This is a genomic window from Streptomyces sp. NPDC052773, assembly GCF_044547145.1.
In the GTDB taxonomy this organism is placed as follows: domain Bacteria; phylum Actinomycetota; class Actinomycetes; order Streptomycetales; family Streptomycetaceae; genus Streptomyces.
Genome location: NZ_JBITZX010000006.1, coordinates 56402 through 280341, shown reverse-complemented (window position 1 = coordinate 280341; position 223940 = coordinate 56402). Strand labels below are relative to the sequence as shown.

At 71.2% G+C, this 223940-nt stretch carries 222 protein-coding genes, 4 tRNA genes, 3 pseudogenes and 1 riboswitch (1 of these 230 cut by a window edge); of the genes and pseudogenes, 68 read left to right on the top strand and 161 right to left on the bottom strand.

The window, feature by feature from the left end; translation table 11 throughout:
* Both ACIG0D_RS16425 and ACIG0D_RS16420 read right to left on the bottom strand, forming a co-directional pair.
* Positions 1 to 1265, bottom strand: partial view of a protein kinase gene (locus ACIG0D_RS16425; RefSeq protein WP_399800840.1) — the 5' portion only. The gene continues 739 nt to the left of window position 1, outside the view; the window shows 1265 of its 2004 coding nt (coding positions 1–1265); it begins with the start codon at positions 1263 to 1265; the stop codon falls past the left edge of the window.
* Positions 1266 to 1552: 287 nt separating this feature from the next.
* A complete protein-coding gene (locus ACIG0D_RS16420; RefSeq protein ID WP_399800837.1) occupies positions 1553 to 3259 on the bottom strand; it encodes a glycerol-3-phosphate dehydrogenase/oxidase in 1707 nt (568 codons plus the stop codon).
* A gap of 313 nt (positions 3260 to 3572) precedes the next feature.
* Here ACIG0D_RS16420 and ACIG0D_RS16415 point away from each other — a divergent pair, with 313 nt between their 5' ends.
* Positions 3573 to 4781 carry a nucleotide sugar dehydrogenase gene (locus ACIG0D_RS16415; RefSeq protein ID WP_399800834.1) on the top strand — a complete coding sequence of 403 codons (1209 nt, stop codon included), beginning with the start codon at positions 3573 to 3575 and terminating at the stop codon, positions 4779 to 4781.
* Between the two features lie 146 nt (positions 4782 to 4927).
* Positions 4928 to 5446: a hypothetical protein gene (locus ACIG0D_RS16410; RefSeq protein ID WP_399800832.1), complete on the top strand. Its 519-nt coding sequence runs from the start codon at positions 4928 to 4930 to the stop codon at positions 5444 to 5446.
* 93 nt (positions 5447 to 5539) lie between these two features.
* Here the strand turns inward: ACIG0D_RS16410 and ACIG0D_RS16405 are convergent, their stop codons facing one another.
* From ACIG0D_RS16405 to ACIG0D_RS16390, 4 genes are all read right to left on the bottom strand, one after another.
* Positions 5540 to 6664: a GuaB3 family IMP dehydrogenase-related protein gene (locus ACIG0D_RS16405; protein ID WP_365766138.1), complete on the bottom strand. Its 1125-nt coding sequence runs from the start codon at positions 6662 to 6664 to the stop codon at positions 5540 to 5542.
* A gap of 105 nt (positions 6665 to 6769) precedes the next feature.
* Positions 6770 to 8275: an IMP dehydrogenase gene (gene guaB / locus ACIG0D_RS16400; protein WP_399800829.1), complete on the bottom strand. Its 1506-nt coding sequence runs from the start codon at positions 8273 to 8275 to the stop codon at positions 6770 to 6772.
* Positions 8276 to 8420: 145 nt separating this feature from the next.
* Positions 8421 to 9008, bottom strand: coding sequence for a sigma-70 family RNA polymerase sigma factor (locus ACIG0D_RS16395; protein WP_351837524.1), 588 nt, complete (start codon positions 9006 to 9008; stop codon positions 8421 to 8423).
* Positions 9009 to 10249: 1241 nt separating this feature from the next.
* Positions 10250 to 10861 carry a response regulator transcription factor gene (locus ACIG0D_RS16390; RefSeq protein ID WP_003948568.1) on the bottom strand — a complete coding sequence of 204 codons (612 nt, stop codon included), beginning with the start codon at positions 10859 to 10861 and terminating at the stop codon, positions 10250 to 10252.
* A 381-nt stretch (positions 10862 to 11242) separates the two neighbouring features.
* Here ACIG0D_RS16390 and ACIG0D_RS16385 point away from each other — a divergent pair, with 381 nt between their 5' ends.
* On the top strand, positions 11243 to 11572 hold the full coding sequence (locus ACIG0D_RS16385; RefSeq protein WP_365766140.1) for a WhiB family transcriptional regulator: 330 nt from the start codon (positions 11243 to 11245) through the stop codon (positions 11570 to 11572).
* Between the two features lie 127 nt (positions 11573 to 11699).
* Here the strand turns inward: ACIG0D_RS16385 and ACIG0D_RS16380 are convergent, their stop codons facing one another.
* Positions 11700 to 12596, bottom strand: a complete 897-nt coding sequence (locus ACIG0D_RS16380; protein ID WP_399800825.1) for a LysR family transcriptional regulator — start codon at positions 12594 to 12596, stop codon at positions 11700 to 11702.
* A 79-nt stretch (positions 12597 to 12675) separates the two neighbouring features.
* Between ACIG0D_RS16380 and ACIG0D_RS16375 the strand changes: the two genes are divergently transcribed.
* The 3 genes from ACIG0D_RS16375 to ACIG0D_RS16365 are packed head-to-tail and all read left to right on the top strand — an operon-like array spanning position 12676 to position 14963.
* Positions 12676 to 13356, top strand: coding sequence for an MOSC domain-containing protein (locus ACIG0D_RS16375; RefSeq protein ID WP_399800823.1), 681 nt, complete (start codon positions 12676 to 12678; stop codon positions 13354 to 13356).
* A 51-nt stretch (positions 13357 to 13407) separates the two neighbouring features.
* Complete coding sequence (locus tag ACIG0D_RS16370; RefSeq protein ID WP_399800821.1) at positions 13408 to 14196, top strand: SDR family NAD(P)-dependent oxidoreductase; 789 nt, start codon at positions 13408 to 13410, stop codon at positions 14194 to 14196.
* Positions 14197 to 14252: 56 nt separating this feature from the next.
* Positions 14253 to 14963 (top strand): ester cyclase, encoded by a 711-nt coding sequence (locus ACIG0D_RS16365; protein WP_399801240.1) that lies wholly within the window; start codon positions 14253 to 14255, stop codon positions 14961 to 14963.
* A gap of 75 nt (positions 14964 to 15038) precedes the next feature.
* Here the strand turns inward: ACIG0D_RS16365 and groL are convergent, their stop codons facing one another.
* The 4 genes from groL to ACIG0D_RS16345 all read right to left on the bottom strand — a co-directional run bounded on the left by groL (position 15039) and on the right by ACIG0D_RS16345 (position 19133).
* On the bottom strand, positions 15039 to 16667 hold the full coding sequence (gene groL / locus ACIG0D_RS16360) for a chaperonin GroEL (RefSeq protein WP_399800818.1): 1629 nt from the start codon (positions 16665 to 16667) through the stop codon (positions 15039 to 15041).
* Between the two features lie 116 nt (positions 16668 to 16783).
* The gene (groES, locus tag ACIG0D_RS16355) at positions 16784 to 17092 is read right to left on the bottom strand and encodes a co-chaperone GroES (protein WP_071364926.1); all 309 of its coding nucleotides are present in this window, start codon (positions 17090 to 17092) and stop codon (positions 16784 to 16786) included.
* A 320-nt stretch (positions 17093 to 17412) separates the two neighbouring features.
* The gene (locus tag ACIG0D_RS16350) at positions 17413 to 18141 is read right to left on the bottom strand and encodes a polysaccharide deacetylase family protein (protein ID WP_399801237.1); all 729 of its coding nucleotides are present in this window, start codon (positions 18139 to 18141) and stop codon (positions 17413 to 17415) included.
* Between the two features lie 116 nt (positions 18142 to 18257).
* A complete protein-coding gene (locus ACIG0D_RS16345) occupies positions 18258 to 19133 on the bottom strand; it encodes a polysaccharide deacetylase family protein (RefSeq protein ID WP_399800814.1) in 876 nt (291 codons plus the stop codon).
* A gap of 144 nt (positions 19134 to 19277) precedes the next feature.
* On the opposite strand from ACIG0D_RS16345, the gene ACIG0D_RS16340 reads away from it, so the two are divergent.
* A complete protein-coding gene (locus tag ACIG0D_RS16340) occupies positions 19278 to 20459 on the top strand; it encodes a methyltransferase domain-containing protein (RefSeq protein ID WP_399801235.1) in 1182 nt (393 codons plus the stop codon).
* A 51-nt stretch (positions 20460 to 20510) separates the two neighbouring features.
* Here ACIG0D_RS16340 and ACIG0D_RS16335 read toward each other — a convergent pair whose 3' ends face one another.
* The 3 genes from ACIG0D_RS16335 to ACIG0D_RS16325 form a co-directional block, all read right to left on the bottom strand.
* On the bottom strand, positions 20511 to 21566 hold the full coding sequence (locus ACIG0D_RS16335; RefSeq protein ID WP_399800812.1) for an LCP family protein: 1056 nt from the start codon (positions 21564 to 21566) through the stop codon (positions 20511 to 20513).
* Between the two features lie 85 nt (positions 21567 to 21651).
* Positions 21652 to 23016: an endo-1,4-beta-xylanase gene (locus ACIG0D_RS16330; RefSeq protein ID WP_399800810.1), complete on the bottom strand. Its 1365-nt coding sequence runs from the start codon at positions 23014 to 23016 to the stop codon at positions 21652 to 21654.
* A gap of 248 nt (positions 23017 to 23264) precedes the next feature.
* Positions 23265 to 24314, bottom strand: a complete 1050-nt coding sequence (locus ACIG0D_RS16325; protein ID WP_399800807.1) for a LacI family DNA-binding transcriptional regulator — start codon at positions 24312 to 24314, stop codon at positions 23265 to 23267.
* Positions 24315 to 24519: 205 nt separating this feature from the next.
* On the opposite strand from ACIG0D_RS16325, the gene ACIG0D_RS16320 reads away from it, so the two are divergent.
* The 4 genes from ACIG0D_RS16320 to ACIG0D_RS16305 all read left to right on the top strand — a co-directional run bounded on the left by ACIG0D_RS16320 (position 24520) and on the right by ACIG0D_RS16305 (position 30012).
* Complete coding sequence (locus tag ACIG0D_RS16320; protein ID WP_399800805.1) at positions 24520 to 25848, top strand: ABC transporter substrate-binding protein; 1329 nt, start codon at positions 24520 to 24522, stop codon at positions 25846 to 25848.
* 83 nt (positions 25849 to 25931) lie between these two features.
* Positions 25932 to 26747, top strand: a complete 816-nt coding sequence (locus ACIG0D_RS16315; protein ID WP_399801232.1) for a carbohydrate ABC transporter permease — start codon at positions 25932 to 25934, stop codon at positions 26745 to 26747.
* A gap of 4 nt (positions 26748 to 26751) precedes the next feature.
* Positions 26752 to 27660 (top strand): carbohydrate ABC transporter permease, encoded by a 909-nt coding sequence (locus tag ACIG0D_RS16310; RefSeq protein WP_399800802.1) that lies wholly within the window; start codon positions 26752 to 26754, stop codon positions 27658 to 27660.
* Between the two features lie 39 nt (positions 27661 to 27699).
* Complete coding sequence (locus tag ACIG0D_RS16305) at positions 27700 to 30012, top strand: glycoside hydrolase family 3 N-terminal domain-containing protein (protein ID WP_399800800.1); 2313 nt, start codon at positions 27700 to 27702, stop codon at positions 30010 to 30012.
* Positions 30013 to 30017: 5 nt separating this feature from the next.
* Here the strand turns inward: ACIG0D_RS16305 and ACIG0D_RS16300 are convergent, their stop codons facing one another.
* From ACIG0D_RS16300 to tsaB, 4 genes are read right to left on the bottom strand one after another with little or no spacing between them, the layout of a single operon-like run.
* The gene (locus ACIG0D_RS16300) at positions 30018 to 30287 is read right to left on the bottom strand and encodes a hypothetical protein (protein WP_399800798.1); all 270 of its coding nucleotides are present in this window, start codon (positions 30285 to 30287) and stop codon (positions 30018 to 30020) included.
* The gene (tsaD, locus tag ACIG0D_RS16295; RefSeq protein ID WP_399800796.1) at positions 30284 to 31375 is read right to left on the bottom strand and encodes a tRNA (adenosine(37)-N6)-threonylcarbamoyltransferase complex transferase subunit TsaD; all 1092 of its coding nucleotides are present in this window, start codon (positions 31373 to 31375) and stop codon (positions 30284 to 30286) included. Before tsaD ends, ACIG0D_RS16300 begins: the two co-directional genes overlap by 4 nt.
* Complete coding sequence (rimI, locus tag ACIG0D_RS16290; protein WP_399801230.1) at positions 31368 to 31904, bottom strand: ribosomal protein S18-alanine N-acetyltransferase; 537 nt, start codon at positions 31902 to 31904, stop codon at positions 31368 to 31370. Before rimI ends, tsaD begins: the two co-directional genes overlap by 8 nt.
* Before the next feature lie 29 nt (positions 31905 to 31933).
* Positions 31934 to 32587 carry a tRNA (adenosine(37)-N6)-threonylcarbamoyltransferase complex dimerization subunit type 1 TsaB gene (gene tsaB / locus ACIG0D_RS16285; RefSeq protein WP_399800793.1) on the bottom strand — a complete coding sequence of 218 codons (654 nt, stop codon included), beginning with the start codon at positions 32585 to 32587 and terminating at the stop codon, positions 31934 to 31936.
* 131 nt (positions 32588 to 32718) lie between these two features.
* On the opposite strand from tsaB, the gene ACIG0D_RS16280 reads away from it, so the two are divergent.
* A complete protein-coding gene (locus ACIG0D_RS16280) occupies positions 32719 to 33273 on the top strand; it encodes a hypothetical protein (protein WP_399800790.1) in 555 nt (184 codons plus the stop codon).
* Positions 33274 to 33286: 13 nt separating this feature from the next.
* On the opposite strand, the gene ACIG0D_RS16275 is transcribed toward ACIG0D_RS16280, so the two are convergent.
* From ACIG0D_RS16275 to ACIG0D_RS16250, 6 genes are all read right to left on the bottom strand, one after another.
* Positions 33287 to 33466, bottom strand: a complete 180-nt coding sequence (locus ACIG0D_RS16275; RefSeq protein WP_399800788.1) for a hypothetical protein — start codon at positions 33464 to 33466, stop codon at positions 33287 to 33289.
* A gap of 232 nt (positions 33467 to 33698) precedes the next feature.
* The gene (tsaE, locus tag ACIG0D_RS16270) at positions 33699 to 34223 is read right to left on the bottom strand and encodes a tRNA (adenosine(37)-N6)-threonylcarbamoyltransferase complex ATPase subunit type 1 TsaE (RefSeq protein ID WP_399800786.1); all 525 of its coding nucleotides are present in this window, start codon (positions 34221 to 34223) and stop codon (positions 33699 to 33701) included.
* Entirely contained in the window at positions 34189 to 35436 is a 1248-nt protein-coding gene (locus ACIG0D_RS16265; protein ID WP_399800783.1) for an alpha/beta fold hydrolase, read from the bottom strand. Before ACIG0D_RS16265 ends, tsaE begins: the two co-directional genes overlap by 35 nt.
* Positions 35437 to 35521: 85 nt before the next feature.
* Complete coding sequence (gene alr / locus ACIG0D_RS16260) at positions 35522 to 36730, bottom strand: alanine racemase (protein WP_399800781.1); 1209 nt, start codon at positions 36728 to 36730, stop codon at positions 35522 to 35524.
* Positions 36731 to 36801: 71 nt separating this feature from the next.
* Complete coding sequence (locus tag ACIG0D_RS16255; protein ID WP_399800778.1) at positions 36802 to 37674, bottom strand: L,D-transpeptidase family protein; 873 nt, start codon at positions 37672 to 37674, stop codon at positions 36802 to 36804.
* Positions 37675 to 37864: 190 nt separating this feature from the next.
* Positions 37865 to 39325: an NAD(P)H-hydrate dehydratase gene (locus ACIG0D_RS16250; RefSeq protein WP_399800775.1), complete on the bottom strand. Its 1461-nt coding sequence runs from the start codon at positions 39323 to 39325 to the stop codon at positions 37865 to 37867.
* 162 nt (positions 39326 to 39487) lie between these two features.
* On the opposite strand from ACIG0D_RS16250, the gene ACIG0D_RS16245 reads away from it, so the two are divergent.
* Positions 39488 to 40666 (top strand): hypothetical protein, encoded by a 1179-nt coding sequence (locus ACIG0D_RS16245; RefSeq protein WP_399800773.1) that lies wholly within the window; start codon positions 39488 to 39490, stop codon positions 40664 to 40666.
* A gap of 36 nt (positions 40667 to 40702) precedes the next feature.
* Here ACIG0D_RS16245 and ACIG0D_RS16240 read toward each other — a convergent pair whose 3' ends face one another.
* Positions 40703 to 41074: a holo-ACP synthase gene (locus tag ACIG0D_RS16240; RefSeq protein WP_365918198.1), complete on the bottom strand. Its 372-nt coding sequence runs from the start codon at positions 41072 to 41074 to the stop codon at positions 40703 to 40705.
* Between the two features lie 134 nt (positions 41075 to 41208).
* Here ACIG0D_RS16240 and ACIG0D_RS16235 point away from each other — a divergent pair, with 134 nt between their 5' ends.
* Together ACIG0D_RS16235 and ACIG0D_RS16230 are read left to right on the top strand one after the other, a co-directional pair.
* Positions 41209 to 42177 carry a hypothetical protein gene (locus ACIG0D_RS16235; protein WP_399800770.1) on the top strand — a complete coding sequence of 323 codons (969 nt, stop codon included), beginning with the start codon at positions 41209 to 41211 and terminating at the stop codon, positions 42175 to 42177.
* A gap of 13 nt (positions 42178 to 42190) precedes the next feature.
* Complete coding sequence (locus tag ACIG0D_RS16230; RefSeq protein WP_399800767.1) at positions 42191 to 43999, top strand: M16 family metallopeptidase; 1809 nt, start codon at positions 42191 to 42193, stop codon at positions 43997 to 43999.
* 7 nt (positions 44000 to 44006) lie between these two features.
* Here ACIG0D_RS16230 and glmS read toward each other — a convergent pair whose 3' ends face one another.
* The gene (gene glmS, locus ACIG0D_RS16225; protein ID WP_399800764.1) at positions 44007 to 45854 is read right to left on the bottom strand and encodes a glutamine--fructose-6-phosphate transaminase (isomerizing); all 1848 of its coding nucleotides are present in this window, start codon (positions 45852 to 45854) and stop codon (positions 44007 to 44009) included.
* A gap of 360 nt (positions 45855 to 46214) precedes the next feature.
* Here glmS and ACIG0D_RS16220 point away from each other — a divergent pair, with 360 nt between their 5' ends.
* Positions 46215 to 46616, top strand: a complete 402-nt coding sequence (locus ACIG0D_RS16220) for a hypothetical protein (protein WP_399800761.1) — start codon at positions 46215 to 46217, stop codon at positions 46614 to 46616.
* 36 nt (positions 46617 to 46652) lie between these two features.
* Here ACIG0D_RS16220 and ACIG0D_RS16215 read toward each other — a convergent pair whose 3' ends face one another.
* Complete coding sequence (locus ACIG0D_RS16215) at positions 46653 to 47468, bottom strand: ABC transporter permease (RefSeq protein WP_399800759.1); 816 nt, start codon at positions 47466 to 47468, stop codon at positions 46653 to 46655.
* Complete coding sequence (locus ACIG0D_RS16210) at positions 47465 to 48565, bottom strand: ATP-binding cassette domain-containing protein (protein ID WP_399800757.1); 1101 nt, start codon at positions 48563 to 48565, stop codon at positions 47465 to 47467. The genes ACIG0D_RS16215 and ACIG0D_RS16210 overlap by 4 nt, the downstream gene beginning before the upstream one ends.
* A 201-nt stretch (positions 48566 to 48766) precedes the next feature.
* Here ACIG0D_RS16210 and coaA point away from each other — a divergent pair, with 201 nt between their 5' ends.
* Positions 48767 to 49735, top strand: coding sequence for a type I pantothenate kinase (gene coaA, locus ACIG0D_RS16205; protein ID WP_399800754.1), 969 nt, complete (start codon positions 48767 to 48769; stop codon positions 49733 to 49735).
* Between the two features lie 53 nt (positions 49736 to 49788).
* On the top strand, positions 49789 to 50727 hold the full coding sequence (locus ACIG0D_RS16200) for a DUF389 domain-containing protein (RefSeq protein ID WP_399800752.1): 939 nt from the start codon (positions 49789 to 49791) through the stop codon (positions 50725 to 50727).
* A gap of 124 nt (positions 50728 to 50851) precedes the next feature.
* Here the strand turns inward: ACIG0D_RS16200 and glmM are convergent, their stop codons facing one another.
* The 4 genes from glmM to ACIG0D_RS16180 all read right to left on the bottom strand — a co-directional run bounded on the left by glmM (position 50852) and on the right by ACIG0D_RS16180 (position 54885).
* Positions 50852 to 52210, bottom strand: coding sequence for a phosphoglucosamine mutase (gene glmM / locus ACIG0D_RS16195; RefSeq protein ID WP_399800749.1), 1359 nt, complete (start codon positions 52208 to 52210; stop codon positions 50852 to 50854).
* A gap of 212 nt (positions 52211 to 52422) precedes the next feature.
* On the bottom strand, positions 52423 to 52935 hold the full coding sequence (gene rpsI / locus ACIG0D_RS16190) for a 30S ribosomal protein S9 (RefSeq protein ID WP_166001551.1): 513 nt from the start codon (positions 52933 to 52935) through the stop codon (positions 52423 to 52425).
* 42 nt (positions 52936 to 52977) lie between these two features.
* Complete coding sequence (rplM, locus tag ACIG0D_RS16185) at positions 52978 to 53421, bottom strand: 50S ribosomal protein L13 (protein ID WP_399800746.1); 444 nt, start codon at positions 53419 to 53421, stop codon at positions 52978 to 52980.
* Positions 53422 to 53670: 249 nt separating this feature from the next.
* Positions 53671 to 54885 (bottom strand): glycosyltransferase family 87 protein, encoded by a 1215-nt coding sequence (locus tag ACIG0D_RS16180; protein WP_399800744.1) that lies wholly within the window; start codon positions 54883 to 54885, stop codon positions 53671 to 53673.
* Positions 54886 to 54971: 86 nt separating this feature from the next.
* Between ACIG0D_RS16180 and ACIG0D_RS16175 the strand changes: the two genes are divergently transcribed.
* Positions 54972 to 55859, top strand: a complete 888-nt coding sequence (locus ACIG0D_RS16175; protein WP_399800742.1) for a hypothetical protein — start codon at positions 54972 to 54974, stop codon at positions 55857 to 55859.
* A 31-nt stretch (positions 55860 to 55890) separates the two neighbouring features.
* Here the strand turns inward: ACIG0D_RS16175 and truA are convergent, their stop codons facing one another.
* From truA to ACIG0D_RS16010, 33 genes are all read right to left on the bottom strand, one after another.
* A complete protein-coding gene (gene truA / locus ACIG0D_RS16170) occupies positions 55891 to 56754 on the bottom strand; it encodes a tRNA pseudouridine(38-40) synthase TruA (protein ID WP_399800739.1) in 864 nt (287 codons plus the stop codon).
* An 85-nt stretch (positions 56755 to 56839) separates the two neighbouring features.
* Positions 56840 to 57355, bottom strand: a complete 516-nt coding sequence (gene rplQ, locus ACIG0D_RS16165; protein ID WP_399800736.1) for a 50S ribosomal protein L17 — start codon at positions 57353 to 57355, stop codon at positions 56840 to 56842.
* 185 nt (positions 57356 to 57540) lie between these two features.
* On the bottom strand, positions 57541 to 58563 hold the full coding sequence (locus tag ACIG0D_RS16160; protein ID WP_003966937.1) for a DNA-directed RNA polymerase subunit alpha: 1023 nt from the start codon (positions 58561 to 58563) through the stop codon (positions 57541 to 57543).
* Between the two features lie 151 nt (positions 58564 to 58714).
* Positions 58715 to 59119 carry a 30S ribosomal protein S11 gene (gene rpsK / locus ACIG0D_RS16155; protein ID WP_003956432.1) on the bottom strand — a complete coding sequence of 135 codons (405 nt, stop codon included), beginning with the start codon at positions 59117 to 59119 and terminating at the stop codon, positions 58715 to 58717.
* Between the two features lie 65 nt (positions 59120 to 59184).
* Positions 59185 to 59565, bottom strand: a complete 381-nt coding sequence (gene rpsM / locus ACIG0D_RS16150; RefSeq protein ID WP_010036675.1) for a 30S ribosomal protein S13 — start codon at positions 59563 to 59565, stop codon at positions 59185 to 59187.
* Between the two features lie 197 nt (positions 59566 to 59762).
* Positions 59763 to 59876, bottom strand: a complete 114-nt coding sequence (gene rpmJ / locus ACIG0D_RS16145) for a 50S ribosomal protein L36 (protein WP_003998809.1) — start codon at positions 59874 to 59876, stop codon at positions 59763 to 59765.
* A gap of 72 nt (positions 59877 to 59948) precedes the next feature.
* Positions 59949 to 60170 carry a translation initiation factor IF-1 gene (gene infA / locus ACIG0D_RS16140; RefSeq protein WP_003948620.1) on the bottom strand — a complete coding sequence of 74 codons (222 nt, stop codon included), beginning with the start codon at positions 60168 to 60170 and terminating at the stop codon, positions 59949 to 59951.
* 141 nt (positions 60171 to 60311) lie between these two features.
* Positions 60312 to 61148, bottom strand: coding sequence for a type I methionyl aminopeptidase (map, locus tag ACIG0D_RS16135; RefSeq protein ID WP_365759446.1), 837 nt, complete (start codon positions 61146 to 61148; stop codon positions 60312 to 60314).
* Between the two features lie 101 nt (positions 61149 to 61249).
* Positions 61250 to 61912, bottom strand: coding sequence for an adenylate kinase (locus ACIG0D_RS16130; protein WP_399800733.1), 663 nt, complete (start codon positions 61910 to 61912; stop codon positions 61250 to 61252).
* The gene (secY, locus tag ACIG0D_RS16125; protein ID WP_399800730.1) at positions 61912 to 63225 is read right to left on the bottom strand and encodes a preprotein translocase subunit SecY; all 1314 of its coding nucleotides are present in this window, start codon (positions 63223 to 63225) and stop codon (positions 61912 to 61914) included. Before secY ends, ACIG0D_RS16130 begins: the two co-directional genes overlap by 1 nt.
* A 235-nt stretch (positions 63226 to 63460) precedes the next feature.
* Positions 63461 to 63916 (bottom strand): 50S ribosomal protein L15, encoded by a 456-nt coding sequence (gene rplO / locus ACIG0D_RS16120; RefSeq protein ID WP_399800728.1) that lies wholly within the window; start codon positions 63914 to 63916, stop codon positions 63461 to 63463.
* A gap of 2 nt (positions 63917 to 63918) precedes the next feature.
* A complete protein-coding gene (rpmD, locus tag ACIG0D_RS16115) occupies positions 63919 to 64101 on the bottom strand; it encodes a 50S ribosomal protein L30 (RefSeq protein ID WP_003998814.1) in 183 nt (60 codons plus the stop codon).
* A gap of 2 nt (positions 64102 to 64103) precedes the next feature.
* Positions 64104 to 64709, bottom strand: a complete 606-nt coding sequence (gene rpsE, locus ACIG0D_RS16110; protein WP_014674381.1) for a 30S ribosomal protein S5 — start codon at positions 64707 to 64709, stop codon at positions 64104 to 64106.
* Between the two features lie 43 nt (positions 64710 to 64752).
* Positions 64753 to 65136 (bottom strand): 50S ribosomal protein L18, encoded by a 384-nt coding sequence (gene rplR, locus ACIG0D_RS16105; RefSeq protein ID WP_365759371.1) that lies wholly within the window; start codon positions 65134 to 65136, stop codon positions 64753 to 64755.
* 3 nt (positions 65137 to 65139) lie between these two features.
* Complete coding sequence (gene rplF / locus ACIG0D_RS16100; RefSeq protein ID WP_399800724.1) at positions 65140 to 65679, bottom strand: 50S ribosomal protein L6; 540 nt, start codon at positions 65677 to 65679, stop codon at positions 65140 to 65142.
* A 24-nt stretch (positions 65680 to 65703) separates the two neighbouring features.
* Positions 65704 to 66102: a 30S ribosomal protein S8 gene (rpsH, locus tag ACIG0D_RS16095; protein WP_043503329.1), complete on the bottom strand. Its 399-nt coding sequence runs from the start codon at positions 66100 to 66102 to the stop codon at positions 65704 to 65706.
* A gap of 237 nt (positions 66103 to 66339) precedes the next feature.
* Entirely contained in the window at positions 66340 to 66525 is a 186-nt protein-coding gene (locus ACIG0D_RS16090) for a type Z 30S ribosomal protein S14 (RefSeq protein WP_003956452.1), read from the bottom strand.
* 5 nt (positions 66526 to 66530) lie between these two features.
* Complete coding sequence (gene rplE, locus ACIG0D_RS16085) at positions 66531 to 67088, bottom strand: 50S ribosomal protein L5 (protein WP_014674377.1); 558 nt, start codon at positions 67086 to 67088, stop codon at positions 66531 to 66533.
* Positions 67088 to 67411, bottom strand: a complete 324-nt coding sequence (gene rplX / locus ACIG0D_RS16080; protein ID WP_086167805.1) for a 50S ribosomal protein L24 — start codon at positions 67409 to 67411, stop codon at positions 67088 to 67090. Before rplX ends, rplE begins: the two co-directional genes overlap by 1 nt.
* Before the next feature lie 2 nt (positions 67412 to 67413).
* A complete protein-coding gene (gene rplN, locus ACIG0D_RS16075; RefSeq protein ID WP_003998823.1) occupies positions 67414 to 67782 on the bottom strand; it encodes a 50S ribosomal protein L14 in 369 nt (122 codons plus the stop codon).
* Between the two features lie 98 nt (positions 67783 to 67880).
* Complete coding sequence (rpsQ, locus tag ACIG0D_RS16070) at positions 67881 to 68168, bottom strand: 30S ribosomal protein S17 (RefSeq protein ID WP_028420769.1); 288 nt, start codon at positions 68166 to 68168, stop codon at positions 67881 to 67883.
* Entirely contained in the window at positions 68165 to 68389 is a 225-nt protein-coding gene (gene rpmC / locus ACIG0D_RS16065) for a 50S ribosomal protein L29 (protein ID WP_007494763.1), read from the bottom strand. Before rpmC ends, rpsQ begins: the two co-directional genes overlap by 4 nt.
* The gene (gene rplP, locus ACIG0D_RS16060; RefSeq protein ID WP_029380975.1) at positions 68389 to 68808 is read right to left on the bottom strand and encodes a 50S ribosomal protein L16; all 420 of its coding nucleotides are present in this window, start codon (positions 68806 to 68808) and stop codon (positions 68389 to 68391) included. Before rplP ends, rpmC begins: the two co-directional genes overlap by 1 nt.
* A gap of 5 nt (positions 68809 to 68813) precedes the next feature.
* On the bottom strand, positions 68814 to 69644 hold the full coding sequence (rpsC, locus tag ACIG0D_RS16055; protein WP_399800720.1) for a 30S ribosomal protein S3: 831 nt from the start codon (positions 69642 to 69644) through the stop codon (positions 68814 to 68816).
* A complete protein-coding gene (rplV, locus tag ACIG0D_RS16050; protein ID WP_043503326.1) occupies positions 69644 to 69991 on the bottom strand; it encodes a 50S ribosomal protein L22 in 348 nt (115 codons plus the stop codon). The genes rpsC and rplV overlap by 1 nt, the downstream gene beginning before the upstream one ends.
* A 43-nt stretch (positions 69992 to 70034) precedes the next feature.
* Positions 70035 to 70316, bottom strand: a complete 282-nt coding sequence (rpsS, locus tag ACIG0D_RS16045) for a 30S ribosomal protein S19 (RefSeq protein WP_030233885.1) — start codon at positions 70314 to 70316, stop codon at positions 70035 to 70037.
* Between the two features lie 12 nt (positions 70317 to 70328).
* Complete coding sequence (rplB, locus tag ACIG0D_RS16040) at positions 70329 to 71165, bottom strand: 50S ribosomal protein L2 (RefSeq protein WP_073940533.1); 837 nt, start codon at positions 71163 to 71165, stop codon at positions 70329 to 70331.
* Positions 71166 to 71205: 40 nt separating this feature from the next.
* Positions 71206 to 71625: a 50S ribosomal protein L23 gene (gene rplW / locus ACIG0D_RS16035; RefSeq protein WP_399800716.1), complete on the bottom strand. Its 420-nt coding sequence runs from the start codon at positions 71623 to 71625 to the stop codon at positions 71206 to 71208.
* Positions 71625 to 72281 (bottom strand): 50S ribosomal protein L4, encoded by a 657-nt coding sequence (gene rplD, locus ACIG0D_RS16030; protein WP_399800714.1) that lies wholly within the window; start codon positions 72279 to 72281, stop codon positions 71625 to 71627. Before rplD ends, rplW begins: the two co-directional genes overlap by 1 nt.
* Before the next feature lie 8 nt (positions 72282 to 72289).
* A complete protein-coding gene (gene rplC, locus ACIG0D_RS16025; protein ID WP_014674369.1) occupies positions 72290 to 72934 on the bottom strand; it encodes a 50S ribosomal protein L3 in 645 nt (214 codons plus the stop codon).
* Between the two features lie 17 nt (positions 72935 to 72951).
* Positions 72952 to 73260, bottom strand: a complete 309-nt coding sequence (gene rpsJ, locus ACIG0D_RS16020; RefSeq protein ID WP_003948644.1) for a 30S ribosomal protein S10 — start codon at positions 73258 to 73260, stop codon at positions 72952 to 72954.
* A gap of 627 nt (positions 73261 to 73887) precedes the next feature.
* Positions 73888 to 74145 (bottom strand): hypothetical protein, encoded by a 258-nt coding sequence (locus ACIG0D_RS16015; protein WP_399800711.1) that lies wholly within the window; start codon positions 74143 to 74145, stop codon positions 73888 to 73890.
* A gap of 81 nt (positions 74146 to 74226) precedes the next feature.
* On the bottom strand, positions 74227 to 75336 hold the full coding sequence (locus ACIG0D_RS16010) for a hypothetical protein (RefSeq protein WP_399800709.1): 1110 nt from the start codon (positions 75334 to 75336) through the stop codon (positions 74227 to 74229).
* Positions 75337 to 75522: 186 nt separating this feature from the next.
* Between ACIG0D_RS16010 and ACIG0D_RS16005 the strand changes: the two genes are divergently transcribed.
* On the top strand, positions 75523 to 75648 hold the full coding sequence (locus ACIG0D_RS16005) for a hypothetical protein (protein ID WP_399800706.1): 126 nt from the start codon (positions 75523 to 75525) through the stop codon (positions 75646 to 75648).
* 9 nt (positions 75649 to 75657) lie between these two features.
* Entirely contained in the window at positions 75658 to 75894 is a 237-nt protein-coding gene (locus ACIG0D_RS16000) for a hypothetical protein (RefSeq protein ID WP_399800704.1), read from the top strand.
* A 39-nt stretch (positions 75895 to 75933) separates the two neighbouring features.
* Here the strand turns inward: ACIG0D_RS16000 and ACIG0D_RS15995 are convergent, their stop codons facing one another.
* Positions 75934 to 77112 carry an acyltransferase family protein gene (locus ACIG0D_RS15995; protein WP_399800702.1) on the bottom strand — a complete coding sequence of 393 codons (1179 nt, stop codon included), beginning with the start codon at positions 77110 to 77112 and terminating at the stop codon, positions 75934 to 75936.
* A 214-nt stretch (positions 77113 to 77326) separates the two neighbouring features.
* On the opposite strand from ACIG0D_RS15995, the gene ACIG0D_RS15990 reads away from it, so the two are divergent.
* The gene (locus tag ACIG0D_RS15990) at positions 77327 to 77716 is read left to right on the top strand and encodes a phage holin family protein (RefSeq protein WP_399800700.1); all 390 of its coding nucleotides are present in this window, start codon (positions 77327 to 77329) and stop codon (positions 77714 to 77716) included.
* Positions 77717 to 77814: 98 nt separating this feature from the next.
* Here the strand turns inward: ACIG0D_RS15990 and tuf are convergent, their stop codons facing one another.
* From tuf to ACIG0D_RS15965, 5 genes are all read right to left on the bottom strand, one after another.
* Entirely contained in the window at positions 77815 to 79008 is a 1194-nt protein-coding gene (gene tuf / locus ACIG0D_RS15985) for an elongation factor Tu (protein ID WP_166001513.1), read from the bottom strand.
* A 155-nt stretch (positions 79009 to 79163) separates the two neighbouring features.
* Positions 79164 to 81290, bottom strand: a complete 2127-nt coding sequence (gene fusA / locus ACIG0D_RS15980) for an elongation factor G (protein ID WP_399800697.1) — start codon at positions 81288 to 81290, stop codon at positions 79164 to 79166.
* Between the two features lie 39 nt (positions 81291 to 81329).
* Positions 81330 to 81800, bottom strand: coding sequence for a 30S ribosomal protein S7 (rpsG, locus tag ACIG0D_RS15975; RefSeq protein ID WP_003998848.1), 471 nt, complete (start codon positions 81798 to 81800; stop codon positions 81330 to 81332).
* Positions 81801 to 81802: 2 nt separating this feature from the next.
* Entirely contained in the window at positions 81803 to 82174 is a 372-nt protein-coding gene (rpsL, locus tag ACIG0D_RS15970) for a 30S ribosomal protein S12 (protein WP_003948652.1), read from the bottom strand.
* Between the two features lie 344 nt (positions 82175 to 82518).
* Positions 82519 to 83076, bottom strand: a complete 558-nt coding sequence (locus ACIG0D_RS15965; protein ID WP_399800695.1) for a DUF1707 and DUF4190 domain-containing protein — start codon at positions 83074 to 83076, stop codon at positions 82519 to 82521.
* A 335-nt stretch (positions 83077 to 83411) separates the two neighbouring features.
* Between ACIG0D_RS15965 and ACIG0D_RS15960 the strand changes: the two genes are divergently transcribed.
* The 6 genes from ACIG0D_RS15960 (at position 83412) to ACIG0D_RS15935 (ending at position 90800) form a co-directional block, all read left to right on the top strand.
* On the top strand, positions 83412 to 84152 hold the full coding sequence (locus ACIG0D_RS15960) for a Crp/Fnr family transcriptional regulator (protein WP_399800693.1): 741 nt from the start codon (positions 83412 to 83414) through the stop codon (positions 84150 to 84152).
* Between the two features lie 169 nt (positions 84153 to 84321).
* Positions 84322 to 85221 (top strand): hypothetical protein, encoded by a 900-nt coding sequence (locus ACIG0D_RS15955; RefSeq protein WP_399800690.1) that lies wholly within the window; start codon positions 84322 to 84324, stop codon positions 85219 to 85221.
* On the top strand, positions 85218 to 87380 hold the full coding sequence (locus ACIG0D_RS15950; protein WP_399800687.1) for a hypothetical protein: 2163 nt from the start codon (positions 85218 to 85220) through the stop codon (positions 87378 to 87380). Before ACIG0D_RS15955 ends, ACIG0D_RS15950 begins: the two co-directional genes overlap by 4 nt.
* A gap of 3 nt (positions 87381 to 87383) precedes the next feature.
* Positions 87384 to 88838 carry a PE-PGRS family protein gene (locus ACIG0D_RS15945; RefSeq protein ID WP_399800685.1) on the top strand — a complete coding sequence of 485 codons (1455 nt, stop codon included), beginning with the start codon at positions 87384 to 87386 and terminating at the stop codon, positions 88836 to 88838.
* Entirely contained in the window at positions 88835 to 89350 is a 516-nt protein-coding gene (locus ACIG0D_RS15940) for a Pycsar system effector family protein (protein WP_399800682.1), read from the top strand. The genes ACIG0D_RS15945 and ACIG0D_RS15940 overlap by 4 nt, the downstream gene beginning before the upstream one ends.
* A gap of 55 nt (positions 89351 to 89405) precedes the next feature.
* Entirely contained in the window at positions 89406 to 90800 is a 1395-nt protein-coding gene (locus tag ACIG0D_RS15935; protein WP_399800679.1) for a M48 family metalloprotease, read from the top strand.
* 64 nt (positions 90801 to 90864) lie between these two features.
* On the opposite strand, the gene ACIG0D_RS15930 is transcribed toward ACIG0D_RS15935, so the two are convergent.
* The 11 genes from ACIG0D_RS15930 to ACIG0D_RS15880 form a co-directional block, all read right to left on the bottom strand.
* Positions 90865 to 94764 carry a DNA-directed RNA polymerase subunit beta' gene (locus ACIG0D_RS15930; RefSeq protein ID WP_399800676.1) on the bottom strand — a complete coding sequence of 1300 codons (3900 nt, stop codon included), beginning with the start codon at positions 94762 to 94764 and terminating at the stop codon, positions 90865 to 90867.
* A gap of 94 nt (positions 94765 to 94858) precedes the next feature.
* Positions 94859 to 98344: a DNA-directed RNA polymerase subunit beta gene (gene rpoB / locus ACIG0D_RS15925; protein WP_399800673.1), complete on the bottom strand. Its 3486-nt coding sequence runs from the start codon at positions 98342 to 98344 to the stop codon at positions 94859 to 94861.
* 557 nt (positions 98345 to 98901) lie between these two features.
* Positions 98902 to 99291, bottom strand: coding sequence for a 50S ribosomal protein L7/L12 (gene rplL, locus ACIG0D_RS15920; RefSeq protein WP_086734027.1), 390 nt, complete (start codon positions 99289 to 99291; stop codon positions 98902 to 98904).
* 119 nt (positions 99292 to 99410) lie between these two features.
* Positions 99411 to 99941, bottom strand: a complete 531-nt coding sequence (rplJ, locus tag ACIG0D_RS15915; protein WP_145829782.1) for a 50S ribosomal protein L10 — start codon at positions 99939 to 99941, stop codon at positions 99411 to 99413.
* A gap of 363 nt (positions 99942 to 100304) precedes the next feature.
* A complete protein-coding gene (locus ACIG0D_RS15910) occupies positions 100305 to 101132 on the bottom strand; it encodes an LppX_LprAFG lipoprotein (RefSeq protein WP_399800668.1) in 828 nt (275 codons plus the stop codon).
* Positions 101133 to 101444: 312 nt separating this feature from the next.
* Positions 101445 to 102170, bottom strand: coding sequence for a 50S ribosomal protein L1 (gene rplA, locus ACIG0D_RS15905; RefSeq protein ID WP_166001492.1), 726 nt, complete (start codon positions 102168 to 102170; stop codon positions 101445 to 101447).
* A gap of 84 nt (positions 102171 to 102254) precedes the next feature.
* Positions 102255 to 102689: a 50S ribosomal protein L11 gene (gene rplK, locus ACIG0D_RS15900; protein WP_003992325.1), complete on the bottom strand. Its 435-nt coding sequence runs from the start codon at positions 102687 to 102689 to the stop codon at positions 102255 to 102257.
* Between the two features lie 132 nt (positions 102690 to 102821).
* Positions 102822 to 103274 (bottom strand): hypothetical protein, encoded by a 453-nt coding sequence (locus tag ACIG0D_RS15895; protein WP_399800664.1) that lies wholly within the window; start codon positions 103272 to 103274, stop codon positions 102822 to 102824.
* Between the two features lie 44 nt (positions 103275 to 103318).
* Positions 103319 to 104167, bottom strand: a complete 849-nt coding sequence (gene nusG / locus ACIG0D_RS15890; RefSeq protein ID WP_399800662.1) for a transcription termination/antitermination protein NusG — start codon at positions 104165 to 104167, stop codon at positions 103319 to 103321.
* A gap of 77 nt (positions 104168 to 104244) precedes the next feature.
* Positions 104245 to 104532, bottom strand: coding sequence for a preprotein translocase subunit SecE (gene secE / locus ACIG0D_RS15885; RefSeq protein WP_399800659.1), 288 nt, complete (start codon positions 104530 to 104532; stop codon positions 104245 to 104247).
* Positions 104533 to 104636: 104 nt separating this feature from the next.
* Positions 104637 to 104709: transfer RNA gene (locus ACIG0D_RS15880), tRNA-Trp, on the bottom strand.
* Positions 104710 to 105014: 305 nt separating this feature from the next.
* Between ACIG0D_RS15880 and ACIG0D_RS15875 the strand changes: the two genes are divergently transcribed.
* Positions 105015 to 106241 carry a pyridoxal phosphate-dependent aminotransferase gene (locus ACIG0D_RS15875; RefSeq protein ID WP_399800657.1) on the top strand — a complete coding sequence of 409 codons (1227 nt, stop codon included), beginning with the start codon at positions 105015 to 105017 and terminating at the stop codon, positions 106239 to 106241.
* Positions 106242 to 106368: 127 nt separating this feature from the next.
* On the top strand, positions 106369 to 107406 hold the full coding sequence (locus ACIG0D_RS15870) for an adenosine deaminase (protein ID WP_399800654.1): 1038 nt from the start codon (positions 106369 to 106371) through the stop codon (positions 107404 to 107406).
* A gap of 51 nt (positions 107407 to 107457) precedes the next feature.
* On the opposite strand, the gene ACIG0D_RS15865 is transcribed toward ACIG0D_RS15870, so the two are convergent.
* The 9 genes from ACIG0D_RS15865 to ACIG0D_RS15825 all read right to left on the bottom strand — a co-directional run bounded on the left by ACIG0D_RS15865 (position 107458) and on the right by ACIG0D_RS15825 (position 112623).
* Complete coding sequence (locus ACIG0D_RS15865; protein WP_399800652.1) at positions 107458 to 108513, bottom strand: UDP-N-acetylmuramate dehydrogenase; 1056 nt, start codon at positions 108511 to 108513, stop codon at positions 107458 to 107460.
* A 58-nt stretch (positions 108514 to 108571) separates the two neighbouring features.
* Complete coding sequence (locus tag ACIG0D_RS15860; RefSeq protein WP_399800649.1) at positions 108572 to 108952, bottom strand: DUF3291 domain-containing protein; 381 nt, start codon at positions 108950 to 108952, stop codon at positions 108572 to 108574.
* 21 nt (positions 108953 to 108973) lie between these two features.
* Positions 108974 to 110416: a DHA2 family efflux MFS transporter permease subunit gene (locus tag ACIG0D_RS15855; protein ID WP_399800646.1), complete on the bottom strand. Its 1443-nt coding sequence runs from the start codon at positions 110414 to 110416 to the stop codon at positions 108974 to 108976.
* Between the two features lie 99 nt (positions 110417 to 110515).
* The gene (locus ACIG0D_RS15850) at positions 110516 to 111079 is read right to left on the bottom strand and encodes a TetR/AcrR family transcriptional regulator (RefSeq protein ID WP_399800643.1); all 564 of its coding nucleotides are present in this window, start codon (positions 111077 to 111079) and stop codon (positions 110516 to 110518) included.
* A 94-nt stretch (positions 111080 to 111173) separates the two neighbouring features.
* Positions 111174 to 111602, bottom strand: coding sequence for a MaoC family dehydratase (locus tag ACIG0D_RS15845; protein WP_365760161.1), 429 nt, complete (start codon positions 111600 to 111602; stop codon positions 111174 to 111176).
* A 5-nt stretch (positions 111603 to 111607) separates the two neighbouring features.
* On the bottom strand, positions 111608 to 112060 hold the full coding sequence (locus tag ACIG0D_RS15840; protein ID WP_399800640.1) for a MaoC family dehydratase N-terminal domain-containing protein: 453 nt from the start codon (positions 112058 to 112060) through the stop codon (positions 111608 to 111610).
* 115 nt (positions 112061 to 112175) lie between these two features.
* On the bottom strand, positions 112176 to 112340 hold the full coding sequence (gene rpmG, locus ACIG0D_RS15835; RefSeq protein ID WP_003948671.1) for a 50S ribosomal protein L33: 165 nt from the start codon (positions 112338 to 112340) through the stop codon (positions 112176 to 112178).
* Between the two features lie 91 nt (positions 112341 to 112431).
* A tRNA-Met gene (locus ACIG0D_RS15830) sits at positions 112432 to 112504 on the bottom strand.
* A gap of 46 nt (positions 112505 to 112550) precedes the next feature.
* Positions 112551 to 112623 (bottom strand) — tRNA-Thr (locus tag ACIG0D_RS15825).
* Positions 112624 to 112888: 265 nt separating this feature from the next.
* Here ACIG0D_RS15825 and ACIG0D_RS15820 point away from each other — a divergent pair.
* A complete protein-coding gene (locus ACIG0D_RS15820) occupies positions 112889 to 114151 on the top strand; it encodes an amidohydrolase family protein (RefSeq protein ID WP_399800638.1) in 1263 nt (420 codons plus the stop codon).
* A gap of 276 nt (positions 114152 to 114427) precedes the next feature.
* The gene (locus ACIG0D_RS15815; RefSeq protein ID WP_399800635.1) at positions 114428 to 115084 is read left to right on the top strand and encodes an NAD(P)H-binding protein; all 657 of its coding nucleotides are present in this window, start codon (positions 114428 to 114430) and stop codon (positions 115082 to 115084) included.
* A 57-nt stretch (positions 115085 to 115141) separates the two neighbouring features.
* On the opposite strand, the gene ACIG0D_RS15810 is transcribed toward ACIG0D_RS15815, so the two are convergent.
* Positions 115142 to 115354 (bottom strand): hypothetical protein, encoded by a 213-nt coding sequence (locus tag ACIG0D_RS15810; protein WP_166001464.1) that lies wholly within the window; start codon positions 115352 to 115354, stop codon positions 115142 to 115144.
* Positions 115355 to 115489: 135 nt separating this feature from the next.
* Positions 115490 to 115571: transfer RNA gene (locus ACIG0D_RS15805), tRNA-Tyr, on the bottom strand.
* 223 nt (positions 115572 to 115794) lie between these two features.
* Between ACIG0D_RS15805 and ACIG0D_RS15800 the strand changes: the two genes are divergently transcribed.
* On the top strand, positions 115795 to 116283 hold the full coding sequence (locus ACIG0D_RS15800) for a YajQ family cyclic di-GMP-binding protein (RefSeq protein WP_166001462.1): 489 nt from the start codon (positions 115795 to 115797) through the stop codon (positions 116281 to 116283).
* A gap of 95 nt (positions 116284 to 116378) precedes the next feature.
* Complete coding sequence (locus tag ACIG0D_RS15795; RefSeq protein WP_399800633.1) at positions 116379 to 117626, top strand: APC family permease; 1248 nt, start codon at positions 116379 to 116381, stop codon at positions 117624 to 117626.
* Between the two features lie 192 nt (positions 117627 to 117818).
* Here the strand turns inward: ACIG0D_RS15795 and ACIG0D_RS15790 are convergent, their stop codons facing one another.
* The 12 genes from ACIG0D_RS15790 to ACIG0D_RS15735 all read right to left on the bottom strand — a co-directional run bounded on the left by ACIG0D_RS15790 (position 117819) and on the right by ACIG0D_RS15735 (position 129234).
* Positions 117819 to 118217, bottom strand: a complete 399-nt coding sequence (locus ACIG0D_RS15790) for a YccF domain-containing protein (protein WP_399800631.1) — start codon at positions 118215 to 118217, stop codon at positions 117819 to 117821.
* Positions 118214 to 119077 carry a zinc metalloprotease HtpX gene (gene htpX, locus ACIG0D_RS15785; protein ID WP_399800629.1) on the bottom strand — a complete coding sequence of 288 codons (864 nt, stop codon included), beginning with the start codon at positions 119075 to 119077 and terminating at the stop codon, positions 118214 to 118216. Before htpX ends, ACIG0D_RS15790 begins: the two co-directional genes overlap by 4 nt.
* A gap of 199 nt (positions 119078 to 119276) precedes the next feature.
* On the bottom strand, positions 119277 to 120800 hold the full coding sequence (locus ACIG0D_RS15780; protein WP_399800626.1) for an NADH-quinone oxidoreductase subunit N: 1524 nt from the start codon (positions 120798 to 120800) through the stop codon (positions 119277 to 119279).
* Entirely contained in the window at positions 120797 to 122371 is a 1575-nt protein-coding gene (locus ACIG0D_RS15775) for a NuoM family protein (protein ID WP_399800624.1), read from the bottom strand. The genes ACIG0D_RS15780 and ACIG0D_RS15775 overlap by 4 nt, the downstream gene beginning before the upstream one ends.
* A 6-nt stretch (positions 122372 to 122377) precedes the next feature.
* A complete protein-coding gene (locus ACIG0D_RS15770; RefSeq protein WP_399800621.1) occupies positions 122378 to 124372 on the bottom strand; it encodes an NADH-quinone oxidoreductase subunit L in 1995 nt (664 codons plus the stop codon).
* Positions 124369 to 124761 (bottom strand): NADH-quinone oxidoreductase subunit NuoK, encoded by a 393-nt coding sequence (gene nuoK / locus ACIG0D_RS15765; protein WP_365760105.1) that lies wholly within the window; start codon positions 124759 to 124761, stop codon positions 124369 to 124371. The genes ACIG0D_RS15770 and nuoK (ACIG0D_RS15765) overlap by 4 nt, the downstream gene beginning before the upstream one ends.
* On the bottom strand, positions 124761 to 125336 hold the full coding sequence (locus tag ACIG0D_RS15760) for an NADH-quinone oxidoreductase subunit J (protein WP_399800618.1): 576 nt from the start codon (positions 125334 to 125336) through the stop codon (positions 124761 to 124763). The genes nuoK (ACIG0D_RS15765) and ACIG0D_RS15760 overlap by 1 nt, the downstream gene beginning before the upstream one ends.
* Positions 125333 to 125983, bottom strand: coding sequence for a NuoI/complex I 23 kDa subunit family protein (locus ACIG0D_RS15755; protein WP_399800615.1), 651 nt, complete (start codon positions 125981 to 125983; stop codon positions 125333 to 125335). Before ACIG0D_RS15755 ends, ACIG0D_RS15760 begins: the two co-directional genes overlap by 4 nt.
* Before the next feature lie 2 nt (positions 125984 to 125985).
* On the bottom strand, positions 125986 to 126954 hold the full coding sequence (locus ACIG0D_RS15750) for an NADH-quinone oxidoreductase subunit H (protein WP_399800613.1): 969 nt from the start codon (positions 126952 to 126954) through the stop codon (positions 125986 to 125988).
* Positions 126951 to 128189 carry an NADH-quinone oxidoreductase subunit C gene (locus tag ACIG0D_RS15745; protein WP_399800611.1) on the bottom strand — a complete coding sequence of 413 codons (1239 nt, stop codon included), beginning with the start codon at positions 128187 to 128189 and terminating at the stop codon, positions 126951 to 126953. The genes ACIG0D_RS15750 and ACIG0D_RS15745 overlap by 4 nt, the downstream gene beginning before the upstream one ends.
* Positions 128186 to 128836 (bottom strand): NADH-quinone oxidoreductase subunit B family protein, encoded by a 651-nt coding sequence (locus tag ACIG0D_RS15740; protein WP_365760095.1) that lies wholly within the window; start codon positions 128834 to 128836, stop codon positions 128186 to 128188. The genes ACIG0D_RS15745 and ACIG0D_RS15740 overlap by 4 nt, the downstream gene beginning before the upstream one ends.
* Positions 128827 to 129234 carry an NADH-quinone oxidoreductase subunit A gene (locus tag ACIG0D_RS15735; RefSeq protein WP_365760093.1) on the bottom strand — a complete coding sequence of 136 codons (408 nt, stop codon included), beginning with the start codon at positions 129232 to 129234 and terminating at the stop codon, positions 128827 to 128829. Before ACIG0D_RS15735 ends, ACIG0D_RS15740 begins: the two co-directional genes overlap by 10 nt.
* A gap of 233 nt (positions 129235 to 129467) precedes the next feature.
* On the opposite strand from ACIG0D_RS15735, the gene ACIG0D_RS15730 reads away from it, so the two are divergent.
* From ACIG0D_RS15730 to ACIG0D_RS15710, 5 genes are all read left to right on the top strand, one after another.
* Positions 129468 to 130703, top strand: a complete 1236-nt coding sequence (locus tag ACIG0D_RS15730; protein ID WP_399800607.1) for a sensor histidine kinase — start codon at positions 129468 to 129470, stop codon at positions 130701 to 130703.
* 198 nt (positions 130704 to 130901) lie between these two features.
* Positions 130902 to 132266 (top strand): sensor histidine kinase, encoded by a 1365-nt coding sequence (locus tag ACIG0D_RS15725; protein WP_399800604.1) that lies wholly within the window; start codon positions 130902 to 130904, stop codon positions 132264 to 132266.
* A 156-nt stretch (positions 132267 to 132422) separates the two neighbouring features.
* Positions 132423 to 133082, top strand: coding sequence for a response regulator transcription factor (locus ACIG0D_RS15720; RefSeq protein WP_365760193.1), 660 nt, complete (start codon positions 132423 to 132425; stop codon positions 133080 to 133082).
* A gap of 300 nt (positions 133083 to 133382) precedes the next feature.
* Complete coding sequence (locus ACIG0D_RS15715; protein ID WP_399800601.1) at positions 133383 to 135311, top strand: 2-oxoacid:acceptor oxidoreductase subunit alpha; 1929 nt, start codon at positions 133383 to 133385, stop codon at positions 135309 to 135311.
* A complete protein-coding gene (locus ACIG0D_RS15710) occupies positions 135304 to 136353 on the top strand; it encodes a 2-oxoacid:ferredoxin oxidoreductase subunit beta (RefSeq protein ID WP_399800598.1) in 1050 nt (349 codons plus the stop codon). Before ACIG0D_RS15715 ends, ACIG0D_RS15710 begins: the two co-directional genes overlap by 8 nt.
* A 124-nt stretch (positions 136354 to 136477) precedes the next feature.
* Here ACIG0D_RS15710 and ACIG0D_RS15705 read toward each other — a convergent pair whose 3' ends face one another.
* Positions 136478 to 136849 carry a winged helix-turn-helix transcriptional regulator gene (locus ACIG0D_RS15705; RefSeq protein ID WP_399800596.1) on the bottom strand — a complete coding sequence of 124 codons (372 nt, stop codon included), beginning with the start codon at positions 136847 to 136849 and terminating at the stop codon, positions 136478 to 136480.
* Positions 136850 to 136948: 99 nt separating this feature from the next.
* Between ACIG0D_RS15705 and ACIG0D_RS15700 the strand changes: the two genes are divergently transcribed.
* The 3 genes from ACIG0D_RS15700 (at position 136949) to ACIG0D_RS15690 (ending at position 139674) form a co-directional block, all read left to right on the top strand.
* Positions 136949 to 137803: an SDR family oxidoreductase gene (locus ACIG0D_RS15700; protein WP_399800593.1), complete on the top strand. Its 855-nt coding sequence runs from the start codon at positions 136949 to 136951 to the stop codon at positions 137801 to 137803.
* A gap of 132 nt (positions 137804 to 137935) precedes the next feature.
* A complete protein-coding gene (gene rarD / locus ACIG0D_RS15695; protein WP_399800590.1) occupies positions 137936 to 138985 on the top strand; it encodes an EamA family transporter RarD in 1050 nt (349 codons plus the stop codon).
* 209 nt (positions 138986 to 139194) lie between these two features.
* Positions 139195 to 139674 (top strand): VOC family protein, encoded by a 480-nt coding sequence (locus ACIG0D_RS15690; protein WP_399800588.1) that lies wholly within the window; start codon positions 139195 to 139197, stop codon positions 139672 to 139674.
* Between the two features lie 28 nt (positions 139675 to 139702).
* Here the strand turns inward: ACIG0D_RS15690 and ACIG0D_RS15685 are convergent, their stop codons facing one another.
* Positions 139703 to 140848 carry a tetratricopeptide repeat protein gene (locus tag ACIG0D_RS15685; RefSeq protein ID WP_399800585.1) on the bottom strand — a complete coding sequence of 382 codons (1146 nt, stop codon included), beginning with the start codon at positions 140846 to 140848 and terminating at the stop codon, positions 139703 to 139705.
* 205 nt (positions 140849 to 141053) lie between these two features.
* Here ACIG0D_RS15685 and ACIG0D_RS15680 point away from each other — a divergent pair, with 205 nt between their 5' ends.
* A complete protein-coding gene (locus tag ACIG0D_RS15680; RefSeq protein WP_399800582.1) occupies positions 141054 to 141632 on the top strand; it encodes a flavodoxin family protein in 579 nt (192 codons plus the stop codon).
* A gap of 84 nt (positions 141633 to 141716) precedes the next feature.
* Here the strand turns inward: ACIG0D_RS15680 and ACIG0D_RS15675 are convergent, their stop codons facing one another.
* From ACIG0D_RS15675 to ACIG0D_RS15660, 4 genes are all read right to left on the bottom strand, one after another.
* On the bottom strand, positions 141717 to 142628 hold the full coding sequence (locus ACIG0D_RS15675) for an ABC transporter permease (RefSeq protein ID WP_399800579.1): 912 nt from the start codon (positions 142626 to 142628) through the stop codon (positions 141717 to 141719).
* On the bottom strand, positions 142615 to 143706 hold the full coding sequence (locus ACIG0D_RS15670; protein ID WP_399800577.1) for an ABC transporter ATP-binding protein: 1092 nt from the start codon (positions 143704 to 143706) through the stop codon (positions 142615 to 142617). The genes ACIG0D_RS15675 and ACIG0D_RS15670 overlap by 14 nt, the downstream gene beginning before the upstream one ends.
* Positions 143707 to 143746: 40 nt before the next feature.
* Positions 143747 to 144958, bottom strand: coding sequence for an outer membrane lipoprotein carrier protein LolA (locus ACIG0D_RS15665; protein ID WP_399800574.1), 1212 nt, complete (start codon positions 144956 to 144958; stop codon positions 143747 to 143749).
* 483 nt (positions 144959 to 145441) lie between these two features.
* Positions 145442 to 146452, bottom strand: coding sequence for a polyprenyl synthetase family protein (locus tag ACIG0D_RS15660; RefSeq protein WP_399800571.1), 1011 nt, complete (start codon positions 146450 to 146452; stop codon positions 145442 to 145444).
* Positions 146453 to 147093: 641 nt separating this feature from the next.
* A riboswitch (cyclic di-AMP (ydaO/yuaA leader) is annotated at positions 147094 to 147258 on the top strand.
* A gap of 5 nt (positions 147259 to 147263) precedes the next feature.
* Here ACIG0D_RS15660 and ACIG0D_RS15655 point away from each other — a divergent pair.
* A complete protein-coding gene (locus ACIG0D_RS15655) occupies positions 147264 to 147770 on the top strand; it encodes a transglycosylase SLT domain-containing protein (protein ID WP_399800569.1) in 507 nt (168 codons plus the stop codon).
* Positions 147771 to 147815: 45 nt separating this feature from the next.
* On the opposite strand, the gene ACIG0D_RS15650 is transcribed toward ACIG0D_RS15655, so the two are convergent.
* A complete protein-coding gene (locus ACIG0D_RS15650) occupies positions 147816 to 148700 on the bottom strand; it encodes an HAD family hydrolase (RefSeq protein WP_399800566.1) in 885 nt (294 codons plus the stop codon).
* Between the two features lie 243 nt (positions 148701 to 148943).
* Here ACIG0D_RS15650 and fahA point away from each other — a divergent pair, with 243 nt between their 5' ends.
* On the top strand, positions 148944 to 150155 hold the full coding sequence (fahA, locus tag ACIG0D_RS15645; protein ID WP_399800563.1) for a fumarylacetoacetase: 1212 nt from the start codon (positions 148944 to 148946) through the stop codon (positions 150153 to 150155).
* A gap of 207 nt (positions 150156 to 150362) precedes the next feature.
* The gene (locus ACIG0D_RS15640; RefSeq protein ID WP_399800559.1) at positions 150363 to 151301 is read left to right on the top strand and encodes a M56 family metallopeptidase; all 939 of its coding nucleotides are present in this window, start codon (positions 150363 to 150365) and stop codon (positions 151299 to 151301) included.
* Between the two features lie 95 nt (positions 151302 to 151396).
* On the opposite strand, the gene recQ is transcribed toward ACIG0D_RS15640, so the two are convergent.
* The 15 genes from recQ to ACIG0D_RS15565 form a co-directional block, all read right to left on the bottom strand.
* Complete coding sequence (gene recQ, locus ACIG0D_RS15635) at positions 151397 to 153457, bottom strand: DNA helicase RecQ (protein WP_399801226.1); 2061 nt, start codon at positions 153455 to 153457, stop codon at positions 151397 to 151399.
* Positions 153458 to 153612: 155 nt separating this feature from the next.
* The gene (gene nuoN / locus ACIG0D_RS15630; RefSeq protein WP_399800556.1) at positions 153613 to 155271 is read right to left on the bottom strand and encodes an NADH-quinone oxidoreductase subunit NuoN; all 1659 of its coding nucleotides are present in this window, start codon (positions 155269 to 155271) and stop codon (positions 153613 to 153615) included.
* Entirely contained in the window at positions 155268 to 156839 is a 1572-nt protein-coding gene (locus ACIG0D_RS15625; RefSeq protein ID WP_399800553.1) for an NADH-quinone oxidoreductase subunit M, read from the bottom strand. The genes nuoN and ACIG0D_RS15625 overlap by 4 nt, the downstream gene beginning before the upstream one ends.
* Positions 156840 to 156844: 5 nt before the next feature.
* Positions 156845 to 158791, bottom strand: coding sequence for an NADH-quinone oxidoreductase subunit L (gene nuoL, locus ACIG0D_RS15620; protein WP_399800550.1), 1947 nt, complete (start codon positions 158789 to 158791; stop codon positions 156845 to 156847).
* Positions 158792 to 158803: 12 nt separating this feature from the next.
* Positions 158804 to 159103: an NADH-quinone oxidoreductase subunit NuoK gene (gene nuoK, locus ACIG0D_RS15615; RefSeq protein WP_166001391.1), complete on the bottom strand. Its 300-nt coding sequence runs from the start codon at positions 159101 to 159103 to the stop codon at positions 158804 to 158806.
* Complete coding sequence (locus tag ACIG0D_RS15610) at positions 159100 to 159942, bottom strand: NADH-quinone oxidoreductase subunit J (protein WP_399800547.1); 843 nt, start codon at positions 159940 to 159942, stop codon at positions 159100 to 159102. The genes nuoK (ACIG0D_RS15615) and ACIG0D_RS15610 overlap by 4 nt, the downstream gene beginning before the upstream one ends.
* Complete coding sequence (nuoI, locus tag ACIG0D_RS15605; protein WP_399800545.1) at positions 159939 to 160589, bottom strand: NADH-quinone oxidoreductase subunit NuoI; 651 nt, start codon at positions 160587 to 160589, stop codon at positions 159939 to 159941. The genes ACIG0D_RS15610 and nuoI overlap by 4 nt, the downstream gene beginning before the upstream one ends.
* Positions 160582 to 161943 (bottom strand): NADH-quinone oxidoreductase subunit NuoH, encoded by a 1362-nt coding sequence (nuoH, locus tag ACIG0D_RS15600; RefSeq protein ID WP_399800542.1) that lies wholly within the window; start codon positions 161941 to 161943, stop codon positions 160582 to 160584. The genes nuoI and nuoH overlap by 8 nt, the downstream gene beginning before the upstream one ends.
* Positions 161940 to 164444, bottom strand: a complete 2505-nt coding sequence (locus ACIG0D_RS15595; protein WP_399800539.1) for an NADH-quinone oxidoreductase subunit G — start codon at positions 164442 to 164444, stop codon at positions 161940 to 161942. Before ACIG0D_RS15595 ends, nuoH begins: the two co-directional genes overlap by 4 nt.
* Positions 164441 to 165790 (bottom strand): NADH-quinone oxidoreductase subunit NuoF, encoded by a 1350-nt coding sequence (gene nuoF, locus ACIG0D_RS15590; RefSeq protein WP_166001382.1) that lies wholly within the window; start codon positions 165788 to 165790, stop codon positions 164441 to 164443. The genes ACIG0D_RS15595 and nuoF overlap by 4 nt, the downstream gene beginning before the upstream one ends.
* Positions 165790 to 166659, bottom strand: a complete 870-nt coding sequence (gene nuoE, locus ACIG0D_RS15585; protein ID WP_399800536.1) for an NADH-quinone oxidoreductase subunit NuoE — start codon at positions 166657 to 166659, stop codon at positions 165790 to 165792. The genes nuoF and nuoE overlap by 1 nt, the downstream gene beginning before the upstream one ends.
* On the bottom strand, positions 166656 to 167978 hold the full coding sequence (locus ACIG0D_RS15580) for an NADH-quinone oxidoreductase subunit D (protein WP_365763081.1): 1323 nt from the start codon (positions 167976 to 167978) through the stop codon (positions 166656 to 166658). The genes nuoE and ACIG0D_RS15580 overlap by 4 nt, the downstream gene beginning before the upstream one ends.
* Positions 167975 to 168736, bottom strand: coding sequence for an NADH-quinone oxidoreductase subunit C (locus tag ACIG0D_RS15575; protein WP_399800533.1), 762 nt, complete (start codon positions 168734 to 168736; stop codon positions 167975 to 167977). The genes ACIG0D_RS15580 and ACIG0D_RS15575 overlap by 4 nt, the downstream gene beginning before the upstream one ends.
* Entirely contained in the window at positions 168733 to 169287 is a 555-nt protein-coding gene (locus tag ACIG0D_RS15570) for an NADH-quinone oxidoreductase subunit B family protein (RefSeq protein ID WP_030494814.1), read from the bottom strand. Before ACIG0D_RS15570 ends, ACIG0D_RS15575 begins: the two co-directional genes overlap by 4 nt.
* Positions 169288 to 169300: 13 nt before the next feature.
* A complete protein-coding gene (locus ACIG0D_RS15565) occupies positions 169301 to 169660 on the bottom strand; it encodes an NADH-quinone oxidoreductase subunit A (RefSeq protein ID WP_007383963.1) in 360 nt (119 codons plus the stop codon).
* Positions 169661 to 170376: 716 nt separating this feature from the next.
* Here ACIG0D_RS15565 and ACIG0D_RS15560 point away from each other — a divergent pair.
* A complete protein-coding gene (locus tag ACIG0D_RS15560; RefSeq protein WP_399800530.1) occupies positions 170377 to 171228 on the top strand; it encodes a C40 family peptidase in 852 nt (283 codons plus the stop codon).
* Positions 171229 to 171560: 332 nt separating this feature from the next.
* Positions 171561 to 172727: a Cmx/CmrA family chloramphenicol efflux MFS transporter gene (locus ACIG0D_RS15555; protein WP_399800527.1), complete on the top strand. Its 1167-nt coding sequence runs from the start codon at positions 171561 to 171563 to the stop codon at positions 172725 to 172727.
* Here ACIG0D_RS15555 and ACIG0D_RS15550 read toward each other — a convergent pair whose 3' ends face one another.
* Positions 172728 to 174017, bottom strand: coding sequence for a geranylgeranyl reductase family protein (locus ACIG0D_RS15550; protein ID WP_399800525.1), 1290 nt, complete (start codon positions 174015 to 174017; stop codon positions 172728 to 172730).
* A 97-nt stretch (positions 174018 to 174114) separates the two neighbouring features.
* On the opposite strand from ACIG0D_RS15550, the gene ACIG0D_RS15545 reads away from it, so the two are divergent.
* Together ACIG0D_RS15545 and ACIG0D_RS15540 are read left to right on the top strand one after the other, a co-directional pair.
* A complete protein-coding gene (locus ACIG0D_RS15545) occupies positions 174115 to 174621 on the top strand; it encodes a GNAT family N-acetyltransferase (protein WP_399800522.1) in 507 nt (168 codons plus the stop codon).
* Between the two features lie 92 nt (positions 174622 to 174713).
* Positions 174714 to 175076: a PASTA domain-containing protein gene (locus ACIG0D_RS15540; protein WP_399800520.1), complete on the top strand. Its 363-nt coding sequence runs from the start codon at positions 174714 to 174716 to the stop codon at positions 175074 to 175076.
* Here the strand turns inward: ACIG0D_RS15540 and ACIG0D_RS15535 are convergent.
* From ACIG0D_RS15535 to ACIG0D_RS15525, 3 genes are all read right to left on the bottom strand, one after another.
* Positions 175063 to 175758, bottom strand: a complete 696-nt coding sequence (locus ACIG0D_RS15535; RefSeq protein ID WP_365763095.1) for a demethylmenaquinone methyltransferase — start codon at positions 175756 to 175758, stop codon at positions 175063 to 175065. The genes ACIG0D_RS15540 and ACIG0D_RS15535 overlap by 14 nt on opposite strands.
* A gap of 274 nt (positions 175759 to 176032) precedes the next feature.
* Entirely contained in the window at positions 176033 to 176830 is a 798-nt protein-coding gene (locus ACIG0D_RS15530; RefSeq protein ID WP_399800517.1) for a carbohydrate-binding protein, read from the bottom strand.
* Positions 176831 to 176883: 53 nt separating this feature from the next.
* Positions 176884 to 177816: a helix-turn-helix domain-containing protein gene (locus ACIG0D_RS15525; protein ID WP_399800514.1), complete on the bottom strand. Its 933-nt coding sequence runs from the start codon at positions 177814 to 177816 to the stop codon at positions 176884 to 176886.
* Between the two features lie 229 nt (positions 177817 to 178045).
* Here ACIG0D_RS15525 and ACIG0D_RS15520 point away from each other — a divergent pair.
* The 4 genes and pseudogenes from ACIG0D_RS15520 (at position 178046) to ACIG0D_RS15505 (ending at position 184103) form a co-directional block, all read left to right on the top strand.
* Positions 178046 to 181167, top strand: a pseudogene (locus tag ACIG0D_RS15520) (Tn3 family transposase).
* Positions 181168 to 181304: 137 nt separating this feature from the next.
* Positions 181305 to 182039: a MerR family transcriptional regulator gene (locus ACIG0D_RS15515; protein WP_258779053.1), complete on the top strand. Its 735-nt coding sequence runs from the start codon at positions 181305 to 181307 to the stop codon at positions 182037 to 182039.
* Positions 182036 to 182875 (top strand): hypothetical protein, encoded by an 840-nt coding sequence (locus tag ACIG0D_RS15510; RefSeq protein ID WP_399800511.1) that lies wholly within the window; start codon positions 182036 to 182038, stop codon positions 182873 to 182875. Before ACIG0D_RS15515 ends, ACIG0D_RS15510 begins: the two co-directional genes overlap by 4 nt.
* Before the next feature lie 217 nt (positions 182876 to 183092).
* On the top strand, positions 183093 to 184103 hold the full coding sequence (locus tag ACIG0D_RS15505) for a recombinase family protein (protein WP_399800509.1): 1011 nt from the start codon (positions 183093 to 183095) through the stop codon (positions 184101 to 184103).
* A 15-nt stretch (positions 184104 to 184118) separates the two neighbouring features.
* Here ACIG0D_RS15505 and ACIG0D_RS15500 read toward each other — a convergent pair whose 3' ends face one another.
* From ACIG0D_RS15500 to ACIG0D_RS15465, 8 genes and pseudogenes are all read right to left on the bottom strand, one after another.
* On the bottom strand, positions 184119 to 185237 hold the full coding sequence (locus tag ACIG0D_RS15500) for an endo-1,4-beta-xylanase (protein WP_399800506.1): 1119 nt from the start codon (positions 185235 to 185237) through the stop codon (positions 184119 to 184121).
* Between the two features lie 186 nt (positions 185238 to 185423).
* Positions 185424 to 186023 carry an imidazolonepropionase-like domain-containing protein gene (locus tag ACIG0D_RS15495; protein ID WP_365763103.1) on the bottom strand — a complete coding sequence of 200 codons (600 nt, stop codon included), beginning with the start codon at positions 186021 to 186023 and terminating at the stop codon, positions 185424 to 185426.
* Positions 186024 to 186030: 7 nt separating this feature from the next.
* A complete protein-coding gene (gene mqnC, locus ACIG0D_RS15490) occupies positions 186031 to 187227 on the bottom strand; it encodes a cyclic dehypoxanthinyl futalosine synthase (RefSeq protein WP_399800504.1) in 1197 nt (398 codons plus the stop codon).
* Positions 187228 to 187291: 64 nt separating this feature from the next.
* Positions 187292 to 188413 (bottom strand): lipid II:glycine glycyltransferase FemX, encoded by a 1122-nt coding sequence (locus ACIG0D_RS15485; protein WP_399800503.1) that lies wholly within the window; start codon positions 188411 to 188413, stop codon positions 187292 to 187294.
* A gap of 68 nt (positions 188414 to 188481) precedes the next feature.
* A pseudogene (locus ACIG0D_RS15480) lies at positions 188482 to 189138 on the bottom strand (prepilin peptidase); the annotation flags it as partial.
* A 428-nt stretch (positions 189139 to 189566) separates the two neighbouring features.
* Positions 189567 to 190193 (bottom strand): DinB family protein, encoded by a 627-nt coding sequence (locus ACIG0D_RS15475; RefSeq protein WP_399800500.1) that lies wholly within the window; start codon positions 190191 to 190193, stop codon positions 189567 to 189569.
* A 106-nt stretch (positions 190194 to 190299) separates the two neighbouring features.
* Positions 190300 to 192114 carry a protein kinase gene (locus ACIG0D_RS15470; RefSeq protein WP_399800498.1) on the bottom strand — a complete coding sequence of 605 codons (1815 nt, stop codon included), beginning with the start codon at positions 192112 to 192114 and terminating at the stop codon, positions 190300 to 190302.
* A gap of 119 nt (positions 192115 to 192233) precedes the next feature.
* Positions 192234 to 193082 carry a menaquinone biosynthesis protein gene (locus ACIG0D_RS15465; RefSeq protein WP_365763112.1) on the bottom strand — a complete coding sequence of 283 codons (849 nt, stop codon included), beginning with the start codon at positions 193080 to 193082 and terminating at the stop codon, positions 192234 to 192236.
* 286 nt (positions 193083 to 193368) lie between these two features.
* On the opposite strand from ACIG0D_RS15465, the gene ACIG0D_RS15460 reads away from it, so the two are divergent.
* A complete protein-coding gene (locus tag ACIG0D_RS15460; RefSeq protein WP_004984723.1) occupies positions 193369 to 193572 on the top strand; it encodes a cold-shock protein in 204 nt (67 codons plus the stop codon).
* A 106-nt stretch (positions 193573 to 193678) separates the two neighbouring features.
* On the opposite strand, the gene ACIG0D_RS15455 is transcribed toward ACIG0D_RS15460, so the two are convergent.
* Complete coding sequence (locus ACIG0D_RS15455) at positions 193679 to 194254, bottom strand: helix-turn-helix domain-containing protein (protein ID WP_399800496.1); 576 nt, start codon at positions 194252 to 194254, stop codon at positions 193679 to 193681.
* A 68-nt stretch (positions 194255 to 194322) separates the two neighbouring features.
* Here ACIG0D_RS15455 and ACIG0D_RS15450 point away from each other — a divergent pair, with 68 nt between their 5' ends.
* From ACIG0D_RS15450 to ACIG0D_RS15440, 3 genes are all read left to right on the top strand, one after another.
* On the top strand, positions 194323 to 195018 hold the full coding sequence (locus tag ACIG0D_RS15450; protein ID WP_399800493.1) for an AzlC family ABC transporter permease: 696 nt from the start codon (positions 194323 to 194325) through the stop codon (positions 195016 to 195018).
* Positions 195015 to 195329: an AzlD domain-containing protein gene (locus ACIG0D_RS15445; protein WP_399800491.1), complete on the top strand. Its 315-nt coding sequence runs from the start codon at positions 195015 to 195017 to the stop codon at positions 195327 to 195329. Before ACIG0D_RS15450 ends, ACIG0D_RS15445 begins: the two co-directional genes overlap by 4 nt.
* An 86-nt stretch (positions 195330 to 195415) precedes the next feature.
* A complete protein-coding gene (locus ACIG0D_RS15440) occupies positions 195416 to 196060 on the top strand; it encodes a class I SAM-dependent DNA methyltransferase (RefSeq protein ID WP_399800488.1) in 645 nt (214 codons plus the stop codon).
* A gap of 10 nt (positions 196061 to 196070) precedes the next feature.
* On the opposite strand, the gene ACIG0D_RS15435 is transcribed toward ACIG0D_RS15440, so the two are convergent.
* Together ACIG0D_RS15435 and ACIG0D_RS15430 are read right to left on the bottom strand one after the other, a co-directional pair.
* A complete protein-coding gene (locus tag ACIG0D_RS15435; RefSeq protein ID WP_399801276.1) occupies positions 196071 to 196382 on the bottom strand; it encodes a hypothetical protein in 312 nt (103 codons plus the stop codon).
* A 198-nt stretch (positions 196383 to 196580) separates the two neighbouring features.
* Positions 196581 to 196794: pseudogene (locus tag ACIG0D_RS15430) on the bottom strand (DUF6817 domain-containing protein); the annotation flags it as partial.
* Between the two features lie 185 nt (positions 196795 to 196979).
* Between ACIG0D_RS15430 and ACIG0D_RS15425 the strand changes: the two are divergent.
* Complete coding sequence (locus tag ACIG0D_RS15425; protein ID WP_399800485.1) at positions 196980 to 197885, top strand: LysR family transcriptional regulator; 906 nt, start codon at positions 196980 to 196982, stop codon at positions 197883 to 197885.
* A 64-nt stretch (positions 197886 to 197949) separates the two neighbouring features.
* Here the strand turns inward: ACIG0D_RS15425 and ACIG0D_RS15420 are convergent, their stop codons facing one another.
* Together ACIG0D_RS15420 and ACIG0D_RS15415 are read right to left on the bottom strand one after the other, a co-directional pair.
* Complete coding sequence (locus ACIG0D_RS15420; RefSeq protein WP_399800482.1) at positions 197950 to 198291, bottom strand: DoxX family protein; 342 nt, start codon at positions 198289 to 198291, stop codon at positions 197950 to 197952.
* A gap of 110 nt (positions 198292 to 198401) precedes the next feature.
* Entirely contained in the window at positions 198402 to 200348 is a 1947-nt protein-coding gene (locus ACIG0D_RS15415) for an AMP-dependent synthetase/ligase (protein WP_399800480.1), read from the bottom strand.
* Positions 200349 to 200583: 235 nt separating this feature from the next.
* Between ACIG0D_RS15415 and ACIG0D_RS15410 the strand changes: the two genes are divergently transcribed.
* Complete coding sequence (locus tag ACIG0D_RS15410) at positions 200584 to 201426, top strand: MaoC family dehydratase (RefSeq protein ID WP_399800478.1); 843 nt, start codon at positions 200584 to 200586, stop codon at positions 201424 to 201426.
* On the opposite strand, the gene ACIG0D_RS15405 is transcribed toward ACIG0D_RS15410, so the two are convergent.
* From ACIG0D_RS15405 to ACIG0D_RS15350, 12 genes are all read right to left on the bottom strand, one after another.
* Positions 201409 to 202038, bottom strand: coding sequence for a TetR/AcrR family transcriptional regulator (locus ACIG0D_RS15405; protein ID WP_365761018.1), 630 nt, complete (start codon positions 202036 to 202038; stop codon positions 201409 to 201411). The two genes, ACIG0D_RS15410 and ACIG0D_RS15405, sit on opposite strands and share 18 nt — an antisense overlap.
* 44 nt (positions 202039 to 202082) lie before the next feature.
* Positions 202083 to 203402 (bottom strand): dicarboxylate/amino acid:cation symporter, encoded by a 1320-nt coding sequence (locus ACIG0D_RS15400; RefSeq protein WP_399800475.1) that lies wholly within the window; start codon positions 203400 to 203402, stop codon positions 202083 to 202085.
* A 38-nt stretch (positions 203403 to 203440) separates the two neighbouring features.
* Complete coding sequence (locus ACIG0D_RS15395) at positions 203441 to 203545, bottom strand: putative leader peptide (RefSeq protein WP_399800473.1); 105 nt, start codon at positions 203543 to 203545, stop codon at positions 203441 to 203443.
* 151 nt (positions 203546 to 203696) lie between these two features.
* Positions 203697 to 203996 carry a DUF4229 domain-containing protein gene (locus ACIG0D_RS15390; RefSeq protein ID WP_166001326.1) on the bottom strand — a complete coding sequence of 100 codons (300 nt, stop codon included), beginning with the start codon at positions 203994 to 203996 and terminating at the stop codon, positions 203697 to 203699.
* 75 nt (positions 203997 to 204071) lie between these two features.
* The gene (locus ACIG0D_RS15385; RefSeq protein WP_399800471.1) at positions 204072 to 204596 is read right to left on the bottom strand and encodes a GNAT family N-acetyltransferase; all 525 of its coding nucleotides are present in this window, start codon (positions 204594 to 204596) and stop codon (positions 204072 to 204074) included.
* Between the two features lie 22 nt (positions 204597 to 204618).
* Entirely contained in the window at positions 204619 to 205269 is a 651-nt protein-coding gene (locus ACIG0D_RS15380) for a UdgX family uracil-DNA binding protein (RefSeq protein ID WP_399800468.1), read from the bottom strand.
* Between the two features lie 105 nt (positions 205270 to 205374).
* Positions 205375 to 206538, bottom strand: coding sequence for an aminofutalosine synthase MqnE (gene mqnE, locus ACIG0D_RS15375; protein WP_399800466.1), 1164 nt, complete (start codon positions 206536 to 206538; stop codon positions 205375 to 205377).
* A gap of 39 nt (positions 206539 to 206577) precedes the next feature.
* The gene (locus ACIG0D_RS15370) at positions 206578 to 207033 is read right to left on the bottom strand and encodes an Lrp/AsnC family transcriptional regulator (RefSeq protein ID WP_365761028.1); all 456 of its coding nucleotides are present in this window, start codon (positions 207031 to 207033) and stop codon (positions 206578 to 206580) included.
* 51 nt (positions 207034 to 207084) lie between these two features.
* Positions 207085 to 207735 (bottom strand): UbiX family flavin prenyltransferase, encoded by a 651-nt coding sequence (locus ACIG0D_RS15365; protein ID WP_399800463.1) that lies wholly within the window; start codon positions 207733 to 207735, stop codon positions 207085 to 207087.
* 55 nt (positions 207736 to 207790) lie between these two features.
* Positions 207791 to 208348, bottom strand: coding sequence for a Uma2 family endonuclease (locus ACIG0D_RS15360; protein ID WP_399800460.1), 558 nt, complete (start codon positions 208346 to 208348; stop codon positions 207791 to 207793).
* Positions 208349 to 208363: 15 nt separating this feature from the next.
* Entirely contained in the window at positions 208364 to 209266 is a 903-nt protein-coding gene (gene mqnP, locus ACIG0D_RS15355) for a menaquinone biosynthesis prenyltransferase MqnP (protein WP_399800457.1), read from the bottom strand.
* Positions 209263 to 210714 carry a menaquinone biosynthesis decarboxylase gene (locus tag ACIG0D_RS15350; protein ID WP_399800455.1) on the bottom strand — a complete coding sequence of 484 codons (1452 nt, stop codon included), beginning with the start codon at positions 210712 to 210714 and terminating at the stop codon, positions 209263 to 209265. The genes mqnP and ACIG0D_RS15350 overlap by 4 nt, the downstream gene beginning before the upstream one ends.
* Positions 210715 to 210803: 89 nt before the next feature.
* On the opposite strand from ACIG0D_RS15350, the gene ACIG0D_RS15345 reads away from it, so the two are divergent.
* Together ACIG0D_RS15345 and ACIG0D_RS15340 are read left to right on the top strand one after the other, a co-directional pair.
* The gene (locus tag ACIG0D_RS15345) at positions 210804 to 211172 is read left to right on the top strand and encodes a PLD nuclease N-terminal domain-containing protein (protein WP_399800453.1); all 369 of its coding nucleotides are present in this window, start codon (positions 210804 to 210806) and stop codon (positions 211170 to 211172) included.
* A 1-nt stretch (position 211173) separates the two neighbouring features.
* Positions 211174 to 212055: a LysR family transcriptional regulator gene (locus ACIG0D_RS15340; RefSeq protein WP_399801223.1), complete on the top strand. Its 882-nt coding sequence runs from the start codon at positions 211174 to 211176 to the stop codon at positions 212053 to 212055.
* Here ACIG0D_RS15340 and ACIG0D_RS15335 read toward each other — a convergent pair.
* Positions 211952 to 212914, bottom strand: a complete 963-nt coding sequence (locus tag ACIG0D_RS15335; RefSeq protein ID WP_399800450.1) for a DMT family transporter — start codon at positions 212912 to 212914, stop codon at positions 211952 to 211954. The two genes, ACIG0D_RS15340 and ACIG0D_RS15335, sit on opposite strands and share 104 nt — an antisense overlap.
* A gap of 148 nt (positions 212915 to 213062) precedes the next feature.
* Between ACIG0D_RS15335 and ACIG0D_RS15330 the strand changes: the two genes are divergently transcribed.
* Complete coding sequence (locus ACIG0D_RS15330) at positions 213063 to 213659, top strand: TetR/AcrR family transcriptional regulator (protein WP_399800448.1); 597 nt, start codon at positions 213063 to 213065, stop codon at positions 213657 to 213659.
* A 112-nt stretch (positions 213660 to 213771) separates the two neighbouring features.
* The gene (locus ACIG0D_RS15325) at positions 213772 to 214911 is read left to right on the top strand and encodes an MFS transporter (RefSeq protein ID WP_399800445.1); all 1140 of its coding nucleotides are present in this window, start codon (positions 213772 to 213774) and stop codon (positions 214909 to 214911) included.
* Here the strand turns inward: ACIG0D_RS15325 and ACIG0D_RS15320 are convergent.
* Both ACIG0D_RS15320 and ACIG0D_RS15315 read right to left on the bottom strand, forming a co-directional pair.
* Entirely contained in the window at positions 214892 to 215008 is a 117-nt protein-coding gene (locus ACIG0D_RS15320; RefSeq protein ID WP_399800443.1) for a DUF397 domain-containing protein, read from the bottom strand. The two genes, ACIG0D_RS15325 and ACIG0D_RS15320, sit on opposite strands and share 20 nt — an antisense overlap.
* Complete coding sequence (locus ACIG0D_RS15315) at positions 214953 to 215864, bottom strand: Scr1 family TA system antitoxin-like transcriptional regulator (protein WP_399801220.1); 912 nt, start codon at positions 215862 to 215864, stop codon at positions 214953 to 214955. Before ACIG0D_RS15315 ends, ACIG0D_RS15320 begins: the two co-directional genes overlap by 56 nt.
* A 153-nt stretch (positions 215865 to 216017) precedes the next feature.
* Here ACIG0D_RS15315 and ACIG0D_RS15310 point away from each other — a divergent pair, with 153 nt between their 5' ends.
* Complete coding sequence (locus ACIG0D_RS15310) at positions 216018 to 216443, top strand: hypothetical protein (RefSeq protein WP_399800440.1); 426 nt, start codon at positions 216018 to 216020, stop codon at positions 216441 to 216443.
* Position 216444: 1 nt separating this feature from the next.
* Here the strand turns inward: ACIG0D_RS15310 and uvrA are convergent, their stop codons facing one another.
* Positions 216445 to 218880 (bottom strand): excinuclease ABC subunit UvrA, encoded by a 2436-nt coding sequence (uvrA, locus tag ACIG0D_RS15305; RefSeq protein ID WP_399800438.1) that lies wholly within the window; start codon positions 218878 to 218880, stop codon positions 216445 to 216447.
* Positions 218881 to 218961: 81 nt separating this feature from the next.
* On the opposite strand from uvrA, the gene ACIG0D_RS15300 reads away from it, so the two are divergent.
* The 3 genes from ACIG0D_RS15300 to ACIG0D_RS15290 all read left to right on the top strand — a co-directional run bounded on the left by ACIG0D_RS15300 (position 218962) and on the right by ACIG0D_RS15290 (position 223501).
* Positions 218962 to 219753 (top strand): MerR family transcriptional regulator, encoded by a 792-nt coding sequence (locus ACIG0D_RS15300; RefSeq protein WP_399800435.1) that lies wholly within the window; start codon positions 218962 to 218964, stop codon positions 219751 to 219753.
* Positions 219754 to 219860: 107 nt separating this feature from the next.
* A complete protein-coding gene (locus tag ACIG0D_RS15295; RefSeq protein WP_399800433.1) occupies positions 219861 to 221960 on the top strand; it encodes a hypothetical protein in 2100 nt (699 codons plus the stop codon).
* Positions 221960 to 223501 (top strand): ABC transporter substrate-binding protein, encoded by a 1542-nt coding sequence (locus ACIG0D_RS15290; protein WP_399800430.1) that lies wholly within the window; start codon positions 221960 to 221962, stop codon positions 223499 to 223501. The genes ACIG0D_RS15295 and ACIG0D_RS15290 overlap by 1 nt, the downstream gene beginning before the upstream one ends.
* An 18-nt stretch (positions 223502 to 223519) precedes the next feature.
* Here ACIG0D_RS15290 and ACIG0D_RS15285 read toward each other — a convergent pair whose 3' ends face one another.
* Positions 223520 to 223939, bottom strand: a complete 420-nt coding sequence (locus ACIG0D_RS15285; RefSeq protein WP_399800428.1) for an SRPBCC domain-containing protein — start codon at positions 223937 to 223939, stop codon at positions 223520 to 223522.
* Position 223940 lies beyond the last annotated feature (1 nt).

Here is a 223940-nt window from a genome sequence, read left to right as displayed (position 1 = left end):
ACCACGGCGACCGCGATGACGACCAGGGTCCGCCGGGGCACGACGTCGGTGAGGGGCGCCCGGGGCACGGGCCGCGGAGGCATGTCCGGCGGCGGGGTCATCACGGGCCAGCCCGAACTGCGGCCGTTCGCACCGCCGTTCGCCGCGTCCGAGGGACCCGGTGTCTGCGTGGTCGGGGCGGAGCCCGCGGCCGGGGTGCCGGGGCCGGGGCCGGAGGTGGTGCGGGAGGCCGCCGAGACGCCCGTGCCCGCCGCGACCGCGGCCTTGCGCGCGGAGCGCAGGGCACCGCGCAGCCGCTCGGCCGCCTCCTCGCCGCGCTTGCCGCCGGTGGCCGGGGCGTCCGGCTGGGCCGGCAGCGGTACGACCTTGGTGGCGTCGGCGGGCTCCGGCTCGGCCCGGTCCGGCGCGTTGATGACGGCCTTGAGCATGGCCCGCGCGCCCGCGTCGTCGAGCCGCTGGGCCGGGTCCTTGGTGAGCAGGCCGTAGATGACGTCCCGCAGCGGGCCCGCGTTCTTCGGCTCCTCCAGGGGCTCGGTCATCACCGCGGTGAGCGTGGCGATGGCGGACCCCTTGTCGTACGGCGGGGTGCCCTCCACCGCCGCGTAGAGCAGGCCGCCGAGGGACCACAGGTCGGCCGCGGGGCCGGGCTTGTGGCCGCGGGCGCGCTCCGGGGAGATGTAGGAGGGGGCGCCGACGAGCATGCCGGTGGAGGTGATGGAGGGGTCGCCCTCGACCTGGGCGATACCGAAGTCGGTGAGCACGACCCGGCCGTCGTCGGCGATGAGCACGTTGGACGGCTTCACGTCGCGGTGCAGGATGCCCTCGCGGTGCGCGGAGCGCAGCACGTCGAGGATGGCGAGGCCGACCTCGGCGGCGCGCCGGGGCTCCAGCAGGCCGTCCTCGCGGATGACCTCGGCGAGCGACTTGCCCTCGACCAGCTCCATCACGATCCACGGGCGGTCGTCCTCGTCGACCACGTCGTAGACCGTCACCGCGCTGGTGTTGCGGATCCGCGCGATGGCCTTGGCCTCGCGCAGCGTCCGCGTGATCAGCCGGCGTTTCTCGTCCTCGTCGATGTTCGACGGGAACCGCAGCTCCTTGACGGCGACCGTCCGGCCCAGGGTCTCATCCACGGCGCGCCAGACCGTGCCCATGCCTCCGCGGCCGAGCACGTCTCCCAGCCGGTACCGACCGGCGAGGAGACGCTCGCTGTTGTCCTGACGAGTCTCCTGACGAGATGTCCCCGCCCGCTCCGCCTCCGACATGCGTCCCCTCATGCAACCCGCCCTGACAGAGCCTCCATTGTCCCTCACCCGACAAGTGCCCGACGCCCAGGGTGGCTCACCGCGTCGCGTGCCGCGGGGTTCTGTCCCCGCACTCGTAGAACGAGCCGGTTCCGAACAGAGATCCCGATTCGCGACACTCGTTCGAGTGAAACAGTCGGCGTACGCCGGGAAAACGTCCGGCATACGCCGACTTGAGGACCACTCAGAAGGCGCAGGAGGGGCCGCAGCGGACGGCGGCGCCGACAGCGGCGCGAGTCCGGTGCGGATTACAGCGGCACGATGTCCGGCGCCCCGAGGCGTGCCGCGTCCGCCGTCTGGTCGTCCGGCTGGCGCTGGGACTCGCGTTCGGCCTCGACCCGCTTCTCGTAGTGCTGGACCTCGCGTTCGATCTGGTCCTTGTCCCAGCCCAGCACCGGGGCCATCAGTTCGGCGGCCTCGCGGGCGCAGCGGGTGCCCCGGTCGAAGGTCTCGATGGAAATGCGGGTGCGCCGGGTCAGCACGTCGTCCAGATGCCGGGCGCCCTCGTGGGAGGCGGCGTAGACGATCTCGGCGCGCAGATAGTCGTCGGCGCCGGGCAGCGGCTCACCCAGGGAGGGGTCGTCGGCGATGAGGTCGAACACCTCCTCGGCCAGGGAGCCGTACCGGTTCAACAGGTGTTCCACCCGCACGACATGGAGCCCGGTGCGCTGGGCGATGCGCGCCCGCGCGTTCCACAGCGCGCGGTAGCCCTCGGCGCCGAGCAGCGGGATGTCCTCGGTGACGCACTCGGCGACCCGCAGGTCGAGCCCGTGCACCGCCTCGTCGACGGCGTCCTTGGCCATGACCCGGTACGTCGTGTACTTGCCGCCCGCCACCACGACCAGCCCCGGCACCGGGTGGGCGACGGTGTGCTCGCGCGAGAGCTTGCTGGTGGCGTCGGACTCGCCGGCCAGCAGCGGGCGCAGCCCCGCGTAGACGCCCTCCACGTCGTCGCGGGTGAGGGGCACCGCGAGGACGGAGTTGACGTGCTCCAGCAGATAGTCGATGTCGGCGCTGGAGGCGGCGGGGTGGGCCTTGTCGAGGTCCCATTCGGTGTCGGTGGTGCCGACGATCCAGTGCCGTCCCCAGGGGATGACGAACAGGACGGACTTCTCGGTGCGCAGGATCAGCCCGGTGGTGGAGTGGATGCGGTCCTTGGGCACGACGAGGTGGATGCCCTTGGAGGCGCGGACGTGGAACCGGCCGCGCTCCCCCACCATCGCCTGGGTGTCGTCGGTCCACACGCCGGTGGCGTTGACGATCTGCTTGGCGCGGATCTCGTACTCGCCGCCGCCCTCGACGTCCTGTACGCGCGCGCCGACGACGCGTTCGCCCTCGCGCAGGAAACTGGTGACCCGCGCGCGGTTGGCGGCCTTCGCGCCGTACGCCACCGCGGTGCGCACCAGGGTGGCGACGAAGCGGGCGTCATCCATCTGCGCGTCGTAGTACTGGAGCGCGCCGACGAGGGCGTCCTTCTTCAGGCAGGGCGCCACGCGCAGGGCGTGGCGGCGGCTCAGATGGCGGTGCAGGGGCAGGCCCCGGCCGTGGCCGCGGGCCATGGACATCGCGTCGTAGAGGGCGACGCCCGAGCCCGCGTACAGCCGCTCCCAGCCCTTGTGCTGGAGGGGATAGAGGAACGGCACCGGTTTGACCAGGTGCGGGGCGAGCCGCTCCAGCAGCAGGCCGCGCTCCTTCAGCGCCTCGCGCACGAGTGCGAAGTCGAGCATCTCCAGATAGCGCAGTCCGCCGTGGATCAGCTTGCTGGACCGGCTCGACGTGCCCGAGGCCCAGTCCCGGGCCTCGACCAGTCCGGTCGACAGACCGCGGGTGACGGCGTCCAGCGCGGTGCCCGCGCCGACCACTCCGCCGCCCACGACCAGCAGGTCCAGTTCCCGCTCGGCCATCGATGCCAGCGACTCGGCGCGCTGCGCCGGCCCCAGGGTCCCTGTCCTCACCGCTGCCTCCCGCTGTTCGCGTCGCGTCGGCCGCACCCGTGGGGCGAGCCCGGTTCCGTGCACCGTGACCGGTGTGGATCGGTGCACCTCTGATCGGTATGCCTCTGCCCAAATTCTGACCGGGATGCCCGACTTCAGCCACCACGCGAGCCCAGCCTGTGGACAACACTCACGGAAACACTCGCAGAAACTCGGCCACCCAATACCGCAAATCGGTCATATTTACTCCTAGTCTGACATTGCGCTCGCTCGTTCTGTCCACAGGGCTTGCGCACCTGTCCCGCTTCGGTTACTGGGAAGGACGGCCCACGCCATGCCCGCAGATCTCGCCGTCATCGGACTCGGCCCGCTCGGCCTGCCGCTGGCCCAGGCCGCCGTCGCCGCCGGCATCCCCACCGTCGGCTACCGGACCGGCCCGGAGCCCGGCTCGCTCAGCCCCGCCGAACTGCGCCGGATGCTCTCGGGGGGCTTCCGGCACGCCGTCGGCGCCGCCGAACTCGGCCGGGTGCGCACCGCCGTCATCTGCCCGCCCACCCCGCGCGCCGCGGACGGCGGGCTCGACCTGAGCCAGGTGGAGACGGCCGCCCGCACCCTGGCCCCGCGGCTGCGCCCGCACACCACGGTGATCCTGGAGTCGCCCGTGCACCCGGGCACCACGGAGGAGTTCCTGCGCCCGCTGCTGGAGAAGGGATCGGGCCTCAGCGCGGGACGCGATTTCCACCTGGCCTACTCCCCCAGCCGGGTCGACCCCGGCAACCGCGCCTTCACCCCCGCCAACACCCCCAAGGTGATCGGCGGCCTCACCCCCGCCTGCACCGAGTCGGCCGCCGCCTTCTACGGCCGGCTCACCGACAAGGTGGTCCGCGCGCGCGGGACCCGCGAGGCGGAGACGGTGCAGCTGCTGGAGACCAACTACCGGCACGTCAACATCGCCCTGGTCAACGAGATGGCCGTGCTCTGCCACGACCTCGGCGTCGACCTGTGGGACGTCATCCGCTGCGCGGAGACCAAGCCGTTCGGCTTCCAGGCCTTCCGCCCCGGCCCCGGCGTCGGCGGCCACGCCGTCCCGCAGGACCTCATCGGGCAGGCGGGACGCGGGCTGCGCATGGTGGAGCTGGCCCGGCAGGTCAACGAGCAGATGCCGCGCTACGTCGTGCAGCGCGCGGCCACGCTGCTGAACGAGCACGGCAAGTCGGCGCGGGGCGCGCGCGTGCTGCTGCTCGGCGTCGCCTACAAGCCCGACCTCGGCGATCAGCAGGGCACCCCCGCGCGGGAGATCGCCGTGCGGCTGATGGAGCTGGGCGCGTCCGTCAGCTACCACGACCCGCACGTGCCGTCCTGGAGCGTCCTGGACCGCCCGGTGCCCCGCGCGGACTCCCTCTACGAGGCGGCGGCCGACGCGGACCTGACGATCCTGCTCCAGCACCACCGGACGTACGACCTCCAGGGCCTGTCCGTGAAGGCCCAGCTGCTGCTGGACACCCGCGGGGCGACCCCGACGGGCGCCGCGCACCGGCTCTGACAGGCGCCGCGCACCGGCTCCGAGGAGCCACCCTCGCGGGAATTCACTGGTGGCCGAGAGGAGTGCGCCTGTTAATCTTCGGCGTCCCCTCGCACGGTCGTGCGGGGACACCGCTCGCACACCAGTCCCGTGGGGGGATTCCTGTCATGACCCAGTCAGTTCCGCCGCAGCCGCAGCAGCCGACCGACGGCAACCCGTACGCCCAGCAGCCGTTCGCCCAGCAGCCGGGCGCCATGCCGCCGGCGCCCGTCGCCCCGGCCCGCGGCGGCAACGTCGTCCTCGGCGTGGTCACCGCCGTCGTCGTGGCCCTGGTCACGGCCGGAATCTACGGCGCCATCGTCGGCGCCACCGAGTACGAGATCGGCTACGCCGCCATCGGCGTCGGGTTCCTCGTCGGCTTCGCCGCGGGCAAGGTCGGCGGCTCGAACCCGGCGCTGCCGGTGATCAGCGCGCTCCTGTCGCTGGGCGCGGTCTACGTCGGCCAGCTCATCGGCGTCGGGCTGCTGGGCGCCGACATCGCCGGCATCTCCGCCACCGAGATGTTCACCGAGCACTTCGCCGTCATCACGGAGGCCTGGAAGGAGTCGGCCGACGCCATGACCTTCCTGTTCTTCGCGATCGGCGCCTTCGCGGCGTTCTCCGGCGCGAAGAAGGCCGCCGCCTGAGCGGCCCCTGGCACGAAAGGGCCCGTCCACCTCGGTGGACGGGCCCTTTCACGACCCGCGGGTCCCCGGGGGGACCAACGAAGGTGCCGGGGACTAGCGGCGGTGCTGCGAGTCCGCCACCGTCACCTCGACGCGCTGGAACTCCTTCAGCTCGCTGTAGCCGGTGGTGGCCATGGCGCGGCGCAGGGCGCCGAAGAAGTTCATCGAGCCGTCCGGGGTGTGGGACGGGCCGGTGAGGATCTCCTCGATGGTGCCGACCGTGCCGAGGCCGACCTTCTTGCCGCGCGGCAGCTCCTCGTTGACGGCCTCCATGCCCCAGTGGTGGCCGCGGCCGGGCGCGTCGGTGGCGCGGGCCAGCGGCGAGCCCATCATGACCGCGTCGGCGCCGCAGGCGATCGCCTTGGGCAGGTCGCCGGACCAGCCGACGCCGCCGTCCGCGATGACGTGCACGTACCGGCCGCCGGACTCGTCCATGTAGTCACGGCGGGCCGCCGCCACGTCCGCCACGGCGGTCGCCATCGGGACCTGGATGCCCAGCACGTTGCGCGTGGTGTGCGCGGCGCCGCCGCCGAAGCCGACCAGCACACCCGCCGCGCCGGTGCGCATCAGGTGCAGGGCGGCGGTGTACGTGGCGCAGCCGCCGACGATCACCGGGACGTCCAGCTCGTAGATGAACTGCTTCAGGTTCAGCGGCTCGTGCGAGGACGACACGTGCTCCGCCGACACCGTCGTACCGCGGATGACGAAGATGTCCACGCCGGCGTCCACCACGGCCTTGGAGAACTGCGCCGTGCGCTGCGGGGAGAGCGCGGCGGCGGTGACCACGCCCGAGTCGCGCACCTCCTTCAGGCGCTGCCCGATCAGCTCCTCCTTGATCGGCGCGGCGTAGATCTCCTGGAGGCGGCGGGTCGCCGTCTCCGCGTCCAGGCCGACGATCTCGTCCAGCAGCGGCTGCGGGTCCTCGTACCGCGTCCACAGGCCCTCGAGGTTCAGCACGCCGAGGCCGCCCAGCTCGCCGATCCGGATGGCCGTGGCCGGCGAGACGACCGAGTCCATGGGGGCCGCCAGGAACGGCAGCTCGAAGCGGTAGGCGTCGATCTGCCAGGCGATCGAGACCTCCTTCGGGTCCCGCGTACGGCGGCTGGGGACGACGGCGATGTCGTCGAAGGCGTACGCCCGGCGGCCGCGCTTGCCGCGCCCGATCTCGATCTCAGTCACGTGTGTGGCCTTTCCCTGATGCGTTTCAGCGCCTTCCAGTATCCCCGACGGGTACGACAAGGGCGGCCCCGGAGTTCCGGAGCCGCCCTCGGGAGCCTGGGGGAACTACTTGCGGCTGTAGTTCGGCGCCTCGACCGTCATCTGGATGTCGTGCGGGTGGCTCTCCTTGAGACCCGCCGAGGTGATCCGCACGAACCGGCCGCGCTCCTGCAGCTCCGGCACGGTCTTGCCGCCGACGTAGAACATCGACTGGCGCAGGCCGCCCACGAGCTGGTGGACGACGGAGGACAGCGGGCCGCGGTAGGGCACCTGGCCCTCGATGCCCTCGGGGACCAGCTGCTCGTCGGAGGCGACGCCCTCCTGGAAGTAGCGGTCCTTGGAGAACGACTTGCGGTCGCCGCGGGACTGCATGGCGCCCAGGGAGCCCATGCCGCGGTACGACTTGAACTGCTTGCCGTTGATGAACAGCAGCTCGCCCGGGGACTCCTCGCAGCCCGCGAGCAGCGAGCCCAGCATCACCGTGTCGGCGCCCGCGACCAGGGCCTTGGCGATGTCGCCGGAGTACTGCAGACCGCCGTCGCCGATGACCGGGACACCGGCCGCGCGGGCCGCCTGCGCGGCCTCGTAGATCGCGGTGACCTGCGGGACGCCGACACCGGCGACCACGCGGGTGGTGCAGATCGAGCCCGGGCCGACACCGACCTTGATGCCGTCCGCGCCCGCGTCGACCAGCGCCTGGGCGCCGTCCCGCGTGGCGACGTTGCCGCCGATGACGTCGACGCCGGAGGAGTTCGACTTGATCTTGGCGATCATGTCGCCGACCAGGCGGGAGTGGCCGTGCGCGGTGTCGACGACGATGAAGTCGACGCCCGCCTCGATCAGCGCCTGGGCGCGCTCGAACGCGTCACCGGCGACACCGACCGCGGCGCCCACGAGGAGGCGGCCCTCGGCGTCCTTGGCGGCGTTCGGATACTTCTCCGCCTTGACGAAGTCCTTGACCGTGATCAGACCCTTGAGGACGCCCTCGTCGTCGACCAGCGGCAGCTTCTCGATCTTGTGCTTGCGCAGCAGCTCGACGGCGTCCGGGCCGGAGATGCCGACCTTGCCGGTGACCAGCGGCATCGGCGTCATGACCTCGCGCACCCGGCGGGAGCGGTCGGTCTCGAAGGCCATGTCGCGGTTGGTGACGATGCCCAGCAGCTTCTTGTCGCCGTCGGTGACCGGGACACCGCTGATGCGGAACCGGGCGCACAGCGCGTCCGCCTCGGCGAGCGTGGCGTCCGGGTGGATGGTGATCGGGTCGGTCACCATGCCGGACTCGGAGCGCTTGACCAGGTCGACCTGGTTGGCCTGGTCCTCGATGGAAAGGTTGCGGTGCAGCACGCCGACACCGCCCTGGCGGGCCATCGCGATGGCCATCCGGGACTCGGTGACCTTGTCCATGGCGGCGGACAGCAGCGGGATGTTCACCCGCACGTTCTTGGAGACGTACGAGGCGGTGTCGATCTCGTCGGGTGCCATGTCCGACGGGCCCGGCAGCAGCAGCACGTCGTCGTAGGTCAGCCCGAGTGTCGCGAATTTTCCGGGCACTCCGTCGACGTTGGCAGTCATGACACCTTCCCCAAATGGCCTTGATCGGTGCGGATGTCCATGCTAACGGGAGATGAACCCGTCTCATTCCACGGTACGGGCCGGGCCAGGGCTTCATATGTTCGTACGAAAATGAAGTCAGGCCGGTTCAACAGGCGGCCGGGGCTTACTGCTCGGCGAGCGCGCGCAGCCGGCTCAGGGCGCGGTGCTGAGCCACCCGGACGGCGCCGGGTGACATTCCCAACATCTGGCCGGTCTCCTCGGCCGTGAGCCCCACGGCGATCCGCAGCAGCAGCAGCTCGCGCTGGTTCTCGGGGAGGTTGGCCAGCAGCTTCTTGGCCCATTCGGCGTCGCTGCTGAGCAGCGCGCGCTCCTCCGGGCCCAGGGAGTCGTCGGGCCGCTCCGGCATCTCGTCCGAGGGCACCGCGGTCGACCCCGGGTGGCGCATCGCGGCCCGCTGCAGGTCGGCGACCTTGTGCGCGGCGATCGCGAAGACGAAGGCCTCGAACGGGCGGCCGGTGTCCTTGTAGCGCGGCAGGGCGAGGAGGACGGCGACGCAGACCTCCTGCGCCAGGTCCTCCACGAAGTGCCGGGCGTCGCCGGGCAGCCGGGACAGCCGGGTGCGGCAGTAGCGCAGCGCGAGCGGGTGGACATGGGCGAGCAGATCGTGCGTGGCCTGCTCGTCCCCGTCGACGGCGCGATGGACGAGCGCACCGATCGACCCGGGGGCAGTGACCGCCTCGTCGTCGCGCATCGGTCCATCGTGCCCTGCGGCCGCGCCCTGCGCGGCATCGCGTCCGTTGTTGTGCACCGAAGCGTTATGAGCAGGTGCGCCGGAACTCATCCCCTGCGCCCTCCCCTTCCGCTCGACCGACTCGTCCCCGAGGAACTCCACACCTCAAGGATGCGGCATCCGCGCCGAAACAAGCAGCGGGCACCCGCGCCCCGCCCCCGGAACCCGGCCCGCACACCACACGGCCAGGGCTTTCCCCCGCCGGGGCCCATGCCTCCACCACGCGGGCGACGACTACGCCGTCCGAGCCCACCCGCACCCACTCCGCGCGGACGCCCTACGGCCCCGCCGCCCCGCTCGGACCCGCTCCCGGAGCACCACACACGGCCCTCGGCCGGCACCGCGCGGGGAGAGTCGACTGCGCGGCGAACGCAGACCTCGAGGAACGGCCGCCGGGAGCCGCCACACCGCACCACACGAACGAGGGAGCGCCCCGCGCGGACACCACGCGGCCCCACAGAGCCCGCCACCACGCCAAGGGCGGCGCGTCGCGCGCCGCCCTCTGGGTGTCTCGCATCACCGCCGCGGCACCCGGCGCGAACGCCGGGGCGGAGACGGCGCATGGTGGTGGTGAGGGCGCCGCGACCGTCCCCGAGCGGGACGACGACGCGCGCGCGGACGCGCCCCGGCTGCGGTCCGGCGAGCACCGACAGTCGACGCTCCACGGGCCCGGCCCGCCGAGGCACCCCCGAGCGGGCGCGAGCGCGGACGCAGTCCGGTTCCAGACCGGCGGGCGTCGACAGTCGACGCTCGACCGGCCCGGCACGCCGAGGCGCTCCGGAGCGGGCGTGGACGTGGACGCGGGCGCAGGGGGACGTCCCCATCGCGTCGACTCCCTCCTCCGCCTCGCGTGGCACGCGGGGTGGATCGTTCCGCGCCGTACGGACCACCCGCGCGGGTGCGGCCGCAGGTCCTGCGGGCGCGCCGCCGAGGTGCCGACGGCCGGGCGGCCGACCCGCCCTGGATGAAACCGACGCGAGGCCGGCCCCGCTGGAACCGGCCCGGCTACCCCGGCTCGGACGCCCAGGGCCACTCCGCTGGGTGCCCCGGCTCGGACCGGTCCAGGGTTTCTCCCCTCGGACCCGATCGGGGGCACCCTCACACGGACCAGCCCGGGAGCACCGTCACAAGGACCACCCGGGACCCGACCCAGGTTCACCCCGCCCGGACCACCAACCCGGGGCCCCGAGCGACCCGGCAGGTCAGCGCACCAGGCCCCAGCGGAAGCCGAGTGCCACCGCGTGGGCGCGGTCCGACGCGCCGAGCTTCTTGAACAGGCGCCGGGCGTGGGTCTTGACGGTGTCCTCGGAGAGGAACAGCTCGCGGCCGATCTCGGCGTTGGAGCGGCCGTGGCTCATGCCCTCCAGGACCTGGATCTCACGCGCGGTGAGCGTGGGCGCGGCGCCCATCTCGGCGGAGCGCAGCCGGCGCGGGGCCAGCCGCCAGGTGGGGTCGGCGAGGGCCTGCGTCACGGTGGCCCGCAGCTCCGCGCGCGAGGCGTCCTTGTGCAGATAGCCGCGGGCGCCGGCGGCGACCGCGAGGGCCACTCCGTCCAGGTCCTCGGCGACGGTGAGCATGATGATGCGCGCACCGGGGTCGGCGGACAGCAGCCGCCGCACGGTCTCGACGCCGCCCAGACCGGGCATGCGTACGTCCATCAGAATCAGGTCCGAGCGGTCGGCGCCCCAGCGGCGGAGGACTTCCTCGCCGTTGGCCGCGGTCGTCACGCGCTCCACGCCGGGCACGGTCGCGACCGCGCGGCGAAGCGCCTCTCGGGCAAGCGGGGAGTCGTCGCAGACGAGGACGGAAGTCATGGCCGCCCTCCGCAGCTGATGCGCGTCACCTTGAGCCTCCAGGCTGGTACGAAATCGTCACCTGTGCGGTCGACCGTCTCGGACGCCTGCCCGAGCACTTGTGTTTTTCAACCGCCTCCGCCCTCTCAACGATGGTCACTCGAAAGAGTTACGGGGCCGTGTGCCATCTTCGGCACTCTACGTGAGGGCGCGGACACGGTGCAGACACGCACGGCAGACTCTCAAGCTTTCATCACAACCATGCCCCATTTAGCCCCATTTCTTCCCATCTGCTGGTGTCTGAGGCTAGATTCGCAATGAGTCATATTTTCATCTCCTTAGATCGTAGATGTACGGTCGTGGGCACCGTATCCGCACAGAACGGCTGCAAGGGGTCACGCAATGGCAGATTTCTCCCGCCTTCCCGGACCGAACGCGGACCTGTGGGACTGGCAGCTGCTGGCTGCCTGTCGCGGGGTGGACAGCTCGCTCTTCTTCCATCCGGAGGGCGAGCGTGGGGCGGCGCGGAGCGCTCGCGAGAACTCGGCCAAAGAGGTCTGCATGAGGTGCCCGGTCCGCGCGCAGTGCGCGGCCCACGCACTGGCCGTGCGTGAACCGTACGGCGTGTGGGGCGGATTGACCGAGGACGAGCGCGAAGAGCTCATGGGGCGGGCACGTCACCGGCTGGTACCGGCGTCGACAGCCGGCGGGACGACGGCTTCGAACAACTGAAGGAACGTTTCTTCAAAACGGTGTTCCGCGACACGGAACACCAGGAGGGGCACGCACAGGCGTGCCCTCACTCATGACGGGGGTGTGACCGGGGGGTTTGACCGGAGGTTCTCCCGGAGGGGAACCGTCAGCGCCCCGCCGCCCGGCCCAGCTGGTCGAGCGTCGCGGCGACGGCCGGCACCTGCGCCAGGTCGGGCAGGGTGAGCGCGACGACCTCCCGCCGCACCGCGGGCTCCAGCGTCACCGTCCGCGCACCCCTGGGCCGTACGGACTCGATCGCGAGCTGGGGCAGCACGGCCACACCGAGACCCGCGCCCACCAGTCCCACCACCGCCGGATAGTCGTCGGTGGCGAAGTCGATGCGCGGAGTGAAACCGGCGCTCTCGCACACTTCCACCAGCTGGCCGCGGCAGCGCGGGCAGCCCGCGATCCAGGGCTCGTCGGCGAGTTCGGCGATGGGCACGGAGGACGCGCCGGCGAGCCGGTGCCGTTCGGGGACGAGGCCGACCAGCGGGTCGGTCAGCAGCGGCCGTACGACGAGGTCGTCCCACTCCTCGGCGCCCGCCGCCCCCTCGTAGCGGAAGGCCAGCGCGATGTCGCAGTCGCCCTCGCGCAGCAGCTGCACGGACCGCGGCGGCTCGGCCTCCTCCAGGGAGACCCGGGTGCCGGGGTGGGCGGCGCGCAGGGCGGCCAGGGCGGTGGGGACGAGGGTGGAACTGCCGCTCGGGAACGACACCAGCCGCACCCGGCCCGCCCGCAGGCCGGCGATGGCGGCGACCTCCTCCTCCGCGGCGGTGAGCCCGGCGAGGATCCCGGCGGCGTGCCGCACCAGCGCCTCGCCGGCCTGGGTCAGCCGCATCTCCCGCCCGCTGCGCACCAGCAGCGGCGTGCCCACGGAGGTCTCCAGGGCCTTCATCTGCTGGCTGACGGCGGGCTGGGTGCAGCCCAGTTCGCGCCCCGCGGCGGAGAAGGAGCCGGTGGCGGCGACGGCGCGCAGCACGCGCAGATGACGAGCCTCGATCACCCCTCCAGCATAAGTGGTTCTTGGGTACGGCGGCGAATAATGCGTCGACACTTTGGTCGCCGGGGCCTACCGTGCCGCCATGAGGCTTCTGTCTGTGAACCTGGGCCGGCCGCGGACCGTGTCGTACACCGACCATCCCGACGGCGTGACCGGCATCGACAAGCGGCCGGTGGACGGGCCGGTGCGGGTGGCGGCACCCGGGCTCGAGGGCGCGGGGGCGAGCGGGCTCGCCGGGGACGCGGTCTGCGACACGCGCCACCACGGCGGCGACGCCCAGGCCGTCTACGCGGTGGCCCGCGAGGACCTCGACGCGTGGGAGCGCGAGCTGGGCCGCGCGCTGGGCAACGGGTCGTTCGGCGAGAACCTGACCACCTCGGGGCTCGATGTGTCCGGCGCGCGGATCGGCGAGCGCTGGCGGGTCGGCCCGCGGGTGGTCCTGGAGGTCACGTCCGCGCGCATTCCCTGCCGTACCTTCCAGGGCCATCTGGGTGAGCGGGGCTGGGTGAAGCGGTTCACGCGGCACGGGGCGCCCGGCGCGTATCTGCGGGTGATCGAGCCGGGTGCGATCCGCGCGGGTGACGCGGTCGAGATCGTCCACCGCCCGGATCACGACATCACGGTCGCGCTCCAGTTCCGCGCGGTCACCACCGAGCGGGAGCTGCTGCCCCGGCTGCTCGCGGCGGGTGAGGCGCTGCATCCGGAGATTCGGGAGAAGGCCAGGACGTATGCCGAGAAAAACGCTCCGGATAACGGTTCCTGAACGGGCGTCACGGGAACGGACGCCCGTCGTCCGGGTCACTACCCTTGGCCCATGACAACGGCTCTGATTACGGGATCGACCGCGGGAATCGGTGCCGCCTTCGCACGGCGGCTGGCGGCTGACGGACACGACCTCGTGCTGGTGGCGCGGGACACCAAGCGCCTTCGGGAACAGGCGACCGAACTGCACGACCGGCACGGCATCGAGGCCGAGGTGCTGACGGCGGACCTCGCGGAGGACGACGGCATCGAGGCGGTGGCCGCCCGGCTCGCCGACCGCAAGAACCCGGTCGACCTGCTGGTCAACAACGCCGGCTTCGGCCACAAGGGCCGCTATCTCGACGTGCCGATGGCCGACGAGCTGAAGATGCTCAAGGTGCACTGCGAGGCCGTGCTCCGGCTGACCTCCGCGGCGACCGGGGCGATGCGCGAGCGCGGGCGGGGCGGCGTCATCAACGTCGCCTCCGTCGCGGCCTTCCTCCCGCGCGGGACGTACGGCGCCTCCAAGGCGTGGGTCGTGCAGTTCACCCAGGGCGCGGCGAAGGACCTCGCGGGCAGCGGCGTACGGCTCATGGCCCTGTGCCCCGGCTTCGTGCGGACCGAGTTCCACCAGCGGGCCGGGATGGGCACGGACAACATCCCGAACTGGATGTGGCTCGACGCGGACAAGCTGGTCGCGGCGGCGCTGGCGGACCTGGCCCGCGGCCGGTCGCTGTCGATCCCGGACCCGCGCTACAAGGTCCTGATGGGCGCGGCGAAGCTGGTGCCGCGCGGGGTGCTCGGCGGGATCAGCTCGCGGGCGGGCCGGAAGTACGGCCCGGAGCACCGGGTGCAGCGGTAGCGCAAAGGAGGAGAATGGTGCTGATCCACCCGGACCCGGAGGGCCGGAGGCGCACCATGACCTTCGTACAGCTGATCGACTGCAAGACCAGCCGGTTCGACGAGATGAACCGGCTGATGGACCGGTGGGTCCAGCAGACCAAGGGGAAACGGACGGCGACGCACAGTGTGATCGGCAAGGACCGGTCGGACGCGTCGCACTTCATCGAGATCGTGGAGTTCCCGTCGTACGAGGAGGCGATGCGGAATTCCGAGCTGCCGGAGACGGACCGGATCTTCCGGGAGATGGTCGCGCTCTGCGACGAGATGCCGACGTTCACCGATCTGGACGTGGTGCGGGACGAGCAGCTGTTCACCACGACGGTGCGGCGGTACTTCGAGCTGCTGGCGACGCCCGGGAGCGAGCCTCCGCCGCTGGACGAGGTGATGTCGGAGCACTACCACGACCATGATCCGGCAAATGTGGAGGACGTGATCGGCATGGATCACGTCCGGCGGGAGATGCGGGTCTGGCGGGACGGCTTCGACTTCGAGTTCAGCATCGAGGATCTGATCGCCGAGGGCGACCGGGTGTGCGCGCGGTGGTTCTGGAAGGGGCGCCACAAGGGAGAGTTCCTCGGTATTCCGGCCACCGGGAGAGAAGTGTCGATGAGCGGGACGACCGTCTTCCGGTGCGGCGGGGACGGCAAGCTCGCCGAGGGCTGGTGGGAGTACGACCGGCTGGGGCTGATGGAGCAGCTGGGCGCTCTGGACGAGATGGAGCGTTAGCGCCGCAGGGACCCGCGAGGGGAAACGGGAAGGCCCGGCACCGTGGGGTGCCGGGCCTTCCTGCGAGGCGGTGCGTCAGTGCGCGTGACCGTGGCTGTGGCCGTGGCCCGCGGTGGCCTCCTCCTCTTCCTTCTTCTCGACGACCAGGGTCTCGGTCGTGAGGAGGAGGGAGGCGATGGAGGCGGCGTTCTCCAGGGCGGAGCGGGTGACCTTGACCGGGTCGATGACGCCGGCCTTGATCAGGTCGCCGTACTCGCCGGTGGCGGCGTTGAAGCCCTGGCCCTTGTCGAGCTCGGCGACCTTGGAGGTGATGACGTAGCCCTCGAGGCCGGCGTTCTCGGCGATCCAGCGCAGCGGCTCGACGACCGCGCGGCGGACGACCGCGACACCGGTGGCCTCGTCGCCGGTCTTGCCGAGGTTGTCCTCGAGGACCTTGGAGGCGTGCACCAGGGCGGAGCCACCACCGGAGACGATGCCCTCCTCGACCGCGGCGCGGGTCGCGGAGATGGCGTCCTCCAGACGGTGCTTCTTCTCCTTCAGCTCCACCTCGGTGGCGGCGCCGACCTTGATCACGCACACGCCGCCGGCCAGCTTCGCGAGGCGCTCCTGGAGCTTCTCGCGGTCCCAGTCGGAGTCGGTGTTCTCGATCTCGGCCTTGATCTGCGCGACGCGGCCCTGCACGTCCTCGGCCTTGCCGGCACCGTCGACGATCGTGGTGTCGTCCTTGGTGACGGTGACGCGGCGGGCGGAGCCGAGCACGTCCAGACCGACCTGGTCGAGCTTGAGGCCGACCTCCTCGGAGATGACCGTGGCGCCGGTGAGGACCGCCATGTCCTGGAGCATCGCCTTGCGGCGGTCGCCGAAGCCGGGGGCCTTCACCGCGGTGGCGTTGAAGGTGCCGCGGATCTTGTTGACGACGAGGGTGGACAGGGCCTCGCCCTCCACGTCCTCGGCGATGATCAGCAGCGGCTTGGAGGCGTTCGACTGGATGATCTTCTCCAGCAGCGGCAGGAGGTCCGCGATGGCGGAGATCTTGCCCTGGTGGATGAGGATGTACGGGTCCTCCAGGACGGCCTCCATGCGCTCCTGGTCCGTCACGAAGTACGGCGACAGGTAGCCCTTGTCGAAGGCCATGCCCTCGGTGAAGTCCAGCTCCAGACCGAAGGTGTTGGACTCCTCGACGGTGATGACACCGTCCTTGCCGACCTTGTCCATCGCCTCGGCGATCAGCTCGCCGACCTGCTGGTCCTGGGCGGACAGCGCGGCCACGGCGGCGATGTCGGACTTCTCGTCGATCGGACGGGCGGTGGCGAGCAGGTCGTCGGAGACGGCCTTCACCGCGGCGTCGATGCCCTTCTTCAGGGCGGCCGGGGAGGCACCCGCGGCGACGTTCTTCAGACCCTCGCGGACCAGGGCCTGGGCCAGCACGGTGGCGGTGGTGGTGCCGTCACCCGCGATGTCGTTGGTCTTGGTCGCCACCTCCTTCACCAGCTGGGCGCCGAGGTTCTCGTACGGGTCCTCGATCTCGACCTCACGGGCGATCGTGACACCGTCGTTGGTGATGGTGGGAGCACCGAACTTCTTGTCGATGACGACGTTGCGGCCCTTGGGGCCGATCGTCACCTTGACCGTGTCGGCAAGCTTGTTGACGCCGCGCTCGAGGGCGCGACGGGCGTCCTCGTCGAACTTCAGGATCTTCGCCATGACAGCGTGAGCCCTCTCGAATGTGGGTGAAAGTGACTGCGCCCCGGGCGCCCGGCTTCTTAGGGTCGCGGGGGCCAGGGGCGCAGTTGCAAAGCTGGGTGCGTCGAGGTGACGACTTACTTCTCGATGATCGCGAGGACGTCGCGAGCCGAGAGGACGAGGTACTCCTCGTTGTTGTACTTCACCTCGGTGCCGCCGTACTTGCTGTAGAGCACGACGTCGCCGACCTTGACGTCGAGCTCGACGCGCTTGCCGTCCTCGATGCGGCCCGGGCCCACGGCCAGGACGACGCCCTCCTGGGGCTTCTCCTTCGCGGTGTCCGGAATGACCAGGCCAGAGGCCGTGGTCTGCTCGGCGTCCAGCGGCTGGACCACGATGCGGTCCTCGAGCGGCTTGATGGCAACCTTGGAGCTGGCGGTCGTCACGATCCGACCTCCCCCTTCGGAGATCTCACGGGGTTAACTGTCTGAGGTGGCGACCAGGTCGATCCGTCGTCGCGGGTGCCGGACCTGCCCGTCGCGTGTTTGGCACTCTCCTAGGGGGAGTGCCAGAGCCGAGACTATGACCGCGATTAGCACTCGGTCAAGCGGAGTGCCAATTGCCGTGCGGCGCGTCAGGGGGCACGGCGTGAGCGCGGGTCGCGCGGTGCGTGGGTTTCGCACGCCCTCCGCCGGCGGCTGCCGCCCCCAGGCCCCCGCTTCGCCCTGAACGGCCTCGTCCTCAAACGCCGGACGGACCGGATTCGCTACAGGTAGTCGTCCAGCTTTCCGACCGTCAGCCCCTGCTCCTGAATACGGCGCAGGAGGTGCACCGTGCGCTCCTTCAGGGTCGGGGTCAGGGTTTCCGTCGCAGGGACGGCGATGATGTCGCCGGGGTGGAGGCGGGGGGTGGTGAGGTCGGTGGTGGTCATGGTGGTGCGCCAGAGGACCACCGCGCGGATGCCGCAGTCGGCGGCGGCGCGCAGCGTGGTCGCGTCGTACGTGCCGTAGGGCGGGCGGAAGAGGTGGGGGCGGACGCCGAAGCGGGTGTGGAGCTTGCGCTGCTGGCCGCAGATCTCGGCCCGCTGCCCGGCGTACGGCAGGCCGCGCAGGGCGGCGTGGTCGAGGGTGTGGTTCTGCAGGCCGGCGCCGACCGCGCGGAGACGGGCGAAGTGACCGTAGCCGGGGCCGGCGACGCTGTCGGTGAGGAACATGGTGACCGGCAGGCGCAGTTCGCGGACCAGGTCGACGAAGCGGGGGTCCTTCTCGGCGCCGTCGTCGTAGGTGAGGAAGACGACCTTGTCCCGGGTGGGGACCCGGTCGACGACCGGTGGCAGGCCCCGCGCGGGCAGGGTGGGGCGCGAGGGCTTCGGGGGCGGGGGCAGGGGTGCCGCCAGGCCCCAGCGGAGATACGCGGGCGCGGACGGCCCCGCCCGGTCGGGGGCCGATCCGGGCGCCCCCCGGACACCCTGCGCCGAGGCACAGCCGGTCACCAGGAGCAGCGCGGCGAGGATCAGGGGCGCCAGGAGCCGGAGCGTCGGGAGCCGGGGTTCCAGGGGCCGGGGCGCCGGGGGGTGTAAGGTCCGGCGTCGGTCGGGTGCCCGGTGGGTGCTCACAGGTAGTCCTCCAGGCGGGCCACGGCGTAGCCCTCGGCGGTTACCTTGTTCAGGAAGCGGCGGGCCATGTCGGTCATGGTGCCGTCCCAGTCCTCGCGGCCGCGGAAGTGGCTGAGGACGATGTCGCCGCGGTGGATGCTGCGGTCCCACTCGCGGTACTCCCAGCGATCGACGAAGACCTCCTCGTTCCACAGCGGCACGTGCGTGATGCCGCAGGCCTTGGCGGCGAGCAGGGTGTCCCGGTTGTAGTTGCCGAAGGGCGGGCGAAAGAGGAGCGGGCGTTTGCCGTAGCGCTCCTCGATGACGTCCTGCATGCCGCAGATCTCGCGCTTCTGGCGGGCGTACGACAGCGCCGGCAGGTAGGGGTGGCGCAGGGTGTGGTTGTTGAGGGGCACGCCCTGGTCCTGCATGCGCTTGAAGTAGCCGTAGTCCTCCTTGACCAGGTAGTCGCTGAGGAAGGCGGTGTACGGGACGTTCAGCTCGCTCATCATCCGCAGGAACGCCGGGTCCTTCTCGGCGCCGTCGTCGATGGTGAGGAAGACGATCTTGTGCCGGGTGGGGACGGTGGTGAAGACCGGCGGGAGGTTCAGTTCCCGGTGGTCGCCGACCTCGAAGCCGTCGCGGGTGCGGATGCGCGGCTTCTTCGCCGGGGGCGGCGGGGGCGTGAGCGGGACGGCCTTCAGCCCCCAGCGTCTCGCGGCGGCTGCGCGGGCCGCGTGGGAGCCGGGCGCGTCGGGCGCCTCGGCCGCGGACTTCCGGTGCGGCGGCTGCTGGCCGGCGGCGGGTCCGGCCTTCGTGCCGTCGTCGCCCTGGGCGCAGCCGGCGGCGAGGGCCGCGGCGGCGAGCGCGGCGACCCCGGCGCGGAGACGCATGGCATACGCCCCGCTTTTGTCATTTTGTACTACTAGTCGCATGGTGCCGGATCTTCCCAGCCACCACCCCCGCCGCCGGGCCGACACCTCCGCCTACGGCACACCATCCACCGACTGGCCGACAATGAACCGGTGAACAACCCGGTGAACGACCTGCACGCGCTGCGCACCCCCGAGGGCGGCGCCCTCCTCGACGCGGTGCGCGGCACCGACCCCGCGCACGAACTCGCCGTCGCGACCCGGCTGCGCCGCGAGCACCCGGCCGAGCTGGTGTCGGCGGCGCTCGGGCAGGCGCGGCTGCGGCAGCGGGCGGTGGCGAAGTTCGGGGCCGAGGACGCCGGGCGGATGTTCTTCACGCCCAACGGGGTGGAGCAGTCGACGCGGGCGAGCGTCGCCGCGTACCGGGCGCGCCGGTTCAGGGATCTCGGCGTCACCTCCGTCGCCGACCTGTGCTGCGGGATCGGCGGGGACGCGATCGCGCTCGCGCGGGCCGGGATCCGGGTGCTGGCCGTCGACCGGGATCCGCTGACCGCGGCGGTGGCGCGGGCGAACGCCGAGGAGCTGGGGCTCGCGGACCTGATCGAGGTGCGGGAGGCCGATGTCACCGAGGTGGACACGGCCGGGTACGACGCCGTGTTCGTGGACCCCGCCCGGCGGGGCGGCCGGGGCCGCATCTTCGACCCCGAGGCCTACTCGCCGCCGCTGTCCTGGGCCGTCGAAGCCGCCCGGCGGGCCCCGTACGCCGCCCTGAAGGTGGCGCCCGGCATCCCGCACGAGGCGGTGCCGGATGCCGCCGAGGCCGAGTGGATCTCGGACGGCGGCGATGTGAAGGAGGCGGTGCTGTGGTTCGGCACCGCGCCGGGGCTGGTGCGGGCCACGCTGCTGCCCGGCCCGCACACGCTGACCGGGCGCGGCCTGCCCGATCCGGCGGTGCGGCCGGTCGGGCGGTTCCTGTACGAGCCCGACGGCGCGGTCATCCGGGCGCATCTGGTCGCCGAGGTGGCCGAGGAGGTCGGCGGCGGGCTGCTCGACGCGACCATCGCCTACGTCACGGCCGACGAGCCGCGGCCCACGCCGTACGCCACCGCCTACGAGATCACCGAGCACCTGCCCTTCAACGTCAAGAAGCTGAAGGCGCTGCTGCGGGAGCGGCAGGTGGGCACCCTGACCGTGAAGAAGCGGGGGTCGGCCGTCGAACCGGAGGAGCTGCGGCGCAAGGTGCTGCCCAAGCCGCACGGCACCGTCGCGGTCACCGTGTTCCTCACCCGGGTGGCGGGCGCGCCGGCGATGCTGCTCGGGCGCCCGGCTCCGGGGCACACCTCCTAGCCGCGCTCCGGTCGGTTCCAGTCGGCTCCGGTCGGCTCCGGTCGGCTCCGCTCAGCGCAGCGACGCCCACAGCTCGGAGGCCTCCGGCTCGTCCGCGACCACCCGGTTGGGGTCCGCGGGCGCCGGTACGACCGGCATGGTCACCGTGCGGACCCGGTCCGCCGACAGGTCCCGCAGGCTGCGCCCCAGGTCGATCAGCTCGCCCAGCGAGTCGAGGCCGGTGTCGGTGGTGAGGCTGCCGGTGACCGCGTCGGCGACCTCGTAGAGCCGCGCCGGGTCGGTCGTCAGGCCGACGTCCGAGATCCGTGCCAGCAGCGCCTTGACCAGGGTGTGCTGGAGTTCGATCCGGCCGAGGTCGCTGCCGTCGCCGACGCCGTGGCGGGTGCGGGCGAGGCCGAGGGCCTGCTCGCCGTCGAGGTGGTGGGTACCGGCGGCCAGGCGCAGATGGCTCAGGTCGTCGTCGATGTCCTCCTCCGTGGTGACGGTGACCCCGCCGAGGGCGTCGACGAGACGGGCGAAACCGGCGAAGTCGATCTCGACGTAGTGGTCCATCCGGACTCCGGTCAGCGACTCCACGGTCTTCACCGCGCAGACCGGGCCGCCCACGGTGTACGCGGAGTTGAACATCGCCCCGTACGCCTCGGGCGACTCGCCGCCGTCCGCCAGGGGGCAGGACGGGCGGGTGACGAGGGTGTCGCGCGGGATGCTGACGACGGTCGCCGCGGTGCGCCCGGCGTCGAGGTGGACGACCATCGCGGTGTCCGACCGGGCGCTGCCGCCCTCGCCTCCGCCGAGCCTGCTGTTCTCGGTGCCGTCGCGGGAGTCCGAGCCCAGGACGAGGAAGTTCAGCGAGCCGGACGGCAGCGGGGCGGCGGACGCGGCGGCGCCGGGGGACGGGGTGGTCGGTGCTCTCGGGGGGCGGTCGTCGCCGAGGGCGCTGTTGATGTCGACGCTGGTGATGTTGTCGCTGAGCTGCCAGTAGACCCAGCCGGCCGCGCCGGCGCACAGCGTCAGCAGTGCGGCGAGGGTGAGGCCGGCGGTCTTCAGCGCTCGAGACCGCCGGCCCACTGGTCTGCCCTCGTCCCCGTTTTCGTCAAGTCCCGCCACAGGGAGGAACGTAAGTCCGAATTATGACGAGCAGGAACGCCACAGGGTCTTTTCTTGGGAAAATCTCAGATTTCGTGGCTCCGGGTCATCCCAGGGTCACGACGGGCACCGGATTGCTGCCGCTCCACGTGCCGTTGAAGCCGAACGTCACCGAACCGCCCGCGGGGACCGTCCCGTTGTAGGACAGGCTGGAGCAGCTCACCGCGGTGCCGGACTGGGTGCAGTTCGCGTTCCAGGCCTGGGAGATCCGCTGGCCGGCGCCGAACGTCCAGTTCGCCTTCCAGGACGTCAGCGAGGTGCCCGTGCAGTCGATCCGGACCTGGCCGGTGAATCCGCTGTTCCACTGGTTGACGATCGTGTACGTCGCCTTGCAGCCGTCGCCGGGGCCCGGGCCGGGCTGGCCGGATCCGCCGAGCGACTCGGCGATGGCGTAGTACGCCGGTTTCGGCGCGAGGTTCTCGTCGTACGGGGTCGCCGCGCCGTAGCCGTCGAAGACGTCCGGGACCCAGGAGTCGGCGTCGTTGAAGCCCCAGACGGTGACGCCGGTGCAGCGGGTGACGGCGAGGCAGGCGTTCATGACGGCCTTGTACTCGGCGGCCTGCTGGGCCAGTTCGGCCTCCGTCGCCGGGAGCTGCATACGGATGTCCAGCTCGGTGATGGCCACGTCGACGCCGAGGTCGGCGAAGCGCTGGATGTTCTGCTGGAGGGTGGACGGGACCTGGCCGAGGATCAGATGGGCCTGGAGACCGACGCCGTCGATCGGGACGCCGCGCTCCTTCAGGGACTTGACCAGGTTGTACAGGGCGGTGCTCTTCGCGTTGACGCCCTCGACGTTGTAGTCGTTGATGTACAGCTTGGCGGTGGGGTCGGCGGCGCGGGCCCAGGTCAGGGCGTCGGCGATGTAGTCGGTGCCGAGGTTGTTGTACCAGAGGGACTGGCGGTACGTGCCGTCCTCGTTGAACGCCTCGTTGACGACGTCCCAGGCGGCGATCTTGCCCTTGTAGCGGGTGACCTCGGTGGTGATGTGGTTCTGGAGGATGGTGCGCAGCTCGGCGGCGGTGAACGAGCCGTTGGCCAGCCAGCCGGGGTTCTGGCTGTGCCAGACCAGGGTGTGGCCGCGGACCTGCTGTCCGTTGGCCTGGGCGAAGTCGACGATCCGGTCGGCCTCGGCCCAGTTGTAGCTGCCGCGGCTGGGCTCCACGGCCTCCCACTTCATGGCGTTCTCGGGGGTGACGAAGTTGAACTCCCGGCTCGCGATCTCACCGCGCGTGCCGGTGAGGTGGGAACCGCCGATCGCGGTGCCGATGACCCTGCCCTTGGCGTCGGCGAGGTCGCGCAGCGGCACGTCGGCGGCGTGCGCGGCGGGCGCGGCGGCCACCAGCGCGCCGAGCACCGCCGCGGCGCCGGCCACCGCCGACACCAGGTTGAAGCCCGTTCTCAGAGATCTCATGCGGGTGCCTCCGAAAGTTTCGGCCGAACAACCGATTGACTGCGGAGGAGTTTTGGTGCATGAGGGGCGGCCGTCAATACGGCGACTTCCGGCCAGCGGCCGATCAGCCGCCCCCGCGAAGCTTCTGGGCTTCGCCCGGCAGACAGGCACACGTGCCCGCGGGAGCGGTCGAAACGGGCCGGTCGCCCGCGAGGGCCATTTCGGCGCCGCGTGGACGACAGTTCAGCGGCCCCCGGGGGAAGACCCCCTCACTCCACCCGTGCCGTGCTGCTGCGGACCACCAGGCTTGTGGCCAGTTCGACGCGGGTCGCGGCGGGGGTGGCGTCGTCGCCGCGGCTCAGTTCGAGGAGGAGGCGGGCCGCCGCCTCGGCCATCTCGGTCAGGGGCTGGCGGACGGTCGTCAGCGGGGGGCCGACCCAGCGGGCGACGGGCAGGTCGTCGAAGCCGACGATGCTCAGGTCCTCCGGCACCCGCAGGCCCAGCTCCCGCGCCGCCTCGTAGAGGCCGAGCGCCTGGAGGTCGTTGCCCGCGAAGACGGCCGTCGGCCGGTCGGGCCGGCGCAGGAGTTCCAGGCCCAGGCGGTAGCCGGACTCGTGGTGGAAGTCCCCGGCCTTGATCAGCGAGGGGTCCACGGGCAGGCCGGCGGTCTCCAGAGCCGCCCGGTAGCCGTCGATCCGGGCCCGGCTGCACATCATCCGGCTGGGCCCGCTGATCGCGCCGATGCGGCGGTGGCCCAGTTCCACCAGGTGCCGGGTCGCGGCCAGGCCGCCCTGCCAGTTGGTGGCGCCGATCGACGGCACGTCGGTCCCGGGGTCGCCGGCCGGGTCCATGACGACGAACGGGATGGACCGGCTGGTCAGCAGCGCCCGCTGGGACTCGTCCAGCTCGGAGAGCACGAGGATCACCCCGTGCGGGCGGCGCGCCGCGACCTGGTCGGCCCAGGAGCGCCCGGGGGTGAGCCGGCCCGCGCTCTCGGACAGCACCACGCTCAGCCCGGCGTCCCGCGCGACGTTCTCCACGCCCCGGATGACCTCCAGCGCCCAGGCGCTCTCCAGCTCGTGGAAGACCAGGTCGATCAGCGGTGAGCGGGTCGCCTCGGCCCGGCGGCGCCGGTAGCCGTGGGCGCGCAGCAGCTCCTCCACACGGTTGCGGGTCGCCGGGGCGACATCGGCCCGTCCGTTGAGGACCTTCGAAACAGTCGGCGCGGACACCCCCGCCTCGCGGGCGATCTCCGCGAGCGTCGCGGTCTGGGCCGACCGCCGTGCCGTCTGGGTTTGAGCGCGTTCCGGTGGAGTCATGCCCGCGATCGTATCCCTGCGCGACCTCTTGACGGACCCCGCGTGGCGCCATAGGTTCCCGGAACATTCGAGATTCAGCCCGAAACATTCGTCCTGCACCGCCCGCACAAGCGTCGAGCGCCCAAGCGCCCAGGCGCCGCCCGAGCGCCCACGCGTCCGCGCGCGTGCGCCGCTGCGGGACGAGAAGAGCCGAGAGGTTGCTGCCATGGGGTACACGTCCAACGGCGGACGTTCGTTCAGCAGACGCTGGGTGCTCGGCGCCGGCGCCACCACCCTGCTCACCACCGGTCTGTCCGCCTGCGGCTCCGGCGGGGGCTCCGGCAGCGGCGGCTCCACCCTCACCGCGTTCGTCTACGGCGACGACGCGGTGAAGGTCCAGCAGGCGGCCGTGGACCGCTTCAACAAGTCGGCCGCCGCCAAGAAGACCGGCGGCAAGGTCAAGCTGGAGCGGATCCCCGGCTCCGACTACTCCCCCAAGCTGCGCACGGCCATGGGCTCGCCCAGCGCGCCGGACGTGTTCTTCAACTGGGGCGGCGGTTCGATCAAGCCGTACGTCGAGGCCGGCAAGCTCATCGACCTGACCGACATCATCGAGAACGACGAGGTCCTGAAGAAGGGCTTCCTGCCCTCGGTGCTCGCGGCCGGCGACCTCAAGGGCCGCCACTACGGCGTGCCCATGCGCGGCATGCAGCCGGTGATCCTCTTCTACAACAAGTCCGTGTTCGCCGAGCACAAGCTCCGGCCGCCCACCACCTGGGACCAGCTGCTCGACATCAACGCCAAGCTGAAGAAGGCGGGCATCACCCCGTTCGCCCTCGGCGGCTCCGACATCTGGCCGGAACTGATGTGGCTGGAGTACCTGGTCGACCGCATCGGCGGCGAGCAGGTCTTCCGTCGCATCCAGGACGGCGACGCCGAGGGCTGGGGCGACCCGGCCGTGCTGAAGGCCGCCGAGATGGTCAAGGAGCTGGTCGACGACGGCGCCTTCGGCTCGAAGTTCACCTCGGTGTCGTACGTCAACGGCGGCGCCCCCGCCGTCTTCGCCAAGGGCAGGGCGGCGATGCACCTGATGGGCTCGTGGGAGTACTCCACGCAGCTCGGCAAGTTCCCGGACTTCGCGAAGAAGGACCTGGGCTGGGCCCCGTTCCCGAAGATCGAGGGCGGCTCCGGCGACGCCCGCAACGTCGTCGGCAACCCCACCAACTACTGGTCGATCAACGCCCGTACCCGCAACAAGGACGCGGCCGTCGCCTTCCTGAAGGAGTCCGCCTCCCGCGAGTACGCCCGGGACCTGGTCGCCAACGGCGACGTACCCACGACGTCGAACGCGGCCCTGCTGCTGGGCGACGCGCCGAACCCCGAGTACGCCCGCTTCCAGTACCGGATGGTCGAGGAGGCGCCCGCCTTCACCCTCTCCTGGGACCAGGCGCTCGGCGACGAGCTGGGCACCAAGATGCACACCGAGATCGGCAAGCTGTTCGCGGGCAAGGCCTCGCCGAGCGAGTTCGTGGCCGCCTGCAAGGGGCTGAAGTGAGCAAGGCCACCACCAAGGCCGGCCCCGCGGCCGGCACCAAGCCCGCCAGGGCCCGGGCGGGGCGTCCGCACGCCGCCTGGGCCCTGCCCGGCGTGCTGTTCTTCGCCTTCTTCGCGGTCGTCCCGATGGCGCTGGCGTTCTACCTCTCCTTCACCGAGTGGGACGGCCTGGGCGACCCCCGCCCGGTCGGCCTCGACAACTGGCAAAGGCTCCTCGACGACCCGCGCCTGACCCAGTCCCTGTGGCTGACGGTCCTGCTCACCGCCTGCTCCTGGCTCTTCCAGACGGTCGTCTCGCTGCTCCTGGGCGTCTGGGCGGCGGGCAAGCAGCGCAACCGCGCGGTGCTGTCCGCGATCTTCTTCGTGCCGCTGCTGCTGTCCTCGACGGCCGTCGCGGTGCTCTTCTACGCCCTGCTCGACCCGAACTTCGGCATCATCCAGAAGGACACCCTGGGCTCCTCCAGCGGCGCGTTCCTCGCGATCGTGTTCGTCGGCGGCTGGCAGTTCATGCCGCTGCACACGCTGATCTACCAGGGCGGCGCCCGCCAGATCCCGGCGGTGCTCTACCAGGCCGCGGCCATCGACGGCGCCGGCCGCTACCGCCAGTTCTTCTCGATCACCCTGCCGCAGCTGCGGCACACCATCACCACGTCCAGCGTGCTGATCGTCGTCGGCTCGCTGACGTACTTCGAGACGGTCCTGATCCTCACCAAGGGCGGCCCCGGCACGGACACCGCGATCCTGCCGTACCTGATGTACGAGGCGGGCTTCAAGTCGTACGACTTCGGCTACGCCAGCGCCCTCGCGTCCTTCCTGGTCGTGGCGGCCACCGGGCTCTCCCTGCTGCTGGTGCGGCTGACCGGCTTCGGCACCATGCGCAGTACCCGCGAAGGGATGTGACGGAGTGTCACACGATACGTTGCCGCGTCCCGCCGACACCCGGAAGGAGCCCGCCGCCGGCTCCCCGGCGAAGGCGGCCCGCCGCCGGCGGCACTGGACCCGGCGCCCCAACCCGGTGGCCGGCCTCGGGGCCCTGATCTGGCTGGTGGTCGTCCTCGTCCCGGTGTACGCGATGCTCTCGGCGTCGCTGACCCGCCAGGACCAGTCCCTCGACGGCAACCCGCTCAAGCCCCCGTCCGACCCCACCCTCGACAACTACAACACCGTCCTGAACAGCGGCTTCGGCCATCTCCTCAGCAACACGGCGATCGTCGCGGTCGCGGTGGTCGGCCTCGTCCTGGTGCTCGCCGTGCCGCTGGCGTACGTCGCGGTCCGCACCGGCAACCGCTGGTCGGGCGCCGCGTTCCGGCTCTTCCTGCTGGGCGTGGCGATCCCGGCGCAGGCGGTCGTCGTCCCGCTGTACCTGCTGATCGCCAAGCTGGGCCTGTACGACACCCTGCCCGCCGTGATCCTGCCGACGGCGGCCTTCGCGATGCCGGTGTCGGTGCTGATCCTCACCGGCACCCTGCGGGACATCTCGGAGGAGTTGTACGAGGCGATGGCCCTGGACGGCGCCTCCTCGCTGCGGATGCTGTTCCAGCTGGTGATCCCGCTGGCCAAGGGCGGCATCAGCACGGTGGTGATCTACTCCGCGCTCCAGGCCTGGAACGGCTTCCTCTTCCCGCTGATCTTCACCCAGTCGGACGGTCCCCGGGTCCTCACCCTCGGACTCTTCAACTACGTCAGCCAGTTCGGGGTCAACGTCCCCGCCCTGCTCGCCTCGGTCGTCCTGTCCGGCATCCCGATCTTCGCCGTCTACCTGGTGGCCCGCCGCTCCCTCGTCAGCGGCCTGATGGGCGTGGGCGGCAAGTGAAGCGGCCTTTTCGAACCCTCCCTTACCGACAGGAGTTTCATGTCCACCCCCTGGCGTGACCCCGCCCTGCCCACCGCCGCCCGTGTCGAGGACCTGCTCTCCCGGATGACCCTGGAGGAGAAGACCGCCCAGCTGTACGGCGTGTGGGTGGGCGCCGCCACGGACGGCGCCGGAGTCGCCCCGCACCAGCACGACATGGCCGTCGAGCGCTCCGCCGAGGAGTGGGACGAGCTGATCACCCACGGCCTGGGCCAGCTCACGCGTCCCTTCGGCACCGCCCCCGTCGACCCGGAGACCGGCGCCCGCTCCCTGGCCCGCGCCCAGCGGCGGATCGCCGAGGCCGGCCGGTTCGGCATCCCGGCGATGGCGCACGAGGAGTGCCTGGCGGGCTTCACCGCCTGGGGCGCGACGGCGTACCCGGTGCCGCTGGCCTGGGGCGCCTCCTTCGACCCGGCGCTGGTGGAGGAGATGGGCCGGCACATCGGCCACGACCTGCGCTCGGTCGGCGTCCACCAGGGCCTCGCCCCGGTCCTGGACGTCGTACGGGACCTGCGCTGGGGCCGGGTGGAGGAGACCATCGGCGAGGACCCGTACCTGGTCGGCACGGTCGGCGCGGCCTATGTGCGGGGCCTGGAGTCCGCGGGCATCGTGGCCACGCTGAAGCACTTCGCCGGGTACGCGTCCTCGGCGGGCGCCCGCAACCTGGCCCCGGTGCGGGCCGGGGTGCGGGAGTTCGCGGACGTGACCCTGCCGCCGTTCGAGCACGCGCTGCGCGAGGGCGGCGCCCGCTCGGTGATGGCCGCGTACACCGAGACGGACGGCGTGCCCGCCTCGGCGGACCCCGGCCTGCTCACCGACCTCCTGCGCGAGGAGTGGGGCTTCACCGGCACGGTCGTCGCCGACTACTTCGCGATCAACTTCCTCCAGACCCTGCACCGGGTCGCGGGCACCGACGCCGAGGCCGCCCACGCCGCGCTCGCCGCGGGCATCGACGTGGAACTGCCGACCGTGAAGTGCTACGGCGAGCCCCTGGCGGCGGCGGTGCGGGCGGGCGAGGTGCCCGAGGAGCTGATCGACCGGGCGGTGCGCCGGGTGCTGACGCAGAAGTGCGAGCTGGGCCTGCTCGACGAGGACTGGACGCCCGAGCCGGTCGGCCCGATCGACCTGGACTCGGCGGCCAACCGCGCCCTGGCCCGCCGGCTGGCGGAGGAGTCGGTGGTCCTGCTGACCAACCCCGACGGCCTGCTGCCGCTGTCCCCCGACACCCGGATCGCGGTCGTCGGCCCCCGCGCCGCCGACCCGCTGGCCATGCTGGGCTGCTACTCCTTCCCCTCCCACGTGGGCGTCCAGCACCCCGAGGTCCCCATGGGCATCGAGATCCCCACCCTGGTGCAGGCCCTGCGCGCCGAACTCCCCGACGCGAAGGTCACCTACGCCGAGGGCTGCGACACCTCCGACCCGGACCGCTCCGGCTTCGAGGAGGCGGTGGCCCGCGCCGCCGAGGCCGATGTGTGCGTGGCCGTGCTCGGCGACCGGGCCGGCCTGTTCGGGCGGGGCACCTCCGGCGAGGGCTGCGACGCCCTGGACCTCCGGTTGCCCGGCGTGCAGGCCGAGCTGCTGGACGCCCTGGTGGAGACCGGCGTGCCCGTCGTGCTGGTGCTGCTCACCGGCCGCCCCTACGCGCTCGGCCGCTGGGACGGCCGGCTCGGCGCGGTCGTGCAGGCCTTCTTCCCCGGCGAGGAGGGCGGCCCGGCCGTGGCGGGCGTGCTGTCGGGGCGGGTGAACCCGTCCGGGCGGCTCCCGGTGAGCGTGCCCCGCGACCCCGGCGGCCAGCCGTGGACGTACCTCCAGCCGCCCCTGGGCCTCGCGGGCGAGGTCAGCAACCTGGACCCGACCCCGCTGTTCCCCTTCGGCCACGGCCGCTCGTACACCACGTTCGCCTGGGAGGACGTCACCGGCGGCGCCCCGGAGATCGGCACGGACGGCTCGTACGACCTGTCCGTCACCGTCCGTAACACCGGCGACCGGGCCGGCGCCGAGGTCGTCCAGCTGTATCTGCACGACCCGGTCGCCCGGGTCACCCGCCCGGACGTCCGCCTGGTGGGCTACCAGCGCCTCGCCCTGGAGCCCGGCGAGGCGGCCCGGGTGACCTTCCGCTTCCCCGCCGACTTGTCGTCCTTCACCGACCGCACCGGCCGCCGCGTGGTCGAGCCGGGCGCGCTCCAGCTGCGGCTGGCCGCGTCCAGCACGGACGTACGGCACACCGCGGAGCTGACCCTCACCGGGCCGGAGCGGGTGCTGGGCCCGGACCGGGTGCTGCGCTGTGAGACGGAGGTACGGCCGCTCGGCTGATCCGCTCAGCTCCCGGCGGGGGTGACGTCCACCGACTCGAACCGCCACCGGTGCACCGCGCGGGTGACCAGGTCGCCCGCGGGTTCCGGCAGTTCGGGGAGGCGGGCGTCGTGATCGGCGTCCCACCAGGTGACGACGAGCACCCGGTCCTGCGGGGCGCGGAAGGTCTCCCGCCGCAGCGGGGCCGGGGCCAGTTCCTGGGCGCGGGCCCACTCCAGCAGCTCCTCGCCCCGGCCGGGGACCGCCCGCGCCTCCCACATCAACGCGACCGTCACGAGTAGAGGTTCTCCCTGCTGACCTCGTGGACGTGGTCGTGGTCGTGCCCGGGCACGTGCGGGTCCGTCACCGGCAGGGAGGAGTCCGCGGACAGGTCCCAGCTGGAGGCGGCCCGGCCCCGGGCGACCATCTCCGCGCCGAGCGCCGCGACCATCGCGCCGTTGTCGGTGCACAGCTTGGGGCGCGGCACCCGCAGCCGGATCCCGGCCTTCTCGCAGCGCTCCTGGGCGAGCGCCCGCAGCCGCGAGTTGGCGGCGACGCCGCCGCCGATCATCAGGTGGTCGACGCCCTCGTCTTTGCAGGCACGTACGGCCTTGCGGGTGAGCACGTCGACGACCGCCTCCTGGAAGGAGGCCGCCACGTCCCGCACCGGCACCTCCTCGCCCGCCGCCCGCTTGGCCTCGATCCAGCGGGCCACGGCGGTCTTCAGACCGGAGAAGGAGAAGTCGTACGCCGGGTCGCGGGGGCCGGTCAGGCCGCGCGGGAAGGCGATCGCCTCCGGGTCGCCCTCGCGCGCGTACCGGTCGATGACCGGGCCTCCGGGGAAGCCCAGGTTCAGCACGCGGGCGATCTTGTCGAAGGCCTCGCCGGCCGCGTCGTCGATGGTGGCGCCCATCGGGCGGACGTCGGAGGTGATGTCGGAGGACAGCAGCAGCGAGGAGTGCCCGCCGGAGACCAGCAGCGCCATCGTCGGCTCGGGCAGCGGGCCGTGCTCCAGCTGGTCGACGCAGATGTGCGAGGCGAGGTGGTTGACGCCGTAGAGCGGCTTGCCGAGGGCGTAGGCGTACGCCTTGGCCGCGGAGACGCCGACCAGGAGCGCGCCCGCGAGGCCGGGACCGGCGGTGACGGCGATGCCGTCGAGGTCCTTGGCGCTGACCCCGGCCTCCTTCAGCGCGCGGTCGATGGTCGGCACCATCGCCTCCAGGTGGGCGCGGGAGGCGACCTCGGGGACCACACCGCCGAAGCGGGCGTGCTCGTCGACGCTGGAGGCGACGGCGTCGGCGAGCAGGGTGGTGCCGCGGACGATGCCGACGCCGGTCTCGTCGCAGGAGGTCTCGATGCCGAGGACGAGAGGTTCGTCAGTCATTGATCTCGGTTCCTTGTACGGAGGTGGCGCCCGGGGCGGAGCCGCGGTCAGGCAGGGTGGTCAGGCGCATCACCAGGGCGTCGATGTTGCCGGGCTGGTAGTAGCCGCGCCGGAAGCCGATGGGCTCGAAACCGAAGCGCTCGTACAGCTTCTGCGCGCGGACGTTGTCCACGCGGCACTCCAGCATGACCTCGGCGCACTCGAAGGCGGTCGCGGCCCGCAGCAGCTCGGTCAGCAGGCGGGCGCCGAGGCCGGTGCCCCAGTGGTCGCGGGCGACGGCGATGGTCTGCACGTCGGCGGTGTCACCGGCGGAGGCGAGCCCCGCGTAGCCGACGATCCGGCCGCCGTCGCGCGCCGGTGCCTCCCGAGGGGCGTCCTCCGGGACGACCTCGGCGACGAGGTAGCGCCGGGTCGCCTCGGGCCCGCGGGCGTGGGCCAGCTCGGACCAGAACATGCCCCGCGACCAGGCGTCCTCGGGGAAGAGGTCACGCTCCAGTTCGAGTACGGAGTCGATGTCCCACCAGCGCATCTCGCGCAGTCGGGGGGTCGGGGTGCCGGTCACTTGGGGGTGACCACCTTGTAGTTCTTCGGGACCTGGGCGTCGGGCCGGCGCAGATACAGCGGACGCGGCGCGGACAGTTCCTCCCCCGCCGCCAGCTTCCGGGCGGCCAGCGAGGCGAGCGCGGCGGCGGAGACATGCTCGGGCTCGTGCGCGCTGGGGAAGACGTCCGGGTACAGCAGCGCCCCGGCGCCGACCGCGGGCAGGCCCTTGACCTGCTCGGCGATGTCGGCGGGCCGGTCGACGGCCGGGTCGGTGACCCGGGTGTGGGAGTCCGCGTACCGCGCCCAGTAGACCTCCTTGCGGCGGGCGTCGGTCGCCACGACGAAGGGGCCCTCCAGGTCGGTGGCGTAGGCGAGGCCGTCGAGGGTGCACACACCGTGCACGGGGACGCCGAGGGCGAGGCCGAAGGTGTCGGCGGTCATCAGGCCGACGCGCAGCCCGGTGTAGGGACCGGGTCCGGTCCCTACGACGATGCCGGTGACGGCTTCGAGCTTGAGCCCGGCCTCGGTGAGCACCCGGTCGACGGCGGGCAGCAGCAACTCGCCGTGCCGGCGCGCGTCCACCTGGCTGGACGAGGCGATGACGTCCGTGCCGTCGTGCAGGGCGACGGTGACGGCGGGGGTGGCGGTATCCAGAGCGAGCAAGAGCACGCCAACAGCCTACGGCTCCCCGGGGCCCGTGTCGGAAGTACCGGTTCCTCCGCCCCCCGGCTGCTACCGTCACCTCCCGTTACGGTACGTCTCTGGATTCTTGTGGACATACGACGCGGAGGTGGACGCCCGTGGCCAGCAGCAGCGCCGGATTCGTCACCGGGCTGACGGCGGCGGCGATGGTGACGGTCGGGTACCTCGCCTATCAGGCGTCGGCGAACGTCCCGGAGGAGCTGGCGCACCCGCAGGCCGCGGGCACGCCCGTGGCGGCGGTGACGAAGGCGCCGCGGGACAAGCGGAACCCCACCGCGCTGCCGGGCGGCTCCGGAGCCGGGGAGCGGGTCGTGTACTCGCTGGACGACGACCGGGTGTGGCTGGTCGACCCCGCGAACAAGGTGCTGCGCACCTTCCGGGTCATGCCGAGCACGGTCGACCCGTCGCCCGGGGTCTACGCGGTCACGTCCCGCTCCAAGCGCATCACCGGCTCCGACGGCACGCCCATCGAGCACGTCGTCCGCTTCGCCGGTGTCGACGGCGTGACCATCGGCTTCAGCGCGGCGGTGGACGGCTCCACCCCGGTGCCCGACCCGCGCAGCCGCACCGGCGGGATCCGCCAGTCGCGCGCGGACGGGAACGCGATGTGGGAGTTCGCGACGATCGGCCAGAAGGTCGTCGTCATCCGGTAGGGCGAACCGGGACCTACGCGGCTTCCCTGTGCTCGGTCACCCGTTCGGGTTCCGGTCGGCGGGGCTCGGTGGGTGACGTCGGGCGGGGCGGCGTGGAGACGGCGGTCGCCGCCGCGCAGGACGCCAGCAGATCGCGCATGGACACCGCGGCCACCACGCGCGGCGGGGTCTCGTCTCGTTCCGGGACCGGCATGGACGCCTCCTGGGACCTGGGGGCGGACGTGGTTAGGTAAACCTAACTACGCGAGGGATACCATGTGACCACGCCCGACCGCCCCGGCGCAATATTTTCCCGACAGCCTGTCGGAATCGAGGGTTCAGCTCAGCCGGAACCGACGGTTCATGCCTGCCGGGCCCGGCTCGGCGCCCGCCGGAACCGGGCCGGCCCCGGGCGGCGCCGGCTCGGCCCGGCCGGGGCCGATGGCTCACGCGGTGAGCGCGTTCAGGTCCGCCGTCGCCCAGCGCTCCCCGACGCCGGTCAGCGTCACGTGCCGCACCTCGTCCGTCGTGTCGCCGACGGCCCGGTGGATGACGACGTGCAGGCGGTCCTCGGTCAGCTCCTCGACCTTGCCCTCGCCCCACTCCACGACGATCACCGAGTCGGGCAGCGAGACGTCGAGATCCAGGTCCTCCATCTCGTCCAGCCCGCCGGACAGCCGGTAGGCGTCGACGTGGACGAGGGGCGGGCCGTCGCCGAGCGAAGGGTGTACCCGGGCGATCACGAACGTCGGCGAGGTGACCGCGCCGCGCACGCCCAGCCCCTCGCCGAGGCCGCGGGTGAGTGTCGTCTTGCCGGCGCCCAGCTCCCCGGTGAGCATCACCAGGTCGCCTGCGCGCAGCAGCTTGGCGAGCCGGCGGCCCAGCTCGCGCATCTGGTCGGGAGAGGTGACGGTGAGCCGCGCGGAGGCGTCGCGCTCAGCCGGGTCGTGCGGTGCCGCTGGTGCTTCCATAGCCACCCACGGTAGCCCCTGCGGGCACGGCACCCGCGCGGGTGAGGAGGTCGGCGAGCCGGTCGGTGACCACTTCCGGGTGTTCCAGCATCACGAGGTGCCCGGCGTCCGGCACCAGGACCAGCTCGGCGTCCGGCAGCAGATCGGCGATGGCCTCGCTGTGCCGGCTGGGGGTCACCAGGTCCTCCACGCCCGCCAGCACCAGCACCGGCAGACCGGCGAAGTGGGCCAGCGCCTCGGTCTTGTCGTGCTCGGTGAAGGCCGGGTAGAACTCGGCGACCACGTCGATGGGGGTGCTCTCGATCATCCGCTCGGCGAACCGCTCGACGGCCGGGTCGACGTCCCGGGACGCGAACGAGTAGCGCTTGATGATCCCGGCGAACAGGTCGGCCGTGGCCCGGCGTCCCTTCTCCACCAGCTCGGCCCGCTGCCCCAGCGCCCTGAGCACGCCCGGCAGCACCCGCCGCACCGCGTTCACGCCGGCGACCGGCAGCCCGAAGTTGACCTCGCCGAGCCGTCCCGACGACGTCCCGACCAGCGCGACGGCGACCACCCGCTCCCGGATCAGCTCCGGGTACTGGTCGGCCAGCGCCATCACCGTCATCCCGCCCATGGAGTGCCCGACCAGCACGATCGGACCCTCGGGGACGGCGGCGTCGAGGACGGCCTTCAGGTCCCGCCCCAGCTGGTCGATGCTGACCGGCACCCGCTGCTCGAGCTGGGCCACCCCGCGCCCGGAGCGGCCGTGGCTGCGCTGGTCCCAGTGCACGGTCCGCACCACGCCGCGCAGCGCCGCCCGCTGGAAGTGCCAGGAGTCCTGGCCGAGGCAGTAGCCGTGGCTGAAGACGACGGTGACGGGCGCGGGGGCCTTGCGGCCGAAGAGCCGGCGGCGGCGCGGGCCGACGGAGGCACCGGCGTCCGGCTCGACGTCGTCGACCTCGTAGTACAGCTCGGTGCCGTCGTCGGCGTACGCCTTGCCGGGGGTGCCGCGCAGGGCGCCGTACGGCCCCGCCGCGTCGAGGGCGAGGCGGGCCTTGCGGCGCATGTCGCGGCCGACGGTCATCCGCTCCAGCGCCACGCCGGCGGCGGCGCCCGCGGCGAGCACGCCTATCGCGGCGCCCGCGATCCCGGTCGCCCGGCGCCAGTTCCCGGCCGCCGCGGCGGAGACGACGGCCGCGGCGTCCGCGACCGCCTTCGGGCTGCTCTCGCTCACCTACCGCTCCTCACCACTGACGCGCTGCCGATCCCGCTGACGCGCTACTGGCCGGTCGCTTACCGATTACCCCTCCGGTGCCCGTTCACATCGCCGGGTCGCCGCCCTCGCCGTTCCCCTCGGGCCCCTCGCTGTCGACGTAGACGCGGGGAACGCGCGTTCCGATGCGGGTGACGATCTCGTACGCGATGGTGCCCGCGGCCTGCGCCCAGTCCTCGGCGGTCGGCTCGCCCCGGTCGCCGGGCCCGAACAGCACGGCCTGCGCGCCGGGCCCGGGCTCGTCGCCGCCGAGGTCCACGACGAACTGGTCCATCGCGATCCGCCCGGCGACCGTCCGCCACTTCCCGCCGACCAGCACCGGGCCGGAGCCCGAGGCGTGCCGGGGGATGCCGTCGGCGTACCCGAGCGGGACGAGGCCGAGGGTGGTCTCGCCCGCCGTGGTGTACCGGTGGCCGTAGCTGACTCCGTGGCCGTCGGGGACCTGCTTCACCAGGGCCAGCGAGGCGGACAGGGTCATCACCGGGCGCAGCCCGAAGTCCGCCGGGGTGCCGAGCTCCGGGCTGGGCGAGATGCCGTACAGGGCGATACCGGTGCGCACCAGGTCGAAGTGGGTCTCGGGGAGGGTGAGCGTGGCGGGCGAGTTGGCGATGTGCCGCACCTCCGGGCGCACGCCCTCGCCCTCCGCGTACGCCAGCATCCGCCGGAACAGGTCGAGCTGGGCGGTGATGGAGGGGTGGCCGGGCTCGTCGGCGCACGCGAAGTGCGACCACAGGCCGGTGATCCGCAGCAGGCCCTCCCGTTCGGCCGCGAGCGCGGCGCCGACCAGCTCCGCCCAGTCCCCGCCGGGCTGGCAGCCGCCCCGCCCGAGCCCCGTGTCGGCCTTCAGCTGCACCCGGGCCGGGCGCCCCGCGAGCCGCGCGGCCTCGGTGACCTCCCGCAGCGCCCACATCCCGCTGACGGACACGTCGACGTCGGCCTCGATCGCCTCCCGCCACGGCCCGCCCGGCGTCCACAGCCAGCACAGGATCCGCACGTCCGCGGGCACGGCGCCGGACGCGCGCAGCACCAGCGCCTCCTCCGGCGTGGCGGTGCCCAGCCAGGTCGCCCCCGCCGCCACGGCCGCGCGGGCGCACGGCACCGCCCCGTGGCCGTACGCCTCGGACTTCACCACGGCCATCAGGGCCGCGCCGGGGGCGTGGGCACGCAGCGCCCGCACATTGGCGCGGAGCGCGGCCAGATCGATCTCGGCGCGGGCGCGCAGCGGGGCGGTCGGCAGATGTGCAGTCGTACTCATCGCGCCCAGTGTCTCAGAGGCCCCGGACGGCCCGGTCGACGCAGGGGCGGCGGAGCCGGTGCGAGACACCCCTAGGGGCCGGGCCTGCGCCCCCAGACATACACCTCGTCGCCGGCCTTCAGCACGTCCCACAGCTCCCGCGCGTCACCGAGCCGCAGATTCACGCAGCCCATGGAGCCGACCGTCGTGTGAATGGTGTCGTACACCGCGTGGAAGGCCTGGCCGCCGCTGAAGAACTGGGCGTACGGCATGGGGGTGTTGTAGAGCGTCGACAGGTGGTTCTTGTGGCGCCAGTAGATCTTGTGCGACCCGGTGCGGGTCGGATACTCCGCCCGCCCGCTCCGCATCGGCACCGGCCCGAAGAGCACCTTCTCGCCCTGCTGCACCCAGGTGAGCTGCCGGTCGAGGTCGACGCACGCGACCCGCCCGGTGCGCACCGGGCACTTCCCGGCCGCGTTCGGGTTCTCCCGGGCCGCGAGGAACTGCATGTGGGCCCAGGTCACCGGCCCGGCGAACCCGATCGCCGGCTTGATGCCGTGCTGCGTCTGGAACGCCCGGATCGCCTCACAGTCCGCCGCCGACTGCTCCCCGTCCACCGTCAGCTTCAGCCACCCCTCGACCTCACGCTGATACGGCCCCGCCTTCGCGCTGCACGCCACCCGCCCCACCGCGTCCTCCAACGGCACGTACTCGACGAGCGCGTACGCCCCCTCCGGCGCGTCACTCGGCTCCAGGGCGTCCTCCGCCACCGACGGCTGGTAGACCTGCGGCGCCAGCACCTGGTCGGGCGTGTCCACGGGCCCCGACTGATACACCCCGGGCACCAGCTCCGCCGCCGCCGGGGCCGGCGGCTCGGGAGCGGCCCACACGGCACCGGCGGGCAACAGCGCGGCGGCGACGAGCGCGACGGCGACACGGCGGGCGGCAACGATTCCCCTGATCACCCGATCAGGGATACCCAGCCCCCGGCGCTGCGGAGCAGGTCCTACCCGGAGGTCACTCGTTGAGACCACTCAGCCGCGGGCACACGCCGCGCCACGAGGCCCAGGGCACGCGCCACCGTCAAACCGCCGGCTCAGCCAACGGCGAGCAACGCCACCGCCCCACAGCCACAGCCACAGCCACAGCCACAGCTCAACCCCCAGCCCCCGTCCGCGCCGTACGAACATCCCGCCAGGCCCGCGGCACCGCCTCCGCCACGTCCCGCGCCCCCACCGGCGCCCCCGCCGCCGCCGACCGCCCCGCGAGCCCGTGGAGATACGCCCCGGCACTGCCCGCGTCGACCGCCGAAAGCCCCGCCGCCAGCAGCGACCCGGACAGCCCGGACAGCACGTCCCCGCTGCCGGCCGTGGCCAGCCACGGCGTCCCCGTCGGGTTCACCCGGACCGGCCCCCGGCCCCCCGCCCCGGCGACCAGCGTCGTCGACCCCTTCAGCAGCACCGCCGCGCCGTACCGCGCCGCCAGCTCCCGCACCGCCGCCAGCCGTGCCCCCTCGACCTCCTCACGGCTCACCCCGAGCAACGCCGCCGCCTCCCCGGCGTGCGGGGTCATCAGCGTCGGTGCCGTCCGCGCCCGTACCGCCCCGGCGTCGGCGAGCCGCAGCCCGTCCGCGTCGATCAGCACCGGTACGTCCGCCGCCAGGACCTCGGCGACCGTCCCCGCGTCGTCCCCGGCGCCCGGTCCGACGACCCAGGCCTGCACCCGCCCGGCGCGCTTGGGCCCGGCGTCGGAGACCAGTGTCTCGGGGAAGCGGGCGATGACCGCGTCCCCGGCCGGCCCGACGTACCGCACGGCCCCGGCGCCGCCCCGCAGGGCCCCGGCGACCGCCAGCACCGCCGCGCCGGGGTAGCGCGCGGACCCGGCGGCGACGCCGACGACCCCGCGCCGGTACTTGTCGCTCTCCGCCGCCGGCACCGGCAGCAGCGCCGCGACCTCCGCGTGCTGCAACGCCTCCAGCTCGGGCTCGGCGGGCAGTTCGGGCCCGAGCCCGATGTCGACGAGCCGTACCGTCCCGGCGTACTCGCGCGCCGGGTCGATCAGCAGCCCCGGCTTGTGCGTGCCGAAGGTCACCGTCAGGTCGGCCCGCAGCGCCGCGCCCCGCACCTCCCCGGTGTCCGCGTCGACCCCGCTCGGCAGGTCCACGGCGACGACGGCGGCCCGGGACCGTACCGCCGCCTCGGCGAGCGGGACTGCCTCCGGCCGCAGCCCGCCCTTGCCGCCGATGCCGACGATCCCGTCGACGACGAGGTCGGCCCGCTCGATCGCCGCCTGTGCCGCCGCCGTGTCCGCGACCGCGCCGCCGGCCCGCCGCAGCGCGGCGAGTCCTCCGGCGTGCGCCCGCTCGGGCGAGAGCAGTACGGCCGTGACGCCCGCCCCGCGCCGGGCGAGGCGCGCCCCGGCGTGCAGGGCGTCGCCCCCGTTGTCGCCGCTGCCGACCAGCAGCACGACCCGACTGCCGTAGACCCGCCCGAGGAGCTGGGCGCAGGCGGTGGCGAGGCCCGCCGCCGCCCGCTGCATCAACGTTCCCTCGGGCAGCCGCGCCATCAGCCGCCGCTCCGCCGCCCTGACCGTCTCCACGCCGTACGCAGTCCGCATGCGTCCGAGTCTCCCGTCGCTCGACCTCGTCGGATCTCCCGCCTCATCCTTCCCGCCGTACCCGCCCTACCCATTGACGCGCAGGCACCCCCTTGTCACACTCCCGGCCCCCACAGGATGAATCGATTCAGTCGAATCGGTTCGACGAGAGGACGCACCCGCATGGGACGCAGAGCCGCACTCCTCGCCGCCACCGGCGCCGCCGCCCTCCTCGCCGCCGCCGGCGCCCTGTCGGCCCCGACCGCCACGGCCGCCACGGCCGCCACCGAGGCGGCCACCGGCACGGCCGCCGCCTGCGGTGACGGCTCCTACCAGGCCGAGGCGGTCCTGAACGGCAGCACCTGGACGGCCCGCCGCGGCGGCACCGTCGTCCACACCGGCACGGATATGCGGGCGGCCGTGCAGGCGGCTGTCAACAGCCTGACCGCCGGGCGCACCGCCAAGGAGCGGGTCGTGGTGCGCGGCTCCGGCTCGATGCCGGCCGGCTCCCGGATCTCGCTGCCCAGCCACACGGTCCTCGACGTCTGCGGCACCATCAACGTCACCGGCACCGGCAGCGGCGACCAGGCCCCCGTCTACTCCCGCGGCACCCGCGACATCGAGGTGCAGCACCTGAACGTCACCGGCACCCCGCTGTACGGCATCTTCCTGCGCAACGTCACCAACGCCACCCTCGGCCAGATCGACATGCGGCTGTCCTCCGGCCTCGGCGTGCGCATCGACAACCGCGGCGACACCAGCCAGTGGACCCGCAACGTCCGCATCGACAGCGTCTACGTCTCCGGCGCCTCCAGCCACGCCGTGGAGACCTACGGCGTCGACGGCCTCACCGTCGGCACGGTCACCGCCCGCAACGTGGGCGAGTCCGGCCTGCTGCTGAACCAGACCGTCAACGCCACCGTGGGCAGGGTGGACGCCGAGAACGCGGGCACGGGCACCGGTTACGCCGCCTTCCGCATGGCCAACCGCAACGGCCGGATCGGCAGTTCGTATCCGGTGAACATCCGCGTCGGCGAGGTGGTCGCACGCGGTGGCGGGCGCGGTGTGTTCTGCGTCTCCGAGAGCGGCGGCGCGGTCATCGACCGGGTGACGCTGTCGAACACCGGCAACAACGCGGTGCTCGTGGAGAACTGCTACAACGTCATCCTCGCCGCCCAGTCCGGCACCGTCACCGGCGGCGGCGAGATCCGGCTGGCGGCCCGCTCCGAGTTCCCGAACAACCGGGACATCACCATCCAGAACCTGACGGTGACCAACTCCTCGATCCGCGAGAGCCCCTGCGGCGAGAACACCACCTTCCGCAACAACACCCTGGTCAACAGCTCCCAGTCCGTCTGCTGACACCGGTCCGCGCAGGCCCTCCGCTCAGCCCTCCGCTCAGCCCTCCGCGATCACCACCGCGGAGGCCACCCCCGCGTCGTGACTGAGCGACACATGCCAGGACCGCACGCCGAGTTCCGCCGCCCTGGCCGCGACCGTCCCGGTGACCCTCAGCCGGGGCCGGCCGCTGTCCTCGACGTACACCTCGGCGTCGGTCCAGAGCAGTCCGGGCGGGGCGCCCAGGGCCTTGGCGACGGCCTCCTTCGCGGCGAACCGCGCGGCGAGGGAGGCCGGGCCCCGGCGCTCGCCGCTGGGCAGCAGCATTTCGCGGTCGCGGAAGAGACGCCGGGCCAGACCGGGGGTGCGTTCCAGCGACGCGGCGAAACGGTCGATCTCGGCGACGTCGATACCGACTCCGATGATGCTCATGCCCAGCACCCTACGGTCGGACGCGCCCCCGCCGGGCTGCTAGCCTGCGGCGACTTCACACGTACACACGCCGGCGCGCCCTGGGGGGCCAGTTCGCGCGCCCGGCGCTGCCGGCACAGCCAGGGGGCGGAGGAATGAGCAGGACCACCAGCGGCATACCGGGCGCGGTCCCGGGAACGGGGCCGTTCTTCGACCCGTACGACACCCTGCCCGCGCTCCTCCCGCTGCGCACCGCCGCCCGCGGCGGCGACTGGAACGCCGTACGGGCGTACTTCGCCGCCCTGGACTCGCCGGAGCAGGTGAGCTTCGCCGTCGGGCTGCTCGCCGAGGAGGCCGGCATCGAGACGATGCTGGAGCGGGCCGCCGCCGAGCACCCGGCCGATCCGCTGCCGCGCACCCTGCTCGCCGACCGGTACGTCCGCATCGGCTGGGGCATCCGCAGCGACCTGCGCGCCGAGCATGTGTCCCAGGACCAGTTCGCGCAGTTCCACGCGTGGCTGCGCAGGGCCGAGCAGATCCTGATCGAGGTGTGCGCGCAGCAGCCGTGGTACGCCCCCGCCTGGACCGTACGGCTGATCACCGCGCGCGGGCTCCAGCTCGGCCAGGCCGAGGCGCGCCGCCGCTACGACCGGCTCAGCGCCCACCACCCCCACCACTATCCGGCGCAGACGCAGCTGCTCCAGCAGCTGTGCCCGAAGTGGGGCGGCTCCTGGGACGCCGCGCACGGCTTCGCCCGCGAGGCCACCACCGCCGCGCCCGACGGCGCGCACACCGGCACCCTGGTCGCGCTCGCCCATCTGGAGCGCTGGCTGGACCTGGACGGCCCCGACGCGGGCGCGTACATGCGGGGCGTGCCGGTCCGCGACGATCTGCGGTTCGCCGCGCAGGTGTCGGTGCTGCACCCGGACTACCGGCCCGGCTGGCACTGGATCGGCGCGCACAGCGCGTTCGCGATGGCCTTCTCCCTCGGCGGCCACTTCGAGGACGCCCAGCGGCACTTCGCGATCCTCGGCGACCGGGCCAGCGACTTCCCGTGGTCGTATCTGTCCGATCCGAAGGCCGCGTTCGTGAAGTACCGCAAGTCCGCGATGGCGACGATCTGAGGGGGCGGCAGCCATGACCACCGACATCTCCGGCATCACCGGCAGCGGTCCCGCCGGCACCACCGGCACCACCGGCACCACCGGCACCACCGGCACCACCGGACTTGATGTGCTCTCCGGGCTCGTCTCCCACACCACCACCCAGGGCATCCCCACCCTCTACGCCCCGGCGCAGGGCGGCGAGATCACCGCCGGTCTGTTCTTCCGCGTGGGCCGCGCCGACGAGACGCTCGCCACCAGCGGCATCACCCACCTGGTGGAACATCTCGCCCTGCACCGGCTGGGCCTGACGGACCTGCACTACAACGGCGCCACCGCCAACACGTACACCCTCTTCCACGTCACCGGCAGCGAGCAGGAGGTCGTCGCGCACCTGAACGCCGTCTGCGCGTCCCTGCGCGATCTGCCGCTGGACCGGCTGGAGACCGAGAAGGAGATCCTGCGCACCGAGGCCGCCGGGCGCGGCCAGGGCGTCAACTCCCAGATGCCGCTGTGGCGGTACGGCGCGCAGGGCTACGGCCTGTCCAGCTACCGCGAGCTGGGCACCTGGAACCTCACCGCCGACCAGGTCCGGCACTGGGCGGCGACCCGGTTCACCCGGGACAACGCGGTGCTGTGGATCACCAGCGACCGGGTCCCGGAGGGCCTGGACCTCACCCTGCCCGCCGGCACCCGGATCCCGGCCCCGGCGGCGACCAGCGCGCTGCCGGTCACCCCGGCGTACATCCACGGCGACGACGGGCACGTCGTGTTCACCTCGGTGCTGCGCCGCACCACCGCCGCGTCCGTCTTCGCCGACGTCCTCGGCCGCGCCCTCTTCCAGGACCTGCGCCAGGAGGGCGGCTACTCCTACACCGCGGAGGCGGACTACAGCCCGCGCGACGCCGAGTTCGCGACCCTCACCGCGTACGCGGACGCCCTGCCGCAGAAGCAGGACGCCGTCGTCGGCGGGTTCGTCGACACCCTCGCGCGGCTGCGGGCGGGGCGGATCGAGCAGGCGGAGCTGGATGCCGTACGCGGCAAGATCCTGAAGATGTACGACGTGCCGGACCTCGGCGCGGCGGCGCTGCCGTCCTACGCGCTGAGCCTGCTGCTCGGCCACCGGATCCTCTCCCCCGACCAGCACCGGGCCGAGCTGGCGGCGGTCACCGTCGACGATCTGCGCGAGGTGGCCCGCGAGGCGTGGGACTCCGGGCTGCTCCAGGTGCCGGGGCGGGGCGCGGACTGGGCGGGCTTCACGCTCGCCCCGCAGTACTCGGCGCACGCCGTGACCGGCTCCCGGCACGCCTCCCTGGAGGACGAGCGGGTCACCCTGGTGATCGGCGCGGAGGGGGTCAGCCTGCTGACGCCGGGCGGGCCGGTGACCGTGCGGTACGACGCCGTCGCGGCGATGTCGGTACGGCCCGACGGGGCCCGCAGCCTCACCGGGCACGACGGATTCTGCGTGTCCGTGGAGCCCACCCTCTACCGGGGCGTCGGCCCGGACCGCATCGCGGCGATCGACGCGGCCGTGCCGCCGGGCGCGGTGGTCCGGCTCCCGGCCCGGGACCCGGAGGACATCCCCCGCCCGAGCGAGCGCCCGGCGGGCGGCGGACGCGGGCCCCGGCGGCGCGGCGCGGCCGCCTGGGCGTGGCAGATCGGGTTCTGGATCTCCGCCGCCCTGACGGCCGTGTGGGGACTGCTCTGTGTGCTCGTCACCGTGGACGAGGCCGGTGCCGCGCGTCCCGAGTGGGACGCGGTGATCGGGATCTGGGCGCTGGAGCTGCCGCTGCTGTTCGTGAGCTGGAAGCTGCTGCGGGAGCCGCGGCGCAGGGGTCGCTGACGCGCGGCTACTCGACGGTCACCGACTTGGCCAGGTTGCGCGGCTGGTCCACCTCGTTGCCGCGGGCCGTCGCCAGCTCGCAGGCGAAGACCTGCAACGGCACGGTCGCGACCAGCGGCTGGAGCAGGGTGGGCGTGGCGGGAACGCTGATGAGGTGGTCGGCGTACTCGACGACCGCCTCGTCGCCCTCCTCGGCGATCACGATGGTCCGGGCGCCACGGGCGCGGATCTCCTGGATGTTGGAGACGATCTTGTCGTGCAGCACGGACCGTCCGCGCGGCGACGGCACCACCACGACGACCGGCAGGTCCTCCTCGATCAGCGCGATCGGCCCGTGCTTCAGCTCGCCCGCGGCGAAGCCCTCGGCGTGCATGTAGGCGAGTTCCTTGAGCTTGAGCGCGCCTTCGAGGGCCACCGGGTAGCCGACGTGGCGGCCCAGGAACAGCACGGTGTTCTTGTGGGCGAGGGTGCGGGCCAGCTCGCGGACCGGCTCCATGGTCTCCAGCACCCGCTCGACCTCGCCGGAGATCTTCGACAGCTCGCGGACGACGTCGCGGATCTCGTCGCCCCACTTGGTGCCGCGCACCTGGCCGAGATAGAGGGCGACCAGATAGCAGGCGACCAGCTGGGTGAGGAACGCCTTCGTCGACGCGACGGCGACCTCGGGCCCGGCGTGCGTGTAGAGCACGGCGTCCGATTCACGCGGGATGGTGGAGCCGTTGGTGTTGCAGATGGCGAGCACCTTGGAGCCCTGCTCGCGGGCGTGGCGCAGCGCCATCAGCGTGTCCATGGTCTCGCCGGACTGGGAGATGGCGATGACCAGCGTCTGCGGGTCGAGGATGGGGTCGCGGTAGCGGAACTCGCTGGCCAGCTCGACCTCGCAGGGGATCCGCGTCCAGTGCTCGATGGCGTACTTGGCGATGAGCCCGGCGTGGAAGGCCGTACCGCAGGCGACGATGACGACCTTGTCGACCTCGCGCAGCACGCTCGCCGGGATGCGCACCTCGTCCAGGGTGAGCGAGCCGGCGGCGTCGATGCGCCCGAGGAGGGTGTCGGCGACCGCCTTGGGCTGCTCGGCGATCTCCTTGAGCATGAAGTAGTCGTAGCCGCCCTTCTCGGCGGCCGAGGCGTCCCAGTCGACGTGGTAGGAGCGCACGTCGGCGGGGCGGCCGTCGAAGCCGGTGATGGTCACGCCGTCCCGGCGCAGCTCGACGACCTGGTCCTGGCCCAGCTCGATGGCGTCGCGGGTGTGGGCGATGAACGCGGCGACGTCCGAGGCGAGGAACGCCTCGTCCTCGCCGACGCCGACGACCAGCGGCGAGTTGCGGCGGGCGCCGACCACCACGTCCGGCTCGTCGGCGTGCACCGCGACCAGCGTGAACGCGCCCTCCAGCCGCCGGCACACCAGCCGCATCGCCTCGGCGAGGTCCGCGCAGGAGGAGAACTCCTCGGCGAGCAGATGGGCGACGACCTCGGTGTCGGTCTCGGAGGCCAGCTCGTGTCCGCGCTCGGCCAGTTCGGCGCGCAGCTCGGCGAAGTTCTCGATGATGCCGTTGTGGACGACGGCGACCCGGCCCGCGTTGTCGAGGTGCGGGTGGGCGTTGGCGTCGGTCGGGCCGCCGTGCGTGGCCCACCGGGTGTGCCCGATGCCGGTGGAGCCGGTCGGCAGCGGCCGCTCCGACAGCTCCTTCTCCAGATTGACCAGCTTCCCGGCCCTCTTCGCCGCGGCCAGCCCGCCGTCGGCGAGCACCGCGACCCCGGCCGAGTCGTATCCCCGGTACTCCAGCCGCTTCAGCCCGGCCATCACGACATCGAGCGCCGACTGCGCCCCCACGTATCCCACGATTCCGCACATGCCCGGCAGCCTACGGCCGTTCCCCGCGCCGAACCCGCCTTCCCTTGCCCGAAATCGGAAATTCCCACCGGGGTGCGAAGGCATCGGCGAGCCGCTGGCCGAATCCCGGCGGCCCACCGCCATGCCACCAGCGGCAGAGATTCGGCCGCAACAGCAGCCCCGCGCAGACGTGGGAACTCAACCTCCGCGCCACGACCGATGCCGCAGCCGCCGACAGAGCAGCCGGCCGAGCCGAGGACCACGCCACGGCCGCCCGTGACTCCGCCGACCAAGCCTCCGCAGAGCAGTAGAAGAGTCCCCGTAGGTGTGGTGGGCTTCCCGTGAGGCCCACCACACCCCGTTTGGAGAAGATGAAAGGCCATGTCCGAATACGGCTTTACCCGCGCATCCGATGACGTTCTGGCCGCCCGCAGCGAGTTGGCGGGCCAGGTCGTCCAGGCTCTCCGTCGTGCCGGCCTGCCCGCCTTCCGCGAAGGGGAGACAGCGACGGCCGACAGGTCGGGTGCCGTGGTCTACGTGGAGCCGGACGCCGAGTTGGCTTCAGCGTCCGTCTCCGTCGGATGGAGGTGTGATCCTCGCATGGCGGCTCCGGAGACGACCGGTCAGCACATGCAGAGCGCGCTGATCAAGATCCTGCTGTCGGCCGGAGTCATCGCCACGCCGGAGAACGACAACATGAACCCGGATCACGTCCTCGTGTTCGGAACGATGTCCGACCTGCCTCCTGCACTGAGGCCGAACTTCATTCCGCCCCATGGCTAGCGGGGTACGCCCCTGCCAGACCTCCTGTGCCCGGATTCACGTCTTCGCCCGGTAAGCCCGCATCGCCAGCGGATAGAACACCAGCGCGATGCCCGCCGCCCAGACCAGTGACCACAGCACCGGCTCCGCCACCGGACCGCCGAGCAGCAGGCCGCGGAAGGCGTCGGACAGGTGGGTCACCGGGTTGACGTCGCTGAAGGCCTGGAGCCAGCCCGGCATGGTGTCCACCACGACGAAGGCGCTGCTGGTGAAGGTGATCGGGAAGATCAGGGTGAAGCCGAACGCCTGCACCTTCTCCGCGTCCCCGGCGAGCATCCCGATCAGCACCGCGCTCCACGACACGGCCGCGGCGAACACCACCAGCAGCACCGTGCCGAGCAGGAACCCGTCGAGCCCCCCGGTGACCCGGAAGCCGAGCAGCAGCCCGAGGCCGACCATCAGCAGCATCGCCCAGACGTGCTTGGCGAGGTCCGCGGTGATCCGCCCGATCAGCGGCGCGGAACGGGCGATCGGCAGGCTGCGCAGCCGGTCGAAGACGCCCTTGGTGAGGTCGGTGTTGAGCGCCATCGCCGTGTACATCGTCATGAACAGGGTGTTCTGCACGATGATCCCGGGCAGCGCGTACTTCAGATAGGCGTCGGGGGACCCGGCCATCTGACCGCCCAGCACATAGGTGAAGAGGAACACGAACATGATCGGCGTGATGCTGTAGTCGACCAGTTCGAGCGGGTTGTGCTTCACGGCGACCAGGCTGCGCCAGGCCATCGTGAAGGTCTGCCGCAGCGCGGCGAGGGGGCGCACGCGCCCGGAGGCGCCGACCGGGGCCGGGACGGTCGCGGTGGTGGCGGTCATGGCCGCGTCACCGCCTTCCGCAACTCGTTCTCTTCCTCCCGGACGGCGGCGCCGTCGTCCTCGCGCGCGGTCGTCTCCGCGTCCTCCCCCGCGGCCGGCTCGTCCCGTACGGCGCCGGACGCGCCCTCCCGCACCGCCGCGCCGCCGTCACCCTCAGGAGCGCCCGGCTCCGCGCGGTGGCCGGTCAGCGCCAGGAAGACCTCGTCGAGGGAGGAGCGGCGCAGCGCCAGCTCCCCCACCGCGACGCCCTCGCGGTCCAGGGCGCGCACCACGGCCGGCATCAGCTCGGGGTCCTTCACCGGGGCGGTGATCGTCTCGCCCTCGATCCGCGCCTGCGGTCCGGCCGCCTCCGCCACCAGGGCGTGCGCCCGTGCGAGGTCCTGCCCGAGGATCGGCCGCAGCTCCAGCACCTGCCCGCCCACCTGCGACTTCAGCTCGTCGGGGGTGCCCTCGGCGATCACCCGCCCCTTGTCGATCACCACGATGTCGTCGGCGAGCACATCGGCCTCGTTCAGATACTGCGTGGTCAGCAGCGCCGTGGCCCCGTCCGCGACCAGCCCGCGCAGCATGTCCCACAGCTCACCGCGGCTGTGCGGGTCGAGTCCGGTGGTCGGCTCGTCGAGGAAGAGGATGCTGGGCCGGCCCACGAGGCTCGCCGCGAGGTCGAGGCGCCGCCGCATCCCGCCCGAGTACGTCTTCACGGCCCGCCCGGCCGCGTACGTCAATCGGAAACGCTCCAGCAGCTCTCCCGCTCTCGCCTTCGCGTCCCGCCGCGACATCCCCAGCAGACGACCGATGAGCAGCAGGTTCTCCGTGCCGGTCAGGTTCTCGTCCACCGCGGCGTACTGCCCGGTCAGGCCCACCATGGACCGCACCACCCCGGCCTCCCGGACCACGTCGTGCCCGGCCACCCGGGCCGTGCCGCCGTCCGGGCGCAGCAAGGTCGCGAAGATCCGCACCGCCGTGGTCTTCCCGGCGCCGTTGGGCCCCAGCAGCCCCAGCACCGAGCCCCTGCGGGCCGCCAGATCGACACCTGCCAGCGCCTCCGTCTCCCTGAACCGCTTGACCAGGCCTTCCGCCTCTATCGCATACGTCATGGGTCACCCCTCGGGGTCCGTGGACCCGGCCGAGCCCACCTCTCCCACAACTGTGACGCACGCCACTGACATTCCCCCGTTCGCCCCGATTCCTCCGTTATGCCCCCGTCCCCGACGGGCCCCGCTCCCGCGTGACGGATCCCACCTCACCGTCCGTTCGTACTCCCGTAACAATGGACTGTGATCTCTCCGGTCTCCCCGATGCCCCGGAGCGCCCACCGGCCCCGCCCGGAGGCGTCTCCCTACGTCGACCTCACCCGCGCCGAGTGGAGCGCGCTGCGCGACAAGACGCCGCTGCCGCTCACCGCCGACGAGGTCGAGAAGCTGCGCGGCCTGGGCGACGTCATCGACCTCGACGAGGTCCGGGACATCTACCTCCCGCTGTCCCGGCTGCTCAACCTCTACGTCGGCGCCACCGACGGGCTGCGCGGCGCGCTGAACACCTTCCTCGGCGAACAGGGCTCCCAGTCGGGCACGCCCTTCGTCATAGGGGTCGCCGGATCGGTCGCCGTCGGCAAGTCCACGGTCGCCCGCCTCCTCCAGGCCCTGCTCTCCCGCTGGCCGGAGCACCCGCGCGTCGAACTGGTCACCACGGACGGCTTCCTGCTGCCCACCAAGGAGCTCCAGGCCCGCGGCCTGATGTCCCGCAAGGGCTTCCCCGAGTCCTACGACCGCCGCGCCCTGACCCGCTTCGTCGCCGACATCAAGGCCGGCAAGGACGAGGTCACCGCCCCCGTCTACTCCCACCTGATCTACGACATCGTGCCCGGCGAACGCCTGGTCGTACGCCGCCCCGACATCCTGATCGTCGAGGGCCTGAACGTCCTCCAGCCCGCCCTGCCCGGCAAGGACGGCCGCACCCGCGTCGGCCTCGCCGACTACTTCGACTTCAGCGTGTACGTCGACGCCCGCGCCGAGGATATCGAGCGCTGGTACCTCAACCGGTTCCGCAAGCTGCGCGAGACCGCCTTCCAGAACCCCTCCTCGTACTTCCGCAAGTACACCCAGGTGTCGGAGGAGGAAGCCCTGGACTACGCCCGCACGATGTGGCGCACCATCAACAGGCCCAACCTGGTGGAGAACATCGCCCCCACCCGTGGCCGCGCCACCCTGGTCGTGCGCAAGGGCCCGGACCACAAGGTGCAGCGGCTGAGCCTGCGCAAGCTGTAACAGCCGTAAGGCAAGCTCTCACAGCCGTAAGGAGGGCCTGTTAGAAAGGCCCCATGCTGCATCTGCGCCTGATCACCCCGGCCGAGAAGACCGACGCCGTGGTCCGCGTGATCGAGAAGACGGTCGGCACCACGCATCTGGTCGTCCTGCCGGGCGCCGCCCGCGACCCGGCCGGTGACGTCGTGATGTGCGACGTCGCCCGCGAGGCCGCGGACGAACTCATCGAGGACCTGCGGGTGTTCGACCTCGACGAGTGCGGCTCGATCACGGCGGAGAACATCGACCTCACCCTGTCCCGGCACGCCGAGAAGGCCGAGCGGGACGCTCCCGGCGAGGCCGCCGACGCGGTGCTGTGGGACCAGCTCACGGAGGCGACGCACGAGGAGTCCACGCTCTCCGTCACCTACCTCATGTTCATCACCCTGGCCACGATGATCGCCGCCTGCGGTGTGGTCCTCGACAACGCGATCCTGATCGTCGGCGCGATGGCGGTGGGCCCGGAGTTCGGCCCGCTGGCCGGTTTCTGCACGGCCCTCGTCCAGCGCCGGCCCCGCCTCGCCCTGCGCTCTCTGACCGCTCTGCTGGCGGGCTTCGCCGTGGCGATGGTGGTCACGGTCGGCTTCAGCTACTTCATGGACTCCGTCGACCTGTTCACCGAGCAGGCTCTGAAGGCCGAACGCCCCAACACCAACTTCATCTACCGCCCCGACTGGTTCTCCTTCGTCGTGGCGGTCCTGGCGGGCTGCGCCGGAACCCTCTCGCTGACCTCGGCGAAGTCCGGCGCCCTGGTCGGCGTCGCCATCTCGGTCACCACGGTCCCGGCCGCCGCCAACGCGGCCGTCGCCTTCAGCTACGACCAGTACCGCCAGGCCTGGGGGTCCACGGAACAGCTCCTGCTGAACCTCCTGGGCATCATCCTGGCCGGCACCCTGACCCTGCTGGTCCAGAAGGTCCTTTGGTCAAAGCAGGTGCGCAGGAAAATCGCCCCGTAGAAGCCCGGTCAGGGGCGCGGGGCCCTGTCCGATGTGCGGCTCCGCCACGTGGGCGCGAACAACCACCACACCCCGCAGGCCCGCAGCGCACAGCACCCCACGCCCCGAACCCGGAGCCGAAGAACTACCCCAGCGCGGACTTCACCGCATCGGCCAGCCGCCCGGCAACCGTCCGGGCCTGCTCGATGTCCGCCGCCTCGACCATCACCCGCACCAGCGGCTCGGTCCCCGACGGCCGCAGCAGCACCCGCCCGGTCACCCCCAGCTCCCGCTCCGCCTCGGCGACCGCGGCGGCGAGATCCGCCGAGCTCGCCACCCGGGACCTGTCGACGTCCGGCACGTTGATCAGCACCTGCGGCAGCCGCTCCATCACGGACGCCAGCTCCCGCAGCGACCGCCCGCTCTGCGCGACCCGCGCGGCCAGCAGCAGCCCGGTCAGCGTGCCGTCGCCGGTGGTCGCGTGGTCGAGGATGATCACGTGCCCGGACTGCTCGCCGCCGAGGGCGAAGCCGTGCTCCTTCATCTCCTCCAGCACATACCGGTCGCCCACCGCGGTCTGCACCAGCCGGATGCCCTCGCGCTCCAGGGCCAGCTTGAAGCCCAGGTTCGACATGACGGTGGCGACGACGGTGTCGGACCGCAGCACCTGCCGCTCCCGCATGGCCAGCGCCAGCACGGCGAGGATCTGGTCGCCGTCGACCTCCTCACCGGTGTGGTCCACGGCCAGGCACCGGTCCGCGTCCCCGTCGTGCGCGATACCGAAGTCCGCGCCGTGCTCCACGACCGCGGCCTTCAGCAGCGCCAGATGCGTCGACCCGCACCCGTCGTTGATGTTCAGCCCGTCCGGCTCCGCACCGATGGTGATCACTTCGGCGCCGGCCCGCGAGAACGCCTCCGGGGACACCCGGGACGCCGCGCCGTGCGCCTCGTCGAGGACGATCTTCAGCCCGTCCAGCCGGTTCGGCAGCACGCTCAGCAGGTGCTCGACGTACTGGTCCGCGCCCTCCTCGTAGGAGCGCACCCGGCCCACGCCGGCGCCGGTCGGCCGGTCCCACGGCGCGCCGGTGCGGTGCTCCTCGTAGACGGCCTCGATACGGTCCTCGATGTCGTCGGGGAGTTTGTGACCGCCCCGCGCGAAGAACTTGATCCCGTTGTCGGGCATGGCGTTGTGGCTGGCGGACAGCATGACGCCCAGGTCGGCACCGAGTGCCCCGGTGAGATACGCCACCGCCGGGGTGGGCAGCACGCCGACGCGCAGCACGTCCACGCCCGCGCTGGCGAGGCCCGCGACCACGGCGGCCTCCAGGAACTCCCCGGACGCGCGCGGGTCACGCCCGACCACCGCGGTCGGCCGGTGGCCCTCGAAGGTGCCCGCCTCGGCCAGTACGTGGGCCGCCGCGACGGACAGCCCGAGCGCCATCTCGGCCGTCAGATCCGCGTTGGCGACACCGCGCACGCCGTCCGTGCCGAAGAGTCGTCCCACTTGTCCTCCTGAGGAAGCGTCAGTTCCGGAAGCCGCACCCGATCGCGGCCCACACGGCTCCCGGGCCCCGGACACACATCGCCGGGCCATCCGATCACACCAGCCTTTGAGCGTCTTGTGCCGTTATACGCCCAGGGCTTGCGATAAACGAACGCCCCGGCGGCACAGTGGCGTGCCGCCGGGGCGTTCGGAGTACGAGCAGGCAGCTGCGATTAGCGCTTGCTGTACTGCGGAGCCTTGCGGGCCTTCTTCAGACCGGCCTTCTTCCGCTCGACCGCGCGGTCGTCGCGGCGGAGGAAGCCGGCCTTCTTCAGCGGGCCGCGGTTGTTGTCGACGTCCGCCTCGTTCAGCGCACGGGCGACACCGAGACGGAGCGCACCGGCCTGACCGGAGACACCGCCGCCGGAGATGCGGGCGATGACGTCGTAACGGCCCTCGAGCTCGAGCACCTTGAAGGGCTCGTTGACTTCCTGCTGGTGCACCTTGTTCGGGAAGTAGTCCTCGAGGGTGCGACCGTTGATCTTCCACTTGCCGGTGCCCGGAACGATCCGGACGCGGGCGATGGCCTCCTTGCGGCGGCCCAGGCCGGCGGCCGGCTGGGGCTCGCCGAAGCGGGAGGCCAGGGACTCCGAGGTGTACTCGCCCTCGACGGGGACCTCGGACTCGGTGGTGTAGCTGTCGATGTCAAGCTCTTCGAGCGGCTGCTCGGCAGTGGTCTCGGCCACGATTCTCCTCAGATTCTGTTCAGTCTTAGGGGGTGGCCGGACTTACTGCGCGACCTGGGTGATCTCGAACGGCTGCGGCTGCTGCGCGCCGTGCGGGTGCTGGTCACCCTTGTAGACCTTCAGCTTCGAGAGCATCTGACGGCCCAGCGAGTTCTTGGGGAGCATGCCCTTGACGGCCTTCTCGATGGCCTTCTCGGGGTTCTTGTCGAGCAGCTCGTCGTAACGGACGGAGCGCAGACCACCCGGGTAGCCGGAGTGGCGGTACGCCATCTTCTGGGTCCGCTTGTTGCCGGAGAGGTGCACCTTGTCGGCGTTGATGATGATGACGAAGTCACCAGTGTCGACGTGCGGCGCGTAGATCGGCTTGTGCTTGCCCCGCAGAAGGGTGGCGGCGGTGCTGGCGAGACGGCCCAGGACAACGTCCTGAGCGTCGATGACGTGCCACTGGCGCGTCACATCGCCGGGCTTGGGGCTGTACGTACGCACGGTTCGTAGCCTTCGCTTCGAGTGAATGGTCCTAGACAAGGTCACCGAAACGATCACGACAGCCTTGACCGCACCGCGGTGACGCAAACCGCGTGCTGGTCGCTGGTCATCGGCCCGGTGGACCGGTGTAAGGGCCCGTCCCGTGAGAATGAGCAAGCCAATACACAACGAACATGCAGGATACCCGCGCCGACCCGGACGGGTCAAAACGCGGGATCACCGGGCGGGCAGCCCGGCATCCGCACCCTTTCAGGGTACGCGAACCGCAGCACCGCTCCGTTCCCGCCGCGGAGCGACGAACCGGCCGGGCAGGCCGAGCGGCCCCGAGCGGACCCCGTGGGCGGCGACGGTCACGGCCAGGACGCACAGCGTGAGCGCGTCCTTGAAGGCCCGGCGGTGGGGCGGCTCCAGGTAGGGCAGGGTCAGCGACGGCAGCTGCGGCGCCAGCGCGAGCCAGAACCAGGGCCGCCGGGCCACCGAGCCGGCGTACGGCAGCCCCGCGAGCAGCAGCGGCAGCACGACCAGCAGATAGTGGTCGTACGACGGCCTGGAGACCAGGAACGCCGAGAGCATCAGCCCCGACGCGGTCTCCGGCAGCCGCAGCGGCCCGGCGTCGCCGCGCCGCCACCGCCGGTACGCGCACAGCACGCCCGCCCCGGCCGCCGCGGTCGCGAGCAGGCCGGCGAGGGCCTGCGGCACCCCGAGCCGGGGCAGCACGGCGGCCGGGGACGCCTCGTAGAGCCGTACGAACCCGTCGTCGCCGCTCAGCAGGAACGGCAGGGTGCGGGTGAAGAAGCCCGCCGGGTCCGGCATCAGCAGGCCCGCCCCCGCCGAGGCCACCGCCGGGACCAGCACCGTCGCCGCCAGCGCCCGCCACCGCCGGGCGAACAGGAACAGCAGCGCCATCGGAGCCAGCAGCGGCTTCAGCGCCACCGCGGCACCGATCACCACCCCCGCCGCCGTCCACCGCCCGCGCCCCGCGAGCAGCAGCGCCAGCGGCAGGGCCAGCGCGGCGGTCACCGTCCAGTTCGCCAGCTGCACCAGATGCGCGAACGGCGCGAACCCGGCCGCGAGCCCGGCCAGGCCCAGCGCGGCGAACCGGCTGGACAGCGGGACCTTGTGCAGCCGCAGCGCGACCGCCCAGGCACCGGCCAGCAGGGCGATCACCGCCACCGGCACCAGCAGCCGCAGCCACGCGGAGGGCAGCAGCGCCTGCGGGGCCGCCGCGAGGACCGCGCTCGGCAGATACAGGAAGTGCGGATCGTCGTACGGGGAGCCGCCGGCCAGCCAGGCACGGGCCGCGCGGACGACGATCGCGTTGTCCATGCCGCCGTCCGGGGACAGCCGCGCCACCCGCACCGCCTGGGCGCCCAGCACCACGCTCGGCACCGCCCACAGATGCCAGGAGGCCCGCCGCAGCAGCCACCCGGAGATATCGCCACTAACCGTGTTTTCACCGTTCATGCCGGATTTCATGGACGGCACGCTAGGGGCTCCCCGGCCTCCCGAGGCGGAACAGCGCGCCGCCCGGCCCGTCTAAGATGCGCCCCATGAGCTATGGGCAGGGGGGACCCCAGTCTCAGTGGGATCCCTGGACACCGCAGTCGCAGCAGCAGTCCTGGAACAGCGGCACCGACCAGGCCCCGGACTGGGCCGCGCTCGCCGAGGCCTCCGAGGCCCGCAACAAGCGGCGACGCCTGCTCTTCATCGGCGGCGGCGCGCTCGCCACCGTCGCGATAGGCACGGCCGTGGCCATGGCCGTCGTCTCGGCGAACGGCGACGGCGGCCAGGCGAACAGCCCGACCTCCCGGCTGCCCGCCACCGCGGACATCCCCGGCGCGTCCACCGCCCCGCCGCCGTCCTTCGCACCCACCAGCGCCCCGCCGCCGCTGGACCCCAAGGACTTCGTCTCCAGCAAGAAGAAGGACACCGCCCCGCTCAGCCCGGAGATCCTCTTCCCCGGCACCCAGCTGACCATGGGCGACATCGTCTACAAGAAGGGCCCGACCGCCGACACCAAGAGCTGTGCGACGGCCGCCCTCCAGACCCTCCCGAAGGTGCTCACCGCCAACGACTGCACCCGGATGCTCCGCGTCACCTACACCAAGGGCGACATCGCGGTCACGGTCGGCGTCGCCGTCTTCGACACCGAGGCCCAGGCCACCAGCACCAAGACCCAGGCCGACAAGAAGAGCATCGTGAAGTCGCTGAACGGCGGCGGCGTGCAGCCCTTCTGCAACTCCGCCATCTGCCGCACGACGACCAACTCCTACGGCCGCTACGCCTACTTCACCATCGCCGGATTCACCAACGGCAAGGACGTGACGACCAAGGACACCGAGGTCTTCAAGACCGGCGACGACCTGGCCGAGTTCACCTTCCGCCAGATCCGCCGCCGCGGCGAGGCCCAGGCGTCGGCGGCAGCGGCGGCGGGATAACGGGTCTCGGGACAACGGGTCTGAGGAGAGGTCAGCAGCACCCGGCCGCCGCCACCCCCGGCAGCGACCGCTTGTTGCGCGCCTCACGGCTCCGCGCGGCCAGCAGCTCGTCGGCCGGGTAGCCGACCTCCTCCAGGGTCAGCCCGTGCGGCCGTACGACGTGCACGGCCGAGTCCCGGACGCCCGCGGCCAGCACCTTGGCCGGCCAGTCCGGCGGCCGGTGCCCGTCGCCCACGAACAGCAGCGCCCCGATCAGCGAGCGCACCATGTTGTGGCAGAACGCGTCGGCGCGCACGGTCGCCGTGATGATCCCGTCCTCGCCCCGGACGAGACTCAGCTCCTGGAGCGTGCGGATGGTGGTGGCCCCCTCGCGCTTCTTGCAGTACGCCGCGAAGTCGTGCTCCCCGAGCAGCCCCCGGGCCGCCTCGTTCATGGCGTCCACGTCGAGCGGCCAGTCGTGCCACAGGACATGGTTCCGCAGCAGCGGGTCCACTCCCCCGGGGTTGTCCGTGACCCGGTACGCGTAGCGCCGCCAGATCGCCGAGAACCGCGCGTTGAACCCGCTGGGCGCCTCCCGCAGGGCCCAGACCCGCACATCCCTCGGCAGCCGCCCGGCGAGCCGCTTGAGCAGCTTCTCGTGATGCTCGCGCCACACCGCCTCGGGCAGGTCCACATGCGCCACCTGGCCGCGCGCGTGCACGCCGGCGTCGGTCCTTCCGGCCACCGTCAGCTCGAAGGTCTCGCGGGACCGGGTCACCGTCCGCAGGGCGTCCTCGATCTCCCCCTGCACGGTCCGCCGCCCCCCGGCCTGCTTGGCCCAGCCGGAGAACTCGGTCCCGTCGTAGGAAAGATCAAGACGTACCCGCACGTATCCGGGCTCTACTTCCTCACTCACCCCTGAATCTTCTCAGGAACGGCGAACGGGCCCGTCCCTGTGGAAGGAACGGGCCCGCGAACGCCCTCGGAAGGCGCGGGAACGCTTACGCGTCCTTGGACTCCTCGGCGGGAGCCTCGGCGACCTCGGTCTCGTCGGCCTTGGCCTCCTCGACCTCGGTGTCCGCGGCCTTGGCCTGCTCGGACTCCTTGACCGCACGCTTGGTGGCGGCCTCGGCCTCACCGGTGGCCTGCTGCGCGACCGTCAGCGCCTCGACCAGCTCGATGACCGCCATGGGCGCGTTGTCGCCACGACGGTTGCCGATCTTGGTGATACGGGTGTAGCCACCCGGACGGTTCTCGTACCGCGGGCCGATCTCGGTGAAGAGCGTGTGGACGACGCTCTTGTCCGTGATGACCTGGAGCACCTGACGGCGGTTGTGAAGGTCGCCCTTCTTCGCCTTGGTGATCAGACGCTCGGCGTACGGCCGCAGACGGCGGGCCTTCGCCTCGGTCGTGGTGATCTTGCCGTGCTCGAAGAGCGACTTCGCGAGGTTCGCGAGCAGCAGCTTCTCGTGCGCGGCGCTGCCGCCCAGACGGGCACCCTTGGTGGGCTTCGGCATGGTTCTTCTCCTGTGTGTCTGCCCCGGCCGTATCAGGTACCGGAGTCAGTATCCGAGCAGGCGGTCGCCTGTCGGAGATCCGGGCGACAAGCCCCGGAGGGGCTGTCGCCCGGAAGGGGCGCGGGGAACTGCGCGATCAAGCACAGCGCACCCGCACCCAAGTACGGACCGTCTGGCCCGAGCTCTCAGTACTGCTCGGTCTCGACGAACCCGGCGTCCGCGTCGTCGTCCGCACCGAACGCGTCCGCGGCAGCGGTCGGGTCGAATCCGGGCGGGGAGTCCTTGAGCGCGAGACCCATACCGGCCAGCTTGGCCTTGACCTCGTCGATGGACTTCGCACCGAAGTTGCGGATGTCGAGCAGGTCCGCCTCGGAGCGGGCGACGAGCTCACCCACGGAGTGGATGCCCTCACGCTTGAGGCAGTTGTACGACCGAACGGTGAGCTCCAGCTCCTCGATCGGCAGCGCCAGATCGGCGGCGAGCGCGGCGTCCGTCGGGGACGGACCCATGTCGATGCCCTCGGCGTCGATGTTCAGCTCGCGGGCGAGACCGAACAGCTCGACCAGCGTCTTACCGGCGGAGGCCATGGCGTCACGCGGACGCATCGCCTGCTTGGTCTCGACGTCGACGATCAGCTTGTCGAAGTCGGTGCGCTGCTCGACACGCGTGGCCTCGACCTTGTACGTGACCTTGAGAACCGGCGAGTAGATCGAGTCGACCGGGATGCGGCCGATCTCCTGACCCACCTGCTTGTTCTGCACGGCGGAGACGTAGCCGCGACCGCGCTCGACGGTCAGCTCCATCTCCAGCTTGCCCTTGCCGTTGAGCGTGGCGAGGACCAGGTCGGGGTTGTGCACCTCGACACCGGCCGGGGGCGCGATGTCGGCGGCGGTGACCAGACCCGGGCCCTGCTTGCGCAGGTACATCACGACCGGCTCGTCGTGCTCCGAGGAGACGACCAGCTGCTTGATGTTGAGGATCAGGTCGGTGACGTCCTCCTTGACGCCCGGCACGGTGGTGAACTCGTGCAGCACGCCGTCGATGCGGATGGACGTGACCGCCGCACCCGGGATCGAGGAGAGGAGGGTACGGCGAAGGGAGTTGCCGAGGGTGTAGCCGAAGCCCGGCTCCAGCGGCTCGATCACGAACCGGGAGCGGAACTCGTCGACGACCTCTTCGGTCAACGAGGGACGCTGAGCGATCAGCATGTGTGGATCAGATCCTTCAGTCGGGGGCGCCCGCTATATGACGCCCGACCAGGCCGCCCCGTTCACAGAGGCGGTATAGCAAGGGTACGGGCGATACGGCCCTTTCACGGAGCCGTACCGCCCGGAACCACAATCCGCGAAGCGGCGAGCGTCAGACGCGACGGCGCTTCGGCGGACGGCAGCCGTTGTGCGGGGTCGGGGTGACGTCCTGGATGGAGCCGACCTCGAGGCCCGTGGCCTGCAGGGAGCGGATCGCGGTCTCACGACCGGAACCCGGGCCCTTCACGAACACGTCGACCTTGCGCATGCCGTGCTCCTGGGCGCGGCGGGCAGCCGACTCGGCGGCCATCTGCGCGGCGAACGGCGTGGACTTCCGGGAGCCCTTGAAGCCGACGTGGCCGGCGGAGGCCCAGGAGATCACGTTGCCGGACGGGTCCGTGATCGAGACGATCGTGTTGTTGAACGTGCTCTTGATGTGCGCGTGGCCGTGAGCGACGTTCTTCTTTTCCTTGCGGCGCACCTTCTTGGCAGCGCCCTGACGTCCCTTGGGGGGCATCTTCTAACTCCTACGGGAGGTGGTCGGTCCTACAGCGAAGACCGTGGACAGGCGTCCGCTGCGGACTACTTCTTGCCCGGCTTCTTCTTGCCGGCGATGGCGCGACGCGGGCCCTTGCGGGTGCGGGCGTTGGTGCTCGTGCGCTGACCACGGACGGGCAGACCGCGACGGTGGCGCAGACCCTGGTACGTGCCGATCTCGACCTTGCGGCGGATGTCGGCCTGGATCTCGCGACGGAGGTCACCCTCGGTCTTGATGTTGTTGTCGACGTACTCGCGGATCGCGACCAGCTGCTCCTCGGAGAGGTCCCGAACACGGGTGTTCGGGTCCACGCCGGTGGCGGCCAGCGTCTGCTGGGAAAGGGTCCGGCCGATGCCGAACACGTAGGTCAGGGCGATCTCCACGCGCTTGTCGCGCGGGATGTCGACACCGGAAACGCGTGCCATTCAATGGCTCCTGGTGATCTTCGGAGGTCTGCCGCAGGACCGGTTCCCAGCCGCCGTATCAGGTACGAACTGGGTCCCCGGCCTCCGAACCGGGGGTGTCAAGCCGCTGGCGCGGCTCGGGCCCTGCGTATGTACATATTCAGCTCGCGTCGCGCGAAGTCTCTGCGATAGCGGTGCAGAGGGAAATGATCGTGCGGTCAGCCCTGGCGCTGCTTGTGGCGCGGGTTCTCGCAGATGACCATGACCCGGCCGTGACGGCGGATCACCCTGCACTTGTCGCAGATCTTCTTGACGCTCGGCTTGACCTTCATGGGATGTGAGGTTCTCCGGGTCAGTTGCCGGCGGCCCCGTGCACAGGGAGGGCACGGGGCGTGGGGCAAGATCTACTTGTACCGGTAGACGATCCGGCCACGCGTCAGGTCGTACGGAGACAGCTCCACCACGACCCGGTCGTCAGGGAGGATGCGGATGTAGTGCATACGCATCTTGCCGCTGATGTGTGCCAGGACCTGGTGGCCGTTCTGGAGCTCGACCTTGAACATGGCGTTCGGAAGAGACTCGACGACAGTGCCCTCGATCTCGATGGCACCTTGCTTCTTGGCCACGCTTCGCCCTTCGAATCGACTACCTTGATCGACTCACTGTGAGCGCATGCGGACATGCGGGTACACAAGAGCCGACGAGTCAGTCTACGTCAGCGCACCCGGAAACACGAATCGAGGCAGTCTGCCCCACGCAAAAGATCATTATGCGAGAGGATCCGGCGCGGCCGTGATGCCGTACTCGGCAAGCTTCGCCCTGCCCCCGTCGGGCGCCGTCAGCACCAGCGGGCCCTGCTCCGTGAGGGCCACCGAGTGCTCCCAGTGGGAGGACCAGGTGCCGTCGGTCGTGATGACCGTCCAGTCGTCGTCCAGGACCTCGGTCTTCGGGGTGCCGAGGGAGACCATCGGCTCGATGGCCAGGCAGAAGCCGGGGACCAGCTTGGGGCCCTTGCCGCGGCGGCGGTCGACGTAGTTCAGCAGGTGGGGGTCCATGTGCATCTCGGAGCCGATGCCGTGGCCGCCGTAGTCCTCGATGATCCCGTACCGGCCGCCGCCGGGCTTCGGCTGGCGGCGGATGTACGTCTCGATGGCCCGCGAGATGTCGACGAGCCGGTTGCCCTGCTTCATGGCCGCGATGCCGGCCCACATCGACTCCTCGGTCACCCGGGAGAGCTCGATCAGCTCCGGGGCGTGACCGGAGCCCACGAACGCCGTGTAGGCGGCGTCACCGTGCCAGCCGTCGACGATCGCGCCGCAGTCGATGGAGATGATGTCGCCGTCCTTGAGGACCACATCGTCGGACGGGATGCCGTGGACGACCACGTCGTTCACGGAGGTGCAGATGGTCGCGGGGAAACCGCCGTAGCCGAGGAAGTTCGACTTCGCCCCGTGCTCGGCGAGCACCTTGCGCGCCACCTGGTCGAGGTCCTTGGTGGTGGCGCCGGGCACCGCGGCCTCCCGGGTGGCCGCGTGGATGGCTGCGACGACCAGCCCCGCCGCACGCATCTTGGCGATCTGCTCGGGGGTCTTGATCTGCACCATGGGGGCCCTGCGCTCTCCGTCACTCACGTCAACCGGTTACGTACACAACAGTACGGCCGTGACGCCCCTCGGGGTGCCACGGCCGCTACCGCATCCGACGGCTACTTGCCGTCGTCCTCACGCTTCAGCGCCTCCAGCGCCCGCCCCGTGACCTCGTCCACCGCACCGAGCGCGGAGATGGTCACGACCAGCCCCTGCGCCTTGTAGTAGTCGATGATCGGCTCGGTCTGCGTGTGGTAGACCTCGAGCCGCTTGCGGACGGTGTCCTCGGAGTCGTCGTCCCGCTGGTACAGCTCGCCGCCGCAGACGTCGCAGACACCCTCGGTCTTGGGCTTGCTGTACGTCACGTGGAAGACGTGGCTGGAGTCCTTGCGGCAGATCCGCCGGCCGGCGATCCGCTTGACGACCTCGTCCTCCGGGGCCTCCAGGTCGAGCACCGCGTCCAGCCGGATGTTCTCGGTGGTCAGCAGCTCGTCCAGCGCCTCGGCCTGCGAGACGTTGCGCGGGAAGCCGTCCAGCAGGAAGCCGTTCTCGGCGTCCGGCTGCTCCATGCGGTCCTTCGCCATGGCGATCGTGACCTCGTCCGGCACCAGATTGCCGGCGTCCATGTAGGACTTCGCGAGCTTGCCGAGCTCCGTCTGCCGGCTGATGTTGGCGCGGAACAGGTCGCCCGTGGAGATGTGCGGGATCGACAGCTTCTCGGCAAGGCGCGTGGCCTGCGTACCCTTACCGGCACCCGGCGGCCCGACGAGGACGATTCGCATCAGCGGAGGAACCCTTCGTAATTGCGCTGCTGGAGCTGGCTCTCGATCTGCTTCACCGTCTCGAGACCGACACCCACGATGATCAGGATGCTGGTACCACCGAAGGGGAAGTTCTGGTTTGCCCCGAAACCGGCCAACGCCGTTGTCGGCACGAGAGCGATCAGACCCAGATACAGCGAACCCGGCCAGGTGATCCGGTTGAGCACGTACGACAGGTACTCAGCGGTCGGTCGGCCAGCCCGGATGCCCGGGATGAAGCCACCATACTTCTTCATGTTGTCCGCGACTTCCTCGGGGTTGAACGAGATGGCCACGTAGAAGAACGCGAAGAAGACAATTAGGAAGAAGTAAATCGCGATGTGAACGGGCGCCCCGGTGTCCGCCAGGTTGCCGTTGATCCAGCTCGCCCAGCCAGCAGTGGAGTTGGAGAACTGGACGATCAGCGCCGGGATGTAGAGCAGCGACGACGCGAAGATGACAGGAATCACACCGGCCTGGTTCACCTTCAGCGGGATGTACGTCGACGTACCGCCGTAGGAACGGCGGCCGATCATGCGCTTCGCGTACTGGACGGGGACACGGCGCTGAGCCTGCTCGACGAAGACCACCAGGCCGACCATGAACAGGCCGACGAGGATGACGGTCCCGAACTCGATCCAGCCGTCGGCCAGCGAGCCCGACTGCTTGATGGCCCACAGCGCGGACGGGAACGTCGCGGCGATCGAGATGAACATCAGGATCGACATGCCGTTGCCGATACCGCGGTCGGTGATCAGCTCGCCCAGCCACATGACGACGGCGGTGCCGGCGGTCATGGTGATGACCATGGTGACCGTGGCGAAGATCGAGCGGTCGGGGACGATGCCGGCGGCGGCCGTGCAGTTCGGGAACAGGCTGCCGCTGCGGGCGGTCGCCACCAGACCGGTGCCCTGGAGGACGGCGAGGGCGATCGTCAGATAACGCGTGTACTGCGTGATCTTCGCGGTGCCCGTCTGCCCTTCCTTCTTGAGGGCTTCCAGCCGGGGGATCACCACGGTCAGCAGCTGAAGAATGATGCTCGCGGTGATGTACGGCATGATGCCGAGCGCGAAGATCGTGACCTGCAGGAGAGCCCCGCCGCTGAACATGTTGACCAGACCGAAGAGGCCCTGGTTGGCGTCCGCCTGGTCGATGCACGCCTGGACACTCTTGTAGTCGATGCCGGGGATCGGGATGTGGGTACCGATCCGGTAGATCACGATGATGCCGAGCGTGAAGAAAATCTTCTTGCGCAGGTCGGGCGTCTTGAACGCCCGGGCGAACGCGGTGAGCACGGTGCCTCCTGCGACCCCCGCGCAGCTGCGTCAAGGGTGACGGTCTTGAGGATTCGACGAATACGTAACGGTCAACTGCCGCACAGAGTGCCCGAGGTGCGGCACCCGGTGAAAGTTGGCAGTGCAGGCCACCTTACCGGCGAGACTGCCACCCTAGGAACGACCAACCGGGGATACCCCATTTGTGGGGTATCCCCGGTCGGGATCGCTCAAGTCATCGAGACGCCTGAAGGACTCAGACGAGCTCGGTGACGGTACCGCCGGCGGCGGTGATCTTCTCCTTGGCGGAGCCGGAGACGGCGTCGACCGTCACCTGCAGCGCCACGGAGATCTCGCCCTGGCCGAGCACCTTGACGAGCGCGTTCTTGCGAACGGCACCCTTGGCGACCAGACCCTCGACGGTGACCTCGCCACCCTCCGGGTACAGCGCGGCCAGCTTGTCGAGGTTCACGACCTGGTACTCGGTCTTGAACGGGTTCTTGAAGCCCTTCAGCTTCGGGAGACGCATGTGGAGCGGCATCTGGCCACCCTCGAAGCTCTCCGGAACCTGGTAGCGGGCCTTGGTGCCCTTGGTACCACGACCGGCCGTCTTACCCTTCGACGCCTCACCACGACCGACACGGGTCTTGGCGGTCTTGGCGCCGGGGGCCGGACGGAGGTTGTGGATCTTCAGCGGGTTGTTCTCCGCCATGATCAGTCGACCTCCTCGACCGTCACGAGGTGGCGGACGGTGTGCACCATGCCGCGGAACTCGGGGCGGTCCTCCTTGACGACCACGGTGTTGATCCCCTTGAGACCAAGCGACCGCAGGGTGTCACGGTGGTTCTGCTTGCTGCCGATGTAGGACTTGACCTGCGTGATCTTGAGCTGCGCCATGATTACGCACCCACCCCGGCACGCGCACGCAGCAGAGCCGCGGGAGCGACGTCCTCGAGCGGCAGACCACGGCGAGCCGCGATCTCCTCGGGACGCTGCAGGCCCTTCAGGGCCTCCACGGTCGCGTGCACGATGTTGATGGCGTTGTCGGAGCCGAGCGACTTCGACAGCACGTCGTGGATACCGGCGCACTCGAGCACGGCACGCACCGGACCACCGGCGATAACACCGGTACCCGGGGACGCGGGCTTGAGCAGCACGACGCCGGCGGCCTTCTCACCCTGGATGGGGTGAGGGATGGTGCCCTGGATCCGGGGGACCTTGAAGAAGTGCTTCTTGGCCTCCTCAACGCCCTTGGCGATGGCGGCCGGCACCTCCTTGGCCTTGCCGTAACCGACACCCACGGTGCCGTCACCGTCACCCACCACGACCAGCGCGGTGAAGCTGAAGCGACGACCACCCTTCACAACCTTGGCGACGCGGTTGATCGCGACGACGCGCTCAACGTACGCGGTCTTCTCGGCGGCAGCAGCGCCGCCGTCACGGCCCTTCCGGTCCCGCCGCTCGCCGCCACCGGCACCGCTTCCGCGGCGCTGGGGTCCAGCCATTGGAATTACCTCTCTCTGTTTCCGCTAGCTACGGAACCGTGGCTCAGAACTTGAGCCCGGCCTCGCGGGCGGCGTCGGCCAGGGCGGCGATGCGCCCGGCGTACTGGTTGCCACCACGGTCGAACACGACGGCCTCGACACCGGCGGCCTTGGCGCGCTCGGCGACCAGCGCGCCGACCTGCTTGGCCTGCGCGGACTTGTCGCCCTCACCGCCGCGGATCGACGCGTCCAGCGAGGACGCCGACGCCAGGGTGTGGCCCTTCAGGTCGTCGATCACCTGCGCCACGATGTGGCGGTTGGAGCGGGTCACGACCAGACGGGGGCGCTCGGCCGTACCGTTGATCCGCTTGCGGATCCGCAGGTGACGGCGCTTGATCGCGGCGCGCTTGTAGGCGTCGCCCTTGAGGATCTTCTGCCCGTATGCCATGGCTTACTTACCCGCCTTTCCGACCTTGCGGCGGATGACTTCGCCCTCGTACTTGACGCCCTTGGCCTTGTACGGGTCAGGCTTGCGCAGCTTGCGGATGTTGGCCGCAACCTCGCCGACCTTCTGCTTGTCGATGCCCTCGACCGAGAAACGGGTCGGGGTCTCCACCTTGAAGGTGATGCCCTCGGGGGCCTCGACCAGGATCGGGTGGCTGTAACCGAGCGCGAACTCGAGGTTCGAGCCCTTGGCGGTCACGCGGTAACCGACACCGCTGATCTCGAGCTTCTTGACGTATCCCTGGGTCACACCGGTGATCATGTTCGCCACCAGCGTGCGGGACAGGCCGTGCAGGGCCTTGCTCTGCCGCTCGTCGTTCGGGCGCAGCACCTGAAGGGTGCCGTCCTCGCCCTTAGCGATGTCGATCGGCGCAACGATGGTGTGGGTCAGTTCGCCCTTGGGGCCCTTGACCTTGACCGTACGGCCGTCGATGGTGACGTCCACGCCGGCGGGAACCGGGATGGGGAGCTTGCCGATGCGCGACATAGCTGTTTCCTCCGTTCCCTTCCGTTACCAGACGTAGGCGAGGACTTCCCCACCCACGCCCTTCTTCTGCGCCTGCTTGTCGGTCAGCAGACCGTGCGACGTGGAGATGATCGCCACGCCCAGGCCGCCCAGGACCTTCGGCAGGTTGGTGGACTTCGCGTAGACCCGGAGACCGGGCTTGGAGATCCGCTTGATGCCCGCGATGGAGCGCTCACGGTTCGGGCCGAACTTCAGCTCGAGGACGAGGTTCTTGCCGACCTCGGCGTCCTCGACCTTCCAGCCCGTGATGAAGCCCTCCTGCTGGAGGATCTCCGCGATGTGAGACTTGATCTTGGAGTGCGGCATCGACACCGAGTCGTGGTACGCCGAGTTCGCGTTACGCAGACGAGTCAGCATGTCTGCGATCGGATCAGTCATGGTCATGAATTGGCCTGTGGCCTTTCTCGCCGGGGTTTCCTATATGCGCCATCCCTCTCCCCATACATGGACGGGACGGGTGCGGCACGGGGACCTACGGCGTAGTAAGCAATCGTTAGCGGACTCTGTCCGCGGGCGTTCAGGGCGGCAGGGGCCCAACCCTCCTAGCCTAAGCCATGAGGGGAGGCGCCCCCGCCGTCCCGGTTGCTTACCGAGAGGTCCAGGAATCCCGAATTACCGGGATTACCAGGAGCTCTTGGTCACGCCCGGCAGCTCGCCACGGTGAGCCATCTCACGAAGGCACACGCGGCAGAGGCCGAACTTGCGGTAGACGGAGTGCGGACGACCGCAGCGCTGGCAGCGGGTGTACGCGCGCACGCCGAACTTGGGCTTGCGAGCAGCCTTCGCGATGAGAGCCTTCTTCGCCATCTCGCTCACGCCTCCTTGAACGGGAAGCCGAGGTGACGGAGGAGCGCGCGGCCCTCTTCGTCGTTGGTCGCCGTGGTGACCACGGTGATGTCCATACCCCGGACGCGGTCGATCTTGTCCTGGTCGATCTCGTGGAACATGACCTGCTCCGTGAGACCGAAGGTGTAGTTGCCCCGGCCGTCGAACTGCTTGGGGGACAGGCCGCGGAAGTCGCGGATGCGCGGCAGCGCGAGCGACAGGGTGCGGTCCAGGAACTCCCACATGCGGTCGCCACGCAGGGTGACGTGGGCACCGATCGGCTGGCCCTCACGCAGCTTGAACTGCGCGATGGACTTGCGGGCCTTGGTGACGGCCGGCTTCTGACCGGTGATGGTGGTCAGGTCGCGGATCGCGCCCTCGATCAGCTTCGAGTCACGGGCGGCGTCGCCGACACCCATGTTGACCACGATCTTGACGAGGCCGGGAACCTGCATGACGTTCTCGTACTTGAACTCGTCACGCAGCTTGCCCGCGATCTCCTCGCGGTACTTCGTCTTCAGACGCGGAGTGGTGGTGGTAGCCATCAGATGTCCTCACCCGTCCGCTTGGCAACGCGGATCTTGTTGCCCTCTTCGTCGAAGCGGTAGCCGACACGCGTGACGACCTTCTTGCCGTCCTTCTCCACGACCAGCTGGACGTTGGAGACGTGGATCGGCGCCTCGGTGGTCACGATGCCGCCGGCCTGGGAGCCCTTGGCGGTCGGGCCGGCCTTCGTGTGCTTCTTGACCCGGTTGACACCCTCGACCAGGACGCGGTCCTCGCGGGGGAAGGCCGCGATGACCTTGCCCTGCTTGCCCTTGTCCTTACCGGTGATGACCTGGACCAGGTCGCCCTTCTTGATCTTCATGCTTACAGCACCTCCGGCGCGAGCGAGATGATCTTCATGAACTTCTTCTCGCGCAGCTCACGGCCGACCGGGCCGAAGATGCGGGTGCCGCGAGGGTCGCCGTCGTTCTTCAGAATGACGGCGGCGTTCTCGTCGAAGCGGATGTACGAGCCGTCCGGACGGCGGCGCTCCTTGACGGTGCGAACGATGACCGCCTTGACGACGTCACCCTTCTTCACGTTGCCACCGGGGATCGCGTCCTTGACGGTGGCGACGATGACGTCACCGATGCCCGCGTAGCGGCGACCGGAGCCACCGAGCACACGGATGCAAAGGATCTCCTTCGCACCAGTGTTGTCGGCGACACGCAGTCGCGACTCCTGCTGGATCACGTCTATCTCCTGATCGTCTGCCGGTTCCCCGGGGGCCGCTCAACCGAGCGGCCCCCGGAGCCTGGCGGAACTGACCTGCGGGGTTTGCCCCGCAGGAATTACTTGGCCTTCTCGAGGATCTCGACGACGCGCCAGCGCTTCGTCGCGGACAGCGGCCGGGTCTCCATGAGGAGGACGCGGTCGCCGACACCCGCGGCGTTCTGCTCGTCGTGCGCCTTGAGCTTGTTGGTACGGCGGATGACCTTGCCGTACAGCGCGTGCTTGACGCGGTCCTCGACTGCGACGACGACGGTCTTGTCCATCTTGTCGCTGACGACGTAACCCTCGCGGGTCTTGCGGAAGCCGCGCGCCTCGGTGTTCTGCTCAGTCACGTTGTTCTCGCTCATGCGTTCTCCACCGTTTCGATGCCCAGCTCGCGCTCGCGCATCAGGGTGTAGATCCGCGCGATGTCCTTACGGACGGCCTTCAGCCGACCGTGGTTCTCGAGCTGACCCGTCGCCGCCTGGAAGCGGAGGTTGAACAGCTCTTCCTTGGCCTCGCGGAGCTTCGCCAGAAGCTCCTCGTTGCCCAGCTCGCGCAGCTCGGACGCCTTGGTACCGGCCGACATCACGCTTCACCTGCCTCGCGCTTGACGATCCGGCACTTCATCGGCAGCTTGTGGGCCGCACGGGTCAGCGCCTCACGGGCGATCTTCTCGTTGGGGTACGACAGCTCGAACATGACGCGTCCGGGCTTGACGTTGGCGACCCACCACTCCGGGGAACCCTTACCGGAACCCATGCGGGTCTCGGCCGGCTTCTTGGTGAGGGGGCGGTCCGGGTAGATGTTGATCCAGACCTTGCCGCCACGCTTGATGTGGCGGGTCATCGCGATACGAGCCGCCTCGATCTGGCGGTTCGTGACGTAGGCCGGGGTCAGCGCCTGGATGCCGTACTCGCCGAACGCAACCTGCGTCCCACCCTTGGACATACCGTTGCGCTTCGGGTGGTGCTGCTTGCGGTGCTTGACCCTACGGGGGATCAGCATTTCGGTCAGGCCTCCGTTCCGGTGCTCTCAGCCGGAGCGGCGGCGGCGGGAGCCTCGGCCTTGGGGGCCTCGGCGCCGGCAGCCTGCTGCGGCTTGCGACCGCGCCCGCCACGCTCGCCACCGCGGCCACCACGGGCCGGGCGGTCGTTGCCACCACGGGCCGGGCGGTTGCCGGCGCGGGCAGCGGCGTTCTCGGCGCGGACCTCGGCGATGTTCTTGACGTCGCCCTTGTAGATCCAGACCTTCACACCGATGCGGCCGAAGGTCGTCTTGGCCTCGAAGAAGCCGTAGTCCACGTTCGCGCGGAGCGTGTGCAGGGGCACACGGCCCTCGCGGTAGAACTCCGAGCGGGACATCTCGGCGCCGCCGAGGCGGCCACCACACTGGATCTTGATGCCCTTGGCGCCGGCCTTCATGGCGGACTGCATGCTCTTGCGCATGGCCCGACGGAAGGAGACGCGGGAGGACAGCTGCTCGGCGACGGCCTGGGCCACCAGCTGAGCGTCCGTCTCCGGGTTCTTGACCTCGAGGATGTTCAGCTGGACCTGCTTGCCGGTCAGCTTCTCCAGGTCGCCGCGGATACGGTCGGCCTCGGCGCCGCGGCGACCGATGACGATGCCGGGACGCGCGGTGTGGATGTCGACGCGGACGCGGTCACGGGTGCGCTCGATCTCCACCTTGGAGATACCGGCGCGCTCCATACCGGACGTCATCATCCGACGGATGGCGACGTCTTCCTTGACGTAGTCCTTGTACAGCTTGTCGGCGTACCACCGGGACTTGAAGTCCGTGGTGACACCGAGCCGGAACCCATGCGGGTTTACCTTCTGGCCCATTACCGGGTTCCTTCCTTGCTGGCGACGACCACGGTGATGTGGCTGGTCCGCTTGCGGATCCGGTAGGCACGGCCCTGGGCGCGCGGACGGAACCGCTTCAGGGTCGGGCCCTCGTCGACGTAGGCCTCTGCGATGTAGAGGCTGTCGACGTCGGTGTGGTCGTAGTTGTGCGCGGCGTTGGCAATGGCGCTGTCGAGCACCTTGCCGACCGGCACGGAGGCAGCCTGCGGAGCGAATCGCAGGACCGCCTGAGCCTCCGTGGCGTCCATGCCACGGATAAGGTCCACCACGCGGCGGGCCTTCATGGGCGTGACGCGGATGTACCGCGCCTGGGCCCTGGCTTCCATGGTTGTCCCTTCAGTTACTTACGTGTCTGAATGCGATCCGCTACTAGCGGCGCTTCGACTTCCGGTCTTCCTTGACGTGGCCCCGGAAGGTGCGCGTCGGCGAGAACTCGCCGAGCTTGTGGCCGACCATCGACTCGGTGACGAACACCGGGATGTGGGTCTTGCCGTTGTGCACCGCGAGAGTGTGACCGAGCATGGCCGGCACGATCATCGAGCGACGGGACCAGGTCTTGATGACGTTCTTGGTACCGGCTTCGTTCTGGGCGTCCACCTTCTTCATCAGGTGGTCGTCGACGAAGGGCCCCTTCTTCAAGCTACGAGGCATCTCAACCCGTCCTTAGCGCTTCTTGTTCGTCTTGCGGCGGCGGACGATGTACTTGTTCGACGCCTTCTTGGGCGAACGAGTACGGCCTTCCTTCTTGCCCCACGGGGAGACCGGGTGGCGGCCACCGGAGGTACGACCCTCACCACCACCGTGCGGGTGGTCGACCGGGTTCATGACCACACCACGGACGGTCGGGCGAACGCCCAGCCAGCGCTTGCGGCCGGCCTTACCCCAGTTGATGTTCGACTGCTCGGCGTTGCCGACCTCGCCGACAGTGGCGCGGCAGCGCACGTCGACCAGGCGGATCTCTCCGGACGGCATGCGCAGGTGGGCGTAGGCGCCCTCCTTCGCGAGCAGCTGCACGGAGGCACCGGCGGAGCGGGCGAACTTGGCACCGCCACCGGGACGGAGCTCGATCGCGTGGATCGTGGTACCGACCGGGATGTTGCGGAGGGCCAGGTTGTTGCCCGGCTTGATGTCGGCCCCGGGACCGTTCTCGACGCGGTCACCCTGCTGCAGGTTGCGCGGGGCGAGGATGTAGCGCTTCTCGCCGTCGGCGTAGTGCAGCAGCGCGATGCGCGCGGTGCGGTTGGGGTCGTACTCGATGTGCGCGACCTTCGCCGGCACGCCGTCCTTGTCGTGACGACGGAAGTCGATCACGCGGTAGGCGCGCTTGTGGCCGCCACCCTGGTGGCGAACGGTCACACGACCGGAATTGTTACGGCCGCCCTTGCTGTGCAGGGGACGGACCAGCGACTTCTCCGGCGTGGACCGCGTGACCTCGACGAAGTCGGCGACGCTGGAGCCACGGCGGCCCGGCGTAGTCGGCTTGTACTTGCGGATTCCCATTTCTCAGTCCTCGTCCGATATCGGACGATCCGGACCGCCCTCAGGCGGTCGGACCGCCGAAGATGTCGATACGGTCGCCCTCGGCGAGGGTCACGATCGCGCGCTTGGTCGCCGCGCGCTGGCCGAAGCCGGTGCGGGTCCGCTTGCGCTTGCCCTGGCGGTTGATCGTGTTGACCCCGGTGACCTTGACCTGGAAGACCGCCTGCACGGCCTCCTTGATCTGGGTCTTGTTGGAGCCCGGCGCGACGATGAACGTGTACTTGTTCTCGTCGAGGAGCGCGTAGCTCTTCTCCGACACGACCGGCTTGATCAGGACGTCACGGGGGTCCGTGTACGCCTTGCTCGCCGGGGTGACGACGGTGTTCTTGCCCTCGGCGGCGTGGCGACGCGCCTTGGCGACGCGCGCGGCCTTGGCGGCCTTGGCGGCCTTGGAGGCAATGGCGGGGTGACGGATAGCCATCAGGCCTCGCTCCCTTCGGTGTCATTGGCCTTCGGGCCGGACACGAAGGACTCGAAGGCGGCCTTGGTGAAGACCACGTCGTCGGAGACGAGAACGTCGTACGTGTTCAGCTGGCCCGGCTCCAGGATGTGGACCTGGGGCAGGTTGCGGGCGGACAGCCACGCGGCCTCGTCGGCGCGGTCGACGACCAGGAGCAGGTTCTTGCGCTCGCTGATCTTGCCGAACAGGCTCTTGGCGGCCTTCGTGGAGGGGGTCTCGCCCTCGACCACGCCGGTGACGACGTGGATGCGGTTGTGACGCGCCCGGTCGGTGAGGGCGTGACGCAGAGCGGCAGCCTTCATCTTCTTCGGGGTGCGCTGCGAGTAGTCGCGCGGCACGGGACCGTGCACGACGCCACCACCGGCGAACTGCGGCGCGCGGGTCGAACCCTGACGGGCGCGACCGGTGCCCTTCTGGCGGTACGGCTTCTTGCCGCCACCACGGACCTCGCCACGGGTCTTGGTCTTGTGCGTGCCCTGGCGGGCAGCGGCCAGCTGTGCGACGACGACCTGGTGGATCAGCGGAACGCTGACCTTCTCAACGCCGAAGATCTCCGCGGGGAGCTCGACGGAACCGGCCTTGTCGCCCGCCGGCGAAAGGATGTCAACAGTGCTCATCGGTTACCTCAGGCCCCCTTGGCCGCGGTGCGGACCAGGACGAGGCCGCCGTTCGGACCGGGAACCGCGCCCTTGATGAGCAGCAGACCCTTCTCCGCGTCAACGGCGTGGACGGTCAGGTTCTGGGTGGTGACCCGCTCGTTGCCCATGCGACCCGCCATGCGGAGGCCCTTGAACACGCGGCCCGGGGTGGCGCAGCCACCGATGGAACCGGGCGAGCGGTGCTTGCGCTGGGTGCCGTGTCCGGCGCCGAGGCCACGGAAGTTGTGGCGCTTCATGACACCGGCGAAGCCCTTGCCCTTGCTCTTGCCGGTCACGTCGACCTTCACGCCGGCCTCGAACACCTCAGCGGTGATCTCCTGGCCGAGCGTGTACTCGGAGGCGTCCGCGGTGCGGATCTCGACGAGGTGGCGACGGGGGGTGACGTCGGCCTTGGCGAAGTGGCCCTTGAGGGGCTTGTTCACCTTGCGCGGGTCGATCTCGCCGAAGGCGATCTGGACGGACTCGTAGCCGTCGACGTCGTTCGTGCGGACCTGGGTGACGACGTTCGGCCCGGCCTTGACGACGGTGACCGGAACAACACGGTTGTTCTCGTCCCACACCTGCGTCATACCGAGCTTCTCGCCCAGGATGCCCTTGATCTGCTTAGCCATCGTTCAGATCACCGGCCTCAGAGCTTGATCTCGATGTCGACACCGGCCGGGAGGTCGAGTCGCATCAGAGAGTCAACGGTCTTGGGGGTCGGGTCGAGGATGTCGATCAGGCGCTTGTGCGTGCGCATCTCGAAGTGCTCGCGCGAGTCCTTGTACTTGTGCGGCGACTTGATGACGCAGTACACGTTCTTCTCAGTGGGCAGCGGCACCGGGCCCGCGACCGACGCACCAGTACGCGTCACCGTCTCGACGATCTTCTTCGCCGAAGAGTCGATGACCTCGTGGTCGTAGGCCTTGAGCCGGATGCGGATCTTCTGTCCCGCCATGGCTACTTCGTAGTCCTGTCTCTCTACAGCTCTGGAACCCGGAATCTTCTTCGGTTTCTCCGACCCACGCGGTCGGGCGTGTCGCGCTCCCGCTGACACAGATGTCCCTTGTTCGAACATCCCTGCGGGGAATGCACACGGCCCTACCGGAACCGCAAGCCGGAGGCGAGAAGCCCACCGGGTGCCTGGCCGGTGCCGCACCGACGCTTCCCGGAAGATTCCCGTACGTCCGCCCCAGTGCTGCCGTAGTGGCAGTTAGGACGACGAGTACTGTGGGACTCGCTTCCGGTCCTCCCGGCGGGAGGCGCGCAGCATCAACACTCGACCGAGCAACTCGGACAGTCTGCCACACAGGGCAGGGCCGACGCCAATCGAGCCGGAGAGAATACCCCGAGCGTGACGCAGGTCAAACACCTGCCACCCTTCACCGCCATGAACATGCTTACCCGACAGTGGTGCGGCACGGCGGTGGCGGGCATCGGCGCGAGCCTGTGGGCCTTCCGGCTCACTTACGACGACATGCGCGACCGCGCGGCGGCGCCCTCGGGTCGTACACCGACCGGTCCGTCACCGTGCGCGCGGGGTGCGCCGCCGTCACCTCGGACGGGGCGCCCGGCCTGCTGACCGTCACGGCCCGGGCGGGACTGCGACGACGTCTCCGACGAGGTCCTTTCCGGGCCGGCGTTCCTCGCGCACGGAGCGACCGAGCGGGCCGCCGCGCTGAGCTGCGGGACCCGCCTGCCGGAGCTGCCGCACCTCGCGCATGTCCGGTGCGTAGCCATGGCCCTTTTGCATGAGAGTGGCGAGCGACTGGTAGCCGACCGCCTTGTCGAGGCGGGCGCCCTGGACGTCGGTGGCGTGCCGTTCGACGCCCGCCTTGCGCATGTCCTCGCGCCAGTCCTCGTACCACTGCGCCCTCGGCGCTGAGTCCCGCCCAGGCGGGCCCCTCCGGGTGAGCCGCGTGGGTTAGCTGCGTGTCACCGTCCCGCAGTCCTGCCCCTCCACCACCTCGCCCAGCGGAGTGTCGCGGTCGTACGGGTCGTGGGTCTCGCCCGTGGGTGGGTGGGCGGTGGGGGCGGTGGTGGGGAAGGACGGGTGGAGGAAGCCGCCCTCGTTTTCGCAGGCCACGTTGAAGAATGCCGCGTCGTAGCGTTCCACCTGGAGTTTTCCGGGGGTGGCCGTCCAGCGGGCGGGGTCGGAGAGGAGCAGGGTCAGTTCGCGGCGGACGATGGTGCGGGAGACGCGGTCGGCGCCGGGCTCGGCCTTCACCACGGGGTAGACGAAGGTGTAGTCGGCGCGTACGCGGACCTGGCCGGGCTTGCCGGCCTCGTAGGTCATCGTGCCGCGCACCTTGACGACGTCCCCCACCGGACGTACCTCGTCCGGGTCGAAGCGTGTGAACAGGTTCACCGGGTCGTGCTCACGGTCCGGGGAGCGCAGGGAGCGGCGGGCGTCCGGGAGCATGTCCGGCTGCTCGGGGTCGAGCAGGGACAGGGCCTTCTCCGGGTGCCCGCCGCGCCGTACCTCCGGGTCGAGGTTGGCGGCGACCAGGAGCTCCTTGGTGCGGCGCAGGGCCAGCTCCACGTCCTTCTCGCTCATGTCGCCGACCGCCTTGGCCGCCGGGAGCTCGATCGCGTCCTCGCCCTCGGCCCAGGAGCGGGCGGGCGAGCCGCGGAAGGGGGCGTCGAGAGTGGGGCCGTCGCCGGCGAGAGGGGCCGCGGAGGCGGAGGGCGAGGCGTCGTCGCCGCCGGGCAGGTGGTCCAGGACCAGCGAGGGCCGGATCGCGACCACCGCGAGACCGACGGTGAGCAGGACGCCGATCGCCGCGCCCAGCCTGCGCCTGCGGCGGGTGCGGCCCTGCGTCTCCTCCCACGTGGGGCCCGTACGCCAGCCCGGCGGGGCCGCGTCGCCCTGCTCCCGCAGCCGGCGGGCCACCATGCGCGCCCGTGCGGACGGCTCCTTCGGCGCGGCGGCGGCACCTCCGCCCTCCGCCGCCTCGCGGAGGAAGGCCTCCAGCTCCTCGTCCGATATGGAGGGCTGCTCGCCGGGCTGTTCGGAGGACGGACGAGTACTCACGGCTTCACTCTCTGGTTCAGGGAAGGGATGAAAGGGGCGCAAGGGGCGGAAGGGAGGGCAGGACGGGAAAGGCTTGATCATTCCTAAGCCGTTCGTTCACGGCTGCACAAGCGGTTCCGCACAACTGAGGTCTTCTACTCATTCCGCCCGGGTAGCTCCGCCCTCCCCAGCCCCCACCCCGCCGCTTTGATCGACGGCACGGCCCCTCCGACGTCCCGCCTCCACCCGGCCCTGCCCCGCGCCGTCCTCCCCGCCCTCCTCGGGATCGCCTTCGTCCTCCTCATCGCCTTCGGCGCGTCCGCGTGCCAGTAGGTGCTGTCCGTGTCGGAGCACGGTGACTGGCAGTCGGCGCTGGACGCGGCGTCGGCGCTCGCGGTCGGCGCCCGGGCCCTGATCCGGGTGCGCCGCACGGACGGGCGCGGCCGGGAAGCCGTCGGTCGGCTGATGAACGCACTGCGGCTGGAGGACGGGGTGATGGTGGTCGACGGCTCGACGGACGAGCCGGTGTCGTTCGACACGACGGGCGTCCACCGGCTGCACGTGATCCGCTACCGGTGAGCGGCCGGGGGCGGGCGGCCGCGGACAGCCTGGGCCGGCTCAAGCCGGCCCCCGGACCCCGCCTACGGGCCCGGACCGCGCCCCCGCCCCCCGCAGCCGCCGGAACGACTCCTCCAACCCCCTCCGCAGCACCCTGGCCACCGGCCGTTCCACCACCCGGTGCACCAGCCAGCTCAGCAGCAGGAAGCCGGCGAGCACCGTCACCACCAGCAGCCGCGGGTCCATCGTGTCCCGCAGACGGGCGATGATCGCCGTGCCGGCGAGGTAGTGCGTGAGGTAGAGGGGATACGTCAGCGCGCCCGCCGTCGCCAGCCACCGCCACCGGACGCGGTCCGTGCGGCCGAGTGCGACGGCGACCATGAGCAGCAGGAAGGCGGAGTAGATCAGCACCGCGCCGCGCCAGCCGCTGACCTGCTCGTACGCCACCCGCTCCGCCAGCTCCAGCTGGCCCATCAGCCAGGACATGCCGAGGATGCCCCACAGCAGCAGGTCCTGGCCGAAGCGGTGCATCAGGTAGAGGGCGAGGCCGGCGATGAAGTACCAGGCGCCGCTGGGATCGGCGACCAGGATCAGAAGCGGGAACTCGGACACCGGCGCGATCATCGCCGCCGCGCCCCAGACGCAGCAGAACACCACGACCCGCCGATAGGTCAGGCCCATGGCGACGACGACGAGGAAGAGCAGGTAGAAGCGGAGTTCGGACCAGAGCGTCCAGTAGACGAGGTCGACGTTGGGCACGTCCGAACCCTGCTGAAGCATCGTCAGGTTCAGCAGCACCTCGCGCAGTGGCAGGCGTTCCCACACGCCCGGCAGCGTCGCGACGACCGCCGTGGTGAAGACGACCCCGAACCAGTACGCCGGGTAGAGGCGGATCACCCGGGAGACGAAGAAGTCCTTCGGGGTACGGCCCCAGCAGGACATGCAGATGACGAAGCCGCTGATGACGAAGAAGATCTCGACGCCGATCCAGCCGTAGGACGCCACCCGGAACCAGCTCGGCATGAGCTCCGAGACCGGCCGCTCCCAGATCGCGTTGCCCGGCTGGTCCACCCGGTGCGTACCGGCGTAGTGGTGCAGCGTCACCATCAGCGCGGCGACCAGGCGGATGCCGTCGACGACGTACAGCCGGGGGCGGGCCCGGCCGGCGGCCCCGATCTCCGGCTCCCGGACGATCACCCTCCGTGCAGCCGTCCGTTCCGCGTGTATCAACCCCTGCATCAAGAAGCCAGCCGTCCTCGTTCATGTCGTCGATCGACGGCTCACGCTACGACCGCACGATCCGCCCCACAGGGACAGACAAGAACAAACTCCCCGCGCAGGCACGGAACTTGCCGGACTTCTTCCCAACCCGCCGCAGAAGGTTCCCCCAGGTTTCATCGGGGCCGCCGTAACCCTCTTGTCGGCGCCCGCACCGCGCCCTCATGATCCGGCCATGTACAAGCGAAGACGTTTCCTCGGCACCTATCTCGCGGTCGCCGCGGCCACCGCGCTGCTCCCGGGCATCACCTCACGACTCGACGACGGCGCGGCGTGGGGGGTGATCCTGGCCGGCGCCGTCTTCGTCATCGTCAACCAGCTCATCTACACCTATCCGCACGCCATCCGCAGCGCTCCGCCGCTCGCGCTGCTCATCCTCACGGTCGTCGGCGTCGCGCAGGACACGCTGCTGTGGCTGCTGGTCTCCTGGATCGGCGGGCAACTGGACTACGGCCTCCACGTCGACGGGTTCCTCACCGCCCTCCTCGGCGGCCTGGTGGTCCGCGCGGTCGTCCTCGCCCTGATCTACGTCGGGCCGCAGCCCCAGCCGGAAGCGGCCTCCTAGCCCACTGGCCCCCGACATGGCAAAGGGGCCCGTACGACCGAAGTCGTACGGGCCCCTTCGAGCCACTCAGGTCAAGTGACCCTCAAGCAAGTCGGAACTTACTTCAGGATCTTGGTGACCTGGCCGGCGCCCACGGTCCGGCCACCCTCACGGATGGCGAACTTCAGGCCCTCCTCCATGGCGACGGGCTGGATGAGCTCGACGCGCATCTCGGTGTTGTCGCCCGGCATGACCATCTCGGTGCCCTCGGGGAGGTGCACGACGCCGGTCACGTCCGTGGTACGGAAGTAGAACTGCGGGCGGTAGTTGTTGAAGAACGGGGTGTGGCGGCCACCCTCGTCCTTCGACAGGATGTAGGCCTGGGCCTCGAACTCGGTGTGCGGGGTGACCGAGCCCGGCTTGATGATGACCTGGCCGCGCTCGACGTCCTCGCGCTTGATACCGCGGAGAAGCAGACCGACGTTCTCACCGGCCTGGCCCTCGTCGAGCAGCTTGCGGAACATCTCGATGCCGGTGACCGTGGTGGTGGTCTTCTCGGTCTTGATGCCGATGATGTCGACGGTCTCGTTGACCTTCAGGACACCACGCTCGATACGGCCGGTGACGACCGTACCGCGACCGGTGATGGTGAAGACGTCCTCGATCGGCATGAGGAACGGCTTGTCGACGTCGCGCTCCGGCTGCGGGATCGACTCGTCGACGGCCTTCATCAGGTTGAGGACGGAGTCCACCCACTCCTTCTCGCCCTCGAGGGCCTTGAGAGCGGAGACCTTGACGACCGGAACGTCGTCGCCGGGGAACTCGTACTCGGAGAGGAGCTCACGGACCTCGAGCTCGACGAGCTCCAGGATCTCCTCGTCGTCCACCATGTCGGCCTTGTTCAGGGCGACGACGATGTACGGAACGCCGACCTGGCGGGCCAGGAGCACGTGCTCCTTGGTCTGCGGCATCGGGCCGTCGGTGGCGGCGACCACGAGGATGGCGCCGTCCATCTGCGCCGCACCCGTGATCATGTTCTTGATGTAGTCCGCGTGACCCGGGCAGTCGACGTGGGCGTAGTGACGCGCCTCGGTCTGGTACTCGACGTGCGCGATGGAGATGGTGATACCGCGCTGACGCTCCTCGGGCGCCTTGTCGATGTTGTCGAACGGGGTGGCCTCGTTCAGGTCCGGGTACGCGTCGTGCAGCACCTTGGTAATGGCGGCCGTGAGGGTCGTCTTACCGTGGTCGATGTGACCGATGGTGCCGATGTTGACGTGCGGCTTAGTCCGCTCGAACTTCGCCTTCGCCACTGGGGTCCTCCTGGGAGTGGTTCTGGTACGCCTTACTTCATCGGCGCCAGGTGATCTTTGCTGGATGTCCCGGATCCCGGGGGCAAACATCCGTGATGCGGTTGTTTGCCCCACGAGGCTCCGGAGTCAAGCCTACGGCGTGGACGCGAGGTCCGTTACTCGCCCTTGGCCTTCGCGATGATCTCCTCGGCGACGTTCCGCGGAACCTCGGCGTAGGAGTCGAACTGCATGGAGTAGCTGGCGCGGCCGGACGTCTTGCTGCGCAGGTCGCCGACGTAGCCGAACATCTCCGAGAGGGGCACGAGGCCCTTCACGACGCGGGCACCGGCCCGCTCCTCCATGGCCTGGATCTGGCCACGGCGGGAGTTGATGTCGCCGATGACATCACCCATGTAGTCCTCGGGCGTGGTGACCTCGACGGCCATCATCGGCTCGAGCAGCACGGGGCTGGCCTTGCGCGCGGCCTCCTTGAAGGCCTGCGAACCGGCGATCTTGAAGGCGAGCTCGGAGGAGTCCACCTCGTGGTAGGCACCGTCGAGCAGCGTGACACGCACACCGGTCATCTCGTAACCGGCGAGGATGCCGAACTGCATGGCCTCCTGGCAGCCGGCGTCGACCGAAGGGATGTACTCCTTCGGGATACGACCACCAGTGACCTGGTTGACGAACTCGTAGGAGGCGTCGCCACCCTCGATCGGCTCGACCGAGATGATGACGCGGCCGAACTGGCCGGTACCACCGGTCTGCTTCTTGTGGGTGTACTCGACCTTCTCGACCGACTTGCGGATGGTCTCGCGGTACGCGACCTGCGGCTTGCCGACGTTGGCCTCGACCTTGAACTCACGGCGCATACGGTCGACCAGCACCTCGAGGTGCAGCTCACCCATACCACCGATGATGGTCTGGCCGGTCTCCTCGTCCGAGTGGACCTGGAAGGACGGGTCCTCCTCGGCCAGGCGCTGGATCGCGACGCCCAGCTTCTCCTGGTCGCCCTTCGACTTGGGCTCGATGGCGACCTGGATGACCGGCGCCGGGAAGTCCATGGACTCCAGGATGACCGGCGACTTGTCGTCGCACAGGGTCTCACCGGTGGTGGTCTGCTTCAGGCCCATGACGGCGACGATGTCGCCGGCGCCCACCGACTCGATCTCCTCACGCTTGTTGGCGTGCATGCGGTAGATCTTGCCGATGCGCTCCTTGCGGCCCTTGACGGAGTTCAGCACGGCGGTGCCGGACTCCAGGCGGCCGGAGTACACGCGGACGAAGGTGAGCTTGCCGAGGTGCGGGTCGCTCATGATCTTGAACGCCAGCGCCGACAGCGGCTCGTCGTCGGACGGCTTGCGCTTGATGACCGTCTCGGGGTCCTTGACGTCGTGGCCCTCGATGGCCTCGATGTCGACCGGCGACGGCAGGTAGCGCACGACGGCGTCGAGCAGGGGCTGAACGCCCTTGTTCTTGAACGCGGTGCCGCAGAAGACCGGGGTCACCGTGGTGCCCTGGCCCTTGCCGGAAGCGATCGTGATGCGGCGGATGGCCGCGTACAGCTGCTCCTCGGTGGGCTCCTGGCCCTCCAGGTACAGCTCCATGATCTCTTCGTCGTTCTCGGCGACGGCCTCGAGCAGCTTGCCGCGCCACTCCTCGGCGGCCTCGGTGTGCGTGGCCGGGATGTCGACGACGTCGTACATCTCGCCCTTGGTCGCCTCGGCGGACCACACGAGCGCCTTCATGCGGACCAGGTCCACGACGCCCTTGAAGTCGGCCTCCGCGCCGATCGGCAGCTGCATCACGATCGGCTGGGCACCCAGCCGGTCGCTGATCATGTCGACACAGCGGTGGAACTCGGCACCGGTGCGGTCGAGCTTGTTGACGAAGCAGATACGCGGAACGCCGTAGCGGTCCGCCTGACGCCACACCGTCTCGGACTGCGGCTCGACGCCGGCGACGCCGTCGAACACCGTCACGGCACCGTCGAGCACGCGCAGGGAACGCTCCACCTCGACGGTGAAGTCGACGTGGCCCGGCGTGTCGATGATGTTGATGGTGTGGTCGACGTCGTCCAGCGACCAGTGGCAGGTGGTGGCAGCAGAGGTGATCGTGATGCCACGCTCCTGCTCCTGCTCCATCCAGTCCATGGTGGCAGCGCCGTCGTGGACCTCACCGATCTTGTAGGACACACCGGTGTAGAACAGGATCCGCTCGGTGGTGGTCGTCTTGCCCGCGTCGATGTGGGCCATGATGCCGATGTTCCGCACCCTGGCCAGGTCAAGCGAAGTGGTAGCCATAAGGCTTCAGTCTTCTCTCGGTCTCGATGTGGGTAGCGACTACCAGCGGTAGTGCGCGAAGGCCTTGTTGGACTCGGCCATCTTGTGCGTGTCCTCGCGCTTCTTCACAGCGGCACCGAGGCCGTTGCTGGCGTCGAGGAGCTCGTTGAGCAGACGCTCGGTCATGGTCTTCTCGCGACGGGCGCGGGAGTAACCGACCAGCCAGCGCAGCGCCAGGGTGTTGGCACGGCCGGGCTTGACCTCGACCGGGACCTGGTAGGTGGCGCCACCGACACGGCGGGACTTGACCTCGAGGGTCGGCTTGATGTTCTCGAGAGCGCGCTTCAGCGTGATGACCGGGTCGTTGCCGGTCTTCTCGCGCAGGCCCTCCATGGCGCCGTAGACGATGCGCTCGGCGGTGGAGCGCTTGCCGTTCAGCAGCACCTTGTTGATCAGGGAGGTCACCAGAGGGGAGCCGTAGACCGGGTCGATGATGACCGGACGCTTCGGGGCGGGGCCCTTACGAGGCATTCTTACTTCTCCTTCTTGGCGCCGTAACGGCTGCGGGCCTGCTTGCGGTTCTTGACACCCTGGGTGTCGAGCGAACCGCGGATGATCTTGTAGCGAACACCCGGCAGGTCCTTCACACGGCCGCCGCGCACGAGCACGATGGAGTGCTCCTGCAGGTTGTGTCCCTCACCCGGAATGTAGGCCGTGACCTCGATCCCGCTGGTCAGACGCACACGCGCGACCTTGCGGAGGGCCGAGTTCGGCTTCTTCGGGGTGGTCGTGAACACACGCGTGCAGACGCCGCGACGCTGAGGGGAACCCTCGAGTGCGGGCGTCTTGTTCTTCTCGACCTTGTCCTGCCGGCCCTTGCGGACCAGCTGCTGGATCGTAGGCACTACTTCTCCGGTTTCTGTGTGCCGATGGGTACAGCTAACCTGGAACGTCGCCGACCCACGCGGTCGGGTGTGTCGAATCCCGCGGACTCCTGCCGACTGACAGAAAGAGGCGCAGATTACGGTGGCCGTTCACAGCTCCCGATGCGGTCGAAGGCACGCAGGAGAGCCAAGGCACACCCCAGGCACAAGGTCTGAGCGTACCTACCGCATTCGCTGTGGTCAAAACAAATGGGAGCCGCCCGCAGCGCCTCGCGGGACATGTCAAGACCCCGGTCCGTAAGCGATCTTCAAATCGACGGCGCGTGTCCGCTTCGAACACATTTCTTCCGTGTGCTCCACGGCCGTCAGCCGACCGCGAGGGTCACGGCCGTCACCAGCACCATGACGAGTGCCCAGCCGGCCGTGGACAACCACCCGAGGACGAGCCCGGTCAGCGCGAGCCCGTCACCGCCCTCGCCCGAGCGACGGATCTCGGATCGCGCCATGTGTCCCAGCACGACCGCCGGGATCCCGGTGAGCCCGAAGGTCGGCACGCACAGCAGCCCGCACACGGCGGCACTGACGGCCTTCCCGTTCGTCCGCGGCCGCGCCACCGGGAAGAACGTGCCCGGCACGGCCGCCTGGACGGGCACGGGCCGCGGCACGGGCCCCTGCGGCAGATCGGCGACGAGCAGGGCCAGCTCCCCCACCGTACGGGCCGCGTACGCCCGCGCGACCCGCTTCTCGAACTCGCCGTGCTCCATGCGCCCCTCGGCATACCCGGCTCTGAGCACGTCCACGGCGCGCTCCCGGTCGGCGTGCGCGGCGAGCATCGACGGGGCGAGCTGACCGCCCCACGGCTGCGGAACGCCTCTCCCCTGCCCTTCCCAGGGCTGCCACGACGGATACGGCGACTGAGACACGGGCACCTCCCGGAAGACCGGAGTCCCTCCATCATGCGCCGGGCAGGGCTGTACGGCATCAGTGCCCGACCCCGAGACATCCCTGAAAGCCCCCGGAGGGGACGTCGCCGGACGGCCACGCGTCGCCACCGGAGGACCGAGCCGACCCGCCCGCCCCTCGCCCGCTCCTCGCCCGCCCCGTGCCCCGGGCTTCCGCGGGCTCAGGCATCCACGGACCCTGGCCGCCGAATGGCCGGATCCCGCTCTTCCGCACGGCCGCATCCGGTCCGTTCAGTAGCTTGATCCGTCGCTGCGACGATCGGGGGCTGAGCGTGACGAGGACGGCCGCGTACCCAGTGGACGACGGAGGCGACGGAGGCCTCGACGACCGCGTGCCCTTCCTGGCCCGGCTGGAGAGCGAGGACCGCACCGCCCTGCTCTCCCTCGGCCGCGAGCTTCGGTTCGCCCCGCGGATGATCCTGCTCCACCAGCGCGAGCCCTCCTCGCACGTCCTCTTCCTCGTCGAGGGCTGGACGAAGGTCACGGCCTCCGCGGCCAACGGCTACGAGGCGCTGCTCGCGCTGCGCGGCCCCGGCGACATCGTCGGCGAGTCGGCCGCGCTCACCGGGCGGCCCCGGTCGGCGACGGTCACCGCGCTGGAGCCGGTCCGGGCGGTCGCGCTGGAGCACGAGCGGTTCAAGGACTTCCTCAACCGCTCACCCACCGTCTCGTTCGCGCTGCTCGGCCTCACCTCGGACCGCACCCGGGCGGCCGACCGGCGGCGCCTCGAGTTCGCGTCGATGAACGTCCGGGAACGTCTCGCCGTCCTCCTGCTGGACCTCGCCCGCACCCATGGCCGGCGCACCCCCGACGGCATCGAGCTGTCCGTACCGCTGAGCAAGCAGGAGCTGGCGGGCTCGGTGGGCGCGTCCCGGGAGATGGTGCAGCGGCTGCTGAAGGAGCTGCGCGAGAAGGACGTCGTCGTCACCGGGCGGCGCACCATGCTCATCCTCCGCCCCGACGTCCTGCGCCGCATCGCGGCCACCGGCCGCCCTGTCCCGGGAATCCCCGCGCCTCCGGGACCGTACGAGGACTGACGGCGGGCCCGTACCAGGACTGACCGCGGCCCGGGCCGCCGGCCGCCCTCGGCTCTCCGGCCCCTTCTATGCACACGGTCACACTTCGAGTGAGTCATGCTCCCTCACCACGTCCGGCTCTTCGGCCCCACGCTGCTGGTCTGCACGTCCCCCACAGCGAGAGGCGACCATGACCGACCCCGTGAGCCGGACGATCCTGCTGCTGGACATCGAGAGGTTCAGCGACCGGGACGACGTCGAGCAGGCGTATCTGCGCCGGATGCTCTACGACATCACCGACCGCGCGCTGGAAGCCGCGGGCATCGACGGAACGCGGCGGCTGCGCGCCGACCGGGGCGACTCGGTGATGGAGCTGATCGACGCGGGCGCCCCGGTCACCGCCCTGCTGCGTGCCCTGCTGCGTGAGGTCCCCGCCCAGCTGCGCCAGGTCAACCGGATGTCCTCGCGCTCGGCCCAGATCCGGCTGCGCGGGGTGGTGGCCGCGGGTTATGTCGCCGTCGACGAGCACGACGGGTGGGTCGGCTCCGATCTCAACCAGGCCTGCCGCCTGCTAGACGCCGACGTGCTGCGCGCGGCGCTGCGCGAGCGCCGCGACGACTTCGCCCTGTGCGTGTCGGAGAGCGTGCACGCGGGCATCGTCCGGCACGACCACCCGGGCATTCCGGCCGACGACTTCCACGCCGTGACCGTGGACAGCAAGAACGGGCCCCTGCGCGCCTGGCTGCACGGGCCGCTGCCGGCGGGAGTGCGCGCTGCGGAGGAGGGCGGAACAGCGGCCCGTGAAGCCGGCGGTGCGACGGCCGGCAGGGCGGCCACGACCGCCGTACTCGAAGACCACAGTGATACGGGGGTGGGGAAAGCCCCGGTGCCGGGTGATCCGGGGGACGGCCCGGCACCGGGGCGGCCGGCCCCGCCCACCGCGCAGCCGTCCGGCGGCGTCGTCTTCAACTTCCTGGGCGGCTCCCCCTCGTTCGGCGGCAGCCTCGTCGCCGGTGACCAGCACGGCGTGTCCGGCGGCCAGGTCACCGGGGACGTCCACCTGGGCCGGTCGGGCGGTGAGCCCGCGTGACGGCGCCCGCGCAGGCGGCGCCCGCCCCCGACGACGTACCGCCGCGGATCGCGCAGCCGTCACCCGACGCGCTCGCCGAGATCCCGGAGACCGCCGAGGAGACGGAGGAGCGGACTCAGGAGGCCCGGGCCGCGCAGCGGGAGCTGTTCGCGCACACCCCCGGTTTCATCCTCCGCTCGGCGGCCTCCTTCGGCGGCAGCCTGGTCGGTGGCGCCCAGCACGGCGTGTCCGGCGGGCAGGTCGCCGGCGATGTGTTCATGGGCGGCAAGATGGAAATCCATCACCACGCGCCGACCGCCGCCACGCACGTCTCAGGGAAGATCCCGCAGGAGGAGCAGGACGCGCTGGCCGAGGTCTTCGCCGAGGGCCCCGCCTTCGCCGCCGCCCTCGCGCGGCTGCGCGAGGAACGCGTCCTCGTCCTGGCCGGCGCGCACGGCTGCGGACGCTACGCCGCCGCGCGGATGCTGCTGCACCGCCTGGGCGTGCCCGCGGTCCACGCGCTGTCGGACGAGACGACGCCGGGCACGCTGACCGCGCAGCTCACCCGGCCGGGCGGGCATGTGCTGCGGGACCTGCCGCTGACCCGTAACCGTCCGCTGCGCGACACCCATCTGTACGCCGCCGCCGACCAGTTGCGGAAAGCGGACGGCTACCTCGTCGTCACCGTCGAGAAATCGCCATTCCTCTCGGGGGTCACGCCGCTCGTCTGGGAGCCGCCGGACGCGGAGGACGTCGTACGGGCGCATCTGACGGCCGAACGCCCGGACGACACGGCGCGGCTGCTCTCCCTCGGGCCCGTGCGGGACTTCCTCGCCCGGGGCGGACACCGGCCCGCCGAGGCGGCCGAGTTCGCCGCGGTGCTCGCCCGGTACGACGGCAGCGCCGCGGCGGCCGCGCGGCTCGCGGACTTCGGGCAGGCCGCTGTGGAGAAGCAGTGCCGGGACCGGCTCGGCGACACCCGGACCGAGCTGCGGGACAAGGCCTTCCTGATCTCGCTCGCGGTGTTCGACCGGGCCCCGTACGTGCTGGCCGCCGAACTCGCCGACAAGCTCTTCGTCCACTTCCAGCGGCTTCAGCACCCCGAGCGGCCCCCGGAGATCCCCGTGTTCTCCTCCCTGGCCGCCGAGACCCGCCTGGAGCGCGCCGGAGCGGAGGGCGAGGTGCGCGGCGAGGACACCGAGTGGGGGCAGGTACCGCAGTTCACGGCCTATTTCCCGCGTGAGGACACCCCGCGGGCGCTGCTCGCGGAGGTGTGGACGGGCCATCCCTCCGCCCGGCCCGCGCTGGTCGCCTGGCTGAAGGAGCTGGCCCGGGACCGGCGGCCCGTGGTGCGCACCCGCGCCGCCGCGGCGGCGGCACTGCTCGCACGCGCCGACCTGCCCTCGGCGGTCGCGCTGATCATCGACGGCTGGGCCGTCTCCCGGGCCTTCGGGCCCCGGGTGACCGCCGCGAACGCCCTGGTGCTCGCCCAGCTCCTCGACGCGCCTGTGGTGCTGCGGCTGCTCACCCAGTGGTGCACGGACACCCACTGGGGCCGCCGCTGGACCGCGATCCGCGCCCTCGGCCTGCTCGCACCGCTGCGCCCGGAGCTGGCCGGCCCGGCGCTCGGCGCGCTCGCCGCCCGGGCCCGCGCGGACCACAGCAGCCCGGCCGAGAGCAACAACCTGATCGAGTCCACGGCGCTGCTGCTGTCGGTGGGCAGCCGCCGCGGGGAGATGCTCTCCGAGCTGGTCCGGCTGCTGCACGACGACGCCCCGCCGGTCCGCTCGCTCGCGCTGGCCGCGTTCGTCCGCGCCTGCGACAACCGCGAGGAGGGCGCGCTCGTCGAGTGGTACGCCGACACCGGCATGTACGAGCCGGACTCGGCCCGTGACCTCGCCAGCCTCTGGCGCACCGCGCTCGGCGACCGCGGCCACACCCGGCAGGCCCTGAAGGCCCTGCACACCTGGGTGTACACGGCCGAGCGCAGCGCCGCCACGGCGCAGGCCCTGGAACTGCTGCTGCCCGCTCTGGTCGTCACGGCCGCCGACCGGAACCGCCTCGACCACGAGCTGCGCACGCTGCGCGCGGAGGACGGCGGCCCCCGCCCGCCGATCGCCGACCGGCTGTTCGCCGTACTGCGCCCTTCCCCGAACCCCCAGCACCAGCCGAGGAGTTGACCCATGGCGGACTTCCTCCGTCAGCCGGAGTGGCAGCAAAACGCCGACCGGCACAGCACCCTGATCGACCCCGTGCTCACCGTGCGGCCGATCTCCCGGTTCGACTACGCCGCCCGGCGGCAGATCACCGCGATCGACCACGCACTGGTGTTCGCCACCGCGAGCGGCGCGTACGACGTCTACATCCCGCCGCACCGGCCCACCCGCGCACAGGCGGCCACGCGCCGCTACGCCTCGGTGTACGAGGTGGACATGGGCAGCCACCCGGTGCGGCTGGAGCTCGAGCTGCCCAGCGACGACGACGCGTTCTCCTTCGGCGCGACCGCCGACCTGACCTGGCGGGTCGCCGATCCGGAGGCGTATGTGCGCAGCGGTGAGCGGGACGTGCCCACCCGGCTCGCCCGGGAACTCCAGCAGTTCGCGCGGCCGGTCAGCCGGCGCTTCTCCATCGAGGACAGCCCGGCCGCCGAGTCCGCCGTACAGCGGGCCGTCGAGTCCGGCTCCTTCGCGGCGGGCATCGGGCTCGCCGTCACCTGCATGGTGCGGCTGCGCCTGGACGACGAGGCGATCGAGCACCGGCGCCGGCGGCGGGAACTGCGCTACAGCACCGAACTGCTCGACCCCGAGCACGAGTACCGGATGCGGCAGGCGCAGCAGCAGTACGAACTGGAGATGCTGCGCCAGCGGCAGCACCAGCAGCTGGTCGCCGAGAAGATCGACTTCTACCGGTACCACCTCCAGCACGGCGGCGTCGGCGCGTGGGCGCTGCACCTTGCCGCGCACCCCGAGGACACCCGGCTGGTGATCGAGAACATCCATCAGGACCAGCTGACCTTCATCAAGGACCAGCTCGAACTGATCAGCGGCGACGAGCTGGAGGACTACGAGAAGGCCGCCTCGCTGAAGCAGATCCGCGAAGAGGTCGACGACCTGATCCAGCGCCGGTCGGCCGCCGCCGGGGCGCAGGGTGAACTGCCGGCGGGCCCGCCGTCGCCGCCCGCCCCGGACGCCGCGCCGACGCCGGGCGGGCCTGCCGCACCGGGCCAGTGGTCCGCGCCCGTCCCGCCGCCCCCGCCGGGGCCGTACGGCGCGGACGGTACGGCACCGGCGACGCCGCCGGGCACGCCCTACGGCGCGGGCGCCCCTCACGCCCCGGGCACGCCCCATGTTCCGGGCGCCCCCCACGCCCCGGGCGCCCCCTACCCCGCGGGCGCTCCCTACGCCGCGGGCGCTCCCTACGCCCCGGGCACGCCCTACGGCGCGGGCACGCCCCATGTTCCGGGCACCCACCAAGCCCCGGGCGCCCCCTACGCCACGGGAGGCCCCGCGCCCGTCACTCCGCCGCCGCCCCCGGCGTACGCCCCCGCCCCGCCCGTCGCCCCCGCCGCACCCGACGTCCCGGCGCCGCCGCGGCCGAGGGACGGCGAGACCGCGGAGCCGGGCCCGGGGGCCGCGTGACCGCCGGGGACGATGCCCCGGCCGCCCGCCACCAGGTCGCCGAGCGCCTGCTCACCGAGATGCGCGCGGAGATAGCGCGGGCCGACAGCAAGGCGGCGGTGCTGGTGGCGGCGCTCGGCATCACCGCCGGGGTGTGCAGCGGCCTGATGGCCGGGCGGAAGTGGAGCCCGCAGGACCTCTCGGCGGCGGGCGGGGTCCTGTGGTGGGCCGGGATCCTGGCGTTCGCCCTGTCCCTGCTCGCGCTGCTGCTGGCCGTCCTGCCCCGCTACGGCAGCGACGGCTGGGCCCCCGGCCGTCCCCTCTGCTACTTCGGCGACGTCCAGCGCGCCGTACGCGACGGACTGCTCGCCGACGCGCTCGCCGACACCGCCCGCGACCCCGCCGCCGGGCACCTGGTCGCCCTGACCGAGACCAGCCGTATCGCCGCCCGCAAGCACCAGTGGATCCGCACCGGCCTGATCGCGTTCTGCGCCGGGACGGTCCTGCTGCCCACCGGGCTGCTGGCCGGCTGACCTCCCCACCGCTCGCGCGGACCTCGCGAGACCCCGCACGCAGGAAGGAGTCCCCATGACCCAGCCACCGGACCCGGCCACCGCACCGGAACCCCCGTACCCGACCGCCCCGCCTCCACCGCAGTATCCGACGACCACACCGCCGCCCCCGTACGCGACGGCCACACCGCCGCCCCAGTACCCGACGGCCGCCCCTCCCAACTACCCGACAGTCCCACCCCCGACCTACCCGACCGGCCCCACGCCGCCGACGTACCCCGCCGGTCTCACACCGCCCGCGTACACGGCCGCCACCCCGCCCCCCACGTACCCGACGGCCGCCGCTCCCGCGTACCCGACCGGCCCCGGCACTCCGCCCCCCGCCGCCCCTCCCGTCGGCATCACCGCCCCCGCACCCGCGCACCCCGGCCCGCCCGCGCCACCACCGGCGCCCCCGGCCACCGCCACGGTCCCGTACCCCGCCGTCCCCGTCCTCCCACAGCCCACCAGAGCCCCAGACGACCTCGACTACCGTCACGCCGGCTCCCGCGTCCACGTGGCCGAGCACCAGCGCGGTGCGGACGCCACCGCGATCGGACGGCTGCTGATCCACGTACCGGGCCTGGTGGTGAGCCTCGCCGTGGTGGCCACCGTCGCCACCGCCACCCTCGGCCCGGTCGGCGCCTGGCTGGTCGTCCTGCTGTGGCTGGCCTCCGGCGCGTTCGTCTTCCACCGGCCCACCGAGCTGGCCTTCGCCCGCCGCGTCCTGAAGCTGCGCACTCCGCTGGCCGACGAGCGGGCCCGGCTGGAGCCGGTCTGGCGCGAGGTCACCGCCCGCGCGGGCATCGAGGCCGATTCCTACGAGCTGATGGTGGAGAACAGCACCGAGCTGAACGCGTCGGCCGTCGCCGGCCACGTCGTCAGCGTCACCACCTACGCCCTCAACGAGATCCCGAGCAGCAACCTCGCCGCCGTACTCGCCCACGAACTCGGCCACCACACCGGCGGCCACGCCTGGGCGGGACTGCTCGGCTACTGGTACTCCCTGCCGGGCCGCGTCGCCTGGGCGCTGACCAAGGGCCTCGCCCGGATCGCGCTCGCCGTCGCCAGCGTCTTCTCGATGGCGGCGACCGGCTTCCTGATGCTGTTCATGGGGATCTTCCTGGTGGCGGGCCTGCTGGTGATCCCGTACATCACGATCCCACTGGTCCTCGCCCCGTACCTGCTCGCCCACATGGGCCGCAAGGGCGAGCTGCGCGCCGACCAGCAGGCCGCCGTCCTCGGCTTCGCCGGTCAGATGACGCAGGTCCTGTACCAGTTGCAGGCCCAGGAGGACGCGCTGAAGTCGCACGCCCGGGCGACCGGACAGCGGCTGAAGGAGCCCGGGAAACTGGAGCGCCTGCTGTCCACGCACCCCGACAACTACACGCGGATCCGGGCCCTGGAGCCGTATCTGCGCACCGGCCTCTGAGTCCGGACACGCCGAAGGGCGGCCACCCCACCGGGTGGCCGCCCTTGGCGTTCAAGCGACTCGCTTACTGGTTGTACGGACCGTAGTCGTAGTCCTCCAGCGGAACGGCCTGGCCGGAGCCCGTGCCGAACGGCGAGTAGTCGATGTCGTCGTAGCCGACGGCCGAGTACATCGCGGCCTTGGCCTCCTCGGTCGGCTCGACCCGGATGTTGCGGTAGCGGGACAGACCCGTACCGGCCGGGATGAGCTTACCGATGATGACGTTCTCCTTGAGGCCGATGAGGCTGTCGGACTTGGCGTTGATCGCCGCGTCCGTCAGGACTCGGGTCGTCTCCTGGAAGGAGGCGGCCGACAGCCAGGATTCCGTCGCCAGCGAGGCCTTGGTGATACCCATCAGCTGCGGACGACCCGAGGCCGGGTGACCGCCCTCCTGGACCACACGACGGTTCTCCTGCTCGAAGCGGGAGCGCTCGACCAGCTCGCCGGGCAGCAGCTCGGCGTCGCCGGACTCGATGATCGTCACGCGGCGCAGCATCTGCCGGATGATGATCTCGATGTGCTTGTCGTGGATCGACACACCCTGCGAGTTGTACACCTTCTGGACCTCGCCGACCAGGTGGACCTGGACGGCACGCTGGCCCAGGATGCGCAGCACGTCGTGCGGGTTGGTGGCACCCACGGTGAGCTTCTGGCCCACCTCGACGTGCTCGCCCTCGCTGACCATCAGACGGGCGCGCTTGGAGATGGGGTAGGCCATCTCGTCGCTGCCGTCGTCCGGCGTGATGACGATCTTCTTGGTCTTCTCGGTCTCCTCGATCCGGACGCGGCCGGCGGCCTCGGAGATCGGGGCGACACCCTTCGGGGTACGGGCCTCGAAGAGCTCGACGACACGCGGCAGACCCTGGGTGATGTCGTCACCGGCCACACCACCGGTGTGGAAGGTACGCATCGTCAGCTGGGTACCGGGCTCACCGATGGACTGGGCGGCGATGATGCCGACCGCCTCACCGATGTCGACCAGCTTGCCGGTGGCCAGCGAGCGGCCGTAGCACATCGCGCAGGTGCCGACGGCGGACTCACAGGTCAGGACCGAGCGGGTCTTCACCTCGGACACGCCGTTGCGGATCAGCTCGTCGATGAGCACGTCACCCAGGTCGGTACCGGCCGGGGCCAGCACCTTGCCGTCCACGACGATGTCCTCGGCGAGGCAGCGCGCGTACACGGACGTCTCGACGTTCTCCTCCTTGACGAGCACGCCGTCCTCGCCACGCGTGGCGATGAGCAGGCGCAGACCGCGGTCGGTGCCGCAGTCCTCCTCGCGGATGATGACGTCCTGGGAGACGTCGACCAGACGACGGGTGAGGTAACCCGAGTCGGCGGTACGCAGAGCGGTGTCGGCGAGACCCTTACGGGCACCGTGGGTGGAGATGAAGTACTCCAGCACGGACAGACCCTCACGGAACGACGCCTTGATGGGCCGCGGGATGGTCTCGTTCTTCGCGTTCGACACCAGACCACGCATACCGGCGATCTGACGCATCTGCATCATGTTTCCTCGGGCACCCGAGTTGACCATCATGAAGATCGGGTTGGTCTTCGGGAAGTTGCCCGTCATGGCCTCGGCCACGTCGTTGGTGGCCTTGGTCCAGATCGCGATGAGCTCCTGGGTCCGCTCGTCCTTCGTGATCAGACCGCGCTCGTACTGCTTCTGGACCTTCTCGTCCTGCGCCTCGTAGCCGCGGACGATCTCCTTCTTCGCCTCGGGGACGACGACGTCGGAGATGGCCACGGTGACACCGGAACGGGTCGCCCAGTAGAAGCCGGCCGCCTTCAGGTTGTCGAGCGTCGCCGCCACGATGACCTTCGGGTAGCGCTCCGCCAGGTCGTTGACGATCTGGGAGAGCTGCTTCTTGCCGACCTCGTAGTCGACGAACGGGTAGTCCTCGGGCAGCAGCTCGTTGAAGAGCGCGCGGCCCAGCGTGGTCTTCAGGGTGAAGCTGTCACCCTGCTGCCACTCCGGCTCGCCCTCCTCGCGGACCGGCGGCTCCCAGCCACGCGGCGGGATGGTGCCCACCGGGAAGCGGATGTCGACCGGCGCCTGGAGCGACAGCTCGCCGGCGTCGAAGGCCATGATCGCCTCGGCGACGGACGCGAACGCGCGGCCCTCGCCCTTGATCTCGCGGCCCTCGGCGTCGGTGGTGAGGAAGTACAGACCGAGGACCATGTCCTGGGTCGGCATCGTCACCGGACGGCCGTCGGCGGGCTTGAGGATGTTGTTCGAGGACAGCATCAGGATGCGGGCCTCGGCCTGCGCCTCCGCGGAGAGCGGCAGGTGGACGGCCATCTGGTCACCGTCGAAGTCCGCGTTGAACGCGGTGCAGACGAGCGGGTGGATCTGGATGGCCTTGCCCTCGACCAGCTGCGGCTCGAAGGCCTGGATGCCGAGGCGGTGCAGCGTGGGCGCACGGTTCAGCAGAACCGGGTGCTCCGCGATGACCTCTTCCAGCACGTCGTACACGACCGTGCGGCCGCGCTCGACCATGCGCTTGGCGCTCTTGATGTTCTGCGCGTGGTTCAGGTCGACCAGGCGCTTCATCACGAACGGCTTGAACAGCTCCAGCGCCATCGCCTTCGGCAGACCGCACTGGTGCAGCTTCAGCTGCGGACCGACGACGATCACGGAACGCGCCGAGTAGTCGACACGCTTGCCGAGCAGGTTCTGACGGAAGCGGCCCTGCTTGCCCTTCAGCATGTCGCTGAGGGACTTCAGCGGACGGTTGCCCGGGCCGGTGACCGGACGGCCGCGGCGGCCGTTGTCGAACAGCGCGTCGACGGCCTCCTGGAGCATGCGCTTCTCGTTGTTCACGATGATCTCGGGCGCACCGAGGTCGAGAAGGCGCTTCAGACGGTTGTTCCGGTTGATGACACGGCGGTACAGGTCGTTCAGGTCGGAGGTCGCGAAGCGGCCACCGTCCAGCTGCACCATCGGACGCAGGTCCGGCGGGATGACCGGCACGCAGTCCAGCACCATGCCCTTGGGGCTGTTGGAGGTCTGCAGGAACGCGGAGACGACCTTCAGGCGCTTGAGCGCGCGGGTCTTCTTCTGGCCCTTGCCGGTGCGGATGATCTCGCGGAGCTTCTCGGCCTCCTCCTCGAGGTCGAAGGACTCCAGGCGCTTCTGCAGCGCCGCGGCACCCATCGAACCGTCGAAGTACGTGCCGAAGCGGTCCCGCAGCTCGCGGTAGAGCAGCTCGTCGCCCTCGAGGTCCTGGACCTTGAGGTTCTTGAACCGGTTCCACACCTCGTCGAGGCGGTCGATCTCGCGCTGCGCGCGGTCACGCAGCTGCTTCATCTCGCGCTCGGCACCCTCGCGCACCTTGCGGCGCACGTCGGCCTTGGCACCCTCGGCCTCCAGCTCGGCCAGGTCGGCCTCGAGCTTCTTGGCGCGGGCCTCCAGGTCGGCGTCGCGGCGCTGCTCGATCTGCTGGCGCTCGACGGAGACGTGGGCCTCCAGCGAGGGCAGGTCGCGCTGACGGCGCTCCTCGTCGACGTACGTGATCATGTACGCCGCGAAGTAGATGACCTTCTCCAGGTCCTTCGGGGCGAGGTCGAGCAGGTAGCCGAGGCGCGACGGAACGCCCTTGAAGTACCAGATGTGCGTGACGGGGGCGGCGAGCTCGATGTGGCCCATCCGCTCACGGCGCACCTTGGCGCGGGTGACCTCAACGCCACAGCGCTCGCAGATGATGCCCTTGAAGCGGACACGCTTGTACTTGCCGCAGTAGCACTCCCAGTCCCGGGTCGGACCGAAGATCTTCTCGCAGAAGAGTCCGTCCTTTTCCGGCTTGAGGGTGCGGTAGTTGATGGTCTCGGGCTTCTTGACCTCGCCGTGGCTCCACTGACGGATGTCGTCGGCGGTGGCCAGGCCGATCCGGAGCTCATCGAAGAAGTTGACGTCGAGCACTATGCGTCAATCCCTCTCAGGGTTGTAAGTCTTTGGGTCTGAAACGGGGGTCCTGGGGCCGGCGGCCTCCTCGTGGGAGGCCGCCGGACTCCCGTCAGACCTCTTCGACGCTGCTCGGCTCGCGCCGGGACAGGTCGATACCGAGCTCCTCCGCAGCGCGGAAGACGTCCTCGTCGGTGTCGCGCATCTCGATGGACATGCCGTCCGAGGACAGCACCTCCACGTTGAGGCACAGGGACTGCATCTCCTTGATGAGCACCTTGAAGGACTCGGGGATGCCGGGCTCAGGGATGTTCTCGCCCTTGACGATGGCCTCGTAGACCTTCACGCGGCCGGTGACGTCGTCGGACTTGATGGTCAGCAGCTCCTGGAGGGCGTAAGCGGCGCCGTACGCCTCCAGCGCCCACACCTCCATCTCACCGAAGCGCTGGCCACCGAACTGGGCCTTACCACCCAGCGGCTGCTGGGTGATCATCGAGTACGGACCGGTCGAGCGGGCGTGCAGCTTGTCGTCGACCAGGTGGTGCAGCTTGAGGATGTACATGTAGCCGACCGAGATCGGGTCCGGGAACGGCTCACCGCTACGGCCGTCGAACAGCCGCGCCTTGCCGGACGGGAGCACCATGCGCTCGCCGTCGCGGTTCGGGATGGTGTGCTGCAGCAGACCCGCGAGCTCGTCCTCACGCGCACCGTCGAAGACCGGGGTGGCCACGTTGGTGCCGGGCTCGACCTTGTCGGCGCCGATCGCCTGGAGGCGCTGCGCCCACTCGTCGGCCAGGCCGGAGACGTCCCAGCCGCGGCTGGCGAGCCAGCCGAGGTGGATCTCCAGCACCTGTCCCGGGTTCATTCGGGACGGCACACCCAGCGGGTTGAGGATGATGTCGACCGGGGTGCCGTCCTCCAGGAACGGCATGTCCTCGATCGGCAGGATCTTGGAGATGACACCCTTGTTGCCGTGACGGCCGGCGAGCTTGTCACCGTCGGTGATCTTGCGCTTCTGCGCGACGTAGACGCGGACCAGCTGGTTCACGCCCGGCGGCAGCTCGTCGCCCTCCTCGCGGTCGAAGACGCGCACGCCGATGACCTTGCCGGTCTCACCGTGCGGCACCTTCAGCGAGGTGTCACGGACCTCACGGGCCTTCTCGCCGAAGATCGCGCGCAGCAGGCGCTCCTCCGGCGTCAGCTCGGTCTCACCCTTCGGGGTGACCTTGCCGACGAGGATGTCGCCGGCGATGACCTCGGCGCCGATGCGGATGATGCCGCGCTCGTCGAGGTCGGCGAGGACCTCCTCGGAGACGTTCGGGATGTCCCGGGTGATCTCCTCGGGGCCGAGCTTGGTGTCACGGGCGTCGACCTCGTGCTCCTCGATGTGGATCGAGGAGAGGACGTCGTCCTGCACGAGGCGCTGCGACAGGATGATCGCGTCCTCGTAGTTGTGACCCTCCCACGGCATGAACGCCACGAGCAGGTTCTTGCCGAGGGCCATCTCGCCGTTCTGGGTGGCCGGGCCGTCGGCGAGGACCTGGCCCTCGACGACGCGGTCGCCCTCGTTGACGATGACCTTCTGGTTGACCGAGGTGCCCTGGTTGGAGCGGGCGAACTTGGCCAGGCGGTACGTGATGTACGTGCCGTCGTCGTTGGCGGTGGTGATGTAGTCCGCGGAGACCTCCTGGACCACACCGGCCTTCTCGGCCTTGACGACGTCGCCGGCGTCGACGGCGGAGCGGTACTCCATGCCGGTGCCGACGAGCGGGGCCTCCGCCTGGATGAGCGGAACGGCCTGGCGCATCATGTTCGCGCCCATGAGGGCACGGTTGGCGTCGTCGTGCTCGAGGAAGGGGATCATGGCGGTCGCGACCGACACCATCTGGCGCGGCGAGACGTCCATGTAGTCCACGTCCTCGGGCGCGACGTAGTCGACCTCGCCGCCACGGCGGCGGACCAGGACGCGGGCCTCGGCGAACCGCATGTCGTCGGTGAGCGGCGCGTTGGCCTGCGCGATGACGAAGCGGTCTTCCTCGTCGGCGGTGAGGTAGTTGACCTCGTCCGTGACCTGGCCGTCGATCACCTTGCGGTACGGCGTCTCGACGAAACCGAAGGCGTTGACGCGACCGTAGGTGGCGAGCGAGCCGATCAGACCGATGTTCGGGCCTTCGGGGGTCTCGATCGGGCACATACGGCCGTAGTGCGACGGGTGCACGTCACGGACCTCGAAGCCGGCCCGCTCACGGGACAGACCACCCGGGCCGAGCGCGGACAGACGACGCTTGTGCGTCAGCCCGGACAGCGGGTTGTTCTGGTCCATGAACTGGGACAGCTGGCTGGTGCCGAAGAACTCCTTGATGGAGGCGACGACCGGCCGGATGTTGATCAGGGTCTGCGGCGTGATCGCCTCGACGTCCTGGGTCGTCATCCGCTCGCGGACGACGCGCTCCATACGGGCCAGACCCGTGCGGACCTGGTTCTGGATGAGCTCGCCGACGCTGCGCAGACGGCGGTTGCCGAAGTGGTCGATGTCGTCGGTCTCGACGACGACCGTGTCGCCGTTGTCACCGACCGTCTCGGTCTCGCCGGCGTGCAGCTTCACCAGGTACTTGATCGTCGCGATGATGTCCTCGACGGTCAGGATGCCCGCGTCCAGCGGGGTGTCCGTACCCAGCTTCTTGTTGACCTTGTAGCGGCCGACCTTGGCGAGGTCGTAGCGCTTGGGGTTGAAGTAGAGGTTCTCGAGCAGCGTCTGCGCGGCCTCACGCGTGGGGGGCTCGCCCGGACGCAGCTTGCGGTAGATGTCGAGCAGCGCGTCGTCCTGGCCCTGGGTGTGGTCCTTCTCCAGGGTGGCGCGCATGGACTCGTACTCGCCGAACTCCTCGAGGATCTGCTCGGTCGTCCAGCCGAGCGCCTTCAGGAGGACGGTCACGGACTGCTTGCGCTTGCGGTCGATGCGGACACCGACCATGTCGCGCTTGTCGATCTCCATCTCCAGCCAGGCACCCCGGGACGGGATGATCTTGGCGGAGAAGATGTCCTTGTCGGACGTCTTGTCGATGCTGGAGTCGAAGTAGACACCCGGCGAACGGACCAGCTGCGACACCACGACACGCTCGGTGCCGTTGATGACGAAGGTGCCCTTGTTGGTCATGAGCGGGAAGTCGCCCATGAAGACCGTCTGGGACTTGATCTCGCCGGTCTCGTTGTTGGTGAACTCGGCCGTGACGAAGAGCGGGGCGGCGTACGTGAAGTCGCGCTCCTTGCACTCGTCGATCGAGTTCTTCGGCGGCTCGAAGCGGTGGTCGCGGAAGGTCAGCGACATCGACCCGCTGAAGTCCTCGATCGGGGAGATCTCCTCGAAGATCTCCTCCAGACCGGACTTGGTGGGGACGTCCTGACCGTTCTCGAGGGCCTCCTCGACGCGAGCCTTCCACGCGTCGTTGCCGAGCAGCCAGTCGAAGCTCTCGGTCTGGAGCGCGAGAAGGTTCGGAACCTCGAGGGGCTCCTTGATCTTTGCAAAAGAGATGCGCAGCGGGGCGGTGCTGGCAGCGTTGTTCGTATTCGCGGTCGAGGCGTTGCGCGAGGCGGCCAAGAGGGGGTCCTTCCGAGGGCTCGGACTCACTACGCGCGTACCGGCCCCTCCCCCAGGCGCAGAGACACTTTCCCCAGGTCAGAGGGGATGTGGTGCCGGTGCTCGGGTGAGGGTAGACCCCTGGTGACGGGCAGGGGACAGCTAACAGGCAGCGCAAAGGGTCAGTGTAGCCACACGGCACACTGATGTCCAGTCCCGGATTCCGGAGACCACATGTGTTCTCAACGCCTGCGTCATGCCTGCCCTCAACGCACGTTGATACTGCCCTCTTCGTCGTCGATCCATGCCTCGGATTCGGACCGTTGTGACGACGCGTCCTGAGAATTGCGCGCTGCGTGCGGTTCGTCAAGGCCCCCCTGGCCGGAACCAGGTGCTCCGGAGACACGACGAAGATCACCTTACCCCTCCCCGTGAGGGGCGCAAGGCAACCGCGGCGCGCCCCCCGAGAACGCCGAAGAGCGACCACCCGGATGGATGATCGCTCTTCGGTGCGTTCGCGTTACAGCCTCAGGAGGCCGTGCTCAGCGTCGCGGGAGTGCGGGAGTGCCCGCGAGGTCTTACTTGACCTCGACGGAGGCACCGGCGCCCTTGAGGGCCTCGGCGGCCTTGTCGGCCTGCTCCTTGTTGACCTTCTCGAGAACCGGCTTCGGGGTGCCGTCGACCAGGTCCTTGGCCTCCTTCAGGCCGAGGGAGGTCAGCTCGCGCACGACCTTGATGACCTGGATCTTCTTGTCGCCGGCGCCGGTGAGGATGACGTCGAACTCGTCCTTCTCCTCGGCGGCCTCGGCGGCGGCGCCACCAGCGGCACCACCGGCGACGACGACCGGCGCGGCAGCGGCGGCGGTGACGTCGAACTTCTCCTCGAAGGCCTTCACGAACTCGGAGAGCTCGATGAGGGTCATCTCCTCGAACTGGGCAAGCAGCTCGTCCTGGGTGAGCTTCGCCATGATGGCGGTCCTTCCACTCAATCGGCAGGTGCCGGATGTACTGGGTGAGGCGGGCGTACGTTCGGGCCCGCTGCGACCCTTGCCGCGCTCAGGCGGCGAGGATCAGAAAGCGAGCCGAATTACTCGGCACCGCCCTGCTCGTCCTGCTTGGCACGGAGCGCGTCCACGGTGCGGACGAGCTTCGAGGGCAGAGCCTGGAAGACGGAGGCAGCCTGGGACTGCTTCGCCTTGAAGGCACCGGCCAGCTTGGACAGCAGAACCTCGCGGGACTCGAGGTCCGCAAGCTTCTTGATCTCGTCGGCGGACAGCGCCTTGCCGTCAAGGACACCGCCCTTGATGACGAGATTCGGGTTCTCCTTGGCGAAGTCACGGAGACCCTTCGCCGACTCCACCGGGTCACCGGTGACGAAGGCGACGGCCGTCGGACCAGCGAAGAGCTGGTCGTCCAGCGTGATCCCGGCCTCGTTGGCCGCAATCTTGGTCAGCGTGTTCTTCACCACGGCGTACTGGGCGTTCTCACCGAGCGAACGACGCAGCGTCTTGAGCTGCGCCACGGTGAGACCGCGGTACTCGGTCAGCACGGCGGCGTTGGAGCTGCGGAACTTGTCCGTCAGTTCGGCAACCGCGGCAGCCTTGTCGGGCCTCGCCATAGAGCCTCGGCCTCCTTCCGGGTGATTCGGACCGCGCGGACCCGAAGGAGGACTGGGGAAAACGAAACGCCCCGGCGCAGGCGCACGGGGCGTAGCTCGACCAGACGATTCCGTACGGGCGGAACCGGTCCGGGAGCACTTCCACAGTCACCTGCGCGGGTCGTCCGCAGTTCAGCGGATCCTTCGGCCACCGAGCCCTCGTGTGAGCGCACGGCAACGACCAGCGGTCTTTGGCTTCGGTAGGAGCGTACGTGACCGGATCGCTGTCAAGCAAATCCGGTCACCGGGGCCGTCACCGGGCGATCACCGGACGATCGTCGCGGCACTCGTCGCGGTCCTCGTCGCGGCGACCGGACGCTGCGGTCAGGCGCCGCTGCCGTTCATCATCTCCGCGAGGTCGGCGACATCCTCGGCGGGCGGGGCGGTGACCTTCACCGGCTCGTTCACGTCGAAGAGGGTGACGGTCATGTCGAGCGGGCCGCCGTCGGCGTCGCCGCGCATCCGGAACTGCTTGGTGCGGTCCTCGCCGTCGACCCACATGTCCATCGTGATCTTGTCGACGCCCATCTTCTCGTACTGGTCGAGGCTCTTCTCGCGGCGCTCGCGGGTGGCCTTGTCCTCGTCCTTCAGCGAGTCGCGGAACTCGTCGAGGGTGACCGTGCCCGAGTAGCGGGTGGTCTCGACGCCGTCGACCTTCTCGGTGCCGACCCGCTTGACGTCCTTGGCGCCGGTGAGGAAGGCGCTCTCGTCCGCCGGGTTCTGGTCGGCCGCGCCGGCGCCGAGCTGGTTCAGGTCCTTGTCCGCGCCGAGGGCGGACAGGTCGAACTTCATCCAGCTCTTGCCGTCCATCTCCTTGGCCATGTCCGCGCCGCCGATGTACATCGCCTTGTCGACGAGACGGATCTCGACGTTGCCCTCCGGGCCCTGGTCGAGCGCCGTCATCTTCATGCTCATGGCTATGGAGGGCTTCGTCCGCAGGGAGGCCTCGGCCTCGACGCGGCCCTGCTCGGGGATCTCGCCCTTCATGCGGTAGCGGAGGGAGGAGATCTCCTCGGTGTTCTTCGCCGCCTTGGCGACGGCCGCCGCGGGCGACATCTCGGGCGCCTGCTCGGTGCCACAGCTCACGGCACCGCCGGCGAGCAGCAGAGCGGCGATTCCGGCGACGGATATGGACGACTTGGCGGACTTCATGGATTCCCCCCACGGGATACAAGCCACGGGATACATGGCTGACACACAGAGGGCGCGAGCCTATCCGACGAGGAGAAGACGGGGCCTGGCATTTCCAGCAGACTCAGGGGCCCTCTGAGGCTCCGCCACGGCTCGTGGCCATCCGCGCGCCTGAGCGGACCCCGCGGCCCCGCGGACGCCCGTGGGGCCGTACGCCCCGCCCTGCGGGCTTCTCGGCCCGGCGCGGCGTCGCCCCACGGGCCGGAAACGGGGACGGGCCCCGCACCCAGGGAGGGTGCGGGGCCTGTGAACCGGTTCGGGTGAGCCTCAGGCTCAGACCGCGGCCGGGTCCTCCTCGACGAGGAGGTTGCGGGTGCGGTTCGGGTCGACCGGGATGCCGGGGCCCATCGTGGTGGTGATGGCGGCCTTCTTGATGTAGCGACCCTTGGCGGCGGACGGCTTCAGACGGAGGATCTCCTCCAGGGCCGCGCCGTAGTTCTCCACCAGCTTGGTGTCGTCGAACGACGTCTTGCCGATGATGAAGTGCAGGTTCGCGTGCTTGTCGACACGGAACTCGATCTTGCCGCCCTTGATGTCGGTGACAGCCTTGGCGACGTCCGGGGTCACAGTGCCGGTCTTCGGGTTCGGCATCAGACCACGGGGACCGAGCACGCGGCCGAGGCGGCCGACCTTGCCCATGAGGTCCGGGGTGGCGACGACGGCGTCGAAGTCCAGACGGCCCTTCGCGACCTCGTCGATCAGCTCGTCGGCGCCGACGATGTCGGCGCCCGCGGCACGCGCGGCCTCGGCACGGTCACCGGTCGCGAAGACCAGGACCCGGGCGGTCTTACCGGTGCCGTGCGGGAGGTTCACGGTGCCACGGACCATCTGGTCGGCCTTGCGCGGGTCGACACCCAGACGGAAGGCGACCTCGACGGTGCCGTCGAACTTGGTCGTGGAGGTCTCCTTGGCGAGACGGACGGCCTCGAGGGGAGCGTAGAGCTTCTCCCGGTCGATCTTGGCGTCCGCAGCGCGGAGAGACTTGCTGCGCTTGCTCACTTAAAGCTCCTGTTGAGTCTTAGGAGTCGTGGTCCGGGCCGAGCAGGCCCTTCCACACTTCTGCTGTTGCTACGGGGGTGAGGGTCAGCCCTCGACCGTGACGCCCATGGAACGGGCGGTGCCGGCGATGATCTTCTCGGCGGCGTCCAGGTCGTTGGCGTTGAGGTCGGGCATCTTGGTGGTGGCGATCTCGCGGACCTGGTCGCGGGTGATCTTCGCGACCTTGGTCTTGTGCGGCTCGCCGGAGCCCTTCTCAATGCCCGCGGCCTTGAGGATCATCTTGGCGGCCGGCGGGGTCTTGGTGATGAAGGTGAAGGAACGGTCCTCGTAGACCGTGATCTCCACCGGGATGACCCAACCGCGCTGCGACTCGGTCGCGGCGTTGTAGGCCTTGCAGAACTCCATGATGTTCACGCCGTGCTGACCCAGCGCGGGGCCGACCGGCGGGGCCGGGTTGGCGGCACCGGCCTGGATCTGGAGCTTGATGAGCCCCGTGACCTTCTTCTTCTTGGGAGGCATGCTCTCTCCGGGTCCTTACTGAGAGGTTGATTACCAGCTGCCCCATGGGGATCGATGCTGGAGCATGATCCAGGCAGATGGCATACCGCACAACGATAGCCCCTGCTTCCTCCGGACCAGAAATCGCCCTGGTCAGGAGGGCTGCACAGGCCCGGCGCGCCGCTCGCGACGGGCCAGTCGCACCGTCCCGGCGGCGAGCACGGCCAGGGTCGCCCCGAGCGGCACCGCGAGCAGCGCGGCCACACTCCCGCGCCCGGTGTCCCCGGCGAGCACGGCCCGCCCCGGCTCACCGGGCACATGGCGTACGGCCACGGTGTCGCCGTCGGTGTGTTCGCCGGCCCGGGTGCCGATCGGCAGCCCGGCCGTGACCCGCTCGCCCGCGACGGAGAACGTCACGCCGCACCCGCCGAGGAGGCAGGCGCCGTCGTGGAAGGCGGCGGAGGCGGGGGTGCCGCCCCGGGCCTCGACCCGCTGCCAGGCGGCCGGGAGGAACACGACGTACGTCACCGCGACGAGCGTGACCACCAGCAGGCCGGCGATCGTCGCGGCACGGACGCGCCGAGGGCGCCCCTGCCCGGTGTTCACCGGCGGGGCGCCCTCGGGCGTCGACGTGCTCAGGTCTGCCGGATTCAGTTCTTCTGAATCTGGTCGAAGGAGAGCTCGACCGGCGTCTCGCGGCCGAAGATCTCCACCAGGCCCTTGACCTTCTTCGAGTCGGGGTTGATCTCGTTGATGGTCGCCTGGAGCGTGGCGAACGGGCCGTCGGTGACGGTGACCGAGTCGCCGACCTCGAAGTCCAGCACCTGGACCTCGACCTTGCGCTGCGGCGCCGGCTTGCCCTCGGCCTCGGCGGCCTCGCGGGCGGCCTTCTCCTCGGCCTCCGGGGCGAGCATCTTGACGATCTCGTCCAGGGTCAGCGGGTACGGGTCGTAGGCGTTGCCCACGAAGCCGGTGACGCCGGGGGTGTTGCGGACGACGCCCCAGGACTCGTTCGTCAGGTCCATGCGCACCAGGACATAGCCGGGGAGCTTGTTCTGGCGGATGGTCTTGCGGTCGCCGTTCTTGATCTGGACGACCTCTTCCTGCGGCACCTCGGCCTGGAAGATGTAGTCCTCGACGTTCAGCGAGACGGCGCGCTGCTCCAGGTTGGTCTTCACGCGGTTCTCGTAACCGGCGTAGGTGTGGATCACGTACCACTCGCCGGGCAGGGTGCGCAGCTCCTGGCGGAGCTTCTCGACCGGGTCGAGCTCGGGCTCCGCCTCGGCCTCCTCGGCTTCGGCGGCGTCCTCGGCCTCTTCGGCGTCCTCGGTCTCGTCCTCGTCGGTCACCTCGAGGGCGGCCTCCTCGGCCGACTCCTCCGCCTCGGCGTCGGCAGCCTCGACCTCGTCCACGTCCTCGTCCGCGCCCTCGACGATGTCGAGCTCGTCATCCACGGACGCATCCGGCTCGATGGCGTCGTTCACGTTCGGGTCAGACACGGTGGCTGCTTCTTCCTGGATACATACGGGTGGAACACGCGAAAGGGGCGCCAGTGACGGCGCCCTTCGCTCTTGGCTCAGCCGAAGACGTACTTGGCTGCGTGGTCGAGCCCATAGTCAATCACGGTGACCAGGCCGATCATGATGACGACGAAGATGATCACGACGGTCGTATACGTCGTCAGCTGGCTGCGCGTCGGCCAGACCACCTTGCGGAGTTCCGCGACGATCTGGCGATAGAAGAGTGCGAGCCGCTTCAGCGGGCCCTTCTTCGCGCGCTTGCCGCCTTTGCGAGTCTTCTTCTTCGACTCGGGCGCCTCGTCCTGGGCATCAGGCGTGTCGATGGAGCCCACGGCGTCCGTCATAGTCCTCACCTGATCCCGGGTCGTGGCCGTGCCGCGCCCGGTCTGAGCCGCACGGCGGTGCATTGCTGTACGTACCTGCGCACACATCCTGGCGGTGTGTGTAGCAGGGCCGGAGGGACTTGAACCCCCAACCGCCGGTTTTGGAGACCGGTGCTCTACCAATTGAGCTACGACCCTTTGTCTGTCCCCCAACGTACCGCATCCGGACGGGTGCTCGGTGTGCACCGGCCGAGTGCGGCTCGCGAGGGCCAACGAGGTGAGAGTGTACGTGGTCCGAGGCCGGGCGTCGAACAGAAAGCGCCCGTGAGGGCGTCGGCGCGGCAAGATCACCGGGGATTCGGGGCGGAGAGCGGCGGGAAAGCGCTGGAAGATCACCCAGGCCGGCGCGGAGATCCGGACGGGTGTTCAGTGGTTTGCCCGGTCATGTTCACTCCGTGAAACCCGTGTGCCGGGCGCGTTTCCGGTCTGGAACGATGGGCTCCATGAGCGCTGCAACCCCTCCCACCGAGCGCCGGGTCTCCGCCCGAGTCGGCGCGATCTCCGAGTCCGCCACCCTCGCCGTGGACGCCAAGGCGAAGGCCCTGAAGGCCGCCGGGCGTCCGGTGATCGGCTTCGGCGCCGGTGAGCCCGACTTCCCGACCCCGGACTACATCGTCGAGGCGGCCGTCGAGGCCTGCAAGAACCCGAAGTACCACCGCTACACCCCGGCCGGCGGCCTGCCCGAGCTGAAGGCCGCGATCGCCGAGAAGACGCTGCGCGACTCCGGCTACGAGGTCGACCCGTCGCAGGTGCTGGTCACCAACGGCGGCAAGCAGGCGATCTACGAGGCGTTCGCCGCGATCCTCGACCCGGGCGACGAGGTCATCGTCCCGGCGCCGTACTGGACCACCTACCCGGAGTCGATCCGGCTGGCCGGCGGTGTCCCCGTGGAGGTCGTCGCCGACGAGACCACCGGGTACCGGGTGAGCGTGGAGCAGCTGGAGGCGGCCCGCACCGAGAAGACGAAGGTCGTCCTCTTCGTCTCCCCGTCGAACCCGACCGGCGCGGTCTACAGCGAGGCCGAGGCCGAGGCGATCGGCCGCTGGGCCGTCGAGCACGGCCTGTGGGTGCTGACGGACGAGATCTACGAGCACCTGGTCTACGGCGACGCGAAGTTCACCTCGCTGCCGGCGATCCTGCCGGAGCTGCGCGACAAGTGCATCGTCGTCAACGGTGTCGCCAAGACGTACGCGATGACCGGCTGGCGGGTCGGCTGGATCATCGGCCCGAAGGACGTCGTCAAGGCCGCGACGAACCTCCAGTCGCACGCCACGTCGAACGTGTCGAACGTGGCGCAGGTCGCCGCGCTCGCCGCGGTCTCCGGTGACCTCGACGCCGTCGCGAAGATGCGGGAGGCGTTCGACCGGCGCCGTAAGACGATCGTGCGGATGCTGAACGAGATCGACGGCGTGATCTGCCCGGAGCCGGAGGGCGCGTTCTACGCGTACCCGTCGGTGAAGGGGCTGCTCGGCAAGGAGATCCGCGGGAAGCGTCCGCAGGACTCGGTGGAGCTGGCCGCACTGATCCTGGACGAGGCGGAGGTCGCCGTGGTGCCGGGTGAGGCGTTCGGGACGCCGGGGTACTTGCGGCTGTCGTACGCGCTCGGCGACGAGGACCTCGTCGAGGGTGTCTCGCGGATTCAGAAGCTGCTGGCGGAGGCGCGGGACTGACGTCTCGTTTCTCGGCTCCGGGGGCCTCCTACCACTTTCGTAGGAGGCCCCTGTTCGTTTGTGCGAGCAAGACCACGATCGGGGAACGGGCTACCGGGGCGGCGGGGGCGTGCGGCAGGATCTGGGAATGGAGCGCGTACGTGATCTCTCTGAGCTGCCGAAAGCCCATCTGCACCTGCACTTCACCGGCTCGATGCGGCCGGGCACGCTGCTGGAGCTGGCCGACAAGTACGGCGTACGACTGCCGGACGCGCTGACCGAGGCGCTGGTCAGCGGGGAGCCGCCGAGCCTGCGGGCGACGGACGAGCGCGGCTGGTTCCGGTTCCAGCGGCTGTACGACGCGGCGCGGTCGTGTCTGCGTTCGCCGGAGGACATCCAGCGGCTGGTGCGGGAGGCGGCGGAGGAGGATCTGAAGGACGGCTCCCGGTGGCTGGAGATCCAGGTGGATCCGACGTCGTACGCGCCGCGGCTGGGTGGGTTGATCCCCGCGATGGAGGTCATCCTGGACGCGGTGGAGACGGCGGTGCGGGAGACCGGGCTGGGGATGCGGGTGCTGGTCGCCGCGAACCGGATGAAACATCCGCTGGACGCGCGGACGCTGGCGCGGCTGGCGGTGCGGTTCGCCGATCGGGGGGTCGTCGGGTTCGGGTTGTCCAACGACGAGCGGCGGGGCATGGCGCGGGACTTCGACCGGGCGTTCGCGATCGCGCGGGAGGGCGGACTGCTGTCGGCGCCGCACGGGGGCGAGCTGGCCGGGCCGTCGTCGGTGCGGGACTGTCTCGACGACCTGCACGCCGACCGGATCGGGCACGGGGTGCGGGCGGCGGACGACCCGCGGTTGCTGAAGCGGCTGGCGGACCGGCAGGTGACCTGCGAGGTGTGTCCGGCCTCGAACGTGGCGCTCGGGGTCTACGAGAAGCCGGAGGACGTGCCGCTGCGGACGCTGTTCGAGGCGGGAGTGCCGCTGGCGCTGGGTGCGGACGATCCGTTGCTGTTCGGCTCTCGGCTGGCGGCGCAGTACGAGATCGCCCGGGAGCATCACGGGTTCACGGACGCGGAGCTGGCGGAGCTGGCCCGGCAGTCGATCCGGGCGTCCGTGGCGCCGGAGGGGGTCAAGGCGGAGCTGCTGGCGGGGGTGGATCGGTGGCTGACCGCGCCGGTGTGAGGGGCCGGAGGGGCTTGACGGCTCCGGCCCCGGGGGCAGGGTCCGGGTCCGTCAGAGGCTGACGCCCACCGTCACCGGTTCGTTGACCAGCGTGATCCCGAAGGCCTCGCGGACCCCGGCGACCACCTCACGCGCGAGTGTGAGCAGGTCCTCCGTGGTCGCGTTCCCGCGGTTGGTGAGGGCGAGGGTGTGCTTGGTGGAGATGCGCGCGGGGCCGGTGCCGTAGCCCTTGGGGAAGCCCGCCTTGTCGATCAGCCAGGCCGCGGAGGTCTTGGTGTGGCCCGGTCCGGCGGGGTAGGCGGGGGGTTCGGCGTCGGCGCCGAGGCGTTCGCGGACGCGGGTGCGGAAGGCGGCGAACTGCGCGTCCGTGAGGATCGGGTTGGTGAAGAAGGAGCCGGCGGACCAGGTGTCGTGGTCCTCGGGGTCGAGGACCATGCCCTTGCCGGTGCGCAGCTTGAGGACGGTCTCGCGGGCGTCGGCGAGCGGTACGCGGTCGCCGGGCTCGACGCCGAGGGCGCGGGCCGTCTCGGCGTACTTGATCGGCGCGGAGAGGCCGCCGGCGTCCTCCAGGCGGAAGCGGACGCGCAGGACGACGTAGCGCTCCGGGTCGGACTTGAAGCGGCTGTGGCGGTAGCTGAAGGCGCAGTCCTCGTTGGAGAGCGTCACCGTCTCGCCGTCGCGGCGGTCGTAGGCGATCACCTCGGTGATGGTGGAGGAGACCTCCTGGCCGTACGCCCCGACGTTCTGGATCGGCGTGGCGCCCGCGGAGCCGGGGATGCCGGCGAGGCATTCGATGCCGGCGAGACCGGCCTCGACGGTGCGGGCGACGGCGTCGGTCCACACCTCGCCGGCGGCCAGCTCGAGGGTGGTGCCGTCGAGGGTGAGGCCGCGGGTGGCGATGCGCAGGGCGGTGCCGTCGAAGCCCTTGTCGCCGATGACCAGGTTGGACCCGCCGCCGATGAGCAGCAGGGGCGTCCCGGTGGCGTCGGCCTCGCGGACCGCGGCGATCACCTCGGCGTCGGTCTCGGCGGTGACCAGGCGGGTGGCGGGGCCGCCCAGCCGGAAGGTGGTCAGCGGGGCGAGGGGGGCGTCGTGGAGTTCCAGCACGGGCTCAAGACTACGAGACGGCCCCGCCGGGGTGGGCGGGGCCGTGTTCGCGTGCGTCTCAGGTCAGGCGGCGGACGGCTTCGGTCCAGTCGGGCGGGAGCCGGTCACCGGGGACCGTCCAGGTCGCGAACTTCGCGTCCTTCATCTCGGCGGCGAGGATCCGGGCGGTCGGGCCGTGGGGGCCGGAGCGGGCGAAGGTCTTGAGGGCGGCCGGTGACTCCCAGGCGGAGAGAGTCCAGAAGGTCCGCTTCAGCGGCTCCGCCTTGAGGGTGGCCCCGTAGGCACCGGGCGCCCGGCTGACCTGCCGCCACACTCCCGGTGTGCGCACGAGGAACTTGAACGCTCCCCAGAGGGTGCGGGTCTCGAAGCGGGAGGCGAAGACGTGGGCCTCGGCGCCCTGCGGCGGGGTGGCGGGCGTGGTCCAGGGGAGGGTGGGCATGTCGGTCTCCTCTCGGGCGGGTCAGCGGAGCGCGGTCTCGAGGGTCTTGGCGGGGGTCGTGCCGGGCGTCCCGGCCGTCGGGCTCGTCCGGCGGCGGGACGGGACCAGCAGCGCCGCTACGGCGGCCAGCGCCACCGCGCCCGCGCCGACGGCGACGGCGGGCCGCAGGCCGTCGACGAAGGTCTGGGCGGACTCGTAGCCGCCCTGGGCGGTGAAGACCGAGGACATGATCGCGATGCCGAGCGCGCCGCCCACCTCGCGCAGCGCGTTGTTGGCGCCGGAGGCGATGCCGTGCTCGGTGTCGGCCACGCTGGACATGACGAGGGCGGAGGACGGGGCGAAGTACAGGGCCATGCCGATGCCGCCGAGGATCAGTCCGGGCAGTTGGGAGGCGTAGGAGGCGTCGGCCGTGGCGACGGCGGCGAGGTAGCCGAGGCCGGCCGCCTGGAGGGCGAGGCCCGCGACGACGATCGGTCGGCCGCCTATGCGGTCGGAGAGGATGCCGGCGATCGGGGCGATCACCATGGGCATGGCGGTCCACGGCAGCATCCGCAGTCCGGCCTCGGTGGGCGAGTAGCCGAGCACGCCCTGCATGTACTGGCTGAGCAGGAAGATCGAGCCGAACATGCCGAGGAACATCAGCAGTCCGGCCGCGTTGATGCCGGCGAAGGCACGGGAGCGGAACAGCCGCATCGGGAGCATGGGGTTGCGGGCGCGGATGCCGTGCGCGACGAAACCGGCGAGCAGGACGGTGCCCGCGATCAGGGCGGTCAGGACGGACGTGCCGGTCCAGCCGTCGACCGGGCCGCGCACCAGGCCGTAGACGATCCCGAAGAGGCCGCCGCTGGCGAGCAGGGTGCCCTGGATGTCGAGCGGGGTGCCGGCGCCGTGGGACTCCTTCAGGCGCAGGCGGGCCAGCGGGATCAGGGCGATGCCGAGCGGAACGTTCAGCCAGAAGATCCACTGCCAGGAGATGTGTTCGGTGAGGGTGCCGCCGATGAGGGGTCCGGAGGCGACCGCGAGCCCGTTGACGGCGCCCCAGATGCCGTACGCCATGCCGCGCTTCTCCGCCGGCACGGCGGCGGTGAGGAGCGTCAGGGTGAGTGGCATCATGACGGCCGCTCCGACGCCCTGCACCGCGCGGGCGGCGATCAGGGAGTCGATGCCGGGCGCCAGGGCCGCGGCGGCGGACGCGGCGGTGAAGAGGGCGAGTCCGGCGACGAAGAGCCGGCGGCGGCCGAAGCGGTCGCCGAGGGCCGCACCGGTCATCAGCAGCACGGCGAAGGTGAGCGTGTAGGCGCTCACGGTCCACTCCAGGTCGTGCAGGGCGCCGCCGAGGTCCTCGCGGATGGAGGGCAGTGCGGTGGTGACGACGAGGTTGTCGAGGGCCGCCATGAATCCGGCGACGCTGGTGATCAGGAGGGCCCAGAGGACTCCTCCGCGCGGTGCGGTCTGCTGTGACATCGCTCCCCCAGAGCGTGAGCAGGTGCTGCGAACGTTGGTTAGTTATTGCTGACTAACTTTTGCGGGCATGGAAAAGCGCCACAGAGGCGGGCGCCACCCCTAGTCGGCCGTCTTCGCCCTGGCGGAGTCGTAGAAGCCCTCCCACACCCGGTGACCCGGCGGAAAACCCATCGCGGTGAGGGTGTTCACGAGCATTCCGTACGCCAGGAAGGTGGTCGTCTCGTTGACGTCCGCCCCCAGGGGCAGGTGCACGGTGTCCCACAGATCCATCCAGCCGCGGCGGACCATCTCGCCGAACTCGTGGTCCCCGGCCGCCTCGGCCGCGGCCACCGCGACATAGGTCTGGAGCTGCATCTGGAGGCGCTCCGGCTCCTCGGCGAGCAGCCGGGTGTACGCGTCGGCCATGGCGTGCAGGGCGTCTTCGCCCTTGAGGTCGCCCGCCGCCTCCTGGAACAGCCGGCGCATGTCCTCCAGGCAGCGCTGGGCGGCCGCGAGGAAGATCGCCTTCTTGCCGGGGAAGAGGCGGAAGAGGTACGGCTGCGAGACACCCACGCGCTTGGCGATCGCCTCGGTGGAGGTGCCGTGGTAGCCGTTCTGCGCGAACTCGGTGATCGCCGCGCGGATGACGCTTTCGCGTCGCTCCTCTGCGCTCATCCTGACCATGCGGCTAAGTTAGTGCCCAATCACTAACTTCGTCAAGGGGTGCCTATGGGTAAGGGGCGTCCGCCTGGACGGACGCCCCTTACGTCAACGGAGCTCAGGCGAGGCGTACGACCGCGCGCGACATACCCAGCACCTTCTGGCCGCCACTGGTCGCGGTGAGGTCGACGCGGACCGTGTTGTCGTCGAGCTTGGCGGCGACCTTGCCGCTGACCTCGATGGTCGCGCCCTGGTCGTCGTTCGGGACGACGACGGGCCGGGTGAAGCGGACGCCGTACTCGACGAGCGCGCCGGGGTCGCCGACCCAGTCGGTGACCACGCGGATCGCCTCGGCCATGGTGAACATGCCGTGCGCGATGACGTCCGGCAGTCCGACCTCCTTGGCGAACTTCTCGTTCCAGTGGATCGGGTTGAAGTCGCCGGAGGCACCCGCGTACCGGACGAGCGTGTCGCGGGTCACGGTGAAGGTCTGTGCGGGCAGTTCGGTGCCGACCTCGACGTCGGCGTACGCGATGCTGGCGGTCATCTTGCTCACGCCTCCTCGGCCGCGCGGGCCACGAGCTTGGTCCAGGCGGTCACGACGTGCTCACCGGCCTCGTCGTGCACCTCGCCGCGGATGTCCAGGATGTCGTTGCCGGCCATCGACTTGATCGCCTCGATGGTCGAGGTGACCGTCAGCCGGTCACCGGCGCGCACCGGGCGCCGGTAGGCGAACTTCTGGTCGCCGTGCACCACGCGGCTGTAGTCCAGGCCCAGCTGGGGGTCGGCAACGACCTCACCCGCGGCCTTGAACGTGATGGCGAACACAAAGGTCGGCGGGGCGATCACATCGGGGTGGCCGAGCGCCTTGGCGGCCTCCGGGTCCGTGTAGGCCGGGTTGGCGTCTCCCACCGCCTCCGCGAACTCCCGGATCTTCTCCCGGCCCACCTCGTAGGGCTCGGTGGGCGGGTAGGTCCGCCCCACGAAGGACTGGTCGAGCGCCATGGCTCGGCACCTCCTGGTGTCTGCTGTGGATGACCGTGAACGGGTCGGCCCGAGGCCGCAAACGCCACGAGGCCGCCCCCCGGTACTGCGGGGGCGGCCTCGTGAACGAGCCTTTTTATCGCGTCTCGCGGTGCGCGGTGTGCGCGTTGCAACGCGGGCAGTGCTTCTTCATCTCAAGACGGTCCGGGTTGTTACGCCGGTTCTTCTTGGTGATGTAGTTCCGCTCCTTGCACTCCACGCAGGCCAGCGTGATCTTCGGGCGGACGTCGGTGGCAGCCACGTGAGTGCTCCTTGGACGAACGGGGACTAGAAATTAACGCACATGAAGAGTAGCCGATCGTCGGACCGACCCGGCAATCGGCTACTTAAAGTAGCGGTGACCGGACTTGAACCGGTGACACAGCGATTATGAGCCGCTTGCTCTACCGACTGAGCTACACCGCTGCGATGCGATCGGGCCCCGCCTTGCGACGGGAACCTCTCACATCAGAGCCCCAAAACGGAATCGAACCGTTGACCTTCTCCTTACCATGGAGACGCTCTGCCGACTGAGCTATTGGGGCGAGCGATGAAGACATTACACGGTCGCCCGCCGTTCGCCCAAATCCGTTTCCGGCCCCCCGCCCCGGCTCACCCCCGGCCCGCCCCCGGACTCCGCCCGGACTCCCCCACAGGCCTCACCGGAGCCCCGCGCGGCGCTCCGTTCCGCGGGACCACACCGGTACGACTATTGCGCTCCTCCCCGCCCCGGCAGGGCCGTCGTCCTACGCTCGACTCACTCTGTGTGATCTTGTGCCCCCGGCACAGCCCCCGAGCCACTGGAGCGCGATGCCCGACAGCCAGCCGCAGCCGCCCCGCTCGTCCTCGTCGCCGTCGGGCTCCCCGGGACGGGACGACGGGGCCCTGCTGCTGTGCGGGGCGCGGCTGACCGACGGGCGCACCGTGGACGTACGGCTGAGCGGCGGGCGGATCGAGGCGGTCGGCACGGCCGGCAGCCTGGGCGGCGGCACGCGCGCGCGGGGCGCCCGCGTGGACCTGACCGGCTACCTGCTGCTCCCGGCCCCCGCCGAGCCACACGCCCACGCGGACACCGCGCTGTCCGCCGACGCCGGCGGACCGGTCTCCCACGACCCCCGGGACGTCCAGCGCCGGGCCACCGAGGCCGCCCTGCTGCAGCTCGGCCACGGGGCCACCGCGGCGCGGGCGCACGTGCGCGTGGGGGACGTCCAGGGGCTCGGTGCGCTGCGGGCGGTGCTGCGGGCCCGGCGCGCGCTGCGCGGGCTCGTGGAGCTGACGACGGTGGCGATGCCGCGCGTACTGACCGGGGTGGCCGGGGCGGACGGGCTGGCGATGCTGCGGGACGCGCTGAAGATGGGCGCCTGTGTGGTGGGCGGCTGTCCCGACGCGGACCCGGACCCGGCGGGCTACGTCGAGGCCGTCCTGGAGGTCGCCTCGGAACACGGCTGCCCCGTCGACCTGCACACCGACGCCGCCGACCCGGCTCGGCTGGCCCGGCTCGCCGCCATGGCGGGCGGTCTGCGCCCCGGCGTGACGATCGGGCCGTGCGCCGGTCTCGCGCGCCTCCCCGCCGATCTGGCGGCCCGGACGGCCGACCAGCTCGCCGCGGCCGGCGTGACGGTGGCGTGCCTGCCCCAGGGCGGCTGCGGGGGCGTGGAGGGCCGCGGCACGGCGCCCGTACGGCTGCTGCGCGCCGCCGGTGTCCGTGTGGCGGCCGGGAGCGGCGCGCTGCGCGACGTGTCCAACCCCGTCGGCCGCGGGGACCCTCTGGAGGCCGCCTACCTCCTCGCCTCCTGCCACGGCCTGTCCCCCGAGGACGCCTACGACGCCGTCAGCGCCTCCGCGCGCGCGGCACTCGGCCTGCCGCCGGTCCGCGTGGAGGCCGGTTTCCCGGCCGAACTCCTGGCGGTCCGCGGAGTCCGGCTGGCCGACGCGCTCTCGCTCGGCTACAGCCGGATCGTGGTGCACGGGGGGCGCGTGGTGGCGCGGACGAGCGCGGTACGGGAGTACGGCAACTCGGCGGTGACGACGGAACGGGGGCTGCCGCGGCAGGGGCGGGGGGAGATTTCCTGAGGTCGGGATGGGGGAGCTTCCTGAGGGCGGGGCGGGGGCTTGCGCGGGCAGTTGGGCGCGCAGGGGTCGTGTGGCCGCGCGGCGAGGCGGTTGCGGGCGGCGAGGCATGGCGGTTCCGGGGCGTGCGGTGGGGCGGTTGCGGGTCGTGCGGCGGGGCGGTTGCGGGCCGTGGGGCGAGACGGATGCGGGCCGCGCGGCGCGGCGGTTCGGGCTCTTCCGACGCGGCGGTTCAGCGTCGTGCGGCGCGGGTGGTCGTCGGGGCGTACGGTCGAAGACATGCGCATTGTCATCGCTGGTGGACATGGTCAGATCGCGCTGCGGCTGGAGCGGCTGCTCGCCCGGCGCGGCTACGAGCCGGCGGGGATCATCCGCCGCGAGGAACAGGGCGACGACCTGCGGGAAGCGGGCGCCGAACCGGTGCTGCTGGACCTGGAGTCGGCCACGGTCGAGGAGGTCGCGGCACATCTGCAGGGCGCGGACGCGGCGGTGTTCGCGGCGGGCGCCGGGCCGGGGAGCGGGGCGGCGCGCAAGGACACCGTGGACAAGGGCGCGGCGGTGCTGTTCGCGGACGCCGCGGTCCGCGCGGGCGTACGGCGTTTCCTGGTGGTGTCCTCGATGGGCGCGGACCCGAGGCACGAGGGCGACGAGGTCTTCGACGTCTACCTGCGCGCCAAGGGCGAGGCCGACGCGTACGTCCAGGGTCTGGACGCGCTCGACTGGACGATCCTGCGCCCCGGTTCGCTGACGAACGACCCCGGGACCGGCCTGGTCCGTCTGGAGGCGCACACGGGCCGTGGCGCGATCCCGCGCGACGACGTGGCCGCCGTCCTGGCCGAGTTGCTGGAGACCCCCGCGACGGCCGGTCTGACCCTGGAACTGGTCGGCGGGTCGTGGCCGGTGTCCGTGGCGGTGAAGTCGGTCGCCGGCGAGTGATTCGCCGCGCGGCGGTCGATGGCCGGTGAGTGACCGCCGCGCGGCGGTCACGGCGGGTCAGAACAGGGGCAGCTGCCCCGGGAACTCGGGCACCACATAGCCGTCCAACGACGGCTGCACCGCTCCCAGTTGCGCCGGCCGGCGCGAACCCGGACAGGAGACCAGCCGCCCGTCCTCCCGGGCACCGGGCGGATCGTGCCGGGCGAACCGTCCGGCCACGACGGCGATCTCACGGCGGCACTCGGGACACGTTCTGCGACGGGACGACATGCCATCAGTGTGCCCGCGCGCGGCGGCGGCACCGTGGGGCCCACCACACCCGCCCGCCCCGCCCTCACAGGCGCGCATACGGAAACGAAAAGACCCTCCCTCTGCGTTTCCACAGAGAGAGGGTCTTTTCCGAAGTGGCGGCGCCAGGATTCGAACCTGGGAAGGCTGAGCCGGCAGATTTACAGTCTGCTCCCTTTGGCCGCTCGGGCACACCGCCGGGGTCGCTGCCGTTCGAACCGCTTTTCGGCGGTGCTCCCTGGCAACGACGTAAACAATACCCGATGCGGAGGGGTGCTTCGCCACCCGATTGATCGGCACTTGGAGGACGGGGGGTGGCTAGGCTTGTCCGGATGCGGTCCGGCACCCGCGCGGGGGCCGGCCGTCGACCCGCGTACGCCGCTACGCACCCGATTCGCACCCGATACAAGGAGCCACAGGACATGGCCGACTCCAGTTTCGACATCGTCTCGAAGGTCGAGCGGCAGGAGGTCGACAACGCCCTCAACCAGGCCGCCAAGGAGATCTCGCAGCGCTACGACTTCAAGGGCGTGGGCGCCTCGATCTCGTGGTCCGGGGACAAGATCCTTATGGAGGCGAACTCCGAGGACCGGGTGAAGGCTGTCCTCGACGTCTTCCAGTCCAAGCTGATCAAGCGCGGGATCTCGCTGAAGGCGCTGGACGCGGGCGAGCCGCAGCTGTCCGGCAAGGAGTACAAGATCTTCGCGTCGATCCAGGAGGGCATCTCCCAGGAGAACGCGAAGAAGGTCGCGAAGATCATCCGCGATGAGGGCCCCAAGGGCGTGAAGGCCCAGGTGCAGGGTGACGAGCTGCGGGTCAGCTCGAAGAGCCGGGACGACCTCCAGGCCGTCATCGCCCTGCTGAAGGGCAAGGACTTCGACTTCGCGCTGCAGTTCGTGAACTACCGCTAGGTCGCGGAGACCGGCGGATGTCGGGAGGGCGGGCGTCCGGTGCCCGCCCTTCTCCTGTGTGCGGGGGCGGCCGGCCCGCTCAGTAGGGTGCCGCCATGACGACGTCCCCCTCCGAACTGCGACGCACCCTCGGGGTGACCGATGCCGTGGTCGTCGGGCTCGGCTCGATGGTGGGCGCCGGGATCTTCGCCGCGCTCGCGCCAGCGGCCCGCGCGGCCGGCTCCGGGCTGCTCGTCGGGCTCGCCGTGGCGGCGGTGGTCGCCTACTGCAACGCCATGTCCTCGGCCCGGCTGGCGGCCCGCTATCCGGCCTCCGGCGGCACGTACGTGTACGGCAGGGAGCGGCTGGGACCGTTCTGGGGCTACCTCGCGGGCTGGGCGTTCGTGGTCGGCAAGACGGCCTCGTGCGCGGCGATGGCGCTGACCGTGGGCGCGTACGTCTGGCCGGGGCAGGCGCACGCGGTGGCGGTGGCGGCCGTGGTGGCGCTGACCGCCGTGAACTACGGCGGCGTACAGAAGTCCGCCTGGCTCACGCGGGCGATCGTGGCGGTGGTGCTGGCGGTGCTCGCCGCGGTGGTGGTCGGGTGCCTGGGGTCGGCCGAGTCCGATGCCGGGCGGCTCGACGTCGGCGCCTCCGAGGGCTTCGGCGGGGTGCTCCAGGCGGCCGGTCTGCTGTTCTTCGCCTTCGCGGGATACGCGCGGATCGCCACCCTCGGCGAGGAGGTGCGTGATCCCGCCCGCACCATTCCCCGCGCGATCCCGCTGGCGCTCGGCATCGCGCTCGCGGTCTACGCGTGCGTGGCGGTCGCCGTGCTGTCCGTGCTGGGCTCCGGCGGGCTCGCTCAGGCGACCGCGCCGCTGGCCGACGCCGTCCGCGCGGCCGGGCTGCCGGGCCTGGTGCCGGTCGTGCGGGCCGGGGCCGCCGTGGCCGCTCTGGGGTCGCTGCTGGCGCTGATTCTTGGTGTCTCCCGGACCACGCTCGCCATGGCGCGGGACCGGCATCTGCCGGGGGTCCTGGCCGCCGTCCATCCGCGTTTCCAGGTGCCGCACCGGGCCGAACTGGCGGTGGGCGCGGTGGTCGCCGTCCTGGCCGCCACGGTGGACGTGCGGGGTGCGATCGGCTTCTCGTCGTTCGGGGTGCTGGCGTACTACGCCGTGGCCAACGCCTCGGCCTGGACGCTGGACGCCTCCGCGCGCGCCCGGCTGGTGCCGGCCGTGGGGCTGCTCGGCTGTGTGGTGCTGGCGTTCTCCCTGCCGGGCGTGTCGGTCGCGGTGGGCGCCGGGGTGCTGGCGGTGGGCGTCGTGGCGTACGGCGTACGGCGGTGGTGGGCGTCCGCGCGGTGACGTCGCGCCTGCGACGGTGTGAGCGTCCGCGCGGTGATCGAACCCCTGCGGCGGTGGTGAGCGTCCGGTGCGGTGACTGTCGCCCCTACGACGGCGGTGGGCGTCCGCGCGGTGACCGTCGCCGTTGCGACGGGGTGAGCGTCCACGGTGTGACGTGCCCCTACGACGGCGGGCGCCCTTCGGGTGCGGCCGTCACCACGCCTTCGACGCGAACGGGCGGTCCGTGGGGACGATGTCGCGGCCCAGCGGCACCAGGGACACGGGTATCAGCTTGAAGTTGGCGATGCCGAACGGGATGCCGATGATCGTCAGGCAGAGCACGACGCCGGTCGCGATGTGGGCGAGCGCCAGCCACCAGCCCGCGAGGATGAGCCACAGGACGTTGCCGACGAGGGACGGGGCGCCGGCGTCGCGGCGTTCGACCGTGGTGTACCCGAAGGGCCACAGGGCGTAGACGCCGATGCGGAAGGCGGCTATCCCGAAGGGGATGCCGATGATCGTGATGCACAGCACCAGGCCGGCGGCGAAGTAGCCGAGGCACAGCCAGAGGCCGCTGAGCAGGAGCCAGATGATGTTCAGGATCGTCTTCACCGGTGGGGACCTGCCATCTGTTCCAGGCGGCGGATGCGCTCCGCCATCGGGGGGTGGGTGGAGAACATCCGGGACAGCCCCTGGCCGGGGCGGAACGGGTTCGCGATCATCATGTGGCTCGCCGTCTCGATCCGGGGCTCGGGGGGCAGCGGGAGCTGCTTGGTGCCCGCCTCCAGCTTTCTCAGGGCGCTGGCCAGGGCCTGGGGGTCGCCGGTGAGCTGGGCGCCGGAGGCGTCGGCCTCGTACTCCCGGGAGCGGCTGATGGCCAGCTGGATGAGGGAGGCCGCGAGCGGTCCCAAGATCATGATCAGCAGCATGCCGAGGAGGCCGGGGCCGTCGTCGTCGTCCGAGCGGCCGATCGGGATCAGCCAGGCGAAGTTGACCAGGAACATGATCACCGAGGCGAGGGCGCCGGCGACCGACGAGATGAGGATGTCGCGGTTGTAGACGTGGCTCAGTTCGTGGCCGATGACACCGCGCAGTTCCCGTTCGTCGAGGAGGCGGAGGATGCCCTCCGTGCAGCACACCGCGGCATTGCGCGGGTTGCGGCCGGTCGCGAAGGCGTTGGGCGCCTCCGTCGGGGAGATGTACAGGCGGGGCATGGGCTGGCGGGCCTGGGTGGAGAGTTCGCGGACCATCCGGTACAGCCCCGGGGCCTCGAACTCGCTGACCGGGCGGGCGCGCATGGCGCGCAGGGCAAGCTTGTCGCTGTTCCAGTACGCGTACGCGTTCGTGCCCAGCGCGACCAGGACGGCGACGACGAGCCCCGTACGGCCGAAGAAGCCGCCGATGACGATGATGAGTGCGGACAGTCCCCCGAGGAGTACTGCGGTCCTGAGCCCGTTGTGCCGGCGGTGCACGGTACGCCCTCCAAGTGGTGCAGCAGGGGAACCCTTTGCTTGCTGTGATCTCTCGTCGCACCGGAGTCGTGGTGTCACGTCCAGTGGACCCTCCCGCTCTGGTCAACGCCAGGCGGGGAGCACTAGTTCCCTTGTGCGTGCGGGGGCGCGGCTGGGCCGTCCGGGTGGCGCTGCCCGGACGGCTCCGAGGGGGGCGGGGTCAGAAGAGGCCGGTGTCGGTGAAGCGCAGCACCAGCTGGGGTGCGCCGGACAGGGCGATGCCGAGGACGGCGGTGACGGCGATCGCGGCCGTGACGGGCGCCGGGACGCGGTGCCGCGCGGGCTCTTCCTCGGGCGCGCGGAAGAGCAGGGCGGTCCACTGGAGGTAGTAGAACAGCGCGATCACGACGTTCACGGCCATGACCACGGCCAGCCAGCCCAGGCCTCCGTCGACGGCCGCGGAGAAGACGGTGACCTTGGCGAAGAGGCCGATGATGCCTGGCGGCAGTCCGGCCAGGCAGAGCAGGAAGAAGGCCAGCAGGAGGGCGGTGACCGGGTTCGCGGCGTACAGGCCGCGGTAGTCGGCGACGCGGTTCAGGGTCTTCGTACGGCCGACCAGGGCAGCCACCGCGAAGGCGCCGAGGTTGACCACGCCGTACATGAGGGCGTAGGCGATGGTGGAGCCGATCGAGCGCTCGGCGTCGTCGGAGTACGCGGCGGCGGCGATCGGCACCAGGAGGTAACCGGCCTGGCCGACGGAGGACCAGGCGAGCAGGCGGACCGCGCTGTACGCGCGCGTGGACTGCTGCCTGAGGGCGCCGACGTTGCCGACGGTCATGGTGAGGGCGGCGAGCACGGCGAGGGCGGGGCCCCAGACGTCGGCGTACGACGGGAGGGCGATGACGGTGACGAGGACGAGGCCGGAGAAGCCGACCGCCTTGCCGACGACGGACAGGTAGGCGGCGACCGGCAGGGGGGCGCCGACGTAGGTGTCGGGCACCCAGAAGTGGAAGGGCACGGCGGCCGTCTTGAAGGCGAAGCCGATCAGGGTGAGGACCACGCCGGTCTGGGCGAGGGTGTGGAGCTGACCGTCGACGCCCTGGACGCGCTCGGCGATGCGGGTCAGGTGGAGGCTGCCGGTGGTGGCGTAGAGGAAGCTGATGCCCATCAGGCTGACCGCGGTGGCCGTGACCGAGGACAGGAAGAACTTCAGCGCCGCCTCGGAGGACCTGCGGTCGCCGTGCTTGAGGCCGACCAGGGCGAAGGCGGGCAGGGAGGCGACCTCCAGGGCGACGATCAGGGTCGCCAGGTCGCGGGAGGCCGGCAGCAGGGCGGCGCCGGCCGCGGAGGAGAGCAGCAGGAACCAGAACTCGCCTTCGGGGAGTCCCCCGCGCGCGTCCTTGAGACCGGTGACGGACAGCAGGGCGGCCACCAGGGCGCCGCCGAGGACGAGCAACTGGAGGACGAGGGTGAAGCGGTCCGCGACGTAGCTGCACGCGGCGGGGTCGGTGGGCACGCAGAAGGTGGTGCGGTCGCCGTCCAGGAGGGGCAGCAGCATCAGCGTCGCGGCGGCCAGGCCGGCGACGGAGATCCAGCCGAGGAGCGGCTTGCGCTGCTCGGTCACGAACAGGTCGGCGACCAGGACGACGAGGGCGATCACGGCCGCGATGGTGGGCGGCGCGACGGCGAGCCAGTCGACGGACTGGATCAGCGACTCGGCGGCCGGCTGGGCCAGGGAGCTCATCGGGTGCCTCCTGCGAGGAGCTGCTGCACGGCCGGGTCCGTCAGGCCGAGGAGGGTCTTGGGCCAGAGTCCGGCGACGACGGTGAGGACGACGAGCGGCGTCCAGGCCGCGAATTCGTAACTCTGTACGTCGGTGAGCCTCGGCGTGTCCTGCGGGAGGGCGCCCATGCAGACCCGGCGGACCACGACCAGCAGGTAGGCGGCGGTGAGCAGGGTGCCGAACGCGCCGATCGCCATGAACGTGAGGAAGGCGGGGCGGCTGAGCCCGTCGGCGGGATCGAACGCGCCGAACAGCGCGAGCATCTCCCCCCAGAACCCGGCCAGGCCCGGCAGCCCGAGGGAGGCGACCGCGCCGAAGGCGAGGAGACCGCCCAGGCGCGGCGCCCGGCCGTAGAGGGCGGCGCCGGTCTCCTCGGCGAGGGTGTCGAGGTCGGTGCTGCCGGTGCGCTCCTTCAGCGCGCCGACGAGGAAGAACAGCAGGCCGGTGATGAGGCCGTGGGCGACGTTGGCGAACAGGGCGCCGTTCACGCCGGTCGGGGTCATGGTCGCGATGCCGAGCAGCACGAAGCCCATGTGGCCGACGGAGGAGTAGGCGATCAGCCGCTTCAGGTCGCCCTTCGCGCCGCGCCGGGCGAGGGCGAGGCAGGCGAGCGATCCGTAGATGATCCCGACGACGGCGAAGGCGGCGAGGTACGGCGCGAAGGTGCGGAAGCCGTCGGGCGCGACCGGGAGCAGGATCCGGACGAACCCGTACGTGCCCATCTTCAGCAGCACGCCGGCCAGCAGCACGGAGCCGACGGTCGGGGCGGCGGTGTGGGCGTCGGGCAGCCAGCTGTGCAGCGGCCACATCGGGGTCTTCACGGCGAGCCCGATCCCGATCGCCAGAACGGCGATGACCTGCACGGATGTGCTGAGCGACCGGCCGTTGTCAGTGGCGAGTGCCACCATGTCGAATGTGCCCGCTCGCAGGCCGATCAGGAGCAGGCCGAGCAGCATGACCACGGAGCCGAGCAGCGTGTAGAGGATGAACTTCCAGGCGGCCTCGGCCCGGCCCTCGCCGCCCCAGCGGGCGATGAGGAAGTACATCGGGATCAGGACCATCTCGAAGGCGAGGAAGAACAGCAGCAGGTCGAGGACGGCGAAGGTGGCGAGGGTGCCGGACTCCAGGACGAGCAGCAGGGCGACGAAGGCCTTCGGGGACGGGCCTGCGGGCAGCTTGAAGTAGCTGTAGAGCGCGCAGAGGAAGGTCAGCAGCGCGGTCAGGACGACGAGGGGGAGGGAAATGCCGTCGATGCCGAGGTGGATGCGCACGTCGAGCGCGGGGATCCAGCTGATGTCCGTCGTGGCCTGCATCTTCGACGGCTGGTCGTGGTCGAAGCCGAGCGCCAGGGCGATCGCGGCGATGAGCACGGCGCCGGTCACGGTGACGCCGTGGCGCAGCACGGCCTGCTCGGGCGACTTCCCCTTCAGTCCGGGCGGGGCGGGCAGCAGAGCGGCGGCGGCCCCGAGGAGCGGGCCGACCACGACGAACGCAAGAAGGAACTGCATCACGGACTCGCTGATATCGATCACGCCTGCTCACGCTCCCGCGGCGACGAGGACGGCGGCGACCACCAGGACGACGGTGCCGGCGAGCAGCGCGCTCACATAGGTCTGCACATTGCCGGTCTGCGCGCGCCGTACGGCGACGCCGAGCCAGCGGGGTAGGGCACCCGCGCCGCGTACGTAGGTGTCGACGACCTCGCGGTCGAGGAACCTGACGAGGCTCGCGCCGGCCCGGACGGGGCGGACGAAGAGCGTCGAGTAGACGGCGTCGACGTGGAAGCCGACGGCCGCGTGGCGGTGCAGCGGGCCGAGCAGCAGCCGTCCGGGGTCGGCGGGGTCGGGGGCCTGGGCGACGTCGCCGTAGGCGGGCGCGTGGCCGGCGATCGCCTCGGCCTCGACCTGGCCGGCGTCGCCCTCGGGGTGGGCGGCGACCGCGCCCAGGGGGACGCGGGCGGCGCGGGCGCCGGTGTGGCGCCAGGCGGCGTAGGTGACGAGGCCGCCGGCCAGGGCCAGTCCCGTGCCCAGCACGGAGGTGACCAGGGTCGGACCGAGGTCGCCGCCGTCGAACCAGCCCGGGAAGGACTGGTAGGCGAACCCGCCGAGGGCGAGGGAGGGGGCGGCGAGCACCCACAGCACGACCGTCATGGTGACGGGCTGCCGGCCGTGGTCGGGGGCCTCGGTGCCGTGGCCGCGGAAGGCGAGCAGCCACAGGCGCATCGCGTACGCGGCGGTGAGCAGCGCGGTGAGCAGGCCGACGACGAGGACGATCCAGCCCGCGGCGGCGGGCGCGTGCTCGGTGTGGCCGGCGGTGACGTGCTCGGCGGCGCCGAGGACGGACTCCTTGGAGAAGAAGCCGCTGAACGGCGGGATCGCGGCGAGCGCGAGGAGCGCCACGGTCATCGTCCAGTAGGCGTCGGGGACGCGGTCGCGCAGGTGGCTCATGCGGGACATGGCGGCCAGCGAGTTGGTGCCGGTGGCGTGGATGATCACGCCGGCGGCGAGGAACAGCAGCGCCTTGAAGGCGCCGTGGGACAGGAGGTGGAAGACGGCGGCGCCGCGGTCGGCGACGGCGAGGGCGCCGGTCATGTAGCCGAGCTGGCCGATGGTCGAGTAGGCGAGGACGCGCTTGATGTCGTCCTGGGCGAGCGCGGCGAGCGCCGAGCCCGCCATGGTGACGGCGGCCATCACGGCGAGGACGACCATCGCGGCCTGCGAGGCCTCGAAGACCGGGAGGAGCCGGGCGATGAAGTAGACACCGGCCGCGACCATCGTCGCGGCGTGGATCAGCGCGGAGACGGGTGTGGGGCCCGCCATCGCGTCGGGGAGCCAGGTGTGCAGCGGGAACTGCGCGGACTTGCCGGCGACCCCGGCGAGGAGCAGCAGGGCGATCAGCGTCGGATGGTCGATCGCACCGTTTGCGACGGCGCCGAGGATCCGGGTGATGCGGAACGACCCGGCGTCGGCGGCCAGCGCGAACAGGCCGATCAGGAAGGGGACGTCGCCGAGCTTGGTCACCAGGAAGGCCTTGAGGGAGGCGGCGCGGGCCTCCGGGGTCTCCCAGTAGTGGCCGACCAGGAAGTAGGAGCAGATGCCCATGATCTCCCAGCCGACGAGCAGCACCATCAGGTCGCCCGAGTAGACGACGAGGAGCATCGCGGAGGTGAACAGGGAGACGAGCGCGGCGTAGGAGGGGTAGCGCGGGTCCTCGCGCAGATAGCCCGTGGAGTAGATCTGCACGCAGGTCGCGACGAAGGCGACCAGGACGGCGACGAGCGCGGCGAAGCCGTCGATGTGCAGGGCCAGCTCGATGGGGACCGAGCCGGTGGGGGTCAGTTCCGTGGCGGCGTCGATGGCGTCGTCGCCGCCCTGGTGGACGGCGACGACCACGGCGAGGGCGAGCGCGGTGAGGGTCGGCAGGACCGCGAGGGGGCGGACGAAGCCGGGGGCGGTGCGGCCCAGCGCCAGGCCGGCGGCGGCGCCGAGGAACGGCAGGAGGGGGACGAGTACGGCGAGGGTGGTCGTGGTCACGCGGTGGCCTCAGCCTTCTCGGCACCCGTCTCGGTCGCGGGCGTGTCGGTCTCGTGGCCCTCCGGCTCGTGGCCCTCGGCGGTGTCGCGGAGCTTGTCGATGTCGGAGGTGCCGCGGTTGCGGTACACGGCGAGGACGATCGCCAGGCCGATGCCGATCTCGGCGGCGGCGATGGCGATGGTGAACAGGGTCAGGGCCTGGCCGGAGTGCAGGGTCTCCTCGGCGGCCCGGCTGAGCCAGACGTCGAAGGCGACCAGGTTCAGGTTGACGGCGTTGAGCATCAGCTCGACCGACATCAGCACCAGGATCGCGTTGCGGCGGGCGAGGACGCCGTACAGGCCGGTGCAGAACAGGAGGGCGGAGAGTACGGCGGGATAGGCGAGGTGCATCAGCGGACGCCTTCCTTCCCGTCGGCCGAGGCGGCGCCGGCCTTGGCCTTGCGGGACAGGACGATCGCGCCGACCAGAGCGGCGAGGAGGAGGACGGACAGGGCCTCGAAGGGGAGGACCCAGTTCTGGAACAGGCTCTCCCCGGTGACCTTGGTGGAGCCGGCCGCCGGGCCGTCCAGGTCGATCCAGGTCGTGCGGAAGGCGTCGACGACGACCCAGACCAGGGCGGCGGCCGAGGCGACGGCCACGGTGAGCGCGGCCCAGCGGTTGCCGGAGTCGGCGTCCGGTGAGCGGCCGATCGGGGCCTTGGTGAGCATCAGACCGAACAGGAGGAGGACGACGACGGACCCGACGTAGATGAGGACCTGCACCCAGGCGATGAACTCGGCGGTGAGCAGGAGGTACTCGACGGCGAGGCCGCCGAGGGTGACCACGAGCCACAGGGCGGCGTGCACGAGCTGCCGGGTGGTGACGGTGACGAGGGCGGCGCCGAAGGTGACCAGGCCGACGAGGAGGAAGGCGATCTCGACGCCGGTCGGGGAGAGGAAGCCGTGGATCTCGGCTGCGAGGGTCATTCCGTGCCCTCCTGCTTCGGCCTCGGCTGGTCGGTCTGCTGCTGTGAGTCACCCTGCGGGCGGGTGGGCCGCTCGGCCGCGCGGGCCTGCTCGTCGGCGTGGGCCCCGGTGGCCGGGGGCTGCTGCTGGGCGGCCAGTTTCTCCGCCGTCTTGCGGGCGGTGGCCAGCTCCTTCGGCTCCTCCGCGCCCGGGTCGAGGGCGGGCGGGGCCGGGACGGTCCACATCCACTCGCGGAGCTTGTCGCGCTCGTGGGTGAGGTCGCGGATGTCGGTCTCGGCGTACTCGAACTCCGGGGACCAGAACAGGGCGTCGAAAGGACAGACCTCGATGCAGATACCGCAGTACATGCAGAGCGAGAAGTCGATGGCGAAGCGGTCGAGGACGTTGCGGCTGCGTTCGCGGCCGCCGGGGGTCGCCGCCGGGATCGTCTCCTTGTGGGAGTCGATGTAGATGCACCAGTCCGGGCACTCGCGGGCGCAGAGCATGCAGACCGTGCAGTTCTCCTCGAACAGGCCGATCACGCCGCGGGTGCGGGGCGGGAGGTCGGGCTGGACGTCGGGGTACTGCTCGGTGACGGTCTTCTTCGTCATCGTGCGGAGGGTGACGGCCAGGCCCTTGGCGAGGCCACTGCCGGGGATACGGGCCATGGTTACTGGATCACCACCTTCACGATGCCGGTGAGGGCGATCTGGGCGAGGGAGAGGGGGACGAGGAGAGTCCAGGAGAGCTTCTGGAGCTGGTCCTCGCGCAGGCGGGGGTAGGTGACGCGGAGCCAGATCACGAGGAAGGCGAGGACGGCCGTCTTCAGCAGGGTCCACACCCAGCCGAGGCCGTCGGCGCCCCAGGGGCCGTGCCAGCCGCCCAGGAAGAGGACGGTGGTCAGGCCGCAGAGGACGACGATCCCGGCGTACTCGGCGAGGAGGAAGAGGGCGAAGCGCAGGCCGGTGTACTCGGTGTACGCGCCGAAGATGATCTCCGAGTCGGCGACCGGCATGTCGAAGGGCGGGCGCTGGAGTTCTGCGAGGCCCGCCACGAAGAACACGATCGCGCCGACGATCTGCCAGGGCAGCCACCACCACTCGAAGGCGTCGAGGATGCCGGGGATCGACACCGTGCCGGCCGCCATCGCCACCGAGGCGGCGGTGAGCAGCATGGGCAGTTCGTAGGCGAGGAGCTGGGCGGCGGTGCGCAGACCGCCGAGGAGGGAGAACTTGTTGGCGCTGGCCCAGCCGGCCATGAGGGAGCCGAGGACGCCGACGCCCATCACGGCGAGCACGAAGAAGACGCCCGCGTCGATCACCTCGCCGACCGCGCCCTCGCCGGGACCGATGGGGATGGCGAGCAGGACGAGCAGATACGGCAGGAGAGCGACGGCCGGGGCGAGCTGGAAGATACGGCGGTCCGCGCCCGCGGGGACCACGTCCTCCTTCTGCGCGAACTTCACGCCGTCGGCGACGAGCTGGGCCCAGCCGTGGAAGCCACCGGCGTACATCGGGCCGAGGCGGCCCTGCATGTGGGCCATCACCTTGTGCTCGGTCTGGCCGATGATCAGCGGGAAGGTGAGGAAGACGCCGAAGACGACGAGGAGTCGCAGGGCGACGTCGAGCACGTCGTTCACCGCTGGCCTCCTGAGGGGTCTTCGGGGGTGTCGTCGGGGGTGTTGGCGGGGCTGTTGTCCGGGGTGCGTTCCGGTGCGGCTTCCGGAGTGCCGGGTTCCGAGTCCGGAGACTCCGGCTGCTTCGGCTCCGACTGCTCCGGCTCCGGCTGCCTCGCCTGCTGAGGCTGCTCCGGCTCCGGCTTCGGCTCGGTCTCCTCGAACGCCGGGCGGGCGTGGTGCCACGGGGCGTCCGGGCTGCGGGGTGGGACGGCGGGCCGGGGCGGCGGGGTTTCCGCCGCCTCGGCGCGCTGGGTCGCGGAGCCCTCGCTCGCGCTGCGTGCGCGCCGGGGCGTGCCCTGGCGCTGCGACGCCGAACCCTCGCTCGCGCTCCGGGCGCGGCGCGGGGTGGCGGCGGGAGCCGACGGGGTCTGCGGCTCGGCCGCTGCACCCGTCGCCGGGCGCTGGGAGGCCGAGCCCTCGGACGCGCTGCGGGCGCGGCGCGGGGTGGCGGTGGCGGGCGTCTCGGCGGCGGCACCGGCTGCCGCGCCCGCGCCGCCCGCACCCCCCGCTGCGGCTGCGGCCTGGCTCGCCGAGCCCTCCCCCGCCGTGCGCGTGCGCCGTACCGGGCGGTCACCCGCGGCGGTGGCGCGGCCGGCGGCGCGGGCCGGGCGGGCGGGGGCAGGGGGGAGCTGGCCCTTGAGGGGGCCCCACTCGTTGGGGTCGGGGACGCCCGGGGGCAGCATCTGGCGGCGCTTGGGACCGCCGTGCTCGGACTCCCCCGGCTCCTTGGCGCCCGGCCACGCCTTGGCGACGCGGGCGGCGAGGACGAAGTCCTTGCGCAGGGGGTGGCCCTCGAAGTTCTCGGGGAGGAGGAGGTGGTCCAGGGCGGGGTGGCCCTCGAAGGAGACGCCGAACATCTCGTGGGTCTCGCGCTCGTGCCAGGCGGCGCCCGCGTAGACGCCGACGGCGGAGGCGAGCACGGGTGCCTCGTGCGGCACGGTCGTACGCACCAGCAGGCGGCGTACCGGGGACAGCGCGACGACGTGCGCCGAGACCCGGAAGCCGGTGCCCGGTTCGTCGACGGCGCTCAGCCAGTCGAAGTAGGTGCAGCCCAGCTCGTCGCGGGCGGTGCGCAGGGCCTCGGTCCAGGAGGCCGCCGGGACGTCGACGGTCAGGACCTCGTACGACTCCGCGGCCGTGGCGTCGGGGCCGAACAGTTCCTCGGCGGGGGCGGGCAGCCAGCCGACCGCAGTCATCGCGCGTCCCCCTCGGTGGCCGGGGGCCGGACCAGCCCGCTCTGCAGGGCGGCGGTGGAGGGGCGGGCCGGTTCGGTGCCGTAGCGCTCGCCCAGCGACTCGCGGGCGATCTTCTCCTGGAGCTTGAGGATGCCCTGGAGCAGCGCCTCGGGGCGGGGCGGGCAGCCGGGGACGTACACGTCGACGGGGATGATCTGGTCGACGCCCTTCGTCACGGAGTACGAGTCCCAGTAGGGGCCGCCGCAGTTGCTGCACGCGCCGAAGGAGATGACGTACTTCGGCTCGGGCATCTGCTCGTAGAGCCGCTTCACGGCCGGCGCCATCTTGTCGGTGACCGTGCCGGACACCACCATGAGGTCGGCCTGGCGCGGGCCGGGCGCGAACGGGATCACGCCGAGGCGGATGAAGTCGTGGCGGGCCATCGACGCGGCGATGAACTCGATCGCGCAGCAGGCGAGACCGAAGTTGAAGACCCACAGCGAGTAGCGGCGGCCCCAGTTCAGGACCACCTTCATCGGCTCCGGGGCGAGGCGGGCCAGCGCGCCCAGCCGCTTGGGCTCGGGCAGCAGGACGGGCTCCGGTGTCGGAGCGGACTCCGTGGCCGGGGCGGACCGCGGGGTCGGAGCGGGCTCTCGGGTCACGTCCATGTCAGGACGCCCTTCTTGTACGCGTACAGCAGGCCGACGGCGAGGAAGCCGAGGAAGAGGAACATCTCGACGAGGGTGGCGGCGCCGTAGCCGGAGTCGGCGAAGACGGTCGCCCAGGGGAAGAGGAAGATCGAGTCGACGGCGAAGATCACGTACAGGAAGGCGTAGACGTAGTAGCGGACCTGGGTGTGGGCCCAGCCCTCGCCGACGGGGTCGACGCCGCACTCGTACGTCAGCAGTTTCTCGTGCGTGGGCACGACGGGGCGCAGCAGCCGGCCGGCCCCGAAGGCCACGGCGACGAAGAGCACACCGATGGCGGCGAGCAGTCCGACGACGGAATAGGACTGGAAGTAGTCCGCCGCGACGACCACAGCCGGTTCGACGGTCGGTTCCCGCACGTCCGTCTCCTCGCTCCCTGACCTCTACGTTCTCCGAACAACCTAGAACAACTCTGCGCTCTGTTCGAACGGTGTTCGATCTCGAACGATCTGTACGCAGGCGAGTCTAGGGCCTGTTAAAGAGGCCGTAAGCAGCCCGTCACACCTTGAGATGCGGGGTGGGGTTTTCCCCCGGCCGGGCTCGGCGGCGCACCTCATGGCGCTACCGGGCGCCGCCCGGCACGCTAGCCGATATGACCGAACACTTCCCGCCGCCGAGCCCGGAGACATCGGCGGCATCGGCGACAGCCGCATCCCGCGACGACGGCGACGATCGCCCGCCGCCTGCCCGGCTCGCCTACGACGCTCACACCTGGAAGGAGATCGCGTATCTCCTGACCAACCTGCCGATGGCCCTGGCGGGCTTCGTGTATGTGGCCACGGTGCTGTTCACCAGCGCTTTCCTGACCGTCACCGTGATCGGGTTCCCGCTGCTGGCGGCCGGGCTGATGGGTGCGCGGCAGCTCGGCAAGGCGGAGCGGGCGCGGGCCCGGGCGCTGCTCGGGCTGCGGATCGACGAGCCGAGCCCGCTGCCGCTGCGGGCGCGGGGCGGCCACGGGGGCGGCGGTGTCTTCGGTCAGCTGTGGATGATGCTGAAGGACCCGGTCGGCTGGCGGACCGTGCTGTACGACTTCATCCGGCTCCCCTGGGGTGTCCTCACCTTCACCCTGACGCTGACCTCGCTGTTCGTGTTGTGGCCGGTGCTGCCGTTCATAGCGCGGGGGCTGGCCAACGCGGACCGGGCGATGGTGCGGGGGCTGCTGTCGCCCTCCGACGAGCTGGAGCGCCGTATCGCCGAACTGGAGTCCGACCGCGGGGTCGTGGTGGATACCGCCGCGGCCGATCTGCGGCGGATCGAGCGCGATCTGCACGACGGCGCGCAGGCCCGGCTGGTGGCGCTGGCCATGGGGCTGGGCCTGGCGAAGGAGAAGCTGCTTGAGGACCCGGACGCCGCGGCGGTGATGGTCGAGGAGGCGCACGGCGAGGTGAAGCTGGCGCTCCAGGAGCTGCGGGACCTGGCGCGCGGCATCCACCCGGCCGTCCTCACCGACCGGGGCCTCGACGCGGCGCTCTCCGCGGTCGCCTCCCGCTGCACCGTGCCCGTGAAGGTGACCGTCGATCTGGCCGAACGGCCCGCCGAGGCCATCGAGGGCATCGCCTACTTCACCGTCTCCGAGCTGCTGCAGAACGTCAGCAAGCACAGCGCGGCGACCTCCGCGTCCGCCGAGGTGTGGCGGTCCGGGGACCGGCTGCTGATCCAGGTCGGCGACAACGGCCACGGGGGCGCGCGGCTGGACGGCGGGAGCGGTCTGCGGGGGCTCGCGGAGCGGCTGGACGCGGTGGACGGGCTGTTCGTCGTCGACTCCCCCGAGGGCGGGCCGACGCTGGTCACGGCCGAGCTGCCGTGGCGCGACCGGCCGCGGGGCTGACCGCGCCGGGGGCCGCGGGGGTAGCCGCGCCGGGACCGCAGAGGTAGCCGCGCCGGGGCCACAGGGGTAGGGAAAACCCCCCTTCCGAGACGCCGACGGACTCCATGGTTCGCGCGCCCGCGGCCCAGCAGGGTGGAGATACGACACGCACCCCACGCGGGACGATCCGAGACCAGACGAGCAGAACGGGGCGAGCCGATGGCCACCGAGTACGGCCGGGAGTACGGCGACGGCAGCGGGTACGGGCACGGATACGGGCGGGAGGACCGGCGGCGCGGCGGGGCGCGGCTGCTGCCGGCCGGGCTGCGGGCGCCGTTCGAGCCGCGTGCCTGGCGCGAGTTCGCGTATGTGCTGCTCGGCCTGCCGATCGGCGTGCTGCTCTTCACGTACGCCGTCACGATGCTCTCCCTCGGGGCCGGGCTGCTGGTGACCTTCCTCGGCGTTCCGGTGCTGGCGGCCGGGCTGGCCGGGTGCCGGGGTCTCGGCGCGCTGGAGCGGACGCGGGCGCGGGCGCTGCTCGGGATGAAGGTGGCCGACCCCGAGCCGCTGCGGGTGCGCAAGAGCGGCCTGTGGGCGTGGATGGGGGCGGTCCTCAAGAGCGGCACGTCCTGGCGGCATCTGCTGTACGCGGTGCTGCACTTCCCGTGGGCGGTGTTCTCGTTCGCCGTGGCGGTGTCCTTCTGGACGTACGGCTGGGCCCTGCTGACGTATCCGCTGTGGTTCTGGCTCTTCCCGATGTACGGCGGCCAGGACGGGCTGCAGCTCTACGGTGACGAGACCCACCGCATCTACCTCGACAACCCGTTCGAGATCACCGTGACCGCGCTGGTCGGACTGCTGTTCACGCTGGCCACGCCGTGGGTCGTGCGGGCGCTGACGACGGTCGACCGGCTGCTGGTGCGGGGACTGCTCGGGCCGTCGCGGCTGGTGTCGCGGGTGGTGGAGCTGGAGTCCGACCGCGGGGTGGTGGTGGACGGCGCCGCGGCCGATCTGCGGCGTATCGAGCGCGATCTGCACGACGGCGCGCAGGCCAGGCTGTCGGCGCTGGCCATGGATCTGGGCCTGGCGAAGGAGAAGCTGGCGGAGGATCCGCAGGCGGCGGCGCGGCTGGTGGACGAGGCGCACGGCGAGGTGAAGACGGCGCTGCGGGAGCTGCGGGACCTCGCGCGCGGCATCCACCCGGCGGTCCTCACCGACCGGGGCCTCGACGCGGCGCTCTCCGCGGTCGCCTCCCGCTGCCCGGTGCCGGTGCGGATGGAGGTCGACCTGCCCTCGCGGCCGGCGCCCGCGATCGAGGGCATCGCCTACTTCACCGTCTCCGAGCTGCTGCAGAACGTCGGCAGGCACAGCGGGGCGCGGTCGGCGTCCGTGGACGTCTGGCGGTCGGAGAACCGGCTGATGCTCCAGGTCGTGGACGACGGCGTGGGCGGCGCGGACCCCGCCGGCGGGACCGGTCTGGCCGGGCTCGCGGAACGCCTCGACGCCGTCGACGGAGTCCTCGTCGTCGACTCCCCGCCCGGCGGCCCCACCCGGGTGACGGCGGAACTGCCCTGGCGCACCTGAGCCGGGCGCCCCGCCCCTGCCGCGCACCCGCCCCCGCCCCGACACTCCGCCCCGAAACTCGTCCCCACCCGTCCTCAAGCCGTCCCCGATGCTGGAATGCTGGTCTCGTACGCAATCGCGAGGGTCGGCTGGGGGGCCAAGGGCGTGGAGGACAGGGTGCGGGTGGTCATCGCCGAGGATTCGGTGCTGCTCCGAGAGGGGCTGACCCGGTTGCTCACCGACCGTGGGCACGAGGTCGTCGCCGGAGTGGCGGACGCCGACGCGTTGATCAAGACGATGACCGACCTCGCCGCGGAGGGCGCGCTGCCCGACGTGGTGGTCGCCGACGTGCGGATGCCGCCGACGCACACCGACGAGGGGGTGCGCGCGGCGGTGCAGCTGCGCAAGGCGCATCCGGGCCTCGGGGTGCTGGTGCTGTCGCAGTACGTGGAGGAGCGCTACGCCACGGAGCTGCTGGCCGGGTCCAGCCGCGGGGTCGGGTACCTGCTGAAGGACCGGGTCGCCGAGGTGCGGGAGTTCGTGGACGCGGTGGTGCGGGTGGCGCGGGGCGGTACCGCGCTGGACCCGGAGGTCGTCGCCCAGCTGCTCGGCCGCAGCCGTAAGCAGGACGTGCTCGCGGGGCTCACCCCGCGGGAGCGGGAGGTGCTGGGGCTGATGGCCGAGGGGCGCACCAACTCCGCGATCGCGCGGCAGCTCGTGGTCAGCGACGGCGCCGTCGAGAAGCACGTCAGCAATATCTTCCTGAAGCTCGGGCTGTCCCCGAGCGAGGGCGATCACCGGCGGGTACTCGCCGTATTGACGTACCTGAATTCCTGATCCGAATCCCGGATTCCCGAGCGGCTGACACCCCGTCAGTCATTGGGCGGTCATCCGGGGCCGGGCACCCGGTGCCGCGCGGGGAGCACGTTCATGTGGCAAGGCAATCGACGAAACGCCTGATGGGGGCGGTGACAGTCAGGTGGCAGGCAGCGCCGGGAGGGGGCGGGCGGCGTCACGCGCGCGTGGTCTTCCTGCGAATGGCCCATGGCACGCACCCCTCCCGGTCGTAGGGTTGATCCTGGGAACGCCTGCGGGAAGGCCGCTCCCCGACAGCCGCCTCGAGGGAGGTCCAGTTCAGTGATGAGCCAGGTCAGTAGCCCAGCGGAGCAGGCCGACGGAGCCGTCGTGGGAGAGCAGCGCAAACCGGCGGGGACCAAGGACGTCCGCCGCCTCGACCGAGTGATCATCAGGTTCGCGGGGGACTCGGGTGACGGTATGCAGCTCACCGGTGACCGCTTCACCTCGGAGACCGCGTCCTTCGGCAACGACCTGGCGACGCTGCCGAACTTCCCGGCCGAGATCCGGGCGCCCGCCGGCACGCTCCCGGGTGTCTCGTCCTTCCAGCTGCACTTCGCCGATCACGACATCCTCACTCCGGGTGACGCGCCGAACGTCCTGGTCGCGATGAACCCGGCGGCCCTGAAGGCCAACGTGGGCGATCTGCCGCGCGGCGCGGAGATCATCGTCAACACGGACGAGTTCACCAAGCGGGCGATGCAGAAGGTCGGGTACGAGACCAGTCCGCTGGAGGACGGCTCGCTCGACGGCTACAACCTGCACCCGGTGCCGCTGACCACGCTGACCGTGGAGGCCCTGAAGGACTTCGACCTCACCCGCAAGGAGGCCGAGCGCAGCAAGAACATGTTCGCGCTGGGTCTGCTGTCGTGGATGTACCACCGGCCCACGGAGGGCACGGAGAGATTCCTGCGCTCGAAGTTCGCGAAGAAGCCGCACATCGCGGAGGCCAACATCGCCGCGTTCCGCGCGGGCTGGAACTTCGGCGAGACCACGGAGGACTTCGCGGTCTCGTACGAGGTGGCGCCGGCGGCCAAGGCGTTCCCGGTGGGCACCTACCGCAACATCTCCGGGAACCTGGCGCTGTCGTACGGTTTGATCGCCGCTTCGCGCCAGGCGGATCTGCCGCTGTTCCTGGGGTCGTACCCGATCACCCCGGCCTCCGACATCCTGCACGAGCTGAGCAAGCACAAGAACTTCGGTGTGCGCACCTTCCAGGCGGAGGACGAGATCGCCGGCATCGGCGCCGCGCTGGGCGCCGCCTTCGGCGGGTCGCTGGCGGTGACCACGACGAGCGGCCCCGGTGTGGCGCTGAAGTCGGAGACGATCGGGCTGGCCGTGTCGCTGGAGCTGCCGCTGCTGATCGTGGACATCCAGCGCGGCGGCCCGTCGACCGGTCTGCCGACCAAGACCGAGCAGGCGGACCTGCTCCAGGCGATGTACGGCCGCAACGGCGAGGCGCCGGTGCCGGTGGTCGCGCCGCGCACCCCGGCGGACTGCTTCGACGCCGCGCTGGAGGCGGCCCGGATCGCGCTGACGTACCGCACCCCGGTCTTCCTGCTCTCCGACGGCTACCTGGCCAACGGCTCCGAGCCGTGGCGGATCCCCGAGCTGGACGAGCTGCCGGACCTCCAGGTGCGGTTCGCGCAGGGCCCGAACCACACCCTGGACGACGGCAGCGAGGTCTTCTGGCCGTACAAGCGCGACCCGCAGACCCTCGCCCGCCCGTGGGCGGTCCCCGGCACCCCGGGCCTGGAGCACCGGATCGGCGGCATCGAGAAGCAGGACGGCACGGGCAACATCTCCTACGACCCGGCCAACCACGACTTCATGGTCCGCACCCGGCAGGCGAAGGTCGACGGGATCGACGTCCCGGACCTCGAGGTCGACGACCCGACCGGCGCCCGCACCCTGGTCCTGGGCTGGGGTTCCACCTACGGGCCGATCACCGCGGCCGTACGCCGGCTGCGCGCGGCGGGCGCCGACATCGCCCAGGCCCACCTGCGCCACCTCAACCCCTTCCCGCGCAACCTCGGCGCGGTCCTCAAGGGCTACGACAAGGTCGTCGTGCCCGAGATGAACCTCGGCCAGCTCGCCACCCTGATCCGGGCGAAGTACCTGGTCGACGCCCGCTCCTACAACCAGGTCAACGGCATGCCGTTCAAGGCCGAGCAGCTGGCCGAGGCTCTGAAGGAGGCCATCGATGACTGAGGCACTGAAGCTGGTCCCCAAGGCCGAGGCCAAGCAGTCCATGAAGGACTTCAAGTCCGATCAGGAAGTGCGCTGGTGCCCCGGATGCGGTGACTACGCGATCCTCGCCGCCGTGCAGGGCTTCATGCCGGAGCTGGGCCTGGCGCGCGAGAACATCGTCTTCGTCTCCGGCATCGGCTGCTCCTCCCGCTTCCCGTACTACATGAACACCTACGGGATGCACTCCATCCACGGCCGCGCACCGGCGATCGCCACGGGTCTCGCCGCGAGCAGGCGCGACCTGAGCGTGTGGGTCGTCACCGGCGACGGCGACGCGCTGTCCATCGGCGGCAACCACCTGATCCACGCCCTGCGCCGCAACGTCAACCTCAAGATCCTGCTGTTCAACAACCGGATCTACGGCCTGACCAAGGGCCAGTACTCCCCCACCTCCGAGGTCGGGAAGATCACCAAGTCGACGCCGATGGGCTCGCTCGACGCGCCCTTCAACCCGGTGTCGCTGGCGCTGGGCGCGGAGGCCTCGTTCGTGGCCCGCACGGTCGACTCCGACCGCAAGCACCTCACCGAGGTGCTGCGCCAGGCCGCCGCCCACCCGGGCACGGCGCTGATCGAGATCTACCAGAACTGCAACATCTTCAACGACGGCGCCTTCGACGCGCTGAAGGACAAGCAGTCGGCGGAGGAGGCGGTGATCCGGCTGGAGCACGGGCAGCCGATCCGCTTCGGCGCCGGGCTGTCCAAGGGCGTCGTACGGGATGCGGCCACCGGCGATCCGAAGGTCGTGACCGTGACCCCGGACAACGAGGCCGACATCCTGGTCCACGACGCCCACGCGGCCTCCCCGACCACCGCGTTCGCCCTCTCCCGGCTCGCCGACCCGGACACCCTGCACAACACCCCGATCGGCGTCTTCCGCTCGGTGGAACGGCCGGTCTACGACGCGCAGATGTCGGACCAGCTGGACACCGCCATCGAGCAGAACGGCAAGGGCGACCTGGCCGCGCTGCTGGCGGGCGGGGACACCTGGACGGTCGTCGGCTGAGGCCCCGCCGGTAGGGCCGGACGGTCGTCGGCTGAGGCCGTCGGTGCGTCAGGTCGGTACGTCAGGTCGGTACGTCAGCGAGCGAGGCCCGGGCTCAGGCCCGGGCCTCGTCGTATGCCCGGGTTCAGGCCCGGGCCTCGTCGTATGCGCGGCGGGCGTTCTCCACCGCGTCCATCCGCCGCTCGGTCCACGAGGCCAGCGCGCGCACCTGCTCGGCGGCCTCGCGGCCCAGCTCGGTGAGGGAGTAGTCCACGCGGGGCGGGATCACCGGCTTGGCGTCCCGGTGGACCAGGCCGTCACGTTCCAGGGTCTGGAGGGTCTGGGTGAGCATCTTCTCGCTGACCCGTCCGATCGCCCGGCGCAGCTCGCTGAAGCGGTGCGGGCGTTCCAGGAGGTGGATCAGGACGAGGACGCCCCACCGGCTGGTGACGTGCTCCAGCACCAGTCGCTGGGGGCACATCCCGTCGCCGTCGCTCCGCCAGTCACTTACCGCCATGCCAGTACCTTACTTCAAAGTGGGTACTTTCCGATAGTTAGCGCAAATCCTAGGGTTAGTGAACAGAGGCATTCAGACACCCCCAAGGAGTTGCGAAGCATGAGCATCGTCGTCACCGGAGCCACCGGAAAGCTCGGCCGTCACGTCGTCGAGCAGTTGCTGGAGAAGGTCCCCGCCGAGCAGATCACCGCGGTCGTACGGGACGAGGCCAGGGCCGCCGGCCTCGCGGCGCGCGGCGTACTCCTGGCCGTCGCCGACTACAACGCGCCCGAGAGCTTCGACGGCCTCTTCGCCGCGGGCGACAAGGTGCTGCTGATCTCCGGCAACGAGATCGACAAGGACCGCCCGGCCCAGCACAAGGTGGTCATCGACGCCGCCGAGGCCGCCGGTGTCGCGCTCCTCGCCTACACCAGCGCCCCCGGCAGCCTGACCGCCGCGCTCGCCGACGCGCACCGTGCCACCGAGGAGATCCTGCTGTCCTCCGGAGTGCCGTACACGCTGCTGCGCAACGGCTGGTACTTCGAGAACTACACCGAGAACCTGGCCCCGGTGCTGGCGCACCGCGCCGTCGTCCAGGCCGCGGGCGACGGCCGTATCTCGGCGGCGTCCCGGGCGGACTACGCCGCCGCCGCGGTCGCCGTGCTGATCGGTGAGGGGCACGAGAACCAGACGTACGAGCTGGGCGGCGACACCTCGTTCGGCTTCGCGGACTACGCCGCGGAACTGAGCCGGCAGACCGGCGAGGAGATCGTCTACCAGGCCGTCTCCGTCGACGCGTACACCGAGATCCTCACCGACGCCGGGCTGCCCGAGCCGGTGGCCGCGGTCTTCGCCGGTGTGGATCTCTCCATCGAGAAGGGCGAGCTGGAGGTCACCACGGGCGACCTCTCCCGCCTGACCGGCCGTCCGACGACCCCGCTCGCGGAGGCGGTCGCCGCGGCGCTGAAGAGCTGATCACGACCACCTCCCGGTCTGTCATGACCGTATGGCGATACGGGCATGACAGGCGGGGGCGTGCGGCGTTACCTTCGTGCGTCGAGGCGTGTGTACGGACGGGCGTACGGACGTGTGCGAGAAGGAGGAGCCGTGGCCGGGAAGTCCAGGGGTGAGCAGCGCATAGGTCTGCTGAACGGCTTCGCGGCGTATGGGATGTGGGGGCTGTTCCCCCTCTTCTTCCCCCTCCTCAAACCCGCCGGGGCGACCGAGGTGCTCGCCCACCGGATGGTGTGGTCCCTCGCCGTCGTCGCCGCGGTGCTGCTCGGGCTGCGGCGCTGGCGGTGGGCCGGTGAGCTGCTGCGGCAGCCGCGCCGGCTCGCGCTGATCGCGGTCGCCGCGGCCGTCATCGCCGTCAACTGGGGCGTCTACATCTGGGCCGTGAACAACGACCGGGTCGTCGAGGCCTCCCTCGGCTACTTCATCAACCCGCTGGTCACCATCGCCCTGGGCGTGCTGCTGCTGAAGGAACGGCTGCGGCCCGTGCAGTGGGCGGCGGTCGGCATCGGCGTCGTCGCGGTCCTCGTCCTGGCCGTCGGCTACGGCCGTCCCCCGTGGATCTCCCTCGCCCTCGCCTTCTCCTTCGGCACCTACGGCCTGATCAAGAAGAAGGTCAACCTGGGCGGCCTGGAGTCGCTGGCCGCCGAGACCGCGATCCAGTTCCTGCCCGCCCTCGGCTACCTGCTGTGGCTGGGGGCGCAGGGCGACTCCACCTTCACGAGCGAGGGCCCGGGACACGCGGCGCTCCTCGCCACCACCGGTGTCGTCACCGCACTGCCGCTGGTCTGCTTCGGCGCGGCCGCGATCCGCGTGCCGCTGTCCACCATCGGGCTGCTGCAGTACCTCGCCCCCGTGTTCCAGTTCCTGTGCGGCGTCCTCTACTTCCACGAGGCCATGCCGCCCGAGCGCTGGGCCGGCTTCGGCCTGGTCTGGCTGGCCCTGACCCTCCTCACCTGGGACGCCCTGCGCACGGCCCACCGCACCGCGCGCACGCTGCGGCAGGCGGCGGAGGCCCCCGCTGCCGCGGGCGGCACCGCAACCGCCGGCGTCTCGGGTGGGACGGCCGGTGTTCCGGTGGGTACGGCCGGAGCCGGGCGGGGCGCGCACGACGCGTCGGCGTCGGCGGTCGACGGGCGGCCGTAGGGGCGGGCTCGGGGCCGTGGGCGGGTCCGGCGGGCCGTGGGCCGGGCGGCGGGCCGTGGGCCGGGCGGCGGGCCGTGGGCGGGGCGGCGGGCTGTGGGCGGGCGGCGCGGAGCCGCAGGCAGCGGGTGCGAGGGTCTCGTCGCCACCCCGTGCACGAACCCCCGAGGTGACTGCCGGGCCGTTGTCAGCGCGGGTTCTATAACTGACGTATGGATGAGTCAGCCGGGGCGTCCGCGCCCGCACCCGTGCACTGGAAGCTCGTCGTCGACGCCCGCGACCCGCATGCCCAGGCCGACTTCTGGGCCGCCGCGCTCGGTTACCGGGCCGAGGACAACAGCGCGCTCGTCCGGCGGCTGCTGGAGGGCGGCGTACTGCCCGCCGAGGCCACCGTGGACTTCCACGGCCGCCCCGCCTTCCGCGATCTGATCGCCGTACGGCACCCCGACGACCCGTACGACGAGGACAGCGGCACCGGCCTCGGCCGCCGTCTGCTGTTCCAGCGCGTCCCCGAGCCGAAGAGCGGCAAGAACCGGCTCCATCTGGACCTGCATCCGGGCGAGGGCCGCCGCGAGGCCGAGGTGGAACGGCTCAGATCGCTGGGTGCGAGCGTGCTGCGGGAGGTGCGGGAACCGGCCGGTCAGTGGGTGGTGATGGCGGACCCGGAGGGCAACGAGTTCTGCGTGCAGTAGGGGCGCGGCGGCGGGCGGCGTCCGTGGATCACTCCGCCAAGGGCTGAGCCGCCGCCTTGCGGGCGCGTTCGGCCAGGCGGTTCATGCGACTGCGCGCCGATCGCAGCTGCTCGGCGTCCTCGGCGGCCGGGCCGGGCTCGGCGGCCAGCGCGGACCACAGGGCGATCAGCTCGTTCCCGAGATCCAGGCCGCGCAGGGGATCGCGTACCGCGCGCCAGGCCGTCGCCGCGCTCTGCACATTGCCGTACGCCGCCTCCGCGTCGCCGGTACGGCGGCGGGCGTGCACCAGGTCGACGGAGAGCCGGAAGGCACGGAGCGGATCACCGGCCAGGTAGGCGACGTAGGCGGTCAGTTCGCCCAGCCGCAGCATCTCCGGGTGCTCCGGTCCCAGCAGCGCCGTGCCGTCGCGCAGCGCCTGGTCGGCGAGCGTGGACGCGTCGTCTATCCGGCCTTCCTTCACCGCCTCGCCGATGCGGGCCAGGGGCTCGGTCAGCGGTGTCCGCTCCGCGGCGGACTCGGGGGCGTCGTCACCGAGCACGGCTTCGGCGACGGCGTCGAAACCTCGGGGCGGGGTGGGGGTGGCGGTGGCGGTGGAGGCGGGGGCAGGCGTGGGCTTGGGGGCGGGGGCAGGCGTGGGCTTGGGGGCGGGGGCAGGCGTGGGCTTGGGGGCGGGGGCGATGGGGTTGAGGTTGACCGTGGGGTGGGTGGGTGCGGGGAGCGGCGCGGGGTGCGGCTCGGTGGCCATGACCGGCGGCGGGCCGAAGGTGCCCGTGGGGGGCGCGGCGGCACCCGGGCTGACGGCGGGGGCGGGGGCCGGGGCGGGCGACGGGTGCGTCCGCGACGGCCGGTTCGTGAAGCGGCTGGAGCCGTCCGGGTCGACCTGGAGGGGGACGACGTAGCCGATGCGCTCGTCGTGGATGGTCGCGAGGATGGGTCGGCCGGTGCTGAGCGCGATGCGGTGGAGGTGGTTCAGGACGGACTGCTGCGGTTCCTCACCCGGGGCGGGGAGGAGCGGTGTCCCGTCGACCGTCACCGCGCCGGGGCCCGGGGCGGTGCCGTCACCGCTGCCGCCGCCACTTCCGTCGGCGGCGAAGACGCGGACGTCGACCGGTGCAGCCGGAGGCGCGCCGTCGCGCTGCTGTTCCTGCTGCTGCTCGCGGCTGAGTCGAGACATCGGTTCCCTCAATCGAAACGCGTCCGCGAGTCGGCGGACCCTGGACCCTATCGTCGAGTCTCTCCGCTTCCCCACGGTGCTCCGGTCACCGCGGCGTCACAGCCTCGTCTCAAGAGCCGCCCGGCGAGGCCGGACGGCGGGCTGGACGGCGAATACATGCAGGTGCATATGATGCCCGGCATCAGCTCGTCCACAGGGGGATCCCATGGCCCGTCGCTTTCTTTTCCTGCTCGGCAGCAGCCGCCGGGACGGCAACACCGAACTGCTGGCCCGCCGGGCCGCCGAACAGCTTTCCGGCGACGTCGAGCAGCGCTGGATCCACCTCGCCGAGCACCCGCTGCCGGACTTCGAGGACCGCCGGCACTCCGGCGACGGCCCCCGCCCCGAGCACGAGAACGTCACCCTCCTGCGTGACGCCACGCTCGCCGCGACGGACCTGGTGATCGCCTCGCCGCTGTACTGGTACTCGGTGTCCGCGCAGACCAAGCGTTACCTGGACCACTGGTCGGCCTGGCTGCGCACCCCCGGCGTCGACTTCCGGGCGGCGATGGCCGGGCGCACCCTGTGGGGCGTCACCGCTCTCGCCACCGAGGCCGAGGTCGCCGAGCCGCTGATCGGCACCCTCAACCACTCGGCCGCGTACATGGGGATGCGCTTCGGCGGGGTGCTGCTCGGCAACGGCAGCAAGCCGGGCGACGTACTGAACGACACCGAGGCGCTGGCCCGCGCGAAGACCTTCTTCGCGCGGGAGGCCCCGCTCGCCCGCTTCCCCGGGCGGGGCTGAGCCGCTTCCCCGAGCGGGGCTGAGCCGCTTCCCCGAGCGGCGCTGAACCCGGGTCCCCCGGCAGGGGTGAGTCTCGCCCGCGCCTCAGGCGGTGATGTCCTTCGCCGTGAACCGCGCCCACGCCGCCGAGCCGAACACGGCCGCGTACAGCGCCTGGAGGCCGAGGTTTCTGGCCAGGTCGTCCCAGTAGACCGGCTCGCGCATCAGGTCGGCGAAGGACAGCCAGTAGTGGGAGAACAAGTACGGGTGCAGGGCGTCCAGCTGGGGTATCTGGTCGAGGATCTGCACCGTGATGAGCAGGCCCACGGTCGTCGCCATGGCCGCGATGCCGCTGTTGGTGAGCGTCGAGACGAACAGGCCGAGCGCCGCGATCCCGGTCAGCGAGGCGGCGACGGCCAGCGCGATCAGCAGGGCGCGGCCCAGCCCCTCGGCGAAACCGATCCGGGTTCCGGAGATGGTGGTGAGGTCGCCGAGCGGGAACAGCAGCGCCCCGACCGTCAGCGCGGACAGCGCGACCACGAGGGTGGCGGCCAGACAGAAGGCCATGATGGTGGCGTACTTGGTGAGCAGCAGCCGGGTCCGGCCGGCCGGGGCGACCAGCAGGTAGCGCAGCGTGCCCGCGTTGGCCTCGCCTGCCAGCGCATCGCCCGCCACCACGCCCACCGCCATCGGCAGGAAGAACGGCAGGGTCGCGGCGAGCGCGGTGAAGACCAGGAACAGCCCGTTGTTGGTGACCTGGGCGATGAACGCCGGGCCCTCGCCGCCTCCGCCGCCCCCGCCGCCGACCGACGAGCCGTCACCGGTCTCGATCCTCACGGCGATCCCGACCAGCACGGGCACGGCCGCCAGCACCCCGAGCAGCGCGAGGGTGCGCCAGCGCCGGAAGGTGATGACCAGCTCGCTGCGGAAGAGGCCGAGGGACCACAGCGGGCGCGGCGCGCGCCCGCCCGGCGCCGTGGCGTCGGCCCGCGCCACCGTGGCTTCAGCCCGCGACATCGAACCCCTCCCCCGTCAGCGCCACGAACGCGTCCTCCAGCGAGGCCCGTTCGACCCCGAAGCCGCGCACCCGGACCCCCGCTGTGACCAACGCGGCGTTGAGGTCGCCGAGTTCCCCTTCGGGCGCCTCCGCGCTCACCCGCTCCCCCTCCACGACGACGTCCGCGACCCCTCTCTCCTTCAGCACCCGCGCCGCGTCCCCGGTGTCCGGCGTGGTCACGACCAGCCGGCCGCGCAGCCCGGCCGCGAGGTCGGCGACCGTGGCCTGGGTGATCAGGCGGCCCCCCGCCATCACCGCGGCATGGGTGCAGACCTGCTCGATCTCGTCGAGCAGGTGGGAGGAGAGGAAGACGGTGGTGCCGTCGTCGGCCAGTTCCCGCACGAGGGTGCGGATCTCGCGCATGCCCTGCGGGTCGAGGCCGTTGGTCGGCTCGTCGAGGACGAGCAGCCTGCGGGGCTGGAGCAGGGCCGCCGCGAGGCCGAGGCGCTGCTTCATACCGAGGGAGTACGCCTTCGCCTTCTTGCCCGCCGCCGCCGTGAGCCCCACCCGGTCCAGCGCGGCGGCGACGCGGGCGCGCCGGGTGCGCGGGTCGGCGGTCGGGTCGGCGGCGTCGTAGCGCAGGAGGTTGTCGCGGCCGGAGAGGAAGCCGTACAGGGCCGGGCCCTCGATGAGGGCACCGACCTGTGGCAGTACGGCGCGGGCGGCCCGCGGCATGGGCCGGCCGAGCACCCGCGCCGTGCCGGAGGTCGGTTCGATCAGGCCCATGAGCATGCGGATGGTGGTGGTCTTGCCGCTGCCGTTCGGGCCGAGGAAGCCGAAGACGCTGCCCGCCGGGACGGTCAGATCCAGACCGTCGACGGCGAGCTGCCCGCCGCGGTAGCGCTTGGTGAGCGCACGGGTGACGATGACGCCGTCCGGGTCGTCGCGACCGTCCGGACCGATCCGACCGGCGTGGCCGTTCCGACCGGCGTGGCCGTTCCGACCGGCGTGGCCGTTCCGACCGGCGTGGCCGTTCCGGTCGGCGTGGTCGTTCCGGTCGGCGTGGTCGTCCCCTGCCGTGGCGGGCGGTTCGCGCATGGGCTCCCTCACTCGGGCCGAGTCGTTCCGTGGGGCCGGTCTACCGATCCGCGTCGGCCGCCTTCACCAGCGCCTCCTTGGTGACGGCACCGGCGTAGATCTTGCCGTCGTCCGTGATCAGGGCGTTGATCAGGCGGGTCTCGAACACCGTGCCCGAGCCGAAGTCGCCCTTGACCTGGTCCCCGAGGGAGTCGAGGAAGCCGCCCAGGTCGCCGCCGACCTCGTCGCCGCTCGGCAGGCCCGGGCCGCCGGTGTCGAACACGGCGACGGAGTTCCAGCCCTCGCCGATCACCTTCATGCCCTCGGAGCCGTCCTCGAAGCCCTTGCCCAGGTCCTTGTCGAAGCCCTTGGCCGGATCGTCCTCACCCTTGGGGATGAGGTGCTGCCGCTCGGCCTCGCTCTCCTCGGTGACCTTCGCGCCCTTGGGCGGGGTGAAGTCGAAGGTGGAAGCGGCGGGCTTGGCGTAGCTGATCTGGGTGAAGCCGGCGTCGACGACGGCGGCGCCGCCGCTCGCCGGGGTGAGGGTGAACTTCAGCGGCAGCCAGGTCTTCGCGTCCACGGTGATGCGGATCGCGCCGACGGTGGAGCCGGACTGCTTCGGCTCGATGAGCAGCTTGTAGGCGTCGCGCCCGGCGACCTGCGCGGTTCCGTCGACGGTGACGGAGGTGGTGTCGTCGACCGCCTTCAGCGCCTGCTCGGCGAAGTCCTTCGGGGTCGCGGGGGACTCGGCGGCGGGCCGGCCGGACTCGTCCGCGGTGCCGTGGAAGACCTCGTTGGACGCGCTGTCGTAACCCCAGACGTCCTTGCCGTTGTGGATGAGGCTGTACTCGGCGGCGTTCTCGATCACGGACAGCTTCTGCCGGTCCGGGCCGTCGGCCGCGACGCGCAGGGTGTGCGTGCCGGTCGCCAGCTCGGTGAGCTTGGCCGACGGGTCCGCTGCGGAGCCGTCCCCGCCGCCGGGCGCGGTCGGCGCCGCGCCGCCGAGGGCGCCCTCGAGGCCGCCGAGGTCGGGCAGGCCCAGGTCCGTGGCGATCTTCACCGTGCCGGACAGCCGCTCGACGTCCGACTCGGCGATCTTCTGTATGAGCTGCTGCGCGGTGATCTCCGGCAGGTCGGGGCTGCCGGAGTCGGCGAGGGCGGGGACGAGCCCGATGGTCCCGGCCGCCACCCCCACCACCGCGACCGGAACGACGTACCGGACGGCTTTGCGCCGCCGTGCGGTCGTGCTGTCGTCGGATTCGTACGGTGCCATGTGTGCCCTACCTCCGTCGTCGGCCCGCCCATTCTCACCCGATTGGGTGAGGAGTGGTGGCTTTTCCGTGGCTTCCTTCCGTGCCTCCCATCTGACCAAAAGCGGGCACGGCTTTCGTCAGACCGCGGAATCAACTCCGCGTACTGCTGGGGTATGACACGGCGGGCCGGGATCTCCCCCGACCCGTAGGGGTCACGGTCGCGGTGGGGCCACGGGCGTGGTGCGGGTCACGGTCGCGGTGGGGGTCATGGTCGCGGTGGGGGCCGCGATCGCGGTGCGGGTCATGGCCGTGGTGCGCGCCACGGTCGCGGTGGGGGCGCGGTGCGGGCCACGGCCGTGGTGGGCGTCACGATCGCGGTTGGGGGGCCACGATCGCGGTGCGGGTCATGGCCGTGGTGCGCGCCACGGTCGCGGTGGGGCCGCGATCGCGGTGCGGGTCACGATCACGGCAGGGGCCACGGTCGCGGTGCGGCCCGGCGGGGCTCAGCCCGCGCGGTGGACCACCGCGTCGCACAGCTCCTGGAGCGCCCGCTTCGCGTCGCACTCCGGCAGCGGGGCCAGCGCGGCGCGCGCCTCCTCGGCGTACCGCACGGTGTCCCGCCGGGCCTGCTCCAGCGCCGGGTGCGCCCGCAGGGCGGCCAGCGCCCGGGCGTGCCGGGCGTCGTCGCTGAGGTCGGATTCCAGAAGCTCGCACAGGGCGACGTCCTCGGCGCGTCCGCCGCGCGCGGCCTGCTCGCGCAGCCTCAGCACGGGCAGCGTGGCGATGCCCTCGCGCAGGTCGGTGCCCGGGGTCTTGCCGGACTCGTGGGAGTCGGAGGCGATGTCGAGCACGTCGTCGGCGAGTTGGAAGGCGACGCCGAGCCGCTCCCCGTACTGGGTGAGGACGCTGACGACGGACTCGTCGGCGCCGGACATCATCGCGCCGAACCGGCAGGAGACGGCCACCAGCGAGCCGGTCTTGCCGCCGAGCACGTCCAGGTAGTGGTCGACCGGGTCGCGACCGTCCTGCGGGCCCGCGGTCTCCAGGATCTGCCCGGTGACCAGCCGCTCGAAGGCCTCGGCCTGCACCCGGACCGCCTCGGGCCCGAGGTCGGCGAGGATGTGCGAGGCGCGGGCGAAGAGGAAGTCGCCGGTGAGGACCGCGACGGAGTTGCCCCACCGCGTGTTGGCGCTGGGCACACCGCGCCGCACGGCCGCCTCGTCCATCACGTCGTCGTGGTAGAGCGTCGCCAGGTGGGTCAGCTCCACGACGACGGCGGAGGGCACCACGCCCGGCGCGTAGGGGTCGCCGAACTGGGCGGCGAGCATCACGAGCAGCGGCCGGAACCGCTTCCCGCCGGCCCGCACCAGATGCTGCGCGGCCTCCGTGATGAACGGGACCTCGCTCTTGGTGGCTTCGAGCAACCCTTCCTCGACAGCCGCCAATCCGGCCTGGACATCGGCTTCCAGAGCCTGGTCCCGCACGCTCAGCCCGAACGGCCCGACGACGGTCACGAGGGGTCTCCTGTCTGCTGGTGTCTACTGGCGATTACGCGGTTTGTCGATACGTCGCTGCCTTCACTCAAGTCAGCGTATCCGGTCACGTTTCGATCACCGATGCCGCCCACGGTTACAGCACGGGCGGTATCGGATCACGCCCGGAATGTTTTTGATCAGCTGATAAGAAGGGATATCTCCGGTGGTGACATGCGCATGACTACCGCCTCTCCCCCTCCCTCCCTCTTTCTCCGGCTCCTCCGACTCCCGGACTCCCGACTCCTCCGGTCCCCCGACTCCTCCGGTTCCCCGGTTCCCGCCGACCGACCCTCATACGACAACGACGCGCACTCCATAAGGGGTTCCGCTCCCGCGGCAGACATGGCACGTCTTGAACTTATTGCCCGTTTTGCTGTTTTTGCTCCCCAGCGTGAGTTGACTCACGGCAGCCAGGTCACAGGCTCCACACAGTTCCCTCGTCAGATCCCCACCGGCTCCTGCCAGTTGGCTCCGATCCGGAGAAAAGGATCAAGTACGCCAAACGCGCCGATCATGGTCAACGGGCGCGATAAGTGAATCCGGTACTTGTTCCGGACACGGGCTCTCGCATACGTTCCGGGTCCGTCGGGCGGACGCCGAATCCTGCCGCCGCCCGCCTCACCCACCACGAACTCACTCGTACGGCAGGAGCGGGGGACCCAGGTAACACGCCGGTCCGGGCATCGCCCGGGGCGGCTTGGGGTGAAGTCGTGCGCTGTGGCGCGCGGCCGGGCATCTCCCCGCCCGAACCCGACAGCTCACCTCGCAGGCGTGGGAGAGGACGTTCACCATGCCCGCACGTGTGCCCGCTCAGCCCCTGTCCGCCGCCGACCAGCCGGTCAAGGGCCGCCGCACCCGTCTCGCCCGCACCCTCGCCGTCGCCGGCACGGGTGTCGCCGTGCTCGCGCTGCCGCTGATCGGCGCGACCGGCGCCGCCGCTGCCACCCCGGCCGCGGCGACCGCCGCCACGGCGTACCCCAACAACCTCGACGGCTGGATCCGCCAGGCCATGTCGATCATGGCCCAGCACGGTATTCCCGGCAGCTACGACGGCATCTACCGCAACATCATGCGTGAGTCGTCCGGCAACCCGAACGCCATCAACCTCTGGGACTCCAACGCCGCCAAGGGCACCCCGTCCAAGGGCCTGCTCCAGGTCATCGACCCGACGTTCGCGGCGTACCACGTGCCCGGCACGGCGTACGACCCGTACGACCCGGTCGCGAACATCGTGGCCGCCTGCAACTACGCGGCCGACCGCTACGGCTCCATCGACAACGTCTTCGGCGCGTACTGAGCCACGCTCACCGAGTGAGCCCGGCCTCCGCCGGCTGAGCCGGGCTCACCGCCTGAGCCGGCTCATGGCCTGAGCCGGACTCACCGGCCGAGCCGGGCTCACCGTTTCACCGAAAAGTCGTTCGAGGACGGTGGCGATGCCGTCGTCCTCGTTCGAGAGGGTGATCTCGTCCGCGACGGCCTTGAGTTCGGGGTGGGCGTTGGCCATGGCGACGCCGTGCGCCGCCCAGTCGAACATGGGGATGTCGTTCGGCATGTCCCCGAAGGCCAGGGTGTCCTCGGGCCGCAGCCCCAGATGGTCGGCCGCCAGCGCGAGGCCGGTCGCCTTGGTGATGCCGCACGGCTGGAGCTCGACCGTGCCCGGCCCCGACATCGTGACGGTGGCCAGCGAGCCGACCACCGAACGGGCCACCGCCGCCAACTCGTCGTCGGACAGCGTGGGATGGCGCAGCAGCACCTTGCTGATGGGCTCGCCCCACAGGTCGTCGCGCCGCCCGACCCGCACCGCGGGCAGGGTGGGGTGGGGCATCCGGTAGCCCGGCTCGATCAGCGTCAGCCCGTCGACCCCGTCCTGGTCGACCGCCGCGTACACCTGCCCCGCCTCGGCCTCGATCTTGCCGAGCGCGGTCTCCGCCAGCTCCCGGTCGAGGGTCACCGACCACAGCAGCCGGTCGGCGTCGATGTCGTACAGCTGCGCCCCCTGTCCGCACACCGCGAGTCCCCTGCAGCCCAGGTCCTCCAGGAGCGGGCGCACCCGTGGGGCCGGCCGTCCGGTCACCACCAGATGCCGGGCGCCGGCCGCCGCCACCCGGGCGAGCGCGGCGCGCGACCGGTCGGAGACCGTGTCGTCGCCGCGCAGCAAGGTGCCGTCGAGGTCGGTGGCGATGAGGGAGTACGCGGTGCGCGCGGCATATGCGATGGGTGCGGCCATGATCAGAGAATACGGACCCGGCGCCCGCCCCGCTCACCCTCAACTCCCTTTCCGCCGTCCGGTTTTCACCCCCAGGCGGCGTCCGCGCGGTCCGCTCCTCGCCGGAGCCCGGCGGGCGCGGCTTCTCCGCCTGCCCGGGCCCGCGGACACCACGGCGATGACGGCACTGCCCAAACGGGGATCACCGCCGTAACGTGTGGCGCGACCGCATGGACCGCACGTACGAAAGTGAGGCAGCACCCCATGCCCCCCTTCGATGTCCCCGAGGGCGACCCCTTCGGTCCGCACAACCTTCCGTACGGCGTGTTCTCGCCCGCCGGGTCCGAGCGGCGGACCGTCGGCGTGCGGCTCGGCGACCATGTGCTCGACGCGGGCGCGGCGGCCGTGGCGCTCGGCTCCCCGTACGCCTCGCTGCTCGACCGGCCCACGCTCAACCCGCTGCTCGCGGCCGGCCGCACCACCTGGTCGGACGTACGGCGCGCGCTGACCGCGTGGGTGACCGTGCCGTCCCACCGGGAGACCGTCGCCCCGCTGATGCACCCCCTGTCGTCGGTGACCCTGCATCTGCCCTTCGAGGTCGCCGACTACGTCGACTTCTACGCCTCGGAGAATCACGCCCGCAACGTCGGCCGGATGTTCCGCCCGGACGCCCCCGACTCGCTCACCCCCAATTGGAAGCACCTGCCGATCGGCTACCACGGCCGCTCCGGCACGGTCGTGGTCTCCGGCACCGACATCGTCCGTCCGGCGGGTCAGCGCAAGGCGCCCACCGACCCCGCGCCGGTCTTCGGACCGTCCGTCCGGCTGGACATCGAGGCGGAGGTCGGCTTCGTGGTCGGCACGCCCTCGCGGATGGGCAGCCCGGTGCCGCTGGGCGACTTCCGGGAGCATGTCTTCGGGCTGTGCCTGCTCAACGACTGGTCCGCGCGGGACATCCAGGCCTGGGAGTACGTGCCCCTCGGGCCGTTCCTCGGCAAGTCCTTCGCCACCTCCGTCTCCGCCTGGATCACCCCGCTGGACGCCCTGGAGGACGCCCGGGTCGCGCCCCCGGAGCGCACCCACGAACTGCTGCCCTACCTCGACGACTCCGGCGAGGAACCCGGCGGTTACGACCTGCGCATCTCCGTCGCCGTCAACGGCCACGTGGTCTCCGAACCCCCGTTCTCCACCATGTACTGGACGGCCGCCCAGCAGCTCGCCCACATGACGGTGAACGGTGCCTCCCTGCGCACCGGCGACCTCTACGGCTCCGGCACGGTCAGCGGCCCCGAGCCCGCGCAGCGCGGCTCCCTGCTGGAGCTGACCTGGAACGGCCGCGACCCGCTCGAACTGCCCGACGGCAAGCGCACGTTCCTGGAGGACGGCGACACGGTGACCCTCACGGCCTGGGCTCCGGGTCCGGGCGGTGCCCGGGTGGGTCTCGGCGAGGTGACGGGGACGATCGTGTCCGCGTGAACCGCCGTACCGGACACGGTCGTCGAGCCGTGGAAGGGTGTCCTCCGGTAACGCCCTGGTCCGGGCGCTGACTCCGGGCCCCGCCCGCCGTCATACTGGCGGCGGGCGGAGTGCGCGACGCCGGTGCGGGATGCGGACGGCGCGCGCCCCTCGCCCGCATCGCACGACCGAAGCCGCCCTCTCCCTCCTGGATCCGGAGCCCCTGGCATGACCGTCTGCCTGCTCCTGCTCAGCGTCCTCGCCGTGACGGCCGCCGTGCCGGTCCCCCGCGCGCTGACCCGTGCCGCCTGGCCCGAACGGGAGCCGGTGGTGGCGCTGTGGGTGTGGCAGTGCCTGGTCGCCACCGTGCTGCTGTGCTGCCTGGCCGCGCTGACGCTCGGCGCGGCGGCGGTCTTCCAGACCGTCCGCGACCGGGTCTTCGCCCCGGCCCCGCCGGCCGTCACCGCCGCGTACGACCTGTCTGCCGCGCCGCCCTGGGCCGCCGCGCTCACCCTGCTGCTGGCCTGCGGGGCCGCCTGGACCACCGCGATGCTCGCCCGTGAGCTGGTCGAGGCCCGCCGCCGGCGCGGCCAGGCCCGCGCCCACCTGCGCGAGCGCGCTCCCGACCTGCCGGCCGGGCTGCCCGCCGCCCGCGGACCGCTGCTGGTCCTGGAGGACGAGTACCCGGACGCCTGGTGGCTGCCGGGCCATCCGGCGCAGCTGGTCGTCACCACCGGCGCCCTGCACCGCCTCACCGACCACCAGCTCGACGCCGTCCTCACCCATGAGCGCGGCCACGCCCGCGCCCGCCACGACTGGCTGCTGCACCTCTCTACCGCGCTGGCCACCGGTTTCCCCCGTATCCCGCTGTTCGCGCACTTCTGCGACCAGACCCACCGCCTGGTCGAACTGGCCGCCGACGACACCGCCTCCCGGCGCTGCGGTCACCTCACCACCGCGCTCGCCCTGATCGAGCTGAACCAGCACCGCGGCGTGCTGTCCTGCGCCTCCAGCCACCGGCTGCTCGGCGAGCGCGTCGACCGTCTGCTGCAGCCGCCGCCCCGGCTGGGCCGACGCCACCGGGCCCTGACCACGACGGCGGCGGCGCTGGTGCCGCTGCTGCCCCTGCTGATCACCTTCGCACCGGGGCTGACGGCACTGGGCTGACGGCACTGGGCTGACGGGACTGGGCTGACGGGACTGGGCTGACGGGACTGGGCTGACGGGACTGGGCCGGCCCTCCCGCCCGCGCGCGCTCGGCCTTACGCCCAGTCCGGCTCCGGCTCCTCCCCGGACCAGTCGTGCGGGCCGAAGGGGTCGTCGGCGTCGAGGCCGGCGGAAGCTCCCGGGGCCGCGTCGGCCGGTGCGGGCGCCGGGGCCGCGTCGGCGGACGGGGCCGAGACCGGAGTCGAGCCCGGAGCGGGCGCCTGCGCCGCGCCGGGCGGGCCGCCCAGTCCGGCGAGGACCTCGAGCACACCCTCCCCGTACGTCGCCAGCTTCTTCTCGCCCACTCCGCTGATCCCGCCCAGCTCGCGCACCGAGGTGGGCCACACCATGGCGATCTCCCGCAGGGTCGCGTCATGGAAGATCACATACGCCGGGACGCCCTGTTCCCGCGCCTGCTCGGCCCGCCAGGCGCGCAGCGCCTCGAACGCCGGCAGCAGCTCCTCGGGCAGCTCGGCGGCCGCGGCCCTGGGCTTGCGCTCGCCCCGTGCCGTGCCCGTCGCCGCCTTCGCGGCGGTCGGCTTCTTCGGCTCCTTGCGCAGCGGCACCTCCCGCTCCCGCCGCAGCACCGCCCCGCTGGCCTCGGTCAGCACCAGCGTGCCGTACTCCCCCTCGACGGCGAGGAGGCCCTGGGCCAGCAACTGCCGGATCACGCCCCGCCATTCGCCCTCGGTGAGCTCCTGGCCGATGCCGAAGACGGACAGCTGGTCGTGGTCGAACTGGATCACCTTGCCGGTGCGCTTGCCCAGCAGGATGTCGACGATCTGCACGGCGCCGAACTTCTGCCCCCGCTCCCGCTGCAGCCGCACCACCGTGGACAGCACCTTCTGCGCGGCGACCGTGCCGTCCCAGGTCTCCGGCGGCGTCAGGCAGGTGTCGCAGTTGCCGCAGCCCGCCGGGTCCGGTTCCTGGCCGAAGTAGGCGAGCAGCTGCCCGCGACGGCACTGGGCGGTCTCGCACAGCGCGAGCATCGCGTCCAGGTGGGCCTGGGCTCTGCGCCGGAACGCCTCGTCGCCCTCGCCGGACTGGATCAGCTTGCGCTGCTGGATGACGTCGTTCAGGCCGTACGCCATCCAGGCCGTGGAGGGCAGTCCGTCGCGGCCGGCGCGGCCCGTCTCCTGGTAGTACCCCTCCACCGACTTGGGCAGGTCCAGGTGGGCGACGAACCGTACGTCGGGCTTGTCGATGCCCATGCCGAAGGCGATGGTCGCCACCACGACCAGGCCGTCCTCGCGCAGGAAGCGGGACTGGTGGGCGGCGCGGGTGCCCGCGTCGAGGCCCGCGTGGTACGGCACCGCCTCGATGCCGTTGCGGGTGAGGAACTCGGCGGTCTTCTCGACCGAGTTGCGCGACAGGCAGTACACGATGCCGGCGTCGCCCGCGTGCTCCTCGCGCAGGAAGCTCAGCAGCTGCTTCTTCGGGTCCGCCTTCGGCACGATCCGGTACTGGATGTTCGGCCGGTCGAAGCTCGCCACGAAGTGGCGGGCCCGGGGCATGTTCAGCCGCTCGGTGATCTCCCGGTGCGTGGCGCGGGTGGCGGTCGCCGTGAGCGCGATCCGGGGGACGTCCGGCCAGCGCTCGCCGAGCAGCGACAGGGTCAGGTAGTCGGGGCGGAAGTCGTGGCCCCACTGGGCGACGCAGTGCGCCTCGTCGATCGCGAAGACGGAGATCTTCCCGCGCGAGAGCAGATCCAGCGTGGCCTCCACTCGCAGCCGCTCCGGCGCGAGATAGAGCAGGTCCAGCTCGCCCGCGAGGAACTCGGCCTCGACGACGCGCCGCTCGTCGAAGTCCTGCGTGGAGTTGATGAACCCGGCCCGCACGCCGGCCGCCCGCAGCGCGTCCACCTGGTCCTGCATGAGCGCGATGAGCGGGGAGACGACGACGCCCGTGCCGGGTCTGACCAGGGCCGGGATCTGGTAGCACAGCGATTTGCCGCCGCCCGTCGGCATGAGAACCACGGCGTCGCCGCCGGCCACCACATGCTCGATGACGGCTTCCTGCTCGCCGCGGAAGGCCTCATAGCCGAAGACCCTCTCCAGGGTGTCCAGCGCCTCACTCCGCGTCATTGTCATCTCGGCGATACCGCCCGTCCCGCCCATCGTCGTGCCCCCCGTACGTCGTCCCTCGACCACTGCTTCCACGATAGGGGGCGGCGCCGACAGTCCCGGGAGTTATCCACAGGCTGCGGACGACACAAAGGCCCGGCATCCCCCGCGAGGGATGCCGGGCCCCGGCCGTACCGGCGGGCGGAGGGTCAGCGCACGAAGACGCCCGCCTGACCCGCCAGGTCCAGGAAGTACTGCGGCGCCACGCCGAGCACCAGCGTCACCGCCACGCCCACCGTGATCGCGGTGACCGTCAGCGGCGACGGCACGGCGACCGTCGGGCCCTCCGGCTTGGGCTCGCTGAAGAACATCAGCACGATCACCCGGATGTAGAAGAAGGCCGCGATCGCCGACGAGATCACACCGATCACGACCAGCGGTGCCGCGCCGCCCTCCGCCGCCGCCTTGAACACGGCGAACTTGCCCGCGAACCCGCTGGTCAGCGGGATGCCCGCGAACGCCAGCAGGAACACCGCGAACACGGCCGCGACCAGCGGGGAGCGGCGTCCCAGCCCGGCCCACTTGGACAGGTGCGTCGCCTCGCCGCCCGCGTCCCTCACCAGGGTGACGACCGCGAACGCGCCGATCGTCACGAACGAGTAGGCGGCCAGGTAGAAGAGGACCGACGAGACACCGTCCGGCGTGGTCGCGATGACACCCGCGAGGATGAATCCCGCGTGCGCGATCGACGAGTACGCCAGCAGCCGCTTGATGTCGGTCTGGGTGATCGCGACGATCGCGCCGCCCAGCATGGTGACGATCGCCACGCCCCACATCACCGGCCGCCAGTCCCAGCGCAGGCCCGGCAGCACCACGTACAGGATCCGCAGCAGCGCGCCGAACGCGGCCACCTTGGTCGCCGCCGCCATGAAGCCGGTCACCGGGGTCGGCGCACCCTGGTAGACGTCCGGGGTCCACATGTGGAACGGCACCGCGCCCACCTTAAACAGCAGACCCATCACGATCAGCGCGGCGCCGATCAGCAGCAGCGCGTCGTTGCCCATGGTGTTCGCCAGGGCCGGGGTGACGTCGGTGATCGTGCCGTCGACGACCCGAGCGATCGTGCCGTACGACATCGAGCCGGCGTAGCCGTACAGCAGCGCGATGCCGAACAGGGTGAACGCGGAGGCGAAGGCGCCGAGCAGGAAGTACTTCACCGCGGCCTCCTGCGACATCAGCCGCTTGCGGCGGGCCAGCGCGCACAGCAGGTACAGCGGGAGCGAGAACACCTCCAGGGCGATGAACAGGGTCAGCAGGTCGTTGGCCGCCGGGAACAGCAGCATGCCGGTGACCGCGAAGAGCAGCAGCGGGAACACCTCGGTGGTGGTGAACCCGGCCCGCACCGCGGCCTTCTCGCTGTCGCTGCCGGGCACGGAGGCGGCCTGTGCGGCGAAGGAGTCGACCGGCTTGCCGTGCGCGGCCGGGTCGAGGCGCCGCTCGGCGAAGGTGAAGAGGCCGACCAGCGCGGCCAGCAGAATGGTGCCCTGCAGGAACAGAGCCGGACCGTCGACCGCGATCGCGCCCATCGCCGCGATCCGCGCCTTGGTCGTGCCGTATCCGTCGGCGGCGAGAGCGACGACCGCGGCGAAGGCGGCGACCAGGCCCACGACGGACACGAACATCTGGACGTGGTAACGGGACTTGCGCGGGACGAACGCCTCGACGAGCACCCCGACGATCGCCGCGCCCACGACGATCAGGGTGGGCGCCAGCTGCCCGTACTCGATCTTCGGCGCGTCGATCTTGGAAATCGGTTCGGCCGCGGTTGCCGCCGTTGTCCACAGGCTGTGGACGGCTGATGCGCTCACTTGGCCGCCTCCACCTCGGGCCGGGGGTCCTTCTTCTGTACGTCCGACATGGTCTGCTCGACCGCCGGATTGACGATGTCCGTGACCGGCTTCGGGTAGACGCCGAGCACGATCAGCAGCGCGACCAGCGGCGCGACGACCACCAGCTCACGCACCCGCAGGTCCGGCATCGCGGAGACCTCCGGCTTCACCGGGCCCGTCATCGTCCGCTGGTACAGGACGAGGGTGTAGAGCGCGGCGAGCACGATGCCGAAGGTGGCGATGATCCCGATCACCGGGTAGCGCGCGAAGGTGCCGACCAGGACCAGGAACTCGCTGACGAACGGGGCGAGTCCGGGCAGCGACAGGGTCGCGAGGCCACCGATCAGGAAGGTGCCGGCGAGCACCGGGGCGACCTTCTGCACCCCGCCGTAGTCCGCGATGAGCCGCGAGCCGCGCCGGGAGATCAGGAAGCCGGCGACCAGCATCAGCGCGGCCGTCGACAGGCCGTGGTTGACCATGTAGAGGGTCGCGCCGGACTGGCCCTGGCTGGTCATCGCGAAGATGCCCATGATGATGAAGCCGAAGTGGGAGATCGACGCGTAGGCGATCAGCCGCTTGATGTCGCGCTGGCCGACCGCGAGCAGCGCCCCGTAGATGATGCTGATGAGCGCCAGCACGAGGATCGCGGGCGTGGCCCACTTCGACGCCTCCGGGAACAGCTGGAGGCAGAAGCGGAGCATCGCGAAGGTGCCCACCTTGTCGACGACCGCGGTGATGAGGACCGCGACCGGGGCGGTGGACTCCTGCATCGCGTTCGGCAGCCAGGTGTGCAGCGGCCACAGCGGCGCCTTCACCGCGAAGGCGAAGAAGAAGCCGAGGAACAGCCAGCGTTCGGTGCTCGTCGCCATGTCGAGGGAGCCGTTGGCGCGGGCCTCGGCGATCTCCGTGAGGGAGAAGTTCCCTGCGACCACGTACAGCCCGATCACCGCGGCCAGCATGATCAGGCCGCCGACCAGGTTGTAGAGCAGGAACTTCACGGCCGCGTACGACCGCTGGGTTGCCGCCGCCTGCTCGCCGTGCTCGTGGGCACGGTCCCCGAAGCCGCCGATGAGGAAGTACATCGGGATGAGCATGGCTTCGAAGAAGATGTAGAAGAGGAAGACGTCGGTGGCCTCGAAGGAGAGGATCACCATCGCCTCGACGGCCAGGATCAGGGCGAAGAAGCCCTGGGTGGGCCGCCACCGCCTGCTGCCGGTCTCCAGCGGGTCGGCGTCGTGCCAGCCCGCGAGGATGATGAACGGGATCAGCAGGGCGGTCAGCGCGATCAGCGCGACCGCGATGCCGTCCACGCCCAGTTCGTAGCGGACTCCGAAGTCCTTGATCCAGGCATGGGATTCGGTGAGCTGGTAGCGGTCGCCGCCCGGGTCGAAGCGGACCACGACGGCGATCGCGAGGGCGAGGGTGGCGAGCGAGACGAGCAGCGCCAGCCACTTGGCGGCGGTGCGCCGCGCGGCCGGGACGGCGGCCGTGGCGACCGCTCCGAGCGCCGGGAGCGCCGCCGTCGCTGTCAGCAGGGGAAAGGACATCGGTATCAGACCGCCCTCATCAGCAGGGTGGCGGCGACCAGGACCGCCGCACCGCCGAACATCGAGACCGCGTACGACCGCGCGAAGCCGTTCTGGAGGCGGCGCAGCCGTCCGGAGAGGCCGCCGACCGAGGCCGCCGTGCCGTTGACGACTCCGTCGACCAGGGTGTGGTCGACGTACACCAGGGACCGGGTCAGGTGCTCGCCGCCGCGGACCAGGACGACGTGGTTGAAGTCGTCCTGGAGCAGGTCGCGGCGGGCGGCCCGGGTGAGCAGGGACCCGCGCGGGGCGACGGCCGGGACCGGGCGGCGGCCGTACTGCGCCCAGGCGAGGGCGACGCCGATCACCATGCACGCCACGGTCGCCGCCGTCACCGTGCCCGCGCTGATCGGCGGGTGGCCGTGGGCGTGCCCGGTGACGGGCTCCAGCCAGTGGATGAACCGGTCGCCGATGCTGAAGAACGCGCCGCCCGCGACCGAGCCGACGGCCAGCAGGATCATCGGGATCGTCATGACCTTGGGCGACTCGTGCGGGTGCGGCTCGGTGTGCTCGCCGCGGGTCGCGGCGGCGGGCTCGACGTCCGGCTCCGCCGGGGACGGCGTCGGCGCGTTGCGCCAGCGCTCCTCGCCGAAGAACGTCATCAGCATCACGCGCGTCATGTAGAACGCGGTGATCGCGGCGCCGAGCAGGGCGCAGCCGCCGAGGATCCAGCCCTCGGTGCCGCCCTTGGCGAACGCCGCCTCGATGATCTTGTCCTTGGAGAAGAAGCCGGACAGGCCCGGGAAGCCGATGATCGCGAGGTAGCCGAGGCCGAAGGTGACGAAGGTGACCGGCATGTACTTGCGCAGGCCGCCGTAGCGGCGCATGTCGACCTCGTCGTTCATGCCGTGCATGACGGAGCCGGCGCCGAGGAAGAGGCCGGCCTTGAAGAAGCCGTGCGTGACCAGGTGCATGATCGCGAAGACGTAGCCGATCGGGCCGAGGCCCGCGGCCAGCACCATGTAGCCGATCTGCGACATGGTCGAGCCGGCCAGCGCCTTCTTGATGTCGTCCTTCGCGCAACCGACGATCGCACCGAACAGCAGCGTGACCGCGCCGACGATGGTGACCACCAACTGCGCGTCGGGAGCGGCGTTGAAGATGGCGCCGGAGCGGACGATGAGGTAGACGCCCGCGGTCACCATGGTCGCGGCGTGGATGAGGGCGGAGACCGGGGTCGGGCCCTCCATCGCGTCCCCGAGCCAGGACTGGAGCGGCACCTGGGCGGACTTGCCGCAGGCGGCGAGCAGCAGCATCAGGCCGATCGCGGTGAGGGTGCCCTCGGAGGTGTCCCCCACCCCGGCGAGCACCGGGCCGAAGGCGAAGGTGCCGAACGTGGTGAACATCAGCATGATCGCGATCGACAGGCCCATGTCGCCGACCCGGTTGACCAGGAAGGCCTTCTTCGCGGCCGTGGCCGCGCTGGGCTTGTGCTGCCAGAAGCCGATCAGCAGGTAGGAGGCGAGACCGACGCCCTCCCAGCCGACGTACAGCAGCAGGTAGTTATCGGCGAGGACGAGGAGCAGCATCGCCGCGAGGAACAGGTTCAGGTAGCCGAAGAAGCGGCGGCGCCGCTCGTCGTGCTCCATGTACCCGATCGAGTAGAGGTGGATCAGCGAGCCGACACCGGTGATCAGCAGGACGAACGTCATCGACAGCTGGTCGAGGCGGAAGGCGACGTCCGCCTGGAAGCCCTCGACCGGGATCCAGCTGAACAGGTGCGAGGTGAGCGTGCGGTGCTCGGCGTCCTTGCCCAGCAGGCCGGCGAAGAGGACGACGCCGAGGGCGAAGGAGACGAACGCCAGCAGGGTGCCGAGCCAGTGGCCGACGGCGTCGAGCCGCCGGCCGCCGCACAGCAGGACGGCCGCTCCGAGCAGGGGCGCCGCGATCAGCAGCGCAATCAGGTTCTCCACTTCAGCGACCCCTTAGAGCTTCATCAGGCTGGCGTCGTCGACCGAGGCCGAGTGGCGGGCGCGGAACAGTGACACGATGATCGCGAGCCCGACCACGACCTCCGCGGCGGCGACGACCATCGTGAAGAAGGCGATGATCTGGCCGTCGAGGTTGCCGTGCATCCGGGAGAAGGCGACGAACGCGAGGTTGCAGGCGTTGAGCATCAGCTCGACGCACATGAACAGCACGATCGCGTTCCGCCGGATCAGCACTCCGGTGGCGCCGATCGCGAACAGCAGCGCCGCGAGATACAGGTAGTAGACGGGGTTCACTTCGACGCCTCCTCGGTCCCCTTGAAGGTCGCCGGCACGGTCCCGGTCCGCTCCAGGCGCTCCTCGGCGCGCTGCTCCAGCGCCCGCAGGTCGCTCAGCGCCTGTGCCGAGACGTCCCTGATCTGGCCGCGCTCGCGCAGCGTCTTGTTGACGGTCAGCTCCGACGGGGTGCCGTCGGGCAGCAGGCCCGCGATGTCCACGGCGTTGTGCCGGGCGTAGACACCCGGCGCGGGCAGCGGCGGGAGGTGCTTGCCCTCGCGGACGCGCTGCTCGGCCAGCTCCCGCTGGGTCTTGGCGCGCTCGGTGCGCTCGCGGTGGGTGAGCACCATGGCGCCGACGGCGGCCGTGATCAGCAGGGCGCCGGTGAGTTCGAAGGCGAAGACGTACTTGGTGAAGATCAGGGCCGCCAGGCCCTCGACGTTGCCGCCCGCGTTGGCCGTGCCGATGCCGCCCCACTCGTTCAGCGAGGCGTTGCCGATGCCGGCGATCAGCAGGATGCCGAAGCCGAGGCCGCACAGCAGGGCCAGCCAGCGCTGCCCCTTGATGGTCTCCTTCAGGGAGTCCGCGGCGGTGACGCCGACGAGCATCACCACGAACAGGAACAGCATCATGATCGCGCCGGTGTAGACGACGATCTGCACGACGCCCAGGAAGTAGGCGCCGTTGGCGAGGTAGAACACCGCCAGGACGATCATGGTGCCGGCCAGGCAGAGCGCGCTGTGCACGGCCTTCTTCATGAAGACGGTGCACAGGGCGCCGATCACCGCCACCGTGCCGAGGATCCAGAACTGGACGGCCTCTCCGGTGGAGGTGGTGTAGGCGGCGAGCTGCGCGGTCATCGGCCGATCACCTTCTCCGACGCCGGTTCGGTCCCGCCGAAGGTGGAGTCGGCCTCCTGCACGACCTCGCCCTTGGAGTGGGCGACCTGGGGCTCCGTACCCGGGGCGGCCTCGGTGACCAGCCCCCGGTAGTAGTCCTGTTCGTCCATGCCCGGGTAGATGGCGTGCGGGGTGTCGACCATGCCTTCCTCGAGGCCGGCCAGCAGCTGTTCCTTGGTGTAGATGAGGTTGGCGCGGCTGGAGTCGGCCAGTTCGAACTCGTTCGTCATCGTCAGCGCGCGCGTGGGGCACGCCTCGATGCACAGGCCGCACAGAATGCAGCGGGCGTAGTTGATCTGGTACACCCGCCCGTACCGCTCGCCCGGCGAGTAGCGCTCCTCGTCGGTGTTGTCCGCGCCCTCGACGTAGATCGCGTCGGCGGGACAGGCCCAGGCGCACAGCTCGCAGCCGACGCACTTCTCCAGGCCGTCCGGATGGCGGTTGAGCTGGTGCCGTCCGTGGAAGCGCGGAGCGGTGGTCTTCTTCTGCTCCGGGTACTGCTCCGTGAGCCGCTTCTTGAACATGGCCTTGAAGGTCACGCCGAAGCCGGCCACGGGGTTCTGGAAACCGGGCGACGTGTGCCCGCCCTCCTGGGGCTCCTCAGCCATCGGACGCCTCCTTTCCATCCAGCGATCCGTCACTGTGAGTATCGGGCCCGCCACTGACAATCAGCTCCCGCTCCCGGCGCGAGCGGCGCCGCGGCACCGGCGGCAGCTCCTGGCCCGGCAGCGGCGGCACGGGGAATCCGCCCGCCATCGGGTCGAAGGCGGCCGGCTGGGCGGGGGCCTCGGCCGGCTTGGCGCGGTCGCGGAGGAAGTCCGCGACGAAGGAGAGCAGCAGCAGGGCGAGGACGCCGCCGCCCACGTACAGGGCGATGTCGGCGAAGGCGTAGTTCTCGTTGCGCAGGGTCCGCACGGTGGCGACGAGCATCAGCCACACCACCGAGACCGGGATGAGGACCTTCCAGCCGAGCTTCATCAGCTGGTCGTAGCGGACCCGCGGGAGCGTGCCGCGCAGCCAGATGAAGAGGAACAGCAGCAGCTGCACCTTGACGGTGAACCAGAGCAGCGGCCACCAGCCGTGGTTCGCGCCCTCCCAGAAGGTGCTGATGGGCCACGGGGCCCGCCAGCCGCCGAGGAAGAGCGTCACGGACACGGCCGAGACCGTCACCATGTTCACGTACTCGGCGAGCATGAACATCGCGAACTTGATCGACGAGTACTCGGTGTTGAAGCCGCCGACCAGGTCGCCCTCGGACTCCGGCATGTCGAAGGGGGCGCGGTTGGTCTCGCCGACCATCGTCACGATGTAGATCAGGAAGGACACCGGCAGCAGCACCACGTACCAGCGGTCCTGCTGGGCCTCGACGATCGCCGAGGTCGACATCGACCCGGAGTAGAGGAACACCGAGGCGAACGCGGCGCCCATGGCGATCTCGTACGAGATCATCTGCGCGCACGAACGCAGGCCGCCGAGCAGCGGGTACGTCGAGCCGGAGCTCCAGCCCGCCAGCACGATGCCGTAGATGCCGACCGAGGCGACCGCGAGGATGTAGAGCATCGCGATCGGCAGGTCGGTGAGCTGCATCGTGGTGCGCTGGCCGAAGATCGAGATCTCGTTGCCGGCCGGGCCGAAGGGGATCACCGCGATCGCCATGAACGCCGGGATGGCGGCGACGATCGGCGCGAGGACGTAGACCACCTTGTCCGCGCGCTTGACGACGATGTCCTCCTTCAGCATCAGCTTGATGCCGTCGGCGAGCGACTGGAGCATGCCCCAGGGTCCGTGCCGGTTGGGGCCGATGCGCAGCTGCATCCAGGCGACGACCTTGCGCTCCATCACGATGGAGATCAGCACGGTCACCATCAGGAAGGCGAAGCAGAACACCGCCTTGACGACGACCAGCCACCACGGGTCGTGGCCGAACATCGAGAGGTCTTCAGCGGCGAGGTACGGGCTCATGCCTCCACCTCCTTGGGGGCGTCGCCGACGAGCGTGGCCGGGCCGATGCGGACGAGGGAGCCGGGCAGCGCGCCGGTGTCGGAGGCGACGCCGCCGCCGGTGGAGTTCAGCGGCAGCCACACCACGCGGTCCGGCATCTCGGTGATCTCCAGTGGGAGTTCGACGGTCCCGGCGGGGCCGGTCACGGCGAGCGCGTCGCCTTCCTCGACGCCGGCCTCGGCGGCCGTGGCCGCGGACAGGCGCGCGCGTGCGGCGTGCCGGGTGCCGGCCAGGGCCTCGTCGCCCTCCTGGAGGACGCCCTGGTCGAGCAGGAGCCGGTGCCCGGCGAGCACGGCCTCCCCGGCGGCGGGGCGGGGCAGCGGGGCCGCCGTCTCCAGCGGCTCGGTGGCGCGCGGGCCGTCCCAGGCGCCGAGCCGGTCCAGCTCCGCGCGGACGGTCCGCAGGTCCGGCAGGCCCAGGTGGACGTCCATGGCGTCGGCGAGCATCTGGAGCACGCGCGCGTCGGTGGGCGCGAGGCGCCGGGTCATGTGGTCGGGCTTGAGCGCGGCCTCGAAGAGGCGCACCCGGCCCTCCCAGTTGAGGAAGGTGCCCGCCTTCTCGGCGACCGCGGCGACCGGCAGGACGACGTCCGCGTGGTGGGTCACCTCGCTGGGCCGCAGTTCGAGCGAGACCAGGAAGCCGACCTCGGCGAGCGCCTCCCGCGCGCGGGCCGGGTCGGGCAGGTCCGCGACCTCCACGCCCGCGACGAGCAGCGCCCCGAGTTCCCCGGTGGCGGCGGCCTCCACGATCTGGCCGGTGTCGCGGCCGTAGCGGTGCGGGAGTTCGGCCAGCCCCCAGACGGCGGCGACCTCCTCCCGCGCGCGCGGGTCGGTGGCCGGACGCCCGCCCGGCAGCAGCGACGGCAGCGCACCGGCCTCGACGGCGCCGCGCTCCCCCGCCCGCCGCGGGATCCACACCAGCCGAGCCCCGGTCGCCGAGGCGGCCCGTACGGCGGCGGTGAGACCCCCGGCGATTGCGGCGAGCCGCTCGCCGACGACGATCACCGCGCCCTCGGCCCGCAGCGCCTCGGCGGCCTTCGCCCCGTCGCCCTCCAGGCCGACCCCGGCGGCGAGCGCGTCGAGCCACTCGGTCTCGGTGCCGGGCGCGGCCGGCAGCAGCGTGCCGCCCGCCTTCCGAAGGCCCCGGGTGGCGTGGGTGGCCAGCGCGAACACCTTCTGCCCGTGTCCCCGCCAGGCCTTGCGCAGCCGCAGGAAGACGCCGGGCGCCTCCTCCTCCGACTCGAACCCGGCCAGCAGCACCGCCGGGGCCTTCTCCAGGGAGGCGTACGTGACGCCCGTACCGTCGAGGTCCCGGCCGCGGCCCGCGACCCGCGCGGCGAGGAAGTCGGCCTCCTCACCGCTGTGCACGCGCGCGCGGAAGTCGATGTCGTTGGTGTCGAGGGCCACGCGCGCGAACTTGCTGTACGCGTAGGCGTCCTCGACGGTGAGCCGGCCGCCGGTGAGGACACCGGTGCGGCCCCGCGAGGCGAGCAGCCCCTGGGCGGCGATCTGGAGCGCCTCCGGCCAGGACGCCGGCACCAGCTCGCCCTCGGGGTTGCGGATCAGCGGCGTCTGAAGGCGGTCGCGCTGCTGCGCGTAGCGGAACGCGAAGCGGCCCTTGTCGCAGATCCACTCCTCGTTGACCTCGGGGTCGTTCGCCGCGAGGCGCCGCATGACCTTGCCGCGCCGGTGGTCGGTGCGGGTGGCGCAGCCGCCGGAGCAGTGCTCGCACACCGACGGCGAGGAGACCAGGTCGAAGGGGCGGGAGCGGAACCGGTACGCCGCCGAGGTGAGCGCACCGACCGGGCAGATCTGGATGGTGTTGCCGGAGAAGTACGACTCGAAGGGGTCGCCCTCGCCGGTGCCGACCTGCTGGAGTGCGCCCCGCTCGATCAGCTCGATCATCGGGTCGCCGGCGATCTGGTTGGAGAAGCGGGTGCAGCGCGCGCACAGCACGCACCGCTCGCGGTCGAGCAGCACCTGGGTGGAGATCGGCACCGGCTTCTCGTAGGTGCGCTTCTTGCCCTCGAAGCGGGACTCGGCGTTGCCGTGCGACATGGCCTGGTTCTGCAGCGGGCACTCGCCGCCCTTGTCGCAGACCGGGCAGTCCAGCGGGTGGTTGATGAGCAGCAGCTCCATCACGCCTTGCTGGGCTTTTTCGGCGACCGGCGAGGTCAGTTGAGTCTTCACGACCATTCCGTCCGTACACGTGATCGTGCAGGACGCCATGGGCTTGCGCTGGCCCTCGACCTCGACGATGCACTGGCGGCAGGCGCCGGCCGGGGCGAGGAGGGGGTGGTCGCAGAAACGCGGGATCTCGATGCCGAGCTGTTCGGCGGCGCGGATGACGAGCGTGCCCTTGGGCACGCTGATCTCGATGCCGTCGATGGTCAGCGTGACGAGATCTTCCGGCGGGACCGCCGCCTCTCCCCCGCCTGCGGGCGCGTTGGTGGTCACGGTCATGCGTTCACCTCCGTGCGGTGATCGGCCCAGGCCGTCGACTTGGCCGGGTCGAAGGGGCAGCCGCGGCCCGTGATGTGCTGCTCGTACTCCTCGCGGAAGTACTTCAGCGAGGAGAAGATCGGCGAGGCGGCACCGTCACCGAGGGCGCAGAAGGACTTGCCGTTGATGTTGTCGGCGATGTCGGCCAGCTTGTCGAGGTCGCTCATGGCGCCCTTGCCGGCCTCGATGTCCCGCAGCAGCTGCACCAGCCAGTAGGTGCCTTCCCGGCACGGGGTGCACTTGCCGCAGGACTCGTGGGCGTAGAACTCGGTCCAGCGGGTGACCGCGCGGACCACGCAGGTCGTCTCGTCGAAGCACTGCAGCGCCTTGGTGCCGAGCATGGAACCGGCGGCGCCGACGCCTTCGTAGTCGAGCGGGACGTCGAGGTGTTCGTCGGTGAACATGGGCGTCGAGGAGCCGCCCGGCGTCCAGAACTTCAGCCGGTGCCCGGGCCGCATCCCGCCGCTCATGTCGAGCAGCTGGCGCAGGGTGATACCGAGCGGGGCCTCGTACTGGCCGGGGCTGGCGACGTGGCCGCTGAGCGAGTACAGCGTGAAGCCCGGGGACTTCTCGCTGCCCATCGACCTGAACCAGTCCTTGCCGTTCTTCATGATGGCGGGAACCGACGCGATCGACTCGACGTTGTTCACGACAGTCGGGCACGCGTAGAGGCCCGCGACGGCAGGGAAGGGGGGACGCAGCCGCGGTTGACCACGGCGGCCTTCGAGCGAGTCGAGCAGCGCGGTCTCCTCACCGCAGATGTACGCGCCCGCGCCCGCGTGCACGGTGAGTTCGAGGTCGAGTCCGCTGCCCAGGATGTTCTTGCCGAGGTAGCCCGCCGCGTAGGCCTCGCGGACGGCCTCGTGCAGCCGCCGCAGGACGGGGACGACTTCCCCTCGCAGGTAGATGAAGGCGTGCGACGACCTGATGGCGTAGCACGCGATGACGATGCCCTCGATGAGGCTGTGCGGGTTCGCGAAGAGGAGCGGGATGTCCTTGCAGGTCCCGGGCTCCGACTCGTCGGCGTTGACAACGAGATAGTGCGGCTTTCCGTCGCCCTGCGGGATGAACTGCCACTTCATGCCCGTCGGGAAGCCGGCGCCGCCGCGACCGCGCAGACCGGAGTCCTTGACGTAGGCGATCACGTCGTCCGGCGACATGGCGAGTGCCTTGCGCAGCCCCTCGTAGCCCTCGTGGCGCCGGTAGACGTCCAGGCTCCAGGACCGGTCCTCGTCCCAGAAGGCCGACAGCACGGGTGCGAGCAGCTTCTCGGGGCTGGTGTCCTTGACGTCGGGTACCACGGTCATCACTCCCCCTCCTCGGCGACGGGCCCGCTGGGGTTCGCGGGGTCGGAGGCCGATGTGGACTGCGGCGCGTCGTGGGAGCTGAGGTGCTCCGTGGGCGACGGCTCGTGCGGCGGCTCGTCGCGGGGCGCCTCGCCGCGCGGGTGGACCACGCGGGCGGGCGCTGCCTCGCCCTTGGCCAGGCGCAGGCCGACCAGCGAGGCCGGTCCGCCGCTGCCGCTCGCCTCGACGGCTCCGGGCCGCTCGTCGGGGAAGCCGGCGAGGATCCGGGCGGTCTCCTTGAAGGTGCACAGCGGCGCGCCGCGGGTGGGGCTGACGGGCCGGCCCGCGCGCAGGTCGTCGACGAGGCGCCGGGCGCTGTCGGGGGTCTGGTTGTCGAAGAACTCCCAGTTGACCATCACGACCGGGGCGTAGTCGCAGGCCGCGTTGCACTCGATGTGCTCCAGGGTGACCTTGCCGTCGTCGGTGGTCTCGCCGTTGCCGACGCCCAGGTGCTCCTGGAGGGTCTCGAAGATCGCGTCGCCGCCCATCACCGCGCACAGGGTGTTGGTGCACACGCCCACCTGGTAGTCACCGGAGGGCTTGCGCCGGTACATGGTGTAGAAGGTGGCGACGGCGGTGACCTCGGCCGTGGTCAGGCCGAGCATCTCCGCGCAGAACCGCATGCCGGTGCGCGTGACGTGGCCCTCCTCCGACTGCACCAGGTGCAGCAGCGGCAGGAGGGCGGACCGGGAGTCCGGGTAGCGGGCGATGACCTCCCGCGCGTCCCGTTCGAGCCGGGCTCGAACGTCGTCCGGGTAGTCGGGCGCGGGCAGCTCGGGCATGCCCAGGCTGACGCCTCGTTCCGCCCGCTCCGAGGATGAGGTGGTCACCGGTCGACGCCTCCCATCACGGGGTCGATGGACGCGACGGCGACGATGACATCGGCGACCTGGCCGCCCTCGCACATCGCCGCCATGGCCTGAAGGTTGGTGAAGGACGGGTCGCGGAAGTGGACCCGGTAGGGGCGGGTGCCGCCGTCGGAGACGGCGTGGACGCCGAGTTCGCCCTTGGGTGACTCGACGGCCGCGTAGGCCTGTCCGGGCGGGACCCGGAAGCCCTCGGTGACCAGCTTGAAGTGGTGGATCAGGGCCTCCATGGAGGTGCCCATGATCTTCTTGATGTGGTCGAGGGAGTTGCCGAGGCCGTCCGGGCCGAGTGCGAGCTGGGCGGGCCAGGCGATCTTCTTGTCGGGGACCATGACCGGGCCGGGCTGGAGCCGGTCCAGGCACTGCTCGATGATCCTGAGCGACTGGCGCATCTCCTCCAGGCGGATCAGGAAGCGGCCGTAGGCGTCGCAGGTGTCGGTGGTCGGGACGTCGAAGTCGTACGTCTCGTAGCCGCAGTAGGGCTGGGCCTTGCGCAGGTCGTGCGGGAGGCCGGTGGAGCGCAGGATCGGGCCGGTGGCGCCGAGGGCCATGCAGCCGGCCAGGTCGAGGTAGCCGATGTCCTGCATGCGGGCCTTGAAGATGGGGTTCCCGGTGGCGAGCTTGTCGTACTCCGGGAGGTTCCGCTTCATCTTCTTCACGAACTCGCGGATCTGGTCCACCGCGCCGGGCGGCAGGTCCTGGGCGAGTCCGCCGGGGCGGATGTACGCGTGGTTCATCCTGAGGCCCGTGATGAGCTCGTAGATGTCGAGGATCATCTCGCGGTCACGGAACCCGTAGATCATGATCGTGGTGGCGCCCAGCTCCATGCCGCCGGTGGCGATGCACACCAGGTGGGAGGAGAGCCGGTTCAGCTCCATCAGGAGCACGCGGATGATCTTGGCGCGTTCGGTGATCTGGTCCTCGATGCCGAGGAGTTTCTCGACGGCGAGACAGTAGGCGGTCTCGTTGAAGAAGGACGTCAGGTAGTCCATGCGCGTCACGAACGTGGTGCCCTGCGTCCAGGTCCGGTATTCGAGGTTCTTCTCGATGCCGGTGTGCAGGTAGCCGATGCCGCAGCGGGCCTCGGTGACCGTCTCGCCCTCGATCTCCAGGATCAGGCGGAGTACCCCGTGGGTGGAGGGGTGCTGTGGGCCCATGTTGACGACGATGCGCTCGTCGTCGGCCTTGGCCGCGGACTGGACGACCTCGTCCCAGTCGCCGCCGGTGACCGTGTAGACGGTGCCCTCGGTGGTCTCGCGCGGAGTTGCGTGCTGCGTGCTCATGAGTACGACCTCCGCTGGTCCGGAGCCGGGATCTGGGCGCCCTTGTACTCGACGGGGATGCCGCCGAGGGGGTAGTCCTTGCGCTGCGGATGGCCCTGCCAGTCGTCCGGCATCATGATCCGCGTCAGGGCCGGGTGACCGTCGAAGACGATCCCGAAGAAGTCGTAGGTCTCGCGCTCGTGCCAGTCGTTGGTCGGATAGACCGGGACCAGGGACGGGATGTGCGGGTCGGTGTCCGGGGCGCTGACCTCGAGGCGGATCAGCCGGTTGTGGGTGATCGAGCGCAGGTGGTAGACGGCGTGCAGCTCGCGGCCCTTGTCGTTCGGGTAGTGGACGCCGCTGACGCCGGTGCACAGCTCGAAGCGCAGGGCCGGGTCGTCGCGCAGGGTGCGGGCGACACGGACCAGGTGCTCGCGTTCGATGTGGAAGGTGATCTCGTCGCGGTCGACGACCGTCTTCTCGATGGCGTTCTCGGGGAGCAGGCCCTGTTCCTCCAGCGCGCCCTCGAGTTCGTCGGCGACCTCGTCGAACCAGCCGCCGTAGGGCCTGCTCGCCGGTCCCGGGAGCCGGACCGAGCGGACCAGGCCGCCGTAGCCGGAGGTGTCGCCGCCGTTGTTCGCGCCGAACATGCCGCGCTGGACGCGGATCTCCTCGCCGCCCTGGCCGCGCTGGCCGGGGAGGTTGGACGCGGACAGGTCCTTCTCGGGGTTCACCCCGTCCGGCCCGTTCGCAGCGTGGGTGCCGTTCGCGTCACTCACCGCAGCAGCCCCTTCATCTCGATCGTCGGCAGGGCCTTGAGCGCCGCTTCCTCCGCCTCGCGGGCCGCCTCCTCGGCGTTGACCCCGAGCTTGGAGCCCTGGATCTTCTGGTGGAGCTTGAGGATGGCGTCCATCAGCATCTCGGGCCGCGGCGGGCAGCCGGGGAGGTAGATGTCGACGGGGACGATGTGGTCGACGCCCTGGACGATGGCGTAGTTGTTGAACATGCCGCCGGAGGAGGCGCAGACCCCCATGGAGATCACCCACTTGGGGTTCGGCATCTGGTCGTAGACCTGCCGCAGCACCGGGGCCATCTTCTGGCTGACACGGCCGGCGACGATCATCAGGTCGGCCTGGCGCGGGGAGCCGCGGAAGACCTCCATGCCGAAGCGCGCCAGGTCGTAACGGCCGGCGCCGGTGGTCATCATCTCGATGGCGCAGCAGGCCAGACCGAAGGTGGCGGGGAAGACCGACGCCTTGCGCACCCACCCGGCGGCCTGCTCGACGGTGGTCAGCAGGAAGCCGCTCGGCAGCTTTTCTTCGAGTCCCATGACTAAAAGGCCCCTAGTCCCATTCCAGGCCGCCGCGCCGCCAGACGTAGGCGTAGGCGACGAAGACGGTGAGCACGAAGAGCAGCATCTCCACGAGCCCGAACACACCCAGGGCGTCGAAGGTGACGGCCCAGGGGTAGAGGAAGACGATCTCGATGTCGAAGACGATGAAGAGCATCGCCGTCAGGTAGTACTTGATGGGGAAGCGCCCGCCGCCGGCCGGCGTGGGGGTCGGCTCGATACCGCACTCGTAGGCCTCGAGCTTGGCGCGGTTGTACCGCTTCGGACCGATCAGCGTGGCCATGACCACGGAGAAGATCGCAAAGCCTGCCCCGAGGGCTCCCAGTACGAGGATGGGCGCATACGCGTTCACCGCTCCTCGCTCCTCTCAGTCGGCACTGACTGCTGGCGGTTTTGCATCGGGCTCACATCCGCCTCACCTGTCTCATCAACCCCGTTGGTCCCGGCGAAGATCGAGAACATGTGAAGCAGGTCACAAGCCCAACTGCCTCGCATCTTATGCCCGCCGCTCTGTGATCTGCGACACGGGGTATTGCACAAGCTTTGTGATCTCCACCACCTGACGAAGGATCATGAAGTCGTATGAGCGGCGATCTTCGTACGCGAAGCGTCAGAGTGATCACTTCTGGTGACATTTTCACTCGTCGCCGCAGCTCGGAGCGGGCGTCTCAATATCAAGAAAGTTCCGTTGCATGCAAATTGGCACTGGACTCGATCTCTTGATAGTGGGCCCCGTTCACACCCCGGAAGGCGACGCGGGGCGGGGTGTGAACGTGTGCACGCGTTCACGAGCGCGCCGCCCGCCGCCGTGCGCCCGAGACGCCCCTCTCGCGGTAACCGTTCCGTGACCTCCGCCACATTCACGAGAGGCGTCCGAGAAGCGGGCTTGGCCAACCACCCCAACCGGTGGTAGGCGCAGGGCAATTCGGACGTAACGACGAAAGCCCATGATCACAGGCTTGAGAGGGTGAGTCCGCAATGTCCGTTACGGCGTCAATAAGGAGTGTGCGGACCGGGTTTCGGGGGCCGGATTGAGCAACTGTGGCGCACGCCACGTTTCTTGAAGGTATGAAGGAGCCCCTGATACCGGTTGTTCTCATGTCCCACACCGCTCACATACGCAGCCACCGGAAGCCCCGCCGCAGCGCGTCCTCGATCGCGATGCGGGCCGGAGTTGCCGGTGGCATCCTCAGCACCGTGGCAGTGGCCGGTGCGTCGGCGTCCGCGAACGCCGCCGAACCGGTGACGCAGACTCTCGAACTGCCCACCCTGACGGACGACCTGGCCGCCCAGGTCGCCGAGTCCGCGGACGCCACCGAGCTGGCCGCCGCGAACTACGAGCTGCGGGCCGAGCGTGACGCGGCCGCCGCCAAGGCCGCCGAGGAGGCCAAGGCCGACCTCGAAGAGGCGAAGAAGAAGGCGGAAGCCAAGAAGAAGGCCGAGGAGGCACGCCGCGCCGCCGCCGAGCGCGCCGCCCGCGACGCCGAGCGCACCACGCTCTCCGCGTCCGCGTCGACGTCCTCCCAGGCCTCCGTGTCCGCCCCGTCCGTCTCCACGCCCGCCGGCGGCAGCGTCGCGACGGTCATCTCCTTCCTCAAGGCCCAGCTGGGCGACGCCTACGTCATGGGTGCCACCGGCCCCAACGCGTGGGACTGCTCCAGCCTCGTCCAGGCCGCCTTCCGCCAGGTCGGTGTGGACCTGCCGCGCGTGTCGCAGGACCAGTCGATGGTCGGCACGGACATCCCGCTGTCCCAGATCCAGCCCGGCGACATCCTGTACTGGGGCGGCAAGGGCTCCGCGTACCACGTGGGTGTCTACATCGGGGACGGCCAGTACCTGGACGCCGCGAACCCCTCCAAGGGCGTCGTCATCCAGGACCTCTCCGGCTACCCGGCGTCGGGCGCGGTCCGCGTCCTCTGAGTCCGAGTCGCATCACATCGTGGGAAGGGCCGCAGCCGCTCGGGGGCTGCGGCCCTCCGCGCGTCCCCGGGACGGTGTTTCCCTTGCCGTCCCCGGCACGGTATTTCCGTTGCCTTCCCGCGAGGGCGCCGTTAGCGTGCCTCGCGTGACGAACCCCGAGTCCGACAGAGCGGAGCCGCCGGTCGCCCGGCGGCGGGCCGCAGGCTGACCGTCGTACGGCTCCCCGAGCCGCCCCCGGCGACCGGACACGCGCTCCGCGTGCCTGGCCGGTTCCTCCTTCCTTCTCCAGCGCGCGGATGCCCCTGCCCGCATCTCACGCCGGAGTCGCATCCTTGCCTGTCTTCATCCATGTCCTGGGTCTCGCCGTCTTCGCCCAGGGGACTTCCGAGTTCATGCTGTCCGGGCTCGTGCCGGGAATCGCCCGTGATCTGTCCGTCCCGGTGGCCGCCGCCGCGAGCCTGACGTCCGCCTACGCCATCGGGATGGTCGTCGGCGCGCCGCTGATGGCCGCCTGGAGCGCGCGGTGGCCGCGTCGCCGGGCGCTGGCCGGGTTCCTCGCGGCGTTCGTCGTCGTGCATGTGGCCGGTGCTCTCACGCACGACTTCGCGGTGCTGTTCGCCACCCGGATCGTCGCCGCGGTCGTCAACGCCGGGTTCCTCGCGGTGGCGATGTCCGTGGCGGCTTCCGTCGTCGCTCCCGGGAAGCAGGCGCGGGCGACCGCCGTCCTGCTGTCCGGGGTGACGCTGGCGTGCGTCGCCGGGGTGCCCGCGGGTGCCCTGCTCGGCGAGCGGGCCGGCTGGCGCGCGGCGTTCTGGGCGGTGGCCGCGCTGTGTCTGCCCGCGCTGGCGCTGGTGTCCCGCTCGGCGCCCGCCGACGCCGCCGGCGGCGCCGAGGTCGCGGTCCGCCGGGAGCTGCGCGTCCTGAGCGAACGCCCGGTGCGATCGGCCCTGGTGCTCGCCGCGCTCGTCAACGGGGCGACCTTCGCGACGTTCGCCCATCTCGCCGTCGTCGCCACGGAGGTGACGCGGTTGCCCGAGGCGGTGGTGCCCGGGCTGCTCGCCGCGTTCGGGGCGGGTGCCTTCCTGGGGGTGACCGTGGCCGGTCGCCGGGGCGACGGCCGTCTCGTCCGGTACGCGATGGCCGCGCTGCCGGTCGGCTGGGCGGCGCTGGCCCTGACGGCTTCGGGCGCCGTACCGCTGTTCCTCCTGGCCGCCGTCCTCGGCGCGTTGTCCTTCGGCCCCGGCTCGGCGCTGGTGGGCCGGGTGCTGCGGGTGGCGGCCGGCGCGCCCGCGCTGGGCGGCTCGTTCGCCACGGCCGCGCTGAACGTGGGCGCGTTCGCCGGTCCCCTGCTGGCCGGGGAGGCCGCCTCGGCGGCGGGAGACCAGCGGGCCGCCGCCTGGGTCAGCGCCGCTCTCGCCGCGGCGGGAGCGGCCCTGGCGGCCACCGCCGCCCGGCGGTCCGGGCGGGCGGCGCGGCGGCCGCGGGACACGGCGGCGTGATCACGCCTTCGGGGCCACCTTCGACAGGCCGTTGATGATGCGGTCCATCGCGTCGCCGCCCGTCGGGTCCGTGAGGTTGGCGAGCAGCTTGAGGGTGAACTTCATCAGCAGCGGGTGGGTGAGCCCCCGCTGGGTCGCGATCTTCATGACCTTCGGGTTGCCGATGAGCTTCACGAAGGCGCGGCCGAGGGTGTAGTAGCCGCCGTAGGTGTCCTTGAGGACGCGCGGGTAGCGCTGGAGGGCGATCTCGCGCTGGGCCGGGGTGGACCGGGCGTGGGCCTGGACGATGACGTCGGCGGCGATCTGGCCGGACTCCATGGCGTAGGCGATGCCCTCGCCGTTGAAGGGGTTGACCAGGCCGCCGGCGTCGCCGACGAGCAGCAGGCCGCGGGTGTAGTGCGGCTGGCGGTTGAAGGCCATCGGCAGGGCGGCGCCGCGGATCGGGCCGGTCATGTTCTCGGGGGTGTAGCCCCAGTCCTCGGGCATGGAGGCGCACCAGGCCTTCAGGACTTCCCGCCAGTCCAGCTCCTTGAAGGAGTCGGAGGTGTTGAGGACGCCGAGGCCGACGTTGGACGTGCCGTCGCCCATGCCGAAGATCCAGCCGTAGCCGGGCAGCAGCCGGTCCTCGCCGGGGCCGCGGCGGTCCCACAGCTCCAGCCAGGACTCCAGGTAGTCGTCGTCGTGGCGGGGGCTCTCGAAGTACGTGCGGACCGCGACGCCCATCGGGCGGTCCTCGCGGCGGTGCAGGCCCATCGCCAGGGACAGGCGCGTGGAGTTGCCGTCGGCGGCGACGACGAGCGGCGCGTGGAAGGAGACCTCGCGCTTCTCCTCGCCCAGCTTGGCGGTGACGCCGGTGATGCGGCCGGTGCGGTCGTCGACGATCGGGCCGGAGACGTTGCAGCGCTCGTACAGCCGGGCGCCCGCCTTCTGCGCCTGGCGGGCCAGCTGCTCGTCGAAGTCGTCGCGCTTGCGGACCAGACCGTAGTCCGGGAAGGAGGCGAGATCCGGCCAGTCCAGCTGGAGCCGGACGCCGCCGCCGATGATCCGCAGGCCCTTGTTGCGCAGCCAGCCGGCCTCTTCGGAGATGTCGATGCCCATGGCGACGAGCTGCTTGACCGCGCGCGGGGTGAGCCCGTCGCCGCACACCTTCTCGCGCGGGAACTCGGTCTTCTCCAGCAGCAGGACGTCGAGCCCCGCCTTGGCGAGGTGGTAGGCGGTCGTGGAGCCGGCCGGCCCCGCGCCTACGACGATCACGTCGGCGGTGTTGTCGGAGAGGAGGGGCTCGGTCACGGCGGGATCTCCCCAAGTTCGAAATCTGCGTGCCGACCGGCACTGGACATGGGCAGTCTATTCAGCAGAATTGATCAACCGGCTGAAGGGCTGCCCCGTGAACAGAACGCTCCCCGTGGTACGGCTGCGGGTCCCCACCGACGAGGACGCCGTCGCCTGGCACCGGGTCTTCGACCACCCGGACGTGATGGAGTTCCAGGGCGGCCGGTCCGCCGAGCTGTCCGTCTACGAGGAGCTGACCGCCCGCCAGCGCAAGCACGACGCCGAACTGGGCTTCTGTCTGTGGACGATGCTGGACGAGGACGACCGGGTCATCGGCTTCACCGGTGCCCAGCCCTGGCCGCAGCAGTGGGGCCCGGCCGGGGAGATCGAGATCGGCTGGCGGCTGGGCCGGGAGCACTGGGGCCGGGGTTATGTGACCGCGGCGGCGCGGATGACGCTGGAACGGCTGCGGGAGGCGGGCGTGGAGAGCGTGGTCGCCATGGTGCACGCCCGCAACGCCCGCTCGATCGCGGTGACGCAGCGGCTGGGCATGCGGCTGGCCGAGACCTTCACGGCACCCGAGTCGAAGCAGCAGGGGCACTGCTACCGACTGGGGTTGTGACGCAGCGTAATAAGTGGCTACGGAAAGCCACCTGACGCTTCCGGACGGCACCCCGGGCGGTTACCCTTCCAGTACCGCTGGGGGTGACATCTGTGCGTATACCACCCAAAACACCCGAAGTGCGCGTGCCGCGGCTCGTCGGTCTCATGGCCGTGGACGCACGCGAGGCGGCCCGCACGCAGGGGGTGCGGCTCGCCGCGCCCGACCGGCCCGACTTCTCCCGCACCGTGGTCGACCACGTCGTACGGCAGTATCCGCCGCCCGGGGCCGAGATCCCGCGCGGTGCCGTCGTCACCGTCTGGTTCGACCTCGGCGAGGGGGAGGGCGGCGGAGGCTCGGGCGTCCGCGAGCCCCGCGTGCCCGGCGCGCCGCACGGCGGCATCCGCCGTGAGCTGACCACACCCGAGCCCGCGCCGAAGGCGCCGCCGGAGATGAGCGCGCTCAGCTCTCCTTGAAGCCCCGGTGCAGCGCCACCACACCACCGGTGAGGTTCCGCCACGCCACCCGCGACCAGCCGGCGCCCTTCAGCCGGTCGGCGAGCCCCGCCTGGTCGGGCCAGGCGCGGATGGACTCGGCGAGGTAGACGTACGCCTCCGGGTTGGAGGACACCGCGCGGGCCACCGGCGGCAGGGCGCGCATCAGGTACTCGGTGTAGACGGTGCGGAAGGGCGCCCAGGTCGGGTGCGAGAACTCGCAGATCACGACCCGTCCGCCGGGCCGCGTCACCCGGTACATCTCGCGCAGCGCGGCGTCGAAGTCCTGGACGTTGCGCAGCCCGAAGGAGATGGTGACGGCGTCGAAGACGTCGTCCTTGAACGGCAGCCGGGTCGCGTCCCCCGCGGTCAGCGGCAGCCACGGGTGCCGGCGCTTGCCCACCTGGAGCATCCCGAGGGAGAAGTCGCAGGGGACGACATAGGCGCCGGCGCGGGTGAAGGGCAGCGACGAGGTCGCCGTACCGGCCGCCAGGTCCAGGACCTTCTGCGCGGGCCGCGCGTCGACGGCCTTGGCGACCTCCTTCCGCCACCCCCGGGCCTGGCCCAGGGACAGCACGTCGTTGGTGAGGTCGTACCGGTCCGCGACGTCGTCGAACATCGAGGCGACTTCGTGCGGCTGCTTGTCCAGGGATGCGCGGGTCACGCCCTCATTGTTGCAGCCGGGCCTCCCGGCCAGAGCCACGGTGTGCGTTTCGCCGCCGGTCGGTCAGCGGTACGGCGAGGATCAGCGCGATCTCGTGCCGGAACTACGGCAGCTCCTGCACCGGCGACATGGGCGGCTGCGCCGTCCGCGCCGCGACGGCGGCCACGCCCGGCTCGCGGACCTCTCCGGGCTGTCCTCGGCGGCGGAGTGCGGCGGGTGGAGCAGGAGGACGGGGCGTCCGGGGAGGCGTTCGCGCGCTGAGCGAGCGGCGGCCTCAGGCCGCTCGCCACAGGGCCGGTGCGGCCGGTGGCTCCCAGCCGGGCTGGGCCGTGTGCACCTGGAGGCAGACGTAGGCGCGGCCCCCGTACGTCACGCGGTCGCCGGTCCGGTAGGTGGTGCCGGGGGTCCAGGTGCCGCCCGGCGGCGGGGTCGGTCCGGGGTCCTGCGGGACGGCGAGCACGAAGTCGAAGGCCGCCTCCTTCGCGCCGCCCGCGTCGCGCACGGTCATCAGCAGCCGCGGGTCGAAGATGGTGTCGGTGTTGTTGCGGGGCTCGTTCGGGAAGTACAGCTGCGTGGTCAGCACCGGCCGGCCCGGGGCCTGCACCTTCACGTGGAGGTGCCGGGTACGGCCCGGGTAGAGGCCGGGGACGATCGTGGTGAGGGTGAACACGCCGTCCGCACCGGTGAACTGGTGCCCGCGCAGCCGGAACCCCGTGTTGTCGTACGCCCCGCCCGCGTCGGCCTGCCAGAAGTCCAGCAGGGCCCCGGCGACGGGCCGGCAGGCGAGGCCGAAGACGTACCCGCTCACGGTGAGCCGGGTGCCGGGTGTGCCCGGCTCCAGCAGGCTGGTGCGGCGCGGGGAGTTCGGCTTGAAGTAGGGACCCTCGGTCTGCGGCGGGGTGGGGTCGTCGCCGTCGTCGCACGGCGGGGTGAGCGGGGGCGCCGTTCCCGCGGCGGTCAGGGTGCGGGCCAGGGCGGGTGCGCCCAGCAGGACCGTGGGGACCCCGACCGTCGCGGCGAGTGCGGCGCGCAGCACCGTTTTGCGGCGCACACGCGGGGAGTTGTCGTCCATGTCTGCTCCTCGTGGGGGTGTCGGAACGACGCCTGAACCGGACGGGACCGACCCTAGGACCGCGGTCCCGGGGCTTCGATGGACTGGTGTGCGCCACTGTGGTGTTTTCGGAAGGCGCCGGGGCTCTGCCCGGTCTCGCGGCGGAAGAAGCGGCTGAAGTAGGCCGGGTCGGTGAAACCGGTGCGGGCGGCGACCTGCCGGACGGACAACTCGGTGTGCGCCAGCAGCCGTTGCGCCTGGCGGGCGCGGGCCTCGATGAGCAGGCGGCCGGGGCTGCGGCCGGTGGCGGACCGTACGGCCTGGGTGAGGTAGCCAGGGGTGACGCCGAGGCGGTGCGCGCACTCCCGGACCGTCCAGGAGAGCGCCTCGGGCCGGGCGATCAACCGGACGAACGCCCGGGCGACGGCGGCCCCGCGCCCCTCGGCCGGGGCCCCGGAGGCGGGCCCGTCCGGGAGCCGGGTCGCCCGGACGACGAGGACGTGCAGCAGCGACCGCAGCACGCTCGCGTACCCGGGCCCGCGCTGCCGGTACTCCGTCACCAGCTCGGCCATGAGCGCGCCGATCCGTTCGTCGTCCTCGGGCGGGGGCCGGAACCAGCAGCGGTCGGCGAGGTGCCGCAGCAGGTCGCGGTCGCCGGGGTGGTCGACCAGGAAGTCCTCGGTGAACAGCACCAGCGTGCCGTCCAGGCCATTGCCGCCCTCCCAGTGGTGGACCTGCCCGGGGGCGAGAACGGCGAGGTGGGGCGGTGTGAGCGGCCAGCGGGCGAGGTCGACGACGTGGGTGCCGGAACCGGCGGTGACGTGGACGATCTCGTAGAACGTGTGCCGGTGGGGGCGGTCCGAGCGGGCGAGCGGGCCGACGGCGTCGAAGCTGCCCGCCGCGAAGGGGACGGCGGGCGGACCGGCCACCTCCAGCCGGTGCAGGGGTACGTCGCCGGGGCAGGGCGGGAGGCAGGGCGTTCCCGGCGGGACGGTGGTGCTGCGCATGGACCCTGAACCTTCCTCGTGGCAGGTACAGACCAATCGAGCAGCACCAGCGTCTCACGCGCCGGACGGAACTCAGCGCTCGCGGGCCGCCTTCAGCGGCCTTGGGGAACATCGGTACAGCCGTTGGCGCTGAGAACGATCATGGTCGGGTAGCACAGCGATCGTCCCCAGAACGGGGGTTCGCTGAAAGATCGTCGATCACGGGTGGGGCCTGTCTACGGTCCGCGTCATGCCGGTGGAGTTTTTAACTGATGATCAGGCCGAGGCGTACGGGAAGTTCGCTGAGGAGCCGACGAGACCCGAGCTGGAGCGGTTCTTCTTCCTGGATGATGTCGACCGCGATCTGATCGCGCTGCGGCGTACAAAGCATCATCAGCTGGGCTTCGCCCTCCAGATGTGCACAGTCCGCTACGTGGGGCTGTTCCTGGAGGACCCGCTTGCGGTGCCATGGCCGGTGGTCGAGCACCTGGCCGCGCAGCTCGGCATCGAGGATCCGTCGTGTGTGAAGCGGTACACCGAGCGGCTGAAGACGGCGTACGAGCACTCGTGGGAGATCCGGGACGCCTACGGATACCACCCGTACGAAGATGCGGAGTGGGGACGGAAGTTCCGGACGTTCCTGCACGGCCGGGCGTGGACGCATGCGGAGGGGCCGGTCGCGCTGTTCAACCAGGCGGTGGGCTGGCTACGGCGGAACCGGGTGCTGCTGCCGGGTGTCTCGGTGCTGGCCCGGCAGGTGTCGGAGGTTCGAACGATCGCGGAGAAGCGGCTGCACGCCACCGTGGCCAGGGCGGCTCACCGCGCGGACCCGGCTCTGCCGGCGGACCTGGTGGCCACGCTGGTGACGCCGGAGGGCGGCCGGTACTCGGAGCTGGAGCGGCTGCGCCGGCCGCCGACACGGACGACGGGCACGGCGTTCGCACGGTCGCTGGAACGGGTCGACGAAATCGGCGCGTTCCAGCTCGGGCGGTTGAAGCTGTCGCAGATCCCGCCGAACCGGCTCGCGGCGTTGCCCGCTACGGGCTGGGGTCCAAGGCTGCGAGCCTGGAGCGGGCCGCAGAGCCCAAGCGCACGGCGATGCTCACTGCGGTGATGCGCCACCTTGAGGCCAAGGCGATCGATGAGGCGCTGGACCTGTTCTCGGTGCTGATGGCGACGAGGCTGATCAGCACGGCAAAGCGGGCGACGGACAAGGAGCGGCTCTCGACGCTGCCGCAGCTGGAGAAGGCGTCGCGGACCCTGGCGCGGGCGGCGAAGGTGCTGTTCGAGGAGCTGGAGCTGGTCGAGGCGCACGGCACGGATCTGGACGCGGCGGCACTGTGGCGGGCAGTGGAGGAGGTCGCGCCCCGGGCCGCGGTGATGAGTGCGGCCGTGCTGGTGGTCTCGCTGGTGCCGGAGGACGAGGACTCGGCAGCCGTCGCGATGCGGGCGGCGCTGGCCACCCGGTACAACACGGTGCGGCCGTTTCTGTCGCTGCTGGGCGAGTCGAAGGCGCTGGATGCGGCGACCGGCGGGAAGCGGGTGCTGGCCGGGGTGAAGCGGCTGCCCGCTCTGGCGCGGCGGCGGGTGAAGGACAAGCCGCTGCTGCCGCGCGAGGTCGATGACAAGCTGGTGCCGGCCGCATGGCGCAAGGCGGTGTACGCCAACGCCGAGCTGCCGCCGGGGGCTGTGGACCGGGACGCGTACGTGGTGTGTGTGCTGGAGCAGCTGCACCGCGCGCTTCAGCGCCGGGACGTGTTCGCCTCTCCCTCGCACCGCTGGTCCGACCCGCGCGCCCGGCTGCTGGACGGCACAGAGTGGGAGGCCGTGCGGGAGGACGTCCTGGCGGGCCTGAGCCTGGACATGCCGGTCGAGGAGCACCTGGCCGCGCTGGTGACGGCGCTGGATGCGGCGTGGAAGCAGATGGCTGAGCGGCTGGAGACGGCCGGGCAGGACACGAAAGTCACCATCGAGGTCCCGCCGGGCGGCCGGGCGAAGCTGAACGTGTCCAAACTCGGCGCGCTGGGCGAGCCGAAGTCCCTGACGTGGCTGCGGGGGCGGGTGGAGAAGATGCTCCCGAAGATCGACCTGCCGGAGCTTTTGTTCGAGGTGCACGGCTGGACCGGGTTCCTGGACGCCTTCGTACACCTGGGCGACGGCACAACCCGTATGAAGGACTTGACCACCTCACTGGTGGCCCTTCTGGTCTCGGAGGCGTGCAACATCGGCATGACCCCGGTCATCAACCCCGCGCATGAGGCGCTTCACCGTTCCCGGCTGGTGCACGTCGACCAGTTCTATCTGCGGGCCGACACCATCGCCGCGGCGAACGCCGCACTGATCGAGGCGCAGGGCCAGGTGCCGATTGTGCGGTACTGGGGAGATGGGCTGCTGGCCTCGGTCGACGGACTGCGGTTCGTCGTCCCCGTCCGCACCATCAACGCCGCCCCGTCGCCGAAGTACTTCGGGTTCAAGCGCGGCATCACCTGGCTCAACGCCGTCAACGACCAGGTCGCGGGCATCGGGCAGATGGTGGTCCCGGGCACCCCTCGCGACTCCCTGCACATCCTGGACGCCCTGCTGAACCTCGACGGCGGGGTGAAGCCGGAGATGGTCGCCACCGACAACGCCTCGTACAGCGACATCGTGTTCGGCATCTTCCGCATCCTGGGCTACAACTTCAGCCCCCGGTTCAAAGACCTGGACGACCAACGGTTCTGGCGCGCGTCCCTTCCGGGCGTGGGGACAGGCACGTACGGGCCGCTGGAGCCGCTGGCCCGCAACCGGGTCAACCTGAACAAGGTGATCACCCACTGGCCGGACATGCTCCGGGTCGCCGGTTCCCTGGTCACCAACCAGGTACGCGCCTACGACCTACTGCGGATGTTCGGACGCGAAGGCCACCCGACCCCGCTGGGGCAGGCATTCGCCGAATACGGCCGGATCGCCAAGACCGAGCACCTGCTCCGCGTCGTCGACCCGGTCGACGACACCTACCGCCGCCAGATGAACCGCCAGCTCACCGTGCAGGAATCCCGGCACAAGCTGGCCCGCGACGTGTGCCACGGCAAGCGCGGCACCATCCACCAGGCGTACCGGGACGGGATGGAGGACCAGCTCGGCTCACTGGGCCTGGTCCTCAACGCCGTGGTGCTCTGGACCACCCGGTACATCGACGCCGCCGTCGTACACCTCCGTGCCGAGGGACACGAGATCCGGGACGAGGACATCACCCGCCTCTCCCCGCTCAAGCACCGCAACCTCAACGTCCTGGGCCGCTACAGCTTCACCGCCTCCACCCCGGCTGGCGGCGCCCTACGCCCGCTTCGCGACCCAGACACAGTCGAACTCGACGAGGACGACGAGGGGTAGCGGGAGCGGACTCTGGCCAGATACGTGCGCTGACGAAGACGTATCACTCCGGTGTGTAGACGCGCTCGAATCGTTTTGCGCCCGACGATACTTTCAGCGCTTGACCTTGACGCAACGGCAGGGTTTCTACTGGCGGCATGCGAATCGGAGAGATCGCCGCGCTCGTGGGGCTCACCACCCGGGCGATCCGGCACTACCACCATGTCGGGCTGCTTCCGGAACCGGAGCGGCGCCCCAACGGCTACCGTGCCTACAGCGTCCGCGACGCCGTCCTGCTCGCCAGAGTGCGCCGACTCACCGAACTCGGCCTCAGCCTCGATGAAGTGCGCGACGCCCTCGCTGACGATGCCGGACGCGAACTGGCCGAGGTGTTGGAGGAACTCGACGCCGACCTGGCCCGCCAGGAAGCCGACATCCGGGAGCGCCGCTGCCGGCTCAGCGCCCTGCTCGCCGAGCCGCCCGGCGCGACCGGGCCCGTCTCACCCGCCCTCGCCGCACTGCTGGCACAGGCCCCCAGGACAGACTCGCCGAGCGCGGCCAAGGACCGCGAGTACCTCACGCTGATGGACGCCACCAGCTCCGGTAGCCAAGAGATTTTCGCGCTGCTCGGAACACTGGTCGCCGATCCCGCGGTCGTCGAACTGTATGAGCGCCTCGACGCGCTCGCCGAAGCCCCCGCCGACGATCCGCGGATCGCACCTCTGGCAGCTGACCTGATGGCAGCCGTCCCCGAGGAGCTGTTCGCCGCAATCCCCGAGGACGGGGCGGTCGTGACCGGGTTCAAGGAGGCGCTGCTCGCCGAGTACACCCCCGCGCAAGCGGAAGTCGTGGGCCGACTTATGGACGCGTTCATGGAGAGGGGCCGGGGATGAACGGGCGGCCAAGGGGCGTACGGGCGGCGCGGGTCGCGGTCGCCGCCGTACTGCCGGGGGAACTGGCCCTGGCGGCCTGCCTGGTGGCTGGGGTCCGACCGCCCGGTTGGGCGCTGGCGGGCGCCGAGGCGCTGGTGCTCGTGGTGCTGCTGTTCGAGGCATGGGTGCTGCGCTCGCTGTATGTCGCCGCGCGCGCCCGTGGCGCAGACCGCGGGGCGGCGCGGCGAGCCGCCGTACAGGAGGCGGTGCCGGTGACGGTCCGCCGCCTGGTCCTCCACGAACTGCGCGCCCTCGCCTCCCTGGGGCGGTGGGTCCGGCGCGGCACGCACGGGGTGCGCCCCGGGGACCACGCTGCCGCGTACACCGGGCCCCAGACCGCGATGATGTACGGGCTGCTCTTCGTGATGGTCATCGAGACGGTGGTCCTGGCCTTCCTCATCCCTTGGCCGGTGGTCCACCGGGTGATCCTGGTACTCGACCTGTACGGCGTCGTCCTCGTGCTGGCCCTGCACGCCGCCTGCGTCACCCGGCCGCACGTCGTGCGTCCCGACGGCTCTCTGCGGATCCGCTACGGAGCCCTCTTCGACCTCGCCGTACCGCCGGACGCGGTCGCCTCGGTCCGGGTCGACCGGCGCTATCCCGAAGGCGGCCTGATCACCCTTTCCGAGGACGGGGTCCTCGACCTCATAGTGGGCAGCCAGACCTCGGTGACCCTGGAGCTGAACCGGCCACTCCCCTTCACCCGCCCGCTCGGCGCAACGGAAGAGGCCCACACCATCCGCTTCCACGCCGACGACCCGCGCGCACTGGTCAGCGCGCTCCGTCAGCCCGCCTGAGCACACAGGTTGGTCCTCGCCGCGACGTGGCGCCCGGCAGGGGGCTCCGACCGGGCGCCGCCCGGTTGCATGTTCGACTTCTCGGCATTCTCACAAATGAACATCTGTGAGAGTTCTGCGAGAGCCCCGGCAGTGATCACGTCTCCGCAGGTCGCCATTCGCAAAAGTCCTCTCGAAACCGGCGTGTTGTGCGAGGCACTTCTGAGAGGCTGCCGCCATGGACCTCACGCCCGATCAGGCCGCATTGGCGGTAGAGCGTCACGACTGCCCGAACTGTGACGCACCCGCCGGCAGCGCCTGCCGCACCCGGGGCGGGAAGACCGCCGCGAAGTACCACACCCCGCGCTTCGTCCTCGTCCCCGCGCTCCGCGAGGAACTGGAGATCCCCGTGCCCGCCGACCGGCTCCCCGGCCGCGTGTGGAAGCAAGGGCCCGCGCTCGCCGTCGTGCCCGCGCCCCGCACCGAGCGGCCGGTGAGGATCGGGTACGCCCGTACCTCGACCGCCCGCCAGGAGCTGGCGAGCCAGCTCGAAGCCCTCCACCGCGCGGAGTGCCACAAGGTCTTCCAGGAGCAGATCAGTACCCGCATCAAGGTGCGGCCCGAGCTGGAGAAGGCGCTCGCGCTAGCCCGCCAGTTCAAGGAAGCCGCACCCGAGACGCCGGTCATTCTCACCGTCCACGAGCTCAAGCGGCTCGCGCGCAACGCCGCCGAGCTGATGACACTGTCCGCCGAACTCCAGGCTGGCGGCATCCAGCTCGAACTCCTCACCGGCCCGCTCACCGGCATCTACGACCCCAACGGCATGGGCGCCATGTTCTTCGCCGTGCTCGCCGTTGCCGGGCAGATCGAGCGCAACTACATCCGGGAGAAGACACTCGAAGGCCAGGTCACCGCAGCGGCCAAGGGCAACCACGGCGGACGGCCGAAGGTAATCGACGACGACATGCTCACCTTCGCCGTCGCGCTCAAGGACAAGGGCGTCCCCGTTCCCGAGATCGCGAAGAAGCTGATCATCAAGACCGGGAAGAACGCTGGCAAAAGCCCTTCGGTCGCCTCGCTCTACCGGGCGCTGGCCGAAGTCGAGGAGGCTGCGGCGGATGACGGCCCGCCGCTGCGGCCCAAGCACGTCCGCATCCGCCGGTCAGAAGACCCGCTCACTCCCGAGGAGATCGACCTCCGCGACCGTCTCCAGGCCCAGCCTCACCCGAACACGGAGATCCGCAGCTAGACCTCATGATCGTTCTCAGCGCCAACGGCTGTACCGATGTTCCCCAAGGCCGTTCAGGGTGTCCCGCAGCGCGTAGAACGCGGGCTTGCGCGCGAACTCGTCGGTCATGACGTTCGCGAAGCCCTCGCCCTCGAAGAACACCGGCACCCATGAGTACTTGTCGGTGAAGCCCCAGATGGTGAACGAGTCGCAGCCGTCGACGGCCAGGCACGCCGCCAGGGTCCGCCGGTAGTAGTCGGCCTGCTTCGCCTCCTGCTCCGCGGTGGGTACGCCGCCCTCCGGCACGTCCATACGGACGTCCAGCTCGGTGACGGCGGTCTCCAGGCCGAGCGCGTCGAACCGCCGCAGGTTGCTCTCCAGGTCGCCCGGGAAGCCGTAACGGGTGCTCAGGTGGGCCTGCACGGAGAAGCCGTGCACCGGCACGCCCCGCTTCAGCAGGTCCTGGACGAGCGCGTGGTAGGCGTCGCTCTTCGCGTTGACGCTCTCCACGTTGTAGTCGTTGAAGAACAGCTTCGCCTCGGGGTCGGCCTCGTGCGCCCAGCGGAAGGCGTCGGCGACGATGCCGGGGCCGAGTTCGCGGATCCAGATGTTGTCCTGGGTGCGGAGCCTGCCGTGGTCGTCGAAGATCTCGTTGGCGACGTCCCACTGCTGGATCCGGCCGGCGTAGCGGCCGACGACAGTGGTGATGTGCTCGCGCAGGATCGCGCGCAGCTCCTCCTCGGAGAAGTTCCCCTGCTCCAGCCACTCCGGGTTCTGGCTGTGCCACAGCAGCGTGTGGCCGCGCACCACCTGCCGGTTGCGCTCGGCGAAGTCGACGATGGCGTCGGCCGCCGCGAAGTCGTAGCGGTCCCGCTCGGGGTGGATGAAGTCCCACTTCATCTGGTTCTCCGGGGAGACCGAGCTGAACTGGCGGGCCAGGATCCTCCGGTACTCCTTGTCGGAGGTGAACGGGTCCGGGTACGGCTGCGACAGGTGGTGGCCGCCACCGGCCACGGCGGTGCCCACGTGGAAGCCCTCGGGGGCCGCCGCCCGCAGCCGGTCGAACCTGGCCTCGGAGTGCGGTGCGGCGGCGAGGAGCGGGAGCGACAGGGCGGCCACGGCGAGGGCCGCGGTGGCGGTGCGAACGGATCTCATGGGGAGTCTCATTCCGTCGGCTCGGCGTCTTCGGAGGGTTCGCGTCTTCGAAAGTTTCGAAGCGAAATCCGAAAGATTAGGGATGGCCGGACGCTAAGGGCTCGCCGAGCGGCCCGTCAATACGCGTGCACGCCGAAGCGCCCCACGACCGAACGGAAGGTCGTGGGGCGCGAGGGAGGGTGCGGGTTACCGGCCGCGGTACACCAGGCGGCCGGCGACGACCGTGGCGACGCAGGTCGCGGCGCCCTGGCGGACCAGGGCGGCGCGGTCGGGCACGTCGAAGACGGCGAAGCGGGCGGGCCCGCCCGCGGCGAGGGGCGGCAGCAGGATCAGCGGGACCGGGGAGAGGGCCGGCGGCCCCGGCAGCGACGGCGGTCGCTGTCCGACGGCGAGCCCGGCGCGCCGTACGGCGTCCAGCGCGGCCCGGTCGCGCAGTTCGCCCGCGACGGCGACGGTGCCGTGCGCGAGGAGCCGCTGCACGCCGCGCCGCGCGCTGGCGCCCCGGCGGGCGGGGTCCGCGCGGAACAGGGCCTGGGCGCGCTCCCCGCCGATCGGCTCGGTGCCGAGCCGGTCGGCCTCGCGCGGGTCCGGGTGGTACGTCCGTTCCAGCAGCTCCGGCCCGTACGGGTTGAGCAGGCCGGGCGTGAGGATGCCGGGCCAGCGCCGCACCCGGGCGTCCGGGTGGGCGGCGGCCAGCTCGTCGTACGGGCCGACGGCGGCGAGGCGCGCGCCGTCGACCAGGACGGCCGTCCCGGGTGTGGCCTCGGCGACGTGAAGGGTCAGCACACGTACCTCAGTTGGCGGCGAGGATCTTCAGCTCGGGGTGGGCGGTGCCGCCCTCGATCGCGGTCGACGAGATGTGGGAGACGACCCGCTCGTCGACGGGGTCGTTCGCCGGGTCGTCGTGGACGACGAGGTGCTCGTACGTCGTGGAGCGCTGGGCGGGGACGCGGCCCGCGCCCCGGATCATCTCGATCATCTCCATCAGGTTGGAGCGGTGCTTGGCACCGGCCGCCGAGACGACGTTCTCCTCCAGCATGATCGAGCCGAGGTCGTCGGCGCCGTAGTGCAGCGTGAGCTGCCCGGCGTCCTTGCCGGTGGTCAGCCAGGAGCCCTGGATGTGGGCGACGTTGTCGAGGAAGAGGCGGGCGACGGCGATCATCCGCAGGTACTCGAAGATGGTCGCCTGGGTGCGGCCCTTCAGATGGTTGTTCTGCGGCTGGTACAGGTACGGGATGAAGGCGCGGAAGCCGCCCGTGCGGTCCTGTACGTCACGGATCATCCGCAGGTGCTCGATGCGCTCGGCGTTGGTCTCGCCGGTGCCCATCAGCATCGTGGACGTCGACTCCACGCCCAGGTTGTGCGCGGTCTCCATGATCTCCAGCCAGCGCTCGCCGCTCTCCTTCAGCGGGGCGATGGCCTTGCGGGGCCGCTCCGGCAGCAGCTCGGCGCCGGCGCCGGCGAAGGAGTCGAGGCCGGCGGCGTGGATGCGCTGGATGGCCTCCTCGACGCTGACCTTGGAGATCCGGGCCATGTGCTCGACCTCGCTCGCCCCCAGGCTGTGGATGACGAGCTGCGGGAACTCCTTCTTGATGGCCGAGAAGTGCTTCTCGTAGTACTCGACGCCGTAGTCCGGGTGGTGGCCGCCCTGGAACATGATCTGCGTGCCGCCCAGCTCCACGGTCTCCGCGCAGCGGCGCAGGATGTCGTCGAGGTCGCGGGTCCAGCCCTTGTCGCTCTTCGGCGGGGCGTAGAAGGCGCAGAACTTGCACGCCGTGACACACACGTTCGTGTAGTTGATGTTGCGCTCGATGATGTACGTCGCGATGTGCTCGACGCCCGCGTACCGGCGACGGCGGGCGGCGTCGGCGGCGGCGCCGAGCGCGTGCAGCGGCGCGTCGCGGTAGAGGTCGAGCGCCTCCTCGGGGGTGATCCGCCCGCCCGCTGCGGCACGGTCGAGCACAGACTGGAGGTCGGCCTTCTCGGTCACCGGGGCGTCCCTTTCGTCGGGTTGCGGACGGACCGAACCAGCGTACGCCAGCGAAATTCCCGGCTCAGCGGCGGGACAGGTAGAGCCGGAAAGCCTGGTGCAGGACCTTGTTGAGCGGGTGGTCCCACTCGCCGAGGTACTCGACGGCCTCGCCGCCGCTGCCGGCCTTGAAGCGGAGCAGCCCCACGAGGTGGTCGTCCTCCTCCAGGGTGTCGGTGATGCCGCGGAAGTCGTAGACGGCGGCGCCGAGTTCATGGGCGTCGCACATCATCCGCCACTGGATCGCGTTGTTCGGCTGGACCTCGCGGCGGCGGCTGGTGGAGGCCCCGTACGAGTACCAGACGTGCTCGCCGACGGTCAGCATCGTCGCCGCCGCGAGGACCTCGCCCTCGTGGTGGGCGAGGTAGAGGCGCATCCGGTTCTCGTCCTCGGCGCGCAGCGCGGTCCACATGCGCTGGAAGTACGACAGCGGGCGCGGGACGAACCGGTCCCGCTCGGCGGTCTCCAGATACAGCCGGTGGAAGGCGGGCAGGTCCTCGTAGTCGCCCTGGACGACCTTCACGCCGGCCTTCTCGGCCTTCTTGATGTTGCGCCGCCACTGCTGGTTGAGGCCCTGGTGGATCTGCTCCAGGGAGCGGCCGGCGAGCGGCACCTGGAAGACGTGGCGCGGCTGGCCCGCGGCGAAGCCGTCCTCGCCGCCGGACGCGCTTCGCCGCCAGCCCGCGCGGCGGAGCCGGTCGGCGATGTCGAGGGCGCGCGGGTCCTCGGCGGTGGGCGCCACGTCGCCGAGCCGCCTGGTCTCCGGGTCGGCGATGGCGGCCTTGACCGCGTCGGCGCTCCAGCGGCGTACGACGACCGGCGGGCCCATCCGCACCGTGAAGGCGCCGCGCGCCGTGAGGTGGGCGAGCAGGGGCCGCAGCCACGCGTCGAGGTCGGGGGCGGTCCAGTCGATGACGGGGCCCTCGGGCAGATAGGCGAGGTACCGCTTGAGCTTCGGCAGCGGCCGCAGCAGCACCAGTCCGGCGCCGACGAGACGGTCGTCCGCGTCGAACCAGCCCAGGCTCTCCGCCCGCCAGTCCTGCTTCACCTCGCCCCAGGACGGGAGTTGCAGATGACTCACCGAGGGCAGGGTGGCGACGAACGCCAGGTGGTCCTCGCGGGTGATGGCCTTCAGGCGATAGCTCATGCGCCGTGCTCCTTCGTCCGACGCAAGGAGCCTACGGCCGCGGAATGCCGCCCACCCCTTTCACTGGGCTAGGCGGCGTACGCGCCGGACACCACCCCGATCAGCGCGCCCGCGAGCAGGAACGGGCCGAACGCGATCGCGGTCCCGCGCCCGGCGCGGCGCAGCGCGACCAGGGCGCCCGCGTAGAGCGCGCCGAGCAGGAACGCGGCGAAGGTGCCGAGCAGCAGGGTGCGCGGGCCGTACCAGCCGAGGACGGCGCCCATGCTCAGGGAGAGCTTCACATCGCCGAAGCCCATGCCCGCCGGGTTGATCCGGCACAGCACGAGATAGCCGGCGCCGAGCGCGAGGGTGCCGAGCAGGGCGCCGCTCCAGTCACCGGCGTGGCCCGGGGCGAGGGCGGCGAGACCGAGGAGGGCGGGGGCGGCGACGGCGAGCGGCAGGGTGAGCACGTCCGGCAGCCGGTGCACCCGCAGGTCCACCACCGCCAGCAGCACCCCTACCGGCCCGAGCAGCAGCCATACGGCCAGCTCGGGACGCGGCCCGGTGGCGGCGGCGAGAGCCGCGCAGAGCAGGGCGGTGACCGCCGCGAGGGCGCGGCCGGAGGGCCCGTACCCGGCCCCGGCGCACTCACCGCACCGGCCCGGACCGACCCAGCCGCCCAGCGGCCCGGCGAGCGGATGCCCGGCCGGACAGGCCGTCCGCCAGGCGGGGGGCTCGGGCGGCTCCGCCCGGGCGCCGGGGGGCCACTCGTTGTGGCGGGAGGGCTGGGGGCCCTGAGAGGGGCAGGCGCCCTCGGCTGACGGGACGCGCCCGGACGGGGAGCCCCCGGCGGACGGGACACTCCCGGAAGGCGGGAGTGTCCCGGAGGACGGGCGACTCCCGGAGGACAGGGCGCCCCCGGAGGATGGGACACCCCCAGCGAACGGGACGCCCCCGGAGGACGGGCGACCCCCGGAGGACGGGACACCCCCGGAGGACGGGACACCCCCGGAGGGCTCCGCTCCCCCGGTGATCAGCGCCCCCGCTCCCCCGGTCGTCACCACCCCCGCGTCCCCGTGCGGCACCGACAACCGGTACGCCGCCCGGGGCAGCGCCGCGCCGGCCGCGGCGCCCCAGGCCGCCGCCGCGGCGATCAGCCACACCGTCGGCACGGTCAGTCCCGCCGGCCGCGGAACAGATCACGCAGGAGGGCGATCTCGGCGCCGTGGTGCAGCACTTCCTGGTTGACCCACCACACGATGTCGACGAACGGCTCCTCGGCGTCGCTGCCGTGCGGATAGGTGCAGTACCCGACGGTGTCGAGGGCGGCGTCGTCCGCCTTCACCAGCACCTGGCGCCAGGCCGCGGCGCCCTGTTCGAAGGCGGCGACCGCCGTGGCGGCGTCCCCGCTGACCCGGTAGTCGTCCCGGGTGAGGGTGCGGCCGCCGGACGGGGTGTGGTCGGCGCGCAGGGTCAGCATCTCGGCGAGGTGGGTCAGCCGCCAGGCGATCGTGGTGAACGGCGGCGGCGAGGGGTGCGGATACGGCGCGCTGTCGCGCCCCCACTCCCCGGCCGGGTGACCGCTGAGCGCCGTCGCCCGCGCGCCGGGCCCGGCCGAGCGCCGCCGGACCGACCAGCAGCCGGGCACCGGCTCCCAGAAGTACTCCTCGTCGGTCATCGGACCGACCGCGGTCGGCGTCCCGTCCCCGCTGTCCACGACGGGCCCGGCGAGCCGGCCGGTGAGCCGCTCGCACGCGAAGTCGAACTGCTCCAGCAACGGAACCAGCCGGGGTGAGTGCATACGACGCTCCTGTGACGGGCCGACGTGTCGACCCGCCAGTCTGGCAGCGCGGCCCCCGCCCTGGCGCCCGGTTTCCGGGAACCGGCCTCGCGAGCCCGGCCCGCTGTCACTCGACCCGGGAGATGCGGGCCTCGGGGCGGCCCGACTCCGGGCTCTCGGACTCGTAGCGCAGGTCGTCGCCCACCGGGGTGAGCCGTATGGTCGTCTTCGCCTGGCTGCATCCGGCGTGGTTGGACTCGGCGCCGACGGACGTGGCGACGAGTTGTTTCTCGCCGGCCTGCTTCAGGGTGAGGATGTCCGTGCAGACGCCGCCGAGCGCGTCGGTCTGCCGCACCTTGCCCATCTCCTCGCCGACCGCCGCCTGCCGCACGGTGACCCGGAAGGTGCCGACGGGGAGCTTGCCGCCGAGGGCGGTGCCCTGGCCCTCCCAGGTGCCGAGGTAGCGCCGGGGGATGGTGGCGGCGGGCTCGGGGGCGGTGTCGTCGCCGGAGGCCTCGGCCTCCCCGGGGCCGGGGTCGGCGGGGTCCATCAGGGTCGGGGCCGGGGAGTAGGCGCCGCCGCCCGCGCCCATGCCGTCGTCCTGGCGGCCGGGCAGCAGGTCGAACAGGACGGTGCCGCCCACGGTCACCGCCGCGAGCGCCCCCGCGACGGCGAGCGCGACCGAGCAGCTGAGCCGCCGCCCCCGGCCGCCCTCTCCCGGGGTCGCCGAGGCGGCGACGGTGACGGAGAGCTTGTTGGGGCGTACGGCGGAGGCGGTGGCCGCGTCGTGCGGGGCGGGCGTGGCCTGCGGCGGCGGTCCGGCGGTGGCGTCCGGCCCCGCGGTCCCCTCCGAAGGGGCCTCCCTCTTGTGCGGACCTGTCTCCCTCTCCTCCGCGGGCGCCTCCCTGGGCTCCGGAAAGGCCGGGGGCATCGCGGGCGGTGGGCCGAAGCTGCCGCTCGTCGGGTCAACGCCGACCGCGGGGCTGCTGAAGCCGACGGGGCCGGACACGGGCTCCCGTGCCGGGCCGGCGGGCGCGGGCTCCTGTGCCGCCTCCAGGTTCAGGAGCCGTACGGCGCTGCGGCTCACCCCCTCCACCACCGGGCCCGGCAGCCAGCCCTCGGCGATCAGGCGGGCCGCACCCTGGGGCGCGAGCCGGCCGGCGACCTCGGCGGGGGCCGGGCGGGCGGCCGGGTCCTTGGCGAGGCAGGCGGCGACCAGGTCCCGCAGATCGCCGTCCAGACCGGTGAGCCTCGGCTCCTCGTGGACGACCTTGTAGAGCAGCGCTGCGGAGGAGTCGCCGGGGAAGGGCGGCTCGCCGGTCGCCGCGTACGCCAGGACCGTGCCCAGCGAGAAGACGTCCGCCGCGCCGGTGACCTCCTCGCCGAGGATCTGCTCGGGGGACATGTAGCCGGGCGAGCCGACGGAGACGCCGGTCGAGGTCAGGGACGCCGTGCCGTCCGTGGCGCGGGCGATGCCGAAGTCGATCAGCACCGGGCCGTCCAGGGTGAGCAGGACGTTCGACGGCTTCACGTCCCGGTGCACCAGGCCCAGCGCGTGCACCGCGCCCAGCGCCTCGGCGAGTCCGGCGCCCAGCGCGCGGACGGAGTGCGCGGGCAGCGGGCCGGTGTCGGCGACCGCCGCCGCCAGGGAGGGCCCCGCCGCGTACGCGGTGGCCACCCACGGCACCGGCGCCTCCGGGTCGGCGTCCAGGACCGGTGCCGTCCAGGAGCCGCCGACCCGCCGGGCCGCGGCGACCTCACGGCGGAAACGGGCCCGGAACTCCTCGTCGAGCGCGAAGTGCGGGTGCACGATCTTCACCGCGACCGTGCGCCCGCCGGCGCTGCGGCCGACGTACACCCGTCCCATCCCGCCGGAGCCGAGCCGGCCGAGCAGCCGGTAGGGCCCCACGCTGGTGGGTTCGTCCGCTCCGAGCGGCTGCATGGCGCGCCCCCTCCCCCGTGGACCTGACAATCCCCCAGCAGGTTACGCACGTTCGCGCGCCCCGGCGCGGACTCGCCCCGGCGCGGACTCGCCCGGGCGGGCTTCCCGCGGCCGGTTTCCTACGGCCGCAGCAGCTCCACCCGCACGTCCGCGGGGAAGCCCGTCGTCGGGCCGACCCGGCGGGCGAACTCGGCGACGGCCGCGAGCTGCGGTTCGCCGAAGCGGAAGTCGAGCGTGGTGAAGTACCGCTCCAGGACCCGCTCGTCGAAGGCCTCCCAGCGGGCCGCCTGCTCGGCGACCTTGCCGACCTCCTCCAGGGAGAGGTTGCGGGAGGCGAGGAACGCCTCGTGGACCTGGCGGGTGAGGACCGGCTCGCGCTCGACGTAGTCACGGCGCGCCGCCCACACCGCGAAGACGAACGGCAGCCCCGTCCACTCCTTCCACAGGGCGCCCAGGTCGTGCACCTCCAGGCCGAAGCGGGGCCCGTCGATCAGGTTGGCGCGCAGCGCCGCGTCGCCGATGAGGACGGCTGCCTCGGCCTCCTGCATCATCAGGCTGAGGTCGGGCGGGCAGGTGTAGTAGTCGGGCTGGACGCCGAACCGTTCCGCCAGCAGCAGCTGGGCCAGCCGGACCGAGGTGCGCGAGGTCGAGCCGAGGGCGACCCGGGCGCCGTCGAGGCGGTCGAGCGGGACCTGCGAGACGATCACGCAGGACATGACCGGTCCGTCGCAGCCGACGGCGATGTCGGGGAAGGCGACCAGGTCGTCCGCGTTTCTCAGGAACTCGACGAGGGTGACGGGGCCGACGTCGAGCTCTCCCTGCACCAGCTGCTCGCTGAGCTTCTCCGGGGTGTCCTTCGTCAGCTCGAAGTCGAGAAGCGTGCCCGTTCTCGCGAGCCCCCAGTACAGGGGCAGGCAGTTCAGGAACTGGATGTGGCCGACGCGCGGCCGGGTGCGAGAAATGTCCACATCGCGAGGCTAGACCCTGTGGGGTAGGGTCCAGACCCCACCCCCGGCGTCAGAGGTGCGTCGCGATCTTCAAACATCCGGGTGACGTGATCTTGACCTCTATTGCTTTCCGGTGCCCGCGTGCTAGGCTCGCCGCAAGTTGCAGTTTGGTTTCCCTTGCAGTGCAGAGCCTGCGGAGCATGTGACCGCGGGCTCTCGTCGTTTTCAGGCGGATGCAGTTGTGAGAACTCGTCTTCACACTTGCTGGTTCTGGAGCAGGGCAACCCTTTGAGCCCAAGGAGGGCTTATGGCTACCGGAACCGTTAAGTGGTTCAACGCCGAAAAGGGCTTTGGCTTCATTGCCCAGGAAGGCGGCGGCCCCGACGTCTTCGTCCACTACTCCGCGATCAACGCGACCGGCTTCCGGTCCCTCGAGGAGAACCAGCAGGTGTCTTTCGACGTCACGCAGGGCCCGAAGGGTCCGCAGGCCGAGAACGTCACCCCGGTCTGATCCTTTCTTGATCCGGGATCGAGTGCAGTACCCAAGGAGCCCCGCGCCGTACGGCGACGGGGCTCCTGCCCTTTTCCGGTGAACTTCTCGCGAATTCTCGGACTTCTCACACGTGCTGCATGATCAGCACGAACGTGGTGCCCGGCGCCAGCGCCTCGTAGGCGTGCGGCACATCTCCGCGATACGCCATGTAATCGCCCGGCCCGAGTTCCACGCTCTCCCCGCGCGGCCCCGCTTTCACCCGTCCGGTGCTGACGATCAGATGCTCGACGGTGCCCGGGATATGCGGCTCGGATTCCCGTGCGGCGCCCGGTTCGGCCCGTAGGTGGTAGATGTCACGCCGCGCGCCGGGCGGGCTCGCCGAGAGCAGCGTCGCCACGTAGTTCGCCTGTTCGGAGGCGACGGCGGGCCCCTCTCCGGCGCGAATCACCCGGACGGCCGGTGCCGGCGGCTCGACCAGCGCGCTGAACGGGACTCCCAGGGCCACGCCGAGCGCCCAGATCGTCTCCATGCTCGGGTTCCCGCTCGCCGCCTCCAGCTGGGACAGCGTCGACTTGGCGATCCCGGCCCGTTTGGCCAGCTCCGACAGGGACAGTCCGGCGCGGGTGCGCTCGCGGCGCAGGGCGGCGGCGATCCAGTCGAGAGGGAGCCGGGGCGGGGTGCTCGGGGTGCCGTCGGTCATGTCGTTCGCTCCAGAAGTACGATCGTTCGGCTTGACGAACAGCGAGCCGTCTGTTCATTGTAGAAAACATGCGTTCGCCACTCCGAACACCCATGGTTGCCTCCCTGGTCCGCGACGCCTCACTGGTCTGGGTGGCCAGCGGCATCGTGGGAATCTCCTTCGGCGCGATCGCCGTCGCCGGGGGACTGCCCGTCTGGGTTCCCGTGGTGATGTCCCTGGTGGTGTACGCGGGATCGGCGCAGTTCAGCGCGGTCGGTGTGCTGTTCGCCGGGGGCGGGCCGCTCGCCGCGGTCGCCACCGGGGTGCTGCTGAACACCCGGCTGGCCGCGTTCGGCGTGGCGGTCGCCGACGTCGTCGGACGGGGCAGGCTCGCCCGTCTGGCGGGCGCCCATCTGATCACCGACGAGACCGTCGCCTTCGCCCTCGCCCAGCCCGACCCGGAGCGGCGGCGCACCGCGTTCTGGGTCTCCGGGATCGGGCTGTTCACCGTGTGGAACGTCTCCGTCCTGGCCGGCGCCCTCGCGGGCAGCGCACTCGGCGACACCGCGGTCTACGGCCTGGACACGGCCTTCCCCGCCGTCCTCGCCGCCCTCGTGGTCCCCGCCCTGCGCGACGATCCGCGCCTCCGCCGCTGTGCGCTGCTCGGCGCCTGCGTGGCGCTCGCCGTCACACCGGTCGTCCCGGCCGGGGTGCCGGTGCTGCTCGCCCTCGCCGGGCTCGCGCTGTACGGCGGCGGCGCCCGCGAGAAGGCGGTGGCGGGATGAGCGCGCCGGTCGTCCTGGTCCTGGCGCTGGCCGCCGCGACGTACGCCCTCCGCCTGGTCGGGCCCGTGCTGCACGGACGGGTTGCGGTGCCGCCGCGCGCGCAGGAGCTGCTGTCCGCGGGGGCGGTGGTCCTGCTCGTCGCCCTGCTCGCCACGGGCGCGCTCACCGAGGGCACCGGCCTCGCCGGGTGGGCCCGCCCGGCCGGGGTGCTGACGGCGGTCGTGCTGGCGTGGCGGCGGGCGCCGTTCGTGGTGGTGGTCCTGGCGGGGGTGGGGGTGACGGCCGTACTGCGGGCGCTGGGCGTGCCGTGAAGAAGGCCATGAAGAAGGCCGGGACGACGTAAGGAAAGGAGGAGTGGGACGGGCGCTGTCGGTGGCCGGGTCTAGGGTCCGTGCCCATGACCGACTCCGACTTCCTCGCCGCCACCCGCACCTTCTACGACGCCGTCGCGGAGGACTACGCCCGCCACTTCGCCGGTGTCATCGCCCATTCGCCGCTGGACGTGGCGCTCCTCGGGGCGTTCGCCGAGCTCGTCGGGGACACCGGGGAGGTGGCGGACCTGGGCTGCGGGCCGGGGCGGGTGACGGCCCGTCTCGCCTCGCTCGGGGTGCGCGTGTTCGGTGTGGACCTGTCTGAGTCCATGCTGGCCGTCGCCCGGCGGGAGAATCCGGGGCTGCGGTTCGAGCAGGGGTCCATGCTGGATCTCGGCCTGCCGGACGGGCGGCTCGCCGGGATCGTCTCCTGGTACTCCTCCATCCACACGCCGGCGGACCGCCTCCCCGATCTCTTCGCCGAGTTCGCCCGCGTCCTGGCGCCCGGCGGGCACCTGCTCCTCGCCTTCCAGGCCGGTGACGCGCCCCTCCGCCTGGAGCGGCCCTTCGGTCACCCCGTCGCCCTCGACTTCGAGCGGCGGCGGCCGGAGCACATGACGAAGCTGTTGGAGGGCGCCGGGTTCGCCGTGCGGTCGCGGACCGTGCGGGAGGCGGAGGAGGAGAAGGGCGAGTCGGCTCCGCAGGCGTTCCTGACGGCCGTGCGCAGGTGATCCGGGGGCGTCAGGCGTCGCCCAGCACCGCCCGGCAGTCCGCCCAGGCCGCCGCGGTCAGCAGCGGACGCAGGCGCGTGAGGAGGCCCAGCAGCTCGGCGCCGAAGCGGTCGCGGAAGGCGGGGTCGTGGGCGGCGAGGTCGAGTTCGTTGGCGGCGGTGAGTTCGGCGAGGTCACGGCGCAGCCGGGGGTCCGCGGGGCGGGCGGTGCCGGTGAAGCGGTCGGGCAGGACGGCGTCGGTGTCGGCGAAGCGCGGGTAGCCGGCGGCGCGGTCGAGGCCGGCGTACCCGTACACGATGGCCTCGGCCTCCGCGCCGATCACGTCGGCGAGTTCGGCGCGCCGGGCCAGGGCCTGTCTGACAAATTCCCGTCGTCCGCCCGAAGGGCGGGCCCTGCGGTGTCTGGTGCGTGCGATCGCAAGGCGCCGGAGCGCCCTCGTGGCGGAGCCACGTGGGCGTTTCGGCAACGGGGCGAGCGCGCGTGCCAGGCGCCGCAGGGCAGGCGGCAATTTGTCAGACAGGCCCTAGGGGCAGCAGGGCCACGGCGAATCCGTCGGTGCCGTAGCAGGCGTGGCAGAGGCCGGCGAGCTGGAGGGCGGGGCGGGCGCCCCAGCCGGCGAGCCGGTCGCGGACGCGGTCGAGGTGGGCGAGGAGGGTGCCGCCGCCGGGGTGGCCGACGGCGGCGGCGCCCGAGCGGCGCAGCAGGTCACGAGCGTGCTCGGCGGTGTGCGTCATGAGCCAGGTCCCCCTGTCGGCAGGTCGTGTGGGTCGGCACCCGCTCCTCGCCCCGCCCTCGGTCCGGACCCCGGCGGGGCGCGGAGCGGGTTGCCGCCCGGGCCCTGCGGAGATCGTCGTACACGACCTGACACCCAGTCAATCCTTGGAAAAACTGCCTGCTTCCAAGCGATACCTTGGGGGTCATGACGCTCGACGACCTGCGTGTGTTCGTGGCCGTGTGCCGTGCCGGAAACCTCAGCGCCGTGGCCCGTGACCTGGGCTGTACGCAGTCGGCGGTGAGCCAGCACGTCAAGCGGCTGGAGCGGGAGACGGGGGTGAGCCTGCTGGAGCGGCGCCCGCGCGGGGTGGTGCCCACGGCGGCGGGCCGGGTTCTGGAGGCCGCCGCCGCGGAGGGCATCGCGGGGCTCGACCTCGCGCTGCGGCGGCTGCGGGACCTGGCCGACGGGGAGACCGGCTCGGTGCGGGTGGCGACGGGGGCGACGACCGTACGGCACTTCATGGCCGACGCCATCGTCGACTTCCGGCGCCGCCGCCCCCGGGTCAGCCTGGAGTTCCGTACCGAGAGCTCCAGCCGCGCCTGCTTCGACGCGCTCACCGACAGCGACCTGGACCTCGCGTGGATCACCCTCGGCCCGCCGGTGCGCGGCATCGAGCAGCGCCCGGTGGCCGAGCTGCCCTGGGTCCTCGCGGTCCCCGCCGACGATCCGCTCGCCGACCGCCCCGCCCTGCGCCCGGAGGAGCTGACCGACCTGCGCCTGATCCGTCTCCCCCCGAACTCCACCTCCGCCGCCCACCTCGACGCGGCCTGCGCCGACCTCGGCGTCCGCTTCGGCTACGACACGAGCGTCGCCGACTGGGACACGGCCCTGCTCCTGGCCGAACTGGGCCTGGGCCGCGCGCTGGTCCCCGCCCTGCCGGGCGCCCGCGGCACCGGCGCCACGGGCCTGCGCCTCATCCCGGTGCCCGCTCTGCGTCCCCTGGCCGTCGGCTGGGCCGTCCGCCACTGGGACGCGCTCACCCCCCAGGCCAGAACCTTCGCCGACACGGTCGCCGCCCGCTGCGGCACGACGGCACCGGCGGAAACCTGAACCCGGCGGCTTCGCTCCTCCGTTCGATACGACGCCGGGTCCTCACCCGGCGATCCCGCCGCCCTCAGGCCGCCAGCACCAGCGACGCCAGGGCCGGGGCCGCGTACAGCAGGGGGATCGGGACGTGCGAGAACGAGCGGGCGCGGAGGATGGTGACGATCGCTCCGGTGAAGTAGAGGACCAGGCCGATCGCCGCCGCGATGCCGATCGCCGGGACCGCCAGGCCGGCCAGCAGCCCCACCGCGCCCGCGGCCTTGGCGGCGGCCAGCCAGGGCCACCAGGAGCGGGGAACCCCGTAACCGGCCAGCGACTTGACGACCCACTCGGCGCGGAAGTACACGGCTCCGGCGGAGAATCCCGCCATCACGGCGCCCAGGACGGTGGCGACGACGTAGGCAGTGGACATCTTCGGCTCCTTCTCGTTCGGCTCGTTCGTCTCGTTCGTCTCGTTCACCTGGCTGACAGGGCAGGGCGCGGGAGTGTGAGCGGGAACGAGCCGATGTGTCCACCGTCACCTCAGGAGCCGTACAGTGCCTCCACCTCCCGCGCGAAGTCGCGCAGGATCACCGCCCGGCGCAGCTTCATCGACGGGGTCAGATGGCCGGCCTCCTCGGTGAAGTCGGCGGGGAGGACGGCGAAGCGGCGGATGGACTCGGGGCGCGAGACGAGCTTGTTGGCCTCGTCGACGGCCCGTTGCAGGACGGCCCGCAACTCGGGGTCCTCGGTGAGGAGTTCCGCCGGGACGGGGTGCTTGCCGTTCATCCGGCGCCAGTGGCTGACGCCCTCCATGTCGAGGGTGATCAGCGCGGCGACGTACGGGCGGCGGTCGCCTATGGCGACGCAGTGGGAGATCAGCGGGTGCTGCCGGAGCCAGTTCTCCAGCGGCGCCGGGGCCACGTTCTTGCCGCCGGCGGTGATCAGGATCTCCTTCTTGCGGCCGGTGATGGTCAGATAGCCCTCGTCGTCGAGGCGCCCGAGGTCGCCGGTCGGGAACCAGCCGTCCGGGGTGGCCGGGACGACCCCGGCATTCGGGTCCCAGTAGCCGCGCAGCACCTGCCCGCCGGCCAGCAGCACCTCACCGTCGGCGGCGATCCGCACCCGGGTGCCGGGCAGCGGCCAGCCGACGGTGCCGAGGCGGGGTTTGAGCGGCGGGGTCACGGTCGCGGCGCCGGTCGTCTCGGTCAGGCCGTAGCCCTCGTAGACCTCGATGCCGGCGCCCAGGTAGAACGCGGCGAGGTCCCGGCCCAGCGGTGAGCCGCCGCAGATGAGATAGCGGAGCCTGCCGCCGAGGGCGTTGCGGATACGGCGGTAGACCAGCGGGTCGTAGAGCGCGCGGGCCGCCTTCAGGGAGGCGCCGGGTCCGGGGCCGGTGCCGTGGCGGCGGGCCTCGACCGCCTCCCCGTACCGGCGGGCCACGTTCACCGCGCGGTCGAACGAGCCCGCCTTGCCGCCCCGTTCGGCAGTGGCCCGCGCGTTGTTGAAGACCTTCTCCAGCATGTACGGGATGGCCAGCAGGAAGGTCGGCCGGAAGGCGGCGAGATCGGCGATCAGGTCCTCGGCCTTCAGGCTCGGCGCGTGCCCGAGCCGTACCCGGGCGCGGACGCAGGCCACCGCGACCATCCGCCCGAAGACGTGGGACAGCGGCAGGAAGAGCAGCGTGGCCGGTTCCTCGTCCGTGCGTGCCTTGAAGACGGGGTAGAGGAGTTCGATCGCGTTGTCGACCTCGGCGAGGAAGTTGCCGTGGGTGAGCGCGCAGCCCTTGGGGCGGCCGGTGGTGCCGGAGGTGTAGACGAGGGTGGCCAGGGTGTCGGGGCCCAGCACCCCGCGCCGTACGTGGACTTCCGGGTCGGGTACGGCCGCCCCCCGCTCGGCAAGTCCCGCCAGATGCCCCTGCTCGACGACCCACAGGTGCCGCAGGTCGGGCAGCCGGTCCCGTTCGGGTCCGAGTGCGGCGGCCTGCCCGGCGGTCTCGGTGACGAGGGCGACCGCGCCGGAGTCCTGGAGGATCCAGCGGGTCTGGAAGACGGAGGAGGTCGGGTACACCGGCACGGTGACCAGCCCGGCGGCCCAGGCGGCGAAGTCGAGCAGGGTCCACTCGTACGACGTCCGCGCCATGATCGCGATCCGGTCGCCCGGCGCGAGCCCTTCGGCGATGAGCCCCTTCGCGAGCCCGTGCACTTCGGCGGCGAACCGCGCCGCCGTGACGTCGGCCCAACTCCCGTCCCCGGTACGGCGGCTGAGCACCACCTGTCCGGGCGCCGCCGCCGCGTTCTCGAACGGCAGGTCGGCGAGCGAGCCGTGCGTCACGGGCGGCACCAGCGGCGGTACGGCCACCTCGCGCACCTCGCCGTCCAGCCGCCGCAGCTCCGGTTCGACGAGGACGGGGCCGCCGTCCGGGTCGTAGTCGAGGGCCGAGGCACCCGAGGCGGGCGGCAGCGGCTGGGACGAGTACGAGATCGGCATACGGCTCCTCCGGGCGGCGGCTCGTGGCATTACCGCCGGTAGGACGCGCATCCTACGGTGCCCGCGTGAGGGCTCTGTGCGGGTTCCACGGCGGTTCGGGGCCGATCCGGAGCGGACGCGCGCCCTGCACACACGCCCAACTCCCGGATACGACAAGGCCTTACCTACGGTAACCTTACTTCGAAGTAAGCTTCTGAGTCAGCACAGTGACCCGCCCCAGGGAGCCCCCGTAGCCATGCCCTCACTCGCCGGTTCCCTCCTGCGCGGCGCCCTGCTCTCCCCCTTCCGGCGCCCCCGCCCCGACGCCGCCTTCCCCCGCGCCCCGCTCACCCTCCCCGGCGTCCGGATCGACCTGGCGCGGCTCGCGGCCTACGAGCGGATCTGCGGTTTCCCGACCGGCGACGACGCGCTGCCTCCTACGTATCCGCACGTGCTCGGCTTCCCCCTGGCCATGCGGCTGATGAGCGCCCGGGACTTCCCGCTGCCGCTGCTCGGCCTGGTCCACACCGGGTTCGACCTCACCCGGTACACCCCCCTCCCGGCCACCGCCGCCTACGAACTCTCCGTCCGCGTCGAGGGACTGGCGCCGCACCGGCGGGGCACGGAAGCGGCCGTGCTGACCGAGCTGCGGGCGGGCGGGGAGGTCGTATGGGAGTCACGCAGCACATATCTCGCCCGGCACGGAACCGACCGGGCGGCCGACAAGGCGAACGTCACCGAAGAAACAGCGCCGCTGCCCACGCTGCCCCCGCTCGCCGAGTGGCGCCTCGGCGGCGACCTCGGCCGCCGTTACGCCGCCGTCTCCGGCGACCGCAACCCCATCCACCTGCACCCGCTGACCGCGCGTCTCTTCGGCTTTCCCCGGCCGATCGCGCACGGCATGTGGACGGTGGCCCGCTGCCTCGCCGCGCACGGCACCCCCGGCGCGGTGCGGGTCCGGGCCCGGTTCCTGGCGCCCGTCCCCCTCCCGGGAACGGTCGAATACGCCGCCGGGAACGGCCGTTTCACCCTGCGCGGCGACGGCCGGACCCATCTCACGGGGATCGTGGAACGGCTCGGATCAGGCCCGCGGCGGTGACCAGTACCGCCCCTCCAGCAGACCGCCCAGCCCCGCCCACGCGAAGTTCATCAGGGTGGCCGCCGCCTGCCGGGCGGTGACGCCGGGGGTGGTGTTGGCCCACGCGGCGAGCGACTCCGCGGCGCCCACCAGCGACTGGGCGAGCCCGGCGATCTCGCGCTCCGCGTGCGTCTCGGGGGCGGCCCCGGCGATCAGCCGGGTCACGAACGCCACCGCCTCCGCCCGCATCGCGGTGACCTCGGCGGCGAACGCGTCCCCGTGGGTGCGGGCCTGGACGTGCAGCACCGACCAGCCGTCGGGGTGTTCGGCGGTGTGCGTGAAGAACGCCAGCAGCCCGTCCCACAGTTGACGGTCCGGCGGCAGCGCCGGGTCGATACCGGCCCGGACGGCCGCGATCAGCGCCCGCGCCTCCCGCCGGATGCAGGCGCCGAACAGGTCGTCCTTGGAGTTCAGATACAGATACACCAACGGCTTGGACACGCCCGCGAGTTCCGCGATGTCGTCCATGGACGCCGCCATGTATCCGCGCCGCCCGAAGATCTGTACGGCGGCGTCCAGCATCTGCTGCTCACGGACCGCACGCGGCATCCGCTTGGTCTTCACGGAACCCATGCGGACAGCGTACGGTCCGTGCGGTCGCGTCACCGACCGATCGTTCAGGCCGTGGCCTCGACCGCCCGGGACCCGTCGGTCGCGACCGGGGCGGGCTCGTCGACCGGGGAACCGGCGCCCACCGAGTCGTAGGCCGTACGGTCCAGCAGGCCCTCACGCGCCGAGACGATGACCGGCACGAGCGCCTGGCCGGCCACGTTGGTGGCGGTGCGCATCATGTCGAGGATCGGGTCGATGGCGAGCAGCAGACCCACGCCCTCCATGGGCAGGCCCAGGGTGGACAGGGTGAGGGTCAGCATGACCGTGGCGCCGGTGAGGCCGGCGGTGGCGGCGGAGCCGACCACGGACACGAACGCGATCAGCAGGTAGTCCCCGACGCCGAGCTGGATGTCGAAGATCTGCGCGACGAAGATCGCGGCGATGGCCGGGTAGATGGCGGCGCAGCCGTCCATCTTGGTGGTGGCGCCGAACGGCACCGCGAAGGAGGCGTACTCCTTCGGCACGCCGAGGCGCTCGGTGACCTTCTGCGTGACCGGCATGGTGCCGACGGAGGAGCGGGAGACGAAGGCCAGCTGGATGGCGGGCCAGGCGCCCTTGAAGAACTGGACCGGGTTGGCCTTGGCGACGGTGGCGAGCAGCGCCGGGTAGACGCCGAAGAGGACCAGCGCGCAGCCGATGTAGATGTCGGCGGTGAAGGTGGCGTACTTGCCGATCAGGTCCCAGCCGTAGGTGGCGATGGCGTGGCCGATGAGGCCGACGGTGCCGAGCGGGGCGAGCCGGATGACCCACCACAGGGCCTTCTGCAGCAGCTCCAGCACGGACTCGCTCAGGGTGAGGATCGGCTGGGCCTTCTCGCCGAGCTGGAGGGCGGCGACACCGGCGACGGCGGCCATGAAGACGATCTGGAGCACGTTCAGCTCGGTGAACGGCGTGATGACGTCGGTCGGGACGATCCCGGTCAGGAAGTCGAGCCAGGAGCCGGTCTTCTCCGGCAGCTCACCGTCCTTCGGGGTCAGGCCGGTGCCGGCGCCGGGGTTGGTGAGCAGGCCGATGGCGAGGCCGATGGCCACCGCGATCAGCGAGGTGATCATGAACCAGAGGAGGGTGCGGCCGGCCAGCCGGGCGGCGTTGTTGACCTTCCGCAGGTTGGTGATCGAGACGAGGATCGCGAAGAAGACGAGCGGGGCGACAGCGAGCTTCAGCAGCCCGACGAAGATGTCGCCGATCTTCTCGAGGGTGGTGACCAGCCAGGACACGTCCTGGCTGCGGGCGATCCAGCCGAGGGCCACGCCGAGGACGAGGCCGGCGAGTATCTGGGCCCAGAAGGGCAGCTTGAACGACTTCGTGTTCGCGGACACGGACATGCTCCGAAGAAGAAGGAATGGGTGCGCGGCGGAATGCGTCAGCGGGGACAGCCAGCGGAGGCGCACCGGCAGAGGTCCACGTGCAGACGGGCCACGAGCGGAACGCTGCGCGGCGCGTCGGCGGACACGACTGCTGGCTTCATGCCAGAGACCGTAACACCTGAACTTTGGGAACCTCAAAGCCTTACTTTGAGAGGCACGAGGGGAATATGACCCCCAGAATGCAAAACGCCCCGGTTTCCAGGGGTTTCGGAAACCGGGGCGGAAGCGAGGGGACGCTCGATGTGACGCGCCTTACGACGTCTGACCCTGCGCGCGGGCCGCGTCGTCCGCGCGGTCTTCCTGACTGCGGTCGGCCTCGAAGCCGGCCTTCAGCCGGTCGACCTTGCGCACGATCTGCTCGGACGCCCGGTCCCGCTCGCCGCGCAGCACGACGAAGCTGATCGGCGCGGAGATCACCAGCGCGAGCAGCACGACCCACAGGCCGTTGGAGGCGCCGAGACCGCGCGGGGCGATGCCGGAGTAGACGAGACCCCAGACGACCAGCAGGCAGCCCGCGAAGATCCCGAGGCGCATCAGCGTGTACCGGAGCATCTCAATCCACTCTTCCGATTCCAAAAGGGGCCACCGTCCAGTGAAGCACGCCGGGCCGCCGATCTTGTACGCGGGTCAGCCCAGCGGCAGGAGCATGATCACGTCATCGCGGTCGTCCCCCGGCGCCACCCGGATCGCGGCGGGCACGCGGCCGACCTCCTTGTAGCCGCAGGAGCCGTAGAACCGCTCCAGGCCGAGCCCGCCCCGGCAGGTCAGCCGGATCGCCTCGATCCCGTCGAACCCGCGCGCGGCGCCCTCCGCGGCGGCGAGGAGATCACGGCCGTACCCCTTGCCCTGGTGCCGGGGATGCACCATCACCGTGTAGAGCCACACCCAGTGGGTCATCAGCCGGTGGGTGTTGAAGTGGAAGAAGGCGGTGGCGGCCACCCGCCCGTCCTCGTCGTGCCCCACGAGCAGCCGTGCCCGGCTCTCCGCCATCGCCACCAGGTGCCTCACCAGCTCCGGCCGGACCGCCTCCCGCTCCACCGGCGGCACGAAGCCGACGGCTCCGCCCGCGTTGGAGACATCGGTCCACAGGTCGAGGATGCCGTCGCGCAGATCGGGGGTGACAGCGGGATCGAGCGTGAAGGTAAGGGCCATATGACGATGCTAGCCATTACGGCTATGACGCCAGCACGCGTGCCGCCACTCTAAGATCGGCCACCAGCCCCTCGTACGCCCCCTCGCGGTCGTCCGCCCGCAGCACCGACGACGGATGCACGGTCGGCACCAGCCGCTCCGCGTGCCCGTGGATCTCCCGCTCCAGCACCGTCCCGCGCACCTCGCCCACCCGGAACGACGACCCCAGCAGCGCCTTCCCCGCGGTGGCCCCGAGCACGACGATCAGCTCGGGCTCGACCAGCGCCAGCTCCGCCGCCAGCCACGGCCCGCAGGCACTCGTCTCCCGCAGACTCGGCGCCTTGTGGATCCGCCGCTTGCGGGGCTCCGCCTGCGTGAACTTGAAGTGCTTCACCGCGTTGGTGACGTAGGCCTCACCGGGATCGATCCCGGCCTCGGCGAGCGCCCGGTCCAGCAGCTTCCCCGCGGGCCCGACGAAGGGCCGCCCCTTACGGTCCTCCTGATCCCCGGGCTGCTCACCGACGAGCATGACCCGGGCGTCCGCACTGCCCGCCCCGAACACGGTCTGCGTGGCGTCGCGATGCAGGGGGCAGCCCCGACACCCGGCGGCGGCCTGCCGCAGGGCGTCGAGGTCCCGGACGTCCTCGGGAACGAAGGGCGCAGCCGTGTACTGGTCCTCGGGTGCCGCGTTCACATGGGGGCGAGTACCCACCTCAGGGGCGCGGGCCTCTGTCCATATGCGGCTCCGCCGCGTGGGCGCGACAGCCCCCACCGGCCCGCACCCGGAAAACGACCGGCCTCACACCCGCATAGGCTGCGGAGACTCCCGCCGGGCCGGATCGGGCCCGTCGAACTCCCGGATGATCTCGTACCGGGTGTTCCGCTCCACCGGCCGGAACCCGGCGTCCCGGATCAGGTCCAGCAGATCGTCCCGGGTCAGCTTGTTCGGCGTGCCGTAGTTGTCCGCGTCGTGGGTGATCTTGTACTCGACGACCGACCCGTCCATGTCGTCGGCCCCGTGCTGGAGCGCGAGCTGGGCGGTCTGCACCCCGTGCATCACCCAGAACACCTTGACGTGCTGGATGTTGTCGAACAGCAGCCGGGAGACCGCGAAGGTCTTCAGCGCCTCGGCCGGCGTGGCCATGGTGGTCCGCGCCTGGAGCCGGTTGCGGATCTTGCCGTCCTTCATGTCGACGAAGTCGTGCTGGTAGCGCAGCGGGATGAAGACCTGGAAGCCACCGGTCTCGTCCTGGAGCTCGCGCAGCCGCAGCACGTGGTCGACGCGGTGCCGGGGCTCCTCGATGTGGCCGTAGAGCATGGTGCACGGGGTCTTCAGACCCTTCTCGTGCGCCAGCCGGTGGATGCGGGACCAGTCCTCCCAGTGGGTGCGGTGGTCCACGATGTGCTGCCGGACCTCCCAGTCGAAGATCTCGGCACCGCCGCCGGTCAGCGACTCCAGCCCGGCGTCGATCAGCTCGTCGAGGATCTCGGAGGCGCTGAGCCCCGAGATGGTCTCGAAGTGATGGATCTCGGTCGCGGTGAACGCCTTCAGGGAGACGTTCGGCAGGGCGGCCTTCAGCTCGCGCAGCGAGCGCGGGTAGTACCGCCACGGCAGGTTCGGGTGCAGCCCGTTGACGATGTGCAGCTCGGTGAGGTTCTCCGACTCCATCGCCTTGGCGAGCTTGACGGCCTCCTCGATGCGCATCGTGTACGCGTCCTTCTCCCCCGGCTTGCGCTGGAAGGAGCAGTAGGCGCAGGAGGCCGTACAGACGTTGGTCATGTTGAGGTGCCGGTTGACGTTGAAGTGCACGACGTCGCCGTTCTTCCGGGTCCGCACCTCGTGCGCGAGTCCGCCGAGCCACGCCAGGTCGTCCGACTCGTACAGCGCGATGCCGTCCTCGCGGGTCAGCCGCTCACCGGAGCGGACCTTCTCCTCCAGCTCGCGCTTGAGCCCGACGTCCATGGTGTTCCCTTCGCTCGACAGACTCCGTCAAACCTACGCCTAGACCTCTTCCGGCAACTCGCCCACCCGGTTCTCCCACTTGGTGGAGAGCACGATGGTGGTACGAGTCCGCGAGACCCCCTTGGTCCCGGACAACCGCCGGATGATCTTCTCCAGCCCGTCCACGTCCGTCGCCCGCACCTTGAGCATGAACGAGTCGTCACCGGCGATGAACCAGCAGTCCTCGATCTCGGGGAGGTCCTTCAGCCGGCGGGCCACGTCCTCGTGGTCGGCGGCGTCGGAGAGCGAGATGCCGATCAGGGCGGTGACACCGAGGCCGAGGGAGGCGGCGTTCACGGTGGCGCGGTAGCCGGTGATGACACCGGCCGCCTCCAGCCGGTTGATGCGGTCGGTGACGCTGGGGCCCGACAGGCCGACGAGGCGTCCCAGCTCCGCGTAGGAGGCCCGGCCGTTCTCCCTGAGGGCCTGGATGAGCTGCCTGTCCACCGCGTCCATGCGATTCGAGCCTTCCGCTGAAGAGATCCGAGAAATGAGCGTGGGGGAGGGTCAGTCGTCACGGGAGCCGCCGCCGAGTTCCCCCTCCCAGCGGCGGTAGAGCGTGTGGGGGACTCCGACCGCGTCGAGGACACGGCCCGCGACGAAGTCGACCAGGTCCTGGATGTGGGTCGCGCCCGCGTAGAAGCCGGGTGAGGCGGGGACGACGACGGCGCCGGCGTCGTCCAGCGCGACGAGGTGCCGCAGCGTCTGCCCGTTCAGGGGCGCCTCACGGACGGCGACGACGAGGGGTCGCCGCTCCTTCAGCACGACGCTCGCCGCGCGCTGGAGCAGGTCCTTGGACAGCCCGAGCGCGACTCCGGCCACGGAGGCGGTCGACGCGGGCACGATGATCATCCCCTTGGCCGGGTACGACCCGGAGGACGGCCCGGCGGCCAGGTCCCCGGCGCTCCAGTACCGCACCGGGTCCAGGTCGACCTCGAAGGTGTCCGGCTTCCCGTCCGCGCCGCGCGCCAGCCAGTCCCGCAGGTCGTCGCGCCAGTGCGCGTCCCGGAAGGAGATCCCGGTCTCGTCCAGCAGCGTCAGCCGCGACGCCCGGCTGACGACCAGATCGACCGCTTCCCCCGCCGCCAGCAGCCCACGCAGCACAGCCGCCGCGTACGGCGTCCCGGAAGCCCCGGACACCCCCACGATCCAAGGCACGCGCTGCGATTCTCCTGCGTTCACATCTTGAGCGTACCGGTGCGCCCGCCGGGCCTCAGGACGGGTGGGAAGCCTTGGGGTCCACGGGGAGCCCGTCGGTGCGGATCATCAGCCTCCCCACCGGCGACTCGACCGCCACCTCTGGCCCGTACGGCACCACGTCGCGGCCCCGGTAACCGTCCGTCCCCGGGTTCCACATCGTGCTGACGTGCCCCCGGAGCGGGTCAAGGATCAAGTAGTTCGGAATCCCCCGGCCCGCGTAGTGCCTGTCCTTGACCTCGTAGTCGTGGCGCACGCTGCCCGAGGAGACCACCTCGACGACCAGCTCCACAAGGTCGGGCGGGTAGGAGATCAGGTTCCGGCGTTGCTCGGCGGCCGGGATGACCGCGAGGTCAGGGCAGAACTCGAAGTCCTCGGCGAAGGGGATCGCCACGTCGCTGATCAGGGACCACTCCGGATCGAGCTGCGGTTCGAGCCGGCTCCAGATCTGATAGATCGTCCGCGCGTGGGACGGCCGGAGCGGGCATGCCACGACATTCCCCTCCACGATCTCCGTGCGGTACCCGGGAAAGGCGTCCTGAAAGCGGGCAAGCTGCGCGCGCGGGCGGTCCACGGAACCGCACCGTACTCAGAGCGTCAGACCCCGGACCAACAGATCCAGCAGCGCACACACGAACAGGGCAATCCCGATGAAGCCGTTGACCGAGAAGAAGGCCCTGTTCAGGCGGGACAGGTCGTGGGGGCGGACGATCCGGTGCTCGTAGACGAAGGCGGCGGCGACGATCAGGAGGCCGAGCCAGAAGAAGATGCCCGCGTCCGTCGCCAGGGCGTACCAGACGAAGAGGGCCGTCGTGACGGTGTGGCAGCCGCGGGCGCCCCAGATCGCCGCCGGGATGCCGAAGCGGGCCGGGACCGAGCGGACGCCGATCTCGCGGTCGGTGTCGACGTCCTGGCAGGCGTAGATGAGGTCGAAGCCGCCGATCCAGATGCCGACCGCCAGTCCGAGGATGACCGCGTCCCAGGACCACTCGCCGGTGATCGCCAGCCAGCCGCCGATGGGGCCCATCGCCTGGGCGAGGCCGAGGATGGCCTGGGGGAAGTTCGTGAAGCGTTTGCCGTAGGGGTAGACCACCATCGGCACGACCGCCACGGGGGCCAGGGCCAGGCAGAGGGGGTTCAGCAGCGCCGCCGAGCCGAGGAAGATCACCACCGCGATCACCGCGCCGGTCCAGGCGTGCTTCACCGACATCGCGCCGGTCACCAGTTCGCGGTGCGCCGTGCGCGGGTTCCGGGCGTCGATCTCGCGGTCGATGATCCGGTTGACGGCCATGGCGAAGGTGCGCAGGCCGACCATGCAGACGGTGACCAGCGCCAGCTTGCCCCAGTGGATGTTCTTGTCCAGCTGGAACATCGCCGTCAGGGAGGCGATGTAGGCGAAGGGCAGCGCGAAAATCGAGTGCTCGATCATCACCAGGCGGAGGAACGCCTTGGTCCGGCCCGGCTGCGGGATGGCCGCCGATGCGCTGCTCACAGGCCGTACTCCTTCCACCGGCGGTCCACCAGCGCCGCCGTCCGCGGATCGGACTCCACCATGTCCGGCCAGCCGCCGTCGCGGGTGTAGCCCTCCTCGGGCCACTTCTTCGTCGCGTCGATGCCCGCCTTGCCGCCCCAGAACTGCTGGTAGGAGGCGTGGTCGAGGTGATCGACGGGACCTTCGACCACCGTCAGGTCACGGGCGTAGTCCGTGTTGCCGAGGGCGCGCCAGGCGACCTCGTGCAGGTCGTGGACGTCGCAGTCGGCGTCGACGACGACGATCAGCTTCGTCAGGGACATCATGTGCGCGCCCCAGATGGCGTGCATGACCTTCTGCGCGTGCTTGGGGTACTTCTTGTCGATCGAGACGATCGCGCAGTTGTGGAAGCCGCCGGCCTCGGGCAGGTGGTAGTCCACGATGTCCGGGACGATGATCTTCAGCAGCGGGAGGAAGAAGCGTTCCGTGGCGCGGCCCAGCGGGCCGTCCTCGGTCGGGGGGCGGCCGACGACGATCGACTGGAGCAGCGGGCGCTTGCGCATCGTGACGCAGTCGATCCTCAGCGCGGGGAACGGCTCCTGCGGGGTGTAGAAGCCGGTGTGGTCGCCGAAGGGGCCCTCCGGCAGCATCTCGCCCGGCTCCAGCCAGCCCTCCAGGACCACCTCCGCCTGCGCGGGCACCTGGAGCGGGACCGTCTTGCAGTCCACCATCTCGATCCGCTTGCCCGCGACGAACCCGGCGAACAGGTACTCGTCGATGTCACCGGGGAGCGGGGCCGTCGAGGCGTACGTCACGGCGGGCGGGCAGCCGAAGGCGATGGCGACCGGCAGGCGCTCCCCGCGCCGCGCCGCCACCTGGTAGTGGTTGCGGCTGTCCTTGTGGATCTGCCAGTGCATGCCGATGGTGCGCTTGTCGTGGCGCTGGAGGCGGTACAGACCCAGGTTGCGGATCCCGGTCTCCGGGTCCTTGGTGTGCGTCAGCCCCAGGTTGAAGAAGGAGCCGCCGTCCTTGGGCCAGGTGAACAGCGCGGGCAGCTTGTCCAGGTCGACGTCGTCGCCGTGCAGGACGACTTCGTGCACGGGGCCGTCCTTGACCTTCTTCGGCGGTACGTGCGTCATCGCGCCGAGCTTGCCGAAGGCCTCCCGCACGCCCACGAACCCGTGCGGCAGCTCCGGTTTCAGCAGCCCGCCGATCTTGTCGCTGATCTCGCCGTACGACTTCAGGCCCAGCGCCTTCAGCAGGCGCCGGTCGGTCCCGAAGACGTTCATGGCGAGGGGCATCGACGACCCCTTGACGTTCTCGAAGAGGAGGGCGGGACCGCCGGCCTTGTTCACCCGGTCGACGATCTCCCCGACCTCCAGATGGGGGTCGACCTCCACCTTGATGCGCTTCAGGTCTCCCTCGCGCTCCAGTGCCCTGAGCAGGGAGCGAAGATCGTCATAAGCCATGGGGTCAAGTATCCCCGAGGGGCTACCCTGGCCCCGTCACGGGGGCCGCACCGCGATTCCCGACCCGCCGTACCACTGGGGGTGCACCGATGCTCCGGGTTCTGATGTTCGTCGTGCCACTGGCGCTGAGCGTGTACGCGTTCATCGACTGCATCAGCACGGACGAGCAGGACATCCGCCACATGCCGAAGCCGCTGTGGGCGATCCTCGTCCTGCTGTTCCCCCTGGTCGGCTCGATCTCCTGGCTGATCGCGGGCAAGAAGCGGGCGCTCGCCGCGGACGGCTGGTCCGGGGTGCGGGCGAACCGCTCCCGCCAGTGGGTCGCCCCCGACGACAACCCCGACTTCCTGAAGTCCCTCGACCTCGACAAGAAGGACGGCACCGACGGCCGGCCCGACGGCAAGGCCGACGGCGAGGGTGACGGCGACGGTGACCGGAAGAAGCGGGGCGAGTCCTGACGTGGAGCTGCGGCTCCTGGTCACCTTCGAGAAGGTCGCGACCGTCCTGAGCTTCACCCAGGCCGCGGCGGAGCTGAAGTATGCGCAGTCCAGCGTGACCAGTCAGATCCGCGCCCTGGAGTCCTCGCTGGGCACGGAGCTGTTCGACCGGCTGGGCAGCCGCATCCGGCTGACGGAGGCCGGTGAGCGGCTGCTGCCGTACGCCCGGCAGATCCTGGAGCTGGCGGAGGAGGCCCGCTCGGCGGTCGCGGGCACCGAGGAGCCGTCCGGCACGCTGGTGGTCGGCACGATGGAGTCCCTGACCAACCACCGCCTGCCCCCGCTGCTGGAGTTCTTCCACCACCGCTACCCGAAGGTCCGGCTGTCCCTGCGGACGACGATCGGCGACGAGACCCGGCAGGCCCTGCGCCAGGGCGTCTACGACCTGGGCTTCCTGATGGAGCGGGAGACCGAGCACCCCGGTCTGGAGACGGAGGTGCTCGCCGTCGAGCCGCTGGCCCTGGTCGCCGCCCCCTCCCACCCGCTCGCCGGCCGCCCGCCCACCACCGCCGACCTCACCGCCCAGTCCCTCCTCGCCACCGAGCCGGGCTGCGCCTACCGCGACCTGTTCGAGCGGGAGCTGACCTCACTGGCTCCCGTGTCGTTCATGGAGTTCGGCACGATCGAGGCGACCAAGCGGGCGGCGGCGGCCGGTCTCGGGATCTGTCTGCTGCCCGAGATCACGGCCGCCGCCGAACTCGCCGAGGGCTCGCTGGTACGGCTGGACTGGGAGCCGCCGTTCACGCTTCGGACGCAACTGGCGTGGCGGTCCGGGAAGCGGCTTCCGGCGCACGCCCGGCTGTTCGTGGAGCAGGCGCGGCGGCTCGTGGCCGAGCAAGGGTGACCTTGAGGCCGGCGGTCACGATCAGCGGGACGCCGAGGGCCTGGACGAGGCCGATGTGGTGGCCGTACACCGCCCAGTCCGCCACCATCGCGACGGCCGGGTAGACGAAGGCCAGGACGGCGATCTTCGCGGTGGGCAGCTGGGCGTACGCGGCGTACATGAGCACGTACATCAGCCCGGTGTGGATGACGCCGAGGCCCACCAGCCAGCCCCAGTCGGCTCCCGTGCCGCTCATGGTGCCGAAGTCGGCGAAGGGGAGCAGGAGCGGGATGCCGACGAGGACCTGGACGAGGGCGATCAGGTGCGGGCGGACCCCGCTGATCCGCTTGGTGACGACCGTGGACAGGCCGTAGAGCAGCGCGGCGAGCAGGGCCTGCCCGATGCCCAGCAGATAGCCACCGCCGGAGGCAAAGTCGCCGGGGGTGACGCCGGAGACGAGGATCAGTCCGGCGAAGGCGACGGCGATCCAGCCCACCTTCGCGGCGGTGAGCCGTTCCCGGAACAGCAGGGCGCCGAGGAGCACCACGTAGAACGGCTGGGTGTGGTAGACGACCGTCGCCACGGAGATGGACGTGGTCTCGTAGGACTGGAAGAGGAACACCCAGTTGAAGACGATGAACACGCCGCCGAGGACGGCGAGTCCGAGGGTGCGCGGGGTGAAGCCGTGGTCGCGCAGCCAGCCGCGGGCGGCGATGTAGCCGCCGAGGGCGAGGGCGCCGAACAGGACGCGGAAGAAGACGACGTCGAACGGCGAGGCGCCGGACTCGACGACGAAGACGCCGATGGTGCCCGAGAGCACCATGGCGGCGGTCAGCTGGGCCGTGCCCTTGCGCTGCGAGGGAGTGGTCGGTGAGGTCATGTCCCGGACGCTACGAGCGGGCGGACGGGCGGGTCCACGCGCCAGTGGGGCGTCCTGCCGATGGGGGTATCGGCTCCGTCGATGACCCGAACTCCGCACTCCCGGAACGGTATTGAAACGTACGATCCAAAACGGTTAAGGTGACCTCATGGCCCGACCGCGGAACTTCGACGAGGGACGGGCCCTGGACGCGGCGATGCGCACGTTCTGGGAGAAGGGCTACGAGGCCACTTCCACCCAGGACCTGTGCGACGCCACCGGACTGGGCCGCAGCAGCATCTACAACACGTTCAAGAGCAAGCACGACCTGTTCGAGCGCGCGCTGGCCCACTACATCGAGACCATGACGGCCAACCAGCTCGCCATCCTGGAGGACACCGGCCGCAGCGCCGCCGAACGGATCCGCGCGCTGCTCGACGTGGTCGTCGACGGCGAGACGGAGCACAAGGCCGGAGGCCGCAGCCTGGGCTGCCTCACCGTGAACACGACGGTGGAGCTGGCCGGCCGCGACCCGCGCGCTGCCGAACTGCTGGAACGGGACCTCGCCCGGCGCCTCGCCGCGCTGCGCGCGGTGCTGGAGGAGGGCCGCCGCGACGGCAGCATCACCTCCTCCCGGGACTCCGGGGCCCTGGCCCGGTTCGTCAACGCCGCGATCGGCGGCATGCGGATCTCCAGCCAGGGCGGCGCCGACCGGGCCACGCTGGAGTCGATCGCCGACGTCACGATGGACGCACTGACCCGCTGACCCGCTGACCCGCTGACCCGCCGAGAAGCGCACCGCCGACCGAGCGGCGCCTTCTCACGCCCAAGTTTTGTACTGATCTTTCCAGAACGATCCCGGAGGGGGAGAACGAACCGTGCCTCGTGCCGTATACGTCCTGGCGCTCGGCATCTTCGCCATGGTGACCAGTGAGTTCGTGGTCGCCGGACTGATGCCGCAGATGGCGGACGGACTCGACGTGACCGTCCCGCAGATCGGCTATCTCATCACCGCGTTCGCGGTCGCCATGGCCGCCGGCGGGCCCTTCCTGACCATCGCCCTCATGAAACTCCCGCCCCGCACGGCCCTGATGGCCCTCTTCGCCGTCTTCCTCACCGGCAACGTCCTCGCCGCGACCGCCACCGGCTACGGCGTCATGCTCGCCGCACGCGTCATCACCGGCATCGCCTCACAGGCCTTCTTCGGCGTCGGCATCTCGCTGTGTGCCCAGCTCACCCGTCCCGAGGTCCGCGGCCGTGCCATCGCCGTCGCCATGAACGGCCTCATGCTCGGCACCCTGCTGGGCCTGCCGCTGTCCACCCTCGTCGGCGAGCGCTGGGGCTGGCGGGCGGCCTTCTGGACGATCACCGCCATCACCGTCGTCGCCGCCGCGGCCACCCTCCTGGGCGTGCCCCGCACCGACCCCGCGGGCAACGGCGGCGGCTTCCGCGACGAGGTACGCGTCTTCCGGCGCCCCAAGCTGCTGCTGGCGCTGTCCACCAGCACGCTGATCATCGGCGCGACCTTCTCGGCGTTCAGCTACTTCAACCCGATCCTCACCGAGGTCACCGGCTTCTCCACCGGTACGGTCCCCGCGCTGCTGATCGCCTACGGCGCCGCCACCGTCGTGGGCAACACCGTCGTCGGCCGCCTCGCCGACCGGTACACCCTGCCCGTCCTCGCCACCGGCCTGCTGCTCAACCTGGTCTTCCTGACCGGCTTCGCCGTCTGGACCGACCTGCCCGTCCCGGCGGTCGCCTGCATGCTCGGCATCGGGCTGGTGGGCGTCACCATGAACCCCGCGATGGTCACCCGCGTCCAGCGCGCGGGCAACGCGGGTCCGCTGGTGAACACCGTCCACTCGTCGTTCATCACCCTCGGCATCATCATCGGCTCCTCCCTGGGAGCCGTGGCGATCGACGGGTGGGGCCTGCGGGCACCTCTGTGGCTGGGCGCGGCGATGGCCCTCGCGGGCCTGGCGACGGTGGCTCCGCCGCTTATCCGAGCGACGCGGTGAACTCCGCCCAGGCGGCGCGCGATATGAGGAGGACGGGGCCGTCAGGGGTTTTGCTGTCGCGGACGGGGACGACGGGGAAACCGGGGGCTACTTCCACGCACTCGCCGCCGTTTGCGCCGCTGTAGCTGCTCTTGATCCAAGTGGCCACGCTCAGCTGGTGCTTGTCCATGGTCGCTGTACCCCTCCATCAAGTCGCTGATCAGAGCAGCGGACTCGCGGGCTGACGGAGCGTCCGCCCTGAGCACATCATAGGTCTGGGCATGCCGCGCGAAGACGGCCGGGTCGTCGCTGAAATGGCCACGGTCCAGGGACTCCGAGTAGACCCACTGGTGGCCGTCGGGCAGCGTGATCAGCCACAGTGATGTGTCGGGGCGGTCGATGTCAGCCCGGTCCGAGGGGACCACCTGGATGCGGATGTTGGGGAGTCGGCTCACGGCCAGCAGGTGCGCGCACTGGTCCCGCATGACGGCCGGGCCGCCCACGACATGACGCAGGCAGCTCTCGTCCAGCACCGCGATGCACGTCGGACCGCCCGGGACGAGGAAGCGCTGCTGTCGGCTCATACGAGCCCGGACGCGTCGCTCGACTTCGTCGGCGTCCGGGAGACGGCGAGCGAACAGCGCGTGGGCGTAGTCGGGTGTCTGCAACAAGCCCGGCATCACGTGGGTCTGGTACGCGTACACGGCGACGGCCTCGGCATCCATCCGCGCCCGCCGCTCGAACCAGTCCGGATGCTCGACCTGCGGATACCAGTCCACCCTCCCCCACAACCGCAGCAACACCCCACCCGTGCCCAGCACTTCGTCACACTTCTTCGCGAACGTGTCCTGCGGGACCCGCGTCCCCGCCTCGACCCTCGCCACGTGGGACCGGTCGCACGGGATCTCCCTGGCCAGGCCCTCCTGGGTCAGTCCGGCCATCTCCCGGAAGTGACGCAGCACTTCGCCGAACATCTCGGCACTGGTCGCGCCGGAGGCCCCCTCCGCGTTCCGCCTGGTCACAGCTTCCCCCTCCGTGACAAACACCCAGTCGCACGCGCTCAGCGTTGATACGGGCCATTCCCCTGCGCGACGCTCGATACACCCAGAGTTACGAAAGGTGCAGGGATGGAACCGGGAACGCTCGTCTACGACCCCCAGACGCGCAGGGTTGGCGCATTCCAGGCCAGGCTGGGCCCCTACGCCCTGCTGCGCCCCGTGGGTGGCGGCCGGGAGTGGGAGGCGGACCCGGCGGGGATCAGGCCCGCGACGCAGGAGGAACGCCTGGCCGCAGGGGTGCGCGCGGCGAACGAGCGGTCGACGGGCCGGCGGCTCTTCCGTTACGTGCCGTACTCGATCGTCCAGGACCCGTCCGCGCAGCCGGAGTACGAGGCGTACTGCGTGTCCGGGGACGAGACCGAGTGCGGGGCGGCCTCGGGGACGTTCGCGCACCCGGCGGACGTCGAGGAGTGGCAGCGCAGGCACGCCCAGGAGACCCGGCACCTGCGCTACCGCCGCAGCTTCGCGGACTACGCCGTACTGGAGAGGCAGTGAGTCAGGCCGGCGCCCCCTCCCCCATCAACTGTCCGCCCCCCGCGCCGCCCTCCGGACCGAGTTCGATCAGCCAGTCGGAAGCGCGGGCCACGTCCTCGTTGTGCTCGATGGTGACGACGGAGTGGCCCGCGTCGACCAGGCGCTGGAGGACGTCCAGGAGGCGGGCGGTGTCGGCGGCGTGGAGGCCGGTCGTGGGTTCGTCCAAGAGGTAGAGGGTGCGGGCGGCGGGCCTGCGGCCCAGTTCCTTGGCGAGTTTGATGCGCTGGGCCTCGCCGCCGGAGAGGGTCGTCGCGGGCTGGCCCAGTGGGAGGTAGCCGAGGCCGACGTCCGCCATGCGGCGCAGGCGGGTGGCGACCGCCGGGACGTCGGCGAAGACGGTCAGCGCCTCGTCGACGGTCGCTTCCAGGATCTCGGAGATGTCGTGGCCGTCGTAGCGGACGGACAGCACCTCGTCGCGGAAGCGGCGGCCCTGGCAGGCGGGGCAGCGGACCTCGACGGCGGGCAGGAAGTGCATGTGCACGGTCAGGACGCCCGCGCCTTCGCAGCGTTCGCAGCGGCCTCCGGGCACGTTGAAGGAGAAGTGGCCGGGGGTCAGGCGCCCGCCCGAGGCCGCCGCGAACGCCTCGCGGATGGGGGTGAACGCCTCGGAGTAGGTGGCCGCGTTGGAGCGCGGTATGCGGCTGATCGGCTCCTGGTCGATGGTGACGACCTTGCCCAGGTGTTCCCAGCCGTCGATGCCGTCGTGCGCGCCGGGCGGGGTGGCGGCGCCGTGGAAGCGGCGGCGGGCGGCGCGGTCGACGATGTCCAGCAGCAGGGTCGACTTGCCGGAGCCGGAGGGGCCGGTGAGCGTGACCAGGCGGCCGAGGGGGATGCGTACGGTGATGTCCTTGAGGTTGTGTTCGCGCGCGCCGCGGACGACCAGGGCCGGGTCCGCGTCCGCTCGCCGCCGGGAGGCCGGTGCGGGCAGCCGTCCGGACAGGTAGGCGCCGGTGACCGAGCCCTCGGTGCGGGCGACCTCGTCCGGGGTGCCCTGGGCGACCACCCGGCCGCCGTCCCGGCCCGCGCCCGGTCCGATGTCGACGACGTGGTCGGCGGCGCGCAGCACCTCCAGGTCGTGTTCGATGACCAGGACCGTGTTGCCGAGGTCGCGCAGCCGGCGCAGGACGTCGATCAGGCGGGCCGTGTCCGACGGGTGCAGGCCGATGGTGGGCTCGTCGAGGACGTAGAGGACGCCCGTCAGGCCGGAGCCGAGGAGGGCGGCGAGGCGCAGGCGCTGGGTCTCGCCCGCCGACAGGCTGGGGGTGGGCTGGTCCAGGGTGAGGTAGCCGACGCCGACGTCGACCAGGCGGCGCACCCGCTCGGTCAGGTCGGCGACGACGGGCTCGACGAACAGCCATTCGTCGGTGGTGGAGCGGTCCCGGAGTCCGGCGAGCCAGGCGGCGAGTTCGGTGAGCGGCAGCCGGGCCGCGTCGACGATGCCGAGTCCGTGCACGGTGACGGCCCGGCTCTCCGGGCGCAGCCGCGTGCCCGCGCAGGCGCCGCACGGCTCCTTCAGCAGCACGCGCTCGGTCTTCTCCCGGTAGTCCTCGTCGTCGATGCGTTCGGCGTAGCGGCGCAGGACCGCCGTGACGACGCCTTCGAAGCGGCCGGCCGTGACCGTGGCGGGCGGTGCGGTGTCCGGGAAGTGGCGGCGGAACTCCTCGGACTCCACGCCGTACAGCAGCAGGGTGCGGGTGAACGGGGCGAGCTGGCGGATCGGGGTGCTGGCGGAGAAGGCGAGGCCGTAGTGCTCGGCCGCGGCCCGCAGCAGCGCCACGTTCCGCTCGGTGGCCTTCGGGTGCCAGCCGAGGACCGCGCCGTCCGCGACCGAGCGTTCCTCGTCGACCAGTTGCCGGACGTCCGCGCGGATCACCTCGCCGAGCCCGGTGCACTCGGGGCAGGCCCCGGCCGGCTTGTTGAAGGAGAAGGTGCCCATCACCAGCTCGGGGACGGGCGCGGCGCAGTGCGGGCAGGGCACCTGCCCGGGCTCGGCGTCCTCGTCGTGGGCGGAGGTGTGCGCGGGCGGGACGCGCTCCCCGCAGGACGGGCAGGGGCGGACGCCGATCCTCGACCAGAGGAGGCGGAGGTAGGTGAAGACCTCGGTGACCGTGCCGACCGTGGAGCGCGGGCTGCGGTTGGTGTGGTGCTGGTCGACGCTGATGGACGGGGACAGCCCGGTGATCGAGTCGACGGCGGGCTTGCTGACGAACCCGGTGACCATGCCCAGGGACTCCAGGTACTGCCGCTGGCCCTCCCGGTGGAGGGTGTCGAAGGCGAGCGTGGACTTCCCGGAGCCGGACAGGCCGGTCAGGACGACCAGCTTGTTCTTGGGCAGGGTGAGGGAGACGTTCTTGAGGTTGTGGAGACGGGCACCTGTGACGAGCAGGGAGTCGGCCATGGCTTCAAGTGTTCCATTGAAGCTCCTATTGGGACTTTTACCGCCACCTCTCGACTACTGGGGGGCGTAACCTTCAAATCCGTGAAGGAGAGCAAGCGACTGCGGCCGGTCGACCTCGCCCGCCTCGTCGGGGTCTCCGCTCAGCAGGTCCGCAACTACGAGGACGCCGGGGTGCTCCCGCCGGCCGACCGCACCGAGTCCGGCTACCGCGTCTTCGCGCCCGTCCATCGGGAGGCGCTGCTGACGTACCGGGCGCTGTCGAAGGGGTACGGGACGACCGGGGCGGCCCGGATCATGCAGACCGTGCACGCCGGGGACGTACCCGGCGCCCTGGCTCTCATCGACGCCGCGCACGCCGCGCTGCACGCCGAGCGCACCACCCTGGAGGCGGCGCGCGAGGCGCTGGAGACGCTGACGGAGCAGGAGCCGGCCGAGCTGCCCCGAGGTGGGCTGCGCGTCGGTGAGGTCGCCGCGCTGATCGGCGTACGGACCTCCGCGCTGAGGGTGTGGGAGGCGGCCGATCTGGTCGTGCCGGAGCGGGAACGCGGCACCGGGTACCGGCTGTACCGGCCCGTCGACGTGCGGGACGCGCGGCTCGTCCACACGCTGCGCCGCAGCCACCACCCGATCGACCGGATCCGCCCGGTGCTGGAGGGGCTGCGCCGGGAGGGCAGCACCGAGGCGCTGCGGGCGGCGGTCGCGGCGCGCGGCGACATGCTGACGGCCCGCACCAGGGCCATGCTCCGGGGCGCGGGCCGCCTCCACGACTACCTCGACTGCCGGGACTCGCTCGGCGCGGCCGGGACGACGACAGGACCGACAGCGGATGGGTCTGCCGGTGGGCCTCGCAGGCGGCAGACCGAGCCGATCTGACGCATCGGCAATTTCGTAACCCAACGGTCACCACACGATCTGGTCCGAATCAAGTCCCTCTCCTTAACCTGAAGTTGGGCAACGCGTCGGACGGGGGAGGTGCGGCGGTGCACAGACGGTTGCACGGGCGCGGGGCGCTGTTCGGGACGGATCCGCCCGGTCTGGCTCCGCGGCTGGTGGGGCTGCGTCCGCACCAGCACCGCGCGGTGGCCGTCGAGCATCCGCGCGAGGTGCCGTTCGTCGTGCTCACCGGGGCGCGCGGGCTCGGCAAGAGCGCCGTGCTGGAGGAGTTACGGGACGCCTACCGGGGGCACACACCCGTCGCGCTCGTCGACTGCGCCGCCCCCGAGTTCGCGGCGCCGCCCTCCGGACGGCCCGCCGAGGCCTGGTCGCCGCTCGCGCAGGCGCTGCTCGTCGTCGCCGAGCAGCTGGCCGCGCCGGTCACGGGGGCCGGGCGGATCCAGTTCCCGCGGCTGATGTCGGGGCTGGTCGCGGTCGCCGCCGGCGGCTGGGGCGACGCCGACTCCGAGCGCATCCGCAGCGAGGTCGAGCGGATCCTGCTGCTCAACGAGAGCGGGTCGTGGCTGTCGGGGCTCGCCGGGCGATGGGCCGGGAAGGTCGCCGCCAACGTCGTCACCGCCGTCAGCGGCACCGGGCAGCTGCTCACCGCGGCCATCGAGGCCACCCTCGACTCGCTGTCCGAGGGATTCGGCAACCGCCGCCACCAGCGGGCCTCCCTCTGGTACCAGGACTATCCCAACGCGGGCGGGCACGCCCGGCGCGGACTGATGCTGCTCTCCGGCCACTTCCGGGCCGGCGGCACCTCCCGGCTCCACGCCGAGCGCTATCTGGTGCGGGCGCTGCTCGCCGACCTCACCGACGCCTACTCGGGCGTACTGCCCCGTATGCAGCGCATCGGACGGCCGCTCGTCCTCGTCGACAACGCGCAGCACCCGCCCGGCCCCGGTCTGATCGACGCCGTACTGCGCGACCGCGCCGACGGCATCGCCGACCAGGTGGTGTTCTTCGCCGGGCTGCGCGGCACCGGGGAGTTCCTGCGCAGCGCCGTGCGACGGGAGCTGTCCGAGCTGGCCCGGCGCACCGACTGGACACCCGACGCGGGGGCGTCGTCCTCGCGGGCCCTGCTGGTGTCGCTGCCGCCGCTCAGCCCGGACGACACCCTGCACATCGTCGGCGCCGCCTGCGGCGAGCTGCCCGTGCCGCCCCAACTGCCGCACGCCACGCACCGGCTGACCGGCGGCAACCCGCTCGGCATCACCGTCCTCGCCGAGGCCGCCGCCCAGCGGCTGCCCGGCCCCGCAGCCCCGGCCGAACTGCTCACCGGCGAGGTACGGCTGGCCCAGGACCATCCCGGCGCGCCCGCCTACCGGGAACTCCTCGACCGGCTCGTCCCCGCCGACCGGCTCGGCGAACTCACCGTCCTCGCCGCCGCCCACGACTACGACTCCGCCTGCGCCCTCGCCGACGCCCTGCTCCCCGACGACTTCGGCCCGGCCGACGTACGGGCCCTGCAGACCCGGCTCGCGGACGAGGGACTGCCGGTCGTGACCGGGCAGTTCGTCGGGGACCCGTTCGTCCGGACGCTGCTGCTGCTCCGGCTCCACCACCAGGACGCCGGCCACGCGCGCTGGCGGTACGCCCACGAGACGGTGATCCGGCACTACGGGAGCGGCGGCGACGACGCCCTGCGCGCCGGATACCGGCTGCACCACCAACTCGCCCTGGGAGGCGCCGAGTCCGCCGTCGGCTATCTCCGCGACACGTTCCCCGTCCTGGACACCCGCACCTGGCTCGCCACCCTCCGCTTCGTCGCCGGCGCGCCCTACTTCCACGCCCACGACGACCGGGGCCGCGACTTCACCGGGCGCGGCGACCAGCGGGCGGCGGTCGCGCTGGGGCGCACCGACGCGGCGTACCGGATGCCCGACGGGGTGGCCGACCCGGCGCTGCATCTGCGGGTGCGGCGGCTGCTGCACGCGGTGTGGCAGCTGTCCGACCCGCTGGTGCTGCCCGACGCCACGGTGTGCGACCGGCTGCGGTTCGAGCTGGAGCAGCTGTCCAACCTGCGCCCGGCGGGCAACGCCCTGCTGTGGCGGGCCTCCCGGGAGTGGCCCGAGGACGCCCTCGCCGGACGGCCGCCCCGGCTGCCGGAGGACGACGACGACCAGCACCTGGGGGGTGCGTGATGCGACGCGGATTATGGGTCCGGCTGCGCGAGCACGTCTGGGAGATCCCGCTGCGCCGGTATCTCGCCCTGCTGCTCACCGCCGCGCTGGTCACCGGACTGGCCTTCGCCGTCCGCGCGGTCACCCGCGAGGACCGCTCCTGCGCCCCCGGCGTCGTACGCCTCGAAGGCAGCGACGAGTGCGTGGGCGTGTCCACGACGGCGTACGACTTCGGGCAGCCCCGGCTGCGGGAGACGCTCGCCGCGATCGAGCGGGAGAACCGTTCTCTCAAGGAGGGCTCCTACGTCACCGTCGCCCTCTTCGAGCCGTTCACCGCGACCGACCGCGACACCGTCAACCACGTCCTGCACCAGCTCCAGGGCACGTATCTCGCGCAGTACCGGGCCAACCACGCCGCCAACGGGCAGACCCCGGCGATCCGGCTGGTGCTCGCCAACCCCGGCGCGAGCGGGGAGCACTGGGAGCACACCGTGGACGAGCTGGAGCGCCTGGCGAAGGGCCCGGAGCGGCTGCGGGCGGTCACCGGCATCGGGCAGAGCACCCACAACACCAAGAAGGCCGTGCGGGAGCTGACCCGGCGCGGCATCTCCGTCGTCGGCTCCTCCATCACCGCGGACGACCTCGCCAACGGGCAGCACGGCACCGACCCGTTCCCCGGCCTCGCCCGGGTCGCCCCCACCAACACCGACGAGGCCCGCGCGCTGGCCTCCTTCGCCAAGGTGACGGCGGGGCGGGCGCTGCTGGTCTACGACAAGCCGGGCGACCCGTACACGCGCACCCTCCAGGAGTCGTTCGCGCGGCTCATCGAGGGCTCACCGTACGAGCCGCAGCCGTTCACCCCGCCCGCCGACCGCAGCCGGGAGGGCACCACGGCCAACACCTTCCGGCAGATCACCCACCTGGTGTGCGACACCTCCCGGGACACCGACACCATCCTCTTCGCCGGCCGCCACACCCAGCTGCGGCAGTTCGTCAACGCGCTCGGCGCGCGCGGCTGCCAGGACCGTACGTTCACCGTCCTCACCGGCGACGAGGGCTCCTACCTCACCGGCGACCACGACCTCGACCGCGCCGCCCTGCGCAATCTCTCCGTGCGCTACACCGCCCTCGCCCACCCCGACGCCTTCATCGAGGACCGGGTGGACAGCGGCGGCTCGGCCGCCGACACCCGGGAGCTGAACGGGATGCTGGCGAGCAGCCGCGGCGAGCCCATCGGGCCGATCGGTCCGATCGACCTGGAGGACGGGCAGCTGATCATCGCCTACGACGCGATGCGCCTCGCCGTGCACGGCATCCGCGAGGCCACCCCGGACGGGCGGACGGACCCGCCCCTGACCGACGTCGGACTCCAGTGGCCGCAGGTCAAGGGCTCGCTGCGGGTGAACGGGGCCAGCGGGTGGATCTGCCTGGACGTGCACGGCAACCCGTACGACAAGGCCGTCCCGATCGTGGAGCTGACGCCGCAGGGGCGGGCGAAGTTCGTGGAGATCGCCTGGCCGGAGGGGAAGCCGCCGGGGAAGGAGTGCCTGCCGCCGTCGTAGGTCTACGCCCGGAGGGGTCTACACCCGGAGGTGGGCGAGCAGCCGCTCGAAGCGGGCCCGCCACCCGGCCTCCGACTCCCCCTCGCCCTCGAACTCGTGCGTGAAGCGGAGGGCGCTGGCCCCCTCGCCGTCCCGCTCCAGATGGAAGCGGATCCGCCCGGCGCCCTCGACCGTGTACTCGGCGACCCGGTCCACATCCCAGGCGGTGACCCTGCCGGACCCCAGGTCACGCAGGGTGACCGCACCGCCGAGCCGGGGTTCCAGCACGTCGGCCGGGGTGAACCAGGCCGCCAGCCCTTCCGGGGTGGAGAACGCGGCCCAGACCGACTCCATGGTTCTCGGAAACCGCACCAGGAAGTGCAGGATGTGCGTGTTCCCGTGGGTCTGGCTGGTGCCCTGCTCGATGACTCCGGTCTTCGAACCGGTCTTTCCGGTCATG

Coding starts and splice junctions, on each gene's coding strand:
- map (WP_365759446.1), bottom strand. CDS start 61,148: ATGGTGCAGATCAAGACCCCCGAGCAGATCGCCAAGATGCGTGCGGCG.
- rplX (WP_086167805.1), bottom strand. CDS start 67,411: ATGAAGATCAAGAAGGGCGACCTGGTCCAGGTCATCACCGGTAAGGAC.
- ACIG0D_RS16210 (WP_399800757.1), bottom strand. CDS start 48,565: ATGACGTATGCGATAGAGGCGGAAGGCCTGGTCAAGCGGTTCAGGGAG.
- ACIG0D_RS15675 (WP_399800579.1), bottom strand. CDS start 142,628: ATGTCGCGGGCTGAAGCCACGGTGGCGCGGGCCGACGCCACGGCGCCG.
- ACIG0D_RS15810 (WP_166001464.1), bottom strand. CDS start 115,354: ATGTCGTCCCGTCGCAGAACGTGTCCCGAGTGCCGCCGTGAGATCGCC.
- ACIG0D_RS15410 (WP_399800478.1), top strand. CDS start 200,584: ATGCCCTCACTCGCCGGTTCCCTCCTGCGCGGCGCCCTGCTCTCCCCC.
- ACIG0D_RS15755 (WP_399800615.1), bottom strand. CDS start 125,983: ATGGCCCGTATCCCCGGCAGTGGCCTCGCCAAGGGCCTGGCCGTCACC.
- rplJ (WP_145829782.1), bottom strand. CDS start 99,941: ATGGCGAGGCCCGACAAGGCTGCCGCGGTTGCCGAACTGACGGACAAG.
- ACIG0D_RS16015 (WP_399800711.1), bottom strand. CDS start 74,145: ATGCGCAAGGCGGGCGTCGAACGGCACGCCACCGACGTCCAGGGCGCC.
- ACIG0D_RS15335 (WP_399800450.1), bottom strand. CDS start 212,914: ATGACCTCACCGACCACTCCCTCGCAGCGCAAGGGCACGGCCCAGCTG.
- ACIG0D_RS15580 (WP_365763081.1), bottom strand. CDS start 167,978: ATGAGCACGCAGCACGCAACTCCGCGCGAGACCACCGAGGGCACCGTC.
- ACIG0D_RS15680 (WP_399800582.1), top strand. CDS start 141,054: ATGGCCCGTCGCTTTCTTTTCCTGCTCGGCAGCAGCCGCCGGGACGGC.
- ACIG0D_RS15670 (WP_399800577.1), bottom strand. CDS start 143,706: ATGCGCGAACCGCCCGCCACGGCAGGGGACGACCACGCCGACCGGAAC.
- ACIG0D_RS15935 (WP_399800679.1), top strand. CDS start 89,406: ATGACCCAGCCACCGGACCCGGCCACCGCACCGGAACCCCCGTACCCG.
- rpsC (WP_399800720.1), bottom strand. CDS start 69,644: ATGGGCCAGAAGGTAAACCCGCATGGGTTCCGGCTCGGTGTCACCACG.
- rplE (WP_014674377.1), bottom strand. CDS start 67,088: ATGGCTACCACCACCACTCCGCGTCTGAAGACGAAGTACCGCGAGGAG.
- ACIG0D_RS15405 (WP_365761018.1), bottom strand. CDS start 202,038: ATGGGTTCCGTGAAGACCAAGCGGATGCCGCGTGCGGTCCGTGAGCAG.
- ACIG0D_RS15440 (WP_399800488.1), top strand. CDS start 195,416: ATGACCGACTCCGACTTCCTCGCCGCCACCCGCACCTTCTACGACGCC.
- ACIG0D_RS16365 (WP_399801240.1), top strand. CDS start 14,253: ATGACCTTCGTACAGCTGATCGACTGCAAGACCAGCCGGTTCGACGAG.
- ACIG0D_RS15730 (WP_399800607.1), top strand. CDS start 129,468: ATGACCGAACACTTCCCGCCGCCGAGCCCGGAGACATCGGCGGCATCG.
- mqnE (WP_399800466.1), bottom strand. CDS start 206,538: ATGGACGTCGGGCTCAAGCGCGAGCTGGAGGAGAAGGTCCGCTCCGGT.
- rplO (WP_399800728.1), bottom strand. CDS start 63,916: ATGGCGGAGAACAACCCGCTGAAGATCCACAACCTCCGTCCGGCCCCC.
- ACIG0D_RS15955 (WP_399800690.1), top strand. CDS start 84,322: ATGACCGACCCCGTGAGCCGGACGATCCTGCTGCTGGACATCGAGAGG.
- ACIG0D_RS15390 (WP_166001326.1), bottom strand. CDS start 203,996: ATGCTCCGGTACACGCTGATGCGCCTCGGGATCTTCGCGGGCTGCCTG.
- ACIG0D_RS16370 (WP_399800821.1), top strand. CDS start 13,408: ATGACAACGGCTCTGATTACGGGATCGACCGCGGGAATCGGTGCCGCC.
- ACIG0D_RS15995 (WP_399800702.1), bottom strand. CDS start 77,112: ATGCAGGGGTTGATACACGCGGAACGGACGGCTGCACGGAGGGTGATC.
- ACIG0D_RS15855 (WP_399800646.1), bottom strand. CDS start 110,416: ATGTCACAGCAGACCGCACCGCGCGGAGGAGTCCTCTGGGCCCTCCTG.
- rimI (WP_399801230.1), bottom strand. CDS start 31,904: ATGCGCTGGTGGGACATCGACTCCGTACTCGAACTGGAGCGTGACCTC.
- rplC (WP_014674369.1), bottom strand. CDS start 72,934: ATGGCTAAGCAGATCAAGGGCATCCTGGGCGAGAAGCTCGGTATGACG.
- rplP (WP_029380975.1), bottom strand. CDS start 68,808: ATGCTGATCCCCCGTAGGGTCAAGCACCGCAAGCAGCACCACCCGAAG.
- rplV (WP_043503326.1), bottom strand. CDS start 69,991: ATGGAAGCCAGGGCCCAGGCGCGGTACATCCGCGTCACGCCCATGAAG.
- ACIG0D_RS15780 (WP_399800626.1), bottom strand. CDS start 120,800: ATGAGCTCCCTGGCCCAGCCGGCCGCCGAGTCGCTGATCCAGTCCGTC.
- rpsQ (WP_028420769.1), bottom strand. CDS start 68,168: ATGAGCGAGAACAACGTGACTGAGCAGAACACCGAGGCGCGCGGCTTC.
- rplK (WP_003992325.1), bottom strand. CDS start 102,689: ATGCCTCCCAAGAAGAAGAAGGTCACGGGGCTCATCAAGCTCCAGATC.
- ACIG0D_RS15850 (WP_399800643.1), bottom strand. CDS start 111,079: ATGGTCAGGATGAGCGCAGAGGAGCGACGCGAAAGCGTCATCCGCGCG.
- glmS (WP_399800764.1), bottom strand. CDS start 45,854: ATGTGCGGAATCGTGGGATACGTGGGGGCGCAGTCGGCGCTCGATGTC.
- ACIG0D_RS15820 (WP_399800638.1), top strand. CDS start 112,889: ATGCCCGACAGCCAGCCGCAGCCGCCCCGCTCGTCCTCGTCGCCGTCG.
- ACIG0D_RS15460 (WP_004984723.1), top strand. CDS start 193,369: ATGGCTACCGGAACCGTTAAGTGGTTCAACGCCGAAAAGGGCTTTGGC.
- ACIG0D_RS16330 (WP_399800810.1), bottom strand. CDS start 23,016: ATGAGATCTCTGAGAACGGGCTTCAACCTGGTGTCGGCGGTGGCCGGC.
- ACIG0D_RS16375 (WP_399800823.1), top strand. CDS start 12,676: ATGAGGCTTCTGTCTGTGAACCTGGGCCGGCCGCGGACCGTGTCGTAC.
- groL (WP_399800818.1), bottom strand. CDS start 16,667: ATGGCGAAGATCCTGAAGTTCGACGAGGACGCCCGTCGCGCCCTCGAG.
- ACIG0D_RS15610 (WP_399800547.1), bottom strand. CDS start 159,942: ATGACCGCGCAGCTCGCCGCCTACACCACCTCCACCGGAGAGGCCGTC.
- tsaD (WP_399800796.1), bottom strand. CDS start 31,375: ATGACTGACGAACCTCTCGTCCTCGGCATCGAGACCTCCTGCGACGAG.
- coaA (WP_399800754.1), top strand. CDS start 48,767: ATGCCCCGGAGCGCCCACCGGCCCCGCCCGGAGGCGTCTCCCTACGTC.
- nuoH (WP_399800542.1), bottom strand. CDS start 161,943: ATGAGCCCGTACCTCGCCGCTGAAGACCTCTCGATGTTCGGCCACGAC.
- ACIG0D_RS15500 (WP_399800506.1), bottom strand. CDS start 185,237: ATGAGATCCGTTCGCACCGCCACCGCGGCCCTCGCCGTGGCCGCCCTG.
- ACIG0D_RS15840 (WP_399800640.1), bottom strand. CDS start 112,060: ATGGCGCTCGACCAGTCCTTCGTGGGGCGGACCTACCCGCCCACCGAG.
- ACIG0D_RS15910 (WP_399800668.1), bottom strand. CDS start 101,132: ATGAAGTCCGCCAAGTCGTCCATATCCGTCGCCGGAATCGCCGCTCTG.
- ACIG0D_RS15570 (WP_030494814.1), bottom strand. CDS start 169,287: ATGGGACTCGAAGAAAAGCTGCCGAGCGGCTTCCTGCTGACCACCGTC.
- ACIG0D_RS15485 (WP_399800503.1), bottom strand. CDS start 188,413: ATGAGCTATCGCCTGAAGGCCATCACCCGCGAGGACCACCTGGCGTTC.
- ACIG0D_RS16160 (WP_003966937.1), bottom strand. CDS start 58,563: ATGCTGATCGCTCAGCGTCCCTCGTTGACCGAAGAGGTCGTCGACGAG.
- ACIG0D_RS15285 (WP_399800428.1), bottom strand. CDS start 223,939: ATGACCGGAAAGACCGGTTCGAAGACCGGAGTCATCGAGCAGGGCACC.
- rpsJ (WP_003948644.1), bottom strand. CDS start 73,260: ATGGCGGGACAGAAGATCCGCATCCGGCTCAAGGCCTACGACCACGAG.
- ACIG0D_RS15625 (WP_399800553.1), bottom strand. CDS start 156,839: ATGTCCTTTCCCCTGCTGACAGCGACGGCGGCGCTCCCGGCGCTCGGA.
- ACIG0D_RS15710 (WP_399800598.1), top strand. CDS start 135,304: ATGACTGAGGCACTGAAGCTGGTCCCCAAGGCCGAGGCCAAGCAGTCC.
- ACIG0D_RS15650 (WP_399800566.1), bottom strand. CDS start 148,700: ATGGCCGCACCCATCGCATATGCCGCGCGCACCGCGTACTCCCTCATC.
- ACIG0D_RS16395 (WP_351837524.1), bottom strand. CDS start 9,008: ATGCGCGACGACGAGGCGGTCACTGCCCCCGGGTCGATCGGTGCGCTC.
- rpsS (WP_030233885.1), bottom strand. CDS start 70,316: ATGCCTCGTAGCTTGAAGAAGGGGCCCTTCGTCGACGACCACCTGATG.
- ACIG0D_RS15510 (WP_399800511.1), top strand. CDS start 182,036: ATGAACGGGCGGCCAAGGGGCGTACGGGCGGCGCGGGTCGCGGTCGCC.
- uvrA (WP_399800438.1), bottom strand. CDS start 218,880: ATGGCCGACTCCCTGCTCGTCACAGGTGCCCGTCTCCACAACCTCAAG.
- ACIG0D_RS15450 (WP_399800493.1), top strand. CDS start 194,323: ATGCGTTCGCCACTCCGAACACCCATGGTTGCCTCCCTGGTCCGCGAC.
- ACIG0D_RS15445 (WP_399800491.1), top strand. CDS start 195,015: ATGAGCGCGCCGGTCGTCCTGGTCCTGGCGCTGGCCGCCGCGACGTAC.
- ACIG0D_RS15350 (WP_399800455.1), bottom strand. CDS start 210,714: ATGGCTTATGACGATCTTCGCTCCCTGCTCAGGGCACTGGAGCGCGAG.
- ACIG0D_RS15385 (WP_399800471.1), bottom strand. CDS start 204,596: ATGGCCCTTACCTTCACGCTCGATCCCGCTGTCACCCCCGATCTGCGC.
- nuoF (WP_166001382.1), bottom strand. CDS start 165,790: ATGACCGTGGTACCCGACGTCAAGGACACCAGCCCCGAGAAGCTGCTC.
- rplL (WP_086734027.1), bottom strand. CDS start 99,291: ATGGCGAAGCTCACCCAGGACGAGCTGCTTGCCCAGTTCGAGGAGATG.
- ACIG0D_RS16345 (WP_399800814.1), bottom strand. CDS start 19,133: ATGCGTCTCCGCGCCGGGGTCGCCGCGCTCGCCGCCGCGGCCCTCGCC.
- ACIG0D_RS15455 (WP_399800496.1), bottom strand. CDS start 194,254: ATGACCGACGGCACCCCGAGCACCCCGCCCCGGCTCCCTCTCGACTGG.
- ACIG0D_RS15525 (WP_399800514.1), bottom strand. CDS start 177,816: ATGCGCAGCACCACCGTCCCGCCGGGAACGCCCTGCCTCCCGCCCTGC.
- ACIG0D_RS15705 (WP_399800596.1), bottom strand. CDS start 136,849: ATGGCGGTAAGTGACTGGCGGAGCGACGGCGACGGGATGTGCCCCCAG.
- secE (WP_399800659.1), bottom strand. CDS start 104,532: ATGACGGACGCCGTGGGCTCCATCGACACGCCTGATGCCCAGGACGAG.
- rpsE (WP_014674381.1), bottom strand. CDS start 64,709: ATGGCTGGACCCCAGCGCCGCGGAAGCGGTGCCGGTGGCGGCGAGCGG.
- ACIG0D_RS15990 (WP_399800700.1), top strand. CDS start 77,327: ATGTACAAGCGAAGACGTTTCCTCGGCACCTATCTCGCGGTCGCCGCG.
- rplR (WP_365759371.1), bottom strand. CDS start 65,136: ATGGCATACGGGCAGAAGATCCTCAAGGGCGACGCCTACAAGCGCGCC.
- rpsG (WP_003998848.1), bottom strand. CDS start 81,800: ATGCCTCGTAAGGGCCCCGCCCCGAAGCGTCCGGTCATCATCGACCCG.
- ACIG0D_RS15760 (WP_399800618.1), bottom strand. CDS start 125,336: ATGACCCTCGCAGCCGAGATCCACGGCTTCCTCTCCCCGACCGGCGTC.
- ACIG0D_RS15860 (WP_399800649.1), bottom strand. CDS start 108,952: ATGCCCACCCTCCCCTGGACCACGCCCGCCACCCCGCCGCAGGGCGCC.
- ACIG0D_RS15330 (WP_399800448.1), top strand. CDS start 213,063: ATGGCCCGACCGCGGAACTTCGACGAGGGACGGGCCCTGGACGCGGCG.
- ACIG0D_RS15685 (WP_399800585.1), bottom strand. CDS start 140,848: ATGTCTCGACTCAGCCGCGAGCAGCAGCAGGAACAGCAGCGCGACGGC.
- ACIG0D_RS15470 (WP_399800498.1), bottom strand. CDS start 192,114: ATGCAGCCGCTCGGAGCGGACGAACCCACCAGCGTGGGGCCCTACCGG.
- ACIG0D_RS15655 (WP_399800569.1), top strand. CDS start 147,264: ATGCCCGCACGTGTGCCCGCTCAGCCCCTGTCCGCCGCCGACCAGCCG.
- ACIG0D_RS15665 (WP_399800574.1), bottom strand. CDS start 144,958: ATGGCACCGTACGAATCCGACGACAGCACGACCGCACGGCGGCGCAAA.
- ACIG0D_RS16415 (WP_399800834.1), top strand. CDS start 3,573: ATGCCCGCAGATCTCGCCGTCATCGGACTCGGCCCGCTCGGCCTGCCG.
- ACIG0D_RS16385 (WP_365766140.1), top strand. CDS start 11,243: ATGGCAGATTTCTCCCGCCTTCCCGGACCGAACGCGGACCTGTGGGAC.
- ACIG0D_RS16245 (WP_399800773.1), top strand. CDS start 39,488: ATGGGACGCAGAGCCGCACTCCTCGCCGCCACCGGCGCCGCCGCCCTC.
- ACIG0D_RS15395 (WP_399800473.1), bottom strand. CDS start 203,545: ATGAAGCCAGCAGTCGTGTCCGCCGACGCGCCGCGCAGCGTTCCGCTC.
- ACIG0D_RS16130 (WP_399800733.1), bottom strand. CDS start 61,912: ATGCGAATCGTCCTCGTCGGGCCGCCGGGTGCCGGTAAGGGTACGCAG.
- ACIG0D_RS16320 (WP_399800805.1), top strand. CDS start 24,520: ATGGGGTACACGTCCAACGGCGGACGTTCGTTCAGCAGACGCTGGGTG.
- ACIG0D_RS16220 (WP_399800761.1), top strand. CDS start 46,215: ATGTCCGAATACGGCTTTACCCGCGCATCCGATGACGTTCTGGCCGCC.
- ACIG0D_RS16230 (WP_399800767.1), top strand. CDS start 42,191: ATGACCACCGACATCTCCGGCATCACCGGCAGCGGTCCCGCCGGCACC.
- alr (WP_399800781.1), bottom strand. CDS start 36,730: ATGAGTACGACTGCACATCTGCCGACCGCCCCGCTGCGCGCCCGCGCC.
- ACIG0D_RS15310 (WP_399800440.1), top strand. CDS start 216,018: ATGGAACCGGGAACGCTCGTCTACGACCCCCAGACGCGCAGGGTTGGC.
- ACIG0D_RS15315 (WP_399801220.1), bottom strand. CDS start 215,864: ATGTTCGGCGAAGTGCTGCGTCACTTCCGGGAGATGGCCGGACTGACC.
- rpmD (WP_003998814.1), bottom strand. CDS start 64,101: ATGGCGCAGCTCAAGATCACGCAGGTCAAGTCCTACATCGGCAGCAAG.
- rpsK (WP_003956432.1), bottom strand. CDS start 59,119: ATGCCCCCCAAGGGACGTCAGGGCGCTGCCAAGAAGGTGCGCCGCAAG.
- ACIG0D_RS15640 (WP_399800559.1), top strand. CDS start 150,363: ATGACCGTCTGCCTGCTCCTGCTCAGCGTCCTCGCCGTGACGGCCGCC.
- nuoK (WP_365760105.1), bottom strand. CDS start 124,761: ATGCACCTCGCCTATCCCGCCGTACTCTCCGCCCTCCTGTTCTGCACC.
- ACIG0D_RS15690 (WP_399800588.1), top strand. CDS start 139,195: ATGGATGAGTCAGCCGGGGCGTCCGCGCCCGCACCCGTGCACTGGAAG.
- ACIG0D_RS15725 (WP_399800604.1), top strand. CDS start 130,902: ATGGCCACCGAGTACGGCCGGGAGTACGGCGACGGCAGCGGGTACGGG.
- ACIG0D_RS16275 (WP_399800788.1), bottom strand. CDS start 33,466: ATGCCGGTCCCGGAACGAGACGAGACCCCGCCGCGCGTGGTGGCCGCG.
- ACIG0D_RS16410 (WP_399800832.1), top strand. CDS start 4,928: ATGACCCAGTCAGTTCCGCCGCAGCCGCAGCAGCCGACCGACGGCAAC.
- ACIG0D_RS15290 (WP_399800430.1), top strand. CDS start 221,960: ATGCGACGCGGATTATGGGTCCGGCTGCGCGAGCACGTCTGGGAGATC.
- ACIG0D_RS15740 (WP_365760095.1), bottom strand. CDS start 128,836: ATGGACGTGACCCGAGAGCCCGCTCCGACCCCGCGGTCCGCCCCGGCC.
- ACIG0D_RS16090 (WP_003956452.1), bottom strand. CDS start 66,525: ATGGCGAAGAAGGCTCTCATCGCGAAGGCTGCTCGCAAGCCCAAGTTC.
- rpsH (WP_043503329.1), bottom strand. CDS start 66,102: ATGACCATGACTGATCCGATCGCAGACATGCTGACTCGTCTGCGTAAC.
- fahA (WP_399800563.1), top strand. CDS start 148,944: ATGCCCCCCTTCGATGTCCCCGAGGGCGACCCCTTCGGTCCGCACAAC.
- ACIG0D_RS16305 (WP_399800800.1), top strand. CDS start 27,700: ATGTCCACCCCCTGGCGTGACCCCGCCCTGCCCACCGCCGCCCGTGTC.
- ACIG0D_RS15845 (WP_365760161.1), bottom strand. CDS start 111,602: ATGACCGCCAGCATCGCGTACGCCGACGTCGAGGTCGGCACCGAACTG.
- ACIG0D_RS15370 (WP_365761028.1), bottom strand. CDS start 207,033: ATGGACGCGGTGGACAGGCAGCTCATCCAGGCCCTCAGGGAGAACGGC.
- rplW (WP_399800716.1), bottom strand. CDS start 71,625: ATGGCTATCCGTCACCCCGCCATTGCCTCCAAGGCCGCCAAGGCCGCC.
- rpsM (WP_010036675.1), bottom strand. CDS start 59,565: ATGGCACGCGTTTCCGGTGTCGACATCCCGCGCGACAAGCGCGTGGAG.
- ACIG0D_RS15945 (WP_399800685.1), top strand. CDS start 87,384: ATGGCGGACTTCCTCCGTCAGCCGGAGTGGCAGCAAAACGCCGACCGG.
- fusA (WP_399800697.1), bottom strand. CDS start 81,290: ATGGCTACCACTTCGCTTGACCTGGCCAGGGTGCGGAACATCGGCATC.
- ACIG0D_RS15745 (WP_399800611.1), bottom strand. CDS start 128,189: ATGACTGCGGTCGGCTGGCTGCCCGCCCCCGCCGAGGAACTGTTCGGC.
- guaB (WP_399800829.1), bottom strand. CDS start 8,275: ATGACTGCCAACGTCGACGGAGTGCCCGGAAAATTCGCGACACTCGGG.
- nuoI (WP_399800545.1), bottom strand. CDS start 160,589: ATGGCTGAGGAGCCCCAGGAGGGCGGGCACACGTCGCCCGGTTTCCAG.
- ACIG0D_RS15700 (WP_399800593.1), top strand. CDS start 136,949: ATGAGCATCGTCGTCACCGGAGCCACCGGAAAGCTCGGCCGTCACGTC.
- ACIG0D_RS15870 (WP_399800654.1), top strand. CDS start 106,369: ATGGAGCGCGTACGTGATCTCTCTGAGCTGCCGAAAGCCCATCTGCAC.
- ACIG0D_RS15530 (WP_399800517.1), bottom strand. CDS start 176,830: ATGGACGACAACTCCCCGCGTGTGCGCCGCAAAACGGTGCTGCGCGCC.
- ACIG0D_RS16175 (WP_399800742.1), top strand. CDS start 54,972: ATGAGCTATGGGCAGGGGGGACCCCAGTCTCAGTGGGATCCCTGGACA.
- ACIG0D_RS15345 (WP_399800453.1), top strand. CDS start 210,804: ATGCTCCGGGTTCTGATGTTCGTCGTGCCACTGGCGCTGAGCGTGTAC.
- tsaE (WP_399800786.1), bottom strand. CDS start 34,223: ATGGAAGCACCAGCGGCACCGCACGACCCGGCTGAGCGCGACGCCTCC.
- ACIG0D_RS15815 (WP_399800635.1), top strand. CDS start 114,428: ATGCGCATTGTCATCGCTGGTGGACATGGTCAGATCGCGCTGCGGCTG.
- rplQ (WP_399800736.1), bottom strand. CDS start 57,355: ATGCCGAAGCCCACCAAGGGTGCCCGTCTGGGCGGCAGCGCCGCGCAC.
- ACIG0D_RS15505 (WP_399800509.1), top strand. CDS start 183,093: ATGGACCTCACGCCCGATCAGGCCGCATTGGCGGTAGAGCGTCACGAC.
- ACIG0D_RS15475 (WP_399800500.1), bottom strand. CDS start 190,193: ATGCACTCACCCCGGCTGGTTCCGTTGCTGGAGCAGTTCGACTTCGCG.
- ACIG0D_RS15595 (WP_399800539.1), bottom strand. CDS start 164,444: ATGACCGTGACCACCAACGCGCCCGCAGGCGGGGGAGAGGCGGCGGTC.
- ACIG0D_RS16240 (WP_365918198.1), bottom strand. CDS start 41,074: ATGAGCATCATCGGAGTCGGTATCGACGTCGCCGAGATCGACCGTTTC.
- ACIG0D_RS16215 (WP_399800759.1), bottom strand. CDS start 47,468: ATGACCGCCACCACCGCGACCGTCCCGGCCCCGGTCGGCGCCTCCGGG.
- ACIG0D_RS16250 (WP_399800775.1), bottom strand. CDS start 39,325: ATGCGGACTGCGTACGGCGTGGAGACGGTCAGGGCGGCGGAGCGGCGG.
- rpmC (WP_007494763.1), bottom strand. CDS start 68,389: ATGTCGGCCGGTACCAAGGCGTCCGAGCTGCGCGAGCTGGGCAACGAG.
- ACIG0D_RS16235 (WP_399800770.1), top strand. CDS start 41,209: ATGAGCAGGACCACCAGCGGCATACCGGGCGCGGTCCCGGGAACGGGG.
- rplF (WP_399800724.1), bottom strand. CDS start 65,679: ATGTCGCGCATCGGCAAGCTCCCCATCCCGGTTCCCGCCGGCGTGGAC.
- ACIG0D_RS15400 (WP_399800475.1), bottom strand. CDS start 203,402: ATGTCCGTGTCCGCGAACACGAAGTCGTTCAAGCTGCCCTTCTGGGCC.
- ACIG0D_RS15425 (WP_399800485.1), top strand. CDS start 196,980: ATGACGCTCGACGACCTGCGTGTGTTCGTGGCCGTGTGCCGTGCCGGA.
- recQ (WP_399801226.1), bottom strand. CDS start 153,457: ATGGGCGGGACGGGCGGTATCGCCGAGATGACAATGACGCGGAGTGAG.
- rpmJ (WP_003998809.1), bottom strand. CDS start 59,876: ATGAAGGTCAAGCCGAGCGTCAAGAAGATCTGCGACAAGTGCAGGGTG.
- ACIG0D_RS15875 (WP_399800657.1), top strand. CDS start 105,015: ATGAGCGCTGCAACCCCTCCCACCGAGCGCCGGGTCTCCGCCCGAGTC.
- ACIG0D_RS15560 (WP_399800530.1), top strand. CDS start 170,377: ATGAAGGAGCCCCTGATACCGGTTGTTCTCATGTCCCACACCGCTCAC.
- rplB (WP_073940533.1), bottom strand. CDS start 71,165: ATGGGAATCCGCAAGTACAAGCCGACTACGCCGGGCCGCCGTGGCTCC.
- ACIG0D_RS15515 (WP_258779053.1), top strand. CDS start 181,305: ATGCGAATCGGAGAGATCGCCGCGCTCGTGGGGCTCACCACCCGGGCG.
- ACIG0D_RS16200 (WP_399800752.1), top strand. CDS start 49,789: ATGCTGCATCTGCGCCTGATCACCCCGGCCGAGAAGACCGACGCCGTG.
- ACIG0D_RS15795 (WP_399800633.1), top strand. CDS start 116,379: ATGACGACGTCCCCCTCCGAACTGCGACGCACCCTCGGGGTGACCGAT.
- ACIG0D_RS15800 (WP_166001462.1), top strand. CDS start 115,795: ATGGCCGACTCCAGTTTCGACATCGTCTCGAAGGTCGAGCGGCAGGAG.
- ACIG0D_RS16180 (WP_399800744.1), bottom strand. CDS start 54,885: ATGAACGGTGAAAACACGGTTAGTGGCGATATCTCCGGGTGGCTGCTG.
- ACIG0D_RS16390 (WP_003948568.1), bottom strand. CDS start 10,861: ATGACTTCCGTCCTCGTCTGCGACGACTCCCCGCTTGCCCGAGAGGCG.
- ACIG0D_RS15420 (WP_399800482.1), bottom strand. CDS start 198,291: ATGTCCACTGCCTACGTCGTCGCCACCGTCCTGGGCGCCGTGATGGCG.
- rplD (WP_399800714.1), bottom strand. CDS start 72,281: ATGAGCACTGTTGACATCCTTTCGCCGGCGGGCGACAAGGCCGGTTCC.
- ACIG0D_RS16325 (WP_399800807.1), bottom strand. CDS start 24,314: ATGACTCCACCGGAACGCGCTCAAACCCAGACGGCACGGCGGTCGGCC.
- ACIG0D_RS15415 (WP_399800480.1), bottom strand. CDS start 200,348: ATGCCGATCTCGTACTCGTCCCAGCCGCTGCCGCCCGCCTCGGGTGCC.